The organism is Streptomyces sp. NPDC086080, assembly GCF_044540255.1.
GTDB lineage: Bacteria > Actinomycetota > Actinomycetes > Streptomycetales > Streptomycetaceae > Streptomyces.
In genome coordinates, this window is the sequence record NZ_JBITRU010000004.1 from 1 (window position 1) to 218,190 (window position 218,190).

General features: G+C 70.3%; 208 protein-coding genes, 4 tRNA genes, 4 pseudogenes and 1 riboswitch. Of the genes and pseudogenes, 151 read left to right on the forward strand and 65 right to left on the reverse strand.

Going from position 1 to position 218,190, the window contains the following annotated elements; all coding sequences use genetic code 11:
• Positions 1–554, forward strand: a 554-nt coding sequence (locus ACIF9R_RS05975; RefSeq protein WP_399974960.1) for a transposase, incomplete at its 5' end; no start/stop codon positions are given.
• 28 nt (positions 555–582) lie between these two features.
• Here the strand turns inward: ACIF9R_RS05975 and ACIF9R_RS05980 are convergent.
• Entirely contained in the window at positions 583–1,155 is a 573-nt protein-coding gene (locus ACIF9R_RS05980) for a hypothetical protein (RefSeq protein ID WP_399974963.1), read from the reverse strand.
• Positions 1,156–1,602: 447 nt separating this feature from the next.
• Here ACIF9R_RS05980 and ACIF9R_RS05985 point away from each other — a divergent pair, with 447 nt between their 5' ends.
• From ACIF9R_RS05985 to ACIF9R_RS06030, 10 genes are all read left to right on the forward strand, one after another.
• A complete protein-coding gene (locus ACIF9R_RS05985) occupies positions 1,603–2,331 on the forward strand; it encodes a hypothetical protein (RefSeq protein ID WP_399974965.1) in 729 nt (242 codons plus the stop codon).
• A gap of 17 nt (positions 2,332–2,348) precedes the next feature.
• Positions 2,349–3,212, forward strand: coding sequence for a hypothetical protein (locus ACIF9R_RS05990; RefSeq protein ID WP_399974967.1), 864 nt, complete (start codon positions 2,349–2,351; stop codon positions 3,210–3,212).
• On the forward strand, positions 3,209–4,516 hold the full coding sequence (locus ACIF9R_RS05995; protein ID WP_399974969.1) for a CpaF family protein: 1,308 nt from the start codon (positions 3,209–3,211) through the stop codon (positions 4,514–4,516). The genes ACIF9R_RS05990 and ACIF9R_RS05995 overlap by 4 nt, the downstream gene beginning before the upstream one ends.
• Positions 4,517–4,577: 61 nt before the next feature.
• On the forward strand, positions 4,578–5,537 hold the full coding sequence (locus ACIF9R_RS06000) for a type II secretion system F family protein (RefSeq protein WP_399975716.1): 960 nt from the start codon (positions 4,578–4,580) through the stop codon (positions 5,535–5,537).
• A 14-nt stretch (positions 5,538–5,551) separates the two neighbouring features.
• Entirely contained in the window at positions 5,552–6,463 is a 912-nt protein-coding gene (locus ACIF9R_RS06005; RefSeq protein WP_399975718.1) for a type II secretion system F family protein, read from the forward strand.
• Positions 6,464–6,527: 64 nt separating this feature from the next.
• Positions 6,528–6,779, forward strand: a complete 252-nt coding sequence (locus tag ACIF9R_RS06010; protein ID WP_360390482.1) for a hypothetical protein — start codon at positions 6,528–6,530, stop codon at positions 6,777–6,779.
• 23 nt (positions 6,780–6,802) lie between these two features.
• A complete protein-coding gene (locus tag ACIF9R_RS06015) occupies positions 6,803–7,252 on the forward strand; it encodes a TadE/TadG family type IV pilus assembly protein (RefSeq protein WP_399974973.1) in 450 nt (149 codons plus the stop codon).
• Positions 7,253–7,678, forward strand: a complete 426-nt coding sequence (locus tag ACIF9R_RS06020; protein WP_399974976.1) for a TadE/TadG family type IV pilus assembly protein — start codon at positions 7,253–7,255, stop codon at positions 7,676–7,678. It abuts the gene before it with no gap.
• Positions 7,679–7,689: 11 nt separating this feature from the next.
• Positions 7,690–8,139 carry a TadE/TadG family type IV pilus assembly protein gene (locus tag ACIF9R_RS06025; protein ID WP_399975721.1) on the forward strand — a complete coding sequence of 150 codons (450 nt, stop codon included), beginning with the start codon at positions 7,690–7,692 and terminating at the stop codon, positions 8,137–8,139.
• An 11-nt stretch (positions 8,140–8,150) separates the two neighbouring features.
• The gene (locus ACIF9R_RS06030; protein ID WP_399974978.1) at positions 8,151–8,411 is read left to right on the forward strand and encodes a hypothetical protein; all 261 of its coding nucleotides are present in this window, start codon (positions 8,151–8,153) and stop codon (positions 8,409–8,411) included.
• Between the two features lie 54 nt (positions 8,412–8,465).
• Here ACIF9R_RS06030 and ACIF9R_RS06035 read toward each other — a convergent pair whose 3' ends face one another.
• The 3 genes from ACIF9R_RS06035 to ACIF9R_RS06045 are packed head-to-tail and all read right to left on the reverse strand — an operon-like array spanning position 8,466 to position 9,788.
• Entirely contained in the window at positions 8,466–8,675 is a 210-nt protein-coding gene (locus ACIF9R_RS06035) for a DUF397 domain-containing protein (protein ID WP_399974980.1), read from the reverse strand.
• A gap of 48 nt (positions 8,676–8,723) precedes the next feature.
• Complete coding sequence (locus tag ACIF9R_RS06040; protein ID WP_399974982.1) at positions 8,724–8,930, reverse strand: DUF397 domain-containing protein; 207 nt, start codon at positions 8,928–8,930, stop codon at positions 8,724–8,726.
• A 6-nt stretch (positions 8,931–8,936) separates the two neighbouring features.
• Positions 8,937–9,788 carry a helix-turn-helix domain-containing protein gene (locus tag ACIF9R_RS06045; protein WP_399974985.1) on the reverse strand — a complete coding sequence of 284 codons (852 nt, stop codon included), beginning with the start codon at positions 9,786–9,788 and terminating at the stop codon, positions 8,937–8,939.
• Positions 9,789–10,023: 235 nt separating this feature from the next.
• Here ACIF9R_RS06045 and ACIF9R_RS06050 point away from each other — a divergent pair, with 235 nt between their 5' ends.
• From ACIF9R_RS06050 to ACIF9R_RS06080, 7 genes are all read left to right on the forward strand, one after another.
• Complete coding sequence (locus ACIF9R_RS06050) at positions 10,024–10,449, forward strand: ATP-binding protein (RefSeq protein WP_399974988.1); 426 nt, start codon at positions 10,024–10,026, stop codon at positions 10,447–10,449.
• A gap of 33 nt (positions 10,450–10,482) precedes the next feature.
• Entirely contained in the window at positions 10,483–11,376 is an 894-nt protein-coding gene (locus ACIF9R_RS06055) for a hypothetical protein (protein ID WP_399974990.1), read from the forward strand.
• Positions 11,377–11,502: 126 nt separating this feature from the next.
• On the forward strand, positions 11,503–14,451 hold the full coding sequence (locus ACIF9R_RS06060; protein WP_399974992.1) for a BTAD domain-containing putative transcriptional regulator: 2,949 nt from the start codon (positions 11,503–11,505) through the stop codon (positions 14,449–14,451).
• 13 nt (positions 14,452–14,464) lie between these two features.
• Positions 14,465–15,199, forward strand: a complete 735-nt coding sequence (locus tag ACIF9R_RS06065; RefSeq protein ID WP_399974994.1) for a prepilin peptidase — start codon at positions 14,465–14,467, stop codon at positions 15,197–15,199.
• A 78-nt stretch (positions 15,200–15,277) separates the two neighbouring features.
• Positions 15,278–16,477 carry a cyclic dehypoxanthinyl futalosine synthase gene (gene mqnC / locus ACIF9R_RS06070; protein ID WP_399974997.1) on the forward strand — a complete coding sequence of 400 codons (1,200 nt, stop codon included), beginning with the start codon at positions 15,278–15,280 and terminating at the stop codon, positions 16,475–16,477.
• A 7-nt stretch (positions 16,478–16,484) separates the two neighbouring features.
• Positions 16,485–17,135 carry an imidazolonepropionase-like domain-containing protein gene (locus ACIF9R_RS06075; RefSeq protein WP_399975000.1) on the forward strand — a complete coding sequence of 217 codons (651 nt, stop codon included), beginning with the start codon at positions 16,485–16,487 and terminating at the stop codon, positions 17,133–17,135.
• Positions 17,136–17,494: 359 nt separating this feature from the next.
• Positions 17,495–18,190 (forward strand): demethylmenaquinone methyltransferase, encoded by a 696-nt coding sequence (locus tag ACIF9R_RS06080; RefSeq protein WP_399975002.1) that lies wholly within the window; start codon positions 17,495–17,497, stop codon positions 18,188–18,190.
• 46 nt (positions 18,191–18,236) lie between these two features.
• Here the strand turns inward: ACIF9R_RS06080 and ACIF9R_RS06085 are convergent, their stop codons facing one another.
• Entirely contained in the window at positions 18,237–18,560 is a 324-nt protein-coding gene (locus tag ACIF9R_RS06085; RefSeq protein WP_399975723.1) for a PASTA domain-containing protein, read from the reverse strand.
• Positions 18,561–18,714: 154 nt separating this feature from the next.
• The gene (locus ACIF9R_RS06090; RefSeq protein WP_399975005.1) at positions 18,715–19,224 is read right to left on the reverse strand and encodes a GNAT family N-acetyltransferase; all 510 of its coding nucleotides are present in this window, start codon (positions 19,222–19,224) and stop codon (positions 18,715–18,717) included.
• A 98-nt stretch (positions 19,225–19,322) separates the two neighbouring features.
• On the opposite strand from ACIF9R_RS06090, the gene ACIF9R_RS06095 reads away from it, so the two are divergent.
• Complete coding sequence (locus ACIF9R_RS06095; RefSeq protein ID WP_399975007.1) at positions 19,323–20,606, forward strand: geranylgeranyl reductase family protein; 1,284 nt, start codon at positions 19,323–19,325, stop codon at positions 20,604–20,606.
• Between the two features lie 414 nt (positions 20,607–21,020).
• Here the strand turns inward: ACIF9R_RS06095 and ACIF9R_RS06100 are convergent, their stop codons facing one another.
• Entirely contained in the window at positions 21,021–21,863 is an 843-nt protein-coding gene (locus ACIF9R_RS06100; RefSeq protein WP_399975009.1) for a C40 family peptidase, read from the reverse strand.
• An 824-nt stretch (positions 21,864–22,687) separates the two neighbouring features.
• Here ACIF9R_RS06100 and ACIF9R_RS06105 point away from each other — a divergent pair.
• From ACIF9R_RS06105 to recQ, 15 genes are all read left to right on the forward strand, one after another.
• Positions 22,688–23,047 (forward strand): NADH-quinone oxidoreductase subunit A, encoded by a 360-nt coding sequence (locus ACIF9R_RS06105; protein ID WP_399975012.1) that lies wholly within the window; start codon positions 22,688–22,690, stop codon positions 23,045–23,047.
• A gap of 13 nt (positions 23,048–23,060) precedes the next feature.
• Positions 23,061–23,615: a NuoB/complex I 20 kDa subunit family protein gene (locus tag ACIF9R_RS06110; RefSeq protein ID WP_399975015.1), complete on the forward strand. Its 555-nt coding sequence runs from the start codon at positions 23,061–23,063 to the stop codon at positions 23,613–23,615.
• Complete coding sequence (locus tag ACIF9R_RS06115) at positions 23,612–24,361, forward strand: NADH-quinone oxidoreductase subunit C (protein WP_399975018.1); 750 nt, start codon at positions 23,612–23,614, stop codon at positions 24,359–24,361. Before ACIF9R_RS06110 ends, ACIF9R_RS06115 begins: the two co-directional genes overlap by 4 nt.
• Before the next feature lie 55 nt (positions 24,362–24,416).
• A complete protein-coding gene (locus tag ACIF9R_RS06120) occupies positions 24,417–25,733 on the forward strand; it encodes an NADH-quinone oxidoreductase subunit D (RefSeq protein ID WP_399975020.1) in 1,317 nt (438 codons plus the stop codon).
• A complete protein-coding gene (gene nuoE, locus ACIF9R_RS06125; protein ID WP_399975023.1) occupies positions 25,730–26,599 on the forward strand; it encodes an NADH-quinone oxidoreductase subunit NuoE in 870 nt (289 codons plus the stop codon). The genes ACIF9R_RS06120 and nuoE overlap by 4 nt, the downstream gene beginning before the upstream one ends.
• The gene (nuoF, locus tag ACIF9R_RS06130; RefSeq protein WP_399975025.1) at positions 26,599–27,945 is read left to right on the forward strand and encodes an NADH-quinone oxidoreductase subunit NuoF; all 1,347 of its coding nucleotides are present in this window, start codon (positions 26,599–26,601) and stop codon (positions 27,943–27,945) included. Before nuoE ends, nuoF begins: the two co-directional genes overlap by 1 nt.
• Positions 27,942–30,446 carry an NADH-quinone oxidoreductase subunit G gene (locus ACIF9R_RS06135; RefSeq protein WP_399975027.1) on the forward strand — a complete coding sequence of 835 codons (2,505 nt, stop codon included), beginning with the start codon at positions 27,942–27,944 and terminating at the stop codon, positions 30,444–30,446. Before nuoF ends, ACIF9R_RS06135 begins: the two co-directional genes overlap by 4 nt.
• Entirely contained in the window at positions 30,443–31,822 is a 1,380-nt protein-coding gene (nuoH, locus tag ACIF9R_RS06140) for an NADH-quinone oxidoreductase subunit NuoH (protein WP_399975030.1), read from the forward strand. Before ACIF9R_RS06135 ends, nuoH begins: the two co-directional genes overlap by 4 nt.
• Positions 31,815–32,456, forward strand: a complete 642-nt coding sequence (gene nuoI / locus ACIF9R_RS06145) for an NADH-quinone oxidoreductase subunit NuoI (protein WP_399975033.1) — start codon at positions 31,815–31,817, stop codon at positions 32,454–32,456. The genes nuoH and nuoI overlap by 8 nt, the downstream gene beginning before the upstream one ends.
• Entirely contained in the window at positions 32,453–33,310 is an 858-nt protein-coding gene (locus tag ACIF9R_RS06150; RefSeq protein WP_399975035.1) for an NADH-quinone oxidoreductase subunit J, read from the forward strand. Before nuoI ends, ACIF9R_RS06150 begins: the two co-directional genes overlap by 4 nt.
• Positions 33,307–33,606, forward strand: coding sequence for an NADH-quinone oxidoreductase subunit NuoK (gene nuoK, locus ACIF9R_RS06155; RefSeq protein WP_037929353.1), 300 nt, complete (start codon positions 33,307–33,309; stop codon positions 33,604–33,606). Before ACIF9R_RS06150 ends, nuoK (ACIF9R_RS06155) begins: the two co-directional genes overlap by 4 nt.
• 14 nt (positions 33,607–33,620) lie before the next feature.
• Complete coding sequence (gene nuoL, locus ACIF9R_RS06160; RefSeq protein WP_399975039.1) at positions 33,621–35,585, forward strand: NADH-quinone oxidoreductase subunit L; 1,965 nt, start codon at positions 33,621–33,623, stop codon at positions 35,583–35,585.
• Position 35,586: 1 nt separating this feature from the next.
• Positions 35,587–37,158 (forward strand): NADH-quinone oxidoreductase subunit M, encoded by a 1,572-nt coding sequence (locus ACIF9R_RS06165; protein ID WP_399975042.1) that lies wholly within the window; start codon positions 35,587–35,589, stop codon positions 37,156–37,158.
• Positions 37,155–38,813: an NADH-quinone oxidoreductase subunit NuoN gene (gene nuoN / locus ACIF9R_RS06170; RefSeq protein ID WP_399975045.1), complete on the forward strand. Its 1,659-nt coding sequence runs from the start codon at positions 37,155–37,157 to the stop codon at positions 38,811–38,813. The genes ACIF9R_RS06165 and nuoN overlap by 4 nt, the downstream gene beginning before the upstream one ends.
• 159 nt (positions 38,814–38,972) lie before the next feature.
• Positions 38,973–40,943: a DNA helicase RecQ gene (gene recQ, locus ACIF9R_RS06175; protein ID WP_399975725.1), complete on the forward strand. Its 1,971-nt coding sequence runs from the start codon at positions 38,973–38,975 to the stop codon at positions 40,941–40,943.
• Positions 40,944–41,093: 150 nt separating this feature from the next.
• On the opposite strand, the gene ACIF9R_RS06180 is transcribed toward recQ, so the two are convergent.
• Entirely contained in the window at positions 41,094–42,032 is a 939-nt protein-coding gene (locus ACIF9R_RS06180) for a M56 family metallopeptidase (protein WP_399975047.1), read from the reverse strand.
• A gap of 174 nt (positions 42,033–42,206) precedes the next feature.
• On the reverse strand, positions 42,207–43,421 hold the full coding sequence (gene fahA, locus ACIF9R_RS06185) for a fumarylacetoacetase (protein ID WP_399975050.1): 1,215 nt from the start codon (positions 43,419–43,421) through the stop codon (positions 42,207–42,209).
• A 364-nt stretch (positions 43,422–43,785) separates the two neighbouring features.
• Between fahA and ACIF9R_RS06190 the strand changes: the two genes are divergently transcribed.
• From ACIF9R_RS06190 to ACIF9R_RS06205, 4 genes are read left to right on the forward strand one after another with little or no spacing between them, the layout of a single operon-like run.
• Complete coding sequence (locus tag ACIF9R_RS06190; protein WP_399975053.1) at positions 43,786–44,976, forward strand: DegT/DnrJ/EryC1/StrS family aminotransferase; 1,191 nt, start codon at positions 43,786–43,788, stop codon at positions 44,974–44,976.
• Complete coding sequence (locus ACIF9R_RS06195) at positions 44,969–48,520, forward strand: hypothetical protein (RefSeq protein WP_399975056.1); 3,552 nt, start codon at positions 44,969–44,971, stop codon at positions 48,518–48,520. The genes ACIF9R_RS06190 and ACIF9R_RS06195 overlap by 8 nt, the downstream gene beginning before the upstream one ends.
• A complete protein-coding gene (locus ACIF9R_RS06200; RefSeq protein WP_399975059.1) occupies positions 48,517–48,957 on the forward strand; it encodes a hypothetical protein in 441 nt (146 codons plus the stop codon). Before ACIF9R_RS06195 ends, ACIF9R_RS06200 begins: the two co-directional genes overlap by 4 nt.
• Entirely contained in the window at positions 48,954–50,072 is a 1,119-nt protein-coding gene (locus ACIF9R_RS06205; RefSeq protein ID WP_399975062.1) for a glycosyl hydrolase, read from the forward strand. The genes ACIF9R_RS06200 and ACIF9R_RS06205 overlap by 4 nt, the downstream gene beginning before the upstream one ends.
• Positions 50,073–50,124: 52 nt before the next feature.
• Here the strand turns inward: ACIF9R_RS06205 and ACIF9R_RS06210 are convergent, their stop codons facing one another.
• From ACIF9R_RS06210 to ACIF9R_RS06220, 3 genes are all read right to left on the reverse strand, one after another.
• Complete coding sequence (locus tag ACIF9R_RS06210) at positions 50,125–50,940, reverse strand: polysaccharide deacetylase family protein (RefSeq protein WP_399975065.1); 816 nt, start codon at positions 50,938–50,940, stop codon at positions 50,125–50,127.
• Positions 50,937–52,334: a glycosyltransferase gene (locus tag ACIF9R_RS06215; protein WP_399975727.1), complete on the reverse strand. Its 1,398-nt coding sequence runs from the start codon at positions 52,332–52,334 to the stop codon at positions 50,937–50,939. Before ACIF9R_RS06215 ends, ACIF9R_RS06210 begins: the two co-directional genes overlap by 4 nt.
• A gap of 84 nt (positions 52,335–52,418) precedes the next feature.
• On the reverse strand, positions 52,419–53,489 hold the full coding sequence (locus tag ACIF9R_RS06220) for a GNAT family N-acetyltransferase (RefSeq protein ID WP_399975068.1): 1,071 nt from the start codon (positions 53,487–53,489) through the stop codon (positions 52,419–52,421).
• A gap of 222 nt (positions 53,490–53,711) precedes the next feature.
• Here ACIF9R_RS06220 and ACIF9R_RS06225 point away from each other — a divergent pair, with 222 nt between their 5' ends.
• Positions 53,712–54,584 (forward strand): HAD family hydrolase, encoded by an 873-nt coding sequence (locus ACIF9R_RS06225; protein WP_399975070.1) that lies wholly within the window; start codon positions 53,712–53,714, stop codon positions 54,582–54,584.
• On the opposite strand, the gene ACIF9R_RS06230 is transcribed toward ACIF9R_RS06225, so the two are convergent.
• Positions 54,548–55,030, reverse strand: a complete 483-nt coding sequence (locus ACIF9R_RS06230; RefSeq protein WP_399975072.1) for a transglycosylase SLT domain-containing protein — start codon at positions 55,028–55,030, stop codon at positions 54,548–54,550. The two genes, ACIF9R_RS06225 and ACIF9R_RS06230, sit on opposite strands and share 37 nt — an antisense overlap.
• Before the next feature lie 5 nt (positions 55,031–55,035).
• Positions 55,036–55,205: riboswitch (cyclic di-AMP (ydaO/yuaA leader) on the reverse strand.
• A gap of 526 nt (positions 55,206–55,731) precedes the next feature.
• On the opposite strand from ACIF9R_RS06230, the gene ACIF9R_RS06235 reads away from it, so the two are divergent.
• The 4 genes from ACIF9R_RS06235 to ACIF9R_RS06250 all read left to right on the forward strand — a co-directional run bounded on the left by ACIF9R_RS06235 (position 55,732) and on the right by ACIF9R_RS06250 (position 60,201).
• Positions 55,732–56,742, forward strand: a complete 1,011-nt coding sequence (locus ACIF9R_RS06235) for a polyprenyl synthetase family protein (RefSeq protein ID WP_399975075.1) — start codon at positions 55,732–55,734, stop codon at positions 56,740–56,742.
• 321 nt (positions 56,743–57,063) lie between these two features.
• Positions 57,064–58,284 (forward strand): outer membrane lipoprotein carrier protein LolA, encoded by a 1,221-nt coding sequence (locus ACIF9R_RS06240; protein ID WP_399975077.1) that lies wholly within the window; start codon positions 57,064–57,066, stop codon positions 58,282–58,284.
• Positions 58,285–58,325: 41 nt separating this feature from the next.
• The gene (locus tag ACIF9R_RS06245; RefSeq protein ID WP_399975079.1) at positions 58,326–59,339 is read left to right on the forward strand and encodes an ABC transporter ATP-binding protein; all 1,014 of its coding nucleotides are present in this window, start codon (positions 58,326–58,328) and stop codon (positions 59,337–59,339) included.
• Positions 59,326–60,201, forward strand: coding sequence for an ABC transporter permease (locus tag ACIF9R_RS06250; RefSeq protein ID WP_399975082.1), 876 nt, complete (start codon positions 59,326–59,328; stop codon positions 60,199–60,201). Before ACIF9R_RS06245 ends, ACIF9R_RS06250 begins: the two co-directional genes overlap by 14 nt.
• A gap of 15 nt (positions 60,202–60,216) precedes the next feature.
• Here ACIF9R_RS06250 and ACIF9R_RS06255 read toward each other — a convergent pair whose 3' ends face one another.
• The 3 genes from ACIF9R_RS06255 to ACIF9R_RS06265 all read right to left on the reverse strand — a co-directional run bounded on the left by ACIF9R_RS06255 (position 60,217) and on the right by ACIF9R_RS06265 (position 62,549).
• Positions 60,217–60,801: a flavodoxin family protein gene (locus ACIF9R_RS06255; protein ID WP_399975085.1), complete on the reverse strand. Its 585-nt coding sequence runs from the start codon at positions 60,799–60,801 to the stop codon at positions 60,217–60,219.
• Between the two features lie 99 nt (positions 60,802–60,900).
• Entirely contained in the window at positions 60,901–62,040 is a 1,140-nt protein-coding gene (locus ACIF9R_RS06260; protein ID WP_399975730.1) for an amidase, read from the reverse strand.
• Positions 62,037–62,549 carry a hypothetical protein gene (locus ACIF9R_RS06265; protein WP_399975087.1) on the reverse strand — a complete coding sequence of 171 codons (513 nt, stop codon included), beginning with the start codon at positions 62,547–62,549 and terminating at the stop codon, positions 62,037–62,039. Before ACIF9R_RS06265 ends, ACIF9R_RS06260 begins: the two co-directional genes overlap by 4 nt.
• Positions 62,550–62,708: 159 nt before the next feature.
• Here ACIF9R_RS06265 and ACIF9R_RS06270 point away from each other — a divergent pair, with 159 nt between their 5' ends.
• Positions 62,709–63,974 (forward strand): tetratricopeptide repeat protein, encoded by a 1,266-nt coding sequence (locus ACIF9R_RS06270; RefSeq protein ID WP_399975090.1) that lies wholly within the window; start codon positions 62,709–62,711, stop codon positions 63,972–63,974.
• A 27-nt stretch (positions 63,975–64,001) separates the two neighbouring features.
• Here ACIF9R_RS06270 and ACIF9R_RS06275 read toward each other — a convergent pair whose 3' ends face one another.
• The 8 genes from ACIF9R_RS06275 to ACIF9R_RS06310 form a co-directional block, all read right to left on the reverse strand.
• Positions 64,002–64,475: a VOC family protein gene (locus ACIF9R_RS06275; RefSeq protein WP_399975093.1), complete on the reverse strand. Its 474-nt coding sequence runs from the start codon at positions 64,473–64,475 to the stop codon at positions 64,002–64,004.
• Between the two features lie 57 nt (positions 64,476–64,532).
• Positions 64,533–65,519 (reverse strand): EamA family transporter RarD, encoded by a 987-nt coding sequence (gene rarD / locus ACIF9R_RS06280; RefSeq protein WP_399975096.1) that lies wholly within the window; start codon positions 65,517–65,519, stop codon positions 64,533–64,535.
• A gap of 182 nt (positions 65,520–65,701) precedes the next feature.
• Positions 65,702–66,556: an SDR family oxidoreductase gene (locus ACIF9R_RS06285; RefSeq protein WP_399975099.1), complete on the reverse strand. Its 855-nt coding sequence runs from the start codon at positions 66,554–66,556 to the stop codon at positions 65,702–65,704.
• A 193-nt stretch (positions 66,557–66,749) separates the two neighbouring features.
• Positions 66,750–67,808, reverse strand: a complete 1,059-nt coding sequence (locus ACIF9R_RS06290; RefSeq protein ID WP_399975102.1) for a 2-oxoacid:ferredoxin oxidoreductase subunit beta — start codon at positions 67,806–67,808, stop codon at positions 66,750–66,752.
• Positions 67,801–69,732, reverse strand: coding sequence for a 2-oxoacid:acceptor oxidoreductase subunit alpha (locus tag ACIF9R_RS06295; protein WP_399975105.1), 1,932 nt, complete (start codon positions 69,730–69,732; stop codon positions 67,801–67,803). The genes ACIF9R_RS06290 and ACIF9R_RS06295 overlap by 8 nt, the downstream gene beginning before the upstream one ends.
• 175 nt (positions 69,733–69,907) lie before the next feature.
• Positions 69,908–70,567, reverse strand: a complete 660-nt coding sequence (locus ACIF9R_RS06300; RefSeq protein WP_399975733.1) for a LuxR C-terminal-related transcriptional regulator — start codon at positions 70,565–70,567, stop codon at positions 69,908–69,910.
• Positions 70,568–70,936: 369 nt separating this feature from the next.
• A complete protein-coding gene (locus ACIF9R_RS06305) occupies positions 70,937–72,301 on the reverse strand; it encodes a sensor histidine kinase (RefSeq protein ID WP_399975108.1) in 1,365 nt (454 codons plus the stop codon).
• 125 nt (positions 72,302–72,426) lie between these two features.
• Positions 72,427–73,683: a sensor histidine kinase gene (locus ACIF9R_RS06310; protein ID WP_399975111.1), complete on the reverse strand. Its 1,257-nt coding sequence runs from the start codon at positions 73,681–73,683 to the stop codon at positions 72,427–72,429.
• Between the two features lie 240 nt (positions 73,684–73,923).
• Between ACIF9R_RS06310 and ACIF9R_RS06315 the strand changes: the two genes are divergently transcribed.
• From ACIF9R_RS06315 to ACIF9R_RS06370, 12 genes are all read left to right on the forward strand, one after another.
• The gene (locus tag ACIF9R_RS06315) at positions 73,924–74,316 is read left to right on the forward strand and encodes an NADH-quinone oxidoreductase subunit A (protein WP_030860845.1); all 393 of its coding nucleotides are present in this window, start codon (positions 73,924–73,926) and stop codon (positions 74,314–74,316) included.
• On the forward strand, positions 74,307–74,918 hold the full coding sequence (locus ACIF9R_RS06320; protein ID WP_399975114.1) for an NADH-quinone oxidoreductase subunit B: 612 nt from the start codon (positions 74,307–74,309) through the stop codon (positions 74,916–74,918). Before ACIF9R_RS06315 ends, ACIF9R_RS06320 begins: the two co-directional genes overlap by 10 nt.
• Entirely contained in the window at positions 74,915–76,270 is a 1,356-nt protein-coding gene (locus tag ACIF9R_RS06325; RefSeq protein ID WP_399975117.1) for an NADH-quinone oxidoreductase subunit C, read from the forward strand. The genes ACIF9R_RS06320 and ACIF9R_RS06325 overlap by 4 nt, the downstream gene beginning before the upstream one ends.
• The gene (locus ACIF9R_RS06330) at positions 76,267–77,235 is read left to right on the forward strand and encodes an NADH-quinone oxidoreductase subunit H (RefSeq protein WP_399975120.1); all 969 of its coding nucleotides are present in this window, start codon (positions 76,267–76,269) and stop codon (positions 77,233–77,235) included. Before ACIF9R_RS06325 ends, ACIF9R_RS06330 begins: the two co-directional genes overlap by 4 nt.
• Positions 77,235–77,786: a NuoI/complex I 23 kDa subunit family protein gene (locus ACIF9R_RS06335; RefSeq protein ID WP_399975123.1), complete on the forward strand. Its 552-nt coding sequence runs from the start codon at positions 77,235–77,237 to the stop codon at positions 77,784–77,786. Before ACIF9R_RS06330 ends, ACIF9R_RS06335 begins: the two co-directional genes overlap by 1 nt.
• On the forward strand, positions 77,783–78,490 hold the full coding sequence (locus tag ACIF9R_RS06340; protein ID WP_399975126.1) for an NADH-quinone oxidoreductase subunit J: 708 nt from the start codon (positions 77,783–77,785) through the stop codon (positions 78,488–78,490). Before ACIF9R_RS06335 ends, ACIF9R_RS06340 begins: the two co-directional genes overlap by 4 nt.
• Positions 78,490–78,912, forward strand: coding sequence for an NADH-quinone oxidoreductase subunit NuoK (gene nuoK / locus ACIF9R_RS06345; RefSeq protein WP_399975128.1), 423 nt, complete (start codon positions 78,490–78,492; stop codon positions 78,910–78,912). Before ACIF9R_RS06340 ends, nuoK (ACIF9R_RS06345) begins: the two co-directional genes overlap by 1 nt.
• Positions 78,909–80,903 carry an NADH-quinone oxidoreductase subunit L gene (locus ACIF9R_RS06350; RefSeq protein WP_399975130.1) on the forward strand — a complete coding sequence of 665 codons (1,995 nt, stop codon included), beginning with the start codon at positions 78,909–78,911 and terminating at the stop codon, positions 80,901–80,903. Before nuoK (ACIF9R_RS06345) ends, ACIF9R_RS06350 begins: the two co-directional genes overlap by 4 nt.
• Before the next feature lie 6 nt (positions 80,904–80,909).
• The gene (locus tag ACIF9R_RS06355) at positions 80,910–82,484 is read left to right on the forward strand and encodes a NuoM family protein (RefSeq protein WP_399975133.1); all 1,575 of its coding nucleotides are present in this window, start codon (positions 80,910–80,912) and stop codon (positions 82,482–82,484) included.
• Entirely contained in the window at positions 82,481–83,980 is a 1,500-nt protein-coding gene (locus tag ACIF9R_RS06360; protein WP_399975136.1) for an NADH-quinone oxidoreductase subunit N, read from the forward strand. The genes ACIF9R_RS06355 and ACIF9R_RS06360 overlap by 4 nt, the downstream gene beginning before the upstream one ends.
• Before the next feature lie 264 nt (positions 83,981–84,244).
• Positions 84,245–85,108: a zinc metalloprotease HtpX gene (gene htpX, locus ACIF9R_RS06365; protein WP_399975139.1), complete on the forward strand. Its 864-nt coding sequence runs from the start codon at positions 84,245–84,247 to the stop codon at positions 85,106–85,108.
• Positions 85,105–85,506 carry a YccF domain-containing protein gene (locus ACIF9R_RS06370; RefSeq protein WP_399975141.1) on the forward strand — a complete coding sequence of 134 codons (402 nt, stop codon included), beginning with the start codon at positions 85,105–85,107 and terminating at the stop codon, positions 85,504–85,506. Before htpX ends, ACIF9R_RS06370 begins: the two co-directional genes overlap by 4 nt.
• A 429-nt stretch (positions 85,507–85,935) precedes the next feature.
• Here the strand turns inward: ACIF9R_RS06370 and ACIF9R_RS06375 are convergent, their stop codons facing one another.
• Positions 85,936–87,204 carry an APC family permease gene (locus ACIF9R_RS06375; protein WP_399975145.1) on the reverse strand — a complete coding sequence of 423 codons (1,269 nt, stop codon included), beginning with the start codon at positions 87,202–87,204 and terminating at the stop codon, positions 85,936–85,938.
• Positions 87,205–87,297: 93 nt separating this feature from the next.
• On the opposite strand from ACIF9R_RS06375, the gene ACIF9R_RS06380 reads away from it, so the two are divergent.
• Positions 87,298–87,564, forward strand: a complete 267-nt coding sequence (locus tag ACIF9R_RS06380) for a GlsB/YeaQ/YmgE family stress response membrane protein (RefSeq protein ID WP_399975148.1) — start codon at positions 87,298–87,300, stop codon at positions 87,562–87,564.
• Positions 87,565–87,654: 90 nt separating this feature from the next.
• Here the strand turns inward: ACIF9R_RS06380 and ACIF9R_RS06385 are convergent, their stop codons facing one another.
• Positions 87,655–88,143 carry a YajQ family cyclic di-GMP-binding protein gene (locus tag ACIF9R_RS06385; protein WP_399975150.1) on the reverse strand — a complete coding sequence of 163 codons (489 nt, stop codon included), beginning with the start codon at positions 88,141–88,143 and terminating at the stop codon, positions 87,655–87,657.
• A gap of 233 nt (positions 88,144–88,376) precedes the next feature.
• Between ACIF9R_RS06385 and ACIF9R_RS06390 the strand changes: the two genes are divergently transcribed.
• Positions 88,377–88,458, forward strand: a tRNA-Tyr gene (locus tag ACIF9R_RS06390).
• A gap of 93 nt (positions 88,459–88,551) precedes the next feature.
• Positions 88,552–88,764: a hypothetical protein gene (locus ACIF9R_RS06395; RefSeq protein WP_399975152.1), complete on the forward strand. Its 213-nt coding sequence runs from the start codon at positions 88,552–88,554 to the stop codon at positions 88,762–88,764.
• Between the two features lie 13 nt (positions 88,765–88,777).
• Here ACIF9R_RS06395 and ACIF9R_RS06400 read toward each other — a convergent pair whose 3' ends face one another.
• Both ACIF9R_RS06400 and ACIF9R_RS06405 read right to left on the reverse strand, forming a co-directional pair.
• Complete coding sequence (locus ACIF9R_RS06400; RefSeq protein ID WP_399975154.1) at positions 88,778–89,434, reverse strand: NAD(P)H-binding protein; 657 nt, start codon at positions 89,432–89,434, stop codon at positions 88,778–88,780.
• A 67-nt stretch (positions 89,435–89,501) separates the two neighbouring features.
• Positions 89,502–90,767: an amidohydrolase family protein gene (locus tag ACIF9R_RS06405; RefSeq protein ID WP_399975157.1), complete on the reverse strand. Its 1,266-nt coding sequence runs from the start codon at positions 90,765–90,767 to the stop codon at positions 89,502–89,504.
• A 206-nt stretch (positions 90,768–90,973) separates the two neighbouring features.
• Between ACIF9R_RS06405 and ACIF9R_RS06410 the strand changes: the two genes are divergently transcribed.
• The 6 genes from ACIF9R_RS06410 to ACIF9R_RS06435 all read left to right on the forward strand — a co-directional run bounded on the left by ACIF9R_RS06410 (position 90,974) and on the right by ACIF9R_RS06435 (position 93,592).
• Positions 90,974–91,046: transfer RNA gene (locus ACIF9R_RS06410), tRNA-Thr, on the forward strand.
• A 46-nt stretch (positions 91,047–91,092) separates the two neighbouring features.
• Positions 91,093–91,165: transfer RNA gene (locus tag ACIF9R_RS06415), tRNA-Met, on the forward strand.
• Positions 91,166–91,253: 88 nt separating this feature from the next.
• Positions 91,254–91,418, forward strand: coding sequence for a 50S ribosomal protein L33 (gene rpmG, locus ACIF9R_RS06420; RefSeq protein WP_003948671.1), 165 nt, complete (start codon positions 91,254–91,256; stop codon positions 91,416–91,418).
• Between the two features lie 120 nt (positions 91,419–91,538).
• Entirely contained in the window at positions 91,539–91,991 is a 453-nt protein-coding gene (locus ACIF9R_RS06425; RefSeq protein WP_399975160.1) for a MaoC family dehydratase N-terminal domain-containing protein, read from the forward strand.
• Between the two features lie 8 nt (positions 91,992–91,999).
• Positions 92,000–92,428, forward strand: coding sequence for a MaoC family dehydratase (locus ACIF9R_RS06430; RefSeq protein ID WP_399975735.1), 429 nt, complete (start codon positions 92,000–92,002; stop codon positions 92,426–92,428).
• Between the two features lie 108 nt (positions 92,429–92,536).
• Positions 92,537–93,592 (forward strand): UDP-N-acetylmuramate dehydrogenase, encoded by a 1,056-nt coding sequence (locus ACIF9R_RS06435; protein ID WP_399975161.1) that lies wholly within the window; start codon positions 92,537–92,539, stop codon positions 93,590–93,592.
• Positions 93,593–93,683: 91 nt separating this feature from the next.
• On the opposite strand, the gene ACIF9R_RS06440 is transcribed toward ACIF9R_RS06435, so the two are convergent.
• Together ACIF9R_RS06440 and ACIF9R_RS06445 are read right to left on the reverse strand one after the other, a co-directional pair.
• Positions 93,684–94,715: an adenosine deaminase gene (locus ACIF9R_RS06440; RefSeq protein ID WP_399975164.1), complete on the reverse strand. Its 1,032-nt coding sequence runs from the start codon at positions 94,713–94,715 to the stop codon at positions 93,684–93,686.
• 136 nt (positions 94,716–94,851) lie between these two features.
• Positions 94,852–96,078, reverse strand: a complete 1,227-nt coding sequence (locus ACIF9R_RS06445; protein WP_399975166.1) for a pyridoxal phosphate-dependent aminotransferase — start codon at positions 96,076–96,078, stop codon at positions 94,852–94,854.
• Between the two features lie 284 nt (positions 96,079–96,362).
• On the opposite strand from ACIF9R_RS06445, the gene ACIF9R_RS06450 reads away from it, so the two are divergent.
• The 11 genes from ACIF9R_RS06450 to ACIF9R_RS06500 all read left to right on the forward strand — a co-directional run bounded on the left by ACIF9R_RS06450 (position 96,363) and on the right by ACIF9R_RS06500 (position 110,483).
• Positions 96,363–96,435, forward strand: a tRNA-Trp gene (locus tag ACIF9R_RS06450).
• A gap of 109 nt (positions 96,436–96,544) precedes the next feature.
• Positions 96,545–96,832, forward strand: a complete 288-nt coding sequence (secE, locus tag ACIF9R_RS06455; RefSeq protein ID WP_399975169.1) for a preprotein translocase subunit SecE — start codon at positions 96,545–96,547, stop codon at positions 96,830–96,832.
• Positions 96,833–96,912: 80 nt separating this feature from the next.
• Positions 96,913–97,788 carry a transcription termination/antitermination protein NusG gene (nusG, locus tag ACIF9R_RS06460; RefSeq protein WP_399975171.1) on the forward strand — a complete coding sequence of 292 codons (876 nt, stop codon included), beginning with the start codon at positions 96,913–96,915 and terminating at the stop codon, positions 97,786–97,788.
• A gap of 189 nt (positions 97,789–97,977) precedes the next feature.
• A complete protein-coding gene (rplK, locus tag ACIF9R_RS06465; RefSeq protein ID WP_006130605.1) occupies positions 97,978–98,412 on the forward strand; it encodes a 50S ribosomal protein L11 in 435 nt (144 codons plus the stop codon).
• Positions 98,413–98,494: 82 nt separating this feature from the next.
• Positions 98,495–99,220, forward strand: coding sequence for a 50S ribosomal protein L1 (gene rplA / locus ACIF9R_RS06470; protein ID WP_391961811.1), 726 nt, complete (start codon positions 98,495–98,497; stop codon positions 99,218–99,220).
• A 164-nt stretch (positions 99,221–99,384) separates the two neighbouring features.
• Positions 99,385–100,326 carry a hypothetical protein gene (locus tag ACIF9R_RS06475; protein WP_399975175.1) on the forward strand — a complete coding sequence of 314 codons (942 nt, stop codon included), beginning with the start codon at positions 99,385–99,387 and terminating at the stop codon, positions 100,324–100,326.
• Positions 100,327–100,641: 315 nt separating this feature from the next.
• Positions 100,642–101,172, forward strand: coding sequence for a 50S ribosomal protein L10 (gene rplJ / locus ACIF9R_RS06480; RefSeq protein WP_399975178.1), 531 nt, complete (start codon positions 100,642–100,644; stop codon positions 101,170–101,172).
• A 115-nt stretch (positions 101,173–101,287) separates the two neighbouring features.
• A complete protein-coding gene (rplL, locus tag ACIF9R_RS06485) occupies positions 101,288–101,674 on the forward strand; it encodes a 50S ribosomal protein L7/L12 (RefSeq protein ID WP_037929503.1) in 387 nt (128 codons plus the stop codon).
• 598 nt (positions 101,675–102,272) lie between these two features.
• Complete coding sequence (gene rpoB, locus ACIF9R_RS06490) at positions 102,273–105,758, forward strand: DNA-directed RNA polymerase subunit beta (RefSeq protein WP_399975182.1); 3,486 nt, start codon at positions 102,273–102,275, stop codon at positions 105,756–105,758.
• A gap of 94 nt (positions 105,759–105,852) precedes the next feature.
• Entirely contained in the window at positions 105,853–109,752 is a 3,900-nt protein-coding gene (locus ACIF9R_RS06495; protein ID WP_399975183.1) for a DNA-directed RNA polymerase subunit beta', read from the forward strand.
• 191 nt (positions 109,753–109,943) lie between these two features.
• Positions 109,944–110,483: a DUF1707 and DUF4190 domain-containing protein gene (locus ACIF9R_RS06500; RefSeq protein WP_399975185.1), complete on the forward strand. Its 540-nt coding sequence runs from the start codon at positions 109,944–109,946 to the stop codon at positions 110,481–110,483.
• A 43-nt stretch (positions 110,484–110,526) separates the two neighbouring features.
• Here ACIF9R_RS06500 and ACIF9R_RS06505 read toward each other — a convergent pair whose 3' ends face one another.
• The 6 genes from ACIF9R_RS06505 to ACIF9R_RS06530 all read right to left on the reverse strand — a co-directional run bounded on the left by ACIF9R_RS06505 (position 110,527) and on the right by ACIF9R_RS06530 (position 118,769).
• Positions 110,527–111,942 (reverse strand): M48 family metalloprotease, encoded by a 1,416-nt coding sequence (locus tag ACIF9R_RS06505; RefSeq protein WP_399975187.1) that lies wholly within the window; start codon positions 111,940–111,942, stop codon positions 110,527–110,529.
• 324 nt (positions 111,943–112,266) lie between these two features.
• Positions 112,267–112,851: a Pycsar system effector family protein gene (locus ACIF9R_RS06510; protein WP_399975190.1), complete on the reverse strand. Its 585-nt coding sequence runs from the start codon at positions 112,849–112,851 to the stop codon at positions 112,267–112,269.
• Positions 112,848–114,533, reverse strand: a complete 1,686-nt coding sequence (locus tag ACIF9R_RS06515; protein ID WP_399975192.1) for a hypothetical protein — start codon at positions 114,531–114,533, stop codon at positions 112,848–112,850. Before ACIF9R_RS06515 ends, ACIF9R_RS06510 begins: the two co-directional genes overlap by 4 nt.
• Positions 114,534–114,554: 21 nt before the next feature.
• On the reverse strand, positions 114,555–116,849 hold the full coding sequence (locus tag ACIF9R_RS06520; RefSeq protein ID WP_399975195.1) for a hypothetical protein: 2,295 nt from the start codon (positions 116,847–116,849) through the stop codon (positions 114,555–114,557).
• Entirely contained in the window at positions 116,846–117,745 is a 900-nt protein-coding gene (locus ACIF9R_RS06525; RefSeq protein WP_399975198.1) for a hypothetical protein, read from the reverse strand. The genes ACIF9R_RS06520 and ACIF9R_RS06525 overlap by 4 nt, the downstream gene beginning before the upstream one ends.
• A gap of 280 nt (positions 117,746–118,025) precedes the next feature.
• The gene (locus tag ACIF9R_RS06530) at positions 118,026–118,769 is read right to left on the reverse strand and encodes a Crp/Fnr family transcriptional regulator (protein ID WP_399975200.1); all 744 of its coding nucleotides are present in this window, start codon (positions 118,767–118,769) and stop codon (positions 118,026–118,028) included.
• Positions 118,770–119,258: 489 nt separating this feature from the next.
• Between ACIF9R_RS06530 and rpsL the strand changes: the two genes are divergently transcribed.
• From rpsL to ACIF9R_RS06555, 5 genes are all read left to right on the forward strand, one after another.
• Positions 119,259–119,630, forward strand: coding sequence for a 30S ribosomal protein S12 (rpsL, locus tag ACIF9R_RS06535; protein WP_003948652.1), 372 nt, complete (start codon positions 119,259–119,261; stop codon positions 119,628–119,630).
• A 2-nt stretch (positions 119,631–119,632) separates the two neighbouring features.
• Positions 119,633–120,103, forward strand: coding sequence for a 30S ribosomal protein S7 (rpsG, locus tag ACIF9R_RS06540; protein WP_003974303.1), 471 nt, complete (start codon positions 119,633–119,635; stop codon positions 120,101–120,103).
• A gap of 39 nt (positions 120,104–120,142) precedes the next feature.
• Positions 120,143–122,269, forward strand: a complete 2,127-nt coding sequence (fusA, locus tag ACIF9R_RS06545; RefSeq protein WP_399975203.1) for an elongation factor G — start codon at positions 120,143–120,145, stop codon at positions 122,267–122,269.
• Between the two features lie 169 nt (positions 122,270–122,438).
• Positions 122,439–123,632, forward strand: a complete 1,194-nt coding sequence (tuf, locus tag ACIF9R_RS06550) for an elongation factor Tu (protein WP_399975205.1) — start codon at positions 122,439–122,441, stop codon at positions 123,630–123,632.
• A gap of 185 nt (positions 123,633–123,817) precedes the next feature.
• Entirely contained in the window at positions 123,818–124,705 is an 888-nt protein-coding gene (locus ACIF9R_RS06555) for a hypothetical protein (RefSeq protein WP_399975208.1), read from the forward strand.
• Positions 124,706–125,114: 409 nt separating this feature from the next.
• Here the strand turns inward: ACIF9R_RS06555 and ACIF9R_RS06560 are convergent, their stop codons facing one another.
• The 4 genes from ACIF9R_RS06560 to ACIF9R_RS06575 form a co-directional block, all read right to left on the reverse strand.
• Positions 125,115–125,384, reverse strand: coding sequence for a hypothetical protein (locus ACIF9R_RS06560; protein ID WP_399975210.1), 270 nt, complete (start codon positions 125,382–125,384; stop codon positions 125,115–125,117).
• Positions 125,385–125,536: 152 nt separating this feature from the next.
• Positions 125,537–125,875 (reverse strand): hypothetical protein, encoded by a 339-nt coding sequence (locus ACIF9R_RS06565; RefSeq protein ID WP_399975761.1) that lies wholly within the window; start codon positions 125,873–125,875, stop codon positions 125,537–125,539.
• Between the two features lie 153 nt (positions 125,876–126,028).
• Complete coding sequence (locus ACIF9R_RS06570; RefSeq protein ID WP_399975214.1) at positions 126,029–127,273, reverse strand: hypothetical protein; 1,245 nt, start codon at positions 127,271–127,273, stop codon at positions 126,029–126,031.
• Positions 127,274–127,447: 174 nt separating this feature from the next.
• Positions 127,448–127,675 (reverse strand): YcxB family protein, encoded by a 228-nt coding sequence (locus tag ACIF9R_RS06575; RefSeq protein ID WP_399975216.1) that lies wholly within the window; start codon positions 127,673–127,675, stop codon positions 127,448–127,450.
• 99 nt (positions 127,676–127,774) lie between these two features.
• On the opposite strand from ACIF9R_RS06575, the pseudogene ACIF9R_RS06580 reads away from it, so the two are divergent.
• Both ACIF9R_RS06580 and ltrA read left to right on the forward strand, forming a co-directional pair.
• Positions 127,775–127,960, forward strand: a pseudogene (locus ACIF9R_RS06580) (carbohydrate-binding protein); the annotation flags it as partial.
• Between the two features lie 1,281 nt (positions 127,961–129,241).
• Complete coding sequence (ltrA, locus tag ACIF9R_RS06585; RefSeq protein ID WP_399975218.1) at positions 129,242–130,501, forward strand: group II intron reverse transcriptase/maturase; 1,260 nt, start codon at positions 129,242–129,244, stop codon at positions 130,499–130,501.
• Positions 130,502–130,590: 89 nt separating this feature from the next.
• On the opposite strand, the gene ACIF9R_RS06590 is transcribed toward ltrA, so the two are convergent.
• The gene (locus ACIF9R_RS06590) at positions 130,591–131,238 is read right to left on the reverse strand and encodes a hypothetical protein (protein ID WP_399975221.1); all 648 of its coding nucleotides are present in this window, start codon (positions 131,236–131,238) and stop codon (positions 130,591–130,593) included.
• Positions 131,239–131,278: 40 nt separating this feature from the next.
• Positions 131,279–133,099 (reverse strand): RHS repeat-associated core domain-containing protein, encoded by a 1,821-nt coding sequence (locus tag ACIF9R_RS06595; protein ID WP_399975223.1) that lies wholly within the window; start codon positions 133,097–133,099, stop codon positions 131,279–131,281.
• Between the two features lie 300 nt (positions 133,100–133,399).
• Here ACIF9R_RS06595 and ACIF9R_RS06600 point away from each other — a divergent pair.
• A pseudogene (locus ACIF9R_RS06600) lies at positions 133,400–133,585 on the forward strand (elongation factor Tu); the annotation flags it as partial.
• 130 nt (positions 133,586–133,715) lie between these two features.
• Here ACIF9R_RS06600 and ACIF9R_RS06605 read toward each other — a convergent pair.
• The gene (locus tag ACIF9R_RS06605) at positions 133,716–135,281 is read right to left on the reverse strand and encodes an FG-GAP and VCBS repeat-containing protein (protein WP_399975225.1); all 1,566 of its coding nucleotides are present in this window, start codon (positions 135,279–135,281) and stop codon (positions 133,716–133,718) included.
• 519 nt (positions 135,282–135,800) lie between these two features.
• Here ACIF9R_RS06605 and ACIF9R_RS06610 point away from each other — a divergent pair.
• From ACIF9R_RS06610 to ACIF9R_RS06630, 5 genes are all read left to right on the forward strand, one after another.
• Complete coding sequence (locus ACIF9R_RS06610; protein WP_399975228.1) at positions 135,801–144,872, forward strand: DNRLRE domain-containing protein; 9,072 nt, start codon at positions 135,801–135,803, stop codon at positions 144,870–144,872.
• Positions 144,873–144,964: 92 nt separating this feature from the next.
• Positions 144,965–145,417, forward strand: a complete 453-nt coding sequence (locus ACIF9R_RS06615) for an SMI1/KNR4 family protein (RefSeq protein WP_399975230.1) — start codon at positions 144,965–144,967, stop codon at positions 145,415–145,417.
• 162 nt (positions 145,418–145,579) lie between these two features.
• Positions 145,580–146,071 carry a hypothetical protein gene (locus tag ACIF9R_RS06620; protein WP_399975232.1) on the forward strand — a complete coding sequence of 164 codons (492 nt, stop codon included), beginning with the start codon at positions 145,580–145,582 and terminating at the stop codon, positions 146,069–146,071.
• Between the two features lie 215 nt (positions 146,072–146,286).
• Complete coding sequence (locus tag ACIF9R_RS06625) at positions 146,287–146,661, forward strand: VOC family protein (RefSeq protein ID WP_399975234.1); 375 nt, start codon at positions 146,287–146,289, stop codon at positions 146,659–146,661.
• Between the two features lie 56 nt (positions 146,662–146,717).
• Complete coding sequence (locus ACIF9R_RS06630; protein WP_399975237.1) at positions 146,718–147,260, forward strand: GNAT family N-acetyltransferase; 543 nt, start codon at positions 146,718–146,720, stop codon at positions 147,258–147,260.
• 68 nt (positions 147,261–147,328) lie between these two features.
• Here ACIF9R_RS06630 and ACIF9R_RS06635 read toward each other — a convergent pair whose 3' ends face one another.
• Positions 147,329–147,931, reverse strand: a complete 603-nt coding sequence (locus ACIF9R_RS06635) for a TetR/AcrR family transcriptional regulator (RefSeq protein WP_399975240.1) — start codon at positions 147,929–147,931, stop codon at positions 147,329–147,331.
• A gap of 163 nt (positions 147,932–148,094) precedes the next feature.
• Between ACIF9R_RS06635 and ACIF9R_RS06640 the strand changes: the two genes are divergently transcribed.
• The 3 genes from ACIF9R_RS06640 (at position 148,095) to ACIF9R_RS06650 (ending at position 151,450) form a co-directional block, all read left to right on the forward strand.
• Entirely contained in the window at positions 148,095–149,117 is a 1,023-nt protein-coding gene (locus tag ACIF9R_RS06640) for an aldo/keto reductase (RefSeq protein WP_399975242.1), read from the forward strand.
• Between the two features lie 23 nt (positions 149,118–149,140).
• Positions 149,141–150,016 (forward strand): LLM class flavin-dependent oxidoreductase, encoded by an 876-nt coding sequence (locus ACIF9R_RS06645; RefSeq protein WP_399975244.1) that lies wholly within the window; start codon positions 149,141–149,143, stop codon positions 150,014–150,016.
• A gap of 252 nt (positions 150,017–150,268) precedes the next feature.
• On the forward strand, positions 150,269–151,450 hold the full coding sequence (locus ACIF9R_RS06650; protein ID WP_399975246.1) for an endo-1,4-beta-xylanase: 1,182 nt from the start codon (positions 150,269–150,271) through the stop codon (positions 151,448–151,450).
• Between the two features lie 93 nt (positions 151,451–151,543).
• On the opposite strand, the gene ACIF9R_RS06655 is transcribed toward ACIF9R_RS06650, so the two are convergent.
• From ACIF9R_RS06655 to ACIF9R_RS06665, 3 genes are all read right to left on the reverse strand, one after another.
• The gene (locus tag ACIF9R_RS06655; protein WP_399975249.1) at positions 151,544–152,365 is read right to left on the reverse strand and encodes an SAM-dependent methyltransferase; all 822 of its coding nucleotides are present in this window, start codon (positions 152,363–152,365) and stop codon (positions 151,544–151,546) included.
• A gap of 230 nt (positions 152,366–152,595) precedes the next feature.
• On the reverse strand, positions 152,596–153,084 hold the full coding sequence (locus ACIF9R_RS06660) for a hypothetical protein (RefSeq protein ID WP_399975251.1): 489 nt from the start codon (positions 153,082–153,084) through the stop codon (positions 152,596–152,598).
• Complete coding sequence (locus tag ACIF9R_RS06665) at positions 153,084–153,380, reverse strand: hypothetical protein (RefSeq protein WP_399975253.1); 297 nt, start codon at positions 153,378–153,380, stop codon at positions 153,084–153,086. Before ACIF9R_RS06665 ends, ACIF9R_RS06660 begins: the two co-directional genes overlap by 1 nt.
• Positions 153,381–154,044: 664 nt before the next feature.
• Here ACIF9R_RS06665 and ACIF9R_RS06670 point away from each other — a divergent pair.
• On the forward strand, positions 154,045–154,920 hold the full coding sequence (locus tag ACIF9R_RS06670) for a helix-turn-helix domain-containing protein (RefSeq protein WP_399975257.1): 876 nt from the start codon (positions 154,045–154,047) through the stop codon (positions 154,918–154,920).
• A complete protein-coding gene (locus ACIF9R_RS06675) occupies positions 154,917–155,126 on the forward strand; it encodes a DUF397 domain-containing protein (protein WP_399975259.1) in 210 nt (69 codons plus the stop codon). The genes ACIF9R_RS06670 and ACIF9R_RS06675 overlap by 4 nt, the downstream gene beginning before the upstream one ends.
• Before the next feature lie 207 nt (positions 155,127–155,333).
• Here ACIF9R_RS06675 and ACIF9R_RS06680 read toward each other — a convergent pair whose 3' ends face one another.
• On the reverse strand, positions 155,334–155,744 hold the full coding sequence (locus ACIF9R_RS06680) for a PIN domain nuclease (RefSeq protein ID WP_399975261.1): 411 nt from the start codon (positions 155,742–155,744) through the stop codon (positions 155,334–155,336).
• A complete protein-coding gene (locus ACIF9R_RS06685; protein WP_399975264.1) occupies positions 155,741–155,959 on the reverse strand; it encodes a type II toxin-antitoxin system VapB family antitoxin in 219 nt (72 codons plus the stop codon). Before ACIF9R_RS06685 ends, ACIF9R_RS06680 begins: the two co-directional genes overlap by 4 nt.
• 377 nt (positions 155,960–156,336) lie before the next feature.
• Here ACIF9R_RS06685 and gdhA point away from each other — a divergent pair, with 377 nt between their 5' ends.
• Positions 156,337–157,695: an NADP-specific glutamate dehydrogenase gene (gdhA, locus tag ACIF9R_RS06690; protein WP_399975267.1), complete on the forward strand. Its 1,359-nt coding sequence runs from the start codon at positions 156,337–156,339 to the stop codon at positions 157,693–157,695.
• An 18-nt stretch (positions 157,696–157,713) separates the two neighbouring features.
• Here gdhA and ACIF9R_RS06695 read toward each other — a convergent pair whose 3' ends face one another.
• Positions 157,714–158,487, reverse strand: a complete 774-nt coding sequence (locus ACIF9R_RS06695; RefSeq protein ID WP_399975270.1) for a YqjF family protein — start codon at positions 158,485–158,487, stop codon at positions 157,714–157,716.
• 121 nt (positions 158,488–158,608) lie between these two features.
• Here ACIF9R_RS06695 and ACIF9R_RS06700 point away from each other — a divergent pair, with 121 nt between their 5' ends.
• On the forward strand, positions 158,609–158,941 hold the full coding sequence (locus ACIF9R_RS06700) for a cupin domain-containing protein (protein WP_399975272.1): 333 nt from the start codon (positions 158,609–158,611) through the stop codon (positions 158,939–158,941).
• A gap of 34 nt (positions 158,942–158,975) precedes the next feature.
• On the opposite strand, the gene ACIF9R_RS06705 is transcribed toward ACIF9R_RS06700, so the two are convergent.
• A complete protein-coding gene (locus tag ACIF9R_RS06705) occupies positions 158,976–160,739 on the reverse strand; it encodes an NlpC/P60 family protein (RefSeq protein WP_399975275.1) in 1,764 nt (587 codons plus the stop codon).
• Positions 160,740–161,198: 459 nt separating this feature from the next.
• Between ACIF9R_RS06705 and rpsJ the strand changes: the two genes are divergently transcribed.
• The 31 genes from rpsJ to truA all read left to right on the forward strand — a co-directional run bounded on the left by rpsJ (position 161,199) and on the right by truA (position 179,139).
• Positions 161,199–161,507, forward strand: coding sequence for a 30S ribosomal protein S10 (gene rpsJ / locus ACIF9R_RS06710; protein WP_003948644.1), 309 nt, complete (start codon positions 161,199–161,201; stop codon positions 161,505–161,507).
• 18 nt (positions 161,508–161,525) lie between these two features.
• A complete protein-coding gene (gene rplC, locus ACIF9R_RS06715) occupies positions 161,526–162,170 on the forward strand; it encodes a 50S ribosomal protein L3 (protein WP_030046373.1) in 645 nt (214 codons plus the stop codon).
• A gap of 8 nt (positions 162,171–162,178) precedes the next feature.
• Positions 162,179–162,838: a 50S ribosomal protein L4 gene (gene rplD, locus ACIF9R_RS06720; protein ID WP_399975278.1), complete on the forward strand. Its 660-nt coding sequence runs from the start codon at positions 162,179–162,181 to the stop codon at positions 162,836–162,838.
• On the forward strand, positions 162,838–163,257 hold the full coding sequence (rplW, locus tag ACIF9R_RS06725; protein WP_399975281.1) for a 50S ribosomal protein L23: 420 nt from the start codon (positions 162,838–162,840) through the stop codon (positions 163,255–163,257). Before rplD ends, rplW begins: the two co-directional genes overlap by 1 nt.
• 38 nt (positions 163,258–163,295) lie before the next feature.
• Complete coding sequence (rplB, locus tag ACIF9R_RS06730; RefSeq protein WP_399975285.1) at positions 163,296–164,132, forward strand: 50S ribosomal protein L2; 837 nt, start codon at positions 163,296–163,298, stop codon at positions 164,130–164,132.
• A 12-nt stretch (positions 164,133–164,144) separates the two neighbouring features.
• Entirely contained in the window at positions 164,145–164,426 is a 282-nt protein-coding gene (gene rpsS, locus ACIF9R_RS06735; protein WP_010036728.1) for a 30S ribosomal protein S19, read from the forward strand.
• A gap of 44 nt (positions 164,427–164,470) precedes the next feature.
• Positions 164,471–164,818, forward strand: a complete 348-nt coding sequence (gene rplV / locus ACIF9R_RS06740; RefSeq protein WP_019329637.1) for a 50S ribosomal protein L22 — start codon at positions 164,471–164,473, stop codon at positions 164,816–164,818.
• Positions 164,818–165,645: a 30S ribosomal protein S3 gene (gene rpsC, locus ACIF9R_RS06745; protein ID WP_030220998.1), complete on the forward strand. Its 828-nt coding sequence runs from the start codon at positions 164,818–164,820 to the stop codon at positions 165,643–165,645. Before rplV ends, rpsC begins: the two co-directional genes overlap by 1 nt.
• Positions 165,646–165,650: 5 nt before the next feature.
• Positions 165,651–166,070 (forward strand): 50S ribosomal protein L16, encoded by a 420-nt coding sequence (gene rplP, locus ACIF9R_RS06750; RefSeq protein ID WP_004927269.1) that lies wholly within the window; start codon positions 165,651–165,653, stop codon positions 166,068–166,070.
• On the forward strand, positions 166,070–166,294 hold the full coding sequence (gene rpmC, locus ACIF9R_RS06755; RefSeq protein ID WP_030221001.1) for a 50S ribosomal protein L29: 225 nt from the start codon (positions 166,070–166,072) through the stop codon (positions 166,292–166,294). The genes rplP and rpmC overlap by 1 nt, the downstream gene beginning before the upstream one ends.
• Positions 166,294–166,581, forward strand: coding sequence for a 30S ribosomal protein S17 (rpsQ, locus tag ACIF9R_RS06760; RefSeq protein ID WP_103546599.1), 288 nt, complete (start codon positions 166,294–166,296; stop codon positions 166,579–166,581). Before rpmC ends, rpsQ begins: the two co-directional genes overlap by 1 nt.
• Positions 166,582–166,719: 138 nt before the next feature.
• A complete protein-coding gene (gene rplN / locus ACIF9R_RS06765; protein ID WP_003992364.1) occupies positions 166,720–167,088 on the forward strand; it encodes a 50S ribosomal protein L14 in 369 nt (122 codons plus the stop codon).
• Positions 167,089–167,090: 2 nt separating this feature from the next.
• Entirely contained in the window at positions 167,091–167,414 is a 324-nt protein-coding gene (gene rplX / locus ACIF9R_RS06770; RefSeq protein ID WP_192229674.1) for a 50S ribosomal protein L24, read from the forward strand.
• A complete protein-coding gene (rplE, locus tag ACIF9R_RS06775; protein WP_030860981.1) occupies positions 167,414–167,971 on the forward strand; it encodes a 50S ribosomal protein L5 in 558 nt (185 codons plus the stop codon). Before rplX ends, rplE begins: the two co-directional genes overlap by 1 nt.
• A 5-nt stretch (positions 167,972–167,976) precedes the next feature.
• Positions 167,977–168,162: a type Z 30S ribosomal protein S14 gene (locus ACIF9R_RS06780; protein WP_003948630.1), complete on the forward strand. Its 186-nt coding sequence runs from the start codon at positions 167,977–167,979 to the stop codon at positions 168,160–168,162.
• A gap of 237 nt (positions 168,163–168,399) precedes the next feature.
• Complete coding sequence (gene rpsH, locus ACIF9R_RS06785) at positions 168,400–168,798, forward strand: 30S ribosomal protein S8 (RefSeq protein ID WP_004927242.1); 399 nt, start codon at positions 168,400–168,402, stop codon at positions 168,796–168,798.
• 24 nt (positions 168,799–168,822) lie between these two features.
• On the forward strand, positions 168,823–169,362 hold the full coding sequence (gene rplF / locus ACIF9R_RS06790) for a 50S ribosomal protein L6 (RefSeq protein ID WP_399975292.1): 540 nt from the start codon (positions 168,823–168,825) through the stop codon (positions 169,360–169,362).
• 3 nt (positions 169,363–169,365) lie between these two features.
• Positions 169,366–169,749: a 50S ribosomal protein L18 gene (rplR, locus tag ACIF9R_RS06795; protein WP_042165110.1), complete on the forward strand. Its 384-nt coding sequence runs from the start codon at positions 169,366–169,368 to the stop codon at positions 169,747–169,749.
• A 41-nt stretch (positions 169,750–169,790) separates the two neighbouring features.
• Positions 169,791–170,396, forward strand: coding sequence for a 30S ribosomal protein S5 (gene rpsE / locus ACIF9R_RS06800; RefSeq protein WP_399975295.1), 606 nt, complete (start codon positions 169,791–169,793; stop codon positions 170,394–170,396).
• Between the two features lie 2 nt (positions 170,397–170,398).
• Positions 170,399–170,581 carry a 50S ribosomal protein L30 gene (gene rpmD, locus ACIF9R_RS06805; RefSeq protein WP_329137026.1) on the forward strand — a complete coding sequence of 61 codons (183 nt, stop codon included), beginning with the start codon at positions 170,399–170,401 and terminating at the stop codon, positions 170,579–170,581.
• Positions 170,582–170,583: 2 nt separating this feature from the next.
• Positions 170,584–171,039, forward strand: a complete 456-nt coding sequence (gene rplO / locus ACIF9R_RS06810) for a 50S ribosomal protein L15 (protein WP_004927223.1) — start codon at positions 170,584–170,586, stop codon at positions 171,037–171,039.
• 244 nt (positions 171,040–171,283) lie between these two features.
• The gene (gene secY / locus ACIF9R_RS06815) at positions 171,284–172,597 is read left to right on the forward strand and encodes a preprotein translocase subunit SecY (RefSeq protein WP_399975299.1); all 1,314 of its coding nucleotides are present in this window, start codon (positions 171,284–171,286) and stop codon (positions 172,595–172,597) included.
• A complete protein-coding gene (locus ACIF9R_RS06820; RefSeq protein WP_399975302.1) occupies positions 172,597–173,250 on the forward strand; it encodes an adenylate kinase in 654 nt (217 codons plus the stop codon). The genes secY and ACIF9R_RS06820 overlap by 1 nt, the downstream gene beginning before the upstream one ends.
• A 363-nt stretch (positions 173,251–173,613) precedes the next feature.
• Positions 173,614–174,450 carry a type I methionyl aminopeptidase gene (map, locus tag ACIF9R_RS06825; RefSeq protein ID WP_399975304.1) on the forward strand — a complete coding sequence of 279 codons (837 nt, stop codon included), beginning with the start codon at positions 173,614–173,616 and terminating at the stop codon, positions 174,448–174,450.
• A 383-nt stretch (positions 174,451–174,833) separates the two neighbouring features.
• Positions 174,834–175,055 carry a translation initiation factor IF-1 gene (gene infA / locus ACIF9R_RS06830; RefSeq protein ID WP_003948620.1) on the forward strand — a complete coding sequence of 74 codons (222 nt, stop codon included), beginning with the start codon at positions 174,834–174,836 and terminating at the stop codon, positions 175,053–175,055.
• Between the two features lie 59 nt (positions 175,056–175,114).
• Entirely contained in the window at positions 175,115–175,228 is a 114-nt protein-coding gene (gene rpmJ / locus ACIF9R_RS06835; protein ID WP_003974245.1) for a 50S ribosomal protein L36, read from the forward strand.
• A 192-nt stretch (positions 175,229–175,420) separates the two neighbouring features.
• The gene (gene rpsM / locus ACIF9R_RS06840) at positions 175,421–175,801 is read left to right on the forward strand and encodes a 30S ribosomal protein S13 (protein WP_006140893.1); all 381 of its coding nucleotides are present in this window, start codon (positions 175,421–175,423) and stop codon (positions 175,799–175,801) included.
• Between the two features lie 64 nt (positions 175,802–175,865).
• Positions 175,866–176,270, forward strand: a complete 405-nt coding sequence (gene rpsK, locus ACIF9R_RS06845; protein ID WP_003956432.1) for a 30S ribosomal protein S11 — start codon at positions 175,866–175,868, stop codon at positions 176,268–176,270.
• A gap of 158 nt (positions 176,271–176,428) precedes the next feature.
• The gene (locus ACIF9R_RS06850) at positions 176,429–177,451 is read left to right on the forward strand and encodes a DNA-directed RNA polymerase subunit alpha (protein WP_003966937.1); all 1,023 of its coding nucleotides are present in this window, start codon (positions 176,429–176,431) and stop codon (positions 177,449–177,451) included.
• Positions 177,452–177,644: 193 nt separating this feature from the next.
• Positions 177,645–178,154 (forward strand): 50S ribosomal protein L17, encoded by a 510-nt coding sequence (gene rplQ / locus ACIF9R_RS06855; protein WP_399975307.1) that lies wholly within the window; start codon positions 177,645–177,647, stop codon positions 178,152–178,154.
• A 142-nt stretch (positions 178,155–178,296) separates the two neighbouring features.
• On the forward strand, positions 178,297–179,139 hold the full coding sequence (truA, locus tag ACIF9R_RS06860) for a tRNA pseudouridine(38-40) synthase TruA (protein ID WP_399975310.1): 843 nt from the start codon (positions 178,297–178,299) through the stop codon (positions 179,137–179,139).
• 13 nt (positions 179,140–179,152) lie between these two features.
• Here truA and ACIF9R_RS06865 read toward each other — a convergent pair whose 3' ends face one another.
• On the reverse strand, positions 179,153–180,031 hold the full coding sequence (locus tag ACIF9R_RS06865) for a hypothetical protein (protein ID WP_399975312.1): 879 nt from the start codon (positions 180,029–180,031) through the stop codon (positions 179,153–179,155).
• Between the two features lie 74 nt (positions 180,032–180,105).
• Here ACIF9R_RS06865 and ACIF9R_RS06870 point away from each other — a divergent pair, with 74 nt between their 5' ends.
• The 4 genes from ACIF9R_RS06870 (at position 180,106) to glmM (ending at position 184,266) form a co-directional block, all read left to right on the forward strand.
• Entirely contained in the window at positions 180,106–181,359 is a 1,254-nt protein-coding gene (locus ACIF9R_RS06870; protein ID WP_399975315.1) for a glycosyltransferase 87 family protein, read from the forward strand.
• A 234-nt stretch (positions 181,360–181,593) separates the two neighbouring features.
• Positions 181,594–182,037 (forward strand): 50S ribosomal protein L13, encoded by a 444-nt coding sequence (rplM, locus tag ACIF9R_RS06875; protein WP_037929612.1) that lies wholly within the window; start codon positions 181,594–181,596, stop codon positions 182,035–182,037.
• A gap of 42 nt (positions 182,038–182,079) precedes the next feature.
• The gene (gene rpsI, locus ACIF9R_RS06880) at positions 182,080–182,592 is read left to right on the forward strand and encodes a 30S ribosomal protein S9 (RefSeq protein ID WP_250071000.1); all 513 of its coding nucleotides are present in this window, start codon (positions 182,080–182,082) and stop codon (positions 182,590–182,592) included.
• A gap of 315 nt (positions 182,593–182,907) precedes the next feature.
• Positions 182,908–184,266 carry a phosphoglucosamine mutase gene (glmM, locus tag ACIF9R_RS06885; protein WP_399975319.1) on the forward strand — a complete coding sequence of 453 codons (1,359 nt, stop codon included), beginning with the start codon at positions 182,908–182,910 and terminating at the stop codon, positions 184,264–184,266.
• A gap of 78 nt (positions 184,267–184,344) precedes the next feature.
• Here the strand turns inward: glmM and ACIF9R_RS06890 are convergent, their stop codons facing one another.
• From ACIF9R_RS06890 to coaA, 4 genes and pseudogenes are all read right to left on the reverse strand, one after another.
• Positions 184,345–185,088, reverse strand: coding sequence for a hypothetical protein (locus ACIF9R_RS06890; RefSeq protein ID WP_399975322.1), 744 nt, complete (start codon positions 185,086–185,088; stop codon positions 184,345–184,347).
• Positions 185,085–187,019, reverse strand: a pseudogene (locus ACIF9R_RS06895) (virulence factor); the annotation flags it as partial. The gene ACIF9R_RS06890 and the pseudogene ACIF9R_RS06895, both read right to left, overlap by 4 nt.
• 214 nt (positions 187,020–187,233) lie before the next feature.
• Entirely contained in the window at positions 187,234–188,181 is a 948-nt protein-coding gene (locus ACIF9R_RS06900; protein ID WP_399975325.1) for a DUF389 domain-containing protein, read from the reverse strand.
• A gap of 101 nt (positions 188,182–188,282) precedes the next feature.
• The gene (gene coaA, locus ACIF9R_RS06905) at positions 188,283–189,272 is read right to left on the reverse strand and encodes a type I pantothenate kinase (RefSeq protein WP_399975328.1); all 990 of its coding nucleotides are present in this window, start codon (positions 189,270–189,272) and stop codon (positions 188,283–188,285) included.
• 190 nt (positions 189,273–189,462) lie between these two features.
• Between coaA and ACIF9R_RS06910 the strand changes: the two genes are divergently transcribed.
• Together ACIF9R_RS06910 and glmS are read left to right on the forward strand one after the other, a co-directional pair.
• The gene (locus ACIF9R_RS06910) at positions 189,463–190,248 is read left to right on the forward strand and encodes a hypothetical protein (protein ID WP_399975331.1); all 786 of its coding nucleotides are present in this window, start codon (positions 189,463–189,465) and stop codon (positions 190,246–190,248) included.
• 108 nt (positions 190,249–190,356) lie between these two features.
• On the forward strand, positions 190,357–192,204 hold the full coding sequence (glmS, locus tag ACIF9R_RS06915) for a glutamine--fructose-6-phosphate transaminase (isomerizing) (protein ID WP_399975333.1): 1,848 nt from the start codon (positions 190,357–190,359) through the stop codon (positions 192,202–192,204).
• Here the strand turns inward: glmS and ACIF9R_RS06920 are convergent.
• Together ACIF9R_RS06920 and ACIF9R_RS06925 are read right to left on the reverse strand one after the other, a co-directional pair.
• Complete coding sequence (locus tag ACIF9R_RS06920) at positions 192,165–192,374, reverse strand: DUF397 domain-containing protein (protein ID WP_399975737.1); 210 nt, start codon at positions 192,372–192,374, stop codon at positions 192,165–192,167. The genes glmS and ACIF9R_RS06920 overlap by 40 nt on opposite strands.
• A gap of 8 nt (positions 192,375–192,382) precedes the next feature.
• Positions 192,383–193,219, reverse strand: coding sequence for a helix-turn-helix domain-containing protein (locus ACIF9R_RS06925; protein WP_399975336.1), 837 nt, complete (start codon positions 193,217–193,219; stop codon positions 192,383–192,385).
• Between the two features lie 206 nt (positions 193,220–193,425).
• Here ACIF9R_RS06925 and ACIF9R_RS06930 point away from each other — a divergent pair, with 206 nt between their 5' ends.
• A complete protein-coding gene (locus tag ACIF9R_RS06930; RefSeq protein WP_399975338.1) occupies positions 193,426–193,839 on the forward strand; it encodes an ATP-binding protein in 414 nt (137 codons plus the stop codon).
• Between the two features lie 722 nt (positions 193,840–194,561).
• Here ACIF9R_RS06930 and ACIF9R_RS06935 read toward each other — a convergent pair.
• Both ACIF9R_RS06935 and ACIF9R_RS06940 read right to left on the reverse strand, forming a co-directional pair.
• Positions 194,562–194,756: a hypothetical protein gene (locus ACIF9R_RS06935; RefSeq protein WP_399975341.1), complete on the reverse strand. Its 195-nt coding sequence runs from the start codon at positions 194,754–194,756 to the stop codon at positions 194,562–194,564.
• Between the two features lie 209 nt (positions 194,757–194,965).
• Complete coding sequence (locus tag ACIF9R_RS06940; protein WP_399975344.1) at positions 194,966–196,141, reverse strand: FAD-dependent oxidoreductase; 1,176 nt, start codon at positions 196,139–196,141, stop codon at positions 194,966–194,968.
• A 95-nt stretch (positions 196,142–196,236) separates the two neighbouring features.
• Between ACIF9R_RS06940 and ACIF9R_RS06945 the strand changes: the two genes are divergently transcribed.
• Positions 196,237–196,857 (forward strand): TetR/AcrR family transcriptional regulator, encoded by a 621-nt coding sequence (locus ACIF9R_RS06945; protein ID WP_399975346.1) that lies wholly within the window; start codon positions 196,237–196,239, stop codon positions 196,855–196,857.
• A gap of 34 nt (positions 196,858–196,891) precedes the next feature.
• Here ACIF9R_RS06945 and ACIF9R_RS06950 read toward each other — a convergent pair.
• Positions 196,892–197,078, reverse strand: a pseudogene (locus tag ACIF9R_RS06950) (IS5/IS1182 family transposase); the annotation flags it as partial.
• A 69-nt stretch (positions 197,079–197,147) separates the two neighbouring features.
• On the opposite strand from ACIF9R_RS06950, the gene ACIF9R_RS06955 reads away from it, so the two are divergent.
• Complete coding sequence (locus ACIF9R_RS06955; RefSeq protein ID WP_399975348.1) at positions 197,148–197,519, forward strand: holo-ACP synthase; 372 nt, start codon at positions 197,148–197,150, stop codon at positions 197,517–197,519.
• Positions 197,520–197,715: 196 nt separating this feature from the next.
• The gene (locus tag ACIF9R_RS06960; protein WP_399975740.1) at positions 197,716–198,552 is read left to right on the forward strand and encodes an RNA polymerase sigma factor SigF; all 837 of its coding nucleotides are present in this window, start codon (positions 197,716–197,718) and stop codon (positions 198,550–198,552) included.
• 55 nt (positions 198,553–198,607) lie between these two features.
• Here the strand turns inward: ACIF9R_RS06960 and ACIF9R_RS06965 are convergent, their stop codons facing one another.
• Positions 198,608–199,804 carry a hypothetical protein gene (locus ACIF9R_RS06965; protein WP_399975350.1) on the reverse strand — a complete coding sequence of 399 codons (1,197 nt, stop codon included), beginning with the start codon at positions 199,802–199,804 and terminating at the stop codon, positions 198,608–198,610.
• A gap of 174 nt (positions 199,805–199,978) precedes the next feature.
• Here ACIF9R_RS06965 and ACIF9R_RS06970 point away from each other — a divergent pair, with 174 nt between their 5' ends.
• The 5 genes from ACIF9R_RS06970 to ACIF9R_RS06990 all read left to right on the forward strand — a co-directional run bounded on the left by ACIF9R_RS06970 (position 199,979) and on the right by ACIF9R_RS06990 (position 205,339).
• Positions 199,979–201,478, forward strand: coding sequence for an NAD(P)H-hydrate epimerase (locus ACIF9R_RS06970; protein WP_399975353.1), 1,500 nt, complete (start codon positions 199,979–199,981; stop codon positions 201,476–201,478).
• A 355-nt stretch (positions 201,479–201,833) separates the two neighbouring features.
• Entirely contained in the window at positions 201,834–203,015 is a 1,182-nt protein-coding gene (gene alr / locus ACIF9R_RS06975; RefSeq protein WP_399975356.1) for an alanine racemase, read from the forward strand.
• A complete protein-coding gene (locus ACIF9R_RS06980; protein ID WP_399975358.1) occupies positions 203,012–204,232 on the forward strand; it encodes an alpha/beta fold hydrolase in 1,221 nt (406 codons plus the stop codon). Before alr ends, ACIF9R_RS06980 begins: the two co-directional genes overlap by 4 nt.
• Complete coding sequence (gene tsaE, locus ACIF9R_RS06985) at positions 204,201–204,725, forward strand: tRNA (adenosine(37)-N6)-threonylcarbamoyltransferase complex ATPase subunit type 1 TsaE (RefSeq protein ID WP_399975361.1); 525 nt, start codon at positions 204,201–204,203, stop codon at positions 204,723–204,725. The genes ACIF9R_RS06980 and tsaE overlap by 32 nt, the downstream gene beginning before the upstream one ends.
• Before the next feature lie 422 nt (positions 204,726–205,147).
• The gene (locus ACIF9R_RS06990; RefSeq protein WP_399975364.1) at positions 205,148–205,339 is read left to right on the forward strand and encodes a hypothetical protein; all 192 of its coding nucleotides are present in this window, start codon (positions 205,148–205,150) and stop codon (positions 205,337–205,339) included.
• A 136-nt stretch (positions 205,340–205,475) separates the two neighbouring features.
• Here the strand turns inward: ACIF9R_RS06990 and ACIF9R_RS06995 are convergent, their stop codons facing one another.
• Positions 205,476–206,396 (reverse strand): NAD(P)/FAD-dependent oxidoreductase, encoded by a 921-nt coding sequence (locus ACIF9R_RS06995; RefSeq protein WP_399975367.1) that lies wholly within the window; start codon positions 206,394–206,396, stop codon positions 205,476–205,478.
• A gap of 115 nt (positions 206,397–206,511) precedes the next feature.
• Here ACIF9R_RS06995 and ACIF9R_RS07000 point away from each other — a divergent pair, with 115 nt between their 5' ends.
• A complete protein-coding gene (locus ACIF9R_RS07000) occupies positions 206,512–207,420 on the forward strand; it encodes an AraC family transcriptional regulator (protein ID WP_399975743.1) in 909 nt (302 codons plus the stop codon).
• Between the two features lie 233 nt (positions 207,421–207,653).
• On the opposite strand, the gene ACIF9R_RS07005 is transcribed toward ACIF9R_RS07000, so the two are convergent.
• On the reverse strand, positions 207,654–208,202 hold the full coding sequence (locus ACIF9R_RS07005; protein WP_399975370.1) for a hypothetical protein: 549 nt from the start codon (positions 208,200–208,202) through the stop codon (positions 207,654–207,656).
• Positions 208,203–208,321: 119 nt separating this feature from the next.
• Between ACIF9R_RS07005 and tsaB the strand changes: the two genes are divergently transcribed.
• From tsaB to ACIF9R_RS07025, 4 genes are read left to right on the forward strand one after another with little or no spacing between them, the layout of a single operon-like run.
• Entirely contained in the window at positions 208,322–208,975 is a 654-nt protein-coding gene (gene tsaB / locus ACIF9R_RS07010) for a tRNA (adenosine(37)-N6)-threonylcarbamoyltransferase complex dimerization subunit type 1 TsaB (protein WP_399975373.1), read from the forward strand.
• Positions 208,972–209,538 carry a ribosomal protein S18-alanine N-acetyltransferase gene (rimI, locus tag ACIF9R_RS07015; RefSeq protein ID WP_399975376.1) on the forward strand — a complete coding sequence of 189 codons (567 nt, stop codon included), beginning with the start codon at positions 208,972–208,974 and terminating at the stop codon, positions 209,536–209,538. Before tsaB ends, rimI begins: the two co-directional genes overlap by 4 nt.
• Positions 209,531–210,628: a tRNA (adenosine(37)-N6)-threonylcarbamoyltransferase complex transferase subunit TsaD gene (gene tsaD / locus ACIF9R_RS07020; protein ID WP_399975379.1), complete on the forward strand. Its 1,098-nt coding sequence runs from the start codon at positions 209,531–209,533 to the stop codon at positions 210,626–210,628. The genes rimI and tsaD overlap by 8 nt, the downstream gene beginning before the upstream one ends.
• Positions 210,625–210,888 (forward strand): hypothetical protein, encoded by a 264-nt coding sequence (locus tag ACIF9R_RS07025; protein WP_399975382.1) that lies wholly within the window; start codon positions 210,625–210,627, stop codon positions 210,886–210,888. The genes tsaD and ACIF9R_RS07025 overlap by 4 nt, the downstream gene beginning before the upstream one ends.
• Before the next feature lie 162 nt (positions 210,889–211,050).
• Here the strand turns inward: ACIF9R_RS07025 and ACIF9R_RS07030 are convergent, their stop codons facing one another.
• Positions 211,051–213,387: a glycoside hydrolase family 3 N-terminal domain-containing protein gene (locus ACIF9R_RS07030; protein WP_399975384.1), complete on the reverse strand. Its 2,337-nt coding sequence runs from the start codon at positions 213,385–213,387 to the stop codon at positions 211,051–211,053.
• Positions 213,388–213,525: 138 nt separating this feature from the next.
• Here ACIF9R_RS07030 and ACIF9R_RS07035 point away from each other — a divergent pair, with 138 nt between their 5' ends.
• From ACIF9R_RS07035 to ACIF9R_RS07050, 4 genes are all read left to right on the forward strand, one after another.
• Complete coding sequence (locus tag ACIF9R_RS07035; RefSeq protein ID WP_399975387.1) at positions 213,526–214,578, forward strand: LacI family DNA-binding transcriptional regulator; 1,053 nt, start codon at positions 213,526–213,528, stop codon at positions 214,576–214,578.
• A 315-nt stretch (positions 214,579–214,893) separates the two neighbouring features.
• The gene (locus tag ACIF9R_RS07040) at positions 214,894–215,889 is read left to right on the forward strand and encodes an LCP family protein (RefSeq protein ID WP_399975744.1); all 996 of its coding nucleotides are present in this window, start codon (positions 214,894–214,896) and stop codon (positions 215,887–215,889) included.
• Between the two features lie 278 nt (positions 215,890–216,167).
• Positions 216,168–216,524, forward strand: coding sequence for a YciI family protein (locus ACIF9R_RS07045; protein WP_399975389.1), 357 nt, complete (start codon positions 216,168–216,170; stop codon positions 216,522–216,524).
• Between the two features lie 88 nt (positions 216,525–216,612).
• On the forward strand, positions 216,613–217,914 hold the full coding sequence (locus tag ACIF9R_RS07050) for an RNA polymerase sigma factor (RefSeq protein WP_399975392.1): 1,302 nt from the start codon (positions 216,613–216,615) through the stop codon (positions 217,912–217,914).
• The last annotated feature ends 276 nt before the right edge of the window (positions 217,915–218,190 follow it).

A 218,190-nucleotide genomic window follows, 5' to 3' on the forward strand; every position in this document is an offset into this window, starting at 1 on the left:
ACGGACCGAACCGGTTGTGGGTGACCGACCTGACCGTGGTCACGACGCTGGAGGGGCCGTTGTGGCTGTCCGCGATCCGCGACGCGTTCTCCCGCGGGCGTGACTTCGCGGCTGGCCAGGGCGTACTCCAGAGAGGTGAGGACCAGGTCCGCGTCTGCGCGGGCGGAGGTTTCCCAGGCCACCACCCGGGCGGTGAGCTCATCCACCACGCCGACCACGGCTGTCAGTACACGTCCGTGAAGCTCACAACGCGCCTGGTCAGGGCCGGTATCCAGGCGTCCATGGGCTCGGTCGGCGACTCGTTCGACAATGCCCTCGCGGAGAACCTGTGGATGGTCATCAAGACCGAGTGCATCCGCGGCCGGGTCTTCGCCACCCGGGCCGAAGCGAACCTCGCGCTCTTCGAGTACATCGACGGTTTCTACAACCCCCGCCGCGTCCAGAAACGGCTCGGCTACCTCAGCCCGATCGAGTACGAAGAGAAGCACTACGCCAGCCAGGCAGCAGCCGAACAAGTGAACCTGAAACCACGTCAATCCACCCTGACCTGCTAGTCAGCCACTCCCGCGCAGCGGGGGAACCTCAAGGTACCGGCAGGCTGATGGAAGAGCCGCCGGTCTGGTGGCCGGCATCCGCCGGTCGCGGTTCCACTCGCGGGTACGTCGGGACAGGCGCCTTTCCCTTTCCGTTCCCGCCCGACGTGCGGCCCTCGAGCCACGCCGGTACATGGGCAGGCCCGCGGCCGTGGGCTCGCGCGAGGCCGAGGACCTCGCGGTAGCCGGCCAGGGCTTCCTGGGTGAGTTCGCGCTTCCAGCGGACGTGGACGAGGGCGATACACGCCACGGCGATGAGCAGCAGGGGACCGGCGGGGGCGTAGGACAGGACCGGGTTGTCCGCCAGTCCGGGGATGGCCGGCGCCACGAACGGCCAGAGCACGGCTGCCGTCAGGATGAGGGCACCCCACCAGACCAGCGGTCCGCGCTGGATGCGTTCCAGAGTGCGGCGCCGTTCCGTCAACAATTCGGTCACCGCCGCGTCGTCCGTGTAGTCGATGCCGTGGCGCGCACCCATCGCGTGAACCTTCTCCAGCAGGCGTGGGTCGCTCGCCAGAGCCGATCCGTTCAGCGGAAGCGGTTGCGTTCGAGTCTTCGTCACTCTTGTGTCCCCCTGTCCCCGTACGTCCCGTCACTGGTCCGGGCGAAGAGCATGGCACGGTCGCACGGTGCCCTCGTGAGTGGATCGTGCAGGGCTCGTGTGCGGTACGTGACGAACCGCATGTCCGCCGTGGTGGGCGGTGTGAGCCGACGGTTCGCTCACGCACAGGGAGTCCGGTGGTCCCAACTGGGTTGTTCAACAGTGAAATTGCAGATAGGTAACGGTGTGTGAGGTGAGGTGAGTGCGGTGAACTCCGCCTTGAGGGGCTTATGTGTGGCTGATACGGTGCGATGGCTTGACAGTCACCCTCAGCGTTGGCTATTCGCCCAGGTTGGGCGGGTAGGTCCGGCCCGTCGCGCATGTCCGTGCGTGAGTGGGCGTGGGTGAAGTGGTCAGGGTTTCAGGGAACTTGGCAGACATCGCCTTGGGTGTACGGGGAGCTGTGGCGTGAAGATCCAAGAACGTACGGGGGCGGGCGCCGGCCGTTCCGCGGCTCCGGCCGGGCCGGCGGTCGGTGACCGGCTTCCGACTCCTCCTCGTGAGCGCAAGCCGGCGCTGGCCGCGCTGGCGGTGCTGCTGATCCTGGTCGGTGCGCTCGGTGCCACGATGCTCGTGCTGCAGGCCGGGGAGCGGATCGAGGTCGTGAAGATCACCGAGGAGATCCCCGCCGGGCAGGCGGTCACCAATGCCAACACCACGTCGGTCATGGTCGCCGAGGACCCGGGCATCCACTACGTCGAGTGGTCGCAGCTCGACGCCCTGAAGAAGCTCAAGGCCGTCACCACGATCCCGGGCGGTGTCGTCGCCGTCGGGGAGATGTTCGGTGAGGAGGCCAAGGTCCCCGAAGGCAAGGCACTCGTCGGGCTCTCCCTCAAGGAGGGGCAGTACCCGACCGGGCTGAAGTCGGGGGACACCGTTGCCGCCTACCGTGTCGGTGGCACCTCCCGGTCCGACTCCGACGAGGCCGACGGCGGTTCCTCCGGCGCCGCTGGAGGGAGCAACGCCGTGATCGTGGAGCAGGCGCGCGTGGACTTCGCCGAGAAGACGAAGAGCGACGAGCTCATCAGCAGCACCAACAAGCCGGTGACGCTGCTCGTCGACAGCGCCGACGCTGCGGCGCTCACCCAGGCCGCCTCCAACGGCGAGGTGGCTCTCGTCCTCGTCCCTGGCAACTAGAAGGCGGCACCCGACCCATGGCCCTCATCGCCCTCGCCGCCGACAAGGGTTCCCCCGGCGTCACCACCGCGGCCGTCGCCCTCGCGGCGGTCTGGCCGCGGCGGGTGCTGCTCGCCGAGACCGACCCGGCGGGCGGTGACCTCGTGTACCGCAGTGCCGCCGCGCACGGCGGGCCGCTGAACCCCAACACCGGGATGCTGTCCATCGCCGCGACCGCACGGCGCGGACTGGTGCCCGAGCAACTCTGGGACCATGTGCAGCCGTTGAGCGGAGCGCTCGAAGTACTCGTCGGGCTCGGGATCGCCGAGCAGGCGGCCGGGCTCGCCGGGCTGTGGCCGACGCTGGGGCACGCCTTCGCCGCGCTCGCCGATTCCCCGCACGCGCCCGCCGACGTCATCGCCGACTGCGGGCGGATCAGCGGGGACACCCCGGCCGTGGAGCTCTTCCCGCACGCCTCCCTCGTCCTGCTCCTCTCGCGCACCGAGCCCGAGGCGCTCGCGCGCGTACGGGACCGGGCCGCCGCGCTCGCCGGGAAGCTGCACGGTGGGTCGCGCGGCGCGGCGGCTCTCGGCAACCCGGTGATCGGGGTCGTGCTGATCGCCGACACGGGGAACGCGGCCAAGCTCGCGTCCCAGGTCAACGACATGCTCGTGCACGCCCAGACCGGTGCCCGGGTGGTCGGCACCCTCGCCGACGACCCGGCCGGTGCCGAGCAGTTGGCCGGGCGCAGGCGCGGGCGGCTCGACAAGTCGCTGCTGATCCGTTCCGCGCGCAAGGTGACGGCCGACGTGTACCAGCAGTACGGCGCCGCATGGGCGGCTCAGGCACAGCAGGCACAGCAGGCCCAGCAGCCGCCCCAGGCGCACGGAGCCGGGCGATGACTGCTGTCGACCATCAGCTGGTCAAGCGGTTCCGTCAGGAAGCCGGCGACCGGATCGCCGAACAGCGCCGCCTCGACCAGGTGGCCGCCGTCACGCCGATGTCCACCGAGGACGAGCGGCAGTACGCCCGTGCCGTCATCGCCCAGATACTGGAGGAGTACGCCCGCGCGGAGATCAACGCGGGCCGTACGCCGCCGGACGCCGAGACCGAGGAGCAGTACGCGGCCGCCGTGCACGCCGCGCTGTTCGGGGTCGGGCGGCTCCAGCCGCTGCTGGACGACCCCGAGGTCGAGAACATCGACATCAACGGCTGTGACCAGGTGTTCGTCGGCTACTCGGACGGCCGCGAGGTGCGCGGTGACGCCGTCGCCGAGACCGACGAGGAGCTCGTCGAGCTGATCCAGGTGCTGGGCGCGTACTCCGGTCTGTCGTCCCGGCCCTTCGACTCCGCCAACCCCCAGCTCGACCTGAGGCTCCCGGACGGTTCGCGTCTTTCGGCCGTCATGGACGTGACGCGGCGGCCCGCGCTGTCCATCCGGCGTGCGCGCATGGGCAAGGTGTTCATCTCCGACCTCGTCGGCAACGGGACGCTGACCCCCGAGCTGGGCCACTTCCTCGCCTGTGCCGTCCGCGCCCGCAAGAACGTCATGATCGCGGGCGCGACCAACGCCGGTAAGACGACGCTCCTGCGCGCCCTCGCCAACGAGATCCCGCCGCAGGAGCGGCTCATCACCGTCGAGCGGGCGCTGGAGCTCGGCCTCGACACCTTCCCCGATCTCCACCCCAACGTCGTGGCGTTCGAGGAGCGGCTGCCCAACTCCGAGGGTCAGGGCACCATTTCCATGGCGGAACTGGTGCGCCGGTCGCTGCGTATGAATCCCTCCCGCGTCATCGTCGGTGAGGTGCTCGGCGACGAGATCGTGACCATGCTGAACGCGATGTCCCAGGGCAACGACGGTTCGCTGTCCACGATCCACGCCAACAGCTCCAGCGAGGTCTTCAACCGCATCTCCACCTACGCCCTGCAGGCGACGGAGCGGCTGCCCATCGAGGCCAGCCAGATGCTGATCGCGGGCGCGGTGAACTTCGTCGTGTTCATCCAGCGGCGCAACGACTACCAGAGCGGCGGCCGTCTCCAGCGCATGGTCACCTCCGTGCGCGAGGTCAACGGCGTCGACGGACGCGTGCTGTCCAGCGAGGTGTTCGCTCAGGCCCCCGACGGACGGGTCACCGCGCACGCCCCCATAGCCTGCCTGGAGGAACTGATGGCCTACGGCTACCGGCCCAGCGGAACGTGGGGGTGAGCCGGTGAGTACCTCCACCTCCACCACCAGCCCGTTGGCCGCGCTCGACTCGCTCGGCGCCATGGGGGGCCTGTTCTCCACCACCGTCCTGTACGCGCTCGCGTCCGGTGTCGCGGTCGGCGGCGGACTCGCCCTGTTCGCCGTCGCCGTACGCGGACTGCCCGCGAAGCCCGAGCACGAGAAGCAGAAGGCGAGCGAGCGGGCGAACGAGCTGGTCCGGTTCGCCGGCCGGCGCGGCTCCCTCGCCGCGCTCGTCGGTCTCGCCGTGCTGCTGCTGACCCGCTGGACGGTCGCCGGGATCGCCGCCGCCGTCCTCGTTTTCTTCTGGGACCGTCTCTTCGGCGGGGCCGCGGAGGAGAAGGCCGCGATGCGGCGCGTGGAGGCGCTGGCGTCCTGGACCGAGTCGCTGCGCGACACCATCGCCGGTGCGGTGGGTCTGGAGCAGGCCATCCCGGCGTCCGCGCGTGCCGCCGCGCCCGTGCTGCGTCCGCACCTCGACGCGCTCGTCGACCGGCTGCGCTCCCGCACCCCGCTGGCCGAGGCGCTCCAGCAGCTCGCCGACGAGATCGACGACGCCTCCGCCGACATCATCGTCGCCGCGCTCATCCTCAACGCCCGGCTGCGCGGCCCCGGCCTGCGGCAGGTGCTGGGCGCGCTGGCGAAGTCGGCGCGCGAGGAGGTGGACATGCGGCAGCGGGTGATGGCGCAGCGCTCCTCCACCCGGCGGTCGGTGCAGATCGTCGTCGCGGTGTCGGTCGCGTTCGTGCTCGGACTGTCCATCTTCAACCGGGAGTTCGTCGAGCCGTACGGTACGGCGGTCGGGCAGCTCGTACTGGCCTGTGTCTGCGGCCTGTTCGCGCTCGGCTTCTGGTGGCTGCGCAAGCTGTCCACCATCGAGACGCCCGAACGGTTCCTGGTGCGCGACGAGCCGGCGGTGCTGTTCGTGCGTCCGCGTACACCCGGTGCCGTGCCGGACCGGCAGCAGGCGCCGTTCCAGCCGGAAGAGGGGGTACGCCGGTGAGTGACGAACTGACGATGCCGGTCGTCGTCGGCGCGGTCATCGGACTGGGCATCTACGTCCTGGTCCGCGCGCTGATGCCGACCAAGCGCAGTGCGATCTCCCAGGTCGCCCGGATCGACGCCATGCGGGCGCGGGGAACGGCGTACGAGTCGGCCCGTACGGCGGCGGCGGACACCGGCCGCTTCGGCTCGCTGCGGGCCGAAGTGGGCGCACGTGTCGCAGAGTTGTACCTGCAGCAGGGGTGGGAGCAGCGCTCGTTGCGCTCGGACCTCGCCGTGCTGGGGCGCAGCTGGGAGAAGTTCCTGGCGACGAAGGTGCTGCTGGCCGTGGCGGGTCTGTTCTTCGGGCCGTTCCTCTTCGCCATCGTCTGGACGCTCGCCCTCGCCGACAGCCCGGTCGTCCCGGTGTGGATGGCCCTGCTGTGCGCGGCGCTGTTCTTCTTCCTGCCCGACCTGGAGGTACGCCGGGACGCCGCCGAGAAGCGGCGTGACCTGCGGCGGGTGATCGGGGCGTATCTGGACCTGGTGTCGATGAGCCTGGCCGGTGGCCGGGGTCTGCCGGAGGCGCTGATGGCGGCGGCCGAGGTGTCCGACGGATGGGCGGCACAACGGATCCGCAGCGCCCTCGCCGACGCCCGGATCACCGGCATCAGCCAGTGGCAGGCGCTGGGGCAGCTGGGGGAGGAGCTGGGCGTGGAGGAGCTCAAGGACCTCTCCGCCTCGCTCGCGCTGGTCGCGGACGACGGTGCCAAGGTGCGCGAGTCCCTCGCCTCCCGCGCCGAGACCATGCGGCACCGCGAACTCGCCGAGATCGAGGGCAGCGCGGGAGAGAAGTCCCAGTCGATGCTCGTCGCGCAGCTGCTGCTGTGCGCGGGGTTCCTCGTGTTCCTGATCTTCCCGGCGGCGATGAGGGTGTTCCAGGTGTGAGAACCGCGACCTCTGCGCCGTACGTCAGAACTTCCGTGAACCGAATTCGAGAGGACAACGCGTCATGAACGGACGTACCTTCCACACCGGCATCCCTGCCGTGGACTTCCTGGTCACCTTCATGCGGGCCCGCGTGGAGCGGGCGCGCTCCGGCGAACTGGACCGCGGTGCCTCCGCGGTGGAGTGGGTCATCATCTCGGCGGTCGTCGTGGCGATCGTGGGTGTGGTGGCCGCGATCATCAACGCCGCGCTGAGCGACGGCGCCAACAAGGTCGGCGACTGCATCAAGGGCGCCAACGCGAGCGGTACCTGCTGACGGCCGCTACGTCTTCTACGGGGATGCCGGTGCGCGTACGACGCTGGGTACGCCGACGGGTGGAGGCTGCCTCCGCCCGCGGTGAGTCCGGCATGACCGCGATCGAGTTCGTGTTCCTCACGCCCGTCCTGTTCTTCATGATCTTCGCGACGGTGCAGTTCGCGCTGTACTTCTTCGCCGATCACGTCGCCCAGGCGGCGGCCCAGGCGGGTGCGCGCAAGGCGCGTGCGACGGCGGATGCCCAGCCGGGCGGCTGGCGGGGCGAGGCGCGGGGCGTGGTGGACAGCTACATCCAGCAGCTCGGCCCGCAGTTGGTGCTGGGGCCCGACGTGAAGATGCTCCAGCCCGAGCAGGACACGGTGGGTGTGGAGATCACGGCACGCATCCCGACGGTGTTCCCGGGCCTGGACCTGACGGTGCACGCGCAGTCGATGGGGCCGGTGGAGCGGTTCGTGCAGGAGGGGGAGAACTAGATGGGGTTCCCCCTGGGGGACGGACGGCCGGGGGCGGGTGACCGGGGTCTGTCCACCATCGAGGTGGTCATCCTTGCACCGGTGATGATCATGTTCATTCTCGTCCTGGTGGGCTTCGGGCAACTGGTCGACGGGCGCGGCGCGCTGGACGGCGCGGCGCGTGACGCGGCCCGCGCGGGCTCGATCCAGAAGGACCACGGCACGGCGATGGCCGAGGCGCGGGCGGCGGCGGAGGCGAACCTCACGGACATCTGCTCCGGTCCGGTGTCGGTCGTACAGACCAGCCAGGGCTTCGAGCCGGACACCATCTTCACGGTCCAGGTGAGCTGCGAGGTGCGGGGTCTCGCCATGCTGGGACTGGACATCCCGACGACCCTGACCGCGAGCTTCAGCTCGCCGCTGGACCCGTACCGGAGGACGGCGTGAGAGCGGCACGTATGCGGGTATGGGTCTCGGACCGCCGTACGCGGCTGGACGACCGCGGCTCGGGTGCCGGCGCGGTCATCATCTTCGCGCTCGTCTTCCTGTCCCTGGCGGCCTTCGTCATCGACGGCGGCCTGTCCATCTCCAAGCGGGAGCGCGCGGCCGACATCGCGGAGCAGGCGGCCCGTTACGCCGCCCAGGACATCGACCGCGAAGCCCTCTACGACAACGAGGGCGGCCCCGCGCCGATCAACTACGAGAACTGCGACGCCCGGGTGAAGGCCTTCGCCCGCGAAATGGACATGTCCGGCCCGGACATCGCGGCGACGCACTGTGTGGCGGCGACCGCGGCCGGGGTGCAGGTCGAGGTGCAGCTCACCTACGCTCCGGTCTTCACGGGCATGTTCTACGGCGGTGACGTGGTGGTGCACGGGCAGGCGGTGGCGGAGAACGAGGTGGGCTGACGCCCCCGAAGGTGTCACGGCCGCCCCGACCGGAGAAAATCCTTCGGACCTGCACACCGTTCACCGGAGGGCCGCCTATCTCCGACGCGGACCTGGACAACGTCGCCGGTGGACACTCCGTCTCCTTCGGCATCGACGCCGGTGCGGCCGTCGTCGCGGACCACGGTTCCTTCAGCGTGAGTGTGTATGTCGAGGCGGACCCCTTCAGCGTCTCAGCCGGTCTCGGCGGCTCGGTGGCCCACGCGGGTGCCGTGCGCACCGGGATGCTCTGAGCGTCGTTCCCGACGTGAGCCGGGTCCCGGTCTGTTCGCAGATCGGGACCCGGCTCATGTGTCTCCGAGCCCGTCCCCACCACCTGATTTGAGGGCTTGGACGAACGTGTTGAAAGCGGGGGCCAGGAAGGAGAGGGGGCCGCGGGTGGGGTGTTTGGAGTCGCGTATGGCGACTCGGGTGCGCAGCGGTGCGATCTCCACGCAGGTATTGCCGTCACCGCCACCGGAGTAGGACGACCTTTGCCAAGTCTCGGGTGTGGCCACGGTTGCCTTACAGCTCCTTCGCCGTCCGATGTACGGAACGCCTTCACGTCACTGATCGACCGGTGACCCGGCTTCAGGCTGGAGGGCTTGGACGAACGCGGTGAAGGCGGCGGTAGGGAAGGAGAGGGGGCCGTGGGTAGGGTGTTTTGAGTCGCGTATGGCGGTGTGGGTGGGGAAGCGTGCTATTTCTACGCAGTTGTTGCCGTCGCCGCTTCCGGAGTGCGACGCCCTCTGCCAGCGGTTGGGTGCGGTCATGGTGCCTTACAGCTCCTTCGCCAGACGGTGGATGAAGTCGCGTGAGCGCGCAGGGTCGAGACTCGCGGACTCCACCATATGGAACAGCGTTTGCAGTGCGTTGAGGTGAGCTTCGGAATCGATGAAGGCGGCCCCCTGTGGTGCGTCCCGTACGGCTGTGTCCAACCTGGGTACGACACCGCCCACGTACATCATGGCGTTGGTGGCTCCCGCGAAGCCGTCCAGGTCGAAGGGGATGACGCGCACGGTGATGTGGCGTGCCTCCGAGAGCTCCAGGACATGGAGGAGTTGAGCGCGCGCAGCGGTCCGGTCACCTACGCGGATGCGCAGTGCTGCCTCATGGATGATGGCGGTGTACGGGACGCAGTGAGGTTCCTCGATGATCCGTCTGCGTTCCAAGCGGTGACTGACACGCAGTTCGCGGTCGTCGCGGGGCAGCTTGGGGACCCGGTAGGAGAAGACTGCGCGGGCGTAGTCCTCTGTCTGGAAGAGGCCGGGTACGTGCAGGAACTCGATGTCCTGTCGGCGGGTGCAGTGGTGCTCCAACTCGGCGAGGTCCAGGAACGAAGCGGGCAGCAGGCCCTTGTACCGCTCCCACCACCCGCGTGTCCGGTCGGTGGCCATGGCAACCAGTGCCTCGACCAACTCTTCATCCGTGCAGGAGTAGTGAGCGGCAAGTTGGCGTACGCGTGTCTCGCTGACGCCAGCCAGGCCGGCCTCGATCTGGCTCACCTGTGCGGAGTCGGTACCGAGCAGCGAGGCGGCTTCGCGCCCCTTGAGCCCTGCGGCCTCCCGTAGTTTCCGCAGTTCAGCGCCCAGTCGCTCTTGGCGTGCGGTGGCCTGCTGCCTGCGCGGCATGGCGTGCTCCTCGCCTTCAACTGCCGATCGGCAGTGACACGTTCGGGGTGAAGAGTATGGCAATGGCTTGCGTGGGCCCAAATTTTGGCCCTACCGTCAGTGATGCGACGCATACTCTGCGGCACCCGGGGTCCCGGAAGCGCACCGCTCCGTCATGCCGTGACGGACGCGGCGGAGCCACCGCCCGTTCGCTGCCACCAACCAGCCTTGTTCTCACCCTGACGGGAGTCCACGCATGCCCGAAACCGGCGTCGAAGAGGCCGCCGCCTCCTGGGAGTACACCCTCTCCATCCCGAACGACCCACGAGCCGTGACCGTCTGCCGCCGCACCCTCCGGCTGATCCTGACGATGCACGGCCTGATCGGCCTCGTCGACACCGCCGAACTGCTGGCCACCGAGCTGGTCGCCAATGCCGTACGGCACACGAAGGGCCCGGCGGCGCTGCGTGTGGGCTGGTCGGACGGCGTGCTGCGCATCGGCGCCTGGGACACGGACCCGGAACCGCCCGAGCCGCCGGGGCGCTGGGAGCAGCTTGCTGAGGCGGAGGAGGGGCGGGGGCTGGCCCTGGTGCGGGCCTGCGCGGACCTGTGGGGCTGGCAGCCCCACGCGAGGGACGGCAGTCGTGGCAAGTACGTGTGGTGTGACCTCGTTGCGGCCTGACTCGTTGATCAAGCCGACCAGGAAGGAGAGCTGATGGTCAGCTCGTCGCACGAGGCGCTGCACAGGGTCTTCCAGAAGGACCCCGCGCTGCTGACGCGGGCGTTGCAGCGTGTATTGAACATTCATTTCCCCGAGCCGCGGGACTTCGCGGTGCTGAACGCGGACCTGACCGAGATCGAGCCGGTCGAGCGGCGCGTGGACACGCTGATGCGCGTGGAGACGGACGAGGGGGCGTACCTCCTGGTCGTCGAGGCGCAGGGAAAAGTGGACGACGCCAAGCGGGGAAGCTGGGCGTACTACCTGGCGTACCTGTATGCGAAGTACCACTGTGAGCCGGTCCTCATCGTGATCACTCAGAGCAGGGCCACGGCACGGTGGGCGGCTCGGCCGATCAGGCTCGGACTGCCCGGCTGGCACTCGCTGACCGTTCGGCCACTGGTTCTGGGCCCGGAGAACGTGCCGGTGATCACGGATGAGCGGGAGGCGGAGCGGGATGTACCGCTTGCCGTGCTCTCGGCCATGACACATGGCCGGGGGAAGCGAGCTGCCGCCATACTGGAACCGCTGGCTACTGCCTTGCGGACCATGGACGCCGAGAGTGCGGCGGTTTTCGTCGCGTTCGTCGACTCATGCCTGATCGACAACCAGGCCAAGGAAATCTGGAGGGACCTGATGGCGGCGATCCACTACTTCTTCCGGCACCCGGTGGCGGAGCAGGTGCGAGAGGAAGGCCGGGAAGAAGGACGGGAAGAAGGCCGGGTCGAGGATCGTGCCGCGATGACGCTGCGCATCCTGGAGTGGCGGGGAATCGCCGTGCCTGACGTCGTACGGGAGCGGGTCCAGGCCTGTACCGACCTCGATCAGCTCGAACTCTGGGCGCAGCGGGCTGTTCACGCCACCCGGGCCGAAGACCTGTTCAGCGGTTGAGCGACCGGTCCTGCGGTGCCGTCGGGGGAGTTGCGGCGAGAGGAGGCCTTCGACTGGGGCCGTTCGAGTCAATAGGATCTCCGTAGGCTCAACAGACCTCCTCCCACTCGACCCAGGACACCCGCCATGCCGCGACGCCGCAGTCCCAGCTCGTCCAGCCCGACGGCTCCGAGGAACCGGACACCGCAGCCGGTGCGGGTGCGGCGGCGGTCGTTCGGGGACTTCGTCAAGGCGTTCCTCGCCTTCGTGGCGTTGCTCGTGCTGCTCGTCGGGGTGCCGTTCGCGTTGGCCGTCACCGCCGGCTGGCCGTTCCCGGAGACGTTCGAGCCGATGGAGTGGCTCAAGCAGGACATCTCCGTCGGGACCTTCCTCTCCATCCTGACCTTCGTCGTCTGGCTCGCCTGGGCGCAGTTCACCGCGTGCGTGCTCGTCGAGATGAAGGCCGCGCTGTCGGGGGTCGGGGTGCCGGGGCGGGTGCCCGGCGCCGGGCCGAGCCAGTTGCTCGCCCGGCAGCTCGTCGCCGCGCTGCTGCTCGTCGGCGCCACCGCCGCCAGTTTCACACCGGGGCTGGGGCAGCTGGGGCAGAGCATCGAAGGCAACCAGCGGCCCACTGTGGCCGCCGCCCAGCAGACCCCCGGCCTCTTCGCCCAGCAGCAGGAGCAGGCGGCCGGTACCGCCGCCGCCCTCGCCGAGCAGGCGTCGCACGCCGAAGCGGCTGCGGGCAGCAGCGCCACACAGCGGGGCGACACGAAGTTCTACCGGATCCAGCCGCCCGAGGGCCGGCACCACGACTCCCTGTGGGAGATCGCCGAGCGGCACCTCGGCGACGGGCGCCGCTACAAGGAGATCTTCGACCTCAACAAGGACCGCGCCCAGCCCGACGGTTCCCGGCTGTCCGAGGCCAGTCTGATCCGGCCCGGCTGGATCATGGAGATGCCCGGCGACGCGCGCGGCGGCGACCTCGTCGAGATGCCGGACGAAGCGCCCGAGGTCTCGCCCGAGGTGCGGCAGCAGATCCGCGACTACGACAGGACCGGGGACCACGCGCGGGGCGGCGGAGGCGGCAGTGGTGCCGACCAGGTCTCGGTGCCCGAGCAGCGGCCGGCCCCCGCGCCCGCACCCGCGAACGACCACAGCGGCCATCAGCAGGAACGGCAGCACGCCACCCCCGCCGCCCAGGACTCCTCCGCCTTCGGCCTCCCCGAAGCCCTGCTCGCCGCGCCCCTGCTCGCCGCCGGCCTGCTCGGCGCGCTCGGGCACCGGCGCCGGCAGGCACTGTGGCAGTCCGCGTTCGCCGGAGTCGGCCGGCGGCGCGGGATGGAGCCGCCGACACCGGCCGGGGACGCCCTGGACGCGCAGGACGCGCTGCTCGTCGGCGCCGACCCCGAGGGCGTACGGCTGCTCGACCGGTCGCTGCGCGGGCTCGCCGCGTCGCTGGCCGCCGAGTCCCGCCCGCTGCCCATCGTCTACGCGGCCTGGCTGGGCGGTGACGACCTGCACCTCCAGCTCGCCCAGCCGTCCGGGAAGCCGCCGGCCCCGTGGCGGCACGGCGAGGACGAGACGCTCTGGACGCTGGCCAAGGAGGACGCCGCACGGTACGAGGACGACGGCACCGCGGCTCCGTACCCGGGCCTCGTCAGCCTCGGCACCCTGGACGGCTCCCGGCTGTTGCTCAACCTGGAGTCCGTCCCCGGCCTCGTCACCCTGAGCGGCAGCGAGGCCGACCGGGCCGCCGTGTTCGCCTCCGTCGCCGCCGAACTGGCGACCAACGGCTGGTCGGACCGGATGACCATCACCCTCGTCGGGTTCGGCGAGGACCTGACCCCGCTCGCGCCCAACCGCCTGCGCCACCTCGACGGTATCGAGGCGCTGATCGAGACCATGGAGGCCGAGACGCGGCAGCGGCGGGGCGCCCTGGGCGCGGCCGGCCACGACTCCGTGCTGACCGGCCGCACCGGGCCCGCCCAGCACACCCGTTGGGCCCCGCACCTCGTGCTGCTCGCCGCCGAGCCGTCCGCCGAGGAGGCCGTCACCCTCGCCGAACTCGCCGCCGACGCCGGACGCCTCGGCATCGGCTACCTCGTCGGCACCGAAGGACGCGAACTGCCGGGGGCCGCCTGGGAGATGGAGATCACCGGCGACGGCAGGCTGCTCGCCCCCCTGCTCGGCCTGGAACTCGACGCCCAGCTCCTGCCCGCCGCCCAACTGCACGCGGTCGTGGAGCTGTTCGTCGAAGCGGACCCCGAGCGCGGTCCCGACGGACCCGGCGACACACCGCCGTTCCTCGTCGACATCAGCGAGCAGGGACGCCCGGCCGTGTACGCGCGCCTGGTCGGACCGTACGAGATCATCGGTCTGGAGGCGCCGGACGACGAGCGCAGCGCGCTGCTCCACGAGGCGCTCGCGCTGCTGCTCCTGCACCGCGAGGGCGTGCACCCGCGCGTGCTGGCCTCCGCGCTGTGGCCGCGCGGGGTCCCCGACGACGTGCGTGAGGCGCTCGTCGAGCGGCTGCGCGACTGGCTCGGCACCGACCCCGACGGAACCCCCCGCCTCGGCACCGACGCCACCGGGCGGCTCGTCCTCGCCCCGTCGGTCGTCTCCGACCTGGACGTGCTGCGGTCCCTTTACCACGAGGCGACCCAGGGCAAGGGCGTCGACAGCCGGGCCGTGCGCGGCCGGCTGCTCACCGACGCGCTGGTGCTGGTCCGCGGGCCGCTGCTCGCCGGCCGGCCCGAGGGCCGCTACCGCTGGCTCACCCACGAGATCGTCGACGCCCAGCTCCCGCTGCTTGTCGCGGACACCGGGCTCGCGCTCGCCGATTTCCACCTGGTGAAGGACCGCGCGGAGAAGGCCATCGAGGCGCTGAACGCCGCGCTGCGCACCGCCCCGGCCGACGAACGGCTGTGGAACGAACTGCTGCGCGCCACCCATGCCCTCGGCGAGCCCGAGCGGCTCACCACCCTCGCCGCCGACCTCATCGGCCGCAGCGGCGCCCGCGGGCTGCCGCCCCGTACCGAGGCGCTGCTCGACGAACTGCTGCCGGGCTGGCGCGACACGGTCGCGGCGGCGGGATGAGCGGCCCGGCGGGATGAACGACGGCCTGTATGTCTCGCTGATCGCCGTCGCCGCGTTGTGGGGCGCGGCGGCCGGCGCGGTGCTGCCGCGTGCCGCCTACCGGTTCTCCGCCCCGTCCGGGGAGGCCTGGCGCACCGCGTGCCCGGCGGGCCATCCGGTGCGCGGCTGGCTCGGACCGGCGCGGTGCGGCCCGTGCGCGGGACCGCCGTACGGGCCGGGCGCCGCTTCCGTCGTCGTCACCGCCCTGGTCTGCGCCGCCCTCGCCGCCGCCACCGGGACCCGGCCCGAACTGGGCGTCTGGCTGCTGCTCGGGCCCGTCGGCGTGCTCCTGGCGGTCGTGGACTTCCGGGTCCAGCGGCTGCCCGACCCGCTCACTCTCCCGTTCGCGGCGGCCGCCCTGGTCCTCCTGGGCCTCACCGCCCTCGTTCCCGAGCACGCGGGGGAGTGGACGACGGCCCTGCTGGGCGCGCTCGCGCTCGGCGCCGGCTACTTCGTGCTGTTCCTCGTCAACCCGGGCGGTATGGGCTTCGGCGACGTGAAGCTGGCGCTCGGCGCCGGCGCCGTCCTCGGCTGGTACGGCTGGCCGACGGTGATGCTCGGCACCCTCGCCGGATTCGTGCTCGGGGCGCTGTACGGGGGTGCGCTGGTCCTCGCCCGGAAGGCGGGACGCAAGACGGCGATCCCGTTCGGGCCGTTCCTGATCAGCGGCGCGTTCACGGGGTTGCTGATCGGCGCGTACGCGGCCTGACGTCAGCCGCGGGAAGCCGCTGACGTACGCTGGACCGGTCTGTCCACAACCCTTACGAACCTTGCGAAAGGGACGCCGGTGACCGAGAAGGCCGACCTTCAGACCGTCCTCGACCGTGCCGCCGCCGGTGGGCGGATCACCCCCGAAGAGGCCCTCGACCTCTACCGCGACGCCCCGCTGCACGCGCTGGGCGCCGCCGCCGACGCGGTCCGCAGGCGCCGGTACGCCGGTACGGAGCACATCGCGACGTACATCATCGAGCGGAACATCAACTACACCAACGTGTGCGTCACGGCGTGCAAGTTCTGCGCCTTCTACGCGGCGCCGAAGGACACGGCGAAGGGCTGGACCCGCGACCTCGACGACATCCTGCGGCGCTGCGCGGAGACCGTCGAACTCGGCGGCACGCAGATCATGTTCCAGGGCGGTCACCACCCGGACTACGGCGTCGAGTACTACGAGCGGCACTTCGCCGCCATCAAGAAGGAGTTCCCGCAGCTCGTCATCCACAGCCTGGGGGCGAGCGAGGTCGAGCACATGGCCCGGATCTCGGGGGTGCCGGTCGACGAGGCCATCACCCGGATCCACGAGGCCGGGCTCGACTCCTTCGCCGGCGCCGGCGCCGAACTGCTGCCGGAGCGCCCGCGCAAGGCCATCGCCCCGCTCAAGGAGTCCGGCGAGCGCTGGCTGGAGATCATGGAGATCGCGCACCGCCTCGGTGTCGAGTCCACCTCCACCATGCTGATGGGCACCGGCGAGACCAACGCCGAGCGGATCGAGCACCTGCGGATGATCCGGGACGTGCAGGACCGTACGGGCGGCTTCCGCGCGTTCATCCCGTACACCTACCAGCCCGAGAACAACCACCTGAAGGGCCGTACCCAGGCCACGCTCTTCGAGTATCTGCGGATGATCGCCATCGCCCGCCTCTTCTTCGACAACGTGGCCCACATCCAGGGTTCCTGGCTGACCACCGGCAAGGAGGTCGGCCAGCTCTCGCTGCACTACGGCGCGGACGACCTCGGCTCGATCATGCTGGAGGAGAACGTGGTCTCCTCCGCCGGTGCCCGGCACCGCTCCAACCGGATGGAGATCATCGACCTGATCCGCAAGGCGGGCCGGGTGCCGGCCCAGCGGTCGACGACGTACGAGCACCTCGTGGTGCACGACGACCCGGCGAACGACCCGGTCGACGACCGCGTGGTCTCCCACATCTCCTCCACGGCCATCGAGGGCGGCACGGCTCACCCGGAGCTGACCCTCCTCGCCCCCAACTGACCCTGCCGTGCTGACGATTCACGCGGCCGATCTGCTGCTTCCCGGGGGCCGGCGGTCCGCCCTGCCGGACGGCGCCGTGCTGGTGGACGGCCGGGAGCTGGCGGCCGTCGGCCCGTACGGGGAACTCGCCGCCGCCCACCCGGCCGCGCGGATCCGGCGCTGGCCGGGCGTGCTCATGCCGGGGCTGGTCAATCCGTACGGTCCCGAACTGCTGGAGCAGGCCTACCACCCGGACCCGAACGAGGCGGACGAGCTGGGCACCGAGCCGCTCACCGGCGAGGCCCTCGCGCGGCTGGAGATGACCGGGGTCCGCTGGGGCGAGAGTGCGCGGCGCGGGGTGCAGCGGCTGCTGGCGCACGGGGTCGTGGCCGTCGCGGGTGACCTGTGGCGGCCGGCCGCCGTGGCCGCCGTGACTCGGGCGGGCCTGAGCGTGGAGGAGCGCTTCGGGGACCCGGACGGCCCCGCGGTGTTCGACCCCCTCGCGGGGCGGAGCCCGGCGGAGGCGATGCTGCTGCCCCTTCCGGTGGACGGGGAGAAGGGCGGGGAGGCGACGTTCGCGGTCTTCGACGTGCCCGACGAGGCGGCACTCGCCGAGCGCGGCGCCGGGACCTGCCTGGCGACGGTCGTCGCCGGACGCCTGGTGCACCGGCGGCGCTGAGCCGCCCCCGCATGGCCTCGGTGGTGCTGAGCCGCCCCCGCATGGCCTCGGTGGTGCTGAGCGCGTTCGTGCATGGCCTCGGTGGTGCTGAGCGCGTTCGTGCATGGCCTCGGTGGTGCTGAGCGCGTTCGTGCATGGCCTCGGTGGTGCTGAGCGCGTTCGCGCATGGCCTCGGTGGTGCTGAGCGCGTTCGTGCATGGCCTCGGTGGTGCTGAGCCCGCCCGCGCACGGCCCCGGCGGCGCTGAGCCGCCCCCGCACGGCCTCGCCCGGTCGGATGCCGCCCGCTCCCGGGCCGGGTGTCGCCCGCTCACGTCATGCCCGCGCTTCCGCCGCGCGGGCGGGCTGCAAGAATGGGCCCGTGACCCGCGCATCCCTGGACAAGCAGCCGCACGAAGTCGCCTCGATGTTCGACGACGTCGCGGAACGGTACGACCTGACCAACGACGTGCTGTCCCTCGGCCAGGACCGGCGATGGCGCAAGGAGGTCGCGAAGGCCGTCGACGCGCGGCCCGCGCAGAAGGTCCTGGACCTGGCGGCCGGCACGGGCACGTCGTCGATGCCCTTCGCCCGCGCCGGCGCCTACACCGTGCCCTGCGACTTCTCCCTGGGCATGCTCCGGGTGGGCAAGCGCAACCACGCCTGGCTGCCGTACACCGCCGGTGACGCGACCAGGCTGCCCTTCAAGGACGACGTCTTCGACGCCGTGACCATCTCCTTCGGCCTGCGCAACGTGCAGGACACGGACGCGGCGCTGCGCGAGATGCACCGGGTGACCCGGCCCGGCGGGCGGATCGTCATCTGCGAGTTCTCGCACCCGACCTGGACACCGTTCCGCACCGTCTACACCGAGTACCTGATGCGGGCGCTGCCGCCGGTCGCCCGGTCGGTGTCGTCCAACCCGGATGCGTACGTCTATCTCGCCGAGTCCATCCGTGCCTGGCCCGACCAGCCGGCCCTCGCGGACCGGCTGAAGGGCGCCGGCTGGTCGAAGGTGGCGTGGCGCAATCTGACGGGCGGTGTGGTGGCGCTGCACCGGGGGTTCAAGGACAGCTGACCGGCCGCGGTCCGCCGCCGGGGCGGTCCGGGCGGTTCGGCTCGCTTCAGGGACGGGTGAGCACCACGGTGCGGGGACCGCCGTCGTGCGGTTCCTCCCGTTCGCCGCGGAGTCCGCCCGTGGGCGGCAGGGGGCCGCGCGGCTCGCGGACCCCGCCACCTCCGCCGTCGCCCTCACCGAAGTCGCACCACACATGGACCACGGAGTCCCTGGGCACCTCGGTACCGGGCCCCGGGTACTGGCGCACGACGTAGTCGACGACGGCGAGGTGGAAGTCCGGCCGGTCCGGGGCGTTCACGAACAGGCCCTGCGCGCGGGCCACTTCGCGCGCGTCCACGGCCATCAGGCCGACCAGGCGCGGCACGCGCACTTCCGGTGCCCCGGGCCCCTTGGGTGTCACACGCACGGACGTCACCCCCCAGCGGTACCGGCAGAGTAGACCGGCACGGCGCCCGCCGGAAGCATCAAGTGGCGTTCCGTGACAATTGATTACTTAGAGTAATCAAGCCGAGGTCGGTGAGCGGTCAGAGGTGGTCCAGGCGGTAACAGTGAGCCTCGCGCCGCGAGACCGGTGTCATGAAGGTCTCGGCCAGACGCATGCCCAGCCGCCGGGTGACCGCTATGGAGCGGGCGTTGCGGGCGTCGACCATCGCCACCACGCCCTTCAGGCCCGCCGCGGTCACCCGCTCGACGGTCTCCCGGGCCGCCGCGGTGACATATCCCTTGCCCCAGTGCTCCCGTGCGAGGCGCCAGCCGATCTCCGTCTCGCCCGCGGGGCCCCAGTCGCGCTCCCACGGCTGGGCGCCGGTGAAGCCGATGACCTGGCCGGAGGCGTCGAGCAGGGTCCACAGGCAGTAGCCGAGCTGGGCGTCGTGCCGGCGCTGGCGGGCGGTGAGCTCCTCGTAGACCGACAGATCCGCCGCCTTGCCGCCGTGGAACTCCATGACCTCCGGGTCGTCGAAGATCCGGTGCCAGGCGTGGGCGTCCTCATGGGTGGGGACGCGCAGCCGTACAGCGGGGAGAGCTCGGTTCACGGGGCAGCCCTTCAGCCGGGTGATCAATTCTGCTGAATAGACTGCCCGTGTCCAGTGCCGGCCGGCACGCAGATTTTCGACCCTGGGGAGATCCCGCCGTGACCGAGCCCCTCTCCGACAACACCGCCGATGTGATCGTGGTGGGTGCCGGGCCAGCCGGCTCCACCACCGCCTACCACCTGGCCCGGTCGGGACTCGATGTGCTCCTGCTGGAGAAGACCGAGTTCCCGCGGGAGAAGGTGTGCGGCGACGGCCTCACCCCGCGCGCCACCAAGCAGCTCGTCGCGATGGGCATCGACATCTCCGAGGAGGCCGGCTGGCTGCGCAACAAGGGCCTGCGCATCATCGGCGGCGGGGTGCGCCTCCAGCTGGACTGGCCTGAACTCGCCTCCTTCCCCGACTACGGTCTGGTCCGCAAGCGCGACGACTTCGACGAGCAGCTCGCCCGGCAGGCCCAGAAGGCGGGCGCCCGGCTGTACGAGCGCTGCAACGTGGGCGCGCCGATCATCGACGACCGCACCGGGCGCATCACGGGGGTGAAGGCCAAGCTCGGTGAGGAGAAGCGGGAAGTCACCTTCCACGCACCGCTGGTGGTGGCCGCCGACGGCAACTCCACCCGGCTGTCCCTCGCGATGGGGCTGCACCGGCGCGAGGACCGGCCGATGGGTGTCGCGGTCCGTACCTACTTCACCTCGCCGCGCCACGACGACGACTACCTGGAGTCCTGGCTGGAGCTGTGGGACCGCCGGGGCCCGCAGGACCGGCTGCTGCCGGGCTACGGCTGGATCTTCGGCATGGGCGACGGGACCAGCAACGTCGGCCTCGGCGTGCTCAACACCTCCGAGTCCTTCAAGGAGCTGGACTGGCGCGAGGTCCTCAAGGCCTGGTGCGCCTCGATGCCGGAGGACTGGGGATACACCCCGGACAACATGACCGGCCCGATCCGCGGTGCCGCGCTTCCCATGGCCTTCAACCGCCAGCCGCACTACACCCGCGGGCTGCTGCTCGTCGGTGACGCCGGCGGTCTGGTGAACCCCTTCAACGGCGAGGGCATCGCCTACGCCATGGAGTCGGGACAGCTCGCCGCCGAGGTGATCGTCCAGGCGCACGCGCGGGCCACTCCGGCGCAGCGGGAGATCGCGCTCCAGCGCTACCCGCGCGTACTGAAGGACACGTACGGCGGCTACTACACGCTCGGCCGTGCCTTCGTGAAGCTCATCGGCAACCCGAAGGTCATGCAGATCGCCGCCCAGCGAGGTCTGACCCACCCGATGCTGATGCGCTTCACCCTGAAGCTGCTCGCCAACCTGACCGACCCGACGGGCGGCGACGCGATGGACCGCATCATCAACGGGCTGAGCAAGGTGGCACCGAAGGCGTGACGTCTGTCTGATGCCGACGCCGTGAGCGGCGCTGTGGGCGGCCGGGGTCCCGAGGAGGGGCACCCGGCCGTCGGCGTCCGTGCCGGGCGCCGTGAGGGGCCGCCACGGGTCTTCAGGGAGTGCCGTCGGGGCGTGGCTGTGCCGTCAACGCGGCGCGCGGGAAGAGCAATTCGGGCAAAAGGGTGATCTTGTCCTGTGTGCGGGGAGTACGGGGCCGGGGCGCCCGGTGCGGGAGATACGGCCGGGCGGAGCCGGTGTCCCGGCGTCTCGGCGGACGAGAGGGCCCGGCGCCTTGGCACACGCGGGAGATACGTCCCGGCGGACGCGGGAGGCCCGGCGGCCCGGCGGCCCGGAACACGCGGGAGGGCCGCTGCCCCCGAGCGGCAGCGGCCCTTCGACCCGTGTGGGCGCGGCTCAGAGCACGCGCACGGCACCCGACGCGGGGTAGCCGGACAGATCCTGGATGACGACGCCCTTGGAGGGGTTGGCGGCGTCCAGGTACTGGCCGTCACCGATGTAGACACCCACGTGGTACGCCGAGCCCTTGCCGCCCCAGTACAGGATGTCGCCGACCTGGATCTGCGACAGCGGGATGTCGGTGCCGACCATCGACTGGTCCTGCGAGACGCGCGGCAGGTCCACACCGACCTGCTTGAACGCCGCCTGCACCAGGCTCGAACAGTCCCAGGCGTTGGGTCCCGTGGCGCCCATGACGTAGGCGTCACCCACCTGCGCCTTGAGGAAGGAGATGACCGACGCGACGCTGCCGCCGGCGGGCGCGGAGGCGGTCGTGGCCGTGGCCGTGGAGGCGGAGGTGGTGGTCAGGACGGAGCGCTCGGCGTCGCGCGAGGCGCGCGCGGCGGCGGCCTTGCGGGCGTCCTCGGCCTTCTTCTTCGCCGCGGCCTTCTCCTTGGCCTCGGCGAGGTCCGCCTTGGCCTCCTGGGCGGCCTTCGCGGCGGCCGCGTCACGCTCGGCGCGCAGCTGGTAGTTCGCGGCGGCCTGCTGCGTCGCGTCCGCGGACTGGGCGACCTGGGCGGCCAGATCGGCCGTCAGGGTGGGCAGTTCGAGGGTCTGCGTCACCGGCTCGGCAGCGTTCGCCGAACCCGACGCCCCGGCCACTGCGAGGGTGCTGAGGACGCCACCGGCAACTCCGGCCCGCATCGCCATCGTGGACGAGGCGGTGCGGCGGGGTTTCCGGTGGCTGCGTATGTGAGCGGTGTGGGACATGGGAACAACCGGTACCAGGGGCTCCTTCATATCCACAAGAAACGTGTGCTGCGCCACAATTGTTCAATCGAGGGCCCGAATCCAGGGCACGCCGCTCCTTATTGACGCCGTAACGGACATTGCGGGCGCCCGTGATCGGCCCGTGATCACGCACTTTCATCGTTACGCCCGAATTGCCCCGCACCTACCACTGGTTGGGCTGTTGGCCAAGCCTCCCCTTGATCCAATTCCTACCGGTGTGACGCACGTCACGGAACAATCGCGCCCGCCGTCGCGTCCGCGAGCCGGACGGCGTTCCGGACGGACGGCGGCGGCGGCCTCCGGAGGGACGGCCGGGGAAGGTGGCCGAATGTGACGGGATCGTGACCCGCTGACTTCGTGAACGCGTGCACACGTCCGCACCGCGCCCGAGGTCTCCTCCGACGAGTGGGCGCGACCTCTATCAAGGGATCAGGTCCAGCACCAATTTGCATGTGCTGAAGGCCTCTTGGTAGAAGGCGCAAGCCCTCTGAGCTGCGACGATCAGCCAAAATGTCACCTTTGGTGATCGCGCGAACGCTTGGCGTGCGAAGATCACCGCTCATCCGACTTCATGATCGTTCGTCAGGTGGTGGAGATCACAAAGCTTATGGAATACCCCGTGTCGCAGATCACAGACCCTCGGGCATAGGATGCGGAGCGATTGGGCTTGTGACCGGCTTCACATGTTCTCGATCTTCGTCGGGGCGGGCGTGGTTCGAGAGGCTGTTGAGGCGGGGAGCACCCGATGCACAACCTCCCCCAGGGGCTCGGTTTCGCCCATCCCCGGGGGGACGCCCGTAGCAGTCAGTGCCGACTGAGAGGAGCGAGGAGCGGTGAACGCGTATGCGCCCATCCTCGTACTGGGAGCCCTCGGGGCAGGCTTTGCGATCTTCTCCGTGGTCATGGCCACGCTGATCGGTCCGAAGCGGTACAACCGCGCCAGGCTCGAGGCCTACGAGTGCGGTATCGAACCGACCCCCACGCCGGCCGGCGGCGGGCGCTTTCCCATCAAGTACTACCTGACGGCGATGCTCTTCATCATCTTCGATATCGAGATCGTCTTCCTCTACCCCTGGGCCGTCACCTTCGACGCCCTGGGGATTTTCGGGCTCGTGGAGATGCTGCTCTTCGTGCTCACCGTCTTCGTCGCGTACGCGTACGTATGGCGGCGCGGCGGCCTGGAATGGGACTGAGGGGCCAATAGCCATGGGACTCGAAGAAAAGCTGCCGAGCGGATTCCTGCTGACCACCGTCGAGCAGGCCGCGGGCTGGGTGCGCAAGTCGTCCGTCTTCCCTGCCACGTTCGGCCTCGCCTGCTGTGCCATCGAGATGATGACCACCGGCGCCGGCCGCTACGACCTGGCGCGCTTCGGCATGGAGGTCTTCCGCGGCTCACCGCGACAGGCCGACCTCATGATCGTCGCCGGCCGGGTCAGCCAGAAGATGGCGCCGGTGCTGCGGCAGGTCTACGACCAGATGCCGAATCCCAAGTGGGTGATCTCCATGGGGGTCTGCGCCTCCTCGGGCGGCATGTTCAACAACTACGCGATCGTCCAGGGCGTGGACCACATCGTCCCGGTCGACATCTACCTGCCCGGCTGCCCGCCCCGCCCCGAGATGCTGCTGGACGCGATCCTCAAGCTCCACGAGAAGATCCAGAACTCCAAGCTCGGTGTGAACGCCGAGGAGGCGGCCCGCGAGGCGGAGGAAGCGGCGCTCAAGGCCCTGCCCACGATCGAGATGAAGGGGCTGCTGCGATGAGTGACGCGAACGGCACCGCGGGTGACGGCGTGAACCCCGAGAAGGACCTCTCCGCGGAGAACCTCCCGGGCCGGCGCGGCCAGGGCGGCGAGGAGATCCGCGTCCAGCGCGGCATGTTCGGCGCGAACAACGGCGGCGACACCTCCGGATACGGCGGACTGGTCCGCTCGGTCCGCCTTCCCGGGCCGACCGCCCGCCCCTACGGCGGCTGGTTCGACGAGGTCGCCGACGAACTGGAGGGCGCGCTGGAGGAGCAGGACCTGCTTCCCGGCAACGCCATCGAGAAGACGGTCGTCGACCGGGGCGAACTCACCTTCCACATCGAACGCGAGCACCTGGTCCGCGTGGCGAAGACCCTGCGCGACGACCCCGCCCTGCGCTTCGAGCTGTGCACCGGCGTCAGCGGCGTGCACTACCCGAACGACAAGGGCCGCGAGCTGCACGCCGTCTACCACCTGCGCTCGATCACCCACAACCGGCTGATCCGCCTCGAAGTCAGCGCCCCGGACAGCGACCCGCACATTCCGTCGCTGTTCTCGGTCTATCCGACGAACGACTGGCACGAGCGCGAGACGTACGACTTCTTCGGCATCGTCTTCGACGGTCACCCCGCCCTGACGCGGATCATGATGCCGGACGACTGGCAGGGCTTCCCGCAGCGCAAGGACTACTCGCTCGGTGGCATCCCCGTCGAGTACAAGGGCGCCCAGATCCCGGCTCCGGACCAGCGGAGGTCGTACTCGTGAGTGCCCACCCGTCTCCCGACCAGCACCCCGCAACGACTCCCTCCGGGAGGCACTGATGACCACCGCATCCCCGCGCGAGACCACCGAGGGCACCGTCTACACCGTCACCGGCGGCGACTGGGACGAGGTCGTCGAGAGCGCGGCCCGGACCGACGACGAACGCATCATCGTCAACATGGGGCCGCAGCATCCGTCCACCCACGGAGTGCTCCGTCTGATCCTGGAGATCGACGGCGAGACGGTCACCGAGGCCCGCTGCGGCATCGGCTACCTGCACACCGGCATCGAGAAGAACCTCGAGTACCGGACGTGGACCCAGGGCACCACCTTCGTGACGCGCATGGACTACCTGACGCCGTTCTTCAACGAGACGGCGTACTGCCTCGCGGTCGAGAAGCTGCTCGGCATCGAGGACCAGGTACCCGACCGGGCCTCGGTCATCAGGGTGCTCCTGATGGAGCTGAACCGGCTCTCCTCCCACCTGGTGTGCATCGCCACCGGCGGTATGGAGCTCGGCGCCACCACGATCATGATCTACGGGTTCCGTGACCGTGAACTGATCCTCGACATCTTCGAGCTGATCACGGGCCTGAGGATGAACCACGCGTACGTCCGCCCCGGCGGACTCGCCCAGGACCTGCCGCCCGGCGCGGTGGACCGGATCCGCGAGTTCGTGAAGACCATGCGGAAGAACCTCCCGGAGTACGACAAGCTCGCCACCGGGAACCCCATCTTCAAGGCCCGTATGCAGGACGTCGGCTATCTGGACCTGGCCGGCTGCATGGCCCTCGGCGCCACCGGACCGGTCCTGCGCTCCACCGGGCTCCCGCACGACCTGCGCAAGTCCCAGCCGTACTGCGGATACGAGACCTACGACTTCGAGGTCCCGACCGCGGACACCTGTGACTCCTACGGCCGCTTCCTGATCCGGCTGGAGGAGATGCGCCAGTCGCTGCGCATCGTCGAGCAGTGCCTGGACCGGCTCGAACCCGGACCGGTCATGGTCGCCGACAAGAAGATCGCCTGGCCCGCCCAGCTTGCCCTGGGGCCGGACGGGATGGGCAACTCCCTCGACCACATCAAGCAGATCATGGGCACCTCCATGGAGGCCCTGATCCACCACTTCAAGCTGGTCACCGAGGGCTTCCGCGTGCCGCCGGGTCAGGCGTACACGGCGGTCGAGTCGCCCAAGGGCGAGCTCGGGGTGCATGTCGTCTCCGACGGCGGCACCCGCCCCTACCGGGTCCACTTCCGCGACCCGTCCTTCACCAACCTGCAGGCCATGGCGGCGATGTGCGAGGGCGGCCAGGTCGCCGACGTCATCGTCGCCGTCGCGTCCATCGACCCCGTGATGGGAGGCGTCGACCGATGACCACCTCATCCTCCGAGCGGTCCGAGCGGGGCGTCAGCCTGGGCATGCCCGAACTGCCCGCACCCGCCTACCCGGACGACGTCAGGGAACGGCTGGAGACCGACGCGCGCGAGGTCATCGCCCGCTACCCGGACTCCCGGTCCGCCCTCCTGCCGCTGCTGCACCTCGTGCAGTCGGAGGAGGGGCATGTCACACGCACCGGGATGCAGTTCTGCGCGGACATGCTGGAGCTGACCACGGCCGAGGTGACCGCGGTTGCCACCTTCTACACCATGTACCGGCGCCGGCCGAGCGGTGACTACCAGGTCGGGGTGTGCACCAACACCCTGTGCGCCGTCATGGGCGGAGACGCGATCTTCGAGGAGCTCCAGGAGCACCTGGGCGTCGCCAACGGCGGGACCACCGACGACGGCAAGGTCACCCTGGAGCACATCGAGTGCAACGCGGCCTGCGACTTCGCGCCCGTGGTGATGGTGAACTGGGAGTTCTTCGACAACCAGACGCCCGAGAGCGCCAAGCGCATGGTCGACGACCTGCGCGCCGGCCGTGAGGTCGCCCCCACCCGCGGGGCACCCCTGTGCACCTTCAAGGAGACCGCCCGCATCCTGGCCGGTTTCCCCGACGGGCGCGAGGGAGCCGTCGAGGCCACCGGAGGCGCAGGCCCCGCCTCCCTGATCGGTCTGAAGCTGGCCAAGGGGGAGGCCGCGCCCCCGCGTGTGGTGAGCCCGCGGGGTGCGGCCCCCCGGGACACCGCGCCGCACGAGCCGTCGCCCGCCGAGCACCTCAGCTCGCACGACGCGCCGCAGGACACGTCGGCCTCCGACCCGGCGCACCCGTCGGGACCGGTCGCCGAGGAGGGGGAGTGATGACCTTGGCACCCGAACTCAAGGACATGAGCCCGGAGAAGCTGCTGGCACCCGTGCTGTCGGCCTTCTGGGACGAGGACAGGTCCTGGACGCTGGACGTCTACAAGAGGCACGAGGGGTACGAGGGGCTGCGCAAGGCGCTCGCCATGTCGCCGGACGACGTCATCGCGTACGTCAAGGAGTCCGGTCTGCGCGGCCGCGGCGGCGCAGGCTTCCCCACGGGAATGAAATGGCAGTTCATTCCCCAGGGAGACGGCAAGCCCCACTACCTGGTGGTCAACGCCGACGAGTCGGAACCCGGGACGTGCAAGGACATTCCGCTCCTCTTCGCGAACCCGCACAGCCTCATCGAGGGCATCGTCATCGCCTGCTACGCCATCAGGTCCTCCCATGCCTTCATCTATCTGCGCGGTGAAGTCGTCCCCGTCCTGCGGCGGCTCCACGAGGCCGTGCGCGAGGCCTACGCGGCCGGCCTGCTCGGCGAGAACATCCTGGGCAGCGGACTCGACCTCGAACTCACCGTGCACGCGGGCGCGGGCGCGTACATCTGCGGTGAGGAGACCGCACTGCTCGACTCGCTCGAAGGCCGCCGGGGTCAACCGCGGCTCCGTCCCCCCTTCCCCGCCGTCGCGGGCCTCTACGCATGCCCGACCGTGGTGAACAACGTCGAGTCGATCGCGTCGGTTCCCGCCATCATGCAGCGGGGCAAGGAATGGTTCCGCTCGATGGGAAGCGAGAAGTCCCCGGGCTTCACGCTCTACTCCCTCAGCGGGCATGTCGCCAGCCCCGGCCAGTACGAGGCGCCCCTCGGCATCACCCTGCGCCAGCTGCTCGAGATGAGCGGCGGGATGCGCCCGGGCCACCGGCTGAAGTTCTGGACGCCGGGCGGCTCCTCGACGCCCCTGCTCACCGACGAGCACCTCGACGTCCCCCTGGACTACGAAGGAGTGGGCGCCGCGGGTTCCATGCTCGGCACGAAGGCCCTGCAGTGCTTCGACGAGACCACCTGCGTCGTGCGCGCCGTCACCCGCTGGACCGAGTTCTACGCCCATGAGTCCTGCGGCAAGTGCACCCCCTGCCGGGAGGGCACCTACTGGCTGGTCCAGCTGATGCGGGACATCGAGGCAGGCAAGGGACAGATGGCCGACCTCGACAAGCTGAACGACATCGCCGACAACATCAACGGCAAGGCGTTCTGCGCCCTCGGCGACGGCGCCGCCTCACCGATCTTCTCCTCGCTGAAGCACTTCCGCGAGGAGTACGAGCAGCACATCACGGGCCGTGGCTGCCCGTTCGACCCGGCCAAGTCCACCGCCTGGGCCGACCGTACGGAGGTGCACGCATGACTGTGACGACGAACGCCGCCTCCGGTGGAGGGGACGCGGCGGTCCCGCCCGAGGACCTCGTCACCCTGACGATCGACGGTGCCGAGATCAGCGTGCCCAAGGGCACCCTGGTCATCCGGGCCTCCGAACAGCTGGGCATCGAGATCCCCCGGTTCTGCGACCACCCGCTCCTCGCCCCGGTCGGCGCCTGCCGTCAGTGCATCGTCGAGGTCGAGGGGCAGCGCAAGCCCATGGCCTCCTGCACCATCACCTGCACCGACGGCATGGTGGTGAAGACCCACCTCACCTCCCCCGTCGCCGAGAAGGCGCAGAAGGGGATGCTGGAGTTCCTCCTCATCAACCACCCGCTGGACTGCCCGGTCTGCGACAAGGGCGGCGAGTGCCCGCTGCAGAACCAGTCCATGTCGCACGGCCACGCCGACTCCCGCTTCGACGGCAAGAAGCGCACGTACGAGAAGCCCGTCGCGATCTCCACCCAGGTACTGCTCGACCGTGAGCGGTGCGTGCTGTGCGCCCGCTGCACCCGGTTCTCCAACCAGATCGCGGGCGACCCGATGATCGAGCTGCTCGAGCGGGGCGCGCTCCAGCAGGTCGGCACCGGTGAGGGCGACCCCTTCGAGTCGTACTTCTCCGGCAACACCATCCAGATCTGCCCGGTCGGCGCGCTGACCTCGGCGGCCTACCGGTTCCGCGCCCGCCCCTTCGACCTGATCTCGTCGCCGTCGGTGTGCGAGCACTGCTCCGGCGGCTGCGCCACCCGCACCGACCACCGGCGCGGCAAGGTCATGCGGCGCCTCGCCGGCAACGACCCCGAGGTCAACGAGGAGTGGATCTGCGACAAGGGGCGCTTCGGGTTCCGCTACGCGCAGCTGCGGGACCGTCTCGACACCCCGTTCGTGCGCAACGCCGAGGGCGAGCTGCGGCCCGCGTCCTGGCCCGACGCGCTGCAGATCGCCGCCCAGGGGCTGCTGGCCTCGCGGGGCCGCACCGGTGTACTGACCGGTGGCCGCCTCACCGTCGAGGACGCGTACGCGTACAGCAAGTTCACCCGCGTGGCGCTCGGCACCAACGACATCGACTTCCGCGCGCGCGTGCACAGCGCCGAGGAGGCGGACTTCCTCGCCGCGCGGGTGGCGGGCCGCGGCCACGACCTCGACCGTACGGGCGTCACGTACGGCTCGCTGGAGAAGGCGCCCGCCGTTCTCCTGGTCGGGTTCGAGTCCGAGGAGGAGGCGCCCGGCGTCTTCCTGCGGCTGCGCAAGGCATGGCGGAAGCACGGGCAGCGGACCTTCGCCCTGGCCACGCACGCCACGCGCGGACTTCAGAAGGCCGGAGGCACCCTGCTGCCGGCGGCTCCCGGTACCGAGACCGAATGGCTGGACGCGCTGTCGAGCGGCGTCGGCCTGGAGGGCGACGGGGCCAGGGCCGCCGAGGCGCTGCGGGCCGAGGGCGCGGTGATCGCCGTCGGCGAGCGGCTGGCGGCTGTCCGGGGCGGGCTGACCGCGGCCGTCCGGTTCTCCGCCGCGACCGGCGCCCGGCTGGTGTGGATCCCGCGCCGGGCCGGTGAGCGGGGAGCCGTGGAGGCGGGCGCGCTGCCGTCGCTGCTGCCGGGCGGACGCCCGGCGACCGATCCGCGCGCCCGGGAGGAGATCGCCGCCGCCTGGGGCGTCGCCGAACTGCCGCACCGCTACGGCCGTGACACCGGCGAGATCGTGGAGGCGGCGGCACGCGGTGAGCTCCAGGCGCTGCTCGTCGCGGGCGTGGAGGTCGCCGACCTGCCCGACCCGGCCCGCGCGCGCGTCGCACTCGCCGAGGCCGGGTTCGTGGTCTCGCTGGAGCTGCGGCCCAGCGAGGTCACCGAGCTCGCCGACGTCGTCCTGCCGGTTGCCGCGGTCGCCGAGAAGGCCGGATCCTTCCTCAACTGGGAGGGCAGGGCCCGGCTGTTCGAGGCGTCGCTCAAGCCCGAGCAGATGACCCGGCGGGTCGCGCCCACCGACGCGCGCGTGCTGCAGATGCTGGCCGACGCCATGGACGTCCACCTGGGCCTGCCGGACCTGCGCACGATCCGCGCGGAACTCGACCGGCTCGGCGCCTGGGACGGACCCCGGGCCGCCGACCCGGTGGAGACCGCGGGCGCCCTGCCCCGGCCGGCCGCCGGGGAGGCCGTGCTCGCCGGACACCGGCTGCTGCTCGACCACGGTCTGCTGCAGCTGGGCGACGAGGCGCTGGCCGGCACCCGGCACGCCGCCCGCGCGCGCGTGTCGGCCGCCACGGCCGCCGAGGTCGGGGTCAAGGACGGCGACCTGCTGTCGGTGACCGGTACCGCCGGAACGGTGGAACTGCCGCTGGCGGTCACCGAGATGCCCGACCGCGTGGTGTGGCTGCCGCTCAACTCCGTGGACGGCGGTGTCGCCTCCGGCACCGGGGCGCTGCCCGGCTCCCTCGTCCGTATCGGCCCGGCGACCCTCGCCGGCGAGGCACCCAAGGAGGTGGAGGCATGAGCACGAGCCCGTACTTCGCCGCTGAAGACCTCTCGATGTTCGGCCGCGACCCCTGGTGGCTGATCGCCGTCAAGGCGGTGTTCTGCTTCGCCTTCCTGATGGTGACCGTGCTGATCAGCATCGTCATGGAGCGCAAGGTCGTCGCCTGGATGCAGCTGCGCATCGGTCCCAACCGGCACGGCCCCTGGGGCATGCTCCAGTCGCTCGCCGACGGCGTGAAGCTGATGCTCAAGGAAGACGTCGTCGTCAAGCGCGCGGACAAGGCGGTGTACGTCCTGGCGCCGATCGTCGCGGCGATCCCGGCCTTCATGGCGTTCGCCGTGATCCCCTTCGGGCCGGCCGGCAACGAGATCTCGATCTTCGGCCAGCGCACCACGATGCAGCTGACCGACCTCCCGATCGCGGCGCTCTACATCCTCGCGGTCGCCTCGGTCGGCATCTACGGCATCGTCCTGGCGGGCTGGAGCTCCGGCTCCACCTATCCGCTGCTGGGCGGACTGCGCTCCTGCGCGCAGATGATCTCGTACGAGATCGCCATGGGCGCGGCGTTCGCCTCCGTGTTCCTCTACTCGGGGTCGATGTCGACGTCGACGATCGTGGAGCAGCAGGCCGACCGCTGGTACATCGTGCTGCTGCCGGTCTCCTTCCTCATCTACATCGTGACGATGGTCGGCGAGACCAACCGTGCCCCGTTCGACATGCCGGAGTCCGAGGGCGACCTGGTCGGCGGCTTCAACACCGAGTACTCGTCGATCAAGTTCGCGATGTTCATGCTCGCCGAGTACATCAACATGGTGACCGTCTCGGCCGTCGCCGTGACCTTCTTCCTGGGCGGCTGGCGGGCCCCGTGGCCGATCAGCACCTTCTGGGAGGGCGCGAACCACGGCTGGTGGCCGATGCTCTGGTTCGTCGGCAAGCTGCTGAGCCTGCTGTTCTGCTTCGTCTGGCTGCGCGGCACGCTTCCGCGGGTCCGTTACGACCAGCTGATGAAGCTGGGCTGGAAGGTGCTCATCCCGGTCGCGCTGGTGTGGCTGATGGCGGTCGCCACCGTGCGGGCGCTGCGCAACGAGAACTACGAGTTCGCCGACATCGCGCTCTACATCGCCGGGGCGGTCCTCGCCCTGCTGCTGCTCTCCTTCGTGGCCGACATGTTCCGGTCGCGGGCGAAGGAGGCCGAGCAGCCCGGGGAACCGCCCGCCTTCGACCCCATGGCGGGCGGATTCCCCGTACCGCCGCTGCCGGGACAGGAGCTGCCGCCGGTGCCCCGCCGCCGCCCGCGCCGGGAGCGGGAGCTGGTCGCCAGTGGTGGCCCCGATACTCAGAGTGACGGATCTCTGGGCGGATCTACGGATGGAAAGGAGGCGTCCGATGGCTGAGGAACCCAAGGACACCACGCCCGGTTTCCTGAACCCTGTGGCCGGCTTCGGCGTGACCTTCAAGGCCATGTTCAAGAAGCGGCTGACCGAGCAGTACCCGGAGCAGCAGAAGACCACCGCTCCGCGGTTCCACGGACGGCACCAGCTCAACCGCCATCCGGACGGCCTGGAGAAGTGCGTCGGCTGTGAGCTGTGCGCCTGGGCCTGTCCCGCCGACGCGATCTACGTCGAGGGCGCGGACAACACCGAGGAGGAGCGCTACTCGCCCGGCGAGCGGTACGGGCGCGTGTACCAGATCAACTACGCCCGCTGCATCCTGTGCGGCCTGTGCATCGAGGCGTGCCCCACGCGCGCGCTGACGATGACCAACGAGTTCGAGCTGGCGGACTCCAGTCGCGCCAACCTCATCTACACCAAGGAGCAGTTGCTCGCCGGTCTGGACGAGGGCATGGTCGACTCTCCGCACGCCATGTACCCGGGCACCGACGAACAGGACTACTACCGGGGCCTGGTGACCGAGGCCGCGCCCGGTACGGAGCAGCAGGTCGCCCACTCCAAGGGCGAGGTCGTGCAGGAGGCCGCCTCGACCTTCGGCGCGGAGGAACCGGCGTCGGAGAAGGTGATCGGGCGATGACCGGGCAGATCGCCGCCGCGGCGACTCTCTCTGCCGGCACCTCCACCGGAGAGGCCGTCCAGTTCTGGATCCTCGGCACGATCGCCGTGATCGGCGCCCTGTGCACCGTGTTCATGCGGCGGGCCGTGCACAGCGCGCTCTGCCTCGCCGGGACCATGATCATTCTCGCCGTGTTCTACCTGGCCAACGGCGCCTACTTCCTGGGCGTCGTCCAGATCGTCGTCTACACCGGCGCGATCATGATGCTGTTCCTGTTCGTGGTGATGCTGGTCGGTGTCACCGCGGCGGACTCCCTGAAGGAGACCATCAAGGGCCAGCGCTGGCTGGCCCTGCTGTGCGGTCTCGGATTCGGCATCCTGCTGGTCGGCGGGATCGGGAACGCCTCGCTCAGTGAGTTCAACGGCATCGGCGAGGCGAACGCGGGCGGCAACGTGGAGGGCCTCGCGGCCCTGCTGTTCACCAAGTACGTCTTCGCGTTCGAGATCACCGGCGCCCTGCTCATCACGGCCGCCGTCGGCGCCATGGTGCTCACCCACCGGGAGCGCACCGAGCGCGCCAAGACCCAGCGGGAGCTGGCCGAGCAGCGCGTGCGCGAGGGCAAGTACCTGCCGCCGCTGCCGGCTCCCGGTGTCTACGCCCGGCACAACGCCGTGGACATCGCGGGCCTGTTGCCCGACGGCACCCCGTCGGACCTCACCGTCAGCAAGACGCTGCGGGACCGCGGACAGGTCCGTGACGTGTCGCAGGAAGCGATCAACGACCTGCGGGCGCTGGAGCAGCGCGCGGAGGAGCGCCTGGAGCGTACGGCGATCGCTCCGCCGACGTTCAAGCGGGCCGAGGAGGCGTCGAAGTGAACCCCGTCAACTATCTGTATCTGGCCGCGCTGCTGTTCACGATCGGTGCCACCGGTGTGCTGATCCGGCGCAACGCGATCGTCGTGTTCATGTGCGTCGAGCTGATGCTCAACGCCTGCAACCTCGCCTTCGTCGCCTTTTCCCGGATGCACGGCAACCTCGACGGTCAGGTCATCGCCTTCTTCACGATGGTCGTGGCCGCCGCGGAGGTCGTGGTCGGACTGGCGATCATCGTGTCCCTGTTCCGTTCCCGCCACTCGGCCTCGGTCGACGACGCCAGCCTGATGAAGCTGTGAGGGGCTGCTGAATCGTGGAGAACCTGATTGCGCTGCTGGTGGCGGCGCCCCTGCTCGGAGCGGTGGTCCTGCTGTGCGGCGGACGCCGGCTGGACGCCGTCGGCCACTGGATCGGCACGCTGCTCGCGGCCGTCTCCTTCGCGCTCGGACTGGTGCTGTTCACCGACCTGCTCGGCAAGGGCGCCGCCGAACGCACCGTCACACAGCATCTGTTCAGCTGGATCCCGGTGGAGGGTTTCCAGGCCGACGTCGCCTTCCGGCTCGACCAGCTGTCGATGACGTTCGTCCTGCTGATCACCGGCGTCGGCTCACTGATCCATCTGTACTCCGTCGGGTACATGGAGCACGACGAGCGGCGCCGCCGCTTCTTCGGCTACCTGAACCTGTTCCTCGCGGCGATGCTCATTCTCGTGCTCGCCGACAACTACCTGCTGCTGTACGTCGGCTGGGAGGGCGTCGGTCTCGCCTCCTATCTGCTGATCGGCTTCTGGCAGCACAAGCCCAGCGCCGCCACGGCGGCGAAGAAGGCCTTCCTGGTCAACCGTGTCGGCGACATGGGCCTGTCCATCGCGATCATGCTGATGTTCCTGTGGTTCGGCACCTTCGCCTTCGGGCCGGTGCTCGGCGGCCACGGGGAGGCCGGTCTCGCGGGCGGGGCCGGCGAGGGCAAGCTCACCGCCATCGCGCTGATGCTGCTGCTCGCCGCCTGCGGCAAGTCCGCCCAGGTGCCGCTGCAGTCCTGGCTCGGGGACGCGATGGAGGGCCCGACCCCCGTCTCCGCCCTGATCCACGCCGCGACCATGGTGACGGCGGGCGTCTATCTGATCGTCCGCTCGGGGGCCATCTTCAACGGCGCTCCGGACGCACAACTGGTCGTCGCCATCGTCGGCGCGGTCACGCTGCTGTTCGGTGCGATCGTCGGTTGCGCGAAGGACGACATCAAGAAGGCACTCGCCGGCTCGACCATGTCGCAGATCGGCTACATGGTGCTGGCCGCGGGCCTCGGCCCGATCGGCTACGTCTTCGCGATCATGCACCTGGTGACGCACGGCTTCTTCAAGGCCGGGCTGTTCCTCGGCGCCGGTTCGGTCATGCACGGCATGAACGACGAGGTCGACATGCGCCGCTACGGCGGACTGCGGACGTACATGCCGGTCACCTTCGTCACCTTCGGCCTCGGCTATCTCGCGATCATCGGCTTCCCGGGACTGTCCGGCTTCTTCTCCAAGGACATGATCATCGAGGCGGCGTTCGCCAAGGGCGGCACCCAGGGCTGGATCTTCGGCGCCTGTGCCCTGCTGGGCGCGGCCATCACCGCGTACTACATGACCCGCGTGATGCTGATGACGTTCTTCGGGGAGGAGCGCTGGCGCAACGCGCCGACGCCGTCCCCGGCCGAGCCGGACGTGGAACCGGCCGCCGCGACCCGCGGCGCGTACGAGCCGCCGCACCCGCACGAGTCGCCGAAGAGCATGACGATCCCGATGATCGTGCTCGCCTTCGGTTCGGTCTTCGCCGGTGGGATCTTCAGCATCGGTGACCGCTTCGTGCACTGGCTGGAGCCCATCACCGGCCACGACCACGGTCACGCGCCGATCAGTGCCATGACGGTGACCGCCGCCACGGTCGCGGTGATGGTGATCGGTGTGGCGATCGCCTGGGCCCAGTACGGGCGCCGTCCGGTGCCGGCCGTCGCCCCGCGCGGGTCGCTGCTCACCCGGGCCGCCCGGCGCGATCTGCTCCAGGACGACTTCAACCATGTGGTGCTGGTCCGCGGCGGCGAGCACCTCACCCGATCGCTGGTGTACGTCGACCACACCCTGGTCGACGGGGTGGTCAATGGCACGGCGGCCTCCATGGGCGGCCTGTCCGGGCGGATGCGCAGGCTGCAGAACGGCTTCGTGCGGTCCTACGCGGTCTCCATGTTCGGCGGCGCGGCGGTCCTCGTCGCCGCGACCCTGCTGATGAGGGCGGTCTGAGATGTCCTTTCCTCTGCTGACGGCGACGGCGGCCCTCCCGGCCATCGGGGCGATCGCCACGGCCGCCGTACCGGCCGCGAGGCGCACGGCGGCCAAGTGGCTGGCCCTGCTGTTCTCGCTCGCCACGCTCGCCTCGGCGATCGTCGTCCTGGTGCGGTTCGACCCGGGCGGTGACCGCTACCAGCTCACCGAGTCCCACGCCTGGATCGCGGACTTCGGCGTCCGGTACGAGCTGGGTGTGGACGGCATCGCGGTGGCGCTGATCGCGCTGACCGCCCTGCTGATCCCCTTCATCGTCCTGGCGGGCTGGCACGACGCCGACCCGCTGGAGACGGGACACAAGAGGTGGCGGCCGACCCAGGGCTTCTTCGCCCTGATCCTCGCCGTCGAGGCGATGGTGATCCTCTCTTTCGAGGCCACCGACGTCTTCCTCTTCTACATCTTCTTCGAAGCCATGCTGATCCCGCTGTACTTCCTCATCGGCGGCTTCGGGGACCGTGCCCACGAGCACGGCGAGGAGAAGGCGGCGACGCAGCGGTCGTACGCGGCCGTGAAGTTCCTGCTCTACAACCTGGCCGGCGGTCTGGTCATGCTGGCCGCGGTGATCGGGCTGTACGTGGTCGCCGGGAACTTCTCGCTCACCGAGATCGCCCAGGCGCGGGCCGACGGCTCGCTGGAGATGGCGACCAGCACCGAGCGCTGGCTGTTCCTCGGCTTCTTCTTCGCCTTCGCCGTGAAGGCGCCGCTGTGGCCGCTGCACACCTGGCTGCCCAACGCCATGCAGGAGTCCACCGCCCCGGTGGCCGTGCTGATCACGGCGGTCGTCGACAAGGTGGGCACCTTCGCGATGCTCCGCTTCTGCCTCGGGCTGTTCCCGGAGGCCAGCAAGTGGGCGACGCCGGTCGTCCTCGTCCTGGCGGTCGTCAGCATCATCTACGGTGCGCTGCTCGCGGTCGGCCAGCGCGACATCAAGCGGCTGATCGCGTACGCGTCGATCTCGCACTTCGGCTTCATCATCATGGGCATCTTCGCCATGACCAGCCAGGGCCAGTCCGGCGCGACGCTGTACATGGTCAACCACGGCATCTCGACGGCCGTGCTGATGCTGATCGCCGGATTCCTGATCTCGCGGCGCGGTTCGCGGCTGATCGCCGACTACGGCGGTGTGCAGAAGGTCGCCCCGGTACTCGCCGGGACGTTCCTGATCGGCGGCCTCGCGACCCTCTCGCTGCCGGGGCTCGCGCCCTTCGTCAGTGAGTTCCTGGTCCTGGTCGGCACGTTCACCCGCTATCCGGTGATCGGGATCGTCGCCACCTTCGGCATCGTCCTCGCCGCGCTCTACGTTCTCGTCCTCTACCAGCGGACGATGACCGGCCCGGTGAGGCCCGAGGTGGCGAAGATGCCCGACCTGCGGGTGCGCGAGATCGCGGTGGTGGCGCCGCTGGTCGTGCTCCTCGTCTTCCTGGGCGTCTATCCGAAGCCCGTCACGGACATCGTGAACCCGGCGGTGAGGCAGACCATGTCCGACGTCGATATGAAGGACCCCCAGCCCGAGGTGGAGGCGGCCAAGTGAGCGCGACAACAGCCGTCCACAGCCTGTGGACAACGGCGGCCGCGATCGACCCGATCTCGAAGATCGACGCGCCGAAGATCGAATACGGACAGCTCGCCCCCATTCTGATCGTCGTCGGCGCGGCGGTGGTCGGGATCACGGTCGAGGCGTTCGTCCCGCGGAAATCCCGCTACTACGCACAACTGTTCGTCTCCGTGGTCGCGCTCGCCGCCGCGTTCGCCGCGGTCGTGGCACTCGCCGCGAACGGCTACGCCACGACCAAGGCGGGCATCGCGGCGATGGGCGCCATCGCTGTCGACGGACCGGCCCTGTTCCTCCAGGGCACCATCCTGCTGACGGCCCTGGTGGGCCTGTTCACCTTCGCCGAACGCCGGCTCGACCCGGAGGCACACGGCAACCGTGTCGACTCCTTCGCCGCGCAGGCCGCGGCGGTGCCGGGCAGCGACAGCGAGAAGAAGGCGGTCAAGGCCGGGTTCACCACCACCGAGGTGTACCCGCTGCTGCTCTTCGCGGTCGCCGGCATGCTGGTCTTCCCGGCGGCCAACGACCTGCTGACGCTGTTCGTGGCGCTGGAGGTTCTCTCGCTCCCGCTGTACCTGATGTGCGCGCTGGCCCGCCGCAAGCGGCTGATGTCGCAGGAGGCGGCGGTCAAGTACTTCCTCCTCGGCGCGTTCGCCTCGGCGTTCATGCTGTTCGGCATCGCCCTGCTGTACGGCTACGCGGGCTCGATGTCGTACGCGGCGATCACGCAGGTCGTCGAGGGCACCGTGACCGAGGTCACCCCGGCGCTCGCCGGCACCATGGGCAACGACGCGCTGCTGCTGATCGGTGCCGCGCTGGTGGTCATGGGCCTGCTGTTCAAGGTCGGCGCCGTGCCCTTCCACATGTGGACGCCCGATGTGTACCAGGGCGCACCGACCCCGGTGACGGGCTTCATGGCGGCGGCGACCAAGGTGGCGGCGTTCGGCGCGCTGCTGCGGATCCTGTACGTCGTGCTGCCGGGCCTGCGCTGGGACTGGCGGCCGGTCATGTGGGGCGTCGCCATCGTCACCATGGTGGTCGGTGCGATCGTCGCCATCACGCAGACCGACATCAAGCGGCTGCTGGCGTACTCGGCGATCTCGCACGCGGGCTTCATCCTCGCGGGTGTCATCGCGGCCACTCCGTCGGGCATCTCCTCGGTGCTGTTCTACCTGGCGGCGTACTCGTTTGTGACGATCGGCGCGTTCGCGGTGGTCACGCTGGTCCGGGACGCCGGCGGTGAGGCGACGCACCTGTCCAAGTGGGCGGGGCTCGGCCGTCGCTCCCCGCTGGTGGCGGCGGTGTTCGCGGTGTTCCTGCTGGCCTTCGCGGGCATCCCGCTGACCTCCGGGTTCACCGGGAAGTTCGCCGTGTTCAAGGCGGCGGCGGAGGGCGGGGCGGTGCCGCTGGTCGTGGTCGGTGTGATCGCGTCGGCCATCGCGGCGTTCTTCTACATCCGCGTCATCGTCCTGATGTTCTTCAGCGAGCCGCGCCCCGAGGGCCCGACCGTCGCGGTGCCGTCACCGCTGACGATGACGGCGATCGGGGTCGGTGTGGCGGTCACGGTGGTGCTCGGTGTGGCACCGCAGTACTTCCTGGAGCTCGCGGGAGACGCGGGAGTGTTCGTGCGCTGACACCCCGCCCCGGCGGGCGAGAGAGCGGCCCGGTACCCCGTGGGCGGGGTGCCGGGCCGCTCTCTGTTTCCCGCGGGCCTGTGGATAACCCCGGGGCTGTCGGTGCGGGCGCCTATCGTGGACGCAGTGGTCGAGGGACGACGTACGGGGGACGGGACGATGCAGGGGACGGGCGGTGCCGCCGGGATGGCCGAGATGGCAGTGACGGATGGTGAGGCGCTGGCGGCGCTGCACCGGGTGTTCGGGTACGAGGCGTTCCGCGGTGAGCAGGAAGCGGTCGTCGAGCATGTGATCGCCGGCGGCGACGCCGTCGTGCTCATGCCGACAGGCGGCGGAAAGTCGCTGTGCTACCAGATTCCGTCCCTGGTCAGACCGGGTACGGGGGTCGTCGTCTCCCCGCTGATCGCCCTGATGCAGGACCAGGTGGACGCGCTCCGGGCGCTGGGCGTGCGCGCCGGGTTCATGAACTCCACGCAGGACTTCGACGAGCGGCGGACCGTCGAGGCGGAGTTCCTCGCCGGCGAGCTGGACCTGCTGTACCTCGCGCCGGAGCGGCTGCGGATGGAGAGCAGCCTGGATCTGCTCTCACGCGGCAAGATCTCCGTCTTCGCCATCGACGAGGCCCACTGTGTGTCCCAGTGGGGACATGACTTCCGGCCGGACTACCTCAGCCTGTCCCTGCTGGGTCAGCGGTGGCCCGAGGTGCCCCGTCTGGCGCTCACGGCGACCGCCACGGACGCCACGCACCGGGAGATCACCGAGCGGCTGGGGATGCCGGAGGCCCGGCATTTCGTGGCCAGCTTCGACCGGCCCAACATCCAGTACCGGATCGTGCCCAAGGCCGACCCCCGCAAGCAGCTGCTGAACTTCCTGCGCGAGGAGCACGCGGGGGACGCGGGCATCGTGTACTGCCTCTCACGCAACTCCGTGGACAAGACCGCGGAGTTCCTCTCGCGCAACGGTATCGAGGCGGTGCCGTACCACGCCGGGCTCGACGCGGGGACGCGCGCCGCGCATCAGGCGCGGTTCCTGCGCGAGGAGGGGCTGGTCGTGGTGGCGACCATCGCCTTCGGCATGGGCATCGACAAGCCGGACGTCCGGTTCGTCGCCCACCTCGACCTGCCCAAGTCGGTCGAGGGCTACTACCAGGAGACCGGACGCGCGGGGCGTGACGGACTGCCGTCGACGGCCTGGATGGCGTACGGCCTGAACGACGTCATACAGCAGCGCAAGCTGATCCAGTCCGGGGAGGGCGACGAGGCGTTCCGGCGGCGGGCGAATCAGCATCTGGACGCGATGCTGGCGCTGTGCGAGACGGTCCGGTGCCGGCGCGGGCAGCTGCTCGCCTACTTCGGTCAGGAGCCGGACCCGGCGGGCTGCGGCAACTGCGACACCTGTCTCACCCCGCCGGAGACCTGGGACGGGACGGTCGCGGCACAGAAGGTGCTGTCGACGGTGGTGCGGTTGCAGCGTGAGCGCGGGCAGAAGTTCGGTGCGGTGCAGATCGTGGACATCCTGCTGGGGCGGCGCACCGCCAAGGTCATCCAGTTCGATCACGACCAGTTGTCGGTGTTCGGCATCGGTGAGGAGCTGAGCGAGGCCGAGTGGCGGGGCGTCGTCCGGCAGCTGCTCGCCCAGGGACTGCTCGCGGTCGAGGGGGAGTACGGCACGCTGGTGCTGACCGAGGCGAGTGGGGCGGTGCTGCGGCGGGAGCGGGAGGTGCCGCTGCGGAAGGAGCCGGAGAAGCCGGTCACCTCGCGGTCGGCTCCGGGGCGGGGGGAGCGCAAGGCCAAGGCCGCCGCTGTCGAGCTGCCCGAAGAGCTCCGGCCCGCGTTCGAGGCGCTGCGTTCCTGGCGCGGCGAGCAGGCCCGCGAGCAGGGCGTCCCGGCGTACGTCATCTTCCACGACGCCACACTCCGGGAGATCGCCACCGTGTGGCCCACGTCGGTGGGCGAGCTCGGGGGGATCAGCGGGGTGGGGGAGAAGAAGCTGGCGACCTACGGGGAGGGTGTGGTGGCCGTGCTGGCCGGGTTGACGGCGCCGGGGGACGCCGGTGCCGGTACCGGGTCCGAGGACCCCGGTGGCCCGGACGACTGGCCCGAGGAGGAGCCGGAGCCCGACTGGACGTAGGCGGCCGCGTGGTGGGGCTGGGACCCCCATGAGCGGGGGACCCCCCCCATGAGCGTGGGGACCCCCCATGAGCGTGGGGACCCCGATCGCCGTGGGGTACCTCCCGGGCCCCTTGAGGTACTGGGGGAGGCACGGCGGCCCGCCATGACGTCATGGCAGTGCGGTCAGGCCCGGGGCGAACGTGATCAGCAGCGGGACCAGCGGTACCAGCGCCGCCGCGGCGGTCGCCAGGGCCCGGTGGCGGCGGCCGAGGCGGGGCGGGGGCTCCAGAAGGCGGTCGACGCGCTCCCCCAGCAGGCGGTGGCTGGAGGCGCAGGACAGTACGCCGCGGTGCCGGTTGAGCTCGATCAGCGCCAGGGCGGTGGTCAGATGGCCGCAGTGCCGGGAGGCCGTGTCGTCGGCCGACAGTTCGACCAGACGGTGGGTCTGGTCGCAGAAGTGGGCGAACAGCGGGATCCGCGGGAAACCGGTGGCCAGGGCCGTGGAGAGGTGCAGCAGCCAGTCGTGGCGGGCGCGGGCGTGGCCGCGCTCGTGGGTGAGGACGGCGTCGAGCTGGCGGTCGGTGAGGCGCCGCAGGGCGCCGGTGGTGACGATCAGCCGGGGCGGACTGCCGGGCATCCACCAGGCGTCGGGGTACGCGTCCTCCAGCACCAGCAGGGGACCGCGGGCGGCCGGGAGGCCGGCCGGCAGATCGGGGGCGCGCTCCCGCAGATGCTCCCGGGACCGGGCCCGACGGCGGCGGGTCTCGACCAGCTCGCGTCCGAGCACGGCCGCCGTCCAGGCCGCCCCGCAGGCGAGCAGCACGGTGAGGACGACCGTCCAGGGCGAGGCGGCGGACAGGTCGTAGGCCGCGGTCACGGCGGGCGGGGCCGGGGCGAACAGCTGGGCGCGGACGGTGCCGAAGACGGCGGCCGCGCTCAGCGCGAGAGCCGTCAGGCAGCACAGCAGAACGGTGGCGACCAGGCACTGCCACACCCACAGCCCGACCACCGGCTCCCGCTCCGGCCAGGCCGCCCGGGTCAGAGCCCGGGGGACGGGCACGGCGGCCGTCACGGCGACCACGCTCAGCAGCAGCAGGCAGAGGGTCATGCCACGGGCTCCGGGTCCTGTCGGAAGGGGCGGCTCGGGGGCGTGCGGGTCGTGCCGGGGTGCGGGTGAGGAGGGTCGCGCGGGCGCGGAACGCACACACCGCCCGACGCCGATTATGACGGCGAAGGGCGGTGCGGGTCAGGGGTCGTCGGAGATCGGACAGGGCCCAAGGGGTCAGAGAGCGGGGACCACCCGTCCCGTGACCTCGCCGAGGCCCACGCGTACCCCGTCCGGGCCCGGCGCCCAGGCGGACAGCGTCACCACGTCGCCGTCCTCGAGGAACGTCCGCTTGCCGTCCGGGAGTTCGAGGGGGTCGCGGCCGTTCCAGGTCAGTTCAAGCAGCGAGCCGCGTTCCCGTTCGGCGGGGCCGCTCACCGTGCCGGAGCCGTACAGGTCGCCGGTGCGCAGGGAGGCACCGTTGACGGTCATGTGGGCGAGCTGCTGGGCGGCGGTCCAGTACATGGTGGAGAAGGGGGGTTCGGAGACCACGTTGCCGTTGACGGTGACGGTGATCCGAAGGTCGTAGCCGCCGGGTTCCTCGCCGGAGTCGTCCAGGTAGGGCAGCAGGGCGTGGGTGCGCTCCGGCGGCGCCACGCGGGCCTCCTCCAGGGCGTCCAGCGGGGTGATCCAGGCCGACACCGAGGTGGTGAAGGACTTGCCGAGGAACGGGCCGAGGGGGACGTACTCCCAGGCCTGGACGTCGCGCGCGGACCAGTCGTTGAGGAGACAGAGGCCGAAGACGTGGTCGCGGTAGTCGCCGAGCGCCACCGGCCGGCCCCTCTCGGACGGAGCCCCGACCACGAAACCGACCTCCGCCTCGATGTCCAGCCGGACGGACGGCCCGAAGACGGGGGTGGCGTCGGTGGGCGCCTTGCGCTGGCCGGAGGGGCGGACGACGTCGGTGCCGGACACCACGACCGTGCCGGACCGGCCGTGATAGCCGATCGGCAGGTGCTTCCAGTTGGGGGTGAGGGAGTCGGCGGCGTCGGGGCGGAAGATCCGGCCGACGTTCCGGGCGTGGTTCTCGGAGGCGTAGAAGTCGACGTAGTCGGCGACCTCGAAGGGGAGGTGCAGCGTCACCTCGGACAGCGGGTGGAACAGCGGCTCGACGGTGTCCCGGTGCGCGGGGACGGTCACCCAGGCCGTGAGCGCGCGCCGCACGTCCGACCAGGCCGTACGGCCGGCCGCCAGCAGCGGGTTCAGGGTCGGGCGGGCGAGCAGGGAAGCGTAGGGAGAGCCGAGGGCGTGCGCCGCCGCGCCGGCGTCGAGGACATGGTCGCCGAGCCGGACACCGACGGTCCGCTCCGACGAGCCGGGGGGCGAGAACACGCCGTACGGCAGGTTGTGCGGGCCGAAGGGGTCGCCCTCGGGGACATCGAAGGGGGGCATCGGGTGCTGCCTCGCTTTCGTGTGCGCAGGTGCTCCACGTGTCCGTGGCCGTGCCACACGTTACGGGTGCCGCGGCGGTCTTGTGCAGAGCGGGAGTGGTGGTGCGGCGGTGGACCGGGCTCGCGGGCGTGGAGCACGCGGTCCCAAGGGCGGCATGTGCCGCTTCCCTCCGCGTACCGGAGGTTATCCACAGGAGGGGAGGCAATCTTGACGGAGCGGTGCGAACGGGGCGACTCTGGGCGGGTGCCGGAAGGCCTCGGGGAGGGGGCGTTCCGATGGCACGCAAGGGGGGCACATGGCCGTGGGGGAGGCCGGCCCGCGCTCGGCGCGCTCGGGGTCGCGGTCGAATCGGCCGGCGGAGACCATGCGCGACCGGCTCGGCCGGGAATGTGTGTACGTGCCGTCAGGCAGGTTCGGGCTCTACGTGGCACTGCGCCACTGGTGCCCGCCGGGCGGCCGGGTGCTGATGTCGCCGGTCAACGACGACGTCGTCCTCTTCGTGGTGCTGGCCGCCGGACTGCGGCCGGTACAGGCGCCGTTGAACCCGTTCGACGCGTCCATCGACCTCGATGCCGTACCCGAGGAGACATGGAACTCGCTCTCCGCCGTCCTGACCACGAACCTCTACGGCAACCCGGATCCGGCGCCGGAACTCAGGGCGCGTTGCGACGCGTCGGGCATCGTGCTGCTGGAGGACGCGGCGCACGCGATCGGCAGCGAGGTGGGCGGGCGGCCGGTCGGCGCATGGGGTGAGGCCTCCGTCTTCAGCCTGTCCAAACACGTCGGCGCCCAGGCGGGCGGCATCCTGTCGCTCGCCGATCCCGGACTGGTCGACGCGGTGCGCGGCACCTGCGCGGAACTGGTCACTCCACGCCGGGCGTCGTCCGAACTCGCCCATGCCGTCCGGCCGTACGCCGAGGCGGCCGTACGAGGGCTCGGGCTGCGGCGGGCCGCCTGGGCCGCGATGGGGCTGCTGGGGCTGACGGAGCGTGAAGGGATCAGGATGCCGCTGCGTCCGGACGCATTGGCCCGGGCCGTCGGCGCGGCCCCGGACCTGACCGCGTTCGACCCCTGGACCCGCGTCGACATGCACACCTACCGACGGGAGTCCGGGAGGCTGCGGCTGCGGCGGATCCGGCGCGGTCTCGGGCGGCTGGACCAGGTACTGAGGGCGTCCCGGGACGGGACCGAGCTGCTGCTGTCGACGCGGTGGGCCCGCCCGCGCGCCGGAGCCGGGGCGCAACCGCTGTTCCGGGTGCCGCTGTTCGTGGCCGACCGGGATGCGGCGATCGCGGCGCTGGCCCGGCGCGGCATCGTCGTCGGCTACCTCTACGATCCGCCGCTCGACGACTACGCCGGGGAGACGTTCACGGACCTGTCGCCCGCGCCCGGGGCGGCCCGCTGGTTCGCCCGGCACGCGCTGCCGGTGGATCCGCTGCGGGCCCGGGAGGCCGTCGGCGTACTGGAACAATCCGGTGCGCGGCCGGCCGAACCACCCGAGGACCTGACCCGGCCGGGGGCGACGGCCGGCGGGCGGGGGCCGTCCCGTGACTGACATCCGGGTGGAGGCGCCGACGACGACGCGCGCCGGGGGACGGCCACCGCCCGCCGGGAGGAAGCCCGACCCCGACTCCCTGTTCAAGAACGCCTACTTCCTGATGCTCAGTACGGGCGTGTCTGCGGTTCTCGGGCTGGGGTTCTGGCTCGTCGCCGCCCGCTACTACTCCGAGGACGCCGTCGGCCAGGGCTCCGCCGCGATCGCCGCGATGCGGCTGCTTGCCGGCATCACGGCGACCACGATGATCGGCGCCGTGGTCCGCTTCGTACCGCGCGCGGGCCGTGCCACCGGACGCCTCGTGTGGGGCGTGTACGGGGCGAGTTCCGTGGTCGTCGCCCTGGCCGCGGGTGTCTTCCTGCTCACGCTCGATCAGTGGGGCGCCTCCTACGCACCTCTCGGCGCACCCGCGGCCGGGGCGCTGTTCGTCGCGGCGTGCGTGGCGTGGGCACTGCTCACGCTCCAGGACGGGGTGCTCACCGGGCTGCGCAGGGCCGAGTGGGTGCCGGCCGGGAACGCGATGTTCAGCGTGGGGAAGCTGCTCCTGCTGGCCGTCTTCGCGAGTGCGCTGCCCGTGCTGGGCATCTTCGTGTCCTGGGCCGTGGCCATCGCGTTCTCCACCCTGCCGCTGGGCTGGCTGATCTTCCGCCGGCTCATCCCCCGCCAGGCGGCCGCAGACCGGGACGTGGAGCCGCCCGGTCTGCGGAGCATGGGCCGCTTCCTGGCCGGCGACTCGCTCGGCGCGCTGTTCAGCCTGGCGATGATCAATCTGCTGCCCGTGATGGTCGCGGTCCGCTTCAGCGCCGCGGAGAACGGCTACTTCTACGTGGCGTACACCGTCGGCGGCACGATGGAGTTCATGGCCATCAACATGGCCTCGTCGCTCACCGCCCATGCCGCACACGATCCGCGCCGGCTCGCCGACGGCGTGCGGGGGGCACTGCGCCGGATGACGCTGCTGCTGGTGCCGGTGGTGCTGGTGCTCGTCGTCCTCGCGCCGTGGATCCTCACCCCCTTCAGCCCGGACTACGCCGAGCACGGCTCGACCGTGCTGCGGCTGCTCGCCCTCGGGGCGCTGCCCCGGACGGTCGTGGAGCTGTACATCGGGGTGCTGCGGGTGCAGGGGCGCACCGGTGTGCTCGCGGCCCTCCAGGGGGCGATGTGCGCGCTGGTTCTGGGCAGCGCCGCCGTGCTGTTCACCCCGGCGGGGATCGCGGGGGCCGGGTGGGCGGTGCTGATCAGCATGACGCTGATCGCGGCCGTCTCGGTGTTCGGGCTGCGGTCGGCGCTGCGTGACACGAGCGAAGGGCCCGTGGAGCGGCCCGTCGCCGTCCCCGGCCACGGCACGCGCTGGGCCGGGCCGAACCCCACCGCCGACTACGGCACCGGCTGGGCCCGTCGCTCCGCCGCAGACAACCGAACGGCCGATCCGGGGACCGGCCACGCCGCAGAGCCGAACCGCCAGGGGGGAACCACCGTGCGTCCGCCAGCCACTCCACAGGAGAGATCCGCGCCGGAGCCGGCGCCCCAGCGCACCCCGGCGCCGCACACCCCTGACGACGCCCCGGCGGAGGGCACGTCCATGTCGCGGACCTCGGCCTCGGCCTATGCCTCGGCCTATGCCTCGGCCTATGCCTCGGCCTCGTCGGAGTCGTCGAGTCCCGCCCATGAGCCGGTGACGGATCTTTCCGATCTTCCACCCGTCCGGCTCAGCCTGCGTGGCCTCGCAGCGGCGTGGCCCGCCCTGCCGCTGCTCGCCGCGCTCGCCCTGTGGGTGTACGCGGTACGGCACACCGATGTGTCGCGGCTTGACGACTTCGGTCTGGTGACCGCGCTCCATCCGGGTTTCTGGGCCGGCCTGGCCGTGCTCACCGCCGGTTTCTGGTGCACGGTCCGCGACCCGCGACGGCCGAGCGGCTGGGCGGCGGCGTATGTGCTCGGGCTGCTGCTGATGGAGCGGGCCACCCAGGCCGTGGTCTACCCGACCCCGCTGTACGCCTGGGCGTGGAAGCACGACGCCGTCGTCGACCACCTGCTGACGGCCGGCGGACTGCAGAGTGCCGACCAGATCGGCGACATGGCCGTGTACGACCAGTGGCCCGGCTTCTTCGCCGCGCAGGCGGCGCTGGTGCGGCTGCTGGGAGTGGAGTCGGCGGCCATGTACATGGCCTGGTGGCCGCTGGTCTCCAGCCTGATGCTGCTGCTCCCGCTGCTGCTGATCTACCGGACGTTCACCGAGGACCGGCGGCTGATCTGGACCGGCGTCTGGCTCTTCCTCGTCGCCGACTGGGTGGGGCAGGACTACTTCTCCCCCCAGTCCGTGGCGTTCGCGCTGCACCTCGGCGTGCTCGCTGTCGTCCTGCGCCGGTACGACCGGTCCGGCGGGGTGGGCGGGCGGCAGGGGCAGGCCGCCTGGACGGTCGTGCTGAGCGTGCTGGTGGTGACGATCGTCATCTCCCACCAGCTGACCCCGGGCATGCTGGTCGTCTCGCTCCTCGCGTTGTGCCTGGTCCGCCGCTACCGCGACTGGGTTCCGGTGGTCACCACGGTCGTGATCTTCCTGGCCTGGTGTCTGACGGCCGCGCTGCCGTTCCTGTCCGCCGCGCTGCCCGACATGATCCGTTCCCTGGGCGACGTCGGGGGCAATGTCGCCACCGGATACGGCGCCACCCCGACCGGTACCGGGGCGGTGGCGACCTCCTGGGCGGCGCGGCTGCTGTCCGGCACCGTGCTGCTGCTGGCGCTGATCGGGCTGGGGCGGCAGCGGGTGCTCCGGCACCGCGCGATGCCGCTGTTGCTGATCACGGCGGCGCCGCTGCCGATGTTCGTGGCGAGCGGCTACGGCAGCGAAATGATCTTCAGGGTGTTCATGTTCATGCTGCCCGGCGTCGCCTTCTTCGCCGCCGCCGCGCTGCTCCCCAGGGTCCGCCCCCTCGACGCCGAGGCCGAGGAGGGCGTCCGCAGGGAACGGGGCCCCCGCACCCCGGCACCCGCCTCGCGGGCCCGGCGACGCGGCATCGCCACCGGGGGCCCGCTGCTCGTGCTTCTCGCCGCAACCCTGGCCTTCGTCCCGAGCTACTCGGGCAAGGACCGGATCAACTACTTCCCGCCGGGGGAAGTGGCCCTGGTCCAGTGGCTCTTCGACGCGGCGCCCGAGGGTTCGACGGTGGTCGCCGCCAACCGCAACTACCCGCTCGCCCACGCGTCCTACGGAAGCATCGACCACTACTGGTTCCTGGAGGACGACCGGCGCCACATCGACGAGATCCTCCGGAACCCGGCCACCACCCTCGCCCGCGACATGACCGGGGTGGAGCGCCCGGGTAGGGCCTACTTCCTCCTCACCCAGGGGCAGTTCGCCAACTCCGAGATGAACGGGCAGCTCACGGAGGACCAGCTGAACCGCATCCGTGAGTCCGTGGCCGACTCGCCCCGCTTCCGCCTGGTGGCGGAGAACGGCACGGGCGCGGTCTACGAACTGCGGGGCGAAGCAGCGGACGCAGCGGACGCGGCAGAAGGAGCAGAAGGGGGAGTGGAGCGATGACACCGCAGGAACTGGTGAGACGGATGCTCCCGCCGTTCGCCGGCTGGCTGGCCCTCGCCGCGCTCGCCCTGCCCGGCGGATCGCCGCTGCGCGGCGCGGCGGTCGGCGTGTTCCTGGCGGCCGGCCCCGGCGCGGCACTGGTCGGCGTGTGCGGGCCGGTACTGCGCGCCCGTCCCGCACGAGGGCCTGCCGACTCCCGTGACCCCGGCTTCGCCCGCCACTCCGACCTGCTGGAACGGCTGATGCTGGTCGTCCTTCTCAGCGCCGGTGTGGTGATGATCGTCGCGACGGTGCTGATCGCCACCCACACCTTCAGCGCACAGCGGGTGCTGCTCGCGTCGGTACTCCTGACCACGCTCGCCGCGGTCTGCCCGCGGCCGCGTGCCTCACCACCGGTACCGAGGACTTCGAAGCCACGGAAGGGTTCCGCTCTGTGAAGTTCATCCGTCCCCGTCGCCGCGACAGCGGCACGACCGACCGGAAGCCGGTGTCCCGGCGCCGCAAGCTGCTGCTCACCTCGGCCACGGTCGTCAGCGCGGTCCTCTTCGCCGTACTCGCCCTGCGCAACGCCTCGGAGCCGTCCGGCTCCGGACCGGACCCCTCCGCGAGAGGCGAGGAGTGCGAGCCCACCGAACTGCTCGAACCGCCCTGCGGAGCGTGGTTCGGGGCCTTCGTGCCGCACGACCGGGACGACCTGGAGGACAAGGTGAGGGCCTACGAGGAACGCGTGGGCCGCGCCCTCGACATCGTGTACACGTACCACGACATGTCCCTGCCCGAAGGCGCGCGCAGGGAGGGGCAGTTGCTCACTGCGGAGGAGCAGCGCGTGGGCGGGGACCGCATGCTGCTGCTGTCCTGGGAGAGCAAGTGGTGGGGCGGTACGAAGGCACAGCAGCCGACGTGGAGGGAGATCGCGGCCGGCGAGCTGGACGACACCGTCATCGACGTCCAGGCACGGCGGATCAAGGCCTACGGCGAGCGCACCGGCAGGAAGGTCTTCCTCTCCTTCGACCTGGAGATGGACACCCGCACCCCGGACAACGGCACACCGGCCGAGTACGTGAGGGCGTACCGGCACCTCCACGACCGGTTCGAGCGGCTGGGCGTCGACAACGTGGTGTGGACCTGGATCATCACCGGCTATCTGAACCACGCCGACCTGTTCGAGCGGATGTACCCGGGGGACGCGTACGTCGACTGGATCGGCTACAACCAGTACAACTACTACCGCTGTCACCGGACCGGCTGGCTGACCTTCGCCCAGACCCAGACGGCCACCCATGCGTGGATACGCGAGAACATCTCCGACGACAAGCCGCTGATGCTCTCCGAGTTCGGTACGGCGTCCGACCCGGACCGCCCGCAGCGGCAGGCCGAGTGGTACGCACAGGTGCCGCGGGTGCTGAAGAGCCTGGACGGGGTCAAGGCCGCCCTCCAGTGGAACCACCGGGACCCCGGACCCCACTGCGACCTTGCCCTGGCGGGCGACGCGGCGTGGGAGAGCCTGAGCGAGGGGGTGGCCGACCCGTATCTGAACCAGCCGCTGAAGTGACCCGCCGGTCACCCCCCGTTGCCCCGGTCGCCCTGTCCCGCCCGGGCGTTCCTCAGCCCGCGAACTCCGGACCCCTGAGGGCCGCCCGGCCGCGCCGGTACCAGCGCCAGGCGACGGTCTTCGGACGGTCCCGGTACGGGGCGGTCCGCGCTCCGCAGCCCGCCAGCCAGGCCTCGACATCGGCGACGGTGTGGCCGCGGCGGACGATCAGACGGGCGATGCGGTAGCGCTCGTCCCGGTCCGAGCTGAGCGCGTGCCGCACGGCGGCCGCCGTTTCGTAGCCGGCCCTGGCGGCCGTCGCCCGTACCCGCGGGCTGTTGTAGCCGTGCGGGTAGGCGAGATGGGGGACGGCATGACCGAGGGTGTCCTCCAGCGCGGCCTTGGAGTCCAGGAGTTCGCGACGGAGCCGCCGCGCGGTCAGCGTGTCGAGCTGGGCGTGGGTGACCGTGTGGCTGCCGATCTCCATGCCGGACTCCTCCAGCGGTTTCGCCTCGGCCAGGGTCATCATCGGTGCGGGCGGCAGCAGACTGCGACCGCCCGGGGTGATGGCGCCGGTGGTCAGATACGCGGTGGCGGGCAGTCCACGCCGGGCCAGCGTCTCGGCGGTCGGGCCCGGCAGGTCCGCGAAGCCGTCGTCGAAGGTGAGCAGCACCGGCCGGGCCGGCAGCGGCGCCCGCCCGGCGAGATGCGCGGCGAGCGCGCTGATGGTGACGGGGGTGCGGCCACTGTCCACGACGGCGTCGAGATGGGCCGCGAACTCCTTGGGGGTCACCGTGAATTCGGCGATCCACTCCGGCGGGTCGTCCGTCACGGCGTGATAGAGGAACACGGGGATGGCCGGGCCCTGGGTCCTCCGTACCGGGCTCATCGCGTCCCCCGTCCCGCAGCGCCGCCGCCCACCGCCCGCCGGGCCCGCAGATAGCCGAGCGGGCCCTGGAGCATCCCCTTGCGTTGCAGCCGTGAGAGCCGGCGCGGCCATGGATGGGTCCGGCCGCCATGGGCGCCCGGCGCCCCGTCGCCGCCGTCCGTGTCACGTACGGCGGTCAGCGTCCGGGCGTGCGCGAGGCCGCGCGGCAGCCGGGCGAGGAACGCGGGCAGCAGCGCGGGCCGGTTGACCAGGACGGCGGTGAGACAGGCGGTGAGGCCGACGCCGTAACCGTATGCCTGGGTCTCCAGGTCGGCCCACGTCTCCCGGTGGTGGTGCCACACCAGCGCGTACGGCGTGTAGTGCAGCCGGTGTCCCTGGGCGAGAACGCGCACGAAGCCATAGAGGTCGTCGCCGCCCCGGGCGGGAGTCCCGGCGCCGGTGGCCGGGTCGAAGCCGCCGACGCCCCGCAGCACCTCCGCGCGGAAGGCCATGTTCGCGCCGGAACCGAAGCGCCCCGCGGTGAACGGGAACAGCGGTTCGTCGCGGGGCGGGTCCCGGGGGTCGTACGTCGTCGGGGTGAAGCCCTTCGCGAAGCCGCCGTGGCTCTCCAGCAGGACCTGCGCCGGGGTGCGCAGCCGGGCGGGAAGGATCAGGCCGGTGGCGCAGCCGAGCCGTGGGTCGGCCGCGAACGGCGCGGTCAGCTCGGTGAGCCAGCGGCGATCGGCGACGACGTCGTCGTCGGTGAACGCGACGATCTCGCCGCGGGCCGCCGCCAGCCCTCTGTTGTGCGCGGCGGCGAGTCCGGGCACCGGCTCGCACACGTACCGCACCCGCTTCCCGTACTCGCGTTCCACCAGCTCGCGGGTCTCCCGGGTCACCGGGGCGTTGTCGACCACCACGACCTCGAAGCGCGGATGCTCCTGCGCGAGCAGCGAGTCGAGCGCCCGGGCGAGCTGTCCGGCCCGCTCCCGGGTGGCCACGACGACCGAGACGTACGGCGGCACGGCGCCGCCCGCTCCGCCGCCGGACGCCCGCGCGCGCCCCGCGCCGGCCCCTCGGCCGCCCTCTCCCGTGGTCCGCGCGGCCTCGGTGTCTTCCGCGACCCCCACGGCCGTTCCGGCCTCGGTGTCTCCCGCAGCCCCCGACCCCGCCCCCGCGAACCTGCCCCGGGCCGCCTCCACGAGCGTGCTCCGCGGATCCGCCCCCTCGGGCACCCACGCCAGCAGCGTGCCCACGGGCCGCCCCCCGCGTCTGACCAACAGGAACACCTCGCCGTGGGTCACCGGCGGGCTGCCGGGCCCGGGTCTGAGCGCAGCCCCGCCCCCGCCCCCGCCCGGTCCGTTCCCGCCCGGCCCCTCCCCGCCCGGCTCCAGGTCCAGCTCGGCGACCTGCATCGCGCCGATGGCCAGGAACCGCCGTATCTCCTCCCGCGTACGCGCTCGTGCTGCGCCGGACATACGTCCTCCCCCTCCCTCTTCTCACGGCCGGCGCAGCCGTGCCGCGCCCTTCAAGGTGCGTGACGCCAGTGAGGCGACGCGCGGGTGGGCGCGGACGAAGCCGTGCGCCCGGCGCGCGGGCTCGCGGCCCAGCCAGTGCAGCGCGGCGCCCACCCCCGGAAGGGTGACCGCCCCCTCGTGGACGGTGCGATCACCGGTCTTCAGCGAGTCCTTGTACGCGGCGGGACCGCGTCCCATGTCGAGCAGCCCGATGCCCTCGTCCGCCGCCGCCTCGGCCATCCGCAGATGCAGCACGAGTCCGGGCGAGTACTTCGCGAACCCCGGGTCGTACGCAGGGAACCAGCAGGCCAGGACGGAGGCCGACCGCAGCCCGAAGTGCGCGGCGACGGGCCGGTCACCGGCGTACAGGACCGACAGCGTGCCCGTGCACTGAGCGGCCCGGGTCTCGGCGAGCCGGCCCACGAGCAGGGCGATCCACTCCCGCGCGAACCGGTCGCGGCGTCCGGTCCTGCGATATTGCGCCGACTTCCATCGCATGAGGACCCGCAGCGCGGCCGGGTCGCGTTCGTCGAAGACGAACCGCACGGGTCCGGCCTGGCGGCCCAGCCTGCGCTCCTTGGCCAGCGTGGTCTTCAGGAACTTCGGCGACCGGACGCGCAGCTCGGACTCGTACGTCCCGTAGCCCTTCTCCACGTCGATGACATAGGTGGTGTGCGCCTCGGCCGCGTACGGCACGAACAACTCCTGGCCGGACTCCAGGTTGTCGAAGACGAGGCTCGACACCGAGCACGCCCGCAGCAGCTCGGCGGCGTCCACGGCGACACCGGGAGCCAGCACCGCGCCCTGACAGTCCGACACCCCGAGCCCGATCGCCCGGCCCTGCCCCAACGGGCCCCGCTCGTACGGCAGGAAGCCCATCGGGTCGGCCCCTTCGTACAGCACCGCCACCCGGGCCCGCGGCCGCACCCGGCCCACCGCGGCGGTGAACTCCGGTTCCATGAAAGGGCTGCGCGGTGCGTCCGTCGCGGCACGCAGCTCCCGCCAGCGCTCCCGTTCCCCCTCGCCGAGCTCCCCGGGCCTCAGCACGCGCATGCGTCCACTGCTCACCTGACCCCCCGATCAAGTCCCCCCTGGACCCTTGGAAGGTACCGCCCCATCCCGGGCGGACGGTAGAGAGCGGACGATGTTCTCGCCAATCGGTGAAAGAGTCATGAACCGGTCCGAACCCGGCGCCTACGAAAGGGGAATCGCACCGAAAGCGAGCCGATACGAGCACCGTGAATCGGACGGTCGTGTTGTCCGTATTCTCTGATCATGGCCGCACCCACCGATTGCTCGCTCATCGCCACCGACCTGGACGGGACGCTGCTGCGCGGCGACGACACCCTGTCCGACCGGTCCCTCGCCGCTCTGAGGCGGGTGGCGCAAACCGGTGCCCAGCACCTCGTGGTGACGGGGCGCCCGGCCCCCAGAGTGCGGCCGCTCCTCGACGACCTCGGCTGCACGGGGCTCGCGGTGTGCGGACAGGGCGCGCAGGTGTACGACGCCGGCGCGGGCCGGCTGCTGTGGTCCGTCAGGCTGGACCGGGAACTGGCCGAGACGGCTCTCGGCAAGATCGAGGCCGAGGTCGGGGAGGTGTACGCCGCGGTCGATCAGGACGGGGCCGACGGGCTGACGCTGATCGAGCCGGGCTATCTGATGCCGCATCCGACGCTGCCCGCCGTACGGGTCGAGCGGCGGAGCGATCTGTGGGAGCGGCCGATCAGCAAGGTGCTGCTGCGCCACCCGCGGCTGTCCGACGACGCGCTGGCCGCGGCGGCGCGGTCGGTGGTCGGTTCACTGGCGACGGTCACCATGTCGGGCCCGGGGACCGTGGAGCTCCAGCCGTGCGGGGTGACCAAGGCGACCGGGCTCGCGCTGGCCGCCGAGCATCTGGGGCTGAGCCCGGCGCGCACGGTCGCCTTCGGTGACATGCCGAACGACATCCCCATGTTCGACTGGGCGGCGCACGGCGTCGCCATGGCGAACGCGCACCCCGAGCTGAAGGCGGTGGCCGACGAGGTCACCACGTCGAACGAGGACGACGGCGTGGCCGTCGTCCTCGAGCGACTGTTCGGTGGTGCGGCCGTGCTCGGCCGTCAGCGGTCGGCTCAGTACGCGCCGAAGACGTTGTCGATCGAGCCGTAGCGGTCGGCGGCGTAGTTGCAGGCCGCCGTGATGTTCGCGACCGGGTCGAACGGGTCGAAGGCGGTGCCGGGGACGTGGTACGCCTGGAAGGTCGGGTCGATGACCTGCAGCAGGCCCTTCGACGGGGTGCCGGCGGCGGCGTTGGAGTCCCACAGGTTGATGGCGGCCGGGTTGCCGGAGGACTCGCGCATGATGTTGCGGTGGATGCTCTCGTAGGAGCCCGGGATGCCGTGCTGCGCCATGACGTCCAGCGACTCGCGGATCCAGCCGTCGAGGTTGTCCGGGTACGCCGTCGTGGAGGCGGCGGTCGTGGCGGGGGTCGTGGTGGCCGCGGCGGCGGTGGTGGCGCCGAACAGCGGGAGGGCGACCACGGCGACGCCGGTGCCGGCGACGGCGAGGGAGCGGACGAGGCGGCGGCCGAGGCGGGAGTGACCGGAAGCGGGCATGTCTGTGTTCCTCTCCTACGCCTGCGAGGTGAGCTGTCGGGTTCGGGCGGGAGAGTGCCCGGCCGTGCCCTTGCGGGCATGGCTTCACCCCTAGCCGTTCCGGCGCGATGGCCCGGCCCGGCGACTTACCTGGGTCCCCCGCTCCTGCCGTGCGTGAGTTCGTCGGTGGGTGTGATGCGGGCGGTGGCAGGATTCGGCGTCCGCCCGGCAGGCCCGGAACGTATGCGAGAGGGGATGTCGGGAACAAGTGAAGACGTCACACATGTGGCCCTTTGATCTTCGAACGGGTGATTTGGGACGCTTGATCCTTTGCGAGTGCCAAGGGTCAACTCCGGTCCGGGAGAAGGGTGGACGCCGGTGCGGCGTGATGGCCGGCGGGGTGGGTCGCGCGTGACCGACCTCACTGATCGCCTGGCGCCGGAGCATTTGAGGCCTACGGGAATTCACTGGCCAATTGCGGCAAATCGGGCATGAGTCCGGGCAGGATGGTCCGGGCGTCTTTGCGTCCAGGAAAGGAGGGGAATGTCCGTTGTCGGCCGTCGATCGGAAGCGCCCCGCTCCTGATCCCGTGGCGCCCTGCCGGTAACCCGAGGTGCCGGTGGTGATCGAAAGGTGACCGGATACGCTGACTTGAGTGAGGGCAGCGACCTATCGACATTCCGTGTAATCGCCAGTGGACACCAGCAGACAGGAGACCCCTCGTGACCGTCGTCGGGCCGTTCGGGCTGAGCGTGGGGGACCAGGCTCTGGAAGCCGATGTCCAGGCCGGAATGACGGCTGTCGAGGAAGGGCTGATCGAGGCCACCAAGAGTGAGGTCCCCCTCATCACGGGTGCCGCCCAGCACCTGGTGCGGGCCGGTGGCAAGCGGTTCCGCCCGCTGCTCGTGATGCTCGCCGCCCAGTTCGGGGACCCCTACGCGCCCGGCGTGGTGCCCTCCGCCGTGGTGGTCGAGCTGACCCATCTGGCCACGCTGTACCACGACGACGTGATGGACGAGGCCGAGGTGCGGCGCGGGGTGGACAGCGCGAACACCCGCTGGGGCAACTCCGTCGCGGTCCTCACCGGGGACTTCCTCTTCGCGCGGGCCTCGCACATCCTGGCGGACCTCGGCCCGGAGGCGGTGCGGGTGCAGGCCGAGGCGTTCGAGCGGCTGGTCACCGGACAGATCCTGGAGACCGCGGGGCCGCAGGACGGCCGCGACCCGGTCGACCACTACCTGGACGTGCTCGGCGGCAAGACCGGCTCGCTGGTCGCCGTCTCCTGCCGCTTCGGCGCGATGATGTCCGGCGCCGACGAGACCGTGGTCGACGTGCTCACCCAGTACGGTGAGCGGCTCGGCGTCGCCTTCCAGCTCGCCGACGACGTCCTGGACATCGCCTCCGACACCCACGAGTCCGGCAAGACCCCCGGCACGGACCTGCGCGAGGGCATCGCCACGCTGCCCGTACTGCGACTGCGTGAACGGGCGGCCCGGCTGGGGCTGGCCGAGGACATCGCCCTGTGCGAGCTGCTCGACTCCGACCTCACCGACGAAGCCCGGCACGCCGAGGCGCTGCGGCTGCTGCGCGCCCATCCCGCGCTGGAGCAGGCCCGCCGGGACACCGTGCGGTACGCGGAGGAGGCGCGGTCGGTGCTGGCCCCCCTGCGGGAGTGCGGCGCGAAGACGGCCCTCGTGCACCTGTGCGACGCGGTGGTGCACCGCGCGGGCTGAGCCGTCGGGTGGTGCGCCGGGCGGCGTCGAACCGTCGCGGTGGTGCGCCGCCGGGGCCGGGCCGGCCGCGGTGCCCGCCGCACCGGCGGCCCGACCCTCCCCCTGGCCCCTACTGGGCGGGGGCGGAAACCACCTCCCGTGTCATACCTCAGCAGTACATGGAGTTGCGCCCGCGGTCTGACGAATTCGCCTGCCGGATTTGGTCAGATGGACAACGACGGACAACACCACTTCTCACCGGTTCGGGTGAGAATGGCGGCTCAGGGCGAGACTGGTGCGAGGACACGAGACGGAAGCCGCCGCCGACCACGGAGGGCACACATGGCACCGTACGAATCCGACGACAGGACCACCGCGGGGGAGGTCGACGAGCCGCGCACGGGGCGGCGCAAAGCCGCGCGGTACGTCGTCCCGGTCACGGTGATGGGAGTGGCGGCCGCGACCATCGGGCTGGTCCCCGCGCTCGCCGACTCCGGCGACCCCGACCTGCCGGAGATCACCGCCGCACAACTGATCGAGAAGATCGCGCAGTCGGACGTCGAGCGGCTGTCCGGCACCGTGAAGATCACCACCGACCTCGGGCTGCCGAACCTCGGCGGCCTGGAGAGCGGCCTCACGTCCGGCGCGATGGGACAGGGCGGTGGCGACGGCTCCTCGGCCGATCCCTCCGCCAAGCTCACCGAACTGGCGTCCGGCACGCACACGCTGCGGATCGCGGCCGACGGCCCGGACCGGCAGAAGGTGTCGATCCTGGAGAACGCCGCCGAGTACAGCCTGATCCACAACGGCAAGGACGTCTGGGGCTACGACAGCGCGTCCAACGCGGTCTACCACGGCACGGTCGACGGGTCCGGCGAGGACCGGGGGCACCGGCCCCCGGCCACCCCGAAGGACTTCGCCGACGAGGCACTGAAGGCGGTCGACGACACCACGTCCGTGACCGTCGACGGCACCGCCCAGGTGGCCGGCCGGGACGCGTACAAGCTGGTCGTGAAGCCCAGGCAGTCCGGCTCCACGGTCGGCGCGATCAGTATCGCGGTCGACAGCAGGACCGGCATGCCGCTGAAGTTCACGCTCACCCCGTCGTCCGGCGGCGCGGCCGTCGTGGACGTCGGCTTCACCAAGGTGAGCTTCGACCGTCCGGCCGCGTCGACCTTCGAGTTCACCCCGCCCAAGGGTGCCGAGGTGACCGAGGACAGCGACCTGGAGCGGGGCCGGGAGCACTCACGGAAGCCGGAGCGCGCACCGAAGTCCGAGGACGACCTCGCCAAGGGTCTCGACGGGCTGAAGATGCTCGGCGAGGGCTGGAACACCGTCGCCACCTTCGACACGGGAGCCGAGGGCGGTCTGCCCACCGGCGACGTCGGCGGTGACGCCGGCGGCTTCCTCGACTCGCTCGGCGACCCGGTCAAGGGCGAGTTCGGCAGCGGCACGGTGTTCAGCACCCGCCTGGTGAACGCGCTCATCACCGACGACGGCAAGGTCTACGTGGGCACCGTCACCAAGGACGCGCTCGTGAAGGCGGCCGACGCGGGGAAGTAAGGCCCCGGAACCTTACGACGTGACAGGGAACGAGGAAGCCGATGGGCGAGGCGCCCGCCAGGGAGCCGGACGGCGCGGACACGGAACCGGGCGCGAGCACGGAACCGGCCGCGCACGCGGGTGACGGTGCGGTCATCGCCACCCGCGCGCTCACCAAGCGCTACCGCGGTGGACAACTCGCCGTGGACGGTCTGCACCTGACCGTCCCGGAGGGCAGCGTCTTCGGCTTCCTCGGCCCCAACGGCTCGGGCAAGACCACCACCATCCGCATGCTGATGGGCCTGATCGAGCCGACCTCCGGCACGGCACACGTCCTGGGGCGTCCCATGCCCCGCTCCGCGCGCGCCGTGCTGCCCCACGTCGGTGCCCTCATCGAGGGCCCGGCCCTGTACGGCTTTCTCTCCGGCCGCGACAACCTGCTCCGCTACGACTCCGCCGACCCCACCGCGGATCCGCGCACCCGGCGCGTCCGGGTCGCCGCCGCGCTGGACCGGGTGGGCCTGACGGCCGCCGCCGGCAAGAAGGCGAAGGCGTACTCGCTCGGCATGAAGCAGCGCCTCGGCCTCGCGGCCGCCCTGCTCCAGCCGCGCAGGCTGCTCGTCCTGGACGAGCCCACCAACGGCCTCGACCCGCAGGGCATGCGGGAGATCCGCACACTCGTCCGCGCGCTGGCCTCGGACGGCACCACCGTCTTCCTCTCCTCCCACCTGCTCGACGAGATCGAGCAGGTGTGCACGCACGCCGCCGTGATGGCCCAGGGCCGCCTGATCACCCAGGGCCCGGTCGCCGACCTGGCCGCGGGCGCCCGCGGGCGGCTGGTGGTGACCACCCCGGACCCGGCGGACGCCGCCCGGGTGCTGAAGGAGCAGGGGGTCGCCGATGTCGTCGTGGCCGAGGAGCGCGTCACCGGCGAGGTGCCTGAGCGGGACCTCGCCGAGGTCAACGCGGCACTGGTCACGGCCGGTGTCCGGGTGCGCGGCTTCGGGGTCGAACGGGCCTCCCTGGAGGACGCGTTCGTGGCACTGACCGGGGAGGGCTTCGATGTCGCGGGCTGAAGCGGTGCGGACGGTGAACCCGCTGTGGACCCTCGGTCTGTTCCGCAGCGAACTGCTCACCACCTTCCGGCGCTGGCGCACCCTCGCCCTGCTCGCGGTGCTGGCCGCCGTACCGGTCCTGGTCGGCATCGCCGTACGCATCGAGACCGGTGACGGCTCGTCGGCCGGCGGCGGGGGCGGCGGCGCGGGGGGTCCGGCGTTCATCTCGCAGATCACCAACAACGGCCTGTTCCTGGTCTTCACCGCGCTCGCCGCCACCCTCCCGTTCTTCCTGCCCATGGCGATCGGGGTCGTCGCCGGCGACGCCCTCGCCGGCGAGGCCAACGCCGGCACCCTGCGCTACCTCCTGGTCGCCCCCGCGGGCCGGACCCGCCTGCTGTTCACCAAGTACGCGGCGGTCATGACCTTCTGCCTGGCCGCCACCCTGGTGGTCGCCGTCTCGGCGCTGATCACCGGCGCGCTGCTCTTTCCGCTGGGTGATCTCACGACCATCTCCGGCACCCGGATCAGCTTCTCCGAGGGCCTGGCCAGAGCGCTGCTGATCGCCCTGGTCGTCGCCGTGTCGCTGATCGGGGTGGCGGCGCTCGGCCTGTTCGTCTCGACGCTGACCAACAGCGGCATCGCGGCGATGGCGACCACGGTCGGGCTGCTGATCACGGTTCAGATCATCGACCAGATCCCGCAACTCCACGCCGTGCACCCCTACCTGTTCTCCCACTACTGGCTGTCCTTCGCCGACCTGATGCGCGAACCCGTCCACTGGGACGACCTGACCAAGAACCTGGGACTCCAAGCCCTCTACGCGGCGGTGTTCGGCTCGGCGGCCTGGGCGAGGTTCACGTCGAAGGACATCACCGCGTAGGACGGACGCGGGAGGTCAGGCGGCCTCGTGGGGAAAGCGGGCCAGGGGTGCCTCCCGGGCGAAGAACGTCTTCGCCCGGGCCAGGGCGCCGGTGTCCTTCAGCACGTCGCCCGGCTTGCTGCCGTTTCCGAGCAGCACACCACCGAAGCGCATCTTCAGGTACGCGGCCGTGTGGTTCAGCGTGCCGATCAGCGGGTCGGCGACGACCGGCTGATCGTGGGCGAGCACGGTGACGCCCCACAGGGTGCGCCCCGCCATGGCCGACCTGAAGTCCAGACCGGGCGTGCGCAGCCAGCCGGTCCAGTGGTCCAGGTAGCGCTTGGTCCCGGCGGACACCGAGTACCAGTACAGCGGCGAGACGATCACGACGTCCGTCGCGGCGGCGGTGGCGTCGAGCAGCAGGGCCGCACTGCCCTCACGGGGGCGGACGCGGTCGCTGTCGTGGCGCAGGTCCTCGAAGTCGGGCAGGGGGTCGGCGGCGAGGTCGATCCACTCCTGTGCGACGTCCGGGGGCAGCTGTTCGGCGGCCCGGCGGGCCAGCATTTCGGTGTTGCCGTCGGGGCGGGCACTGCCCAGGACGAAGAGGAAACGGCGTGTCATGGTGGGTCATCCCTCACATGCTCGGCGTACGCCAATTACAGGCTTCTGCATTATATGCACACGCATTATATGCACGCGCAAGTAATCTCCGAGGGGGGTTCAGCCGAAGGCCCCGCGCCGCTCCGCCTCCCGTGCCACGGCGAGCAACAGCTCCTCACGCCCGTGCGGCGCCACCAGCTGGAGCCCCGCCGGACAGCCGTCGCTGCCGAACCCGGCCGGGAGGCTCAGCGCGGGATGCCCGCTGACGTTGAACGCCCAGGTGAGGGCGGTGGAGTAGACGTCACCCGGGCCCTCGTGGCCGTGCGGTGCGGTAGGGGTCGTCGGGGTGAGCAGCAGGTCGGTTCCGGCGAAGAGGGCGTCCAGGCGGCGGTTGTTCCCGGCGCGGACGCGGTGGGCACCGGACCGGTCGGCGCCGGGGGTGCGCAGGGCCGTCCAGGCCGGGGCGGGATCGAGGAGCAGGGGCGGCGCCGGGGGACGAACCAGCCGTACGACCCCGGCCTCGGCGAGCCGGCCCGCCGCCGACCGGGCCAGCGTGACGGGCTCCGGGCCGGGACGGGCGAAACCGAGGTCCGGGGACCAGACCGCGGAGCCGGGGAGGACCGCGGGCGCCTCGGCCGCGCCGGCCGGCCGCACCACCCGCCACCAGGCCGTCGCGTCCGCGGCCGTGCGGGTCAGGACACCGGGCGCCGCGAGCCCCGTACGGTCGGGTGAGGGGAGGCGGCCGCCCGTGACCTTCAGGCCCACTACTGAGCACCAGGCCGCCGGGATCCGTACCGAGCCCGCGCCGTCGGTGCCCGTCGCCATCGGCACCAGCCCGGCCGCCACCGCCACCGCGGCCCCGGCCGACGAGCCGCCCGGCGTACGGTCCGCCCGCCACGGATTGACGGTACGGCCGTGAGCCCCGAGCCCCCAGGTCTGCCAGGGCGTGTCCGGGCCGGGCACCGAGGTGGCGCCCACGGCGACACCACCGGCCGCGAGCAGCGGGCCCGCCGTACGCAGTCCGTGCCGCCCCTTGACCGCGATCGGTACTCCGGCCAGCGGCAGCCGCTCCCCGGCGGCGACCCGCGCGTCCACCTCGGCCGCCCGCCGGAGCGCCTCCCCGGCCCACACCTCGAGGAAGGCGCACAGCACCGGATCGGCCCGCCCGATCCGTTCCAGCGCCTCCGCGACCACATCCACGGCCCGGAGCGCGCCCTCGCGTACGGCGGAGGCGATCCCCGCCGCGCCGTCCCCAATCAGCGCGTCGCACCCGTCAGCCGGGCCGGTGTCTCCGCCCCGTGCGGCGGCCGGCCGCTCAGGTCGCCCATGCGCCACTCGGGCACCCACGGCACCCGGTACACGTCGATCACCGCGTCGATGAGCCGGATCCGGTGGGCGAGGGGCCGCGGCAGCCGTCCCGGCGCGTCCGCCACCAGGACGACGGCCTCCAGGTCGAGCCCCTGGGGAGCCTCCCCGCGCCGGAACGCCTCCACGGCCGGAACCACGGAGTCCAGGCCGGCCGCGTGGGTCCGGGCGACGAAGAGCACCGACCGCGGTTCGTCGGGTCCGGGCCAGACGCGTCCGCTGTCATGACCCCCGTAGACGGCGGCGAGCGTGGAGACACCGGCACCGCCGTGCAGGCCGACCCAGGAGAAGCGCCGGGCCGTCGCGTGCGCGTGGGCGGGCTCCGGCGGGGCCACCTCCGCTTCCGGGGGCGCCACCGGCCCCCGGATCCAGATCTCCGGTCCCTGTCGCATGCCTGTCCGCATGCCCCCTCTCCTGCTCGCCACCTCGGTCCTCATGCTGCCGTACCGACGGGAATCCGGGGCCGACGGCCGTTGGGACGAGCCTGTGACAGCGTGGTGACGTGAGAAACGCGGGCGAGCGGACAGACTCGACGGCAGGTGTACGACCCGAATGAGGGAACGATGTCGCGACTGAGCCGCGAGAAGCGGGAACAGCAGCAGGCCGCGCAGGCGGCGAACCGCGCGGCGGCGCCGATCGACGTCCATGTCCCCGTCGGCGCCCGGGTGGCGTCGGTCGGCGGGGTACCGGTGATCGCGGGGCCCGGCGAGGAGATCCAGCACGCGGTGCTGGGCCGCCTCCACCGCATCGCCATCGCCTCCGGCCATGCCGTCCTCGCCGTCGTACGCGACGACCGGATCGGTTACGTCGTCCCGCTCCAGGTCGAGCCGGACGGCTCCAGCCGCTTCACGGCACAGCCGGACCGGCTGAGCACGGTGCGGCACCGGGAGCCGGCGGCGGACGCGCTGGGCGAGCCGGCGCCCGCGCCGCGGGAGCCCGACGCGGACCGGCCGACGCACCTCCCGCGCCCCGTGCCGGAACCGCAGGCGCCGGCGGATCCGGCTCCCGCACGGGACGCCACCCCGACGTTCGGGCTGCGCCCGGTCTCCGCGGCGCAGGCGTCCCAGGACGCCGAACCGGCCTTCGCGCCGCGGCCCCTGCCCGGGGCGGCGCGGGGCACACCGCCCGGCACCGTCGCGCCCCCGACGGGCGAGTTCGGCCCGCCCCCGTCCATGGATGCCCGGCCGCACCCCGCGGAGCCGTCCCCCGAGCACTCCCGCGGCCACGCGCCCCGGACCCCCGCCCCCGAAGCCACGCCCGGGCCCGATCTCGCGTTCGCCCCCGACCCCGATCCCGGGCCCACCCCACCCCGCGGTTTCGACGCCGTCGCGGAGTCGGTGCTCGGCGATGAGCCGCCCACCACCTCCGGCGCGTACCACCTCGCCGAACCGATGGCCCGGATCAACGAGGCCGTCCGGTCCGGCCGGATCGACACCGCCACCCGCCTGGCCGAGGAGACCGTGGCGCAGGCGTCGGCCGGCCTGGGCCCGGAGCACCCGGAGGTGCTCCGCCTGCGCGAACTCACCGCCTACATCGCCTACCTGTCCGGCGAGCCGCTGCGCGCCTTCCGGCTCTCCCTCGACCTGGCGCTGATCTGCCGCCGAGCACAGGACGCGGAGGCTGCCTACGGCAACGTGCGCAGCGCCGCCACCGCGTGGCGCGGGGTGCGCGACCCACTGCTCGGCCTCGAGCTCGGCCATGAGCTGATCGCGCTGTGGACCGAGCTCGCCACCGAGGGCGGCGCCGCCGCCGACGAGATCGAGGAGCTGGAGTCCGCCCGCGCCCGTATGGGCCGCCTGACCCAACGGGCCCGCGCGCGGCAGACCTGAGCGCGGGCCACCCTCGTCACACGGGTGTCAGTGCAGGCAGAACTCGTTGCCTTCCGGGTCGGCCATGATCAGCCACCCCGGGGGAGGGTCCCCCACCCGACGCAGCACCCGCGCCCCGAGGCCCTCCAGCCGCGCGAGCTCCTCCTCACGGCGCCCCTCGCCGGGATGCAGATCGAGGTGGAGCCGGTTCTTGACCGTCTTCGCCTCGGGGACGCGCTGGAACAGCAGGCGCCGTCCGAGACCGGTGCCGCTCTCCTCGTCGTAGGGGTCGTCCGGGTGCCGTACCGCCATCAGGTCGCGCCAGGCACGGCGGCCGTGGGACTCGACGGTCTGCCCGGTCCCCACGGCACCCGCGTCGAGCAGCTTCCCGATGAGGGCGCTGTTGTCCTCCACCACGTACCGCAGGGCGGCGGCCCAGAAGTCGGCCTGCGCGTGCGGGTCGGCCGCGTCGATGACGACCTTCCAGTGCACGGGCGTGGCCGGACTCGGTGTCTGCGTCATGCGAGCAGTTATAGGGCATGGCACTGACACCGCCCGCCCGCCGCCCCGGGCCCGGTTCTACTGCCCGGCCTTCAGCGCGTCCGGCTCCGGAGCGGCGGGCACGCCCTCGGGGCCGCGTTCGGCGCCCGCCCGTTCCGCGGCGAGTGTGCGGGCGGACCGGTGGGCGGTGCGCAGCGCGTTCCAGGTGAGCAGGGCGAGGGCCAGCCACACCAGCAGGAAACCGGCCCAGCGCTCGGGCGGCATGGCCTCCTTGAAGTAGAGGATGCCGAGCAGGAACTGGAAAACCGGCGTCATGTACTGCAGCAGTCCCAGCGTGGACAGGGGAACCCGTATGGCGGCCGCGCCGAAGCACGCCAGGGGGAGCGCGGTGACGATACCGGCGGCGACGAGCAGCAGCGCGTGTCCCGTCCCTTCGGTGCCGAAGGTGGCGTCGCCCCGGCTGCTCAGCCACAGCAGATAGCCGAGCGCGGGCAGGAACAGGATCGTGCTCTCGGCGGCCAGCGACTCGACACCGCCGAGGTTGACCTTCTTCTTCACCAGCCCGTAGGTGGCGAAGGAGAAGGCGAGGCAGAGCGAGATCCACGGCGGCCGGCCGTAGCCGACGGTGAGGACGACCACCGCACCGGCGCCCACCCCGACCGCCGCCCACTGAGCGGGCCGCAGGCGCTCCTTCAGCAGCAGCACGCCCATCGCGATGGTGACCAGCGGGTTGATGAAGTAGCCGAGGGAGGCTTCGACGACGTGCCCGGAGTTGACGGCCCAGATGTAGACGCCCCAGTTCACGGTGATGACCGCCGCGGCGACTGTCACCAGCGCCAGCCTGCGCGGCTGCCGCAGCAGCTCGCCGAGCCAGGCCCAGCGGCGTATGAAGAGCAGGGCGGCGGCCACGAAGAACAGTGACCAGACCATGCGGTGGGCCAGGATCTCCACCGCTCCCGCGGGCTTGAGCAGGGGCCAGAACAGTGGCACGAGCCCCCACATGCCGTACGCCGCGAAGCCGTTCAGCAGTCCTGTGCGCCGCTCTGCGGCCGGCTTCCCGGTCACGGGTCCTCCTTCATGCCTGACGCGTGCTCCGCCTCCCGCGGCGCCCACCGAACGCGCGACGTCGAACGCGCGCGATGTCCGCCGACGACGGTAACGCCGGACACCCCCGCGTGTCATGTCCGTACCGGCATACGGTCATGACGAGCGGGGGTGCGGGGTCCAGCGGTCCGGGCGGTGCCGGGTCAGCCCTTGAGCGCGGCGGCGACGGCCTCGGCGAGCGGGGTGGTCGGTCGGCCGGCCAGCCGGGAGAGATCGCCGCTGTCGACGACTAGCTCGCCCTTCTCGATCGAGACGTCCACGCCCGCGAGAACGGCGGCCATCGGCTCGGGCACGCCGGCGCCGGCCAGGATGCCGGTGAGCGCCTCGGGCGTGACCGGGTTGTAGACGATCTCCCGGCCGGTCTGCCGGCTCAGCTCGGCCGCGTACTCGGCGAAGCTCCACGCCTCGTCGCCGCCCAGCTCGTACGTCGTGTTCTCGTGTCCCTCGCCGGTCAGTACGGCGACGGCGGCGGCCGCGTAGTCGGCCCGCGAGGCGGAGGAGATCCGGCCCTCACCGGCGGCGGCGAGGACCGCGCCGTGCTCCAGCACGGGGGCGAGGTTCTCCGTGTAGTTCTCGTGGTACCAGCCGTTGCGCAGCAGCGCGTACGGTACGCCCGAGCCGAGCAGCGCCTCCTCGGTGCCGCGGTGGTCGTCGGCGAGCGCGGCGGTCAGGGGACCGGGGGCGCTGGTGTAGGCGACCAGGGCGACACCGGCGGCCTTCGCGGCGTCGATCACGACCCGGTGCTGGCGCACCCTGCCCTTGTCGAACTCGTTGCCGGAGATCAGCAGCACCCGGTCCCCGGCCGAGAACAGCCCGTCGAAGGTCTCGGGGGCGTTGTAGTCGGCGACCGCGATCCGTACCCCGCGCCCGGCGAGGTCCGCGGCCTTCTCGGCGCTGCGGACGACGGCGGTGACCTGCCCGGCCGGAACCTTCTCCAGCAGCTGCTCCACGACGTGGCGGCCGAGGTGTCCGGTGGCTCCGGTGACGACGATGCTCATGGTGCGAGGACTCCTTGATGGGGGGCGGGGATGCGTATGCGCTAACTGTATGGCATGCGCTAACTTTTGGAAAGTATCCGCCGGGGGCGGTCCTGCCGGTACCCGCGAGTCCTGCCGGCGCAGGGGAGGGCCCCGGCATCCTCGGGATGCCGGGGCCCTCCCCGTGCGGGTTCTGTGCGGTTCCGTGCGACGCTCAGCCCACGACGGTCCAGGTGTCGCCGCCGGCCAGCAGCGCGGCGAGGTCGCCCTTGCCGTTCTGTTCGACGGCGGTGTCGAGCTGGTCGGCCATGAGGGTGTCGTAGACCGGCCGTTCGACGGAGCGCAGGACACCGATCGGGGTGTGGTGCAGGGTGTTCGGATCCGCGAGCCGGGACAGCGCGAACGCGGTGGTGGGGGACGCGGAGTGGGCGTCGTGGACGAGGACGTCGGCCTCGTTCTCCGGTGTCACCGTGACCACCTTCAGGTCACCGGTCCGTCGATCGCGGACGACACCCTTGGAGCCGTCCGTGCCGAAGCGGATCGGCTCCCCGTGCTCGAGCCGGATCACCGCGTCCTCGGCCCGCTGACGGTCCTTGAGGGCCTCGAAGGCGCCGTCGTTGAAGATGTTGCAGTTCTGGTAGATCTCCACCAGCGCCGTGCCCGGGTGGTCGGCGGCCTGGCGCAGCACCTCGGTGAGGTGCTTGCGGTCCGAGTCGACCGTGCGGGCCACGAAGGACGCCTCCGCGCCGATCGCCAGCGACACCGGGTTGAACGGCGCGTCGAGCGAGCCCATCGGCGTCGACTTGGTGATCTTGCCGACCTCGGAGGTGGGGGAGTACTGGCCCTTGGTGAGGCCGTAGATCCGGTTGTTGAACAGCAGGATCTTGAGATTCACGTTGCGGCGCAGGGCGTGGATGAGGTGGTTGCCGCCGATGGACAGCGCGTCGCCGTCACCCGTCACCACCCACACGCTCAGATCACGGCGGGACGTCGCGAGGCCGGTGGCGATGGCCGGGGCGCGGCCGTGGATGGAGTGCATCCCGTAGGTGTTCATGTAGTACGGGAAGCGGGAGGAGCAGCCGATGCCGGAGACGAAGACGATGTTCTCCTTCGCCAGGCCCAGCTGCGGCATGAAACCCTGCACGGCGGCGAGCACGGCGTAGTCACCGCAGCCGGGGCACCAGCGCACTTCCTGATCGGACTTGAAGTCCTTCATGGACTGCTTGCCCTCGGCCTTGGGGACGAGCTGGAGCAGCGCGTTGGCGTCAGTCATCGATGGCCTCCTTCAGCGCCGTGGCGAGCTGCTCCGCCTTGAACGGCATGCCGTTGACCTGGTTGTACGACTGCGCGTCGACCAGGTACTTCGCCCTGATGAGGGTGGCGAGCTGCCCGAGGTTCATCTCGGGGATCACCACCCTGTCGTACTTCTCGAGAACCGTGCCGAGGTTGTGCGGGAAGGGGTTCAGATGCCGCAGATGCGCCTGGGCGACGGCCTCCCCGGCCTTCCGCAGCCGCCGCACGGCCGCCGTGATCGGCCCGTACGTCGAACCCCAGCCGAGCACCAGCACCCGCGCGGTGCCGTCGGGGTCGTCGACCTCCAGGGCGGGTACCTCGATACCGTCGATCTTGGCCTGCCGGGTGCGGACCATGAAGTCGTGGTTGGCCGGGTCGTAGGAGATGTTGCCCGTGCCGTCCTGCTTCTCGATGCCGCCGATCCGGTGCTCAAGACCCGGTGTGCCCGGGATCGCCCAGGGGCGGGCCAGGGTCCCCGGGTCCCGCTTGTACGGCCAGAACACCTCGGTGCCGTCGTCCAGGGTGTGGTTCGGACCCTGGGCGAACCGCACCTTCAGGTCGGGCAGCTCCTCCAGGTCCGGGATCCGCCACGGCTCCGATCCGTTGGCCAGATAGCCGTCGGAGAGGAGGAACACCGGGGTGCGGTAGGTCAGTGCGATCCGGGCCGCCTCCAACGCGGCGTCGAAGCAGTCCGCCGGGGTGCGCGGGGCGACGACCGGCACCGGCGCCTCGCCGTTGCGCCCGTACATGGCCTGCAGCAGGTCCGCCTGCTCCGTCTTGGTCGGCAGACCGGTGGACGGGCCGCCGCGCTGGATGTCCACGATCAGCAGCGGCAGCTCCAGCGACACCGCAAGACCGATCGTCTCCGACTTCAGCGCCACACCCGGGCCGGACGTCGTCGTCACCGCGAGCGAACCCCCGAAGGCCGCCCCCAGCGCCGCCCCGATCCCGGCGATCTCGTCCTCCGCCTGGAAGGTCCGCACACCGAAGTTCTTGTGCCGGCTCAGTTCGTGCAGGATGTCCGAGGCGGGGGTGATCGGGTACGAGCCCAGGAACAGCGGCAGGTCCGCCTGCCGGGACGCGGCGACCAGCCCGTAGGACAGGGCCAGGTTCCCGGAGATGTTGCGGTAGACGCCGGCCGGGAACGCCTTCGCCGCCGGGGCCACCTCGTAGGAGACCGCGAAGTCCTCGGTGGTCTCACCGAAGTTCCAGCCCGCCCGGTAGGCCGCGATGTTGGCCGCCGCGATGTCGGGCTTCTTCGCGAACTTCGACCTCAGGAACTTCTCCGTGCCCTCGGTCGGCCGGTGATACATCCAGCTCAGCAGGCCGAGCGCGAACATGTTCTTGCTGCGCTCCGCCTCCTTCCGGGTGAGGTCGAACTCCTTCAGCGCCTCCACCGTCAGCGTGGTCAGCGGGACCGGGTGCAGGTGGTAGCCGTCCAGCGAGCCGTCCTCCAGGGGGCTGCTGTCGTAGCCGACCTTCTGCATCGCCCGCTTGGTGAACTCGTCGGTGTTGACGATGATCTCCGCGCCGCGCGGCAGGTCGCCGATGTTGGCCTTGAGCGCGGCCGGGTTCATCGCCACCAGCACGTTGGGGGCGTCGCCGGGGGTGAGGATGTCGTGGTCGGCGAAATGGAGCTGGAAGGACGAGACACCCGGCAGGGTGCCGGCAGGAGCGCGGATCTCGGCCGGAAAGTTCGGCAGCGTGGAGAGATCGTTGCCGAAGGACGCGGTCTCCGAGGTGAAACGGTCGCCGGTGAGCTGCATCCCGTCACCCGAGTCCCCCGCGAACCTGATGATCACTCGGTCGAGGCGGCGGACGTCCTTCGTGCCCCCCGCTGTGCGCTGCTCTCCTACGACTGCTCCGTCGGCCTGCTCCGCGGTGCTGCTGACCTGGCTGGTCACTGAACTGGACCTCCTCGAGGCGGCTGTCCGGGACGGCCTTCCCGTAGGCCTTCCCCGCATAAACCCTACGTCCGTAAGGGGCGCCTTCCTTGGGGCATTCGCATCTTGGACACGACTTCGAGACGTCTTCGAGCAGCGGCGGGATGCCCCCTCCGCGGGAGTTCCGGGAGTTCCCCTAGGAGTTGAGGTAGGTGAGCACCGCCAGGACCCGCCGGTGATCCCCGTCACTCGGGGACAGCCCCAGCTTCAGGAAGATGTTGCTGACGTGCTTCTCCACCGCGCCGTCGCTGACCACCAGCTGCCGGGCGATCGCCGAGTTCGTCCGCCCTTCGGCCATCAGCCCCAGAACCTCCCGCTCGCGCGGGGTGAGCCCCGCCAGCACGTCCTGCTTGCGGCTGCGCCCCAGCAGCTGTGCGACGACCTCCGGATCCAGCGCCGTACCGCCCTCGGCCACCCGCACCACCGCGTCCACGAACTCGCGGACCTCGGCCACCCGGTCCTTCAGCAGATAGCCGACGCCCCGGCTGGAACCGGCGAGGAGCTCCGTGGCGTAGCGCTCCTCCACGTACTGCGACAGCACCAGCACCCCGATCCCCGGATGCGACTTGCGCAGCTGCACCGCGGCCCGCACGCCCTCGTCCGTGTGCGTCGGCGGCATCCGTACGTCCGCCACCACCACGTCCGGCAGCAGGTTCTGCCCGTCCAGCTCGGCGATGGTCTTGATCAGTGCCTCCGCGTCCCCGACCCCGGCCACGACATCGTGCCCCCGGTCGGTCAGCAGCCGGGTCAGGCCCTCCCGCAGCAGCACCGAATCCTCGGCGATGACCACCCGCACCCTGTCCTCCACGTTGCTCGGCCCCCCACAGCCTGCTCCCGGCCCGCCCTCCTGGCGGCCGGTCGACAGGTCCAGCATTCCAGCATCCGGCGGGGGATGGGCCGGGGCGGCGCGATCCGGGGTGTCGTCCGGGCCGCCGTCCGGGCCGCCGTCCGGTCCGTTCCGCGCACGGCGCCCGGCGCACGGCGCGCGACCGTGAACGGCGCACGGGTGGGCGGATGCGGGCCCCTGGCCCGCATCCGCCGCCGTGTTCGTGGCTGTCCGTCCGTGTTTGCCGGCGTCCCTTGGCGTCCGTCCATGACTGTCCACGTGCGTCCGTGGTCCGGGACGGCCGCCGACCCGTTCCCGGTCCGGCGTCTCAGTACGTGGTCATCGTGTCCGCTCCGCGCGCCACGGCAGCTCGGCGGTCACCCGGGTCGGACCGCCGGCCGGCGAGTCCACCACCAGGATCCCGTCCACCGCCTTCAGCCGCTCCGCCAGACCCGACAGCCCGGATCCCCGGGAGATGTCGGCGCCGCCCACCCCGTTGTCGACGACCTGGAGCATCAGCCGGTTCTCCGCCCGCCACACCTCCACGCCCGCCCAGGTCGCCCGCGAGTGCTTGCTGATGTTCTGCAGCAGCTCCGAGGCCGTGAAGTAGGCGATGCCCTCGATGGCCGGCGCGGGCCGCTCCGTCAGGTCGACCTCCACCTGCACCGGGACCGTGCACCGGGCGGCCACCGAGGACAGGGCGGCATCCAGACCCCGGTCGGTCAGCACCGCCGGATGGATACCGCGGGCCAGGTCCCGCAGCTCCTGCAGCGCCGTCTTCACCTCGCCGTGTGCCTCGTCCACCATCTGCGCCGCGACCTGCGGATCCTCCCGCAGCTTCTCCTTGGCCAGACCCAGATCCATGGCCAGCGCCACCAGCCGGGCCTGCGCCCCGTCGTGCAGATCGCGCTCGATGCGCCTCAGGTCCGCCGCCGCAGTGTCCACCACGACCCCGCGGTCCGACTCCAGCTCCACCACCCGCGTCGCCAGCCGGGACGGTCCGAGCAGCCCGTGCACCATCACCCGGTCCACCGTCGTCAGCGCCCGGACGATCCACGGCGTGGCGAGCGTGAACAGCAGACCCACCCCCGCCGTCACCGTGATCTCGAACGGGTTGTCCAGATAGACCTGGTGCCGCTCGTCGCCGTACAGCTGTATGCCGTCCTGCCCGCCGTACGTCGGGAGGACCCAGAACCACAGCGGATACGTCAGCAGCGACCAGCCCACCGACCAGAGCGTCACGGTGACCACGAAGGACAACACCGCCCACGGCAGCTGAAGCACCGAGTACAGCAGGGACCGCCAGGAGACACCGCTCTTGAGCACGGCCCCCACCCACGCCATGACCCCCTGCCCCCGCGGCCGCAGCGGCTCCGGCTCGCCCACGTCGAGGCCCAGCAGCCCTCGCGCCCGAGCCCGTTCCACCGACCCGAGCCCGCGGCAGCCGGCGAGCGCCGCCGCCAGCACCGGGACGCCGAGGAAGGTCACCAGCAGACCCGCCCCCAGCGACACCATCGTGACCGCGTAGGTGAACAGCAGAATGCTGATCGGCAGGCTCAGCAGCACATACGCCAGCTCGCGCCAGGTGCGCCCCTCGACCGGCGCCCGCAGCGCGGCCGGCAGCCGGTACCGCCGCCGGTCGGCGTGCCCGGGATGTCCGGGCCCGGTGGGGAGCCCGTAGCCCTGTCCGTACTCCGTGGCCATCGGTGTCGTCCTTCGTCTCGTCCGGAGGCGGTGCTCGTCCGGCGCTGTGCCGTCGTACCACCAGACTGCTCCGCCGCAGGTCGGCGGACCATGGAGTCCGTCGCAGTCTTGGCCGGGGGTTTTCCCTACCTCCGGCCGCGGGCGGACGTCCCCTTGGCCTTCCGCGCGTCCTCGGCGAGCACACCGGAACGGTCCCGCCACGGCAGCTCCGCCGTCACCGTGGTCGGACCGCCCTCCGGCGAGTCCACGACGAACAGACCGTCCACCGCGCCCAGCCGCTCGGCGAGGCCCCGCATACCCGACCCGCCCTCCAGGCTCGCGCCCCCGCGGCCGTCGTCCCACACCTGCAGGAACAGCCGGCCCTCGGACCGCCAGGCGTCGACCGAGGCCGACCGGGCCCCGCTGTGCTTGCTGACGTTCTGCAGCAGCTCCGACACCGTGAAGTAGGCGATCCCCTCGATGGCGGCGGCCGGACGCTCGTCCAGATCGGCCGTCACGGTCACCGGCACCGTGCAGCGCGAGGCGACCGAGGACAGGGCGGCGTCCAGACCCCGGTCGGTCAGCACCGCCGGATGGATACCGCGGGCCAGGTCCCGCAGCTCCTGCAGGGCCAGTTTCACCTCACCGTGCGCCTCCTCGACCATCGTGGCCGCGGCGTCGGGGTCCTCCAGCAGCTTCTCCTTGGCCAGGCCCAGCCCCATCGCCAGATTGACCAGCCGGGCCTGCGCCCCGTCGTGCAGATCACGCTCGATGCGCCGCAGGTCCGCCGCCGCCGTGTCGACCACCACACCCCGGTCGGACTCCAGCTCCGCGATGCGCCGTTCCAGTTCGTCGGAGGGCGACAGGAGGCCGCGCACCATCGCCCGGTCCACGTTGGTCAGGGCACGCACGACGAATGGCAGCACCGGCCACAGCACGAACAGCCCGGTCAGCGCGACGGTGAAGGTGAACACGCCCCACGGCAGCCGGATCAGCTCGTACAGCACCGTGCGCCAGCCCACTGGGTCCCTCAGCGCCATCCACAGGCCGGGCCAGAACCCCCCGGCCCCGCGCGGCAGCCGGCTCGGCTCCTCCACCCGGACCCCGAGCAGCTTCCTGGCCCGCGCCCGCTCCAGCCTGCCCAGCAGCCGTGCGCCCAGCAGCCCGGCCGCGAGCAGCGGCAGCCCGATCACCGTGACGGTCAGCCCGGCACCGGTGAACAGCATGGTCACCGTGTAGGTGAAGCCGACCATCGACACCGGCAGGTTCGCCAGCAGATGGCCGATCTCCTTCCAGGTGTGCGCGTCATAGGCGAAACGGGCCGGCGGGGGACGGTCGTCGGGCCCGGCCGGTGCCCGGACCGCCGTCGCGGGCGTGCGAGGGGGCGGGGAAGGTTCGGTCATGTGCCTCAGCCTGCCCGGAGCAGGGGGGCCCGCGCCATGAGGCGGACCGCCCGAAGACGCTGAGGAAAACCCCACCCCTGGTGTCCCGAGTGGTGACAGCTGCTTACCGCTGCTTTATGAGGGCCTAGACTCCCGTGCGAAGAGATCGTCGAACCGTGGCGTTCGGCGTTCACCGGCACGGATCAAGGGCACGGGACGGACAGGGGCCCGGGTGCCGATCCGAGGGAGTGAGGGGCGGACGTGCGGGAAACGACCGTCGTCGCGGCGGACTACTTCCAGTCCTACTCGGTCGTCGGGCTGCTCGCCGTCGTCGGCCTGCTGTTCGTCGCCGTCGCCTTCGGGGCGGGTCGCCTGCTGCGGCCGGTGGTTCCCACCCCCGAGAAACTCCTGACGTACGAGTGCGGGGTCGACCCCGTCGGCGAGGGCTGGGCCCACACCCAGGTCCGCTACTACGTCTACGCCTTCCTCTACGTGATCTTCGCCGTCGACTCGATCTTCCTCTTCCCCTGGGCCACCGTCTTCGCCGCCGACGGCTACGGCGCGACCACCCTCGTGGAGATGTTCATCTTCCTCGGCTTCCTCGCCGTGGGTCTGCTGTACGCATACAAGAAGGGCGTCCTGACATGGACGTGAACCCTGCTGCCCCCGAACCGGTTCCGCTCCCGGAGCCGAAACGGCTCGGCGCGCTCTCCCGGCTGGCGCCCGAACCGATGAAGGTCGTCCTCAACTGGGGCCGCCGCTACTCCCTGTGGGTCTTCAACTTCGGCCTCGCCTGCTGCGCCATCGAGTTCATCGCCGCGTCGATGGCCCGGCACGACTTCATCCGCCTCGGTGTCATCCCCTTCGCCCCGGGACCGCGCCAGGCCGACCTGATGGTCGTCTCCGGCACGGTCACGGACAAGATGGCGCCCGCGGTGAAGCGGCTGTACGAGCAGATGCCCGAGCCGAAGTACGTCATCTCCTTCGGCGCGTGCAGCAACTGCGGCGGGCCGTACTGGGACTCCTACTCCGTCACCAAGGGCGTGGACCAGATCATCCCGGTCGACGTCTACGTCCCCGGCTGCCCGCCCCGGCCCGAGGCGCTGCTCCAGGGGATCCTGAAACTCCAGGAGAAGATCGCCCGGGAGTCACTGGGGGAGCGGTACGGATCCGGCGGCGGGCGGCCTTCGGCGGCGGCGCTGCAAAGCGGGCTGGTCCGGCCGCCGGAGACGCACCGTGAGGGAGAGGGCCGATGACCGCGGCAGGCTGGCTTCCCGCCGACACCGCGGAACTGTTCGGCGCCGAGGCCACGGCGGAGGAGTCGTACGGCGTCCTGACCGTCGACGTACCGCCCGCCTCCTGGATCACCGCCCTGCGGACCGCGCGCGACCGCCTCGGCTGCACCTTCTTCGACTGGCTCAGCGCGGTCGACGAACCCGGCACGGGCTTCCGCGTCACGGCCCATGTCGCCGCGCTGGCTCCCGTACGGCGCCTGCTGCTGCGCACCACGGTGCCGCACGACGCCCCGGCGCTGCCGTCCGCCGTGGACGTCTACGCGGGCGCCGCCTGGCACGAACGCGAGACGCACGAGATGTTCGGTGTCGACTTCACCGACCACCCGGGCCTCGACCACCTCCTCCTGCCGGACAACTTCGAGGGCCACCCCCTGCGCAAGGACTTCGTTCTCGCCGCCCGGGTCGCCAAGGCCTGGCCCGGAGCGAAGGAACCCGGCGAGTCCGAGCACGGCGGCCCCAAGCGCCGCCAGATGCTGCCCCCGGGCGTCCCCGACCCCAACGAATGGGGCCCCCTGAAGGGCCAGCTCCCCCCGGCCCCGTCCCGCCCGGCCCGAGCCGCGGCCAGGCCGGCGGCCGGCGCGACCCGCACCCCCGCCGACCGCCCACCCCGTCGCACGCGCTCGGCGGCGGAGGGCTCGGCGAGTCAGGCGGTACCCGCTGAGGGCGCCGCCACCTCCTCGACGCCCCCGCGTCGCACGCGCTCGGCGGCGGAGGGCTCGGCGAGTCAGGCGGCGGAGGCCGGTTCCGCACCGGCCGCCGCTCCCGCGCGGCGTGCGCGCGGCGCGAGTGAGGGGTCGGCCTCGCAGCGTTCCGGTGGGCCCGCTGCCGGAGGCCCCCGCAGGGCGCGCAGCGCGTCCGAGGGGTCCGCGAGTCAGCGCGCGACATCGGACGAAGCCGCGGCGGCAGGCGACGAGTCCGCACCCGCCCCTGCGGGAACCGAAGCCGACGGACCGGACCGGACGCCCCCGGTCGTCCCACGCAGCCCGGACGCCCCCTGGCATCACGCCCGCCCCGCCTTCACGGAACCGGAACAGGAACCGGAACCCGGCACCGAGCCCGACGCCGGGTCGGCTCCCGAGCCCGGACCGGACACGGAAGGCCGCTCCGGAGACGGAGCCGGTGCGCGCCGTGAGCCCGGGCCCGATCCGGAACCCGCTGCCCACAACGGCTCCGGAGCCGAAGCGGATGCCGGAGCCGAAGCAGATGCAGAAGCGGGAGCCGAAGCCGCCCCCGGTACCCGCCCGGAGTCCGGCAGCGACGGCCCCGAGACCGGGGCCACCACCCCCGAAGACCCCTCAGGAGGCCCGCGGTGAACGACGTGCTCGACGTCGCCCTGCGACTCCTCGTCGTGTTCGTCGTCTTCCTCACCTTCCCCCTGATCGTGGGTCAGGCCGAGCACAAGGTGATGGCCCACATGCAGGGCCGCCTCGGCCCGATGTACGCCGGCGGGTTCCACGGCTGGGCCCAGCTCATCGCCGACGGCGTGAAGTTCGCGCAGAAGGAGGACGTGGTCCCGGCCGGCGCGGACCGCCGTGTCTTCCAGCTCGCCCCCGCCGTCGCCCTCCTGCCGTACCTCCTCGTGCTGCTCGCCATCCCGATCGGCCCGGGCGAGGGCGCGGTCGGCCAGGTACTGGACGCGGGCGTGTTCTTCGTCCTGGCGGTCATGGGCGTCGGCGTCCTCGGCTCGTTGATGGCCGGCTGGGCCTCCGCCAACAAGTTCTCCCTCCTCGGCGGCCTGCGCACCGCCGCCCAGCTCCTCGCGTACGAACTCCCGATGCTGCTCACCGCCGCCTCCGTGGCGATGGCGGCCGGCACCGTCTCCCTCGTCGGCATCCTCGACGCCTTCGCGTGGTGGTGGGTGCCCTGGCAGATCACCGGCGCGCTCGTCTTCTTCATCGCCGGCCTCGCCGAACTCCAGCGCCCTCCCTTCGACATGCCGGTCGCCGACTCGGAGATCATCTTCGGCGCGTACACCGAGTACACCGGTCTGCGCTTCGCGCTCTTCCTCCTCGCCGAGTACGCCGGGATCGTCGTCCTGTGCGGCCTGACCACCGTCCTGTTCCTGGGCGGCTGGCACGGCCCCTGGGGCGCCGACGGACTCGGCTGGGTCTGGACCTCGCTGAAGACCGCGGTCCTCGCCTTCGTCGTCATCTGGCTCCGCGTCACCTACCCCCGCCTGCGCGAGGACCAGCTCCAGAAGCTCTCCTGGACCCTCCTCGTCCCCCTCTCCCTCGCTCAGATCGCCCTCACCGGCATCGTCAAGGTGGTGTTCCTCTAGTGGCCCCGCTCCCCGGCTCCGGTCTGGCCAAGGGCCTGGCCGTCACCCTGCGGACGATGACGAGGAAGTCCGTCACCGCCCCGTACCCGGACACCCAGCCCGACCTGCCGCCCCGCACACGCGGTGTGATCGGCCTGTTCGAGGAGAACTGCACGGTCTGCATGCTGTGCGCCCGCGAGTGCCCGGACTGGTGCATCTACATCGACTCCCACAAGGAGACGGTCCCAGCGGCGACGCCCGGTGGCCGCGAGCGCAGCCGCAACGTCCTCGACCGCTTCGCCATCGACTTCTCCTTGTGCATGTACTGCGGTATCTGCATCGAGGTCTGTCCATTCGACGCCCTGTTCTGGTCCCCGGAGTTCGAGTACGCCGAGACCGACATCCGCGACCTCACCCACGAACGCGACAAGCTCCGCGAGTGGATGTGGACCGTCCCCGCCCCGCCCGCGCTCGACGCCGGCGCCGAGGAACCCAAGGAAGTCGCCGCCGCCCGCAAGACAGCCGACAGACTCGCCGCCGCCCGGGCCGCATCGCAGGAGGAGGAGTCGTGACCCTCGCCGCAGCCGCAGGAACGGCCGCGCACGCCACGACCACCGCCGCCGAGACACACGGCTTCCTCTCCCCGACCGGGGTGGAGATCGCCTTCCTCCTCGTCGGCCTGGTCACCTTCGGGGCCGCCGTCATCACCGTCACCACCCGGCAGCTGGTGCACGCCGCCCTGTGGCTGGTGGTGGCCCTCGGTGGCCTCGCCGTCGAATACCTCCTGCTCACCGCCGAGTTCATCGCCTGGGTGCAGGTCCTCATCTACGTCGGTTCTGTCGTCGTCCTCCTCCTGTTCGGGCTCATGCTCACCAGGGCGCCGATCGGCCGCTCGCCGGACGCCGACTCCGGCAACCGGTGGGTCGCCCTCGGCGTGGCCGTCGTCGCCGCAGCCGCCCTGGTGTGGGTGGTCGTCGACGCCTTCCGAACCACCTGGATCGACCTGGACGGCGCCCCCGCCGGCTCCACCGAGGTGACCGGCGCGAGTCTCTTCCAGCACTGGGTCCTCCCCTTCGAGGCCCTCTCCGTCCTCCTTCTCGCCGCCCTCGTCGGCGCGATCGTCCTGTCCCGCAAGGCGAAGGCCGAGCAGGCGGCGACGGCCACCGCGTCCGCCCCGGCCACTCCCGGCGCCCCGGCCACTCCCGGCGCCCCGGCCACCTCCGGCGCCCCCGCCGGGCCCGTGGAGACCCGGGGCGACACGGAAGGGACCCGCTGATGCACCTCGCCTATCCCGCCGTGCTGTCCGCCCTTCTCTTCTGCACCGGCCTGTACGGCGTCCTCGCCCGCCGCAACGCGATCCTGGTCCTGATGTCGGTCGAGCTGATGCTCAACGCCGTCAACCTCAACCTGGTCGCCTTCGACGTCTGGCTCAGCCGAGCCGCCGAGGAAACCCTGCACTCCGGTCAGGCCCTGGCCCTGTTCACCATCGCCATCGCCGCCGCGGAGATCGGCATCGGCCTGGCGATCGTCCTGGCCGTGTACCGCAACCGCGGCACCTCGGACATCGACAGGCTCCGCGACACCGCCGAGGGCCACGATCCCGAGGGCGACGGCCCTGACGGCCCCGGCAGCGACGAATCCGACAGCGACGCCTCCGCGCCCCGGGCGGCCGCCGAGAAGGCTGAGGCCACCGCGTGACCACGACCACCCTCGCCGTCCTCGTCCCCCTCCTTCCGTTCCTCGGCGCGATCGCCGGGCTGCTGCTGGGCCGCACCGCCCCCGGCTTCGTCCGCCCGCTCGCCGTCCTGCCGCCACTCGCCTCCCTCGTGCTGGCCGCCCTGGTCGCCGCGCGGCAGGGCGGCGAAGGGGCCGTCGACGCCGCCACCGAACTCACCCCGACCGGCTCGGTACCGATCGAACTCGCCCTGCACATCGACGGCTTCGCCGCACTGACCGCCGTCCTGGTCACCGTCGTCGCCACCTGTGTGCAGATCTACTCGACCGGCTACCTGCGCGACGACCCGCGCTACCCCTCCTACGCGGCTCTCGTCTCCCTGTTCACCTCCGCGATGCTCCTGGTCGTCTACTCCGGCGACCTGATGGTCCTGCTGGTCGGCTGGGAGGTCATGGGCATCTGCTCCTACTTCCTCGTCGGCCACTACTGGGAGACCCCCGAGGCCCGCGCCGCCTCCCTCAAGGCCTTCCTGGTCACCAAGCTCGGCGACGTCCCCTTCCTCATCGGCCTGTTCGCCCTGGCGACGGAAGCCGGGTCGTTCCGCATCACCCGGATCCTCGGCGCCGTCGCGGACGGCGGCATCGAGCACCCCACGCTGATCGTCCTGCTGCTCCTGGCGGGCGTGGCCGGCAAGTCGGCGCAGTTCCCCCTGCACACCTGGCTCCCCGACGCGATGGCGGGCCCCACCCCCGTCTCCGCGCTGATCCACGCCGCGACCATGGTCGCCGCCGGTGTCTACTTCATCGCCCGCCTCCTCCCGCTCTTCGAGGCATCCCAGGCCGCCATGACCGTCCTCGCCGTCATGGCCGCCGTGACCATGACCGGCTCCGCCGTCGCCGCCCTCGCCCAGGACGACATTAAACGCGTCCTCGCCTACTCGACGATCGGCCAGCTCGGCTACATGACCGGCGCCCTCGCCGTCGCCGACCGCGGTGCCGCCGTCTTCCACCTCCTGTCCCACGGCGCCTTCAAGGCGCTGCTGTTCCTCGCGGCCGGCGTGATCATCCATGCTTCCGGTACCAACTCACTGGCCGCGATGTCCCGCATGGGCCACCTGCGGGACCGGGTCCCCGACGCCTACTGGACGACGACCGTGGCGCTCCTCGCGCTCGCCGCGATCCCGCCGTTCAGCGGCTTCTTCTCCAAGGAGGCCGTCCTCGGGGTCGCCGAACACGTCGTCACCGGTCACACCGAACACGCCCCCGCGGCCGCGGGCTGGATCGTCCTCCTCGCCGGCCTGGTCACGGCCCTGCTCACCGCCGCGTACGCGATGCGCCTGTGGCTCCTGGCGTTCCGCGGCCACGGTCCCGAGGCCCCCGACCACGGCAGGCAGCCGCTGTCGATGACCGTGGTGCTGTGGGTGCTCGCCGTCCCGTCCCTCGCGCTGGGCGGACTCGCCTTCCGCGTCCTGCCCGACTGGTTCGACGGCCACGACCTGACACCGACCCTCACCACCTCCGTGCTCGGCACCGGCGTGGCCCTGGTCGGCGGCATCGTCACCTACGCCACCTGGCGGCACACCACCGCACACGTCGCCCGCGTCCCGCTCGGCGCCGTCGCCGCCCATCCCGAGGGCGACGCCGGGCTGGTCGAGGCGGAGGCCATCGCCACCCATGAACCCGCCTACGGAGACATCGCGTACGCATCCGACCCGGCGGACCCCGGACGGCTGCTGCTCGGCCCGCTGCACCGCCCCGCGGCCGCCGGTTTCCATCTGGACGCCGTGTACACGGCCCTCTTCGTCCGCCCGGTCCGGGCCGGCGCGAGCCTCGTCAGGTTCCTCGACCGTGAGGTCGTCGAAACCTACGTACGCGGCGCGGGCAGACTGCCCCGCTGGCTCGGTGCCGCCGTGCGACGGGCCCAGACCGGCAATCTGCAGACCTATGTGAGCGCGCTGCTCGCCGGCACCGTCGTCCTCACGGTCGCCGTCGTCCTCGCCGCCACGGGAGCGTGAGCAGGCGTGATCGATATCAACGAGTCCGTGATGCAGTTCCTTCTGGCGTTCGTCGTCGTCGGCCCGCTCCTCGGCGCCGCCGCCGCTCTCCTGCCGGCCCCGCCCGGACTGAAGGGGAAGTCACCCGAGCAGGCCGTGCTCCGCCACGGCGTGACCGTCACCGGCGCGGTCCTCGCCGCGGCGATCGTCCTCGCGCTCGGCTTCGACCACGACCAGCCGTCGAAGATGCAGGCCACGACCGACATCAGCTGGATCCCCGCACTCGACGTGCGCATCCACCTCGGCACCGACGGCATCTCCCTCCCCCTCCTGGTCCTGACCGCGCTGCTGACCTTCCTCAGCGCTCTCCACTCGTACTTCAAACCGCCCGCGGGGCCGTCCCCGAAGGCCTTCGTCGCCCTGCTGCTCGTCCTCGAGTCCGGCACCCTGGCGACCTTCGCCGTCCTCGACCTGATCCTGTTCTTCCTCGCCTTCGAGACGGTCCTCATCCCGATGTACTTCCTCATCGCCCGCTGGGGCGGCGAGGGCCGGGCCGGGGCCGCCTGGAAGTTCATCCTCTACACGCTGCTCGGCTCCGTCGTCATGCTGCTCGGTCTGCTCCTGATCGGCATCAAGGCGGGCACATTCGACATGGTGGCACTCGCCACTGACAACGGCCGGTCGCTGACCACATCCGTGCAGGTCATCGCCGTGCTGGCGATCGGGATCGGGCTCGCGGTCAAGACCCCGATGTGGCCGCTGCACAGCTGGCTGCCCGACGCCCACACCGCCGCCCCGACCATCGGTTCCGTCCTGCTGGCCGGCGTCCTGCTGAAGATGGGCACCTACGGGTTCGTCCGGATCCTGCTGCCCGCCGCCCCTGACGGTTTCCGCACCTTCGCCCCCTACCTCGCGGCGTTCGCCGTCGTCGGCATCATCTACGGATCCCTCGCCTGCCTCGCCCTGGCAAGACGGGGCGCGAACGGCGACCTCAAACGCCTCATCGCCTACTCCTCCGTCGGCCACATGGGCTTCGTCCTGCTCGGCATCGCGACCATGACCCCGACCGGCGTCAACGGCGCCCTGTTCGCCAACATCGCCCACGGCCTCATCACCGGCCTGCTGTTCTTCCTGGTCGGCGGCCTCAAGGACCGCACCGGCAGTACCGACCTCGACACCCTGGCCAAGGAGACCGGCGCCGCCCTCTACGGCAAGGCCCCCCGCCTCGGCGGTCTGCTCGCCTTCGCCGCCGTCGCCTCCCTCGGACTGCCCGGCCTCGCCGGATTCTGGGGCGAGATGCTCGCTCTCTTCGGCGCCTTCGAGCCCGCCGAGGGTCTCAGCCGGCCCGCCTTCCTCACCTTCATGGCGATCGGCGCGTTCGGCACGCTGCTGACGGCCGCGTACCTGCTGATCGTGGTCCGCCGGGTCTGCATGGGCGCCGTGCCCCAGGACGCCCCGACACTCACCGACGTGCGTTCCTACGAGTTCGCGGCCTGGACCCCGCTCGTCGTCCTCACCGTCGTCGCCGGCCTGTGGCCCAGGGCCCTACTGGGGCTGACCGACCCGGCCGTGCAGCAGCTCCTCGCAGGAGGCACCCGATGAGCTCCCTCGTCCAGTCCGTCGACTGGCTGGCCATCGCACCGCCCACCATCGTGGCGGTCGTCGGACTCGTCGTCCTCGTCGCCGACCTGTTCGTGAGCGAGGCCCGCAAGCCGCTCCTCGGCCGGCTCTCGGTGGCCGGACTCGCCGCCGCCACGCTCATGCTGCTGCCCCTCCTCGACGCCGACCGCAGCACCTTCTGCCTGGTCGCCGACCCCGGGGTGTGCAGCTACACCGCGGACCGCTTCACCCTCGTCATCCAGTTCCTGGTGCTCGGCGGCGCCCTCCTGGCCGCCCTTCTGTCCGTCACCGCCCTGAAGGACGAAGGCAAACGGCTCCCCGAGGGCGAGTACTGGTTCCTGTTCCTCTCCTCCGCGGCCGGCGCCGCGCTCCTGCCCGCCTCCCGCGACCTCGCGACCCTCGTCGTCGCCCTGGAGGTCGCCTCCCTGCCCGCCTTCGCCCTGGTCGGCCTGAGGCACGGCGACCGGAAGTCCTCCGAAGCCGCCCTGAAATTCTTCCTGTCCTCCGTCACCGCCACCGCGGTCAGCCTGCTGGGCATCAGCTTCGTCTACGCCGCCACCGGCACCCTCCACCTCACCCTGGTCGCCGAGCGGATCCAGACAGTCGACGGACAGCTCCACACCCTCGCCCAGACCGGTGTCGTCCTCACCCTCGTCGGCTTCGCCTTCAAGACCGCCGCCGTGCCCTTCCACTTCTGGGTCCCCGACACCTACGTGGGCGCACCCCTGCCCATCGCCGCCTATCTGTCGGTCATCGGCAAGGCGGTCGGCTTCTCCGGCCTGATCCTCGTCACCGTCGTCGCCCTGCCGTCGTACGCGGACGTCTGGGGGCCCGCCCTCGCCGTCCTGGCCGCCCTCACCATGACCGTCGGCAACGTCGGCGCCCTGAGGCAGCAGACCACGCGCGCGTACAGCGCGGTACGCCTCCTCGCCTGGTCCTCCGTCGGCCAGGCGGGCTACCTCCTCGTACCGATCGCCGCCGCCGCGTACTCCGACGACGCGGAGAAGTCGATCGGCTCCACCCTCGCCTACGCCCTCATGTACGGCGCCGTGAACCTGGGTGCGTTCGCGGTGGCCGCGCTCGTCGGCCGCGCGCACCGCCTCAACCGCGTCGCCGACTACCGCGGTCTGTACGCCTCCAGCCCGCTCACCGCGCTCCTCCTGGGCTTCTTCCTGCTCTGCCTCGCGGGCCTCCCGCCGGGCATCATCGGCCTCTTCGCCAAGGTCACCGTGTTCGCCGCGGCCGTCGATGGCGGACTCGGCTGGCTCGCCGTCGTCATGGCCGTCAACGTCGTCATCGCGCTGGTGTACTACCTCCAATGGACCGCCCTGCTGTTCCGCGCCCCGGAGGGCGAGCCCGTCCGGCACCGCCTCCCCACGCCCCTCACCGCCGCGATCGCCCTGACCGGAGTCATCGGCATCGCCCTGTCCGGCGCACCCCAGCTGGTCCTCCGCTTCACCGACACCGGACTCTTCTGACCACACAGGTCCGCCTCCGGCACGCGCGCGTACGGCCTTCCGACGCCCTCACGCGCGTGCCGTCCACGACCGGCAGGGGGCGCCGTCACCCGGTCGGTTCACAGGCGGCACCGCGCGCACAAGGGAACTAGTGCCCTTCGTCTGGCGTTGACCGGTACGGGAGGGTCCACTGGACGTGACACCACGCCCGCCCATGGGCAGCGCAGGTCAGAAGGAAGATCAGCAAGCAAGGGTCCCCCTGCCGCACGACTTGGAGGGCGTACCGTGCACCGCCGGCACAACGGGCTCAGGACCGCAGTCCTCCTCGGGGGACTGTCCGCACTCATCATCCTCATCGGCAGCTTCTTCGGCCGTACGGGGCTGGTCGTCGCCGTCCTGATCGCCCTGGGCACCAACGCGTACGCGTACTGGAACAGCGACAAACTGGCCCTGCGCGCGATGCGCGCCCGCCCGGTGAGCGAGTTCGAGGCCCCGGGGCTCTACCGCATGGTCCGCGAGCTCTCCACCCAGGCCCGTCAGCCCATGCCCCGCCTGTACATCTCCCCGACGGAGGCGCCCAACGCCTTCGCCACCGGCCGCAACCCGCGCAACGCCGCGGTGTGCTGCACCGAAGGCATCCTGCGCCTGCTCGACGAGCGCGAACTGCGAGGCGTCATCGGCCACGAACTCAGCCATGTCTACAACCGGGACATCCTGATCTCCTCGGTCGCCGGCGCGCTCGCCTCAGTGATCATGTTCCTGGTCAACTTCGCCTGGCTGATCCCGATCGGCCGGTCGAGCGACGACGACGGTCCCGGCCTCCTCGGCATGCTGCTGATCATGATTCTCGGCCCGCTCGCGGCGTCCCTCATCCAACTGGCCATCAGCCGCTCCCGTGAGTACGAGGCCGACGCCTCGGGCGCCCAGCTCACCGGCGATCCGCTCGCCCTCGCCGGCGCCCTGCGCAAACTGGAGCACGGTACGAAGCAGCTTCCCCTGCCTCCCGAACCCCGTATCGAGACGGCCAGCCATATGATGATCGCGAACCCGTTCCGTCCGGGACAGGGACTCTCGAAGATGTTCTCCACCCACCCGCCGATGGCGGAACGCATCGCCCGGCTAGAGAAGATGGCAGGTCACCACCAGTGAAGACCATCCTGAATCTCATATGGCTCGTCGTCAGCGGCTTCTGGCTGTTCCTCGGCTACATGCTCGCGGGCGTGCTGCTCTGCATCACGATCATCGGCATCCCGTTCGGCGTCGCGGCGTTCCGGATCGGTGTCTACGCCTTGTGGCCCTTCGGATACACGACGATCGAACGCCGGGACGCGGGAGCCCCGTCCTTCATCGTCAACATACTGTGGCTGCTCCTGGCCGGCTGGTGGCTGGCGCTCGGTCACATCCTCACCGGCATCGCCCTGTGCGTGACGATCATCGGAATCCCGCTCGGCATCGCCAACTTCAAGCTGATCCCGGTCTCGCTGTTCCCGCTGGGCCGCGAGATCGTGCGCACGGACGAGGCGTTCGCGTCCACGTCGCGCTGGTAGAGGGGCCCGTCTGCTCTTCTCGGGCCGGGGAGTTGTCCACAACCCGGAAGTTGTCCACAGGCACGCACGCTCGTCGGCGGCGGCACGCACGATGAACCCATGACCGAGCACGAGCAGTTGCCGACACAAGCCGCGGTGCAGGCGGACCGCGCCCCCACCCCCCGTTCCCAGGGCCGACCTTCCCTCTCGAACTCCTCGACGTGGCCACGCAGACACCCGCCGAAGCCACCCTGGGACTCGCCGCCCCACCCTCGCCGCCCGCCGAGCTCTCCACTCCGGGCTCCGGACCACGGGCCGGTACGAAGAGCAGGGCGAAGGCATGGCCCCAGCCGTCTGAACCGGTCTCCGGGAACTGTGGCCGACACTGGACACCACCCCCGACCACCGTCCTACCGACAGCGGCTACGGCTCTTGACTACCGATTACCGACTACCGGCCACCGTCCGACGGAGACCGGCTACCCCCCAGCCTCCGCGCTCCGTAGGCCGCCACACCCACCACCAGTACCCCCACGCCCACGCCCACCGAAATCCACGGCAGCGAGAACGCCAGCACCAGGCACCCGGCGAGCCCCACCGCCGGCAGCGCCCGTGCCACCGGCCGCGCATCGAGCGTCCAGGCCGAGGCGTTGGCCACCGCGTAGTACGTCAGCACGCCGAAGGAGGAGAAACCGATCGCACCCCGCACATCCACCGTGGCGGCCAGCACGGCGACCACCGCGCCCACCACGAGTTCCGCCCGGTGCGGAACCCGGAACCGCGGATGCACGGCGGCCAGGGCGCCCGGGAGATGCCGGTCCCGGGCCATGGCCAGCGTCGTCCGCGAGACACCGAGGATCAGGGCGAGCAGCGAACCCAGCGCGGCCACCGCCGCACCCACCCGGACCACCGGCGCGAGCCCGGGTACCCCGGCGGCCCGCACCGCGTCGGCGAGCGGTGCGGTGGCGTCGCCCAGCCCCTTCGGCCCCAGAACCGAGAGGGCGGCCACGGCGACAGCCGTGTACACGAGCAGAGCGATGCCGAGGGCCACCGGAATCGCCCGGGGGATGGTGCGCGCAGGATCCCGGACCTCCTCACCGAGAGTGGCGATACGGGCGTAGCCGGCGAAGGCGAAGAACAGCAGACCGCCCGCCTGAAGCACCCCGCCGACGCCTCCCGACACCCCGATGTCCAGCCGCCCGGCATCGGCCTCTCCCGACGTGAGACACACGACCACCACGGAAGCGAGGACGGCCAGCACCACACCCACGATCACCCGCGTCAGCCACGCGGACTTCTGGATCCCGCCGTAGTTCACCGCGGTCAGCAGCACCACGGCGGCGACCGCCACGGCATGCGCCTGCCCCGGCCAGACGTAGGTGCCGACGGTGAGAGCCATCGCCGCGCAGGAGGCCGTCTTCCCGACCACGAACGCCCAGCCGGCGAGGTAGCCCCAGAAATCCCCGAGCCGTTCCTTCCCGTACACGTACGTGCCGCCGGAGGCCGGGTACCGGGCGGCGAGGCGCGCCGACGACGTGGCGTTGCAGTAGGCGACCACGGCGGCGAGTGCCAGCCCGAGCAGCAGCCCGGAGCCGGCCGCGTGCGCGGCGGGTGCCAGCGCGGCGAAGATCCCGGCCCCCACCATCGAACCGAGACCGATGACCACGGCGTCACCTACACCGAGTGTGCGACGCAGTTGGGGCGCTGAGGATTCCGGCATGGGCCGCACCTTACTGATCGTGTGCAACCACCAGATGTACGGGTGACGTCCGTACAGAGTGCAAGGACAGAGGGAAACGGGCAGGTGCACGGCATGACGATCATCAGCTGGATCATCCTCGGACTGCTGGCCGGAGCGATAGCGAAGTTCCTGCTGCCCGGCCGCGACCCGGGCGGCCTCATCGGCACGACCCTGATCGGCGTCGCCGGTGCGTTCATCGGCGGCTGGGCGTCGGCCCGTTGGCTCGACCACCCGATCACCAAGGACTTCTACGACGGCACCACCTGGCTTGCCGCGATCGGCGGCTCGCTGGTCCTTCTGATCGCCTACCGCATCCTGTTCGGCCACTCACGCGACTGACCCGCGCCGCGCGCCCCTGCGACGACGGCCGGCAGACGAGCGGGGCGGGCCCCTGACGATGCCCGTCCCGCTCCTCAACGCCTCCCGGTCCTACCGGTAGTTCACGAACTGCAGAGCGAAGTCGAAGTCCTTGCCCTTGAGGAGGGCGATGACGGCCTGGAGGTCGTCACGGCTCTTGGAGCTGACCCGCAGCTCGTCACCCTGCACCTGGGCCTTGACGCCCTTCGGGCCCTCATCCCTGATGATCTTCGCGACCTTCTTCGCGTTGTCCTGGGAGATGCCCTCCTCGATCGACGCGAAGATCTTGTACTCCTTGCCGGAGAGCTGCGGCTCGCCCGCGTCCAGGGCCTTCAGGGAGATGCCCCGCTTGACCAGCTTGGACTGAAAGACGTCGAGGACAGCCTTCACCCGGTCCTCGGAGTTCGCCTCCATGAGGATCTTCTCCCCGGACCACGAGATCGAGGCACCGACGCCCTTGAAGTCGTAGCGCTGGGAGATCTCCTTGGCGGCCTGGTTGAGGGCGTTGTCGACCTCCTGCCGCTCGACCTTCGAGACGATGTCGAAACTGGAGTCGGCCATGTTCCTGTGGCTCCTTGAATCGGGGTGCGTATCGGGCTGCGCACCGGATGCGTACCGGCATGTGCGGCGCGGCCCCGAGCGCGGCATCGGCCCGGACCGCATCGGACCAGCCTAGTCATCACCCGTCCCCCGGGTGGCGATCAATCGGGTGGCGAAGCACCCCTGTCCATCGGGTATTGTTTACGTCGTTGCCACGGAGCACCGCCGCAAGGCGGTTCGAGGGCAGCAACCCCGGCGGTGTGCCCGAGCGGCCAAAGGGAGCAGACTGTAAATCTGCCGGCTCAGCCTTCCCAGGTTCGAATCCTGGCGCCGCCACATTGAGGGAAGACCCTCTCCGGACCGTGGAAACGTGGTCCGGAGAGGGCCTTTTCCTGTTCGTGGGTGTGGGCCCCGGGGCACACTGGCCGCATGTCGTCCCGTCGCCGTTCGTGTCCCGTGTGCCGTCGTGAGATCGCCGTCGTCGCCGGGCGGTACGCGCGGCACGACCCGCCCGGTGCGCGGGGGAGCGGGGAGCTGACGTCGTGCGCCGGATCGCGCAAGCAGGCCCCGATCGGGGCCGAACAGCCCTCGCTGGACGGTTACGCGGTGCCGGAGTTTCCGGGACAGATGTCCCTCTTCTAGCGCCTGGCGGTGCTCAGTTGCCCGCCACCGACTTGACGGCCACCGACGTCGGCGCGGTGCCGCTGATCAGTTCCAGGGTCAGGCCGGCCGTCGCGGGTGTGTCCACCAGGTCCGCCAGCACGGCGGCCACGTCGTCGCGGGGAATCGGGCCGCGGCCCGTGCGGGCCTCCAGGCGGACCAGGCCGGTGCCGGCGTCGTCGGTGAGCGCGCCGGGGCGCAGGATCGTCCAGTCCAGGGCGTCCAGCCCGCGTACGTACGCGTCCGCCTCGCCCTTGGCGCGCAGGTACACGTCGAAGATCTCGTCGCCCTCGTGCGTCGCGTCCGCGCCCATGGACGACACGATCACGAAACGCCTCACGCCCGCGCGGACGGCCGCGTCGGCGAAGAGGATCGCCGCCGCCTTGTCCACCGTCTCCTTGCGCTCCGCCCCACTGCCCGGGCCGGCGCCTGCCGCGAACACCGCCGCGTCCGCGCCCTCGAGGCATTCCGCGACCTCGTCCACCGACGCCGACTCCAGGTTCAGGACGACCGGCTCCGCCCCCAGTTGACGGAGGTCGTCGGCCTGTTCGGGTTTGCGGATGATGCCTGCCGCCTCGTCCCCGCGCGCGACGAGCAACCGCTCCAGCCGCAGCGCGATCTGACCATGACCACCAGCGATGACAATGCGCATGCCTCCGACCGTACGCCGGAGCGACCGCGTCCGCGTGGCGACTTTCGCGCGTGGTGCCCGCCGGGCCCTATGCGGGCCCCCGCGCCTGACGGGGCAGTCCCGGACTCGTGGTGCCCGCCGAATCGCGGTACTCCCGTACCGCGCTCGTCCGTGCCACCACCCGTCCCCCGTGGACCACGATCCGGCTGTAGGCCGGCGAGAGCGCGTCCGGGAGTCCTGCTCCCCGCACCGCCAGGAGTTCGGCCGGGAAACCCGCCTCCACGCGCACCTCGGGCAGGCCCAGAGCCGCCCGAGCCGACGTGCTCACCGCCGTATAGGCGTCCTCGGCGGACAGGCCCTGGCACGAGGCCAGCAGATACGCCGCCTCCAGTGGATCGCCGCGGCCCACCGGGTTCGACACGTCCCGCAGGGCGCCGCTCCCGGCGGCCACCCGCACCCCCGCCGAGCGCAGCAGCCGTACGGGGGCCACGCCACGGCCGTCGACGGAGCCGCAGCCGCCCTGAGGCAGGCACACCACGGTCACTCCGGCGGCCGCGAGCCGGTCCGCGGTCCGGGCGGCCGGTTCGGCCGGCAGCGCGGCGAGACCGCCGCACGGGCCGAGGGCGACCCCCGGGCGCAGCCCGCCCGCCATGGCCGCGAAGCGGGCCAGCCGGGCGGGGTCGGCGGCGTCGGTGTGCAGGTCGACGGGGCAGCCGTGTTCGGAGGCGACCTCCAGGACCGCCTCCACATATCCCGTGGGATCGGGGTCGAGGTCCGGGCAGCCGCCCACCACGGACGCGCCCATCTTCAGCGCGTCACGCAGCACGGCGAGGCCGTCCGCCCCCGCCAGTCCGGTCAGTACCCGCGGCACCGCGACCGTCGTCAGCTCCGCCAGGCCGCGCAGTGAGCGCCCCGTCCGCAGTACGGCGGTCAGCGCGCCCAGTCCGGCCAGGTCGCCCACCCTCACATGGGCCCGCAACGCCGTGGCGCCGTGCCCGAGCTGGAGCAGCGCCGCCTCCGTCGCGCGGCGCTGGACGTCGGCGGGGTCGTACGACACGGGGCCGCCGGTGTCGGCGGACAGGGCGGTGCAGGCGTGGGCGTGGGGCTCGGCGGGGGCCGGCAACAGCAGGTAGCCGGTGAGGTCGACCCGGGTGGCGGAGGCACGTGTGCTGTCCGCGGCCAGGCTGCCGGCCGTGCCCACCGCCTCGATGCGCCCGCCGCCCAGCCGTACGTCCACGGTGCGGCCGTCGGTGAGCCGCGCGCCGCACAGCAGCAGGGGGGCCGGGCCGGCCGGACCCGGGCCCGGGAGCGACGGCCACGAGTCGGACGGCGGCTGCGGCTGGCTGTCGGGCATCACACTCCTGGGGCTCCGGCTGCGCACGCGGACGTCCGATACGCGGGGACAGGATCACGCAGAGTGAGACGAGCCTAGGACGACCGCCCGCCGCGGGCCGGGAGGAGCGCAATAGTCGTACCGGCGTGGTCCGTCCCTGGAGGGGACAGGGGGCTCGAAACGGATTTGGGCGAACGGCGGCGGAGCGTGTAATGTCTTCATCGCTCGCCCCAATAGCTCAGTCGGCAGAGCGTCTCCATGGTAAGGAGAAGGTCAACGGTTCGATTCCGTTTTGGGGCTCTGGTGTGTGAGGTTCCCGTCGCGAGGCGGGATCTGATCGCATCAAAGCGGTGTAGCTCAGTCGGTAGAGCAAGCGGCTCATAATCGCTGTGTCACCGGTTCAAGTCCGGTCACCGCTACAGACAGTAGCCGATTGCGGGGTCGGTCCTTCGATCGGCTACTCTTCTTGCGTAAATACAGTCAATCCGTTCGTCAAGGAGCACTCACGTGGCTGCCACCGACGTCCGCCCGAAGATCACGCTGGCCTGCGTGGAGTGCAAGGAGCGGAACTACATCACCAAGAAGAACCGGCGTAACAACCCGGATCGTCTCGAGATGAAGAAGCACTGCCCGCGTTGCAACGCGCACACCGCGCACCGCGAGACGCGATAAAACAGGCTCGTACACGAGGCCGTCCCCCCACTCGGGGGGCGGCCTCGTGTCGTTTGTCCACCGCCGGCAGGCTGCGGGCGGATAGTTCACAGACAGGCAGACACAGGAGGTGCCGCGCGCATGGCGCTCGACCAGTCCTTCGTGGGGCGGAGCTACCCGCCCACCGAGCCCTACGAGGTGGGCCGGGAGAAGATCCGTGAGTTCGCCGAGGCGGTGGGGGACGCCAACCCGGCGTACACGGACGTGGAGGCCGCCAAGGCGCTCGGCCACCCCGATGTGATCGCCCCGCCGACCTTTGTGTTCGCCATCACCTTCAAGGCCGCCGGGGAGGTCGTCGCCGACGAGCAGCTCGGCCTCGACTACAGCCGGGTGGTGCACGGCGACCAGAGGTTCGCCTACCAGCGCCCCGTGCGCGCCGGTGACCGGCTCACCGTCACCTCGACCATCGAGACGATCAGGTCGATGGCCGGCAACGAGGTGCTGGACATTCGCGGCGAGGTGCACGACCAGGACGGCGAACACGTCGTGACCGCCTGGACCAAGCTGGTGGCCCGCGCGGCCGAGGAGGCGTGAACAACACCATGACGGCGAAGATCTCCCACGCCGACGTCGAGGTCGGCACCGAGCTGCCCGCACAGACGTTCCCCGTGACCCGCGCCGACCTCGTCCGGTACGCGGGCGCGTCCGGCGACTTCAACCCGATCCACTGGAACGAGAAGTTCGCCAAGGAGGTCGGCCTCCCCGACGTCATCGCGCACGGCATGTTCACCATGGCCGAGGCGATCCGCGTGGTGACCGACTGGGTGGGCGACCCGGGCGCGGTCGTCGAGTACGGCGTCCGTTTCGTCCGGCCGGTCGTCGTCCCCAACGACGATCAGGGCGCCGTCATCGAGGTCAGCGGCAAGGTCGCCGCCAAGCTCGACGACCACACGGTCCGCGTGGACCTCACCGCGACCAGCGCCGGACAGAAGGTCCTCGGCATGTCGCGGGCGGTCGTCCGACTGGGCTGACCGGAGCGGTCGGGAGCGCGGCGGTCGCCCGAGCCGGTCGGAAGCCTGGCGGTCGCCCGCGCCGGTCGGGGAGCGTGACGGCCGGTGCCGTCTCGTACTCTTGAGCCCGTGCAGGAACTCCACGACGCCCCCCTCGCCCCGCTGACCACCTTCCGGCTGGGCGGCCCCGCGACCCGGCTGATCACCGCGACCACCGACGACGAGGTGATCGCTGTCGTCCGTGCCGCCGACGACAGCGGCACCCCGCTGCTGATCATCGGCGGCGGCTCCAACCTGGTCATCGGCGACAAGGGCTTCGACGGCACCGCCCTCCTCGTCGCCACCCGGGGCTTCACCCTGGACGGCACGCGCCTGGAGCTGGCGGCCGGCGAGGTGTGGACCGACGCCGTCGCCCGCACCGTGGAGGCGGGCCTCGCCGGTGTCGAGTGCCTGGCCGGCATCCCCGGCTCGGCGGGCGCCACCCCGATCCAGAACGTCGGGGCGTACGGCCAGGAGGTCTCCTCGGTCATCACGGAGGTCGTCGCCTACGACCGCAGGGCCCGCGAGACGGTCACGCTGAGCAATACGGAGTGCGCCTTCTCCTACCGCCACAGCCGCTTCAAGTCCGACCCCGAGCGCTACGTCGTGCTGCGCGTGAGATGCGAGCTGGAGGACGCCGGCGGCCTCTCCGGACCCCTCAAGTACGCCGAGACCGCGCGCGCTCTGGGTGTCGCACCGGGGGAGCGGGTACCGCTGGCCACGGCCCGTGAGACGGTGCTGGGGCTCCGGAGCGGCAAGGGCATGATCCTGGACCCCGAGGACCACGACACCTGGTCGGCCGGTTCCTTCTTCACCAACCCGATCCTCGACGACGAGACGTTCGCCGCATTCCGTACACGTGTACGGGAACGGCTCGGTGACGAAGTCGTGGCTCCCGCGTATCCGGCGGGCGAGGGCCACACCAAGACGTCCGCCGCCTGGCTGATCGACAAGGCAGGTTTCGGCAAGGGATACGGCCGGGGCCCGGCCCGTATCTCCACCAAGCACACCCTCGCCCTCACCAACCGGGGGGACGCCACCACCGAGGACCTGCTCGCCCTCGCCCGCGAGGTCGTCGCCGGTGTGCGCGACGCGTTCGGCATCACCCTGGTCAACGAACCGGTGACGGTGGGCGTCAGCCTGTAGCGAGTGCGCCGTGGCGGGCCGGCCGGGCACGGTTCGTCCGGCGGCGCCGGGGTGGTGAGCCAGGTGTCCACGCCCGGGTCCGCGGCTACGCCTACGTGGCGAGCCAGGTGTCCACGCCCGAGAGCAGTTTCGCCTTCACGTCCTCCGGGGCCGCCGAGCCGCGTACCGACTGCCGGGCCACCTCCGCGAGCTCCGCGTCGGTGAAGCCGTGGTGCAGCCGCGCGAACTCGTACTGAGCCGCCAGCCGGGAGCCGAACAGCAGTGGATCGTCCGCGCCCAGTGCCAGCGGCACCCCCGCATCGAACAGGGTCCGCAGCGGTACGTCCTCGGGCTTCTCGTAGACGCCCAGCGCCACGTTGGACGCCGGGCACACCTCGCACGTCACCTGGCGGTCCGCGAGCCGCTGCATCAGCCTCGGATCGTCCGCCGCCCGTACGCCGTGACCGATCCGGTGCGCCTCCAGGTCGTCCAGGCAGTCCCGGACCGACGTCGGTCCCGCCAGCTCGCCGCCGTGCGGCGCCGACAGCAGCCCGCCGTCGCGCGCGATCGCGAACGCCCGGTCGAAGTCACGGGCCATCCCCCGCCGCTCGTCGTTGGAGAGCCCGAACCCGACCACGCCCCGGTCCGCGTACCGCACCGCCAGCCGGGCCAGCGTGCGCGCGTCCAGCGGGTGCTTCATCCGGTTGGCGGCGATCAGCACCCGCATCCCGATCCCGGTGTCCCGCATCGCCGAGTCCACCGCGTCCAGGATGATCTCCAGCGTCGGGATCAGCCCGCCCAGCCGGGGCGCGTACGACGTCGGGTCGACCTGGATCTCCAGCCAGCCGGATCCGTCCCGCACGTCCTCCTCCGCGGCTTCCCGCACCAGCCGCTGGATGTCCTCCGGCTGACGCAGACACGACCGGGCGGCGTCGTACAGCCGCTGGAAGCGGAACCAGCCGCGCTCGTCCGTGGCCCGCAGGCTCGGCGGCTCCCCGCTGGTCAGCGCGTCGGTCAGCGCCTCGGGCAGGCGCACCCCGTACTTGTCGGCCAGCTCCAGCACGGTGGACGGTCGCATGGACCCGGTGAAGTGCAGATGGAGATGGGCTTTCGGCAGCTCAGAGACATCACGTACACGCTCCATCGGTCGATCCTGCCGCACGCCCCGTCCGTCCCGGTAGCACTTTCCCCTTTCGTGGTCTTGATCGCACAAAGGAGCCCGTGCAACGAACAGGGGCGCCCGGAACGAATCCGGGCGCCCCTGCGGTGAACGGGGGAGGTCAGTCCCGCGCCTCCGCGAGCAGCTTCTGGAGCCGGCTCACGCCCTCGACGAGGTCCTCGTCGCCCAGCGCGTACGACAGCCGCAGATAGCCGGGGGTGCCGAACGCCTCACCGGGCACCACCGCGACCTCGGCCTCCTCCAGGATGAGCGCCGCCAGCTCGACCGAGTTCTGCGGCCGCTTGCCCCGGATCTCCTTGCCGATCAGCGCCTTGACCGAGGGGTACGCGTAGAAGGCGCCCTCGGGCTCCGGGCAGACCACGCCGTCGATCTCGTTGAGCATCCGCACGATGGTCCTGCGCCGCCGGTCGAAGGCCTCGCGCATCGTGGCGACCGCGTCCAGGTCGCCGGAGACGGCGGCGAGAGCGGCGGCCTGGGCGACGTTGGAGACGTTCGACGTGGCGTGCGACTGGAGGTTGGTCGCGGCCTTCACCACGTCCTTCGGGCCGATGACCCAGCCGACCCGCCAGCCCGTCATCGCGTAGGTCTTCGCGACACCGTTGACCACGATGCACTTGTCACGCAGCTCGGGCAGCAGCGCGGGCAGCGAGACGGACACGGCGTCGCCGTAGACCAGGTGCTCGTAGATCTCGTCCGTCAGCACCCACAGACCGTGCTCCACGGCCCAGCGGCCGATCGCCTCGGTCTCGGCCTCGCTGTAGACCGCGCCCGTCGGGTTCGACGGGGAGACGAACAGGACGACCTTCGTCCTCTCGGTGCGGGCCGCCTCCAGCTGCTCCACGCTCACGCGGTAGCCGGTGGTCTCGTCGGCGACGACCTCGACCGGGACACCGCCGGCCAGCCGGATCGACTCCGGGTACGTCGTCCAGTACGGGGCCGGGACGATGACCTCGTCGCCCGGGTCGAGGATCGCGGCGAAGGCCTCGTAGATGGCCTGCTTTCCGCCGTTGGTGACCAGGATCTCGGACGGGTCCACCTCGTAGCCGGAGTCGCGCAGCGTCTTCGCGGCGATCGCGGACTTCAGCTCGGGCAGACCGCCGGCCGGCGTGTAGCGGTGGTACTTCGGGTTCTTGCAGGCCTCGATCGCGGCTTCGACGATGTAGTCCGGCGTCGGGAAGTCGGGCTCACCGGCGCCGAAGCCGATCACCGGTCGCCCGGCGGCCTTGAGGGCCTTGGCCTTGGCGTCCACGGCGAGGGTGGCGGACTCGGAGATCGAGCCGACGCGGGCGGAGACCCGGCGCTCGGTGGGAGGGGTTGCAGCGCTCATGGGGTCCATCGTTCCAGACCGGAAACGCGGCGGGCACGGGGGTTTCACGGACTGAACATGACCGGGCACACCACCGGACACCAGTCCGGATCCATCGCCCCGGGGCCGTGCGGCCAGGACGATCTTGCGCGGTCCGGTGACCGGGCCCTTCCGTCACCGGCCCATTCTGTTCGACGCCAAGCCCGGGAACACGTACACTCTCACCTCGTTGGCCTTCAGCGGCCCGTGCTCAGCCGGTGCACACCAAGCATCCGGTCGGATGCGGTACGTTGGGGAACGCACAAAGGGTCGTAGCTCAATTGGTAGAGCACTGGTCTCCAAAACCAGCGGTTGGGGGTTCAAGTCCCTCCGGCCCTGCTACACACACCATCGCCAGGATGTGTGCGCATGTACGTACAGCAATGCACCGCCGTGCGGGCTCTCACCGGGCGCGGCACGGCCACGACCCGGAATCAGGTGAGGACGAGTGACGGACGCCGTGGGCTCCATCGACATGCCTGATGCCGATGACGAGGCGCCGGACTCCAAGAAGAAGACCCGCAAGGGCGGTAAGCGGGCCAAGAAGGGTCCGCTGAAGCGCCTCGCGCTCTTCTACCGCCAGATCGTTGCGGAGCTCCGCAAGGTGGTCTGGCCGACCCGTAACCAGCTGACGTCGTACACGACCGCAGTGATCATCTTCGTGGTGTTGATGATCGGCCTGATCACCCTGTTCGACTATGGCCTCAGCAACGCCGCCAAGTACGTCTTCGGCTGATCCCCGAGCGAAGAGCGCCGAGGTACCCGGCGCTCCTTTCGCATGTTCCACCCCTATGTATCCAGGAAGAAGCAGCCACCGTGTCTGACCCGAACGTGAACGACGCCGTTGAGCCTGCCGGCGAAGGGGCCGCGTCCGCCGAGGACGCGCTCGCCGCCGTCGAGGGCGCGGGCGTCGAGGACACCGAGGCCTCTGCCGAGGCCGAGGCTGCCGGCACCACCGCGGACGAGACCGTCACCGCGGACGAGACCGCCACCACGGACGAGAGCGCCGAGGCGGACGAGAGTGCCGCCGAGGCCGTGGAAGCGGCCGAGGAGGCCGAAGAGCCCGAGGACAACCGCGACCCGGTGGAGAAGCTCCGCGAGGAACTGCGGACCCTGCCCGGCGAGTGGTACGTCATCCACACCTACGCGGGCTACGAGAACCGGGTGAAGACCAACCTGGAGCAGCGCGCCGTCTCGCTCAACGTCGAGGACTACATCTTCCAGGCCGAGGTGCCGCAGGAAGAGGTCGTCCAGATCAAGAACGGCGACCGCAAGACGATCAAGCAGAACAAGCTCCCGGGCTATGTCCTGGTGCGAATGGACCTGACGAACGAGTCCTGGGGTGTCGTCCGCAACACCCCCGGTGTCACCGGCTTCGTGGGCAACGCCTACGACCCGTACCCGCTGACGCTGGACGAGATCGTCAAGATGCTCGCCCCGGAGGCCGAGGAGAAGGCCGCCCGCGAGGCCGCCGAGGCCGAGGGCAAGCCGGCTCCGCAGCGCAAGGTCGAGGTCCAGGTGCTGGACTTCGAGGTCGGCGACTCGGTCACCGTCACCGACGGCCCGTTCGCCACGCTCCAGGCGACCATCAACGAGATCAACCCCGACTCCAAGAAGGTCAAGGGCCTGGTGGAGATCTTCGGCCGGGAGACGCCGGTCGAGCTCTCCTTCGACCAGATCCAGAAGAACTAGTCCACGGACTCAGCCTTTCTGGAACGGCTGGTACACAGCTTCCGCGCAGGTCAGCAGAGCGCTCGCGCACTCGGCTGACCTGCTCGGTTTTTGGCCGCGCATCCATACCCGTTATCGTTGTGCGGTATGCCTACGTCCGGGTTGTCCCATGACGTGGGCAGGACCCGAATCGAAAGGACCCGGAGAGCCATGCCTCCCAAGAAGAAGAAGGTCACGGGGCTCATCAAGCTCCAGATCCAGGCCGGTGCCGCGAACCCGGCCCCGCCGGTCGGCCCCGCGCTGGGCCAGCACGGCGTGAACATCATGGAGTTCTGCAAGGCCTACAACGCCGCGACCGAGTCGCAGCGTGGCTGGGTCATCCCGGTGGAGATCACGGTCTACGAGGACCGTTCCTTCACCTTCATCACCAAGACCCCGCCGGCCGCCAAGATGATCCTCAAGGCCGCGGGTGTGGAGAAGGGCTCCGGCGAGCCGCACAAGACCAAGGTCGCGAAGATCACGCGCGACCAGGTCCGTGAGATCGCCACCACCAAGATGCCCGACCTCAACGCCAACGACCTGGACGCCGCCGAGAAGATCATCGCCGGCACCGCCCGTTCCATGGGCGTCACGGTCGAGGGCTGACCTCCACCCCCGTAAGCCAAGCAGTAGTGGCAGGGCCGGCTCGGCCCGGACCACGACTCCTCGAAACGCACAGGAGCTTTCAGTGAGCAAGCGCAGCAAGTCTCTCCGCGCTGCGGACGCCAAGATCGACCGGGAGAAGCTCTACGCCCCGCTCGAGGCCGTCCGTCTCGCCAAGGAGACGTCCACGACCAAGTTCGACGGCACCGTCGAGGTCGCCTTCCGCCTGGGTGTCGACCCGCGCAAGGCCGACCAGATGGTCCGTGGCACCGTGAACCTCCCGCACGGCACCGGTAAGACCGCCCGGGTCCTGGTCTTCGCGACCGGTGACCGTGCCGAGGCCGCACGTGCCGCGGGCGCCGACATCGTCGGCGCCGACGAGCTGATCGACGAGGTGTCGAAGGGCCGTCTGGACTTCGACGCCGTCGTCGCCACCCCGGACCTCATGGGCAAGGTCGGCCGCCTCGGCCGCGTGCTCGGTCCCCGTGGTCTGATGCCGAACCCCAAGACCGGCACCGTGACCCCGGACGTGACCAAGGCCGTCACCGAGATCAAGGGTGGCAAGATCGAGTTCCGTGTCGACAAGCACGCGAACCTGCACTTCATCATCGGCAAGTCGTCCTTCGACGACACCAAGCTGGTGGAGAACTACGGCGCCGCGCTGGAGGAGATCCTCCGTCTGAAGCCGTCCGCCGCCAAGGGTCGCTACATCAAGAAGGCCGCCATCAGCACCACGATGGGCCCCGGCATTCCGCTCGACCCGAACCGCACCCGCAACCTCCTCGTCGAGGAGGACCCGGCCGCGGTCTGAGCCGGGTGAGCCGACCGACCGGCTCCGCACGCTGTGAGAAGCCCGCCCCTACGCCCCAACAAGGCGTGGGGGCGGGTTTTTTCGTACGACAGTGTCAGTCGAGTGGGTTACCGTTCCCTTGACTTCACAGCCGTCACACAGTGAAACAACAAGGGGTGGGATTCATGGGCATGGCCGCATGGAAGCGCGCGGGCGTCTGTCTGACGGCCGCGGCCGTCGTCGCGGGTGTCACGGGGTGCCAGGGCGGGGACAGCGACGAGGGCGGCAAGAAGAAGGCCGCCGGCTCGGCGCAGTCCGGGGTCCAGACGCAGACCGAGATGACGAAGGTCCTCCAGGCGGCCTTCAAGAACACCTCGGAGGCCAAGTCCTCCAAGATGCGGATGACCATGACGATGCCGGCGGGCCTGGGCGGCGAAACCATGGAGATGTCCGGCGTGCAGGGCTGGGACCCGGCCGTCATGGACGTCACCATGAAGAACCCCGCGCTCGCGGCGGGCGGCGACCCGGACGCTCCCGAGCAGACACGCATGATCATGCTGGACGGGGTCCTGTACACGGACGTCGGGGAGAAGCAGGCCGCCGAAATGGACGGCAAGCGCTGGATGAAGATGGACTTCGCGGCCATGGCCGAGGCGTCCGGCGACCCCGCGGTCCAGAAGCAGATGACCGGCGGCATGGAGAACATGAACCAGGACCCGGCGCAGCAGCTCGCCCTGCTGCTCGAGTCGCGGAGCCTGAAGCATGTCGGCCCGGAGAAGGTCGACGGCGTCCAGACGCAGCACTACAAGGGCACGCTGACCATCGAGGAGATGCTCGACGCCAACAAGGAGCTCGACGGCCTGTTCACCGCCGAGGAGCGCGAGCAGCTCCTCGCCAACATGAAGAAGACGGGCCTGAAGGGCTACGACACCGAGGTCTGGGTCAACGAGGACAACTACCCGGCCAAGATGGTGGTAGGGATGAAGATGTCCGAGGGCGAGATCAAGATGACCGCCCACTACTCCGACTACGGTGCCGCGGCCAAGGTCGAGGCGCCGCCGGCGAAGGACACCCTCGACTTCATGGAGATGATGAAGGACCTGGAGGAGCTGGGGGCGGGAGCGTAAGGGCCCGCACCGGCTCCCGATGTCGGCGATCGGTCGATTTGCTTGACGCCGATCCGTTCGCGTACTCTTCCACAGAAGCCAAAGACCGCTGGTCGTTGCCGTGCGCTCGTCAGAGCATGCGGTGGCCGAAGGATCCGCTGAACTGCGGACGACCCGCGCAGGTGTCAGTGGAAGAGTTCCCGGAGTTCGCTGCCGAGAGAATGCGAGCAACCGGTTGAGCTACGCCCCGTGCGCCTGCGCCCGGGGCGTTTCGTTTTCCCCAGTCCTCCTTCGGGTCCGCGCGGTCCGAATCACCCGGAAGGAGGCCGAGGCTCTATGGCGAGGCCCGACAAGGCTGCCGCGGTTGCCGAGCTGACGGACAAGTTCCGCAGCTCCAACGCCGCCGTGCTGACCGAGTACCGCGGTCTCACCGTGGCGCAGCTCAAGACGCTGCGCCGTTCGCTCGGTGAGAACGCCCAGTACGCCGTGGTGAAGAACACGCTGACCAAGATTGCGGCCAACGAGGCCGGGATCACGCTCGACGACCAGCTCTTCGCTGGCCCGACGGCGGTCGCCTTCGTCACCGGTGACCCGGTGGAGTCGGCGAAGGGTCTTCGTGACTTCGCCAAGGACAACCCGAATCTCGTCATCAAGGGCGGTGTCCTTGACGGCAAGGCGATGTCCGCCGACGAGATCAAGAAGCTTGCGGACCTCGAGTCCCGCGAGGTTCTGCTCGCCAAGCTGGCGGGCGCTTTCAAGGGCAAGCAGACGCAGACTGCTCAGCTCTTCCAGGCGCTCCCCTCGAAGCTCGTCCGCACCGTGGACGCGCTCCGTGCCAAGCAGGCCGAGCAGGGCGGTGCCGAGTAATTCGGCTCGCTTTCTGACCCCGGCCGCCCAGCGGCAAGGGTCGCAGCGGGCCCGACGTACGCCCGCCTCACCCCGTACATCCGGCACCTGCCGATTTAGTGGAAGGACCGCCATCATGGCGAAGCTCAGCCAGGAAGACCTGCTTGCCCAGTTCGAGGAGATGACCCTCATCGAGCTCTCCGAGTTCGTGAAGGCCTTCGAGGAGAAGTTCGACGTCACCGCCGCCGCCGCGGTCGCCGCCGTCGCCGCCCCGGGTGCCCCGGGTGCCGCTGCCCCGGCCGAGGAGGAGAAGGACGAGTTCGACGTCATCCTCACCGGTGCCGGCGACAAGAAGATCCAGGTCATCAAGGTCGTGCGTGAGCTGACCTCCCTGGGTCTGAAGGAGGCCAAGGACCTCGTGGACGGCGCCCCGAAGCCCGTTCTCGAGAAGGTCGCCAAGGACGCCGCCGAGAAGGCCGCCGAGTCCCTCAAGGGCGCCGGCGCCTCCGTCGAGGTCAAGTAACACCCCGCGGGTCCGGCAGGATCCGCAACGCGTCCCACGGGACGTGTAACGCTGAAGCACCGAAGAGCGATCATCCATCCGGGTGGTCGCTCTTCGGTGTACGGGGGGTCCGGCGGCGGCTGCCTTGCCCCCGGGACGGCGAGGGGTAGGGTGATCTTCGTTGTGCCTCCGGAAGGCCGCGCGGAATCGCCTCGTGGCAGGCGGTCGGGGCAAGGGGGCCTTGACGAACCGCACGTAGCGCGCAATTCTCAGGACGCGTCGTCACAAGGATCCGAATCCGAGGCATGGATCGACGGCAAAGAGGGCAGTATCACGGTGCGTTGAGGGCAGCGCCTTGTCGCAGGAGTTGAGCACAACGAGGGCCTCTACTCGGTCTCGAACACCGCACTGGACATCAGTGTGCCAAGTGGCTACACTGACCCTTTGCGCTGCCTGTTAGCTGTCCCCTGCCCGTCACCAGGGGCATTCCCTCGCTCGAACACCGACGACTCGACGATCTCTGACCTGGGCTTTCGCCCCCATCGGAGGAATCTGTCTCTGTGTACAGCGAGGAGCCGGTACGCGCGTAGTGAGTCCGAGCCCTCGGAAGGACCCCCTCTTGGCCGCCTCGCGCAACGCCTCGACCGCGAATACGAACAACGGCGCCAGCACCGCCCCGCTGCGCATCTCCTTTGCAAAGATCAAGGAGCCTCTCGAGGTTCCGAACCTGCTCGCGCTGCAGACCGAGAGCTTCGACTGGCTGCTCGGCAACACCGCCTGGCAGAGTCGGGTCGAGGAGGCTCTCGAGAACGGGCAGGACGTCCCCACCAAGTCCGGTCTTGAGGAGATCTTCGAAGAGATCTCCCCGATCGAGGACTTCTCCGGGTCGATGTCGCTGACCTTCCGCGACCACCGCTTCGAGCCGCCGAAGAACTCCATCGACGAGTGCAAGGAGCGCGACTTCACGTACGCGGCCCCGCTCTTCGTCACCGCCGAGTTCACCAACAACGAGACCGGCGAGATCAAGTCCCAGACCGTCTTCATGGGTGACTTCCCGCTCATGACGAACAAGGGCACCTTCGTCATCAACGGCACCGAGCGTGTCGTGGTGTCCCAGCTGGTCCGCTCGCCCGGCGTCTACTTCGACTCCTCCATCGACAAGACGTCCGACAAGGACATCTTCTCCGCCAAGATCATCCCGTCCCGGGGTGCCTGGCTGGAGATGGAGATCGACAAGCGCGACATGGTCGGTGTCCGTATCGACCGCAAGCGCAAGCAGTCCGTCACCGTCCTCCTGAAGGCGCTCGGCTGGACCACCGAGCAGATCCTCGAGGAGTTCGGCGAGTACGAGTCCATGCGCGCCACCCTGGAGAAGGACCACACCCAGGGCCAGGACGACGCGCTGCTCGACATCTACCGCAAGCTGCGTCCGGGCGAGCCCCCCACCCGCGAGGCCGCGCAGACGCTGCTCGAGAACCTGTACTTCAACCCCAAGCGCTACGACCTCGCCAAGGTCGGCCGCTACAAGGTGAACAAGAAGCTCGGCGGGGACGAGCCGCTGGACGCCGGCGTGCTCACCACCGACGACGTCATCGCCACCATCAAGTACCTGGTGAAGCTGCACGCGGGTGAGACCGAGACGGTCGGCGAGTCCGGGCGCTCGATCATCGTCGAGACCGACGACATCGACCACTTCGGCAACCGCCGCATCCGTAACGTCGGCGAGCTGATCCAGAACCAGGTCCGTACGGGTCTCGCCCGTATGGAGCGCGTCGTGCGTGAGCGCATGACCACCCAGGACGTCGAGGCGATCACGCCGCAGACCCTGATCAACATCCGGCCGGTCGTCGCCTCCATCAAGGAGTTCTTCGGCACCAGCCAGCTGTCCCAGTTCATGGACCAGAACAACCCGCTGTCGGGGCTGACGCACAAGCGTCGTCTCAACGCCCTCGGCCCGGGTGGTCTCTCCCGTGAGCGGGCCGGCTTCGAGGTCCGTGACGTGCACCCCTCGCACTACGGCCGCATGTGCCCGATCGAGACCCCCGAAGGCCCGAACATCGGCCTGATCGGCTCGCTCGCCTCCTACGGGCGGATCAACCCGTTCGGCTTCATCGAGACGCCGTACCGCAAGGTCGTCGAGGGCCGGGTCACCGACGAGGTGGACTACCTGACCGCCGACGAGGAGGACCGCTTCGTCATCGCGCAGGCCAACGCGCCGCTCGGCGACGACATGCGCTTCGTCGAGAACCGCATCCTGGTCCGCCGCCGCGGCGGCGAGGTCGACTACGTCCCCGGTGACGAAGTCGACTACATGGACGTCTCGCCGCGCCAGATGGTGTCGGTCGCGACCGCCATGATCCCGTTCCTCGAGCACGACGACGCCAACCGTGCCCTCATGGGCGCGAACATGATGCGTCAGGCGGTGCCGCTCATCAAGAGCGAGTCCCCGCTCGTCGGCACCGGCATGGAGTACCGCTCCGCCGCCGACGCCGGTGACGTGGTCAAGGCCGAGAAGGCGGGTGTGGTCCAGGAGGTCTCCGCGGACTACATCACCACCGCCAACGACGACGGCACGTACATCACGTACCGCCTGGCCAAGTTCTCCCGGTCCAACCAGGGCACCTCGGTCAACCAGAAGGTCATCGTCGCCGAGGGCGACCGGATCGTCGAGGGCCAGGTCCTCGCCGACGGTCCGGCCACCGAGAACGGTGAGATGGCGCTCGGCAAGAACCTGCTGGTCGCGTTCATGCCGTGGGAGGGTCACAACTACGAGGACGCGATCATCCTGTCGCAGCGCCTCGTGCAGGACGACGTCCTCTCCTCGATCCACATCGAGGAGCACGAGGTCGACGCCCGTGACACCAAGCTCGGCCCCGAGGAGATCACCCGGGACATCCCGAACGTCTCCGAGGAGGTCCTCGCCGACCTCGACGAGCGCGGCATCATCCGTATCGGTGCCGAGGTCGTCGCCGGCGACATCCTCGTCGGCAAGGTCACGCCCAAGGGTGAGACCGAGCTGACCCCGGAGGAGCGCCTGCTCCGCGCGATCTTCGGTGAGAAGGCGCGCGAGGTGCGCGACACCTCCCTGAAGGTGCCGCACGGTGAGATCGGCAAGGTCATCGGCGTGCGCGTCTTCGACCGCGAGGAGGGCGACGAGCTTCCCCCCGGTGTGAACCAGCTGGTGCGCGTCTACGTCGCGCAGAAGCGCAAGATCACCGACGGTGACAAGCTCGCCGGCCGGCACGGCAACAAGGGCGTCATCTCCAAGATCCTGCCCATCGAGGACATGCCGTTCCTCGAGGACGGGACCCCGGTCGACATCATCCTCAACCCGCTGGGTGTGCCGTCCCGAATGAACCCGGGACAGGTCCTGGAGATCCACCTCGGCTGGCTCGCCAGCCGCGGCTGGGACGTCTCCGGCATCGCGGAGGAGTGGGCCGAGCGGCTCCAGGCCATCGGCGCCGACAAGGTCGAGCCCGGTACCAACGTCGCCACCCCGGTCTTCGACGGTGCGCGCGAGGACGAGCTCGCGGGTCTGCTCCAGCACACCATCCCGAACCGCGACGGCGAGCGCATGGTGCTCCCGACCGGTAAGGCGCGGCTGTACGACGGCCGCTCGGGTGAGCCGTTCCCGGAGCCGATCTCGATCGGCTACATGTACATCCTGAAGCTGCACCACCTGGTCGACGACAAGCTGCACGCGCGTTCGACCGGTCCGTACTCCATGATCACCCAGCAGCCGCTGGGTGGTAAGGCTCAGTTCGGTGGACAGCGGTTCGGCGAGATGGAGGTGTGGGCACTCGAGGCGTACGGCGCCGCCTACGCGCTCCAGGAGCTGCTGACCATCAAGTCCGACGACGTCACCGGCCGCGTGAAGGTCTACGAGGCCATCGTCAAGGGCGAGAACATCCCCGAGCCCGGCATCCCCGAGTCCTTCAAGGTGCTCATCAAGGAGATGCAGTCCCTGTGCCTGAACGTGGAGGTGCTGTCCAGCGACGGTATGTCCATCGAGATGCGTGACACCGACGAGGACGTCTTCCGCGCTGCGGAGGAGCTTGGCATCGACCTGTCCCGGCGCGAGCCGAGCAGCGTCGAAGAGGTCTGACGGGAGTCCGGCGGCCTTCCCCGTGAAGGCCGCCGGCCCCAGGACCCCCGTTTCAGACCCCATGACTTACAACCCTGAGAGGGATTGACGCATAGTGCTCGACGTCAACTTCTTCGACGAGCTCCGGATCGGTCTGGCTACCGCTGACGACATCCGTCAGTGGAGCCACGGCGAGGTCAAGAAGCCCGAGACGATCAACTACCGCACGCTCAAGCCCGAAAAGGACGGACTCTTCTGCGAGAAGATCTTCGGTCCGACCCGGGACTGGGAGTGCTACTGCGGCAAGTACAAGCGCGTCCGCTTCAAGGGCATCATCTGTGAGCGCTGTGGCGTCGAGGTCACGCGCGCCAAGGTGCGCCGTGAGCGGATGGGCCACATCGAACTGGCCGCTCCCGTCACCCACATCTGGTACTTCAAGGGCGTCCCGTCACGCCTCGGCTACCTGCTCGACCTCGCCCCGAAGGACCTGGAGAAGGTCATCTACTTCGCGGCGTACATGATCACGTACGTCGACGAGGAGCGCCGCACCCGCGACCTGCCCTCGCTGGAGGCCCATGTCTCCGTCGAGCGCCAGCAGGTCGAGAACCGTCGCGACGCCGACCTCGAGGCCCGCGCCAAGAAGCTCGAGACGGACCTTGCCGAGCTGGAGGCCGAGGGCGCCAAGGCCGACGTGCGCCGCAAGGTGCGCGAGGGTGCCGAGCGCGAGATGAAGCAGCTGCGCGACCGTGCGCAGCGCGAGATCGACCGCCTCGACGAGGTGTGGAACCGGTTCAAGAACCTCAAGGTCCAGGACCTCGAGGGCGACGAGCTGCTCTACCGCGAGCTGCGTGACCGCTTCGGCACGTACTTCGACGGTTCGATGGGTGCCGCGGCGCTGCAGAAGCGCCTGGAGTCCTTCGACCTCGACGAGGAGGCCGAGCGTCTCCGCGAGATCATCCGCACCGGCAAGGGCCAGAAGAAGACCCGTGCGCTCAAGCGCCTCAAGGTCGTCTCCGCGTTCCTGCAGACCAGCAACAGCCCCAAGGGCATGGTGCTCGACTGCGTGCCGGTCATCCCGCCGGACCTGCGTCCGATGGTGCAGCTGGACGGTGGCCGCTTCGCGACCTCCGACCTGAACGACCTGTACCGCCGTGTCATCAACCGCAACAACCGCCTGAAGCGGCTTCTCGACCTCGGCGCGCCCGAGATCATCGTGAACAACGAGAAGCGCATGCTCCAGGAGGCCGTGGACGCGCTCTTCGACAACGGCCGTCGTGGCCGCCCGGTGACGGGCCCCGGCAACCGTCCGCTGAAGTCGCTGTCCGACATGCTCAAGGGCAAGCAGGGCCGCTTCCGTCAGAACCTCCTCGGCAAGCGCGTGGACTACTCCGCGCGTTCCGTGATCGTCGTCGGTCCGCAGCTCAAGCTGCACCAGTGCGGTCTGCCGAAGGCGATGGCGCTGGAGCTGTTCAAGCCGTTCGTGATGAAGCGCCTGGTGGACCTGAACCACGCGCAGAACATCAAGTCGGCCAAGCGCATGGTCGAGCGCGGCCGCACCGTGGTGTACGACGTCCTCGAAGAGGTCATCGCCGAGCACCCGGTGCTGCTGAACCGTGCGCCCACCCTGCACCGCCTCGGCATCCAGGCCTTCGAGCCGCAGCTGGTCGAGGGCAAGGCCATCCAGATCCATCCGCTCGTCTGCACCGCGTTCAACGCGGACTTCGACGGTGACCAGATGGCCGTGCACCTGCCGCTGTCCGCGGAGGCGCAGGCCGAGGCCCGCATCCTGATGCTGTCCTCGAACAACATCCTCAAGCCGGCCGACGGCCGTCCGGTGACGATGCCGACCCAGGACATGGTCCTCGGTCTGTTCTTCCTCACCACCGACGGCGAGATGCGTGACCTCAAGGGCGAGGGCCGCTCCTTCGCCTCGGTCGCCGAGGCGATCATGGCCTTCGACGCGGGCGAGCTGTCGCTCCAGTCGAGGATCGACGTCCGCTTCCCGGTCGGCACCATCCCGCCGCGCGGCTGGACCCCGCCGGCGCGCGAGGAGGGCGAGCCGGAGTGGCAGCAGGGTGACAGCTTCCGGCTGAACACCACCCTGGGCCGTGCGCTCTTCAACGAGCTGCTGCCCGAGGACTACCCGTTCGTCGACTACGAGGTCGGCAAGAAGCAGCTCTCCGAGATCGTCAACGACCTCGCCGAGCGCTACCCGAAGGTCATCGTGGCGGCGACGCTCGACAACCTGAAGGCGTCCGGCTTCTACTGGGCCACCCGTTCCGGTGTCACCGTCGCCATCTCCGACGTCGTCGTTCCCGAGGCGAAGAAGGAGATCGTCAAGGGCTACGAGGCGCAGGACGAGAAGGTCCAGAAGCAGTACGAGCGCGGTCTGATCACCAAGGACGAGCGCACGCAGGAGCTCATCGCGATCTGGACCAAGGCGACCAACGAGGTCGCCGAGGCGATGAACGACAACTTCCCGAAGACCAACCCGATCTTCATGATGGTGAACTCGGGCGCACGAGGCAACATGATGCAGATGCGTCAGATCGCCGGTATGCGTGGTCTGGTGTCGAACGCGAAGAACGAGACGATCCCGCGTCCGATCAAGGCGTCGTTCCGTGAGGGCCTGTCCGTGCTGGAGTACTTCATCTCCACGCACGGTGCCCGTAAGGGTCTCGCGGACACCGCCCTGCGGACCGCCGACTCGGGTTACCTCACCCGTCGTCTGGTCGACGTCTCCCAGGACGTCATCATCCGCGAGGAGGACTGCGGCACCGATCGCGGCCTGCGCCTCAAGATCGCCAGCCGGGACGAGACGGGCGTGCTCCGCAAGGAGGGCGACGTCGAGACCTCCGTGTACGCGCGCTGCCTCGCCGAGGACATCGTGGTCGACGGCCAGGTGCTGGCCCCGGCCGGCACCGACCTGGGCGACGTCCTCATCGAGGAGCTCGTCTCCCGCGGCGTCGAGGAGGTCAAGACCCGCTCGGTCCTGACCTGCGAGTCCGCCGTCGGCACCTGCGCGATGTGCTACGGCCGTTCGCTGGCCACCGGCAAGCTGGTCGACATCGGTGAGGCGGTCGGCATCATCGCCGCCCAGTCCATCGGTGAGCCCGGTACCCAGCTGACGATGCGTACCTTCCACACCGGTGGTGTGGCCGGTGACGACATCACCCAGGGTCTGCCCCGTGTCGTCGAGCTCTTCGAGGCCCGTACGCCCAAGGGTGTCGCCCCGATCTCCGAGGCCTCCGGCCGCGTGCGGATCGAGGAGACCGAGAAGACCAAGAAGCTCGTCGTCACCCCGGACGACGGCAGCGACGAGACGGCGTTCCCGATCTCCAAGCGTGCCAAGGTCCTGGTCTCCGAGGGCGAGCACGTCGAGGTGGGCCAGCAGCTCACCGTGGGTGCCACCAACCCGCACGACGTGCTGCGCATCCTGGGGCAGCGTGCCGTCCAGGTCCACCTGGTCGGCGAGGTCCAGAAGGTCTACAACTCGCAGGGTGTGTCGATCCACGACAAGCACATCGAGATCATCATCCGGCAGATGCTGCGCCGCGTGACGATCATCGAGTCGGGCGACGCCGAACTGCTGCCCGGCGAGCTGGTCGAGCGCTCGAAGTTCGAGACCGAGAACCGTCGTGTGGTGCAGGAGGGCGGTCACCCGGCCTCCGGTCGTCCGCAGCTGATGGGTATCACCAAGGCCTCGCTGGCGACGGAGTCCTGGCTGTCGGCCGCCTCCTTCCAGGAGACGACCAGGGTGCTGACGGACGCGGCGATCAACGCCAAGTCCGACAGCCTCATCGGCCTCAAGGAGAACGTCATCATCGGTAAGCTCATCCCGGCCGGTACGGGTCTGTCCCGCTACCGCAACATCCGGGTCGAGCCGACCGAGGAGGCCAAGGCCGCGATGTACTCGGCCGTCGGCTACGACGACATCGACTACTCGCCGTTCGGCACGGGCTCCGGCCAGGCCGTTCCGCTGGAGGACTACGACTACGGTCCGTACAACCAGTAAGCGGGCAGCTTGATCCGAGGGGCGGTCACTCCGTACGGGGTGGCCGCCCCTCGGCGTTGTTCCTCGGCGTACCGGAGCGCGGGATACCGGGAGCGGTACCCGTGCCGGTGGAACCAAACTCCCGGTACGGTGCGTTCAAGTGGGTGGAAAGACTGATCAGGGATATCTGTCCGGCCCCCCGGGAGGCAGCCGTGTCGTACCCGACTCCGTGGCAGGGCAATCCCCTGCAGGGGCCCGGCACTCCGTCGATGCTGGCTTCCCACGCGGACCGCGAGCGCGCGGTGGACGTCCTGCGGGCCGGGTACGGCGAGGGCCGGCTGGACCATCCCGAATTCGAGAAGCGCGTCGCCCGGGCCTACAGCGCCCGCACCATAGCCGAGCTGTCGCTGCTGGTGGCCGATCTGCCGCAGGGCCCGCAGCTCCAGCCGTTCCAGCCGACGGCGGCCGCCGGACCGGTGTCGGCGACGTTCCTGCCCCGGCCGCAGCCGCCGACCAACGGCAAGGCGGTCGGCTCGATGGTGTGCGGCATCCTCACCCTGTTCACAGGCGGGCTCACCGGCCTCCCGGCCGTGATCCTCGGCCACATGGCGCAGTCGGAGATCCGCCGCACCGGCGAGGCCGGTGAGGGCTTCGTCCTGACCGGGCTGGTGCTCGGCTGGCTGTCCGTGGCCGGCTGGCTGCTGTTCCTGACCTTCTTCGTCTTCCTGGCCGCGCTGGCGGGAACGGGCTGACCGGTCCTGGCTGGTCCTGGCCAGGCGTCCGCCGTACGGCGGATCAGCGAGCCGGCTGGAGGTAGGGCTGCAGGTGGTGCAGCCGGGTGTGGTAGTCCGGGTGCGAGGCCAGCAGCCTGCTCGCCGGGGTCTCGGTGGCCGGACTGTTTCCGGCGGCGGCGGCGATCATGGCGGCCTGCTGCTGCTCGTACTGCTCCGCCTGATGCATCTTCTCCAGTACGGCGGCGAGCATCGGGGCGAAGCCGAGCGCGGCGGCGTGCTGGTCGGCGCGCAGTTCGGCACGGCGGCCGACGGCGGCGAGCGCGTACGGCAGGCCGAGGAACAGCAGCGGCAGCCCGTACAGGGTGCTGAGCGAGGCGAGGGTGATGCCGCCTACGACGAGGCAGAAGAACACCACGCCGAAGCAGGAGAACACCCGCGACAGCTGGAACATGAACGCGGTGACCACGCGCACCAGCTGCCAGGCGAACCGGCCGGGCAGCGCGTACCAGTAGCCGAGAAGTGAGGACCAGGCGTGGCCGCCGACGTGGTGGCCCAGCTCGTGGGCCATGACGGCGGCCAGTTCACCGTTGGGCAGCTGGTGCAGGGCGAACCGGGTGACGCCGACGATGTGCCCGGCCGCGGCGACGGCGTTCAGACTGTCGCTGTCCTCGATCCACAGCTCGTAGGTGTGGCCATCGATGCCCGCACGAGAGGTGACCTCGCGCCAGACCGGTTCGAGTTTGGCTCGTTCTTGTGGGGTGGGGTAGCGCAACCGGAGCAGATGGCGCGCGAGGGCGCGTTCCGTCGGGCGGTGGAACATGAGTGCGCCGCTGGCCAGCCAGGCCAGTACGACCACGATGCCGAGGCTGCCGAAGAAGGCCGAGACCAGGCCGACGACGAAGAGGCTGCAGAGGAAGTTCGGCAGGTAGAGCAGCAGGTTGCCGAACGCGGTCGCGTCGGTGTGGCGCTGCTGGCCGGAGATGTGGACCCGGCCGTGGTGGTCGGTGTCGATGTGGTGCGGGTGCTGCGGGGAGTGGGGCGCGGGGGAAGGGGCGGCCTGTGGGACCGGGGTTGGGTACTGCGGGGCCTGCGGGGTGGGGGCGGGGTACTGCGGGGCTTGCTGGGCCGGAGCCGGGTACTGCGGGGCCTGCTGGGCCGAGGTCGGGTACTGCGGGGCCTGCGGCGTCGGGTTCGGGTACTCCGTCGGGTTCGGGTGCTGCGGGTAGGGAGGTGCTTGGGCGGTTGCGTTCGGGTGCTGAGGGGCTTGCGGTGCCGAGGCCGGGGCGGGGTACTGAGGGGCCTGTGTCGGGTGAGGATGCTGCGCGGGGGTGGGAGCGGGGGGCGGGGCGGCCTGTGGGTTCGGGTACTGAGCGGCGTGTGGCGTGGGGTTCGGGTACGGAGGGGCCGGGGCCGGCTGGTACGGCGCCGGGTCGGGGCTCGGATGCTGGGGGGCATGCGGGTACGGGGGAGCGTCCATGCCTGGACGCGGCTGCTGAGGAGTGTCCGTACCCGGGCGCGGGTACCAAAGGGCGTCCGAGCCGGGTCGTGGCTGCTGCGGCGCGTCCATGCCCGGACGCACCGGCCGGGGGGACTGCGGGGCTGGCTGGTGCTGTCCGGGGATGCGAGGCCGGGGTGCGGCCGGCGGGGACGGTGAGGGTGCGGGCTCGGCCTTGGGCGGAGCCTTGGGTGCGGCCTGCGGCTGGTGGGTGCGGCCGGTCGGTTCCGGGTGTTCCGGTGGGGTCGGCGGTGACTGGGTCATGGTGCTTCCTTCGCTTGACGTGAGCGGTGGCCGGCCCGTGGGTCAGCCGATCAGCAGGGAGGCCGGCAACAGGAGCGTGCCGGTGCAGAAGGCGATGAGGCCGGTACGGATCCACTGGTGCTTGCGCCAGGCGATCCGGCTCGTCTCCGTGAGCGCCGCCGTCAGGCCGGCCACCGGGTCGGCCTCGGTGTCGGCGAGCGCGGTGTCCAGCCGGCCCGCCCGCACGGCCCGCTGGATGTCCCCGAAGTACGACAACGGCTGCCCCTGGACCCAGGACCCGCTGCGGTAGCGGGGCAGTACGGCCAGGAGCAGCGCGAACAGGGACAGCGCGAGAGCCGCGGTCCCGGCCCACCACACCGTGGCACCGGTCGCCGAGAGGGAGTCCGGGGACCAGTCCTGACCGGCGAGCAGTCCGCTGAACACGCCCGCGGTGATGCCGAGCGCGGCAACCAGGACGGCCGCCTTGCTGTCGGCGCGGGCTATCTCGGTACGCAGGTCCGCCAGCAGCCGCTCGCACAACTGTGCGCGGGGTGCGGATGAGGGGGCGTGCGGGGGAGCCGGGGCCGGAGCAGAGGCGTCCGGGGTCGCCGTCGGGGCGGGCGCCGGCGGCGCCGGGTCGGCCGTCATGGAGTGCCCTCCTCGGCCGCGGCGGTGTGGCCCTGCGCCGGCGGACCCGGGGGCGGTGAGGCCTCGGGCCCCTCCGCGGACCCGGTGGGTGTGACGGGCGTGGCGGGTGGAACCTGGTCGGGCGCGGTGGGTGTGGTGCCGTAGCCCGGCGGTGGCTGCCACGCGGGGGTGGCGGGAGCGGGCTGCGGGGGGTACGGCACGGCGGCAGCGGGCTGCGGCGCGTACGGCGTGGCGGGAACGGTGGGCGTGGCGGGAACGGTGGGCGTGTAGGGCGGCGGGGCGGGGCTCGCGGGTGGTCCGGCCGCAGCGGTGTGCGGTGGGTGCGGCGCGGCCGATGCCGGTGTGCCGGGCGGCGTGGGGCCGGGGGCCGCACGGGGCGGAGGTGGCACATGGGCCGCCGCGGGTGGCGCGTAGGGCGTGGTGGGCAGTGTCTGTGGGGCTCCTGGCGGGTACGGCTGGGCGGGATCGGGGGCCGCGTGTGGCGAAGACGGTGCGGGCGGTGTGCCCCCGCCCACGACCGGGGGGTCACCCGGTCCCGTGCTCGTCCCCGGGGCGGGCGGGGTGTCCGGGTGGCCGTCCGGCGAGGGGAGCAGCGGCGGGTGCTGGGGGACACCGGGGAGGCGTTGGGTGAGGATGTCGCTGACGGTGCGCAGCGCCAGCTGCTTGGGCCCCTCCAGCTCGAACTTCTCGGCGCCCTCGCTCCCCAGCAGCTCCTTCACCAGCTCCATCTGCGCCTGGATCATCCGGAGCTGGTCGTCGCGCATGCTGGTCATCACGAGCCGCGAGTCCTCAGGGTGCTGGGCGAGATGGAGCGCCCAGGACTGCACACCGCCCTGCGACAGATGCCACTCGTAGAAGCGGATCTTCTCCGCCTCGATCTGCTGCAACTCCAGCGCCTGCCGTCCCTCGAGCATCATCTGCTCGTGCTGCCAGCGCTGCTGCTGCAAGGCCAGTTCCTGCTGCCGGCGCCCGTACTCCATGGCCCGTTCGAGCTGCAGCTCGTCCTGCTGCCGGTGGCGTTGATCCATCTCGGCGTCCACGTGCATGCCCTGCTGGGCCGCGCGGATCTGCTCGGTCGCGGAGTGGTCGATGGCCTGGAGCCGGTGCTGGTGGTCGATGTTGGCCTGGTCGCGGCGCAGCCGCAGCGTCCAGGTGGTCTGGAGTCCCGCGGACGCGCCGAGCGGTCCGAGGAGCATGACCGCACGCAGCAGCTCCTGCTCGGCTGCGCCGCTGTCGGCGATCGCGAAGCCACGGGTGACCGGCCGCGCCGCCTGCTGCAACTCGCCGATGAGCATCGCGGGCACATCCCTGATGCCGCTCGCCACGAACCGTCCCGGGTCCAGCACCTGCCAGGAGACGTCCACCTCCGCCGTGAACTCCAGGGCGTCGTTGTCGCTGGGCAGGGTGAAGACGTCGGTGAAGGGATGGACGCCCATGTCCACCTCGTACACCGCGGTGTACCGGCGGGCGGCGATCTCGCTGCGGCTCGGTCTGGTGGGCGGGGGATAGGCCTCGTACCCGCCCTTGGGGGTGGAGAAGACCAGCGCGTGGTCGATGCGGACCACGTGCTTGAGGGACAGCTCGAAACGGGACAGCTGCCGCACGGTGAGCACCGGGTCGATCAGCCGGGTGTGCCGGTCGGCGGACTGCTGCCAGTCGTACGGGCGGCGGAAGGAAGGCATGGCGCGTCTTTCGTGAGCGGGTCAGCGGGACGGGAGCGTGCTCAGCAGGCGGGTGGTGACCTCGGGCGGAGGGTTGCCGTCCTCGCCCGGCATGGTGCGCAGCAGATGGCTCAGCCGCTGGTGCTCGGTCGGTGTGGTGACGAGCGTCGGGAGCAGCGCGGCGAGGGCCCACTCAGCGGTCGTGGAACGGCTCGCGATCAGCACCCAGTCGCGCAGCACCTCCAGCGCGTGACCCGTGTAGTGCGGGTCGCCGAGCGCCTCCCGCCACAGGCGCGCGATGCCCTGGGGGGCGGTCCGGTCGTCGTCGGCCGAGGCTCGGGCGTACCAGCTGAGGACCAGCGGGGTGCCGTACCGCTCGTCGCCCTCGGTACGGCGGCAGGCGTTGACGAAGCCGCCGAGGGACAGGTCGCGCACGGCCCGCTCGTCGTCGAGGCGGGCCAGCAGGCCGGCGAGGACCTCGGCGTCGGCCGGGGACAGCAGCAGCAGTTCCACGGCCTCGGCGAGCTCCCGCGCCATCTCCACGTCGAAGTCGTCCGGGTCGTCGAGGTGCCGGTACAGCGCGCGGGTGGCGTCGCGCAGCGCGGCGAGGGCCTGGGCGGGCCGTTCGGGGCCGATCAGCGCGTACGCCCGGACGGCCACCCAGCGCAGCCGCCGGTCCTCGGCCGTGGACCAGGCGTCGAGGATGCGCGGGATGTTGGGCGTGCCGATGTGATGGGCCAGGGTGAGCGAGTTGACGGCCACGAGCCGGTGCCGGAACAGGTTGGAGGTCGCCCACGGCTCTATGACCAGCGCCATCGCGGAGGGCAGGTCGGTGCGGGCGAGGACGGCGACGGTGGACGCGGCCCGGGTACGGACCAGGGGCCGGCCGTCGTCGGCGAGGTGGCGCAGCCAGGCGACCAGCGCGGGCCGGGCCGACGGGTGGCCGGTCCACACCTCCCGCAGCAGGACCAGGGCGGCCCGCTCGTCGTGGAAGGCGGCCTTGGTCTGGGTCACCGGGCCCCACTCGGTGTGTTCCTCGGCCTCGTGGCGGTCGGCGCGGGCGAGCTGGAGCCGTTTGCCGATGTGGGTGCCGAAGACCGGGATCTCGGGGACCCGGGCCCGGTTCTCCGTCTGCTGCAGGAGGCCGTAGAGCAGGTCGCTGAGTTCGGCGGTGAGCGCGTACGGGCCGTCGTCGAAGGCGGCGAGCGCGATGAGGAACGCCTTGTCGCGCAGGTGGATGACGTTCTCGTCCTCCTCGAACCACTCCTGGACCTGGTTCTCCAGCGATACGAGGGAGAAGTCCGCGACCGCCTGTTCGGTGACCTCACCCGCCGCGTACCGGCCGAGGAGCTGGGCGAAGGCGGCGACCTCGCGCAGTTGGTGGCCGCGGTCCAGGAACTCCTTGACGTTCGGGAGGCCCAGCAGGCGTTCGGCGGTCTCCTCGGTGGTGCGGGCACGCAGATGTGCGGCCAGCACGTCCTCGGCCGCGGGCGGACGCCAGTCGGCGGCGCACACGTCGTCCTCCAGGACGGCGGTGGGGCCGACGGTGATCACCGCGTAGGCGTCCTGCTCGGCGAGCCGGTCCGCGGCACCGAGCAGGTGGTTCTCGCGCAGGGCGTTGCCGCGGTGGGTCGCGAGGTCGCAGAGGACGTAGCCGCGGGCGCGGGTGGAGGGTGTGTCCGAGCCCGAGCCCGAGCCCGAGCCTGTGGTTGTGGGTGTGGCTGTGCCGTCGTCGGCGTCACGTGCGGTGAACCGATCGGCGAGGGAGCCGGGTGTGGTGTCGCGGTCCAGAGCGAGTACGGGGGTGGCGCCCACGCGGTGCAGCAGCATCAGGGCGGCCGTGCGCCGGCCGGTGAAGCGGGCGCCGGACAGTACCAGGACGCGGTCGCGGCGCAGCCGGTCCACCAGGCTCTCGAAGGTGTCGCCGACGGTGACGAAGGAGGCGGCGAGCCGGTCCAGGGTGGTGCGGGGGATCTCGCCCGCGGCGGGGGCTGCCGCGGACAGTCCTGGGAGCGACCAGTGGTGGACCGTCTTGGTCCCCATCACCACATCGCCGGTGACCCGGCCGCCGGAGACGCCGTGCTGGTCGCCCTCGGTGTAGCCGCCGCCGAAGGTGGACCGCGAGCCGACTCTCATGGTGCGCGGGCTGTGGTCGACCAGGTCGCGCCGGGCCGACCAGGCGGTCTGCGGCTGGTCGCGTTCCTCCGACTCCTCGGCGGCGCCGTCCTTGGGGGTCTCGTCGGCGGGAGCCTCGCTCGGCGCGGGGGCGGCCGAGGGGCCACCGCCCGCCGCTCTGCCGTCGTTCGGGCCCGCGGCCGGCGGTTCCTGGCCGCTCACGGCCGCTCACCCCGCTCCGTCTTGCTGCCCATCACGACATCACCGGTGACCTGGCCGCCGGAGACGCCGTGCTGGTCCCCGGCGACGTAACCGCCGCCGAAGCTGACCGTGCCTCCGCTGATGTCGAAGGCCGGGCCCGGCGCCGGGGCTCCCCGATGTCCGGCCGGCGCCGGGCGGTTCTGGTGCGGACCGTTCTGCGGTCCGTTCTGCGGTCCGTTCTGCGGGGCAGCCGGGGTCGCGGCCGGTGCCGGGCGGTCCCCCGGGCCGCCCGGCACCTCCCCCGCCCCCCGGTCACCGTGGTCCTCGCCGCGGTGGCCGGAGATCTCCGGTACGCGGCCGTGCAGCCACGCCGTCAGCGGGCCGTTCTTGCTGTCCACCGTCACGCGGTGGAAGCCGGCGGCCGGCACGCCGGGGTGGTCGTGTCGTACGACGCCGGTGTACAGGGAGTCCGAAACGCACAGGGCGAAGTCGTCGTCGCGTTCCCGCAGGGCCGCGCGGAGCAGGGCGGCGTCCAGCAGGCGGCAGGCGTGGTTCAGGTCGGATCCGACCCAGCCGTCGTGGCGGTCGACGGCCACGTACCCGCTGGCGACGACACCGCGCAGGCGGATCTGCGCGGAGCGGGACGCCATGCGGTTGACGGCCCGCAACTGGGCGGGCACCTCGGTGAGCAGGGCTCGTAGCAGCGCCGTGACCGAGGCGTTCGCGTCGATCAGCTCCATCACGGAGTCACCGCGGTCGGCCCGCATGCGCAGGGTCTCGTCGATGCCGGCGGCTTCCAGCGCGCGGTCGGTGACGTCGTACAGCATGCGCCGCAGGTACGCCTGCTCCACGTCGTCCCGGTCGCTGTACTTCTCGATGTCCAGCAACAGGATCGTGCGGCTCACGGGGTCGGTCATGGTCGCCCTTCGGACGGTGGGGATGGCGGGGCAGGGCAGCAGAGTGTCCGGAGCGGGGGGTGGGGCGTGAGGGCGTATGACCCACTGGAACTGTGACCGTGTGCACAGAGGCGTGGTGGTGCGTCGGTTCTCTCGCCCCCGCCGCCCCTTCCCGTCCCGACCCCCGGGGCTCCGCCCCGGACCCCGCTCCTCAAACGCCGGAGGGGCTGGATTGCGGGGCTCCACCCCGGACCCCGCTCCTCAAACGCCGGAGGGGCTGGATTGCGGGGCCGGGCGTCGGTCAGCCGGGGGTTCGGGGGGACGGGATGCCTGGGGTCGGCTGGTCGGTGGCGATGCGGCGCAGGATGTCGGGGCGGAGGATCAGCAGCGTGCGGCGGCCGGTCGAGACGGCTTCCTTCTCGCGCAGCTCCCGCAGCAGACGCTGCACCATCTCCCGCGATGCGCCGACCGAGCCCGCGAGCTCCTGCTTGCTGAGCGGCACGGCGAGCTCGATGCCCTCGGAGGTACGGCGGCCGTGGCTGCGGGCCAGATCGAGAAGCAACACCGCGAAACGCTGACGGACGCTCATCGACGCGAACTCCAGGCGCCGCCGGTCGGCCGCCCGGGTGCGGTCCGCCGTGAGGCCGAGGAGGGCGAAGGACACCGCGGGGGAGTGGCCCAGGAATTCCTTGAAGCGCAGGTGTTCCACGGCCACCGCCCGCACCGGCTCCAGCGCGGTCACCGTCGCCGACCGGGGGCGCCCGGTCAGCACCGCCGACTCGCCGACGACGTCGCCGGCGCCTCGCAGGGCGAGCAGCGCCTCGTAGCCGTTGGCCGCCGCGGCCGTGACCTTCGTCCAGCCCTGGACCAGCAACAGGACGTGCGAGGACGGCTCGCGCTGGTGCAGCAGGACGACCCGTGGGGCGAAGTGCAGCTCGCGGCCGAGCGAGAGCAGTGCGGTCCTTTCCTGGCTCTCCAGACGGGCCAGGAAAGGTACCCGGTCCTCCAGACGGCTGTCGTCCGGTCCGTACGGCGCCGATGTCATCAGCTGAACCCCCCCGTTCGTCTGCGGCGGACGGATCAAAGTACTGAGCACCGCCCGTGTAAAGGGCGCGATCCGGCCAACACGGGATATCGGCCACGGATCGGCCACGGATCGGTCGCGGGCAGGCCATCGGCCGGCCGGGGACCCGCCGCTGTCCGTGGGCGGCGCCGGTTACGGTCTGTTCGGAAGGGTTCGGAAGGGTTCGGAAACGCGGCGGGGCGAAGCGGGAGGAGTCCGGCGTGTCGGGCCGCGCTCCATTTGTTTTGACCGGAGTCCGTGAGGTAGGTACGCTCAGACCTTGTGCCTGGGGTGTGCCCTGGCCTTCGTGCGTGCCATCACACCGCACCGGGGGCTGTGCAACGGCCACCGTGATTCAGCGCCTTCTTCTGCCTTGCGGCGGGAGTCCGCAGGATTCGACACACCCGACCGCGTGGGTCGGCGACGTTCCAGGTTAGCTTCACCATTCGGCACACAGAAACCGGAGAAGTAGTGCCTACGATCCAGCAGCTGGTCCGGAAGGGCCGGCAGGACAAGGTCGAGAAGAACAAGACGCCCGCACTCGAGGGTTCGCCCCAGCGTCGCGGCGTCTGCACGCGTGTGTTCACGACCACCCCGAAGAAGCCGAACTCGGCCCTGCGTAAGGTCGCGCGTGTGCGTCTGACCAGCGGGATCGAGGTCACCGCTTACATTCCGGGTGAGGGGCACAACCTGCAGGAGCACTCCATCGTGCTCGTGCGCGGCGGCCGTGTGAAGGACCTGCCGGGTGTTCGCTACAAGATCATCCGCGGTTCCCTCGACACCCAGGGTGTCAAGAACCGCAAGCAGGCCCGCAGCCGCTACGGCGCCAAGAAGGAGAAGTAAGAATGCCTCGTAAGGGCCCCGCCCCGAAGCGCCCGGTCATCATCGACCCGGTCTACGGTTCTCCTCTGGTGACCTCCCTGATCAACAAGGTGCTGCTGAACGGCAAGCGCTCCACCGCCGAGCGCATCGTCTACGGCGCCATGGAGGGTCTGCGCGAGAAGACGGGCAACGACCCCGTCATCACGCTGAAGCGCGCCCTGGAGAACATCAAGCCGACCCTCGAGGTCAAGTCCCGCCGTGTCGGTGGCGCCACGTACCAGGTTCCGATCGAGGTCAAGCCCGGTCGTGCCAACACCCTGGCGTTGCGCTGGCTGGTCGGTTACTCCCGCGCCCGTCGCGAGAAGACCATGACCGAGCGTCTGCTCAACGAGCTCCTCGACGCCTCCAACGGCCTCGGCGCCGCTGTGAAGAAGCGCGAGGACACGCACAAGATGGCCGAGTCCAACAAGGCCTTCGCGCACTACCGCTGGTAGTCGCTACCCACATCGAGACCGAGAGAAGACTGAAGCCTTATGGCTACCACTTCACTTGACCTGGCCAAGGTCCGCAACATCGGGATCATGGCCCACATCGACGCGGGCAAGACGACGACCACCGAGCGGATCCTGTTCTACACCGGCGTCTCCTACAAGATCGGTGAGGTCCACGAGGGCGCTGCCACCATGGACTGGATGGAGCAGGAGCAGGAGCGTGGTATCACCATCACCTCCGCCGCGACCACCTGTCACTGGCCGCTCGAGGACAACGACTACACGATCAACATCATCGACACCCCGGGCCACGTCGACTTCACCGTCGAGGTGGAGCGCTCGCTGCGCGTCCTCGACGGTGCCGTGACGGTGTTCGACGGTGTCGCCGGTGTCGAGCCGCAGTCCGAGACGGTGTGGCGTCAGGCGGACCGCTACGGCGTTCCGCGTATCTGCTTCGTCAACAAGCTCGACCGCACCGGTGCCGAATTCCACCGTTGTGTCGACATGATCAGCGACCGCCTGGGCGCGCAGCCGCTCGTCATGCAGCTGCCGATCGGTGCCGAGGCGGACTTCAAGGGCGTCGTCGACCTCGTGACGATGAAGGCCTACGTGTGGTCCGCCGAGGCCACCAAGGGCGAGATGTACGACGTCGTCGACATCCCGGCCACGCACACCGAGGCCGCCGAGGAGTGGCGCGGCAAGCTGCTCGAGGCCGTCGCCGAGAACGACGAAGAGCTGATGGAGCTGTACCTGGAGGGCCAGGAGCCCACCACGGAGCAGCTGTACGCCGCGATCCGTCGCATCACCATCGCCTCCGGCAAGTCCACCGAGACCACCGTCACCCCGGTGTTCTGCGGCACCGCGTTCAAGAACAAGGGCGTTCAGCCCCTGCTCGACGCGGTCGTGCGCTACCTGCCGACCCCGCTCGACGTGGAGGCCATCGAGGGCCACGACGTCAAGGACCCCGAGGTCGTCATCAAGCGCAAGCCGTCGGAGGACGAGCCCCTCGCCGCGCTCGCGTTCAAGATCATGAGCGACCCGCACCTGGGCAAGCTCACCTTCGTCCGGGTCTACTCGGGCCGCCTGGAGTCCGGCACCGCGGTGCTGAACTCCGTGAAGGGCAAGAAGGAGCGCATCGGCAAGATCTACCGCATGCACGCCAACAAGCGTGAGGAGATCGAGTCGGTGGGCGCCGGTGACATCGTCGCCGTCATGGGCCTGAAGCAGACCACCACCGGTGAGACGCTGTCCGACGACAAGAGCCCGGTCATCCTGGAGTCCATGGACTTCCCGGCGCCGGTCATCCAGGTCGCCATCGAGCCCAAGTCGAAGGGTGACCAGGAGAAGCTGGGCGTCGCGATCCAGCGCCTGGCCGAGGAGGACCCGTCCTTCCAGGTCCACTCGGACGAGGAGACCGGTCAGACCATCATCGGTGGCATGGGCGAGCTGCACCTCGAGGTGCTGGTCGACCGTATGCGCCGTGAGTTCAAGGTCGAGGCCAACGTCGGCAAGCCCCAGGTCGCGTACCGTGAGACGATCCGCAAGGCCGTCGAGCGCGTGGACTACACCCACAAGAAGCAGACCGGTGGTACCGGTCAGTTCGCCAAGGTGCAGATCGCGATCGAGCCGATCGAGGGCGGCGACGCCAGTTACGAGTTCGTGAACAAGGTGACCGGTGGCCGCATCCCGAAGGAGTACATCCCTTCGGTGGACGCCGGTGCCCAGGAGGCCATGCAGTTCGGCATCCTGGCCGGCTACGAGATGACGGGCGTCCGCGTCACGCTCATCGACGGTGGCTACCACGAGGTCGACTCCTCCGAGCTCGCGTTCAAGATCGCCGGTTCGCAGGCCTTCAAGGAGGCCGCGCGCAAGGCTTCGCCCGTGCTCCTGGAGCCGATGATGGCCGTCGAGGTCACCACGCCCGAGGACTACATGGGTGAGGTCATCGGCGACATCAACTCCCGCCGTGGCCAGATCCAGGCCATGGAGGAGCGGGCGGGTGCCCGCGTCGTGAAGGGGCTCGTGCCCCTCTCGGAGATGTTCGGCTACGTCGGCGACCTGCGCAGCAAGACGTCCGGCCGTGCCAGCTACTCCATGCAGTTCGACTCCTACGCCGAGGTTCCGCGGAACGTCGCCGAGGAGATCATCGCGAAGGCCAAGGGCGAGTAGCGGACTCCGTTCAACGGACTCCGTATCCACGCTTTAGGCTTGACCCCGGAGCCTGCAGGGGACATTCCGCCGTCACCCCGGTGGAATGTCCCGGGCCCGGGTTTCCCAGCAAAGATCACCTGGCGCCGTTGAAGCAAGGCGTACAGAACCACTCCACAGGAGGACCCCAGTGGCGAAGGCGAAGTTCGAGCGGACTAAGCCGCACGTCAACATCGGCACCATCGGTCACATCGACCACGGTAAGACGACCCTCACGGCCGCCATTACCAAGGTGCTGCACGACGCGTACCCGGACCTGAACGAGGCCTCGGCCTTCGACCAGATCGACAAGGCTCCCGAAGAGCGCCAGCGCGGTATCACGATCTCGATCTCCCACGTCGAGTACCAGACCGAGCAGCGTCACTACGCCCACGTCGACTGCCCCGGTCACGCGGACTACATCAAGAACATGATCACGGGTGCGGCGCAGATGGACGGCGCCATCCTCGTGGTCGCGGCCACCGACGGCCCGATGCCGCAGACCAAGGAGCACGTGCTCCTGGCCCGCCAGGTCGGTGTTCCGTACATCGTCGTCGCCCTGAACAAGGCCGACATGGTGGACGACGAGGAGATCCTGGAGCTCGTCGAGCTCGAGGTTCGTGAGCTGCTCTCCGAGTACGAGTTCCCGGGCGACGACCTGCCGGTCGTCAAGGTCTCGGCGCTCAAGGCCCTCGAGGGCGACAAGGAGTGGGGCAACACCGTCCTCGAGCTGATGAAGGCCGTGGACGAGAGCATCCCGCAGCCCGAGCGCGACGTCGACAAGCCGTTCCTGATGCCGATCGAGGACGTCTTCACGATCACCGGTCGTGGCACCGTCGTCACCGGTCGTATCGAGCGTGGTGTCCTCAAGGTCAACGAGACCGTCGACATCGTGGGCATCAAGCCGGAGAAGACCACCACCACGGTCACCGGCATCGAGATGTTCCGCAAGCTGCTCGACGAGGGCCAGGCCGGTGAGAACGTCGGTCTGCTGCTCCGCGGCATCAAGCGCGAGGACGTCGAGCGCGGCCAGGTCATCATCAAGCCGGGCTCGGTCACCCCGCACACCGAGTTCGAGGCCCAGGCCTACATCCTGTCGAAGGACGAGGGTGGCCGTCACACCCCCTTCTTCAACAACTACCGCCCGCAGTTCTACTTCCGTACGACGGACGTGACCGGCGTGGTGACCCTCCCCGAGGGCACCGAGATGGTCATGCCGGGTGACAACACCGAGATGAAGGTGGAGCTCATCCAGCCCGTCGCCATGGAAGAGGGCCTGAAGTTCGCCATCCGTGAGGGTGGCCGGACCGTGGGCGCCGGCCAGGTCACCAAGATCAACAAGTGAGCTTGCTGATCTGACCTGGTAGCTCCTGCTTGCGAGCACCTGAGAGGGCCCGTACGACTTCGGTCGTACGGGCCCTTTCGCTTTCGCGGTGCGGGCGTCAACGCATGCGCCTCTACGGTCGCTCGATCGTGCGAAGAGTGGGCCCTATGCGGGCAGCACATGCCGTTCCCCCCTACGTTCGCCTCATGGTCAGCTCATCCCATGAGGCCCTGCACCGGATCTTCCAGCAGGAACCGGGCCTCTTCGCGCGCGTCGCCAGGAACCTCGGCGTCGCCTTCCCCCCGCCCGTGTCCGCCTCGGAGCTCTCCACCGACCTCACGGAGACCCGGCCGCTGGAGCGGCGGGTGGACACGCTGCTGCGCATGGACACCGAGGACGGCGCGTTCGTCCTGGCCGTCGAGTCGCAGAGCAAGCCGAGCCCGCACAAGCCGGCGAGCTGGGCCTACTACCTCTCCCACGTGTACGCCAAGTACCGCGTCCCGCCGGTCCTCCTCGTCGTGTGCCCGGACCGCAAGACGGCTGCCTGGGCGGCCCGGCAGTTCGACATCGGCCCGCGCCAGTGGCCCTCGCTCACCCTGCGGCCCCTGGTCCTGGGCCCCGACAACGTGCCGGTGATCGACAGCCCCGACGAAGCCGCCCGGGACATCCCGCTCACGATCCTGTCGGCAGCGTTGCACCGCTGCGAGCCGGAAGCCGATGCCATACTGAATGCGCTGGCCAAGGCACTGAAAGGCCTGTCGGCCGACGACGAGAGCACCGCAGGCACCTTCATCGAACTCATGGAACAGGGCCTGGGCACGACGCAGGCCGCGGATCTCTGGAGGCATCTCATGGCCGTCGACCTCTCCTTCTTCCAGTCACAGACCGCCCAGCAGCTCCGCGCCGAGGGCCGGGCAGAGGCCGTTCTGGTGTTTCTGGGCCACCGGGGTGTCGAGCTCAGCGAAGAGGACCGGGAGCGGATTTCCGGCTGTGGTGACCCCGAGGTACTGGACCTGTGGCTCGAGAGGGCTGTCACGGCGAGGTCGGCGGCGGAGCTCTTCGCGCCGGCCGAGGATTCGGGGCTCGCGGACTGATGGACCTCTCCTTCTTACCGTCACAGCCCACCCAGCAGCTCCCCTGCGTCATCGGGGCCTCACGGTCTCCGACGAGGACCGGGAGCGCGTCGCAGGCTGCTGGGACGCCGGGACGTCGACACACTGAACGTCTGGTTCACCCGGGCCATCACGGCGTCGGCAGCCGAGGTCTTCGACGACGGGACCGCCGAGTCCTCCAGCGTGAGAGTGATCCCATCGGGGTTGGCGTAGGTCGTGGCGTACTCGGTGCGCAGCGCGTCGACCTCCGCACGCTCGCCGCCGTCCTTCGCCTCGGCGAGGGCGGCCTGGTGGCCTGCGTGGTCTCGCCACTGCCGGCAGCAGCCGACGCCTCCTCCCCGAACATCGGACCGGAACCGCCGTCGGCTGCGACGGAGCGGCCCACTGAGGCCTACGCGCCGCCGACGATGTCCACATCGGAGGCCGCCGCCAGATCGGCCTGCACCACGAAACCGCACAGCACGGCGACAGCAACTGCCGCACGCGACGCACGCAACACCTCAGCCCGCATGAACGTCTCGTTCGCGTTTACGCCGACGCCGATTCGATCACCGTGATCTTTGACGACGCCCCACTGAGGCAGGACCGGCAGGCAGTGGACAGCGTCCAGCCGCGGCTCATCGGTGACAGCATCCCCTGCCCGGCGCGGTCGAGATGGCACCCTCCATCGAGGCACCGGGCCATGGCGGGATCTCCGCACAACCCCGCGCCCGTATCCACCTCACCCCTCGCCGCCGCACCTGAGCCATACGTGGACTCCTCGCCAGGTCGTCCGTTATGCACTGGCGAGGTCGTCGATCGACGCGATGTGGATCACGGCCTCGGAGCTGGTGGTGAGGGTCTCGTAGTCGCGGGCGAGGCGACGGCCCTGCGCGCCCGTTTGCTTCGCGGCAGGCCACCGGGCCGAAGAACATCCAGGTCGTCGATGCTGTCGGCCCCGGCGATCATGTCGCCCACGATCGACAGGGCCTTCGCGTCGGCTGCCGTACCGGCACCGTTCCTCGCGCCGGTGAGCTTCACCTGCTCGGCCGCCAACCGGGGCAGACCGCACCGCTCGGCCAGCCGCATTGTCGGGACCAGCCCGGCATGCGCGACCCGGTCCAGGTCGTCGAACGCGGCGAACTGCGCCGCCGGGCTGTGGAAGACTCTCACTTACGAGATGCCTTGCTTCGTGGGACTGATGAGGGCGTAGGAATTCCCATCATCCCAGGTCAGCGGGCACCTCTTCTCATTTCGCCGCCCACAGACCGCCTATCGCGCGGTGGATCCAGGCTGAGGCCCGTCAGGTCCCGCTCCAGCTCCCCGTCAGGTACGGGTGACCGTCCCGCACTCCTCGTGCTGCGCCTCCTCATCCATCAGGGACTGCCTGCGATCGTAGGGGTCCTTGGACGGGCCGGTGGCCGGGGCGCCAGTGGGGGCGTCGCCGGGGAAGACGGGATGGAAGTAGCCGTCGTCGATGTCGCACTCGCTGTTGAAGAACTCGGAGGCGTACGACTCGAGCGTGAGCTTGCCCTTGGTGACGATCCACTCGGCCGGGTCGGCCAGGGTCATGGTCACGTCGCGGCGGACGATGGTACGCGCCACTCGGTCGCCGTCTCCGTCGGCCCGGACCAGCGGGTAGACGAAGGTGTAGTCCGCGTGTACCCGCACCTCGCCCGTCTCGCCGGCCTCGAACGTCATATGGCCACGCACCTTGACCACCTCCCCGGCCACGCGCGCCTCGTCCGGGTCGAAGCGACTGAAGAGGCCGAGGGGGTTGTCGTTCCGCGATGGTTCGCGAAGCGACCGCTCCAGTTGCGACAGCAGGGCCGGCTGCTTCGGTTCGAGGAGGGACAGCGCCCGGGTGGGCTGCCCGCCGCGCAGGACGGCCGCGTCCAGGTTGGCGTCGACCAGGAACTCCTTGGTGCGACGCAGCGCGAGCGCCACATCGTCCTTGCTCATCCCGCCGACCGCCTTCGCGGGCGGGAGCTCGATGGCGTCCGCGCCGTCGGCCCACCGCTCGGCCGGCGAGCCGCGGAACGGGTGCTCGCGCGTGGGTGTCCCGGCCTGCTCGACGTCGGCCGGGGCGCCGGTCGGCAGGACCGTCTCGGCGGGCAGTGGTGAGGGGGAAGCGGCTGCCGTCGAATCGTAGCCGGGCAGCCGGTCCAGCAACAGCGAGGGACGGACCGCGACCACTGCGACCGCCACCGCCAGCAGCACACCGAGGGCCGACCAGACCTGACGCCGACGGTGCGCCCTGCCATTGATCTCCTGCCACACAGGCCCGGTACGCCAGCCGGAAGGGGCCCAGGGCTCCGCCGCCCGCGCCTTCTTACGACGCCCGAGCCGTACCCGCCACCGGCGGCGGGTACTGCTGCCGCGCTGCTGCGCATCGGCCTCCTCCCGCAGCCGCCGGGTCACCATCCGGGCCCGCGCCGACGGCTCCTCGGGCGCCGGAGCCCCGCCACCCTCCGAGGCGTCCCGCAGGAACGCCTCCCACTGCTCGTCGGGTATCGAGGACTCCTCGTCGGGCCGCTCGTCGGGGTGTTCGGGAGATGGGACGGTGCTCACGGGCTCTCTCATCGGAAACGGTGCAGTACACAGCGGCGGTGGGGCTGCACGGCCACACCGCGCAGGATCACCGAAGGGCATTGTCTTTTGCCACCACAGGCTGTGCACAGGGACCGTGCGAAAGCCGTGATCGAACCGGTACGGCCCTGAGCCACGCACCGGCCATGACGCCGCTCAGGACGACGCCGGAAACCGCCGTTCACCTCCGGCGAGGTGTCCGTCCAAGAGGGCACGCGACCGCACGGACTCGTCCCGCCCGCCCACCCCCCGCTTGGGCAGAATGACCAGGCACGATGCCCGCTTGTCGGCGCTGACCAGCACGTACAGACGACGTGTCTCGACGTACCGGGACATCGCCGGCCAGTCGAACCTGGCGAAGGTGTGGTCCGTCTCGACGGACACCCCCGACTCGTCGACAGTGATCCGCCGCTCCCCTGGACCTCATGGATCCGCTGCTGGGACCGAGCCGTCATCCTGGGCGCCAGGACCAGCCCGAACCAGACGACCGGCGGCGACGATGACGACCCGCCCGGGGAGGAGGAACCCGGCAGCACCTGGTCCGCGGGCACCGTCCACCGGGCGGGCGACACCGTCACCTACGGCGGCGCCACCTACCCCTGTCTCCAGGGCCACCAGGCCCAGACCGGCTGGCAGCCCCCGAACGTCCCGGCCCTGTGGCAGCGCGTCTCACCCACGCCCGACCCATCCTCACGGAGAAGCGGAGACACAGAGCCCCGGGCGCGCCGACGCGGCACACCCGGGGCCCCACGCCCTGCTCCCACAGGAGGCCGGCGGGATACGTCGTCAGTCGGTTGCGAAACGGCTGTATGCGGCCAGCCGCTCACCGGCACCGCCTGTCAGCCACTCCCCGGTATCCGGGTCGAACGGGATCGGGACGCCACCCTCGCGCTCGGAAATGAAGGGCATTTCCATGGTGTCCCATACAAAGGTGTACAAGAACTCGGTGAAACTGCCCTCGAAGTATCCGAAGTCCGAGCCACGGCCCGGGCGCCCGGCGATGGTCCAGTGGTCGGGGTCATCGTCTGCCCCGCCGGGTCTCGTCCATCCCGATCGCCTCGGTCGCAGGCGGGGTCGCGGGCATCACCTTCGCGGCGTGGTCCTCGAAGCAGCGCTGCACGATCGGCCAGGACAGGTGCAGGTCGCGGCCGGGCCTGCACGACGGTACGAGAGCCGTCGCAGACCGCCGCCCCCGCCGCCCCCGGTGTCGTCGATGTCCAAGCCCCTGGGATTTCACGATCGTTGCGTAGAGAACAACCATGATCACGAAGGCCCGCGGGCCACTTGCGTCCGGGGCACCCACACCCCACCACATCACACACCGTGACCGGCAAGCCTACCCGTCACCGCCGCACCCCCATCAAGTTCGAAGACGTGTGCCACGAATGCAGAGAGGATGCCCGGATGTAGGTAGATGAGCATCTTGGATGCGGTGCTGTACGGGAGATGAAGGATTGGCCCTTCGGAGCCGCCCTGCGGGGGGAGGCTTCAAACCGCCTCATGCTGCGTTGGCTGAAGACTGTCGTGGTGAGCGATGAGGAAAAGGCGCCTGGGAGGCGTCAGGTGGGGACAGGGGAGACGATCACTGGCGAAGCGTCGGAAAATTTTCAGATGGCGTCAAAACCGGGGTGTGTCTTCAACTCCGGGACAAGCCCGGCGGGAGCCCGTCGACTGGCCGGGCGGCGTCCGGCGTAGAGGTGACGTGAGCTCTGTCTGCCGCTCTCGTACGGAACGTGGGAAGGCGTGTCCGGCATGGCCGCGTTCAGCGACGCGGTCACCCGGGAGAGCCCGGGTCGGGAGTATCCCGTAGGGACTTCGAGTACCGGGCCGGACGCGCCGGCGGACCGGCCCGTAGTAGTGACGAAGCCCCTGTAACGAGGGTGGAGCGAAGGAGCCGGGTCGTTCGTGGCTGTTGTTTGTCCGGCCAACCAGAGCTCTGGGAGGAGCCCGATGGGCCAGCTGAAAGCATCTGTCAAGCCGTTCGACATCTCCAAGTCGGAGGTGTGGGACGCCTGGACCAAGGTGAAGGGTAATCAGGGAGCACCCGGGGTGGACGGACAGTCCATCGAGGCGTTCGAGAAGGACCTGAAGAACAACCTGTACAAGGTCTGGAACAGGATGTCCTCGGGGACCTACTTCCCGCCCCCGGTGAAGGCGGTGGAGATCCCGAAGGCTCACGGCGCCGCAGGCGTCCGTGTGCTCGGGGTGCCCACCGTCGCCGATCGGGTTGCGCAGACAGTGGTGGCCGCGCATCTGGAGAGACGGGTGGAACCGTTGTTCCATCCTGATTCCTACGGCTACCGGCCCCGCCGTTCGGCCCTGGACGCGGTCGGGACCTGCCGGAAACGCTGCTGGGAGTACAACTGGGTGATCGATCTCGACATCCGGAAGTTCTTCGACAGCGTCCGGTGGGACCTCGTGATCAAGGCCGTCGAGGCGCATACCGATGCCCGCTGGGTGGTGCTGTATGTGAAGCGGTGGCTGGCCGCCGATCTGCAGCTACCCGACGGGACCTTGCAGAAGCGGGACCGGGGAACCCCACAGGGCTCATCGGTCTCACCCGTCCTGGCGAACCTCTTCATGCACTACGCGTTCGACATCTGGCTGGACAAGGAGTTCCCGTCCGTCGCGTTCGAGCGCTACGCGGATGACGCGGTGATCCACTGCGTTACCGAGTGGCAGGCCAGGCGTGTCCTGGCCGCACTTCATGAGCGGATGGAGCAGGTCGGGCTGGAGCTGCACCCGGACAAGACAAAGATCGTGTACTGCAAGGACAGCAACCGGCGCGGCTCCTTCGAGCAGTTGTCGTTCACGTTCCTGGGGTTCACCTTCCAGCCTCGTTCGGCTCGTCGGAGGGACGGCGTGCAGTACACGTTGTTCCAACCAGCGGTCAGCAAGGACGCCCTGAAGAAGATGAACGCGGAGGTGCGGTCATGGCGGCTGCACCGCCGCGTCAACAGCACCGAAGCGGATCTCGCACGGAAGATCAACCCGATCGTGCGGGGATGGATGGCCTACTACGGGACCCACCGCCGATGGGAGCTGTCCGCCCTGCTCCATCGCATCAACACCTACCTGTTGCGGTGGATCATGAACAAGTACAAGAGGCTGAACACCTGGAAGAAGGCCGTCCAGGCGATGCGTGATGCCGTCGCGCGTCAGCCCCGGTACTTCGCGCACTGGGCCTGGGTGAAACCGGCCGTCAGATGACCAGAACGACAAGAGCCGTATGACGGGAGACTGTCACGTACGGATCTGTGGGAGCCCGAGGGTGAGATCCCCTCGGGCTACCCGACCCGCTATTGCCTCGGGAATGAATGCAGGACTGACACCATCTCACTGCTGTAGTCGTCACAGCTGTTCAGCAGATCAGGCCATGCCCCAGAGGTGAGCAGATCGCCACTGGCAGAAGCAGCCAGGATGGCTTCATGGCACCGCTCTTCGACTTCAAGGTTCCTGGTGGCGAAGTATCCCAGGCCATATACGCGGAGGCGGTCTCCGACACTCCCGAGGTAGGTCTCGCGGCGTTCTTCCCCTTCCACCGCCATCAGCGTGCCATCAATGCACTCGTCGAGATAATCAGCCTGTTCTCGGGCAAGGATGATGATTCTGTCAGTCTGGACCTCGCTTATCTCACCCAGGGCTTCTCCCAGCAAGATCCACCCACCGATCGCCTCCAGTTGGAAGCTCCCGGTGAGGTCTGGATCGATCTCCGACTCGAACAGCGGTGCACGGCTCAGTTCAGCGATGGCCTGCTGGAACACGTCGTCGGGCTCACCGTCCAGCCGCCCCGCACCGCAGCGGAGCAGGGAATCGACCGCTGCCGGGTCGACTCCCCAGTCCCCGGGCATCTCGATGTCCAGCAGAGGCGCCTGCAGCCGACGCAGCGCCAGGAACACCGCCTGATGCCGCTGCGCCCGGTCCATCCGCTGGATCTGCGCCGCCAACTTCTCATCGTAACGCCAGTCCACTGGGCCCCCATCACGCTCACCGATATCCCATGGCCGCCAGGTAATTCGTCCATGCTTCATGGTTTCGCCATGCATACATGGATTGTCCCGGTATCTTCGCCTGCGTCCCAAGAGTAACTGGTCCCACCATTTCCGCCCCCACTTCACCCAGGAATTCCTCGCAGCCGTCGGGTGCGCAGGCGTTACGTGACACGCCACCGGCTACTGGTGTCAGGCCGTTCAGGGCCATGAAGTGGACAGCTGTTTCCTCCGCGTGGGCCTGGGCGATATTGGTCGCAACAATAATGTCAGAGCGCCCCAGCGAGCCGATATAGCCGAGCTGGTCCTTCGACAGCCCCTTGCCAGCGCCACTGACTATGTTGACGAGCGAACCATCGGCCTTGCGTGCGACCGTCACGGCCGTCGTCCTGAAGCGCTCGGCAACGAACGGGGGGTTGATCCGGCTGTGGATGTCGTCTGCGAGCTTCTTGGCCCCAGCAGCGAGCGCTGCGGCATCGCATGTGTCGACGCCACAGCTTCCCGCCGCAGGAGACGGACCGCCCAGGCCGGGCAGCGGTACGCAGGTGTTGCCCGGTGTCCAGCCTGCCCCGGGGTTGCAGTAGGCGACGCCGGTGTCGGGGTCGAGGAGATTGCCGCCACCCGTGCACTGGAGGCCGAGGAGGCCGCCGGCGCAGAAGCCGCTGCCGTCGGGGAAGTGCTTGAAGTACTCCGCGAGGTCCTCGGCGGAGAACCCGAGCTCCTTGAGCGACTTGGTGAAGGAGTCGTCGACGAACTCGTCGTGCTCAGTGTCCGTCTTCGCGCTGGTGACCGGCCGTTCCGCTGCCGTATGCAGCGCATCCTTGATGAGATCGGGCCACTGCGGCGGGGGCGGAGGAGGAGGCGGGCCGAAGTCGGCGCAGCCGAAGCTGCACGTGCTGGGTCCCGCTCCGCCTCCGCCGCCCCCGCCCGACCAGAAGCCGGTGCGCACGAGGTCGCTGGAGCCCGGGTTCTGCCGGATCGGGCTGACGACGGCTCCGCGATACGGGCCGGTGGAGTAGTCGTTGTACTCGCGGACCGGGGCCCAGTGGGTCTTCGTGTTCGCCCGGTTCTGATACAGGTCGTACGCTTCCCAGGCCCAGCCGATCGGCCCCAGGGCCCGCTTCCCGGCGAAGCGCAGCGCCTTGCCGGGGTTCCTCGCGAGCCAGCGTGCCCCGGACTTGGCGGCCTTGCCCGCCGAATTGGCGTACCTCTCCGCCTGGCGGATGCCCCGCTCGACATCCCTCGGGGCGCACACGCCCCATAGGCACAGGTCGTGTCCGCTCGGGTCCGTGTTCAGCAGAGGGTTGCCGTTGCCGTAGCCGTAGCGGTTGGCGTTGATGGACGGGACCGGGTTCAGGGTCCAGGAGTCCCGGGAGGAGAAGCCGCCCGTGTCCGGGTCGTACCAGCGGGCGTGCATGTTGACCTGGCCGGTGTCCGGGTCGGTGTACTCGCCCTGGTAGCCCAGCGGGCCGGTGCTGCCCGACGCCGCTGTGACCTTGCCGTAGGGCGAGTAGCCCGTCGAGCCGGCCAGGGTGCCCGTGGCCGTGGCGAAGGCGCCGGTGACATCGCCGTGCACGTCGGACAGCAGCGCCGTGGCGTTCGTACCGCCGACCTGAGCGGAGGACACCGCCTCGCCCGCCGGGTCGCGGAAGACCAGGCCGGCTGCCGTGGCGACCGGGTTGTTGGAATGGTCCGCGTAGGTCAGCGTGTCGTCGCCCTGCCGCACCAGACGCCCCAGCGCGTCGAACGCCGCCGTGTGCGAACCGCTCGCGTCCGTGCTGCCGGTACGGGGAGGCTTGCGGTCACTTCGCGTAGGCATCACGCGGTGCGGGTGCGCTCGGGGACGGGCAGTTTCCCCACCGAGCCGGTGTGCGCCGAGACAGGCGACTCGGGCGGCTCGTCAACACGTGCTGGCTGCCGTTACGGCACGCTGCATGCCTCAGCTGAGCCGACGGGAGAGGTGCTCTGTGGAGTCCTCTCCTTCTGCTACGAGAAGTTGCTCCACTGGCAGAGAGGGGCCTGGGCGGCAGTGGGCCCCGGCCCCGGCCCACCGTGATCACTGCAGCGCTTCGACGCGGGGGGAACGACTCCGTACGGCGGCGTAGCAGCGCGATATGGCTTCCGTGCGACGGACGTGACCGGCGTGGTGACCCTCCCCGAGGGCACCGAGATGGTCATGCCGGGTGACAACACCGAGATGAAGGTGGAGCTCATCCAGCCCGTCGCCATGGAGGAGGGCCTGAAGTTCGCCATCCGTGAGGGTGGCCGGACCGTGGGCGCCGGCCAGGTCACCAAGATCATCCGACCGACGAGGACCGGGAGCGCGTCGCAAGCTGCTGGGACGCGGGGACGTCGGCACACTGAACGTCTGGTTCACCCGGGCCACCACGGCGTCGGCAGCCGAGGTCTTCGAGGACGGGACGGACCTGCTCCGGTCAGTGGGGGAGTGCGATGCCGAAGGCGTCGCCGTCGGCTCCGGGTGCTCCGCCGAGGCTGCTTTGCGAGACGGCTTGGGCGGACTCCAGCTTGCCGGGGGCCACCTTGACCACGGTCACCGTGCCGGCGCCGTCGCCAGGGGCGCCGATCAGGACTTCCATCCGGCCGTCGCCATCTGTGTCGAGGCTTCCGACAGTCCAGCCGAAGTGGTTGCCGGCGCCCACTGACCGGGGTACGCCCGGGGAGTCCTGGTGGGCCGTTACGCGCCCGGCTGTGGTGATGCCGCTGTCGGGACTGCCGAAAAGCACCATGGAGGAACCGGAGCCCGTCGCCGATCCCACGGCCTCGCTACGCATTCCTACGATCAGATCGTCGATGCCGTCCCCGTCAAAGTCGCCCGTAGCCAGTGAACTTGCGAAATAGTCCTCTGGCTCGGCGGCGCTGTTGATCCCGGGGGACGGTTGGTCGAACATCCTTACGCGGTCGTACGACAGACCTTCCTCATCTGCGTACAGAACTGCAAGGCGGCCGGCGGCGCCACTTGTGCCGACCGGCTGGTCGGAGACGCCGACTGCCACGTCCATATACGGATCGTCGTTGAAGTTCCCCACGGCAAGGGCTGTGCCGGAGAATTCGCTGACGCCGTCCATGTGTGTGGAACCGATGTACTGTCCAGCAGTCGGACCGTCGTCGAACGGGCCGAAGAGAACAAGAACGGAGCCACGGTCCGAGCTGCCGACGATCTGTTCGCCGATCGTCGACACCACGAGGTCGCCGTGCCCATCCCCGTTGACATCGCCGACGGCGAGTCGCTCGCCGAACCGGTCGCCGACCTCCGGCCCCCCGGGAACATGGGGGCTGCCTTGGTCGAGCCACACCGCCGAGTCGGCGGTGAGTCCATCGCCGGAGCCGAACAGCAGCCGTATCGAACCGGCTCCTGACCTTCCCTCGGCGGAATCCAGGGGCTGTCCCACCGCGAGATCGGCGTAACCGTCCCCATTGAGGTCGCCGGCTGCCAGGGAATATCCGAAGATCCGGTCGATGCCTGGGTCGCCAGGGACACCAGGGGTGCCCTCGTGAAAGACGTCAACCCGGGAACCGTAGAGACCCTTGGATGTGCCGTAGTGCACGGTGATGGATCCGGCGCCCGTCACTGTGCCAAGCGCCTCCAGCGGAGTGCTGACCGCCAGGTCGGCGTATCCGTCTCGATTGAAGTCACCGCTGGTAAAGGTCTGTCCGAAGGAGTCGTCGGTCTCGGCGGCACCCGACACCGCTGCGGAGTCCTGGCCGATGCGCAGGGAGGTGCTTGCGGGCCCGGTGGAGGTTCCGTTGGCTACGACGACCGACCCGGCACGAACATGCCCCCCCACGGTGTCGCCGGGCAGGCCAACGACCAAGTCCGGCGTACCGTCACCGTTGAAGTCGTAGGGCCTGGCCGCATCTCCCGAACCGGCGATGAGGACGGTCGATGTCACTGCGGCTGCACAGATGACGAGCAGGGCGACGGCCGACTGCCATGCCTTCGGTCTGCGCCTGGATGCCGTGCGGGTCTTGTCTTCGGCCATGAGCCCTTCACTTTGTTGCGGCCGTGTGGAGATTGCCCATGGCGGGATTCCGCTGTCGGGACCTCGGTGCGGGACGGTTCGGACAGCCGTCGTGGGCGATCGGTCCGTGTGATGACGCCGCAGGTTATCCCGGTGATCGTGTCGAATCGATCACGGTCGATCGTGCGATCGGCCGGCCGCGCGGAGGTTGGCCGAAATGGTTTGTCGCAGGTCAGTGGGGGTAGCAGATCGTCCAGAGGTTTTGTGGTGAGCCTGTGCGGGACCCCCATAGTGGGTAATGTCGTTATAAATATGTTGTCATGGACGCGGCTCGGCTGGCGCCTGATCATCTAGCGTTTACGCCGCCCGGGTTCCTCTCCCCCATCGGCGGCGAGTGCGCCCGGATCCCCTGCTTCCGGCCGATCGTCCCGCGTGCGGACGATCGGCCTTGTGGTGTCGAGGAGTTCCGTGCCCAACAGCCCCCGCCTCCGTCCCCTTGTGGGTCTCCGGCGCCGACGCTTTGGACGCCCCGCACGGGCCGTGGCCCTGACGTCCGGCAGCGTGTTGTTGGCACTCAGCGTCACCCTGCTGCCGCCGCCCGCGCTGACGCCGTTCGTCCAGGCCACTTCGGCCATGCCCTGGCCCGATGCCGCCCCACCCGAGCAGCGAACGGGCACGGCGGCGGGGCGGAAGCACGAGGTCGGCTTTGAACGCACCGACGCGAACGGACGCGGCACGGCCGATCCCGCAGCCCTGACGGCGGCTCACGACTCCCTGCCGCTACACGACTCCGGTGTCGGCTTCACCCCGGTCGGACCTACGGCCACCGCACCCGCGCTCGAGCCGGGAGCCACAACCGACGGGCAGCAGGGTTTCACCGGTTACGACCCCGAGCAGAGTGCCGAGGACCCGGGCGAACGCACGGCATCCTCCAAAGAGTTCCGCAACCCCGACGGCACCCGCACCACCCGTGTCTACACCGAGCAGGTGCACTACCGGGACGCGGCCGGTGCCTGGCGCGAGATCGACACCTCGCTGGTCCCCGCCGACGAGGCACATGCGGGCGGCGACCGGCTGGCCGCCGCCGCTGACGACACCGAACTCACCCTGGCCACCCGCGGCGACGACCCCGCCCTGGCCATGCTGAAGGTGGACGACGGCCGCCACGAGATCGGCTTCGGCGTGTCCGGGGCCACCGCCGCTACCGCTGAGGTGCGGGACGACGCCGCGCACTACGAGGACGTGCGCCGGGACTCCGACCTCGTCCTGGAGGCTGCGCACGGCGCGGTCAAGGAGACCATCGTCCTCAACTCGCCGGATGCGCCCCGCGAGTGGACCTTCCCGCTCCACCTCGGCGGGTTGACCCCCTCACTCGACCCGCACGGCGCCGTCCTGCTGAAGGACGCCGGTGGCGAGACCCAGGCCGTCATCCCCAAGGGATGGATGGAGGACTCCGCCCACGACCCGAGGACCGGCGGCCCCGCCCTGTCGGGCGATGTCGACTACCGGCTGGTGGAGAAGGACGGACGCTGGTCGCTGAAGGTTCTGCTCGACGAGGCATGGCTCGACGCGCCCGAACGGGTCTACCCGGTGCGCGTCGACCCCAGCGTCGACGACATCGACGACAACGGTGACTCCTTCGTCCAGGACACCTGGCCGGACGGCAACTTCGCCGGTGACGACGAACTGAAGGTCGGCAGCTACGACGCCGGCACCAACCGGGCGATCAGCTACCTGAAGTTCGACCACGTCACCGGCGAGCTGAAGAACCGCTACATCCTCAACGCCGACCTCGGCCTCTACAATGTCTGGTCCTCCAGCTGCACCGCCCAGAAGATGACCGTTCACCAGGTCACCGGCGCGTGGAGCTCCACGACGGTCACCTGGAACAACCGCCCCCCGAGCTTCGACGACCTCATCGCCTCGGCCTCCTTCGCCCACGGCGAGAACTGCGGCGGGTCCAAGTGGCGCGTCCTCGACCTGGGGAGCAAGGGCGTCAACCTGGTGCAGGGCTGGGTCGACGGTTCGAAGGCCAACCACGGCCTCGCCCTGTGGGCCGACTTCGACACCTCCGGCCCCTGGAAGCGCTTCGGCAGCGCCAACTCCGCCAACAAGCCGTACCTGGCCGTCACGCACAGCGCCTGGGGTGCGCGGTACGACGTCGGCTCCCAGACGGCCCCGCTGACCGGCGGTCAGGGCGGCGAGGTGAGCGTCAACGTCACGAACCTCGGCGACTTCACCTGGGAACCGCTCGGGTGGAACGAGGTCCGCCTCGGCGTTCGCGTCCGCGACTACGACACCGGTGCACTCATGAGCCAGGTCGCCTTCACCCGTCTCGGCGAGCGTCTCACTCCCGGCGACGACACCACGCTCAGCGCCCGGATACCTCCGCTGCCGCCGGGCAAGTACAAGGTCAACTTCGATCTGCAACGGCTGCGGGACCAGAAGTGGTTCTCCAGCGAGGACGTCCCGGTCGTCACCGTCGGCGTCACCTCCCAAGATGTCGGCCCGCGCATCACGGACGTGTACCCGGACCCGGGCGGCCAGGTCGGGAGCCTGACCCCGGCGCTGTTCATGGACACGGAGAGCATCGACCACCACCCGGCCGGGGCCAAGATCGAGCACTGGTTCGAGATCTGCTCGGGAACCGTCGAGGCACCAGCGGACTGCGCCGACTCGGGCTGGCTGACCAAACGCATGTGGAATGTGCCCGCCGGGAAGCTCACCTGGGGCAACCAGTACCTGTGGCGCGTCAAGGCCCGCGAGGACGGCAAGTCGACCCCGCTCAGCCCCTTCTACACCGTCACCACCGCCGTTGAGCAGCCCGCGATCACCTCCCACCTGGGCAGCCAGGGCCTGGCCGCCGACGGCCGTGAGGTCGACCCTGGCATCGGCAACTACACGACCACCGACACCGACGCCACCGTGGCCACGGTCGGCCCCGGCCTGACCGTCACCCGCACCTACAACAGCCGCGACCCGCGCTCCGACAACGCCTTCGGCGCCGGCTGGTCCACCCGCTACGACATGCGGATCGCGCCCGACGGCGACGGCACCGGCAATGTCGTCGCCACCCTGCCGGACGGACGTCAGGTCCGCTTCGGCAAGAACCCCGACGGCGGTTACGCGCCCCCCTACGGCAGCTTCTCCACCCTGACCGTCGTCAGCGGCGGCGGTTGGAAGCTGACCGACAAGGAGCAGACCACCTACGTCTTCGACGCGGCCGGCCGGCTGACCGAGGTCACCGACTACCGCGACCGCACCCAGACCCTCACCTACAACACGGACGGAGAGCTGACCGACGTCACCGCCACCGGCGGCCGCGCCCTGCACCTCACCTGGTCCGGCGGCCATGTCGCGACCGTCAGCACCGACCCGCCGAAGACCGGCACCGACCCGCTCACCTGGACGTACACCTACGCCGGTGACCGACTCACCCTGGTCTGCGGTCCCGAGGAGGAGCTCGGCGCCTGCACCGCCTACGGATACGGCGACGGCTCCCACCATCGCACGGTCCTGCACGACGCCGGCCCGTTTTCCTACTGGCGTCTGAACGAGGAGGACGGCGCCACCGACGCGGCCGGCGACCTCCCGCTGAGCCGGGACGAGCACGCCGGCACCTACCGGGACGTCCAGCTCGGCGCGCCCGGCGCGCTCGCGGGCAGCCCGGACACGGCGGCGACCTTCAACGGCACCACGTCCTACGTGCAGTTGCCGGACCAGCTGGTCTCCGACACCCCTTACCTCACCGCCGAACTGTGGTTCCGCACCACCGGCAGCGGTGTCCTCCTCAGCTACCAGGACCACACCCTGGAAGAGGCCACCACCGGCAAGTACACCCCGGCGCTGTACGTCGGCACCGACGGCAGGCTGCGCGGCGAGTTCTGGAACGGCACCGCAGCGCCCATCACCTCCGCCTCCACCGTCAACGACGGCACCTGGCACCACGTGGCGCTGACCGCCGCCGGCAACACCCAGACGCTGTACCTGGACGGCAGGAAGGCCGGCAGCCTCAGCGGTGAGATCACCCAGTACGACCAGCGCTTCGTGTACCTCGGCGCCGGCTACTGGAACAACTGGCCCGCCACCACCGGCACCGTCGGCCACTTCGCCGGCGACATCGACGAGGCCGCCGTCTACTCCCGGCCCCTCGGCGCCCGCACCGTCGCCGAGCATCACACCTCAGCGCAGGTCGCTCAGCAGCTCACCAAGGTGACCCGGGCGAGCGGCCGGGTGCACGCGGAGGTCGCCTACGACACCGTGAACGACCGCGTGTCTTCCTACACGGACGCCAATGGCGGCACATACCGCCTGTCCGACCTGGAGGTCACGGGCACCGAGGACCAGCCCGCCACAGACGACCAGCCTGCCGTCGACGGGACCCCGACCCTCACCGTCACGGTCTCCGACCCCAACGACCGCATGTCGGGCTACACCTACGACCCACTGCAGGGCAACCGGCTGATCGCCCAGACCGATACGGCCGGTCACACCGCGCGCTTCGCCTACGACACCGGCGGCTACCTCGCGGCCACCACCGGTCCCGACGGTTCCGTCACCCGTTTCGGCAACGACGAGCGCGGCAACCGCGTCTCGCAGACCACGTGCCGGAAGACCGGTGACGAGGACACCTGCCACACCTCGTACTCGAGCTACTTCCACGACCCCGACGATCCGCTCGACCCGCGCAACGATCAGCTCACCGCCGTACGCGACGCCCGCTCGGCGGGCGTTGCCGACGACACCTACACAACGTCGTACGGCTACAACGCCTTCGGTGACCGGACCTCCACCACCACCCCATCCGGCACCGAGTCCTTCACCTTCACCGATGGCACCGAGCCCGCCGCCGACGGCGGCACGACCCCGGCCGGCCTGCTCGCCACCAGCACCGACGCGCGCGGGGCCGTCACCCGGCGCGCCTACACGGCGGCCGGTGACCTGGCGAAGGTCACCGACCCCAAGGGCGTCGTCACCGAGTACACCTACGACGCGCTCGGCCGCGAGACCGGCAGCAGCGTGATCTCCGATGCCCACCCCGGCGGCGTCACGACGGCCACCACGTACGACGGCGAGTCCCGTCCGCTGACGGTCACCGGCCCGGTCACGACGAACCGGGTCACGGACACCGACCACCGGGCCCGCACGACGTACACGTACGACGGTGACGGCAGGGTGCTCACGGAGTCCGTCGCCGACCTCCTCGGCGGCGACGCCACCCGCACCACGCGCCGTGCCTACGACACGCACGGCCGCCTGGCCACGCTCACCGACCCGGAGGGCGGCGAGGAGACCTACACCTACGACGCCTACGGCCGCCAGACCAGCCGCACCCTGCCGGGCGAGAGGACGTTCCGGTACACGTACACGGCGATGGGCTCCCTCGCCACGGTCACCCTGGCCGGCTACACAGGCGACCCGAACGACCCCTCCGCCGCCCGTGACGTCGTCCTTGACTCGTACGCGTACGACCCGGCGGGCCGGCTCGCCGAGCACACCGACGCGATGGGCCGCACCACACGCCACACGTACTACGACGACGGCCTCAAGGCCCGCGAGATCCTGGCCGGCTTCCATGACCCGGACGGCACCACCCGCGACCTGGTACTGAGCGACCGCGCCTACGACGCCGCCGGGCACCTGGTCCGGGAGACCACCGGCAACGGCAAGGTCACCACTGCCTACGAGGTGGACGCCGCCGGACGCACCACGGCCGAGGTCCTCGACCCCTCCGGCCTGGCCCGCCGCACCGCCTACACCTACGACGCCGGCGGCGCGGTGCACACCGCAACCCTCACCGGCACCGGCGGCACCCGCACCGAGAAGGTCACGTACGAGCGGAACGCCACCGGTGACCTGACCCGGCAGACGGTGGAGAACGGCGCCACCGACCTGGTCACCACTTACGAGGTCGACGACCGCGGCCTTGTGGTCGCCGAGACCTCCCCCCGCGGCAACGTCACCGGTGCCGACCCGGCCGCGTACACCACGCACCACACGTACGACGCGCTCGGCCGCCTCGTCGTCACGCGCGACGCCCCGGTGACCGCCGAGACCCGGCAGTCCCCGGCGGCGACCGTCCGCCCGACCACCACCGTCGGCTACAACGCCTTCGGCGAGACGGCCGCGGTCCGCGACCCGAACGGCCACGTCCAGCACACCGCGTACGACCGTCTGGGCCGCGCGACGAGCGCGACCATGCCCGACTACACCCCGCCCGGCGCCACGGATCCGCTGCCCGGCGAGGTCACCCACGCCTATGACGCGGCGGGCAACCTGGCGAGCGAGACCGACGCCCTGGGCCGCACCACGCACTACTCCTACGACCAGTTCGGCAACCTGGCGAAGGTGACACTGCCGGCCCCCGAGGACGGCGCAGCCGCCCCGGTGTCGACGTTCACCTACGACCTGCTGGGCGAGCAGCTGTCCGCCACCGGTCCGACCGGCGCCCGCACCGAGGCCACCTACGACGACCTCGGCCGCCAGATCACCTCAACAGTCCTCGAACGCCACCCCGCACCGGGCGCGTTCACCACGACGCACACCTACGACGACGCGGGCAACCTGCGCTCGACGAAGAGCCCGACGGGACTGACCGCCTCCGGCACGTACAACGCGGCGGGCGACCCGCTCACCGCCACGGACACCGGCGGCGGCGTCACCACCTACACCTACGGTCCCACCGGCCTGCCCACGGCGGTGACGACCCCGCAGGGCCGCACCACACGAACCGTCCACGACCTGGCGGGCCGCGCCACCGAGGTCCGGGACGAGAACGCCGCCGGCACGGTCCTGCGCAGCATGTCCTCCTCCTACGACGCGGACGGCAACCCGGTCGAGGTCACCGACGCACTGGACCACACGGTCCGGCAGACATTCGACGCGCTGGGCCGCCTGACGCGGCTGGTCGAGCCGGTCGACGCGGACACGTCGATCACGACGACGTACGGCTACGACGCGGCGGGCAACCGCACGCGCCTGACCGACGGCAGGGGCAACACCACCTGGTACGGCTTCACCGGCCGCGGCGCCCTGGAAACGGTGGTGGAACCCTCCACACAGGCCCACCCGGACACGGCGGACCGCACCTGGACCACGGTGTTCGACGCGGCCGGGCTCCCGGTGAAGGAACTCCGGCCGGGCGGCGTGACGGTCGAACGGACCTTCGATGCGCTGGGCCGCCTGATCCGGTCCGCCGGATCGGGCGCCGAGGCCGCGACCACGCCGGACGTCCTCGGCTACGACGCGCTGGGCAACCTCACCTCGGCGAGCGCGCCGGGCGGCACGAACACCTACACCTACGACGACCGCGGCAACCTGCTGTCGGCCGACGGCCCGTCCGGCACGGCGTCCTTCACCTACGACACCGAAGGCCGCCTCACCGCCCGCACGGACGCGGCGGGAGCAGCCACCTTCGGCTACGACGGCGCCGGCCGGCTGAAGTCGGCGGCCGACCCGCTGACGCAGGCGACACTGACCTACGGCTACGACACGGCCTCCCGCCTGACGTCGGTGGCGTACGGCGGCACGGGCGCGACCCGCGCACTGGGCTACGACGTCCTGGACCGCCCGACCTCGGACACCCTGAAGGCCCCGGGCGGCACGACGACGGCGTCGGTCACGTACGGCTATGACGCGGCCTCCCGCCTGGTCGAGAAGACGACGACGGGAACCGCAGGCGCGGGCACCCAGTCCTACGGCTACGACCGGGCGGGCCGTCTGACCAGCTGGACGGGCGCCGACGGCACGGTCACCGACTACACCTGGGACGCGGCGGGCAACCGCACGTCCGCCGGTGACACGACGGCGACGTACGACGCACGCAACCGCCTGCTGACGGCCGGGGACGTGACGTACACGTACACGCCGCGAGGCAACCGCACCGCCGGCAGCGACGCGGGCGGCAGCCACACCTTCGCCTTCGACGCGCACGGTCGGATGGTGTCGGCGGACGGCACAGCGTACGGGTACGACGCGCTGGGGCGCCTGGTGCGGCAGGGCGACGACACGCTGACCTACGCGGACCATTCCAACAACCCGGTCGCCACGGCAGCCGGCCTGGTCTTCCGCGACCCGGCGGGCGAGGCGGTGTCCTCCGCTCAGGTCGGCGGTACGAACGCCACGGCGCTGCTGTCCGACGTGCACGGCGATGTCACCGGCGCCTTCGCCACGGCCACGGGCACCCTGGCCGGCTCGACGGGCTACTCGCCCTACGGCAAGGTCACAGCGGCGTCGGGCAGCACCGGCCCGCTGGGCTACCAGGGCGAGTACACCGACCCGGACACCGGCCAGGTCAACATGCACGCCCGCTGGTACGACCCGGAAACAGGCGGCTTCTCCTCCCGCGACTCCTGGACCCTGAACCCGGTCCCGTCCATCAACGCCAACCGCTACGGCTACGGCAACGGCAACCCCCTGCTGAACACGGACCCGAGCGGACACTTGGTGCCCTGCGCGCTCCCCGTTGCTGCTCCGGTCTGTGTCGGGGCAGGGGCCGGGGCGGTGGCCGGGCCGGGCGGCGCCGCGATCGGCGGAATCGTCGGTGGGGCCTTCTCCCTCGTCTCGGGCGCTGCGTGGTGGTTCGGAAGTCGGGACCTAGGACCGGACAACGGCAGACGACCGTCACCGAGTCCGGGCCCCTCTCCGTACACGCCGGGTTACGGCGGCGGATGGAGCCTGCCGTCGACGTCCGGTCTGGCGGCCGCTGTACGTGCCCAGGCGGCCGCCGCAGCCTGGGCGGCCGGACAGAACGCGGGCAGCAGTGACCTCGTCGACACAGGCATGGGTGGCCGCCCAGGTCTTGGGCCCAGCAACGGCACCGCCTTGTGCTTTTACGCCTGCTTCGACGCCGGGCCCCCGCCGCCTCCGCCCCCGCCGCCGTGGCCCGATCTCATCAAGGATGCGCTGCATACGGCAGCGGAACGGCCGGTCACCAGCGCGACGACGGACACCGAGCACGACGAGTTCGTGGACGATGCGTTCACCCGGGCTCAGAAGGACCTGAGGTTCACCCCGGCGCAACTGCGTGGCTACTTCAAGTTCTTCCCCAACGGGGAGGGCCGACCGGACCCCGCTCTCTCTCCCTGGCCGCAACCGGGTCCTTCTGCCGGAGGTGGCAGTGGTACGTCATCCGAGAACCTCTGTGCCCGGCCGAAGTCGGAGCGGTTCTTCTACCAGCCTCTGGTCAAACGCCGCCCGCAGGGCGCGACCGCGCTGATCTGTCCGCAGGACCTGAAAAAGCCCAACCAGGGGAGAGACGACGACGGGAGCCCGTACGTCGCCGGCTTCCCGGATCCCAATCCCCAGAATGCCACTGGCCTCTACACCTACAATCGAACCCATATCATCGCGGACCAGTATGGTGGTGAATGGCGTTCGGAGAATCTATTCACCGGCTACCGGCAGATGAACACCAGCGGTATGCGGCGGTGCGAGTCCCGCATAGTCAAGCAGTTGAAGGCGGGTAACGCGGTTCTCTACTCCGGTCAGCTGAGCTATCCCTCCGACTCGGCACTCGTGCCGGATTCGATTCAGATGACTGCCATGACGAAGACGGGGGTACTCTTCAGCACTCCCGTGTCGAACCAGCAGAGGAAGGGGCACTCGTGTTGAGCGGTGTCAATGACCTGGAACGTGCTCTTCCGGGCCTGCGTGAACAGCGCCCCGGACACGTGAGGGAGATCGACTGGTCGGAGACTGCACGTGTGCTGGGTACTGACCTGCCGAGTGACTACAAGGAGCTGAGCGAGGCGTACCCGACGTTTTCCGTCGGCGGCTTTCTGCTGGTCGGCACGCCCTGGCCTGGGCGCGAGGCGGAGTCCGCGGCGAGCAAGCTGGGTGCGCTGGACGTGCTGGAGGACCTAGTCGATGCCGACATGGCGCACGGATACGTGCCCTACCCCCGTCCCGGAGGGCTGTTGCACTGCGCGGAGAGCAGTTCGGGAGACATGTTCTACTGGCGCACGGGGGACTTGAACCCGGATTCCTGGCCCGTTGTGGTGAGTACCAGGAACGATGACTGGTGGGAGCACGAGAACGGACTGGTTTCCCTCCTGACTGGACTCATCTCGGGTCACATCCCCCCCTGGGGGTTGCCGGACCCGTTTCCCGGTGGTGACGCCACGGTGTGGCTGGCTGACGGTCTTACCTCCCTGTGATGCCGACGCCGGAGAGATCGTGAGAGGAGGGCGGGTACGCCATGACGGCGGCTGCAGAGCATACCTGTGAGAGGTCGGCCGCTCCTCGACAGCCACGTGATTCGAGTGGTCTGAAGAGCAGTTGGCCCGTGACGCGGGGCTGTCCCCCCACGTCGTTACCTGGTGGACTGGGAGCGGGCTGACGCGGCCGTCGGTACGCGGCTGCCGACGGATTACAAGGAGTACGTCCGCTGGTTCGGGCCCGGTGATTTCGACGCGTATCTGATCGTTTGCGTGCCCGGTGTCGAGAACAGCGAAGCGGAGCCGGCTGCCCGGTTCGCCCGGGAGTACCAAGAGGCGCGTCTGCTGAAGGTAGATCAACCCCAAGGCGAGTCCACGCGTCCCCCTGGGGCCCGAGCCGGATGGATGGTTGCCCTGGGGTTCACCACGGGAGGCGACGGGCTGTACCGGGCCATGTCCGGTGCCGACCCCGACCGGTGGACCGTCGCCGGTCAACCTGGCCGTGGCTCGGATTTCAGGTACTTCGACGGGAGCATTACCGCGTTCCTGCACGTCTTCCTCTGGGACACCGTGGAGATGCCCTTCATCCCCGAGGCCGAATGCGACCCGCCCGTGCCCTTCGAACCGGACACCGGCGAGTGGCGGGCGGGCTGAGCCGGTGAGCCTTTGGAGGCTGATGGTCGCCTCGCGTAGGCATCACGCGGGGCGGGCGCGCCTGGGGCCGGGCGGCCGGGTCATCGAGATCAACAAGTGAGCTGGCTGGTCTGACCTGGCAGCTCCTGCCGCCGGGCATGCCCGGTGTGGTGGCGGGTAGGGCCCTCTGCGTACGGGGTGTCGCGCCAGCGGCCGTGGACGAAGGGTGGTCGGAAGTGATCCGAAAGCTGCAGGCCGTCGCGCTGGACTGTGCTGATCCGGTGCGGCTCGCCGAGTTCTACGCGGAGTTGCTCGGCGGCCGGGTGGTCGCGGATCCCGAGGAGCCCGACTGGGTCGAGGTGCACGGGTTCGAAGGGGTCCCGCTGGCCTGCCAGCGGGTGGATGGCTATCGGCCGCCCGCCTGGCCCGACCAGGAGCGCCCGCAGCAGCTCCACCTGGACTTCGACGTGGACGACCTCGACGGGGAGGAGAAGCGGGCGCTGGCCCTCGGCGCGACCGTGCTGGAGCGGACGGACCAGATCCGCCCCGGGGCCAACTGGCGGGTCTACGCGGACCCGGCCGGCCATCCGTTCTGCCTCTGCCTCCACTGAGGTCCGGGCCGCTTAATGCTTTGCCGGGGACCCGGCCGGTCGGATAGGAAGCTCGCATGTTGAGCGGCGCCAAGGTCGGGCTGAGGGCCCGGCACGAGGACGACATCCCGGTTCTGCGGGCCGAACTGTACGACGACGTGGTCAACGCCTCGCGGGCCGAGGGCGGGCCGTGGCGGCCGATCACGCCCGGCGCGAAGGATCCGCGACTCGTGGTGGACGACAAGGAGCAGGGACACGTCCCCTTCTCCGTGGTGGACCTGGCCGAAGGCACACTGGTCGGCACCGCCACGCTGTGGGGCATCGACAACCACAACCGGTCCGCGCACATCGGGCTGGGGCTGCGCCCGGCCTCCCGAGGCAAGGGCTACGGCACCGACGTGGTCGCGGTGCTGTGCCACTACGGGTTCGTCGTACGCGGCCTGCACCGGCTGCAGATCGACACCCTGTCGGACAACACCGCGATGCTGCGCTCCGCCGAGCGCAACGGCTTTGTCCGCGAGGGCGTGCTGCGCTCCTCGGCCTGGGTGATGGGCGAGTTCCTGGACGAGGTGCTGCTCGGACTCCTGGCCCAGGACTGGAGGCCGGACCCGCAGGGCTGACACGGGCTCAGGGCCCCGGGCGCGCTACGACAGCGCGCCCGGGGCCCTCTTGTTCCCCCGTCCGGCCCTCAGCCCGGCCGGCGCAGGCCGTCGACGAGGACGCCGGCCAGGCGGCGCGCGTCGTAGTCGGGGTCGCTTTCCGCGCCGATGCAGAGGTTGCCCACGCCGCGCATGAGGGTGAGGGCGTCGATGTCGGCGCGGATCTCGCGGGCCGTGATGGCGGCGTCGAGCAGTTCGGCGCAGACCGGCAGCAGGCGGTCGAGGAAGTAGCCGTGCAGGGAGGCGAAGCCCGCCTGGTCGGAGCGCAGCACGGCGGCGAGGCCGTGCTTGGTGACGAGGAAGTCGACGAACAGGTCGATCCACTGCCGCAGGGCGGCGTGCGGGGTCGCGGCGGCGGCCAGCAGGGCCGGGCCGGCCTCGGCGCAGGCCTCGACCTGGTGGCGGTACACGCCGATGATCAGGTCCGCCCGGGTCGGGAAGTGGCGGTAGAGGGTGCCGAGGCCGACGCCGGCGCGCGAGGCGATGTCACGCACCGGGGCGTCCACGCCCGAGGTGACGAAGACCGCGGCGGCCGCGTCGAGCAGCGTCTCCTTGTTGCGCCGGGCGTCCTTCCGGCGTGACGGGGCCGCGGGCCCGCCGTCCGTGTCGCCGCCCTGGCCGCTCTGGTTCACCGCGTCGTCCTTCCGCCTCTCGCACGCCCCCGCATGGTCTCACGCGTGCCCGTACCCGCCTCCGCACGCCCGCACTTGCCAAAGCGGAACACTGTTCCGTATCGTTCGACGTACCGGAACGGTGTTCCGTTTCGGGTTCATTCTGTCATGAGGAGATACGGACATGCAGTACCGCACCCTGGGCCGGACCGGAGTACAGGTCAGTGCTCTCGCGCTCGGCGCGATGAACTTCGGCGCGATCGGCCACACCACCCAGGACGAGGCCACCGCCCTCGTCGACACGGCCCTGGAGGCCGGCGTCAACCTCATCGACACCGCCGACTGGTACAGCATGGGAGAGTCGGAGGAGATGGTCGGCAAGGCGATCGCCGGCCGCCGCGACGACATCGTGCTGGCCACGAAGGCGACCATGCCGATGGGGGAGGAGCGCAACCACAAGGGCGGTTCGCGCCGCTGGCTGGTGACCGCGCTGGACGACAGCCTGCGCCGGCTCGGCGTGGACCACGTCGACCTCTACCAGATGCACCGCTGGGACCCGGAGACCAGCGACGAGGAGACCCTCTCGGCGCTGACCGACCTTCAGCGCGCGGGCAAGATCCGCTACTTCGGCTCCTCCACCTTCCCCGCCTACCGCATCGTGCAGGGGCAGTGGGCCGCCCGTGACCTGCGGCTCGGCCGGTACGTCACCGAGCAGCCCAGCTACTCGATCCTCCAGCGCGGCATCGAGGCCGATGTCCTGCCCGTGGCCGAGGAGTACGGGCTCGGCGTGCTGGTGTGGAGCCCGCTGGCCTCCGGCTGGCTCTCGGGCGCGGTCCGCGAGGGCCGGGACATCACCACCAGCCGCTCGGCGATCATGCCGGAACGCTTCGACCTCTCCATCCCGGCCAACCGGACCCGGCTCGACGCCGTCGAGCGGCTGGCCGCGGTCGCGGACGAGGCCGGACTGACCCTGATCCAGTTGGCGCTCGGCTTCGTGACCGCACACCCCGGGGTGACCAGCGCGCTCATCGGCCCCCGTACGCCGGAACACCTGCAGTCGCAGCTCGCCGCCGCCGACACGGTGCTCTCCGCCGACGTCCTCGACGCGATCGACGAGATCGTCGCACCGGGTGTCGACCTGGCCGCGCACGAGAAGTTCGACACGCCGCCCGCACTGCTCGACCCGTCACTGCGCCGCCGCCGCTGACCGCCGGAGAGGATCACCGGACGATGCCCTCCCCACCCCGCCCGCGCTTCGGGATCATGACCGTCCCCTCCCAGGTCGGCTACGACGACATCCTGCGCGTCTGGCGAGAGGCCGACGCGATCCCGGAGATCGAGCACGCCTGGCTGTTCGATCACCTCATGCCCATCTTCGGCGATCCGGAGGGCCCGGCCTTCGAGGGCTGGACGCTGCTCTCCGCCCTCGCGGCGCAGACGCGGCGACTGCGGCTCGGTGTCATGGTGACCAGCAACCGGTTCCGGCCGCCCGCGCTGCTCGCCAAGATCGCCACGACCGTCGACATCGTCTCCGGCGGGCGGCTCGACTTCGGCATCGGCGTGGGCTCCCGCCCTCACCCGCCCGAGGCCTGGCGCGAGTACCCGGCTCACGGACTGCCCTTCCAACCCCCGGCGCAGGCGGTGGAGAGCCTCGCCGAAGCCTGCACGGTGATCCGGCGGCTGTGGACGGAGAAGGAACCCTTCGACTTCCACGGCCGCCACCACCACCTCACCGGGGCGTTCGGCAGCCCCAAGCCCGTGCAGCGCCCCCACCCGCCGATCCTGATCGGCGGACGTGCCTCCGCGACGCTGCGCGTGGTCGCCGAGCACGCGGACCTGTGGAACATCCCCGGCGGCGACCTCGACGACGCGATGCGCCGCGGTGCCCTGCTGGACCGCTACTGCGCGGACATCGGCCGCGACCCCGCCTCGATCGTCCGGTCGATCCACCTGTCGGTCGACACCGCCCGGCCCGATGCCACGCGGCGGGCGATCGGCGAAGCCCTCGACGCCGGTTTCCGGCACGTCGTCCTCGGGCTGCCGGTGCCGTATCCCGACGGCATCGCGCGCTGGGTCGCCGACGAACTGATCCGCCCGTCGCTCTGAACACCGCGGCTCTGCTCGCGGCGCGCCGCCGCCCGTGCCTCTGTCGGCGCCGCCGCCCGTGCCTCTGCCCGTGCCTCGCCCCCGGTTCGCGCCGGGGGCGAGGCACGTCGGCATGCGGACGACCGTTCAGGTACTCACCCGTGCACGGGTATTGACGCACCGTTCGGTCAGCCCATAGCGTCCGCCCATCCCTAATGTTTCGAAGTCGACTTCGAAACATTCGAGAACGACGATGGGAATGAGACTCCCCGCATGAGATCCATTCGTTTCGCCACCGTGGCCCTCGCCACCGCCGCCCTGACCCTGCCGCTCGTGGCGGGTTCCGCGAACGCCGGTCCGTCGGACGGCCGCACGGCCGCCCCGCACTCCCACGCCAAGTTCGACCGGCTGCGTGAGGCCGCCCCCAAGGACTTCGTCGTGGGCACCGCCGTCGCCGGCGGCGGCCACCACCTGGAGCAGGACTACCCGGACCCCTTCACGTACGACAAGGAGTACCGGAAGGTCCTGGCGCGCCAGTTCAGCTCGGTCTCCGCCGAGAACCAGATGAAGTGGGAATACATCCACCCCGAGCGCGACCGCTACGACTTCGGGCAGGCCGACGCCATCGTCAGGTTCGCCGAGCGCAACCGGCAGGTCGTACGCGGCCACACCCTCCTGTGGCACAGCCAGAACCCGGCGTGGCTGGAGCAGGGCGACTTCTCCAAGGCGGAGCTGCGCGCCATCCTGCGTGAGCACATCACCACCGTCGTCGGCCGTTACGCCGGCCGGATCCAGCAGTGGGACGTCGCCAACGAGATCTTCGACGACCAGGGCAACCTGCGCACCCAGGACAACATCTGGATCCGCGAACTGGGACCGGGCATCGTCGCCGACGCCTTCCGCTGGGCGCACCAGGCCGACCCGAAGGCCACACTCTTCTTCAACGACTACAACGTCGAGAGCGTCAACGCCAAGAGTGACGCCTACTACGCCCTCGTCCAGGACCTGCTCGAACAGGGTGTGCCCGTGGACGGCTTCTCCGTACAGGGACATCTGAGCACGCGGTACGGCTTCCCGGGCGACCTGAAGGACAACCTGAGCCGCTTCGACGCGCTCGGCCTGGAGACCGCGGTCACCGAGCTGGACGTCCGTATGGACCTGCCGGAGAGCGGCGAGCCGACCGAGGAGCAGCAGCGGAAGCAGGCCGACTACTACCAGCGGATGCTGGAGGCGTGCCTGGCCGTCGACGGCTGCAACTCGTTCACCATCTGGGGCTTCACCGACAAGTACTCGTGGGTCCCGGTGTTCTTCGAGGGGGAGGGGTACGCGAACGTCATGACCGACACGTACGAGCGCAAGCCCGCCTTCTACGCCCTGCGGGACACGCTGAGGGACGCGGCCCGCGAGGAGGACTGCGAGAGGCGCGGCAAGCGCCACGGGCACGGGAAGGGCTGAGAGGGCCGGACGGGGCCGCTCCGGGCGGCCCCGTCGCCCCACTCCGCACGACTCCGCACGACTCCGCACGACTCCGCACGACTCCGCACGGGCTCAGGCCTTGCGGGCCACCGCCACATAGGCGCCGCTGAGGACGCCCTCCTGCCCCGGCACCGGCTCACCGAGCTCGGGATGCCACTCCTCCGCCGCCACCATGCCGGGGTCGACGACCTCAAGCCCTTCGAAGAACCGGGCGAACCGGTCCCGGCTGCGCATGTCCATGGTGAGCCCGCCCGCCCGGTAGAGGTCGACCACCTTCTTCGACGCCTCCTCCGGATGGAAGTCGGGCGTGAGGTGGGACATGACGAGGTAACTGCCCGGCGCCAGCTCGCTCTTCAGCCGCTCCACCAGCTCGTACGCCCCGTCCTCGTCGCTGATGAAGTGCAGCAGCGCGATCAGTGACAGCGCGACGGGCCGCTCGAAGTCCAGCGTCTTGCGGGCCTGTTCGACGATCGCGGCGGTGTCGCGGGCATCCGCCTGCACATAGTCGACGACGCCCTCGGGGGTCCCCCGCAGCAGCGCCTCGGCGTGGACCAGGACGATCGGGTCGTTGTCGCAGTACACGATCCGCGCGTCGGCGGCGACGTCCTGCGCCACCTGGTGCAGGTTCGGCTCCGTCGGAATGCCCGTCCCGATGTCGAGGAACTGCCGCACTCCCTGGCCGGCCACCCAGCGCGTGGCGCGCTGCATGAACGCCCGGTTCATCCGCGCCATGACGGGGATGACCGGCGCGAACCCCACCAGCTGCCGGCCCAGCTCCTCGTCCACCGGGTAGTTGTCCTTGCCGCCGAGGAACCAGTCGTACATCCGCGCGGGATGCGGCTTGCTGGTGTCGATCCGTAGGGGAGCTTCCACACCGGGGTTCTGCTGATTCACCGTGAGTCCCCTTGTCCCGCGCGGGAGTTGATCTGCAAAGTGTCGTGGACCGCCACGATAGCCACCCCCCGGCCGACGCGCCTGCGCGGGACCGCCCCTGGCCCTGTCGCCGTCGGGCCCCTACCGGGCGCGCGGCACAGTACTCCGCCTACGGGCCTGATGCGGCGTTGTCGGTGCAGGGGAGCGAAGAGGGCTCGGGGTCTGTACCGAGCCTTCTGTGCGGCTGCCACTCAGCGGCTGGGGATGTCGGTTCCGCTGCCCGTGCTCTCGGGAACTTGGATACTGACGTACCAGCGAACGGAATCCTCCGTCACCACGGTGAAGTGGAGCCTTCGCGCCGACGTCAGATTCATCTGGTTCGCGTTTTTCTCCACCTCCACCCCGGAACAACCGAGGGAGAACCCTCCGATGCCTTCGAGGGAGATTTCGAGATCAACCGGCTTCGCACGTGAAATGCAGTTCACCTTGATCCAGGATTCTCCCTTCGGCAGTTCGATCGTGCCGAATTGCTGGACACCGCGATGAGGGCCCTCGGAGAGGATTTCCCTGTATCCGGCGTCCACCTCGGGCGCTGTCAGCGGTTCCTGGGGAGGTGGCGCGACGCTCGACGAGGACGGGTCCGGAACGTTGGGCTTGTCCGAGCCGTCATCAATCGTGCAGGAGGTCAGCAATCCGCACAGGACGGCTGCCGCGGCGAAGGCCGCACGACTGGATCGCATCAGGAACTCGTTTCCCAGTACTTGAACCCGACGGTCTTGTTGGCGATGTCAGCCTCCCCGTACGAGATCTGGGTCTTCTTGCAGTTGGGCAGCTGGTAGTACTTCTGCCACTTGACGTGGTGACCCCATGAGCCGAACTGTGCGTTGCCGTACTTGTTGCGGCTTATGTTGCGCCGGTACTGGTGCTGCGTCTCCCAGGACACTTCCTTGACCGACTCGCCGCTTACCTCGACCTTCGCCTCGGCCACGATGCCGCTGACGGACACTCCTCCGCCGGCCGTGATCTTGGTCGCCACGGATCCAGCCTTCACCCGCGTCAGAACCATGGTCCCCCCAGGGCCGTCCTTGTAAATCGGTCCCTTGCCCAGGTGCTTCTTCGACTGGGCGTAAATGTCGGTTTTCCATCCTCCATCGCAAACATTCAACGGTGCGGGTTGCGGAGAATCCGCGAAGGCGACTCCCGGAGTCACGACAGTAACGGCACACACGGCAATGACTGCAAATGCGGCGCGCTTCATTTTTCCCCCAAGCAGGAATTTCGTGCAGCCGGGGGCTGGTCAACCCGACCGGCTTATCGATCGTGATCAGATCATGCTTCGGCATGAATCGGAGGGTATCTGCCCGGTCCTGTTATCCACTCGTTACCGCTTGAGTTTCTTTTGAGCTTTCGCGAATGGGGTGTCGATGCTCTCATTCCCTTGGTTTCGGAGTGGGTAATTAAATTCAATTTTGAAGCAGTCTGAGGGTGCTGCCCCTCTGGGTGTCCAGCGTGATTTGATGCGTAAAAGTATGAATTATGCATTTCTCTCACTGGTGGTTCTGTCGCGATCTAGCGTGAGTGGTGGCGGATCTCCCTGCGCGTGGTGACTGTCCGCCGGCTGTCCGGTGCTGTCCGGGCCGTCGGGGTGGTTGGTACGGGTGGGGCGCCGCGGTACGGCGCGGGACGACGGAGGGTGCGGCATGTCGGTGGACGGTGAGGCGGTACGGCTCAAGGGCGAGGCGGACGAGCCGGGGTGGGAGGTGGATCCGGACGACGAGTGGGGCGTCGCGGTCATCACCACGGTGGGGCGGCAGTTGAAGCTGCGGCGCGAGGCGGCGGGGATGCGAGTCGGTCAGTTCGGGGCGGCGATCGGGTACGGGGAGGACCTGGTCTACAAGGTCGAGAGCGGGAAGCGGATCCCTCAGCGGGAGTATCTGGACAAGGCGGATGAGGTGTTGGGGGCCGGTGGGTTGCTCTCGGCGGCTTGGGAGGACGTGAAGAGGGTCCGGTATCCGAAGAGCGTGCGGGCGCTGGCGGAACTGGAGGCCAAGGCGGTCGAGCTGGGTGTGTACGTCGGGCTCAGCATCCATGGGTTGTTGCAGACGCCGGAGCATGCGCGGGCCTTGTTCGAGGTGGCCCAGACCGCTTACTCCGAGGACGAGTTGGATGAGCTGGTGGCCGCGCGGACGGCACGTAAATCGATCTTCGAGCGGAGCCCGGCACCGATGCTCAGCTTCGTCCAGGAAGAGGTGGCGCTGCGCCGACGGGTGGGGGGCACAATGGTGTGGCGTCAGCAACTGGAACACTTGCTGGAGTTGGCACATCGGCGCAACGTCACCCTCCAGGTGATGCCGACGAGCGCGGGGGAACATCCTGGGCTGAGCGGCAAGATCGAGGTGATGAAGTTCGGGGATGGTACGGCGGTAGGGCGCTCCGATGGAGCCTTCAACGGTCGCCCGACCTCTGAACTGAAGCAGCTACGCATCCTTGAGCTGCGGTACAGCACTATTCGGGCTCAGGCCCTCTGCCCGAGGGAGTCCCTGGCCTTCATCGAGCAACTGCTGGGAGAAGAATGATCCGCGAGACCGCTGCCGGTGATGCCTCCGAACTGGCATGGTTCAAGAGCAGCTACAGCGATGGCCCCGAGGGCGACTCCTGCGTGGAGATCGCGATAGCACCCCGCACCGTCCACGTCCGCGACTCCAAGGACGTAGCAGGTCCTCGGCTTACGCTCACGCCGGGCGTGTGGGCGAGCTTCGTGACGTACGCGCTGGAACGCTGACGCCCCAACTGCATGCGCCCCGCGCCTGGTCGTCACCGGGAGCGGGGTGCGCTGACGTGCGGCTTCAGGACACGTCCCGCATCAATGGTGTCCAACACCGCGATCGGTCGGCTGTGCACGGCCCAGCCCCGGAATCGATTTCCGCAGCGGCGGGTCCGGCCACGCGCCTGGTCGTGGCGGGACCCGGGGCGCTGTGGCGTCCCGCGATCAGTTGCTCCGTGCCTCGCCCCGGATCATGGCGATGTCCGGCCTCACCTTGGCGATGGCCGCGAAGTCGTCGTCGACGTGGAGAACGGTCAGGCGGTGGTGCTCGGCGGTGAGGGCGATCAGGATGTCCAGGGGGGAAGGGCCACGGTGATGGCCGATCCTCGCCAAGTCCCGCTGCACCTCCACGATCTTCGACCAGGGATCGTCGAGTGCCGGCACCCAGCCGAAGGTCTGGGCGAGCACCGTGAAGAAGGGGTCGTAGTCTCGGTCGGAGCGAAGGCCGGGTATCAGTTCGGCCCCGACGGGCGGGCAGATGGCTACCAGCCCTCGTGCCACACGGCTGGGCCAGGGAGCGCCGAGTTGCCCGCGCAGCAGCCGCCACACGGCGGAGGTGTCGGCCAGGTAGGTCACAGGCCCGCCTGTTCGCGTTCGGCGAGGACGTCGAAGTCGAGGAACGAGTCGGCGTTCTCCTGTAGCCAGCGAAGGGCACGTGCCCGGTCATCGGCGCTGATGGCGGACGCTATGGTCAGCGCGCGATCGATGGTCTCCCGCTTGGTCCTGGTGCCGAGCTGTCGCTGGGCGAAGGCCAGTTTGTCGTCGTCGATGTCGACCAGGGTCCTGGACATGAGGCCTCCCACAACCGGCTGTATATATCGCTGTCAATCGTATATCAACCAGTGCCCGCCGGGGTCGGAGCCGTCCCTGGCGGGTGACGGGCGAACGTGTGATCGTCCGTCGTGTCGCCCCGGCGTTGGGAGGGTGTGGGCTGGTATGCCTGAAGATGGTCCACAGACCCAGGGCGCATCCGTACTCCGTGCGCGCTGTCCAGATAGCGGACATTCCGGCCCGGCTCTTGGTATCCAGTTAACACAGGAGTAACACTGGGAGGGTCGGCCGACCTGTCGTATACAAACGGGGTGGCCGCTGTCCCGCGGTCGGCAACGGCGCCGAGCGCCCTTCACCGGTCCTCGCACCGGTGTCCGCCGTGCCAGAAAGGGACCCCGTGACCTCACGCCCCGACCCCAAGATCTCGCTTGCCCGGCTGCGTGCCGAGGTGGAGCGCCGTAACCCGTCCGAGCCCGAGTTCCACCAGGCCGCGCGTGAGGTGCTGGAGACGCTGGCTCCGGTGCTGACCGCCCGGCCCGAGTACGCGGTGCCCGGACTCGTTGAGCGGCTCGTCGAGCCGGAGCGGCAGATCATGTTCCGGGTTCCGTGGCAGGACGACGCCGGCCAGGTGCACGTGAACCGGGGTTTCCGGATCGAGTTCAACAGCGCCCTCGGCCCCTACAAGGGCGGTCTGCGCTTCCACCCCTCGGTGAACCTCGGGATCATCAAGTTCCTCGGCTTCGAGCAGATCTTCAAGAACGCGCTCACCGGGCTCGGCATCGGCGGCGGCAAGGGCGGCAGCGACTTCGACCCGCAGGGCCGCAGCGACGCCGAGGTCATGCGTTTCTGCCAGTCCTTCATGACCGAGCTGTACCGGCACATCGGTGAGTACACCGACATCCCGGCCGGTGACATCGGCGTCGGTGCCCGCGAGATCGGCTACCTGTTCGGGCACTACCGGCGGATCACCAACCGCTGGGAGGGCGGCGTCCTGACCGGCAAGAGCGCCGGCTGGGGCGGCTCGCTGATCCGTCCGGAGGCGACCGGGTACGGCAACGTGCTGTTCGCCGAGGCCATGCTGCGCGCACGCGGCGAGGACCTGGAGGGGCAGACCGCGGTCGTCTCCGGCTCCGGCAACGTGGCCATCTACACCATCCAGAAGCTGGCCGCCCTCGGCGCCAACCCCGTGACCTGCTCCGACTCCAGCGGCTATGTCGTCGACGAGAAGGGCATCGACCTGGAGCTGCTGCGCCAGATCAAGGAGGTCGAGCGCGGCCGGGTGAACGACTACGCCGAGCGCCGGGGCGGCTCCGCCCGGTTCGTGCCCGGCGGGCGGGTGTGGGAGGTCCCGGCGGACGTCGCGCTGCCGTCGGCCACGCAGAACGAACTGAACGCGGACGACGCCGCCACCCTGATCAGCAACGGCGTGAAGGCGGTCTCCGAGGGCGCCAACATGCCCACCACGCCGGAGGCCGTACAGCTCTTCCAGCGGGCCGGTGTCGCCTTCGGCCCCGGTAAGGCGGCCAACGCGGGCGGTGTCGCGGTCAGCGCGCTGGAGATGACCCAGAACGCCTCGCGCACCACGTGGAAGGCCGACCAGGTGGAGCAGGAGCTGGCCCGCATCATGACCGACATCCACACCACCTGCGCCGAGACCGCCGAGCGTTACGGCGCCCCCGGCGACTACGTGACCGGCGCGAACATCGCCGGCTTCGAGCGGGTGGCGGACGCGATGCTCGCGCAGGGCGTCATCTGACGCGCTCGCCGTCGCCTGTCACGGAGTGGGGATGCCGGCCGGACGGGCCGGCCTCCCGAAACGGGCGGGGACGCCCGGTGAGTACAGCACGCTCACCGGCTCCCCGGCCGGCCTCGGCAGCCCGGCCGCGGTGATCAGGTCCTCCTCGCACTCCACCAGCTCGGCCCGGTACAGCGGCCAGCGCGGATGCGCGTTGGGCAAGTACATCGACCGCCCGAAGAACGCGCCGTGCATGCCCCAGCGCGCGGTGAGGAAGTGCTCCAGTTCGGTCGGCTCCCCGATCGCCTCGCCCCTGCGCACGGTGAGCCAGCTGCCGGCCCCGCGCGGCCCTGGCCAGCGGCGGGAGCTGTCGTACCGCACCGTGCCGCCGTCGAGGTGCTCGACGCTCATCCGGGACCAGAGGTACGGCATCCGGAACCCGAGGCGGCCGACCGCCACCGGGATCAGCCGGGAGGCGTCCAGGGACAGGAAGACGACCCCGCGCCGCCCGTGCGCGTCCACCGAGTAGAGGCGGACGTTGGTCTCCGGGAAGTTGCCGAGATAGGGGACCCCGGGCAGGCGCAGCCAGCCCACCCGGTGCATCCGGAACGCGACCAGACCGACGTACGTGACCCCGTCCAGCGTGTCGGGCACCGTGCCCGGCGGCAGCAGACCGGCCACGTCGGCCGGGTCCACCGCCCAGTGCACGAACGTCAGGTCGAGCCAGGACTGGGTGAGCAGCGGGCGCGCGATCGCCTCCGGAGGGTCGGGCGTGATGGGCTCCGGGGTCAGCGGCAGCGGTGTCGACGGCACGGCGCCATTATCGCGGGAGGGCAGGGCCGCGACACGGCCGTCCGGGTGGAGGTGGTGGACGTTACGATCTGCCCCGCATGGCCCTGGTGAGCGCGAGGCGGGGGTGGGAACACTGGGAGCCATGCAGAAGCTCTCCCTCGACGCCCTCGCCCGCGAACACCTCGAACGTGCCGCCGCCACGTCCAGCGGCCGCAGCGCCACCACCGTCTACGGCGGCCACGAACACACCCTGCGCCAGACCCTCCTCGCCCTGACCGCAGGCACGAGCCTCGCCGACCACGACAGCCCCGGCGAGGCCACCCTGCTGGTGCTGCGCGGCCGCGTCCGCCTCACCAGCGGCGAGACCGAGTGGGAGGGCCGCACCGGCGACCTCATTGTCATCCCTCCGGCCCGTCACGGCCTGGAGGCCCTGGAGGACGCGGCGGTCATTCTCACGGTCGCCAAGAACGGGTGATCACCGCGCGGTCTTCGGCACCTTCGGCAGGGGATCAGAGGCGGTGCACCGTGTGCAGGGTCCGGGCGTAGGTGCCCGTCCCGTCGAGGAGTGAGGCGCCTCCCAGGTCGGACATGGTGGGGCCGTTGACCGTCTTGCGGCTGGAGAGGAAGCGGCGCCTGCCGGCCGTGTCCGTGCCGAGGTGGATGCCGACGTGGTCCGCCGTGGCCATGACGTTGTCGTCGCCCGAGTCCGCGTTGAACAGCACGAGGTCACCCGGCTGCAGCTGCTCGGCGGAGGGCGGGTTGACCCCGTCGGTGCGGGCGATGCGCACCCCCGGGGCATGGTCGGCCATGTCGCGGGAACGCCGGGGTATCCGGGTGCCGGAGGTGTCCTCACCCGCGGCCATCGGCACCCCCATGTGGTAGCCGTACACCATGCGTGTGTAGCCGGAGCAGTCGAGGTTGCCCGCCTGCTTGCTCGAACGGTCCGTGTGGGTGCCGTCGGGGAAGGTCCAGCCGATGTCCATGTACTCGTGGAAGTCGGCACCCTCGTAGCGGTTTCCCCGCGGGTCCAGGTAGCCGTACCCCGCCCTGCCCAGAACCTTCCTGCCCTCGGCCGGCCCGGAGCCGCAGACCACGGCGGGAGCACCGGGGAGGAACATGGCCGCGTAGGCGAGGACGTCCGGCGCGGTGGAGCCGGACCAGGCGCGGACGGTGCTCTCCAGCTCCGGCGTCCAGATCCCGTCGAAGGGCTCGGGCAGCACCCGCACCCAGTCCCCATGGGTGACCGTCGGCGGTTCGGCCCACCTGCCGGCGTCCAGCTGGAAACGGCTGACCAGGAGTCTCATCGGCAGGTTGGTGCAGCCGCGGTTGGCCAGCGCGCGCAGGCCGACCCGCCCCGCGCCGAAGGTCGAGTCGGTGACGTCGGCCGCCCATCCGGCGGGCTCCGGTGCGGCGGACGCCCAGGCCTTGGCCCGGATCCTGGTCCCCTCGCGGCGCACCCGGATCGTCCAGTCCGTGCCCGCGGGCACGGACGTGGCGACCGTGCGGGCCGGGACCAGCTGCGTGACCGTGTCGTCGACCTCCTTCTCCACCCGCAGTTGCACCGCGCCGGAGGTGAGGAAGGACAGCCGGGCCCGGTAGTTGTTGCGGGTGTCCTGGTAGCCGAAGGACAGTGCGTAGGAGCAGGCCTCCCCGGTGGGCACCTTGTCGAAGCGGGCGACGGAGCGGACGTCGATGTCGGTGAGCGCGTTGTCGCGGATGCTCGCGTGCCGGCTGGCGTAGTCGGTGGTGAGTTCGATGACGCCGGTGCCCGGCACGACCGAGTAGTCGGTGTCGACGGGGCCGAGAGTGGACCAGACGCCGCCGCCGGGGGAACTGCCCCAGAAGGAGCGCTTCTCCGCGGGCCGGGACAGGTCGGGCAGGGTGCGCTCGAAGTCGTCCGCGAAAGGTCTCTTGTTCTCCGTGAACGTCCGCTCCGGGCCGGGCAGCAGCACGGTGCGCGCGCCGTGCGTCAGGAGGGCGACGCGTCTGCCCTCCGAGGTGACCTCCGTACGGGCCGGGGTGCCCGGGAGGACCGTCGCGGTGAGCGGTGAGCGCAGGGTCTCGCGGAGGAAGTGAGCGGCGTCCAGGGGTGCCGTCGTCACGGACGAGAGGGAGGGATCCGGTGCTGCGGGAGCTGCGGGAGCCGCTGGAGCCGCGAACGGTGCGGATGTGCCGGCGGCCCGCGCGGGAGAGGCGGCCGTGCCGACCAGCGGGAGGGACGCGGTGGAGGCGGCGAGAACGGCGAGGACACTGCGCCGTGAGGTATACGACATGGCGCTCATGATCGCGGAGCGACGGACCATCCGGACGTCCGGCGCCGATCCGGAGCGCCCGCGTTTGATCCACGCCACTCGCGGGGTACTGTCTTCCGCTCGATTGGCCAGGCCCCCGGCCGGTGTGGCAAACTGTTCAAGTTGCTCGGTCGAGTGTTGATGCTGCGCGCCTCCCGCCGGGAGGGCCGGAAGCGAGTCCCACAGTACTCGTCGCCCCTGATCAGGGGCGGACGTACGGGAATCTTCCGGGAAGCGTATGTGCGACGCCGGCCAGGCGCCCGGTGGGCCTTTCGCCCCCGGTCCGCGGTTCTGGTAGGGCCGTGTCAATCCCGCAGGGATGTTCGAACGAGGGACATTCATGTCAGTGGGAGTGCGACACGCCCGACCGCGTGGGTCGGAGACGAGAGTGTGGAGCACCGGGCTCCAGAGCGTAAAGAGAGACAGGACTACGGAGTAGCCATGGCGGGACAGAAGATCCGCATCCGGCTCAAGGCCTACGACCACGAGGTCATCGACTCTTCGGCGAAGAAGATCGTCGAGACGGTGACGCGTACTGGTGCGTCGGTCGCAGGCCCGGTGCCGCTGCCCACTGAGAAGAACGTGTACTGCGTCATCAAGTCGCCGCACAAGTACAAGGACTCGCGCGAGCACTTCGAGATGCGCACGCACAAGCGCCTGATCGACATCCTCGACCCGACCCCCAAGACCGTTGACTCTCTGATGCGACTCGACCTCCCGGCCGGTGTCGACATCGAGATCAAGCTCTGAGGCCGGTGATCTGAAGAGATGGCAAAGCAGATCAAGGGCATCCTGGGCGAGAAGCTCGGCATGACGCAGGTGTGGGACGAGAACAACCGTGTTGTTCCGGTCACCGTCGTCAAGGCCGGCCCGAACGTCGTCACCCAGGTCCGTACGAACGATGTCGACGGCTACGAGTCGGTCCAGATCGCCTTCGGCGAGATCGACCCGCGCAAGGTGAACAAGCCCCTCAAGGGCCACTTCGCCAAGGCCGACGTCACCCCCCGTCGTCACCTCGTCGAGATCCGCACCGCGGACGCCTCCGAGTACACGCTGGGCCAGGAAGTCACCGCCGAGGTCTTCGAGTCCGGTGTGAAGGTCGACGTCACCGGCAAGAGCAAGGGCAAGGGCTTCGCCGGTGTCATGAAGCGTCACAACTTCAAGGGCCTCGGCGCCGGTCACGGCACCCAGCGCAAGCACCGCTCGCCGGGCTCCATCGGTGGCTGTGCCACCCCGGGCCGCGTGTTCAAGGGCCTCCGCATGGCGGGTCGCATGGGCAACGAGCGGGTCACCACCCAGAACCTGACCGTCCACGCCGTTGACGCGGAGAAGGGTCTGCTGCTCATCAAGGGCGCGGTTCCCGGTCCGAACGGCGGCCTCGTCCTGGTCCGCACCGCGGCCAAGGGGGCCTGAGGTAACCGATGAGCACTGTTGACATCCTTTCGCCTGCCGGCGAGAAGACCGGAAGCGTCGAGCTCCCCGCGGAGATCTTCGGCGTGGAGAAGATCAGCATCCCGCTGATCCACCAGGTCGTCGTCGCGCAGAACGCCGCTGCCCGCCAGGGCACGCACAAGACCAAGCGTCGCGGTGAAGTCCGTGGTGGCGGCCGCAAGCCGTACCGCCAGAAGGGCACCGGCCGCGCCCGTCAGGGTTCGACCCGCGCCCCGCAGTTCGCCGGCGGTGGCGTCGTCCACGGCCCGCAGCCGCGCGACTACTCGCAGCGGACCCCGAAGAAGATGAAGGCCGCGGCCCTGCGCCACGCCCTCACCGACCGGGCCCGCCACAACCGCATTCACGTCGTCACCGGCGTGATCGAGGGTGAGACGCCCTCCACGAAGGCCGCCAGGACGCTGTTCGGCAAGATCTCGGAGCGCAAGAACCTGCTCCTGGTCGTCGAGCGCGCCGACGAGGCCGCGTGGCTGTCCGCCCGCAACCTGCCCCAGATCCACATTCTGGAGCCGGGCCAGCTGAACACGTACGACGTTCTCGTCTCGGACGATGTGGTCTTCACCCAGGCCGCTTTCGAGTCCTTCGTCGCCGGCCCGAACAAGGCCAACGACAACGAAGGGAGCGAGGTCTGATGGCTGCCCGTCACCCCTCGATCGCCTCGAAGGCCGCCAAGGCGGCCAAGGCCCGTCGCGTCGCCAAGGCGCGCCGCCACGAGGCCGAAGGCAAGAACACCGTCGTCACCCCGGCCAGCAAGGCGTACACGGATCCCCGTGACGTCCTGCTCAAGCCGGTCGTGTCGGAGAAGAGCTACGCGCTGATCGACGAGAACAAGTACACGTTCCTCGTCGACCCCAACGCGAACAAGACCCAGATCAAGCAGGCCGTCCAGGCGGTCTTCGAGGTCAAGGTCACCGGGGTCAACACGATCAACCGCATCGGCAAGCGCAAGCGGACCCGCACCGGCTTCGGCCAGCGTGCGGCGACCAAGCGCGCGATCGTGACCCTCGCCGAGGGCGACCGTATCGACATCTTCGGCGGTCCGACCGCGTAAGCGGTCAGGATCGTCCGATATCGGACGAGGACTGAGAAATGGGTATCCGCAAGTACAAGCCGACGACTCCGGGCCGTCGTGGCTCCAGCGTCGCCGACTTCGTCGAGGTCACGCGGTCCACGCCGGAGAAGTCGCTGGTCCGTCCCCTGCACAGCAAGGGCGGCCGTAACAATTCCGGTCGTGTGACCGTCCGCCACCAGGGCGGTGGCCACAAGCGCGCCTTCCGCGTGATCGACTTCCGTCGTCACGACAAGGACGGCGTGCCGGCGAAGGTCGCGCACATCGAGTACGACCCCAACCGCACCGCGCGCATCGCGCTGCTGCACTACGCGGACGGCGAGAAGCGCTACATCCTCGCCCCGCGCAACCTGCAGCAGGGCGACCGCGTCGAGAACGGTCCCGGGGCCGACATCAAGCCGGGCAACAACCTGGCCCTCCGCAACATCCCGGTCGGTACCACGATCCACGCGATCGAGCTCCGTCCTGGTGGCGGTGCCAAGTTCGCCCGCTCCGCCGGTGCCTCCGTGCAGCTGCTCGCGAAGGAGGGCACGATGGCCCACCTCCGCATGCCGTCCGGAGAGATCCGCCTGGTCGACCAGCGCTGCCGCGCCACGGTCGGCGAGGTCGGCAACGCCGAGCAGAGCAACATCAACTGGGGCAAGGCCGGCCGTAAGCGGTGGCTGGGCGTCCGCCCGACCGTCCGTGGTGTCGTGATGAACCCGGTCGACCACCCGCACGGTGGTGGTGAGGGCCGGACCTCCGGTGGCCGCCACCCCGTGTCCCCGTGGGGCAAGAAGGAAGGCCGTACTCGTTCGCCCAAGAAGGCGTCGAACAAGTACATCGTCCGCCGCCGCAAGACGAACAAGAAGCGCTAAGGACGGGTTGAGATGCCTCGTAGCTTGAAGAAGGGACCCTTCGTCGACGACCACCTGATCAAGAAGGTGGACGCCCAGAACGAAGCCGGTACCAAGAACGTCATCAAGACCTGGTCCCGCCGCTCGATGATCGTCCCGGCGATGCTCGGCCACACGATCGCGGTGCACAACGGCAAGACCCACATTCCGGTGTTTGTCACCGAGTCGATGGTCGGCCACAAGCTCGGCGAGTTCTCGCCGACCCGCACCTTCCGGGGCCACGTCAAGGACGACCGGAAGTCGAAGCGCCGCTAGTCGGCGGGGTGCAATCGACCATGACAGACACTGAAGGGACAACCATGGAAGCCAGGGCCCAGGCGCGGTACATCCGCGTCACGCCCATGAAGGCCCGCCGCGTGGTGGACCTCATCCGTGGCATGGATGCCACGGAGGCTCAGGCGGTCCTGCGTTTCGCCCCGCAGGCCGCGAGCGTGCCGGTCGGCAAGGTGCTGGACAGCGCCATTGCCAACGCCGCGCACAACTACGACCACACCGACGCCGACAGCCTCTACATCTCCGAGGCGTACGTCGACGAGGGCCCGACCCTGAAGCGGTTCCGTCCGCGTGCCCAGGGCCGCGCCTACCGGATCCGCAAGCGGACCAGCCACATCACCGTGGTCGTCAGCAGCAAGGAAGGAACCCGGTAATGGGCCAGAAGGTTAACCCGCATGGGTTCCGGCTCGGCATCACCACCGACTTCAAGTCGCGCTGGTACGCCGACAAGCTGTACAAGGACTACGTCAAGGAAGACGTCGCCATCCGCCGGATGATGACGTCCGGCATGGAGCGCGCCGGCATCTCGAAGGTGGAGATCGAGCGCACCCGTGACCGTGTCCGTGTGGACATCCACACCGCGCGTCCGGGCATCGTGATCGGCCGCCGTGGCGCCGAGGCCGACCGCATCCGCGGTGACCTCGAGAAGCTCACGGGCAAGCAGGTCCAGCTCAACATCCTCGAGGTCAAGAGCCCGGAGACGGACGCTCAGCTGGTGGCCCAGGCCGTCGCCGAGCAGCTGTCCTCCCGCGTCTCCTTCCGTCGTGCCATGCGCAAGAGCATGCAGGGCACGATGAAGGCCGGCGCCAAGGGCATCAAGATCCAGTGCGGTGGCCGCCTCGGTGGCGCCGAGATGTCCCGCTCGGAGTTCTACCGCGAGGGCCGTGTGCCCCTGCACACGCTCCGCGCGAACGTGGACTACGGCTTCTTCGAGGCCAAGACGACCTTCGGCCGCATCGGTGTGAAGGTCTGGATCTACAAGGGCGACGTCAAGAACATCGCCGAGGTCCGCGCCGAGAACGCCGCCGCCCGTGCCGGCAACCGCCCGGCCCGTGGCGGTGCCGACCGCCCGGCCCGTGGTGGCCGCGGTGGCGAGCGTGGCGGTCGCGGTCGCAAGCCGCAGCAGGCTCCCGCTGCCGAGGCCCCCAAGGCCGAGGCTCCGGCTGCCGCTCCGGCTGAGAGCACCGGAACGGAGGCCTGACCGACATGCTGATCCCCCGTAGGGTCAAGCACCGCAAGCAGCACCACCCGAAGCGCCGCGGTCAGGCCAAGGGCGGTACGACGGTCGCGTTCGGCGAGTACGGCATTCAGGCCCTCACGCCGGCGTACGTGACCAACCGCCAGATCGAGGCGGCCCGTATCGCGATGACCCGCCACATCAAGCGTGGCGGCAAGGTCTGGATCAACATCTACCCGGACCGCCCGCTCACGAAGAAGCCTGCCGAGACCCGCATGGGTTCCGGTAAGGGTTCGCCGGAGTGGTGGATCGCGAACGTGCACCCGGGCCGGGTCATGTTCGAGCTGTCCTACCCCAACGAGAAGATCGCCCGTGAGGCCCTCACTCGCGCAGCCCACAAGCTGCCGATGAAGTGCCGGATCGTCAAGCGCGAGGCAGGTGAAGCGTGATGTCGGCCGGTACCAAGGCGTCCGAGCTGCGCGAGCTGGGTGACGAGGAGCTTCTGGGGAAGCTCCGCGAAGCCAAGGAAGAGCTGTTCAACCTCCGCTTCCAGGCGGCGACCGGACAGCTTGAGAACCATGGCCGTCTGAAGGCGGTCCGCAAGGACATCGCGCGGATCTACACCCTGATGCGCGAGCGTGAGCTGGGCATCGAAACGGTGGAGAACGCCTGATGAGCGAGAACAACGTGACTGAGACCAACCCCGAGGTCCGGGGCGACCGTAAGACCCGCGAGGGCATCGTCGTCAGCGACAAGATGGACAAGACCGTCGTCGTCGCCGTCGAGGACCGCAAGAAGCACGCGCTGTACGGCAAGGTCATCCGCAGCACGAGCAAGCTCAAGGCCCACGACGAGCAGAACGCCGCCGGTGTCGGCGACCGCGTCCTCCTGATGGAGACCCGGCCGCTGTCGGCGACGAAGCACTGGCGCATCGTCGAGATTCTCGAGAAGGCCAAGTAGGCGGTTCCCGCAAGGGAACCCCCACAAGTCAGTTCCTGCGGGGCATCCCTCGCAGGGCAGTTCCGCCAGGCTCCGGGGGCCGTTCGCCCAAGCTCATGAACGGCCCCCGGGGAACCGGCAGACAAACAGGAGATAGACGTGATCCAGCAGGAGTCGCGACTGCGCGTCGCCGACAACACGGGGGCGAAGGAAATCCTTTGCATCCGTGTGCTCGGTGGCTCCGGTCGCCGCTACGCGGGCATCGGTGACGTCATCGTCGCCACCGTCAAGGACGCGATCCCCGGTGGCAACGTGAAGAAGGGTGACGTCATCAAGGCGGTCATCGTTCGCACCGTCAAGGAGCGCCGCCGTCCGGACGGCTCGTACATCCGCTTCGACGAGAACGCCGCCGTCATTCTGAAGAACGACGGCGACCCTCGTGGCACCCGTATCTTCGGCCCGGTCGGCCGAGAGCTGCGCGAGAAGAAGTTCATGAAGATCATCTCCCTCGCGCCGGAGGTGCTGTGAGCATGAAGATCAAGAAGGGCGACCTGGTCCAGGTCATCACCGGCAAGGACAAGGGCAAGCAGGGCAAGGTCATTGCCGCTTACCCGCGCGAGGAGCGTGTCCTGGTCGAGGGTGTCAACCGGGTCAAGAAGCACACCAAGGCCGGCCCGACCGCAGGCGGTTCGCAGGCCGGCGGCATCGTGACCACCGAGGCCCCCGTCCATGTCTCCAACGTCCAGCTGGTCGTGGAGAAGGACGGCAACAAGGTCGTCACGCGCGTCGGTTACCGCTTCGACGACGAGGGCAACAAGATCCGCGTTGCCAAGCGGACGGGTGAGGACATCTGATGACGACCACCACCACTCCGCGTCTGAAGACGAAGTACCGCGAGGAGATCGCGGGCAAGCTGCGTGAGCAGTTCTCCTACGAGAACGTCATGCAGGTTCCCGGCCTCGTCAAGATCGTGGTCAACATGGGTGTGGGCGACGCCGCCCGCGACTCCAAGCTGATCGAGGGCGCCATCCGCGACCTCACCACGATCACCGGCCAGAAGCCGGCCGTCACCAAGGCCCGTAAGTCCATCGCGCAGTTCAAGCTGCGTGAGGGCCAGCCGATCGGTGCCCACGTCACCCTTCGTGGCGACCGCATGTGGGAGTTCCTGGACCGCACCCTGTCGCTCGCGCTCCCGCGCATCCGCGACTTCCGCGGTCTGTCCCCCAAGCAGTTCGACGGCCGTGGCAACTACACCTTCGGTCTCACGGAGCAGGTCATGTTCCACGAGATCGACCAGGACAAGATCGACCGCACCCGGGGCATGGACATCACCGTGGTGACCACGGCGACCAACGACGAAGAGGGCCGCGCCCTTCTCCGTCACCTCGGCTTCCCGTTCAAGGAGGCGTGAGCGAGATGGCGAAGAAGGCTCTCATCGCGAAGGCTGCTCGCAAGCCCAAGTTCGGAGTGCGCGGATACACCCGCTGCCAGCGCTGCGGTCGTCCGCACTCCGTGTACCGCAAGTTCGGCCTGTGCCGCGTGTGCCTTCGTGAGATGGCTCACCGTGGCGAGCTGCCGGGCGTGACCAAGAGCTCCTGGTAGTCCCGGTAATTCCGGACTCCCAGGGCTCTCGGTAAGCAAGGGGACGGCAGGAGGCCCACGCCGCATGGCTTAGGCTTGTGGGGTTGGGCACCTGCCGTGCCCGCACGCACGCGGGCGCCGCCCGCTCATGTTTGCTTACTACGCCGTAGGTCCACCGCGCCGCACCCGTCCCGTCTCGGATCGGGGAGAGGGATGGCGCACCAGGAAACCCCGGCGAGAGAGGCCGAAGGCCAATTCATGACCATGACTGATCCGATCGCAGACATGCTTACGCGTCTGCGGAACGCGAACTCGGCGTACCACGACACCGTGGCGATGCCGCACTCGAAGATCAAGTCGCACATCGCGGAGATCCTCCAGCAGGAGGGCTTCATCACGGGCTGGAAGGTCGAGGACGCCGAGGTCGGCAAGAACCTCGTCCTGGACCTGAAGTTCGGTCCCAACCGTGAGCGCTCCATCGCGGGCATCAAGCGGATCTCCAAGCCCGGTCTCCGGGTGTACGCGAAGTCCACCAACCTGCCGAAGGTGCTCGGCGGCCTCGGCGTGGCGATCATCTCCACGTCGCACGGGCTCCTCACCGACAAGCAGGCCGGCAAGAAGGGCGTGGGTGGGGAAGTCCTCGCCTACGTCTGGTAGCGGAAGGGAACGGAGGAAACAGCTATGTCGCGCATCGGCAAGCTCCCCATCGCGGTTCCCGCCGGCGTGGACGTCACCATCGACGGCCAGACGGTCTCGGTCAAGGGCCCCAAGGGCACGCTGACCCACACCGTCGCGGCGCCGATCGAGATCGCCAAGGGTGAGGACGGCGTCCTGAACGTCACCCGCCCCAACGACGAGCGTCAGAACAAGGCCCTGCACGGCCTGTCCCGCACGCTGGTGGCGAACATGATCACCGGCGTGACCCAGGGTTACGTGAAGAAGCTCGAGATCAGCGGTGTCGGTTACCGCGTGCTCGCCAAGGGTTCGAACCTGGAGTTCTCCCTCGGCTACAGCCACTCGATCACGGTGGAGGCCCCCGAGGGCATCACCTTCAAGGTCGAGAACCCCACCCGCTTCTCGGTCGAGGGCATCGACAAGCAGAAGGTCGGCGAGGTTGCGGCCAACATCCGCAAGCTGCGCAAGCCCGACCCGTACAAGGCCAAGGGTGTCAAGTACGAGGGCGAAGTCATCCGCCGCAAGGTCGGAAAGGCGGGTAAGTAAGCCATGGCATACGGGCAGAAGATCCTCAAGGGCGACGCCTACAAGCGTGCCGCTATCAAGCGTCGTCACATCAGGATCCGCAAGAATGTCTCTGGTACCGCAGAGCGTCCGCGCCTGGTCGTGACCCGCTCCAACCGCCACATCGTGGCGCAGGTGATCGACGACCTGAAGGGCCACACGCTGGCTTCGGCGTCCACGCTGGACGCATCGATCCGTGGTGGCGAGGCCGACAAGTCCTCGCAGGCCAAGCAGGTCGGTGCCCTGGTCGCGGAGCGCGCCAAGGCCGCCGGTGTCGAGGCTGTCGTGTTCGACCGCGGTGGCAACCGGTACGCGGGGCGCATCGCCGCCCTGGCGGACGCCGCCCGCGAGGCCGGACTCAAGTTCTGAGTCGGTTCCGTAGCTAGCGGAAACAGAGAGAGGTAATTCCAATGGCTGGACCCCAGCGCCGCGGTGGCGGTGCCGGTGGCGGCGAGCGGCGGGACCGGAAGGGCCGTGACGGTGGCGCATCCGCCGCCGAGAAGACCGCGTACGTTGAGCGCGTTGTCGCGATCAACCGCGTCGCCAAGGTTGTGAAGGGTGGTCGTCGCTTCAGCTTCACCGCGCTGGTCGTGGTGGGCGACGGTGACGGCACCGTGGGTGTCGGATACGGCAAGGCCAAGGAGGTGCCGGCCGCCATCGCCAAGGGCGTTGAGGAGGCCAAGAAGCACTTCTTCAAGGTCCCCCGCATCCAGGGCACCATCCCGCACCCCATTCAGGGTGAGAAGGCTGCCGGCGTCGTGCTGCTCAAGCCCGCGTCCCCGGGTACCGGCGTGATCGCCGGTGGTCCGGTGCGCGCCGTGCTCGAGTGCGCCGGTATCCACGACGTGCTGTCGAAGTCGCTCGGCTCCGACAACCAGATCAACATCGTGCACGCGACCGTGGCGGCCCTCAAGGGCCTGCAGCGTCCCGAGGAGATCGCGGCCCGCCGTGGTCTGCCGCTCGAGGACGTCGCCCCCGCGGCTCTGCTCCGCGCACGTGCCGGGGCGGGTGCGTAATCATGGCGCAGCTCAGGATTACGCAGGTCAAGTCCTACATCGGCAGCAAGCAGAACCACCGTGACACCCTGCGTTCCCTTGGTCTCAAGGGCATCAACACGCAGGTCGTCAAGGAGGACCGCCCCGAGTTCCGCGGCATGGTGCACACCGTCCGCCACCTCGTGTCGGTCGAGGAGGTCGACTGATCATGGCGGAGCAGAACCCGCTCAAGATCCACAACCTCCGTCCTGCCCCCGGCGCCAAGACCGCGAAGACCCGTGTCGGTCGTGGTGAGGCGTCGAAGGGTAAGACGGCCGGTCGTGGTACCAAGGGCACCAAGGCCCGTTACCAGGTTCCGGAGCGCTTCGAGGGCGGCCAGATGCCGCTCCACATGCGTCTCCCGAAGCTGAAGGGCTTCAAGAACCCGTTCAAGACCGAGTTCCAGGTCGTGAACCTGGACAAGCTCGCCTCCCTCTACCCCGAGGGTGGAGAGGTCACGGTCGAGGACCTGGTCGCCAAGGGTGCCGTGCGCAAGAACAGCCTCGTCAAGGTCCTGGGCCAGGGCGAGATCTCCGTGGCGCTGCAGGTGACGGTCGACGCCGTCTCCGGCTCCGCCAAGGAGAAGATCACCGCCGCCGGCGGTACCGTCACCGAGCTCGTCTGAGTTCCTCAGGTGTCCCGATGACGTAGAGCGATCCCGACCGGGGATACCCCACAAATGGGGTATCCCCGGTTGGTCGTTCCTAGGGGGGCGGTGTCGCCGGTAAGGTGGCCTGCGCTGCCCATTGACCTCGGGAGCCCCATACGGGGCACTCACGGCGGCAGTTGACCGTTACGTAATCGTCCTTAGTCGGAATCTCAAGACCGTCACCCTTGACGCAGTTGCGCGGGGGGTCGCAGGAGGCACCGTGCTCACCGCGTTCGCCCGGGCGTTCAAGACGCCCGACCTGCGCAAGAAGCTGCTCTTCACGCTCGGCATCATCGTCGTGTACCGCATCGGTACGAACGTCCCGATTCCCGGTGTCGACTATCGCAACGTCCAGGCCTGTATCGACAACGCCGAGGCCGGCCAGGGCCTGCTGGGTCTGGTCAACATGTTCAGCGGCGGCGCGCTGCTCCAGATCACGATCTTCGCGCTGGGCATCATGCCGTACATCACCGCGAGCATCATCCTGCAGCTGCTGACCGTCGTGATCCCGCGTCTGGAAGCCCTGAAGAAGGAGGGCCAGGCCGGTACGGCGAAGATCACGCAGTACACCCGTTATCTGACGGTCGCGCTCGCCATCCTCCAGGGCACCGGCCTGGTGGCCACCGCCCGCAGCGGCTCCCTGTTCCCGGGCTGCCCCGTCGCCGGCCAGATCGTCCCGGACCAGTCGATCTTCGTGACCGTGACCATGGTCGTCACCATGACCGCCGGTACGGCCGCCGTGATGTGGCTCGGTGAGCTGATCACCGACCGCGGTATCGGCAACGGCATGTCGATCCTGATGTTCATCTCGATCGCCGCGACCTTCCCCTCCGCCCTGTGGGCCATCAAGGAGCAGGGCAGCCTGGCGGACGGCTGGATCGAGTTCGGCACCGTCATGATCGTCGGCTTCGTCATGGTCGCCCTGGTCGTCTTCGTCGAGCAGGCCCAGCGCCGGATCCCGGTGCAGTACGCCAAGCGCATGATCGGCCGTCGTTCCTACGGGGGAACGTCCACCTACATCCCGCTCAAGGTGAACCAGGCGGGTGTGATCCCCGTCATCTTCGCGTCGTCGCTGCTCTACATTCCCGCCCTGATCGTCCAGTTCTCCAATTCCCAGGCGGGCTGGGCGACCTGGATCACCAAGAACCTGGCGGACACCGGTGCGACGCCGCACATCATCCTGTACTTCCTGTTGATCGTTTTCTTCGCGTTCTTCTACGTGGCCATTACCTTCAACCCCGAAGAAGTCGCCGACAACATGAAGAAGTATGGTGGCTTCATCCCGGGCATCCGGGCTGGCCGACCGACCGCTGAGTACCTGAGTTTCGTACTCAACCGGATCACCTGGCCGGGTTCGCTGTATCTGGGCCTGATCTCTCTCGTGCCGACAATGGCGTTGGCTGGTTTCGGGGCAAACCAGAACTTCCCGTTCGGCGGGACCAGCATCCTGATCATCGTGGGTGTCGGTCTCGAGACCGTGAAGCAGATCGAGAGCCAGCTCCAGCAGCGCAATTACGAAGGGTTCCTCCGCTGATGCGAATCGTCCTCGTCGGGCCGCCGGGTGCCGGTAAGGGTACGCAGGCCACCCGCCTTGCCGAGAAACTGCGCATCCCGCACATTTCCACGGGCGACCTGTTCCGCGCCAACATCAGCCGGCAGACCGAGCTCGGGAAGCTCGCGAAGTCGTACATGGACGCGGGCAATCTCGTCCCCGACGAGGTCACCATCGCCATGGCCAAGGACCGTATGGAGCAGCCCGACGCCGAGGGCGGCTTCCTGCTGGACGGTTTCCCGCGCAATGTGTCGCAGGCCGGGGCGCTGGACGAACTGCTGCAGACCGAGGGCATCAAGCTGGACGCCGTGCTCGATCTGGAAGCCCCCGAGGACGAGGTCGTCAAGCGCATCGCCGGGCGCCGGGTCTGTCGCAACGACTCCGCGCACGTGTTCCACGCGACGTACAGCCCGCCGAAGCAGGAGGGTGTCTGTGACACCTGCGGTGGTGAGCTGTACCAGCGGGACGACGACTCGGAGTCGACGGTGCGGACGCGGCTGGAGGTCTACCACACGCAGACCGAGCCGATCATCGACTACTACCGGGCGCAGGGGCTGGTGGTGACCATCTCGGCGATGGGGCCGGTCGACGAGGTCACGGAGCGGGCGCTGGAGGCGCTGAGGAGCGGTAAGTAGGTCGTGCGGTCCGGCTGCAGCCGCGGTCCCCTTGCAGGGGGCCGCGGCTGTGGCTTGGGCGGGGGGTGTTGCGCAGCCCGGCGCTTGCGGGGTGCCGTCGCGCCCACCCGTGCCGCCCTGCGGCACGACTGCCCGCGGAGGGGCGGTGCGGCTGCCGGCGGTGGGGCGGGGTGGTGCGGGAAGGGCGCGGCTGCCCGCGGAGGCGGGGGAGCGGCCCACGACTGCCCGTGGTGAGGCGGGGAGTGGCGTGGGGGTGGGTGGTGGCCGGGAATAGGTGTGACTGCTCGCGGGGCAGGGGGAGCGGGCCCGTATCGTTGGAAGCGTTCGTACTTCTCCGCTGGTCGCAGAAAGGCCGTCGTCCCCATGGTGCAGATCAAGAGCCCTGAGCAGATCGCCAAGATGCGCGAGGCGGGGCTGGTCGTTGCCGCCATCCACGCGGCTACCCGTGAGGCCGCCGTGCCCGGGGCCTCGACGAAGGATCTGGACCAGGTCGCCCGCAAGGTGCTGGCCGAGCACGACGCCAAGCCGAACTTCCTCGGCTACGGGGGTTTCCCCGCCACCATCTGCACCTCGGTGAACGAGGTCGTCGTCCACGGCATCCCCTCCGACGACGTCGTCCTCAAGGACGGCGACATCATCTCCATCGACTGCGGCGCGATCATCGACGGCTGGCACGGTGACGCCGCCTACACCGCCTTCGTCGGGTCCGGCCACTCCGCGGAACTGGTCGAGCTGTCCCGGGTGACCGAGGAGTCGATGTGGGCCGGCATCGCGGCCATGAAGCAGGGCAACCGGCTCGTCGACATCTCCCGCGCGATCGAGACGTACATCCGCCGCCAGCCGAAGCCGGGCGGCGGCAAGTACGGGATCATCCAGGACTACGGCGGGCACGGCATCGGCACCGAGATGCACATGGACCCGCACCTGCTGAACTACGTCGAGCGCAAGCGGGGCAAGGGCCCGAAGCTGGTTCCCGGCTTCTGCCTCGCCATCGAGCCGATGGTCTCCCTGGGCACCCCGAAGACCGAGGTCCTCTCCGACGACTGGACCGTCATCACCACCGACGGCACGTGGTCGTCCCACTGGGAGCACTCCGTCGCCCTGACCGAACAGGGCCCACTGGTCCTGACGGCACCCGACGGAGGCAAGGCCAAACTGGCCGAGTACGGGATCACGGCGGCGCCGGATCCCCTCGGCTGACGGCGGAACCGGCGGCGTCCGCCGGTCGCGGGCCGGAGGCCGGCGCAGCCGCGCGAAGCCTGTGAGGCGCTCCGGCGCCGAGCCCGCGAGCGTGGCGTCGGGGATGGGTCGGAGGCACGGCCGAACCGGCCGAGTACGGGATCATGGCGGCGCCCGATCCGCTCGGCTGACGGCGGGCCTCGGTGGGGGCCGCAGGCGGGAAGCCGGGGTCTCCGGGTTAAGGATCTCCGGTGTGGGGCAGGATTTCTCGATTCGTGTTTCCGGGTGCGCTGACGTAGACTGACTCGTCGGCTCTTGTGCACCCGCATGTCTGCATGTAATGACTGTGTTCTCACGCGGTGCACGCCAGAGTCGATCAAGGTAGTCGATTCGAAGGGCGAAGCGTGGCCAAGAAGCAAGGTGCCATCGAGATCGAGGGCACTGTCGTCGAGTCTCTTCCGAACGCCATGTTCAAGGTCGAGCTCCAGAACGGCCACCAGGTCCTGGCACACATCAGCGGCAAGATGCGTATGCACTACATCCGCATCCTCCCTGACGACCGGGTCGTGGTGGAGCTGTCTCCGTACGACCTGACGCGTGGCCGGATCGTCTACCGGTACAAGTAGATCTTGCCCGCTCCCCGGCCCGCCGGGGTGATGGCACTGACCCGGAGAACCTCACACCCATGAAGGTCAAGCCGAGCGTCAAGAAGATCTGCGACAAGTGCAGGGTGATCCGCCGTCACGGCCGGGTCATGGTCATCTGCGACAACCCGCGCCACAAGCAGCGCCAGGGCTGACCGCAGCACGATCGACCCTCTGCGACTTTCGCAGAACTTCGCGCGACGCGAGCAACACACGTTCATACGCAGGTCCCGAGCCGCACGGCTCGACACCCCCGGCTCGGAGGCCGGGGACCCGGTCCGTACCTCGTACGGCGGGCTGGGATCCGGCCCTGTGGAAGACCTCCGACAAGCAACTGGAGCCATTGAATGGCACGCGTTTCCGGTGTTGACATCCCGCGCGAAAAGCGCGTGGAGATCGCCCTCACCTATGTGTTCGGCATCGGCCGGACCCTTTCGCAGCAGACGCTGGCCGCCACCGGCGTCGACCCGAACACCCGCGTTCGCGACCTCTCCGAGGAGCAGCTCGTCGCGATCCGTGAGTTCGTGGACAACAACATCAAGACCGAGGGTGACCTCCGTCGCGAGATCCAGGCCGACATCCGCCGCAAGGTCGAGATCGGCACCTACCAGGGTCTGCGTCACCGCCGTGGTCTGCCCGTCCGCGGTCAGCGCACCAGCACCAACGCGCGTACCCGCAAGGGCCCGCGTCGCGCCATCGCCGGCAAGAAGAAGCCGGGCAAGAAGTAGTCCTCAGCGGACGCTCATCCAGCGGTCTTGCTGCAGGACCGACCACCTCCCGTAGGAGTTATAGATGCCCCCCAAGGGTCGTCAGGGCGCTGCCAAGAAGGTGCGCCGCAAGGAAAAGAAGAACGTCGCTCACGGCCACGCGCACATCAAGAGCACGTTCAACAACACGATCGTCTCGATCACGGACCCGTCCGGCAACGTGATCTCCTGGGCCTCCGCCGGCCACGTCGGCTTCAAGGGCTCGCGGAAGTCCACGCCGTTCGCCGCGCAGATGGCCGCCGAGTCGGCTGCCCGCCGCGCCCAGGAGCACGGCATGCGCAAGGTCGACGTGTTCGTCAAGGGCCCGGGCTCCGGTCGTGAGACCGCGATCCGCTCCCTGCAGGCCACGGGCCTCGAGGTCGGCTCCATCCAGGACGTCACCCCGACCCCGCACAACGGCTGCCGTCCGCCGAAGCGCCGTCGCGTCTGACGACGCACGGCCGGCTTCGTTCGGCTCCGGGTTCCGGGCGGTACGGCTCGTCAGGGCCGTATCGCCCGTACCCTTGTAGTACCCGTGCCTCTCACCGGGTGCGGTTTCCGTCGGACGTCAAATAGCGGGCGTCCACGAGAGAAGGATCTGATCCACACATGCTGATCGCTCAGCGTCCCTCATTGACCGAAGAGGTCGTCGACGAATTCCGCTCCCGGTTCGTGATCGAGCCGCTGGAGCCGGGCTTCGGCTACACCCTCGGCAACTCCCTCCGCCGTACCCTCCTGTCGTCGATCCCCGGTGCCGCTGTCACCAGCATCCGCATCGACGGCGTCCTGCACGAGTTCACCACCGTGCCGGGTGTCAAGGAGGACGTCACCGACCTGATCCTCAACATCAAGCAGCTGGTCGTCTCCTCGGAGCACGACGAGCCGGTCGTGATGTACCTGCGCAAGCAGGGTCCGGGTCTGGTCACCGCCGCCGACATCGCCCCGCCGGCCGGTGTCGAGGTGCACAACCCCGACCTCGTCCTCGCCACGCTCAACGGCAAGGGCAAGCTGGAGATGGAGCTGACGGTCGAGCGCGGCCGCGGTTACGTCTCCGCCGTGCAGAACAAGCAGGTCGGTCAGGAGATCGGGCGCATCCCGGTCGACTCGATCTACTCGCCGGTTCTCAAGGTCACCTACAAGGTCGAGGCGACCCGTGTCGAGCAGCGCACCGACTTCGACAAGCTGATCGTCGACGTCGAGACCAAGCAGGCCATGCGTCCCCGCGACGCCATGGCGTCGGCCGGTAAGACCCTGGTCGAGCTGTTCGGTCTGGCCCGCGAGCTCAACATCGACGCCGAGGGCATCGACATGGGCCCGTCCCCCACGGACGCCGCCCTCGCCGCCGATCTGGCGCTGCCGATCGAGGAGCTGGAGCTCACCGTTCGGTCGTACAACTGCCTCAAGCGTGAGGGCATCCACTCCGTGGGTGAGCTCGTCGCGCGCAGCGAGGCGGACCTGCTCGACATCCGCAACTTCGGTGCGAAGTCGATCGACGAGGTCAAGGCGAAGCTGGCCGGCATGGGCCTGGCCCTCAAGGACAGCCCGCCCGGATTCGACCCGACCGCCGCCGCGGACGCCTTCGGGGCGGACGACGACGCGGACGCCGGGTTCGTGGAGACCGAGCAGTACTGAGAGCTCGGGCTCGGCCGGTTCGTTTTCGGCTGAGTGCCCGTTGTGGCTGCCCGCGCAGTTCCCCGCGCCCCTTTGGGGCGCGGACCCTCCGGGGCGCCGGAAAAGGCGCCCCGGATCTCCGACAGACGACCGTCTGCTCGGATACTGACTCCGGTACCTGATACGGCCGGGGCAGACACTGAGGAGAAACACCATGCCCAGGCCCACCAAGGGTGCCCGTATGGGCGGCAGCGCCGCGCACGAGAAGCTGCTTCTCGCGAACCTCGCGAAGGCGCTGTTCGAGCACGGCCGCATCACCACCACCGAGGCGAAGGCGCGCAAGCTGCGTCCGTACGCCGAGCGTCTGGTCACCAAGGCGAAGAAGGGCGACCTTCACAACCGCCGTCAGGTGCTCCAGGTGATCACGGACAAGAGCATCGTCCACACGCTCTTCACCGAGATCGGCCCGCGGTACGAGAACCGTCCCGGTGGCTACACCCGCATCACCAAGATCGGTAATCGCCGTGGCGACAACGCGCCCATGGCCGTCATCGAGCTGGTCGAGGCGCTGACGGTCGCGCAGCAGGCGACTGGCGAGGCGGAGGCCGCGACGAAGCGTGCGGCGAAGGACGCGGAAGCCGCTGAGGCCGCTGAGGCGAAGGCGGACCTGACCAAGGACGAGGCTGCGGAGGCCGCCCCGGCTGAGGAGTCGAAGGACGCGTAAGCGTCTGCCGGGGGTCTGACGATCGCGGCTGCGGCTTCGTCGTGGCTTGTCGCGCAGTTCCCCGCGCCCCTTTGGGGCGCTGTTGCGGGCCCGTTCCTTTTGAGGAGCGGGCCCGCTTTCGTGTGGGTGAGAGGATTTCGGTGTGAGTGACGACGTGCGGGTGCGGCTGGATCTTTCCTACGACGGGGCCGGGTTCTCCGGGTGGGCGAAGCAGGCCGGTGGGCGGCGGACCGTGCAGGGGGAGATCGAGGACGCGCTGCGGACCGTGACGCGGTCCGGGGGGACGACGTACGAGCTGACCGTGGCGGGGCGTACCGACGCCGGTGTGCACGCCCGGGGTCAGGTCGCGCACGTCGATCTGCCCAGGGAGGTGTGGGCCGAGCACCACACGAAGCTGCTCAAGAGGCTCGCCGGGCGGCTGCCGAGGGACGTACGGGTGTGGGCGCTCAGGGAGGCGCCGGCCGGGTTCGACGCGCGGTTCTCCGCGATCTGGCGGCGCTACGCCTACCGGGTCACCGACAACCCCGGGGGAGTGGACCCGCTGCTGCGCGGTCATGTGCTCTGGCACGACTGGCCGCTGGACGTCGACGCGATGAACGCGGCCGCGCGCGGGCTGCTGGGGGAGCACGACTTCGCCGCGTACTGCAAGAAGCGGGAGGGGGCCACCACCATCCGGACCCTTCAGGAGCTGAGCCTGGAGCGCGGAGAGGACGGGATCATCACCGCCACCGTGCGGGCGGACGCCTTCTGCCACAACATGGTGCGCTCACTGATCGGCGCGCTGCTGTTCGTCGGCGACGGCCACCGCCCGCCGGACTGGCCCGGGAAGGTCCTGGCGGCGGGCGTCCGGGACTCGGCCGTGCATGTGGTGCGCCCCCACGGTCTGACCCTGGAGGAGGTCGGTTACCCCGCCGACGAGCTGCTGGCCGCCCGGAGCAGGGAGGCCCGCAACAAGCGGTCCCTGCCGGCGGCCGGCTGCTGCTGACGCCGGGGCAGCGCTATTCGTTCGCCGCCGCCGACGCCTGGGCCTCGCCCCTGCGGCGGATCTGACGGAACGTGAACTCCTGGAGGTCGTCGCCCGTGGCGAAGACGGCCGTGTCCTTCTCCGTCACGTTCTTGCCGTCGGTGAAGCCGGCCAGGGTGAAGTAGGCGTAGCGGCCGAGGTGGTTGCGGGTGGAGCGGCAGACCGCGCCGGAGCAGAAGTCCTTGACGCCGCCGCCCGACAGCGACTTGACGATGCTCTTGTTGTCGGTCTGCTGCCGCGCCTTGGCCGCCTGCGCCTGGGTGTCGAAGACGGCCACGCCGACCGTCACGGCCACCTTGTCCTTGGTGTAGGTGACCCGGATCAGGCGCGTGCAGCCGTTGTCGGTGAGCGCCTTGGGGAGCGTGGCCTTCGCGGCGGACGCGCAGTTCTTGGTGTCCGCCGTCGGGCCCTTCTTGTACACCGTGTTCCCCATGGTCAGCTGTGTGCCGGGGAAGAGGACGTCAGGGCTCAGCGGGGCCTTGTCCTTCACTGCGCTGGCGATGAAGTCGTTCGGGTCCAGCGGAGGCGGCGCGCTCGTCGGGGCGAACGACGGGACCGTTCCCGTGGGGCTCGGTATGCCGGAGGCGCCGGGCAGTTGGGACGAGGTAGCCGGTGAGGCCTGGTTGCCGCCGTTCGCCGAGACGACAGCGACCGCCACGGCCGTGCCTATCGCGACGGTGGCCAGTGCGCCGCCGCCGATGAACAGCAGCCGGCGCCGCTTGGCGCGGGCCTCGGAGGCGTCGGCGAGCGCGGCCCAGTCGGGTGACTGGCCCCCGCCACCGCTCCACGGCTGCTGGGAATTCGGTTTCCAGGGATCCCACTGCTGTGGGGGTCCCCCCTGCCCAAAGCTCATGGGGCGCATCTTAGACGGGGCTCGGGGTGTGCTGGTCCGTCTCAACGGCTGTCGTAGGGCTTAGCGTTGCGCGCATGGTGACGGGCAAAAGCGACATCTCGGGGTGGTTGGTGCGGCCCGCGAGTGGCTGGCTGTGGGTCGGACTGGCCGCCGTACTGGGGGCGCTGACGGTCCATACAGTGCTGGTGACCTCGGACGGAGGCATGGACAACGCGATCGTCGTGGACGCCGCGCGCACCTGGCTGGACGGCGGATCGCCGTATGACGATCGGCATTTCCTGTATTTCCCCAGCGCGGTCATGGCGGCCGTTCCGCAGGCGCTGCTGCCGCGGTCCGTGCTCGATGTGCTGGTGCCGGTGGCGGTGACCGTCTCCCTCGCGCTGGGCTGGGCCTGTGCACTGCGGCTGCACCGGGTGCCGCTGCACAGCAGGCTCGCCGCCCTCGGGCTGCTGGGCCTCGCGGCCGGCTTCGCGCCGTTCGGGCAGCTGGTGCGGCTGGGGAACTGGACGGTGACGGCCGTGCTGGCGCTGCCGCTGTGTCTGCTGCTGGCGAGCCGCGGCCGATGGGTCGTGGCGGGCGCGGTCATCGGGGTGGCGGTGGCGGTGAAGCCGCTGCTCGCGCCGATGGTGCTGCTGTTCCTCTTCGCGCGCCGGTGGGGGGCGCTGGCCGTGGTGGTCCTGGTGCCGGCGGTCTCCTCGGTGGTGGCCGCCCTGTTCCTCCCCGACCCCACGGGCTTCCTCACCCGCACCCTGCCGTTCCTGCTGAACGGCGACGACGCCTTTCTGCGGCTGTACGAGGCCGGGCCGGCGGCCGTGCTGCCCCGGCTCGGTGTGCCCGAGGCCCTGGCCACGTCGCTGGCGCTGCTCGCGGCCGCGGTGGGGGTGCTGTGCGCGTACCGGCGCTGGCGGGGGCCGGGGCCCGCGCCGCTGCGGCTCGCCGAGACGTCCGCGGGGCTGATGCTCTCGGCGTTCCTGGTGTCGCGGCCCTCCTACAACCACTACCTCCTGGTCGTCCTGCCGCTGCTGATCGCCGGTCTGCCGTACGCCGGGTCGGTCGCCCGGCGGCCGCTGTTCTGGCTGGCGCTGGTGCCTCAGCTGCCGGGGGTGACCTGGCCGTGGCTGGAGTCGGGGAAGCGCCGGGCGTTCCGGGACGCGTTCACGCTGTGTGTGCTGGCGGGGACGGTCGCGTACCACTGTGTCCGGGGTGCGCGGGGGGAGGAGGACGACCCGGAGGAGCCAGGGGGACCACGGGGGCGGCGGGGGTGGCGGAGGGCGCGCGGGGCGCGGGAGGCGCCGGAGGGGCTGGGGACGGCCGTAGAATCGGTGTAGGCCACCGGTGGTGAGCTCGTTTTGACCCGCCTGGCCGAGCATGGGTATTCTGCATGTTCGTTGTGTGTAGTGGCTTGCTCATTCTCACGTGAGGGGCCCTTACACCGGTCCACCGGACCGATGACCAGCGACCAGCACGCGGTTTGCGTCACCGCGGTGCGGTCAAGGCTGTCGTGATCGTCTTCGGTGACCTTGTCAGGACCACATTCACTGAAGAAGCGAAGGCTACGAACCGTGCGTACGTACAGCCCCAAGCCCGGCGATGTGACGCGCCAGTGGCACGTCATCGACGCTCAGGACGTCGTCCTGGGTCGTCTGGCCTCCACAGCGGCCTCCATCCTGCGCGGCAAGCACAAGCCGATCTACGCGCCCCACGTCGACACCGGTGACTTCGTCATCGTCATCAACGCGGACAAGGTGCACCTCTCCGGCAACAAGCGGACCCAGAAGATGGCGTACCGCCACTCGGGTTACCCGGGTGGTCTGCGCTCCGTCCGCTACGACGAGCTGCTCGCCAAGAACCCCGAGAAGGCCATCGAGAAGGCCGTCAAGGGCATGCTCCCCAAGAACACCCTGGGCCGTCAGATGCTCTCGAAGCTGAAGGTCTACTCGGGCGACCAGCACCCGCACGCTGCCCAGCAGCCGGTGCCGTTCGAGATCACCCAGGTCGCGCAGTAAGTCCGGCCACCCCCTAAGACTGAACAGAATCTGAGGAGCATCGTGGCCGAGACCACTGCCGAGCAGCCGCTCGAAGAGCTTGACATCGACAGCTACACCACCGAGTCCGAGGTGCCCGTCGAGGGCGAGTACACCTCGGAGTCCATGGCCTCCCGCTTCGGCGAGCCCCAGCCGGCCGCCGGCCTGGGCCGTCGCAAGAACGCCATCGCCCGCGTCCGGATCGTCCCGGGCACCGGCAAGTGGAAGATCAACGGTCGCACCCTCGAGGACTACTTCCCGAACAAGGTGCACCAGCAGGAAGTCAACGAGCCCTTCAAGGTGCTCGAGCTCGAAGGCCGCTACGACGTCATCGCCCGCATCGCGGGTGGCGGTGTCTCCGGTCAGGCCGGTGCGCTCCGTCTCGGTGTCGCCCGTGCGCTGAACGAGGCGGACGTGGACAACAACCGCGGCGCGCTGAAGAAGGCGGGCTTCCTCAAGCGCGACGACCGTGCGGTCGAGCGCAAGAAGGCCGGTCTGAAGAAGGCCCGCAAGGCCCCGCAGTACAGCAAGCGCTAGTCACACCGCGCTCGCGCGTCCTTCGAACGCCCCGGCGGCACGCCACAGTGCTGCCGGGGCGTTCGTTTATTCACTGCCGTGGGCGTATAACGACACAAGGCACTCAAACGCTAATGTGATCTGATGGTCGGGTGGCCGGGCGTTGCCTTCACGGTGAACGCCCGGGATGCGGAGCCGCACTCGCCTCGCGACCGTCGAACACAGCACAAGCTTCGTCAGTGGCGCGACCGTCGGCCGTACGGGTGGGCCCAGGGCCTCGGCCTCGGCGGAACCCCTGGTTCGGCTTTTCGTACTGACGCTTCTTCAGGAGGACAAGTGGGACGACTCTTCGGCACGGACGGCGTGCGCGGTGTCGCCAACGCGGACCTGACGGCGGAGATGGCGCTCGGCCTGTCCGTCGCCGCGGCGCACGTGCTGGCCGAGGCGGGCACGTTCGAAGGGCACCGGCCCACCGCCGTGGTCGGACGTGATCCGCGCGCGTCCGGGGAGTTCCTGGAGGCCGCCGTGGTGGCGGGCCTCGCGAGCGCGGGCGTGGACGTCCTGCGGGTCGGAGTGCTGCCGACACCGGCGGTGGCGCACCTCACCGGTGCGCTCGGCGCCGACCTCGGTGTCATGCTCTCCGCGAGCCACAACGCCATGCCGGACAACGGCATCAAGTTCTTCGCCCGCGGCGGTCACAAACTCGCCGACGAGCTGGAGAACCGGATCGAGTCCGTGTACGAGGAGCACCGCACCGGCGCCCCCTGGGAGCGCCCGACCGGCGCCGGCGTCGGCCGCGTACGGGACTACGAGGAGGGGCTCGACACGTACGTCGCCCATCTCCTCGGCGTGCTCCCGAACCGGCTGGACGGGCTGAAGGTCGTCCTCGACGAGGCGCACGGTGCCGCCGCGAAGGTCTCGCCGGAGGCGTTCACCCGGGCCGGGGCCGAGATCGTCACCATCGGCGCCGAGCCGGACGGGCTCAACATCAACGACGGCTGCGGCTCGACCCACCTCGACCTGCTGAAGGCCGCGGTCGTCGAGCACGGGGCCGCGCTGGGTATCGCGCACGACGGCGACGCCGACCGGTGCCTGGCGGTGGACCACACCGGTGCGGAGGTCGACGGCGACCAGATCCTCGCGGTGCTGGCGCTGGCGATGCGGGAGCGGTCCGCACTGCGGTCCGACACCGTCGTCGCGACGGTGATGTCCAACCTCGGCTTCAAGCTGGCCATGGAGCGCGAGGGGATCCGGCTCGTGCAGACCGCGGTCGGCGACCGCTACGTGCTGGAGGAGATGAAGAACCAGGACTACGCCCTCGGCGGCGAGCAGTCCGGCCACGTCATCATCCTCGACCACGCGACGACCGGCGACGGGACGCTCACGGGGCTGCTGCTCGCGGCGCGGGTCGCCGGGACCGGTCGTACGCTGCGGGACCTGGCCTCGGTGATGGAGCGCCTCCCTCAGGTGCTCATCAACGTTCCCGATGTGGACAAGTCCCGGGTGAAGACCTCCGCGGAACTCGCCACCGCCGTCACCGAGGCCGAACGCGAGCTGGGCGAGACGGGCCGCGTACTCCTCCGCTCCTCGGGCACGGAACCGCTGGTCCGCGTCATGGTCGAGGCCGCGGACATCGACCAGGCCCGCTCGGTGGCGGGGCGCCTGGCGGATGCGGTGAAGTCGGCGCTGGGGTAGGTGCCCGCGGTGTTCCGACGCGGCCCGGTGGAGCGGGGCGGTACCCCCCCCGCTCCACCGGGCCGGCTCCAGCCGTGATCAGACCTGCCGGTCCCCCTGCCAGGTGACCGACGTCATCGCGTCGAGACCCCCGTGGGCCAAGCCCTTGTAGGTCACAGTCCGGGCGGGGCCGAGTTCGTGCGCGACCTGTTGTGCCAGCTCCATCCCCTGGCGGAACAGCCGCTGCCACACGGTGTCGTACTTCCCCTCTTCCCGGTCCCGAAGGTCCAGGTTCAAGGTGGTGTCGATCTCGTCCGCCCAGGCGCGGAGCGAGGAGACGAGTCCGTCGGACAGGTCCAGGGCTGCGGCGGGATCGTCGGGAAAGAAGTCACCGAAGCCGTCCGAGCGCAGCGGAGCGAACTTGTACTCGCCCTCGACCGTGATGTGGACGGGGTGCGGTGGCGCGCTGTGTTCGTCGCGTTCCCAGTGCAGTCGGTCACAGCCCCAGCACACCCATGTCGTCGTCCGGTGACGCTCGTCCCGGTAGCGCACCACCCATGACGGTCCGAGTCGCCGGGCCAGACGCTGGGCGATCACCAGGCCTTGCCCGGCGTGCTTACGCAGGTCCGGCCGGGAGGTAAAGCCCTCTGCCGGACGGGACAGCGACCAGGAGCGCAGCGCGTCGGCCAGGTCCCCGGGCAGGCCCAGCCGGCCGTCGTCCAGTGGGACCCCGCGGGTGAAGGCACCGAGGTCGTCGTGGACACCGCCGTCCTGCGGCTCGTACAACGGAGACGGCTCGCCCCGGGCGTGCACGAGGATGTGCCGCGGTTCTTCGAGGGTCATGCGATGTTCGCTCCGATCACGTATCCGTTGTCGCCCACGCTGATGGCCACGCGTTGGGTTTTGCCCTGGAAGACGACCTCGAAGATCGGCCTCCCGGCCCCCTGCGTGCCGACTCTCGTGCCTTCGGTGAGGGCGGTCTTCACGAGGGCGGGGATGTCGTCCACCCGGACCCCCGCGTCCGCGAACTCTCCCGCGTGGCGGAAGATGATGTGGGTCAGACCCGCGTTGACGCTGCCCTTCTCGAGCCAGGCGAGGGGCACACCGGGTTTGGCGTACTGGATCACCCAGATCGTGTCCGCCTGGTTGAACTTCACACCGGCGTCCTTGAGCTTGTCCAGGAGCTTCGGATCGAGTGCGCCGCGGTGGATCTTGGCTCGTTCCGCCACTCCGAGTGCAATGCGCAGCCCCATCCCTGCCGCGCTCGTGGCGTCGCCGACCTGGGCGGCTCCCTTCTCCCCGTAGATCTTCTTCAGGTCCTTGAGCACCTGCGCGGCGTCCTCACCGGTCTTGATGGCCTTCTCGGCCCGTGTGGCGAGCTTGACGGCCTCGGCGAGCTTGGTGGCGACCGACGGCGGTACGAGGATCGCGGCGGCCCAGGCACAGCTGGACTTGTCGCCGTGATAGCACTGGAAGGCCTCACCCAGCACCAGCTCGTACAGGACCGATCCGACCGTTTCCCCGAAGAGGTTCTGCCAGCCGATCCTGGTGATCTCCTCGAAGGTGAAGTGGTGGGTCCAGTTGTTGGTCTGGTCCTTCAGCGTCTCTGTGCCGAGGTACTGCGTGTCCTGCTTCGGACAGCCGCTCTCGGTCGCGGGGACGTCGGGGTTGAGGCAGTAGTAGTAGCTGACCGTGATGTCGAGGTGCAGCTCGTAGGTGACCGTGCAGCCCTGGAGCGTGTAGACGCAATCGTTGAGCTGTTTGGCCGGTCCGGCCTCGGTGACCTTGTCGACGACGTAGAAGGTGCCGCCGATACCGGTGCCGGCGCCCGAGGAGACCTGCTGGTTGGCCTGTTTGCGTTCGGCGGACTCCGCCGCCTCCTGGGCCTCCTCCGCGTATTTCAGGGCGTCCTTCGCGGCCTCCTCCGCCTCGGTGGCGGCGGCGTCCGCGCGTTCGGCCGCCGACCGGGCTTCTCTGGCGGCCTCCTCGGCCTCCGTGGCGGCCGCGCGGGCCGCTGCCGCGTCGAGCGCGGCCTCGTCGGCGGAGTCACGGGCGTCCTTGGCGTAGCCACGGGCGTCGGCGGCGTAACCGGCGGCGTTCGCGGCGTGGACGTAGGCCTGCTTCGCCTCCTGTTCCGCCTCGTCGGCCAGTTCGACGGCGGTCTTGGCCTCGGCCGCGGCGTGCTTCGCCGCCTGGAGGGCGTCCGCCGCTGCGCTGGTCGCGGTCTTCACCGCGGCGTCGGCCTTCAGCTTCGCCGCCTGGGCGGCGTTCGCGTGCGCGCGGGCCCGCTTGGCGGCGGCCTCGGCGCGGGTCGCGGCGGCGTCGGCCTCTGCCGCCGCCTGTGTCGCGGCGTCGGCCGCGGAGCGGGCCCTGGCCGCGGCGGCCTCGGCGTCGTCGGCGTGCCCGGCTGCCGCGTCGGCCGCGGCCCTCGCCTCCTGGGCGTTGCTGTCGGACTCGTGCGCCTGGGCGTACGCCTCCTTCACGTCGGCCTTGGCGCGTGCCGCGTCGGCCTTCTGCTCGGCGTCCCAGGCGTCGTCGCGAAGGTCGCGGGCCTTGTCCTTGGCCTTGACGGCGGCGTCGCGTTTGTCGGACGCCGTGCCCTCGGCCGCTTCGGCCCTGTCCCTGGCGTCCTTGGCATTCGTCGCCTCGGCCTCGGCGGTCTTGCGGTGCCCGGCCGCCTCGGCCTGTTTGGCGGCGGCCTTCTTCTTCTCCGCCTCGGCCGTCTTCTCCTCGGCCTCGGCAGCCAGGCGCTCGGCGTGGGCCTCGGCCGCGGCCGTGGGAAGAGGTTTGATTCCTGGGTCGGATACGGGGTGGCTCGATCCTTGCTACTGACCGGTAGGCGTCCCGGTCCACACTTTCCTCGCACCTCAAGGGGCGCTTGTGAACATTTGGTGTTCATGTGGCCGAAACGGTGATTTCCTGATCGAAGTTGGCTGATTACCGATGGGTATCGGGATGGGCGCGCGAGGGCTCCGGGCAGGCGGTCGGTCAGCTCCCGGCGCGCTTGCGCAGCCGCCGGTGCTGCCCGGCCCAGAAGCGCTTCTGGGCCAGCAGGGTGAGGATGCCCGCCAGGGTGATGCCAAGCAGGTTGAGCAACAACTGCTCGGTCGATCCCCAGGTCTGGACCGTGTCGCCGTAGCTCAGCGCCACCGCGGCGTTCGCGGCGGCCGGGACCGTCGTCACCGAGATGGCGACGCCGACCAGGGCGCCGGACTTGGCGGACGTCAGCGAGAGCGTGCCGGCCGCGCCCGCCAGGACCGCCACCACGAACGAGAACCAGTCGGGGGCGTACACGAAGCCGGTCTGCGGCCGTTCACCCTCCAGCCGTTCCTTCGTGAACAGCCCGACCGCGTCCATGAAGAGGCTGAACCCCACCGTCACCGCCATCGCCACCGCGAAGCCCACCAGCAGGGCGATCAACGAGCGCAGCGCGAGACGGGGCCGACGCTGTACGGCCGCGGTGGAGATGCCGGCCAGCGGCCCGAACTCCGGCCCCACCGCCATCGCGCCCACGATCAGGACGGCGTTGTCCAGCACCACACCGCACGCCGCGATCATGGTGGCCAGCGTGAGGAACGCGAGAGAGGTGACCGAGAGCGTCGACTCCTCGTGGGTGGCCTCGGCCAGGTGCTCCCACAGCACCGCGTCCGCGCTCTCGCCCGGCGCGTCATGCTCCGCCTCGTCGGCACGCTTCGACAGCGACAGGTCGATGTTCTCCACGGAGATGGAACCGCTCGTGTCCAGCCCCAGCCGCCGCAGCCCGCCGATCAGATCGTCACCGGCCTCCCGCGCCACGTCGCACATCACCACGTCCCCGGCGGGATCGCGGGCGACGCCCGGCAGCACACACAGGTGCGTGGTGCCGATCGTCCCCTCGATCAGGCGGACCACGTCGTCCGTCCTGTCGGCGGGTGCGATCACGCGCAGGTGCAGCATGGCGGCAGCGTAGTCGTCGGTGACGCGGGGGTGGGGGCCGACGGCCGCTTCCCGAACGCCGTCGTCCCGTGATCACCGGGAGGCCGCTCCCTGACCGCCCGTCACAGCTTGCGCAGGCTGAGGCGCTGGACCTTGTGGTCGGGGCCCTTGCGCAGGATGAGAGTGGCCCGGCCCCGGGTCGGGGCGATGTTCTCGACCAGGTTCGGCTTGTTGATGGTGCGCCACATCGTGCGGGCGTAGTCGAGCGCCTCCTCCTCGGAGACCTGGGTGTACGTGCGGAAGTACGAGGACGGGTCCTGGAACGCGGTCTCCCGCAGCCGCTTGAAGCGGTTGAGGTACCAGCGCTCGATGTCCTCCGTGCGGGCATCCACGTACACGCTGAAGTCGAAGTAGTCGGCCAGCCCGACCCGGGTGCGGCCGTCCTGGCCGGGCAGCGCGGGCTGGAGGACGTTGAGCCCTTCGACGATCAGGATGTCCGGGCGGCGCACCGTGAGCTTCTCGCCGGGCACGATGTCGTAGATGAGGTGGGAGTAGACGGGCGCGGTGACCTCGCGCTTGCCCGCCTTGATGTCGGCGACGAAACGGGTCAGTGCCCGGCGGTCGTACGACTCGGGGAAGCCTTTCCGCGACATCAGGCCGCGCTCCTGGAGTTCCCTGGTCGGCAGCAGGAAGCCGTCCGTCGTCACCAGCTCCACCCGCGGGTGCTCCGGCCAGCGGGACAGCAGGGCGCGGAGCAGCCGGGCGACCGTGGACTTGCCGACGGCGACGGAACCGGCGACCCCTATGACGAAGGGGGTGCCGGACTGGGAACCCTGCTCGCCGAGGAACGTGTTCAGCGCCGCGCGGAGTCCGGCGGTGGCACCGACGTAGAGATTGAGCAGCCGGGACAGCGGAAGGTAGATGTCCCGTACCTCGTCGAGGTCGATGACGTCGCCGAGACCGCGCAACTGCTCGACCTCCGCCGCGGACAGGGGCAGCGGCGTCTTCTCGCGCAGCGCGCTCCATTCGGCGCGTGTGAGATCGACGTAGGGAGTCGCCTCCGACCGCTGCCGGTGGGCGCTCCGGGGTATCGAGGAGACCGGATAGATCACAGTCCATTGTTAACGGAGTTTGAACGGGACGACAGGTGGGCTGTGTCACGCCGGGCCGGTCCGTCATCACGTGGTGATCACGGTGGGGTCGCAGGTGGGGGAATTGATGATCATCTGTGTACCGGCTGTGTCTACAGTGCGGGGCAGTGTGTTGTGGATCTCCCCCACACCTTCGAGAAAGAGTTACCGCGTGAGAATGAGCTCCGTTCGTCGTACCGCCCTCGCCGCCTCCGCCGCCGCGCTCGCGCTCCTGGTCACCGCCTGCGGTGGCTCCGGTGACGAGGACAAGGCCGACGACGGCAAGGGCAAGGCCGACCCGACCGCCTCCGCCGCGCCGGAGGGCAAGGCGCTCACCGCGTCGGAGCTGGAGAAGGTCGCGCTCGCGCAGGCGGACGTCAAGGCCGGAAAGGTCGCCACCAAGCCGGCGGCGACGGACGACATCGCCGAGGACCAGGTGAAGACGGGCGACGCGGCCTGTCTGCCGCTGGCCCAGGCCCAGGCCGGTGTGGCCCAGGGCGAGCCCGCCGCGACCGTGAAGCGGTCCTGGACGGGCGACCCCGTCAAGCCCTCCGAGGGCACGAAGCCCGAGGACGCCCTGCTTGCCGCCCTCGACGTGGACAAGATGCTGATCAACCTCGCCTCGTACGAGGGTGACGGCGCCGCACAGGCCCTGAAGGGTCTGACCACCGCCGCCGAGAAGTGCGCGGGCGGCTACACCGCCACCGTGGTCGGTGAGGAGATGAAGGTCGTCAAGGTCGCGACGTCCGCCGCGCCCGAGGGCGGTGACGAGGGCACCGCCGTCACCCTGACCGTGGCCGCCGACGAGGACGTCAAGGCACCGAACAAGATCGTCGTGGTGCGCAAGGGAGCCACCCTGGTCTCGTTCAGCGCCGTCAACCTGGGCGCCATGGCCACCGGTGAGGACTTCGACGTCCCGGCGGACGTCGTCGCCGCCCAGGTCGGAAAGCTCGGCTGACGCACACCGCGTTCCGTTCCCACCGGTGCTTCGTGCACCGGTGGGAATTTCCGATTTCGGGCACGCGGAGGCCGTTTGCGGCGGCTGACGGATCGTAGGCTGCCGTGCATGTGCGGAATCGTGGGATACGTGGGGCCGCAGTCGGCGCTGGACGTCGTGACGGCCGGACTGAAGCGACTGGAGTACCGGGGCTACGACTCGGCGGGTGTCGCCGTGCAGGCCGACGGCGGACTGGCCACGGCGAAGAAGGCCGGCAAGCTGGTCAACCTGGAGAAGGAGCTGGCCGACCGGCCGCTGCCGGCCGGGACGACCGCGATCGGCCACACCCGCTGGGCCACGCACGGCGGCCCCACCGACGCCAACGCGCATCCGCACATCGACAACGCGGGCCGCGTCGCCGTCGTCCACAACGGCATCATCGAGAACTTCGCCGCCCTGCGCGAGGAGTTGACCGAGCGCGGCCATGAGCTCAGCTCCGAGACGGACACCGAGGTCGTCGCCCATCTGCTCGCCGAGGAGTTCTCCGGCTGCGCCGACCTCGCCGAGGCGATGCGGCTGGTGTGCCGGCGCCTGGAGGGGGCGTTCACGCTGGTTGCCGTCCACGCGGACGAGCCGGACGTGGTGGTGGGAGCGCGGCGGAACTCGCCGCTGGTGGTGGGCGTGGGGGAGGGAGAGGCCTTCCTCGCCTCCGACGTCGCCGCCTTCATCGCGCACACGCGGGAGGCCGTCGAGCTGGGGCAGGACCAGGTCGTCGAGCTGCGCCGCGACGCGGTCACCGTCACCGACTTCGAGGGGAACGCGGCCGACGTCCGCGAGTACCACGTGGACTGGGACGCCTCCGCCGCAGAGAAGGGCGGCTACGACTACTTCATGCTCAAGGAGATCGCCGAGCAGCCGAAGGCCGTCGCCGACACACTGCTGGGCCGGATCGACGGGGCGGGATCGCTGACCCTGGACGAGGTCCGCATCCCGGCGAACGTGCTGCGCGAGGTCGACAAGGTCGTCATCATCGCCTGCGGTACCGCCTTCCACGCCGGGCTGATCGCCAAGTACGCCATCGAGCACTGGACGCGGATCCCGTGCGAGGTGGAACTGGCGAGCGAGTTCCGTTACCGGGACCCGATCCTCGACCAGCAGACCCTGGTCGTCGCCATCTCCCAGTCCGGCGAGACCATGGACACCTTGATGGCGCTGCGGCACGCCCGCGAGCAGGGCGCGCACGTGCTGGCGATCTGCAACACCAACGGCTCCACGATCCCGCGCGAGTCCGACGCGGTGCTCTACACGCACGCCGGTCCGGAGGTCGCGGTCGCCTCGACCAAGGCGTTCCTGACGCAGCTGGTCGCCTGCTATCTGGTCGCGCTGTACCTGGGGCAGGTGCGGGGCACCAAGTGGGCCGACGAGATCCGCGCGGTGGTGCGGGACCTGTCGTCCATCGCGGGTGCGGTGGAGCGCGTCCTGGAGACGATGGAGCCGGTACGGGAGCTGGCGCGGTCGCTGGCCCGGAAGAACACGGTCCTGTTCCTGGGCCGGCACGTGGGCTACCCGGTCGCTTTGGAGGGCGCGCTGAAGCTCAAGGAACTCGCGTACATGCACGCCGAGGGCTTCGCGGCGGGCGAGCTGAAGCACGGGCCGATCGCGTTGATCGAGGACGACCTGCCGGTGGTGGTGGTCGTTCCGTCACCGCGCGGCCGCTCCGTCCTCCACGACAAGATCGTCTCCAACATCCAGGAGATCCGGGCACGGGGTGCGCGGACGATCGTCATCGCGGAGGAGGGGGACGAGGCGGTCGCCGCATACGCCGACCACCTGATCCGCATCCCGGCCACCCCGACGCTGCTCCAGCCGCTGGTGGCGACGGTGCCGTTGCAGGTGTTCGCGTGCGAGCTGGCGACGGCGCGGGGCAACGAGGTGGATCAGCCTCGGAACCTGGCGAAGTCGGTGACGGTGGAGTAGGTCTTCACGCCGTCCAGGAACGCGGCGAAGGCTCCGGCCGGAAAGGTGAGGGACCCGTGGGTCGGGGCCTTTGAGTCGCGGATGGCTATGCGGGTCGGAGTATTCGCGATCTCGACGCAATCGTTGCCGTCATCGGGTCCTGAGTAGGAAGACTTGCGCCAGTTGTTCATCGGGTGCCTCACAGCTCCTTCGCCAGACGGTTGATGAAGTCACGCGAGCGTTCCGGTTCCAGTGACGCGGCTTCAATTGTACGGAAGCGCATTCGATAGGCGCTGAGTTGTGCCTCGGCATCGACGAAGGCGGAGCCGTGGGGCGCGTCGCGCACGACCGTGTCCAGCTTGGCAACGGGACCACCCACGTAGGTCATGGTGCCTGCGGCCAGGCCGAAGCCATCCAGGTCGAAAGGGATGACGCGCAGGGTGATGTTGTCCGCTTCGGAGGAGTCCAGGAGCGCGTTGAGTTGAACGCGGGACGTCGCGCGGTCGCCGACCCTGATGCGCAGGGCTGCTTCGTGGATCACCAGTTTGTACGGGAAGTCGGCCTGCTTGCGTGCCATTCGGTGTCGTACGCGCATTTCCAGCTCGTCAGTGGTCAGTGCGGGCACCCTGGCCGAGAAGACGGCTCGTGCGTAGTCCTCGGTCTGCAACAGGCCCGGGACGTAAAGGACCGCGACCTCGTGGCGGAATGTGGCGTGGTGATCCAGTTCGGCGAGGTCGAGGAACGAGGTGGGCAGTTGCCACCGGTACTCCTCCCACCAGCCGCGCGTTCGGTCGGTGGCCATTGCCACCAGCGCATCGATGAACTCCCCATCCGTGCAGGCGTAATGAGATGCGAGTCGGCGCAGGCGTTCCTCGCTCACTCCTGAGATGCCCGACTCGATCTGGCTGATCTGTACGGAGTTCACGCCGAGCAATGCCGCTGCCTCGCGTGCGTTCAACCCCGCCGCCTCGCGAAGTCTGCGTAGTTCAGCCCCCAGTCGCTTTTGCCGCGCCGTTGGCTCGCGCCTGGTTCCCATCGGTTGCCCCTCGGTTCAACACGCCTGTTGCAGCGACTCTTTCAGGTTCAGATTACGGGAACGGCTTGCTTGGTCTTAAATCCAAGGTCTACCGTCAGTGACGTCAGGTGAGCGCAGCGGAAGCGCACCGCTCCGTCCTGCCATGACGGCTGCGGCACTGCCACTGCTCGTGAACCATCCCCATCCCCGCTGAACGGAGTTCACGCATGCCCGAAAACGAGTCCTGGGAGTACTCCCTCTCCCTCCCCAACGATCCCCGTGCGGTCACGGTGAGCCGCCGTACCCTCCGTCTCATCCTGACGATGCACGGGCTGATCCGACTCGTGGATGTGGCCGAACTCCTCGCTGCGGAGTTGGTCGCCAACGCGGTGCAGCACACCAAGGGGCCCGCGACCCTTCGGATGCACTGCGCGGCCGGTGTGCTGCGGATCGGGGCGTGGGACACCGACCCCGCGCCGCCCGATGCGCCGCTGCCGTTCGAACGGTCCGCGGACCTCTGCCTGGAGGACGGGCGCGGACTGGCGCTGGTGAGGGCGTGTTCCGACCTGTGGGGATGGCAGCCGCTGTCCCGGGACGGCAGTCGGGGGAAACTGGTGTGGTGCGAGCTGGGTGCGGCCTGACGGGGTTACCAGTGATCGTTGGGCCACTCGCTTCTTCGTCAGTGTCGTGCTTCCACGACCCGCGTCAAGGGCGCTCCCTGCGGTCGCGTCGCCTTCGGCGATGGGCCTGCGGCCCACCCTTGACCCGGTCCGCTCCAGCACGGGGGAGAAGCGAGCGAGTGGCCCGGAGGAAAGCGGGGGCCCGGGCAGGTTTGCGGTCCAGGGCCTGCTGATCGGTCCCCCGGGTTCACGGGCGCGCCCCCGCCTCGCCCGCACGCCGGGTCGGCTCGGCGGCCGACGGTGGGTGGCCTGGAGTGCGAGGGCGCCGTGGCTGCACGCCGGGTTCAGCTCCTGCGGATGTGGCGGGCCCTGGCCACGAGTCGAACTCGGCGAGGGCGCCGTAGGGTTCAGGCGCAGCCGGTGCCGCGGCTATCGCCGCCACCAGAAAGTCCACGGCGCCGACTGGGCTTCCTGGCTTCCGCCACAGTGCGCCACCACACGGGCGAGGTTGACTCCCGACGCCACCGACTGATTCGACATCGTCGAAGAATATTCACGGCCAGAGGTTCGGCGCGCCCTTCGGTAGGGATGCCAGTCCCTGCGAATGATGTGGTTCAGGTCCTCTCGGGACACCCCATGTGAAATCCGTGAACACTTCGGCCCGAAGTGTTCACGGATTTCGACACCCCCGGGCCCCACTCGTCGCAGCGCCGGCAACCTCAGGGCCGGTGCTCGGACGGCGGTCACGGTGCCGAACGCCTCCGCTGCAGCAACCAGGTACCCCCTGTCACTGTCCCCGTCACCAATAAGCCCACTATCAGCGACTTCCTGAACTCCTCCACCTTGCTGCCGTCGTCTGCGACAACCACCGACAGCGCCGCGATGACGACCGTGATCACCAGCCCGATGGCCAGGTTCTTCCTCACCCGCGATTTCATCAAGCGCTCCTTCCTTCTCGATGGGTGTGGCGCCACACCGTCCTCGATCGGCGCCACCCCGGGTTGTCATCCGTTAGGTTGATCAATGGGCGGTCAGTACGGTCTTGCGCCGTGTCCGTGACGGACGTGGTCCTTCGACCGCCTTGGGTGCGGCGTCGTCGGCAACCCGCGTCCCTCTTCACGAGCGAGGCGTCGGGCCTGCACACCGTCTAGCGTGTGGCGGACGGTGATCCGCCTGTGGTGGACAGGGAAGGCGGCTCGTAGTCGTACAGGTATCCCTGCGCCCGATCGAAGAACGGGAGGAGTACGCGCATCTTCGCCAAGTCGATCTGGCGCTTTACGGCGCTGGGCCGCTTGGTCTCACGGGCGTTGTTCCCGTGCTTGAGCAGCTTGTCGATGCGCGGGCGGCGTGCCGCGTCGTAGGCCTCGAGTGCCGATGGGACGCTCGGGGCGCCGCTCAGCGCCGCCGCGAGCTCCAGTGCGTCCTCGATCGACACCGAGGCGCCGTGTCCGACGCCGACAGGGTGGGCGGCGTCGCCGACCAGGACCATGCGCCCACTGCGCCACGTCCGGACCGTGTCGCAGACGTTCAGGTAGCCGGACGCGACGATCGATGTCGCGGCTCCGACGATGGCCCGCGGCATCGCCTCCGGAAACAGCTCGGTGACGCGCCGTAGCCATTGCGCGTCGTCGATGCCTCGCAGGTCGGGCTTGACCGGCTCCCCGATCTGAGCCGCCCACCACTGGGTGTCTTCGTCGATGGTCGTGTACACGAAGGCGCCGTTGCGTGCGTAGGTGAGGTTCCAGATGCCGGTCTCGAGCCCCGTCATGTTGGCGATTCCGGCGACCCCGTAGAGCCCCGCGTACTCCGCGCGCGGCGCGGACGAGTCGATCAGCCCGCGCACGGTCGACCAGATGCCGTCGGCGCCCACGAGCACCTCCGCGGTGTCGCGCCGGCCGGAGGCGAATTCGGCCACCACGCTGGTCGCCGACTCCGTCGCGCCCACCAGGCGTTCGCCGGTGACGATCTTCGCGCCCGCGTCGAGTGCCGCGCGCCGCAGGATCGCGACGAGCCGTCCGCGATGGAGCGCGACGCTGCGCAACGAGTCGGTTTCGCGCCGAAGGCGTGGCGCGTCGCCCAGGAGGTGGCCGCCCGGCGTGTAGAACCGCATCCGTTCGACGGGGTACCCGGCCGCCTGTACGTCGCGTAGGAGGCCCAGCTTCTCCAGCGCACGCAGGCCGTTGACCGCCAGGCCGAGGTGGGCGCCGACCTCCTCGGGCGGAACCTCGTACGCCTCGTAGACGGTCACGTCGTGACCGATCTGCCGCAGTGCAAGGGCGATGGCGGGTCCGGCTATCCCGCCACCGATCACGATCGTCCGCATGACGCCTCCTGAATGAATTGGGATTCACTGAATGGCGATTCAGTGAAAGTGTGTTCCGATACGCTGGCGTCTGTCAACAGCCGATGGAGGACGACATGCCGCAGGCGAGTGCCGCCAGTCGAAAAGTCCGGGCGGCCCAGACTCGCGCCGCGCTGCTGGACGCGGCGCGCGGGCTGTTCAACGACCGCGGCTACCTCAATACGAAGATCACCGACATCACCGCGGCGGCCGGACGCTCGACCGGCTCGTTCTACGAACACTTCGCCGGCAAGGACGAGCTGCTCCAGGCGCTCCTCGCCGAGATGGAGGAAGCGATCGACGAGCGCATGGTCGGCCTGGAGCACCCCCGCGACCACGACCTGACCGACCGCGACCAACTGCGCGACCACGTCGGTGTCGCGTGGACGGTGATGCGGCAGAACCGCCCGGTCACGCTCGCACTGTTTCAGGCGATGGTGGCCGACGACCCCGGCACGGGCCGGGCCTGGCGCGACCTGCGCGAGCAGACAGGAACCATTCGGGAGCATCTGGAGTACCTGGTCGAGCGTGGACACCAGCTGCCCGGTGACCCCGAGTTCATTGCGGCGGCGATGGGCGCGATGCTCGTCACCCTCAACTACGCCGTGCTCACGCCCCCCGGCGGCGAAGACGACCAGCGCGTCATCGACACCCTCACGGATCTGCTGTTGCACGGGCTGGCCGGACCGGCGTCATGATCAGCGGATGAACGTCGAAGGAACCACGTGCGCGTCGCCGGTGCGCGGTCGGCCCTGAGGGGCCGGAGACCGGTGGCAACTGCCGCCGGGTGCGGCCCGTCGTGGCCACGAAGATGATCGCGGTCAGCACCTCGCGATCCCGTACCGGCGCCGACCCGCGGCCGCATCGGAGCAGGTGGGACCACCCGCTCCAACAGCTCCGGCAACTTGTCCGGCACCATGCGTTCGACCGTCACCACACGGTGCAGATCACCCGGCGCTCCGCATGGGACGACGTCTAAAGTGCCCGCATGAGCATCATCGGAGTCGGGATCGACGTGGCCGAGATCGAGCGGTTCGCCGCCTCCCTGGAGCGGACGCCCGGGCTGGCGCAGCGGCTCTTCCTGGACAGCGAGCTGCTGCTGTCCAGTGGGGAGCGGCGCGGTGTGGCCTCCCTCGCGGCGCGGTTCGCCGCCAAGGAGGCGCTGGCCAAGGCGCTGGGTGCGCCGGCGGGACTCTCCTGGACCGATGTCGAGGTGTGGTGCGAGGACAGCGGGCAGCCGCGGTTGCGGGTCAAGGGGACGGTGGCGGCCCGGGCGGCCGAGCTGGGTGTGCAGTCCTTCCACGTGTCCCTCAGTCATGACGCCGGGGTGGCCTCGGCGGTGGTCGTTGCGGAGGGGTGACCCGTTCTCCGTCGTCGCCGCCGTGCCCACCCTCGTCCTCACCCTCGTACGGCCGTGCCGGAAGCGTCGTCGGTGACTTTCGTGAAGTTGTTCCGGTAGGGCGGTGCGTGCATCGCCTGGATGGGGGTAGACGCGTGGAGCCGGCGCCCGGAACCGGGGGCCGATCGATTTGGGAGGGTTGGCTGTGACGTCGACGATGGCGCGGACGGACCGAGCGCAGAGCGTGACCGAGCTGCCGGAGGTCGCGGATCCCGGCCAGGTCGCGCCCCAGGACGCACGCGAACTGTCCAAGCAGTTCTTCCGCCGGCTCACGGAGCTGGAGGAGGGCACGCACGAGTACCAGTACGCGCGCAACACGCTGATCGAGATGAACATGTCCCTGGTCCGCTACGCGGCCGGCCGGTTCCGCAGCCGCGGGCCGGAGGAGATGGAGGACATCGTCCAGGTCGGCATGATCGGTCTGATCAAGGCGATCGACCGGTTCGAGCTGTCCCGCGAAGTGGAGTTCACCTCCTTCGCGATCCCCTACATCGTCGGTGAGATCAAGCGGTTCTTCCGGGACACGTCGTGGTCCGTGCACGTGCCGCGACGGCTTCAGGAGGCCCGGGTGCAGCTCGCCCGCGCCACCGAGGAACTGCGCAGCCGGCTGGGCCGTACGCCCACGACCGCCGAACTCGCCCAGCTGATGAGCCTGACCGAGGCTGAGGTGAACGAGGCCAGGATCGCCTCCAACGGCTACAACTCCTCCTCGCTCGACGCCGCCATCGGCAGTGAGCCGGACGGCGAGAGCGTGCTCGCGGACTTCATCGGGACCGAGGACGCGGCGCTGGAACTGGGCGAGGACTTCCACGCGCTCGCCCCGATGATCGCCGAGCTCGACGAGCGTGAGCGCAAGATCGTGCACTGGCGGTTCGTGGAGGAGCTGACCCAGGCGGAGATCGGTGAGCGGCTGGGCTGCTCCCAGATGCATGTGTCGCGGCTGCTGTCCCGGACGCTGAAGAAGCTGCGGGCGGGGATGCTCAGCACCAGCTGAGCGGTGCCGTGGGGAGGCGGGGTGCGGCGGAGGAGCCGCGCCCCGCCTCTGTGCGTCAGCAGATCGACTGGCTGCTGTTCACCAGACGGTTGTTGCGGAACGTCGTGTTCTCGCCGCAGGGGCTCTCGCGGATCGACGAGTTCGTCACCGTGAGGTTCTGGACGGTGATGTCCCGGTTGTTCGGGAACTCCGCTCGCGCGGCGAGGCGGATCTCGCCGCCGCCGGTGACCGTGCCGCTCTGTGCGGCGAGGTTCACGTTGGTGCAGTTCTCGATGAGGATCGCGTTGTTGCCGGTGTTGGAGAGGGCGATCCGGTCGATCGTCGCGCCGCCGCTCTCCGAGACGCAGAACACCCCGCGTCCGCCGCCGCGCGCGACGACCTCGCCCACGCGGATGTTGGTCGGGTAGGAGCTGCCGATACGGCCGTTGCGATTGGCCATGCGGAAGGCCGCGTACCCGGTGCCCGTGCCCGCGTTCTCCGCGTCCACCCGGGAGACGGTGGCGTTGATAGTCTGGTTCAGCAGGAGGCCCGACTCGCCGACGTTGCGGGCGGTCACCGTGCCGACGGTCAGGCCGTCGACGCCGTAGGTCTCCACGGCGTGGCTGGACGCGCCGGACACGTACACGTTGTCGATGCGGACGTTGCGGGTCCACTGGCTGGTGTCGCCGCGGTTGTCGATGCGGACGCCGAGGCCGCGCGACAGGCGCATGTCGATCTGGCCCAGGACCACGTTCTGCACGTTGCGCAGGAAGACGCCGTACAGCGGGGCGCCGGTGACGTTGAGGTGCTGCACCTCGATGTCACGGGTTCCGCGCGAGTAGACCGGGGCCTGGTCGCCCGAGCCGCTGCCGGTGACGTCGATGGTGCCGCAGACGTCGAGGACGGTGTAGCTCGGCAGGGAGATGCGGGAACCGGCGGAGACGGAGCCCGAGCCGCGGACCACGACCCGTTCCTTGCTGGTGCGGCCCGAGGTCAGGCTGCTGATCGCCGCCTGGACGGCCGCGCGCATGTCGGTTCCGGTGTAGACCGTGCTGCCGCCGCGCCTGGCCGTCCAGGTGCTGCCGTTCAGGACCGCCTCGGCCTGGTAGGAGCCGTCACCGCAGGCGGCGGCGCGGGCGGGGGCGAGGGTCGGGGCGGTGGCGGGTGCGGTTGTGGGGGAGGGGGCGGCGGTCGCGGGGGCCGTCAGGGTGCCGACGGTGGTGAGGAGTGCGGTGGCGCCGGCTGCTGCGAGAAGTGCGGCTCTGCGTCGCATGGGTCCTCTGTCTCTATGTCGTTGTCGTCAGGTGGAGTCGAAACGATTCGACTGAATCGATTCACCCGGTGGGGGGCGGAGAGTTTGGCAAGGGCATGGCGAGGAGTCAAGCGGGTGGCTCGAGGGCTCACCGGTTACGGGAGTCGGCCGCGCTCGTACGGGACACTCGGACGCATGCGGACTGCGTACAGCGTGGAGACGGTCAGGGCGGCGGAGCGGGAACTGATGGCACGGCTGCCGGAGGGGGCGCTGATGCAGCGCGCCGCCGCCGGACTCGCCGCGGCCTGCGCGGATGTGCTCGGCCGGGTGTACGGCAGCAGAGTCGTCCTGCTGGTCGGCAGCGGGGACAACGGAGGCGATGCCCTCCATGCCGGTGCCCGGCTCGCCCGGCGCGGCGCGGGGGTGAGCGCGGTCCTGCTCGCGCCGGAGCGTGCCCATGCCGGAGGGCTCGCGGCGCTGCGCCGGGCGGGCGGCCGGGCGGTGGGGACGGACGGGGCCACCGCCCTCGTGGAACGGGCCGATCTCGTCGTCGACGGCATCGTCGGGATCGGTGGCACGGGCGGCCTGCGCCCGGACGCCGTACCGCTGGCCGACGCCGCCGAGCGGTCGCGGGCGGCCGTGGTCGCCGTCGATCTGCCGAGCGGGGTCGAGGCGGACAGCGGGGAGGTGCGGGGGAGGGCGCTGCGGGCCGACCTCACGGTGACGTTCGGGACGCACAAGCCGGGGCTGCTGATCGATCCGGCACGGGAGTACGCGGGCACGGTGCGGCTGGTCGACATCGGACTGACGCTCCCCGAGGAACCCGAACTCGAGGCGCTGCAACACGCGGACGTGGCCCGGCTGCTGCCGGTGCCGGCCGCGGAGAGCGACAAGTACCGGCGGGGTGTGGTCGGGATCGCGGCAGGATCCGCGCGCTATCCGGGGGCCGCGGTGCTCGCGGTGGCGGGCGCGCTGCGGGGCGGGGCGGGGGCCGTACGGTACGTCGGTCCCGCCGGGCAGGCCGTGATCGCCCGCTTCCCGGAGACGCTGGTGTCGGACCGGGGGCCGAAGCACGCGGGGCGGGTGCAGGCGTGGGTGGTCGGCCCGGGGGCCGGGGACGACGCGGCGACGGTCGCGGAGGTGCTGGCGGCGGACGTACCGGTACTGATCGACGCGGACGGGCTGCGGCTGGCGGAGCCCTCGGCGGTACGGGGCCGGCGGGCGCCGACGCTGATGACTCCGCATGCGGGAGAGGCGGCGGCGCTGCTCGGTGTCGAACGGGAGGAGGTCGAGGGCGGGCGGCTGTCGGCGGTGCGGGAGCTGGCGGCGCGGTATGGGGCGACGGTGTTGCTGAAGGGGTCGACGACGCTGGTCGCGGGTGCGGGTGCGGGTGCGGGTGCGGGTGCGGGTGCGGGTGCGGGTGCGGGTCCGGGCTCGGGTGCGGGCGGTGGGCGGTGGGTGGTGCGGGTGAACCCGACCGGGACGGCGTGGCTGGCCACGGCCGGGAGCGGGGACGTGCTGTCGGGGCTCGGGGGGTCGTTGCTGGCGGCGGGGCTGTCGGCGGTGGACGCGGGGAGCGTGGCGGGGTATCTGCACGGGCTGGCGGGGAGGTTCGCGGCGGACGGGGCGCCGGTGGGGGCGCGGGATGTGGCGGAGGGGATCGCGGGGGCGTGGCGGAGTGTGGTGCGGGGGTGAGGGGTGGGGGGTTTTCGCCCCCGCCGCCCCTTCCCGTCCCGACCCCGGGGCTCCGCCCCGGACCCCGCTCCTCAAACGCCGGAGGGGCTGGGGGTGCGCCCGGCGGAGCTGGGGGTGCGCCCGGCGGAGCTGGGGGTGCGCCCGGCGGAGCTGGATGTGTCGCCCGGGGAGGGTGGGGTTGGCACGGACGGGGTGGGGGCGGCACGGATGGGGTGAGGGCGGTGCGTGGGTGAGGGCGTGCGTGAGTGGGGTGGGGTCGTTCAGGAGGCGGCACGGGTCCGGTGACGTCGGCACGGGTCGGGTGGGGGAGGGAGGGGCGGGGGGATGGTGGAGGTGCTCTGAGAGACTGGGCGGGATGAACGAGACAGTTGCCCCGGCGGGCGCGGAGCTGCGGGCCCGTGCCGAGATCGACCTGGCGGCCCTGCGGGCCAATGTGCGGGCCCTGCGCGAGCGGGCGTCCGGCGCCGCCCTCATGGCCGTCGTCAAGGCCGACGCGTACGGGCACGGCGCGGCCGCCTGTGCCCGGGCCGCTGTCGAGGCCGGGGCGACCTGGCTGGGCACCGCCACTCCGGAGGAGGCGCTCGCCCTGCGCGCGCCCGGTGCCGGGGTGCCGGACCACGTACGGGTCATGTGCTGGCTGTGGACGCCCGGCGGGCCCTGGCGCGAGGCGATCGAGGCCGATGTCGATGTCTCCGTGAGCGGGATGTGGGCGCTGGAGGAGGTCACGCGGGCCGCGCGTCTCGCCGGGCGGCCCGCGCGGGTGCACCTGGAGACCGACACCGGGCTGGGGCGGGCCGGCTGCCAGCCCGGCGGCGACTGGGCGGAACTGGTCGCGGGGGCGCTGCGCGCCGAGGCCGAGGGGCTGCTGCGGATCACCGGGCTGTGGTCCCACTTCGCCTGCGCCGACGAGCCCGGACATCCCTCCGTCGCCGCCCAGCTGTCCCGGTTCCGGGAGATGATCGCGTACGCGGAGGGCCAGGGCCTCGACCCTGAGGTGCGGCACATCGCCAACTCGCCCGCCACCCTCACCCTCCCCGAGAGCCACTTCGATCTCGTCCGGCCCGGCATCGCGCTGTACGGCGTCTCGCCCAGCCCCGCGATCGGCACCCCCGCCGACCTCGGACTGCGTCCGGTGATGACTCTGACCGCCTCGCTGGCCCTGGTGAAGCAGGTCCCCGGCGGCCACGGTGTCGGTTACGGCCTCCACTACGTCACCCCGGGCGCGACCACCCTCGGGCTGGTCCCGCTCGGCTACGCGGACGGCATCCCGCGGCACGCCTCCTCCGCCGGACCGGTGCTGGTCGAGGGCAAGTGGCGTACCGTCGCGGGGCGGGTCGCGATGGACCAGTTCACCGTCGACCTGGGCGGGGACCTCCCGGGGGCGGGCGCCGAGGTCGTGCTCTTCGGCCCGGGCGACCGCGGCGAGCCCACCGCCGAGGACTGGGCGCAGGCGGCCGGGACCATCGGGTACGAGATCGTCACCCGGATCGGAAGCCGCGTTCCGCGCGTCCACGTGAACGAGGGGAGCGGCACGTGAGTGAGGGCATCGCGGAGGCCGCCGCCTCCGCGGCCGGCGGGGGCTGGCGCCGGGTCACCGGCGTCGCGGGTGTCGCGATAGGCGTGCTCGCCACCGGAGCCGCCGCGGGCGTCGCCATAGAGCGGATGACGGTCGGCCGGGGCATGCGGAAGAAGGCCAGGCTCGCCCTCGACTCCACCGGACCGTACGGCTCGCTGCGCGGCACACCCGGCAGGGCGTACGCCGATGACGGCACCGAGCTGTACTACGAGGTCGACGACCTCGACCCCGACCCGGAGGCGGCGCCCGCGCGGCGGCGCCGGCTGTTCGGCCGCAAGCCCCCGGCTCCGGTGACGGTCGTCTTCAGCCACGGATACTGCCTCAACCAGGACTCCTGGCACTTCCAGCGCGCCGCGCTCAGGGGCGTCGTACGCACCGTGTACTGGGACCAGCGCAGCCACGGCCGCTCGGCGCGGGGCGCGGCGCAGACGGAGCGGGGCGAGCCCGTCACCATCGAGCAACTCGGGCGGGACCTGAAGGCCGTCATCGACGCGGCGGCGCCCGAAGGGCCCGTCGTGCTCGTCGGTCACTCGATGGGCGGGATGACGGTGATGGCCCTCGCCGACCAGTACCCCGAGCTGATCACGGAGCGGTGCGCGGGGGTCGCCCTGCTCGGTACGTCGTCGGGGCGGCTCGGCGAGGTCAACTTCGGGCTGCCGGTGGCCGGGGTCAACGCGGTGCGGCGGGTGCTGCCGGGTGTGCTGAAGGCCCTGGGGCAGCGGGCCGAGCTGGTGGAGAAGGGGCGCCGGGCCACCGCGGATCTCTTCGCGGGGATCATCAAGCGCTACTCGTTCGCGTCCCGGGACGTGGACCCGGCCGTGGCCAGGTTCGCCGAGCGGATGATCGAGGGCACACCCATCGACGTGGTCGCCGAGTACTACCCGGCGTTCAACGATCACGACAAGACCGAGGCCCTGGTCCACTTCGCCGGTCGTCCGCTGCTGGTACTGGCCGGGATCCAGGATCTGGTGACGCCCAGCGAGCACAGCGAGGCGATAGCCGACCTGCTCCCCGACGCGGAACTGGTGCTGGTCCCGGACGCGGGACACCTGGTGATGCTGGAGCACCCGGAAGTGGTCACCGACCGCCTCGCCGACCTGCTCGTCCGCGCGGGTGCGATGCCGGCGGGGGCTACGGTGGGTGGTTATGGAAGCAGCAGCACCGCACAACCCGGCTGAGCCGGCCGCGAACTCCGTCGAGCTGACCGTCACCTCCCCGGAGCAGATGCGCGAACTGGGGCGCAGGCTCGCCAAGCTGGTGCGCGCCGGTGATCTCGTCCTGCTCTCCGGTGAGCTCGGCGCGGGCAAGACGACGCTGACCCGGGGGCTCGGCGAAGGGCTCGGGGTGCGGGGCGCGGTCACCTCGCCGACGTTCGTGATCGCCCGGGTGCACCCTTCGCTGGGGGACGGTCCACCGCTGGTCCATGTCGACGCGTACCGGCTGGCCGGCGGGCTGGACGAGATGGAGGACCTGGACCTCGACGTCTCGCTGCCGGAGTCGGTGATCGTCGTGGAATGGGGCGAGGGCAAGGTCGAGGAGCTGACCGACGACCGGCTGCGGATCGTCATCCACCGGGCGGTCGGGGACACCACGGACGAGGTGCGGCAGGTGACCGTGACCGGTCTGGGGGAGCGGTGGGCGGGGGCCGGGCTGACCGTGCTGTCGGCCTGACCGGCGGTTCCGTGCGGGGAGCGTGCGGGCACGGGCGGGGTGAGGGTGCGGCGGGTGATCGGCCGGTTGCGGCGGCGTGTGGGCCGTTCGCGCAGTTCCCCGCGCCCCTGGGGGATCGGTTGGCTGCGGCGTCGTGTGGGCTGGTCGCGCAGTTCCCCGCGCCCCTGGGGGGTCGGCTGGTTGCGGTGTCGTGTGGGCTGGTCGCGCAGTTCCCCGCGCCCCTGGAGGGGTTGGCGGCTCCGTCGGCTTCAGTAGGGCGAAGGTGCTGTGCCGAACGGCCGGCTCACGCGCGTGGAGCGCCGTACGTTCCGACACGGTGTCGGCAAGCTGTTGCGTTCGGGGCCTCCGGCGTGGTCACATGGTATCCAGTTCGTGGTTAGGTCTACCTAACCGCGTCCGCCCCCGAATCGCAGGAGGCGTCCATGCCGGCCACCCAGAACTCGTCGGAGTCCACGGCGCGGCCGCAGTCGGTGTCCGGGGTGTCCATGCGTGAGCTGCTCGCCGCCGGCGCGGCCGCCGCCGCGGTCTCCACCCCGCCCCGGGCTCCCGAGCCCCGGCAGTCCGAGCGGTCTTGGCGCTCCGAGCAGCCGCGGGATCACCGCGACGCGGCGTAGTCCGGCTTCCGCGGCCGGCGGGATCTTCGCGTGGTGGTGCGGTTTCCGGGTCTCGTGCCTCGTGGGACCTCCGCGTGGCGTGCGGGACTCCCGGGTTGTTCCGAGAACGGGGCTGCTCTGCTGCGAGCCCCGGCGTTCAGTAGCCCGCGGCCAGTTGTACGACAGCGGCGGCGCCGGCCAGGTGGCCCGAGGCCAGGGCGGCGGCCATGGACGGCGGAACCGAGGTGGAGGCGTCCCCGGCCGCGTAGAGCCCCGGGACACCGGTGCGGTACATGGCGTCGACCTTGATCGCCTCGACGCCGAGCATCTCGTCCGGTTCGGTCAGGGACGCTCCGAGGTCGCGGGCGAGCGAGGAGCGCTGGTAGAGGGTGGTCTTGACCAGGAGGGCGCCGATGGCCAGCTCGCCGCCGTCGGCGAACGCCACACCGTGCAGCTCGGTTCCCGGGCCGTCGAAGCCGCTGATCGGCCGCTCGTCCAGGTCGACCCCGCCGCCCGCCAGTTGCTCGCGCTGCTGATCGGTCAGCTCGCCACCGTTGGTCAGCAGCGTGACCTGATCGCTCCAGGCGCGGAGGTTCAGCGCCCCGTGCACGCCGACCGCACCCGTCGCGAGGACCCCCATGGGGAGGTCACGGACCTCCCAGCCCCGACAGAACGGGCAGTGGAAGACCGAATCGCCCCAGCGCTCGTCCATGCCGGGTAGCTGTGGGTGGCGGTAGTCCATGCCAGGCGCGAGGATCATGCTCCGTGCCCGCTCGCGGCGGCCGTCGCCGAGGGTGACGGTGAAGCTCTCATCCGCCTCCTGCACCGCGTGGGTGACCTCGCCGCGGCAGAAGTCGATCGAGCCGTAGCCCTGCAGTTCCGCGTGTCCCGCGGCGTAGAAGTCCGCGGGAGGACGCCCATCGTTTCCGAGCAGCCCTCCGATCCCCTCAGCGACAAGGTTGCTCTGCCGGCCGGCGTCGAGGACCAGAGTGGTCTGCCGGGCCCGGCCGAGCGTGAGCGCGGCGCTCATTCCCGCGGCCCCCGCACCGACCACGACGCAGTCCCTCATAGCGGCCATATCGTCGTCTTCATTCATGATCCTCAGTGCATCAGCGTCCGGCCTGCCCGGCCATACCTGTGTGGCGCGCCCGCATACACGTTTGTGCCGCGGCTTTAGGATGGGACGGGTGGACATGGTCAGTCAGGCGATCTCCGGGCTCCGCGTCGGACGGGGAACCGTCCGGCGATTCCGGGAATCGGGCTCGTGGGGCATGCGGTATTCCGGCCTGACCGGGAGCGGGTTCCACGTGGTGCTGCGTGGCAGCGGGTGGCTCATCCGCGCCGACGCGCCGCCCGTCGCCCTGCGACCCGGCGACGTCGTCCTCATCACGTCCGGCGCCGACCACGGGCTCAGCCACGCTCCGCGTGCGCTGGGGGAGCTCCCCGAGGTGGCCCTCAGTCACGAACAACCGGCCACCGGCCCCGCCGACTTCGAGTTCCTCTGCGGCGCCTATCGGCTGGAGCACGGCCAGGTGCACCCTTACCTCGCGACGATGCCGGACCCGCTCGTCGTGTCCCCCGACCACGAGCGGTTCCCGGCGCTCGGGCCGGTCGTCAGTCTGCTCGACCACGATGCGTCGCAGGCCGGCCCGGACACCGGCGTGACCCGGTCGGCGGTCCTCGACCTGATGCTCGCCCACGTCCTGCGCCAGTGGCTGGAGGACGAGGCCGCCCATGGGTGGCCCATGACGTCCGACCCGGCGATCACCGCCGTACTGCGCACGATCCACGAGAGCCCGCAGACGCAGTGGACGGCTGCCCGGCTCGGCGAGACCGTGGGCATGTCCCGGGCGGCCTTCACCAGACGCTTCACCTCCGTGGTCGGCTCGCCGCCCATGGCGTACGTGAGGAGCCGGCGACTCGGCCGTGCCGCGCAGTTGCTCCGGGAAAGCGACGCGTCGTTGGCCGCGATAGCCCGGCAGGTCGGCTACGCGACCGAGTTCGCGTTGGCCGGGGCGTTCCGCCGCGAGTACGGCGTTTCGCCGGGTCGGTTCCGGCACGTGAACGACAGCGCGGTGAGAAGCGGCCACGGACGACGGTGAGTTCCCAGACGGTGGGTTCCGGTAATGCTTGTCGGGAGCGGGAGCAGCGGCCCCGGGCGGCCTGCCCGACCCCCGCAGGGCGCAGCACTGTTCGTCTGTGGGACGGACTTCCGGCTGGTAACGGGTGAGGTAGGTGAGGTACCGGCCGGGAGTTCACCAGGCACCGGATCCGGTGGTGGTGTGCGTCGGCGTCCACGGTACGGCAGCCATACACCTGATCGCGCCGCACCGGCTCACGGTACGACGACGACCGTCCGGCCGATCGTCGCGAACTTCCACATCGCCACGCCGTCCGCGCGTGTCTCGCGGATGCCGCCCGTGCGTTCCCGGGGGTCGAGGACCGGTGCCGACCCGTCGACCGCCGCGCTGAACCCGATCGCCGTCCCGTCGACGCCGGTGAAGCGTACGACGTGCTCGATCGGGACACCGTCCGATCCGGTGACCGCCCCGGACCGGGAGGTGACCCGGTAGGTGCCGGGGGCCGGGTCCACCGTGCTGGGGCTGACCCCGAAGGTGCGCCGCACCGTGTCCCCCTTCTCCACCAGCCACACCCGGTCGCGCTTCAGCGAGTACACGACCCTCTTGCCGGTGCCCGAGCGTACGGGCAGGGCGGCGGGATGCTCCTTGGCCGGGAGCGCCTTGCGTACGGCCCCGGCCGCCCCGGAGGACGGGTGGCGCAGCCCGGGCGGCACGTTCGCCGCCGCCTGGTGGCCGAGGAAGCCGACCGTCGCGAGGGCCGCCGCGGTCAGCCCGGCCACGATCATCGAGCTGGTGCCTGACACCGACGTCACCTCTGTCCCACTCTGCAGCGTTATGTACGAATGCCGACGTGACGGTAGCAGGACGTGACCGTCCGGCCGGTGCGGCCGTGGGCGGGGCGCGGGAGCCGTAGGCTGTTTGCGTGCTCTTGCTCGCTCTGGATACCGCCACCCCCGCCGTCACCGTCGCGCTGCACGACGGCGACGACGTCATCGCCTCGTCCAGCCAGGTGGACGCCCGCCGGCACGGCGAGCTGCTGCTCCCGGCGATCGACCGGGTCCTCGCCGAGGCAGGTCTGCGGCTGGACGCCGTCACCGGGATCGTCGTCGGCATCGGCCCCGGTCCGTACACCGGTCTGCGGGTCGGCCTGATGACCGCGGACACCTTCGGGCTCGCCCTCGGCGTGCCCGTGCACGGCGTGTGCACGCTGGACGGCCTCGCCTACGCGTCCGACCTTCAGGGCCCCTTCGTGGTGGCGACCGACGCCCGCCGCAAGGAGGTCTACTGGGCGCGCTACGCCGACTCCCGTACCCGGCTCGGCGAGCCGGCCGTGGACCGGCCCGCCGACATCGCCGGGGAGGTCGCGGGCCTGCCCGCGGTCGGCGCCGGCGCGCTGCTGTACCCGGACACCTTCCCGCGGGCGCACGAACCCGAGCATGTGACCGCGGCCGCCCTGGCCCGGCTGGCCGCCGAGCGGCTCGCGGCGGGCGGGGAACTGCCCGCCCCCCGGCCGCTGTACCTGCGCCGGCCCGATGCCCAGGTCCCCAAGAACTACAAGGTGGTCACCCCCAAGTGACGGGAAACGGCACGGCCGTGCTGCGCGAGATGCGCTGGTGGGACATCGACTCCGTACTGGAGCTGGAGCGGGATCTCTTCCCCGAGGACGCCTGGTCGCGCGGGATGTTCTGGTCCGAGCTGGCACACGCCCGCGGGCCCGGGGCGACCCGGCACTACGTGGTGGCCCAGGAGGGCGACCGGATCGTCGGTTACGCGGGCCTGACCACCTCCGGCGCGGAGTCCGAGGGCGGCGGCTCCGCCGAGGGGGCCGACATCCAGACCGTCGCCGTCAGCCGCGACCACTGGGGTACCGGGCTCGGCTCGCGGCTGCTGAGCGATCTGCTGCGGGCGGCGACCGCGTTCGAGTGCGCCTCCGTGATGCTGGAGTGCCGCATCGACAACGTCCGCGCCCAGAAGCTCTACGAGCGCTTCGGCTTCGAGATCATCGGGGTCCGGCGCGGCTACTACCAGCCGGGGAACGTGGACGCCCTGGTGATGCGGCTGACCGACCCGTCCACCTCTGTGAACCCGGCGCATCAGGTCGACGGGAACGGCGTACAAGGAACCGAGATCCATGGCTGACGAACCCCTGGTACTGGGGATCGAGACCTCCTGCGACGAGACCGGCGTCGGCATCGTGCGCGGGACCACTCTGCTGGCGGATGCCGTCGCCTCCAGCGTCGACGAGCACGCCCGGTTCGGCGGCGTCGTCCCGGAGGTCGCCTCCCGCGCCCATCTGGAGGCGATGGTCCCCACCATCGAGCGCGCGCTGCGGGACGCGGGCGTCAGCGCCCGAGACCTCGACGGCATCGCCGTCACCGCCGGCCCCGGACTCGCCGGCGCGCTCCTGGTCGGCGTCTCGGCGGCGAAGGCGTACGCCTACGCCCTCGGCAAGCCGCTCTACGGGGTCAACCACCTCGCCTCCCACATCTGCGTCGACCAGCTGGAGCACGGCGCGCTGCCGGAGCCGACGATGGCCCTGCTGGTCTCCGGCGGCCACTCCTCGCTCCTGCTGTCCACGGACATCACCTCCGACGTCCGCCCGCTCGGTGCGACCATCGACGACGCGGCCGGCGAGGCCTTCGACAAGATCGCCCGCGTGATGAACCTCGGCTTCCCCGGTGGCCCGGTCATCGACCGTTACGCCCGCGAGGGCGACCCGGACGCGATCGCGTTCCCGCGGGGCCTGACCGGTCCCCGCGACCCGGCGTACGACTTCTCCTTCTCCGGGCTGAAGACGGCCGTGGCCCGCTGGATCGAGGCCAAGCGGGCGGCGGGCGAGGAGGTCCCGGTGCGCGATGTGTCGGCGTCCTTCCAAGAGGCGGTCGTGGACGTCCTCACTCGAAAGGCCGTACGGGCCTGCAAGGACGAGGGCGTCGACCATCTGATGATCGGCGGCGGAGTGGCCGCCAACTCCCGGCTGCGGGCCCTGGCCCAGGAGCGCTGCGAGGCGGCCGGGATCCGGCTGCGCGTCCCCCGCCCCAAGCTGTGCACGGACAACGGCGCGATGGTGGCCGCGCTGGGCGCCGAGATGGTCGCCCGGAACCGTCCGGCCTCCGACTGGGACCTGTCGGCCGACTCCTCCCTCCCGGTCACCGAACCCCATGTGCCGGGCACCGCCCACGCGCACGACCATGTGCACGAGACCGCCAAGGAGAACCTGTACTCATGACGGTCGCGCTGATGTGGGAGGCCCGCGCGGTCCCCGGCCGGGCCTCGGAGCTGCTGGCCTGGACCGAGGAACGGGTCCACGAACTCACCGAACGCCCCCTGCGCCGGGAGACCTTCCGGGCCCCTGAGGACCGCGTCCTGGTCATTACCTGGTGGGACGCCCCGTACGACGCGGACCTCCCCGAACTCCCGGAACCGGCCGACGTGCTGATCACGCGTCCGGTGCACCGGTGGCGCTTCGAGTCACTCGGCGGTGTCTGACGGCCCCGACGCGGGTCGTCCGGAGGCCGGCGCCCTCGGTACACGCCGGCCCTGGGGCGGGTGCGGTGGGCCCCCGTCTCAGCGCACGGCCCCTGAGGGCAGCAGGGTGCGGAGGGCCACTCTCAGCGCAGGGGCCCTGGGGGCGGGTGCGGGGGCCACGCTTCAGCGCACCGGCGCGGACGGGTGGGCGTCGCCCGCCGGTGACAGCTCCGTCCCGCACCGCAGCCGGCGGTCCGGGCCGACCTCGCGTACCGGGCCCGTGAGGCGCAGGCGGGCCGTGTGGCGGGCGTCCGCGCTGGAGGCCGCGAGACGCAGCTCCAGTGCGCCCGGTTCGATGATCCGTCGCCCGGAGCGGTCGGTGAACGCCGACAGGTCCGTGTGGAAGCGGAACGTCACGCGGGCCGCCTCGCCCGGTGCGAGGTCCAGCCGCCGGTACCCGATCAGGCGGACGTCCGGGCGGGTCACCGACGCCACCGGGTCGTGCAGATAGAGCTGGACGACCTCGGTGCCCGCGCGGGCACCCGTGTTGCGGACGGTCAGCGACACGTCGTACGAGCCGTCCGTGCCGATCTCCGCGTGCTCGTTCCGGACGTCGGGGATCCAGTCGAACGTCGTGTACGAGCGGCCGTGGCCGAAGGCGTACAGCGGGGTCGGGTCGAGGTTGCTGACCTCACCGGCCAGACCGAGCGGGGGCTGGAGGTAGGTCCAGGGCTGGCCGCCGGGCAGCCGCGGGACGCTGACCGGAAGGCGGCCCGAGGGGTTGACCCGACCCGACAGCACTCCAGCCACCGCCGGGCCGCCCTCCTCCCCGGGGAAGAAGGCCTGGACGACGGCGGCCGGGCGGGCGCCCGGACGGCCGAGCGCGTACGGGCGGCCGGTGAGCAGCACGAGGACGACGGGGACGCCGGTCGCGAGGAGCGCGTCCAGCAACTCCGCCTGGACCCCGGGAAGGCCGAGGTCGCTCGCGTCGCAGCCCTCACCCGACGTGCCGCGGCCGAACAGGCCCGCCCGGTCGCCGAGCACCGCCACGCACACATCGGCCTCGGCCGTGCGTGCGACCGCCTCCTCGAAGCCCGCGGTGTCCGGGCCGGAGGTGTCGCATCCGGGCGCGAACGTCACCTTGGCGTCCGGCAGTTCGGCGCGCAGCGCGTCCAGCAGGGTCGGGATCTCGATGCCGGTCGGGACGCCGGGGTGGTGGATGAGGACGTGGGAGGGGAAGGAGTAGCAGCCCAGCATGGCGAGCGCGTCGGCCGCGCGCGGGCCGACGACCGCGATCCGGGCGTCGGGGGAGAGCGGGAGGAGACCGCCGGGGTTGTCGAGGAGGACCACGGACTCCTCGGCCAGGCGGCGGGCCAGGGCGCGGTTGCCCGCGGAGTCGAGGTCGATCAGGGTCTTCGGCTCCGGGGCCCAGTCCTCGTCGAGAAGCCCCAGTTCGCACTTCTGGAGCAGGACGCGACGGGCCGCGCGGTCGACCAGTTCCTCCGGGATCCCGTCGGCCCGGACGGCCGCCGCCAGGGGGCTGCCGTAGCACGTGAGGGTGGGCAGTTCGACGTCGATGCCGGCCCGCAGCGCCGCGTGCGCCGCTTCCGCCGGGGTGCCGGCCACCCGGTGCAGGCTCTGCAGGAAGCCGATGCCGAAGTAGTCGGAGACGACCGTGCCGGTGAACCCCCACGCGTCGCGCAGGAGCTGGGTGAGGAGTGCCGGGTCGGCCGACGCGGGGACGCCGTCGGTCTCGGTGTACGCGGCCATCACCGACCGCGCCCCGCCGTCGCGCAGCGCCATCTCGAACGGCGGCAGCGTGATGTCCGCGAGCTCCCGCGCCCCGGCTCGCACCGGCGCGAGGTTGCGCGCCCCGGCGGACGCCGCGTATCCGGCGAAGTGCTTGAGGGTGGCGACGACCCCGGCGGACTCGAGGCCGCGCACATAGGCGGTGCCGATGGTGCCGACCAGGTAGGGGTCCTCGCCGATCGTCTCCTCCACCCGCCCCCAGCGCGGATCCCGTACGACGTCCAGGACGGGGGCGAGGCCCTGGTGGACGCCCGCCGAACGCAGGTCCTGGCCGATGCGGCGGGCCATGTCCTCCACCAGGTCCGGATCGAAGCTCGCGCCCCAGGCCAGCGGTACCGGGTAGGCGGTGGCGCCCCAGGCGGTGAATCCGGCCAGGCACTCCTCGTGGGCGACCGCCGGGATGCCGAAGCGGCCGGCGGCGGCGATCTGCCGCTGGGCTCGGGCCAGCGCCTGCGCGCCGAGGTCGGGGTCGACGGGGGCCGTGCCGAAGGAGCGGGTGAGCTGGCCGAGGCCGTGGACGATCAGCTCGTCCCAGTCGTGGTCGGCGGTCATCTCGTGCTGGTGCGGGGCGACGCCCTCGCCGTCGCTGTCGGCGCCCACCCAGACGCCGTACAACTGGGCGGTCTTCTCCTCCAGGGTCATCCGGGAGAGCAGGTCGTCGACGCGGGTGGCGGCGGGCAGGGCGGGATCACGCCAGGGCGCGGTGGTCATGGAGCTCCTGTCGGGTGGACGAATGGCTCTCTCACGGGCGCTGCACTCGAATGTTTCGGCACATCTACCGAATGTTCCGGGAACTTATGGGGTGCGGAGGTCTTCGTCAAGAGGGCGGGCGGGGTTACGATCGCGCCCATGACTTCCCCGCAGCCCGCTGAAACCCGGACGCAAGGGCGTAGCTCCCAGACCGCGACGCTCGCCGAGATCGCCCGGGAGGCCGGCGTCTCCGCCCCGACTGTTTCGAAGGTCCTCAACGGGCGGGCGGACGTGGCTCCCGGCACCCGGAGCCGGGTCGAGGGGCTGCTGCGCGCCCACGGCTACCGGCGGCGGCGCGCCGAGGCCACCCGCTCACCCCTGATCGACCTGGTCTTCCACGAACTGGAGAGCGCCTGGGCGATGGAGGTCATCAGGGGCGTGGAGAACGTGGCCCGGGACGCGGGGCTGAGTGTGGTGCTCTCCGAGAGCGCGGGGCGGCTCACGCCGGGGCGCACCTGGGCCGACCAGGTCGCCGCGCGCCGCCCGCACGGTGTGGTCCTCGTCCTGTCCGGCCTCGACGAGTCCGGGCGGGCCCTGCTGACCAGCCGCTCCATCCCGTTCGTGGTGATGGACCCGGCGGGCGACCCGGGCACCGACGTGCCGTCCATCGGCGCGACCAACTGGCAGGGCGGACTCGCCGCCACCCGGCATCTGATCGAGCTGGGCCACACCAGGATCGGCGCGATCAGCGGGCCCTCCAAGATGATGTGCAGCCGCGCCCGCGTCGACGGCTACCGGGCCGCCCTGGAGACGGCCGGGCTCCCGGTGGACCCGGGGCTGATCGTGGGCGGCGACTTCCACCACGACGCCGGTTACCGGCAGGGGCTCGCCCTGCTGCGCCGCGAGGACCGGCCCACCGCGATCTTCACCGGCAACGACCTCCAGGCGCTCGGTCTGTACGAGGCCGCGCGCGAGCTGGGGCTGCGCGTCCCGGAGGACCTGAGCGTGGTCGGGTTCGACGATCTGCCGCTGGCCCGCTGGGTGGGGCCGCCGCTGACGACCGTCCGGCAGCCGCTGACGGAGATGGCGGAGGCCGCGGCCAGGCTGGTCCTCGACCTGGGCAAGGGGGAGGACACCGGGACGGCGACCCGGGTGGAACTGGCGACGAGTCTGGTGGTGCGGAGCAGCACGGCGGCGCCAGGCAGGGCGTGATCCGTTCGAAAGTTTCGATGGGGTCGAGCCGATCGAACGAACCGAACCTGTCGAACCTGTCGGCAGTCTGAGAATTTCGCAAGAAAACTGTCCGGGAGTCGTCGCTCGTCATAATTCGGACTTACGTTCCTGTTCGTGACGGGACATCAGGGGAACGGCGGGACCGGGGACAGCGGGGACAGCGAGGGCGCCGGGAGTGACGGGGAAGCCGGGAGCGGCGGGGGCGCCGGGAGCGACGGGGAAGCCAAGGGTGACAGGGGCGCCGGGGGTGAGGCGGACGGCGCGGGGGCACGGGCCGTCCGGCGGGCGCGGGTACTGAGGATCACGGGACTCTCGCTCGCCGGCCTGCTCGTGCTGGGCGCGGGAGCGGCCGGCTGGGCGTACTGGCATCTCAACGACAACATCGGCAGCGTCGACATCAACGGCGCCCTGGGCGACGACCGTCCCGCCAAGGCCCTGACCGCCCCGTCCCCCGGTCCGGCCGACACCGCGGCACCGCTGCCGACCGGGTCCCTGAACCTCCTGGTGCTGGGCTCGGACTCGCGCAGCGGGGAGGAGAACCAGGAGCTCGGCGGCGGTGAGGGCGGCAGCGCCCGCTCCGACACCGCCATGGTGGTCCATCTCCCCGCCGGAAGGACCGCCGCGACGGTGGTCAGCATCCCGCGCGACACCCTCGTCGACCGGCCCGCCTGCCCGCTGCCCGACGGGGAGTCGACCCGGCCGGTGTCCGGCGCCATGTTCAACAGCGCGTACGAGGTGGGCGGGCCGGTGTGTGCGGTGAAGACCGTCGAAGCACTCACGGGCGTCCGGATGGACCACTACCTCGAGATCGACTTCGCCGGCTTCGCCCGTCTCGTGGACGCGCTCGGGGGAGTCACCGTCACCACGGACGAGGACATCGACGACGACCGGAGCCATCTCACGCTGGAGGCCGGGACCCACCACCTCGACGGCACACAGGCCCTCGCGCTGGCCCGCACCCGGTACGACATCGGCGACGGCAGCGACCTCGGCCGCATCGAACTCCAGCAGCGGTTGGTGAAGGCCCTGCTGGAGCAGATCGGGCGGCAGAACCTGCTGACCAGCCCCACCAGGCTGTACGAGGTCGCGGACGCCCTCACCGGCAGCCTCACCGCCGACACCGGTCTGGACTCGCTCGGCGAACTGACCCGCTTCGGCCGGAGCCTGAGGGGCCTGTCGTCCGCCGACGTCACGACCGTGACCATGCCGGTGCTGCCCGCGCCCTGGGACCGCAACCGCGTGGTGGCCGACCAGCCGGAGGCGGAGGAGCTGTGGGCCTCACTGCGGTGAGGCGGGCGGGGGCGGCGACCGCCGACCGCCGACCGCCGACCGCCGACCGCCGACCGCCGACCGCCGACCGCCGACCGCCGACCGCCGACCGTCGAGCGGCGGAGGTGGGTGGCGGTCGGTGAGGGGCGGGCGGTGAGGGGCGGACGGCGGGCTCCGGTCCGTCGTGGAGGAGCGACGCCCAAAAAGAATCCGGCGCGGATGTCGATTCCCGCCCCTCCCGTTCGACGCATGGGTGAGAGGCCGGGAAGGACCCGGTCCGCACGATGCGAGGAGCCACCATGCCGCGCTTTCTCTCCATGATCCGGATCGACGAGAACAACGCACCCGAGGGCGGCCCCAGCCCCGAGCTGATGCAGCGGATGGGCGAGCTGATCGAGGAGATGACCAAGGCCGGGGTCCTGCTGGACACCGCCGGGCTCACCCCGACCGCCCAGGGCACCCGGGTGCACTACGAGGGCGGGCAGCTGTCCGTGACCGACGGGCCGTTCACCGAGACCAAGGAGGTCATCGGCGGCTACGCGATGCTGCAGGTCAAGGACAAGGCCGAGGCGATCGAGCTGACCAAGCGGTTCCTGAAGGTGCACGAGCCGCACTGGACGGTGACCTGTGAGGTGCGGGAGGTCGTGGAGGGCTGACCGGTCCGGGGACCGGAAGGCCGGGGAGGACCGGGGGACCGGCGGCGTTCCTTGGCTCCGCCGCCGTACGGGTGTCTGATGGTGGGTTGTGACAGCACAGCCCACCACAGGCTCTCGCGACCCTCGCGACCCTCGCGACCGGGAGGCGGCGGTCCGCACCGTCGAGACCGTGTTCCGCATGGAGTCCCCCCGGGTGATCGCCGGCGTGACCCGTCTCGTCCGGGACGTCGGCATCGCCGAGGAACTCGCGCAGGACGCCCTGGTCGCCGCGCTGGAGCAGTGGCCGCGGGACGGGGTGCCCGACAACCCGGGCGCCTGGCTCATGGCCACCGCCCGCCACCGTGCCGTCGACCTGATCCGCCGCCGGGAGACCTACGCTCGCAAGCTGGCCGAGATCGGCCGGGACCCGTCGGCCGGGGTCGCTCCGCCACCGGAGCCCACCGACCCTGACGACATCGACGACGACCTGCTCCGCCTCGTCTTCACCGCCTGCCACCCGGTGCTGTCCGCCGAGGCCCGCACCGCCCTCACCCTGCGCCTGCTCGGCGGTTTGAGCACGGCCGAGATCGCCCGCGCCTTCCTCGTACCGGAGGCGACGGTGGCCCAGCGGATCGTGCGAGCCAAACGCACCCTGGCGACGCGCAACGTCGCCTTCGAGGTACCCCACGGCCCCGACCGCGAGGCCCGCCTCGGCTCGGTCCTCGACGTCATCTACCTGATCTTCAACGAGGGGTACGCCGCCACGGCCGGCGACGACTGGCTGCGCCCCGCGCTGTGCGAGGACGCGCTGCGGCTGGCCCGGGTGCTGTCCGGGCTGATGCCGAAGGAGCCCGAAGTGCACGGGCTCACCGCGCTGCTGGAGTTCCAGTCCGCACGTGCCGCCACCCGCACCGGCCCGGACGGCGAACCGGTCCTCCTCAAGGACCAGAACCGCGCCCGCTGGAACCGCATGCTCCTCGCCCGCGGTGTCACCGCCCTCGGCCTCGCCGACGCCACCGCCGCCGGAGCCCCGGGCCCGTACGTACTCCAGGCGGCCATCGCCGCCTGCCACGCGCACGCGCACCGCTACGAGGAGACCGACTGGCCCCGGATCGCCACCCTGTACGCCCTGCTCGCCGCTCGCGCCCCTTCCCCGGTCGTCGAACTCAACCGCGCGGTGGCCGTCTCCATGGCCGAGGGCCCCGCCGCCGCACTGCCCCTCGTCGACGCCCTGACCGACGTACCGGCGCTGCGCGACTACCACCTGCTGCCCAGCGTCCGCGGCGACCTGCTGGCCCGCCTCGGCCGCACGGCCGAGGCGCGGGCGGAGTTCGGGCGGGCGGCGTCACTGACCCGCAACGCACGCGAACGCGAACTGCTGCTGCGCCGCGCGGCGGAGGCCGGTGCCTGACCTCGCGCGGCGGAGACCGGTGTCTGACCTCGCGCGGCGGAGACCGGTGTCCGACCACGGGCTGGGGTGGCCCGGCGTCTGGATCCCCGTGCGAGGCCGGCCCGGCGTCTGGATCCCCGTGCCAGGTCGGCCTGGTGGCTGATCCCCGTGCTGGGGTGGCCTGGCGCCTGATTCCTTGTCCAGGTCGGCCTGGTGGCTGATCCCCGTGCTGGGGTGGCCTGGCGCCTGATTCCTTGTCCAGGTCGGCCTGGTGGCTGATCCCCGTGCTGGGGTGGC

Coding starts and splice junctions, on each gene's coding strand:
- ACIF9R_RS05990 (WP_399974967.1), top strand. CDS start 2,349: ATGGCCCTCATCGCCCTCGCCGCCGACAAGGGTTCCCCCGGCGTCACC.
- ACIF9R_RS05995 (WP_399974969.1), top strand. CDS start 3,209: ATGACTGCTGTCGACCATCAGCTGGTCAAGCGGTTCCGTCAGGAAGCC.
- ACIF9R_RS06000 (WP_399975716.1), top strand. CDS start 4,578: ATGGGGGGCCTGTTCTCCACCACCGTCCTGTACGCGCTCGCGTCCGGT.
- ACIF9R_RS06005 (WP_399975718.1), top strand. CDS start 5,552: ATGCCGGTCGTCGTCGGCGCGGTCATCGGACTGGGCATCTACGTCCTG.
- ACIF9R_RS06010 (WP_360390482.1), top strand. CDS start 6,528: ATGAACGGACGTACCTTCCACACCGGCATCCCTGCCGTGGACTTCCTG.
- ACIF9R_RS06015 (WP_399974973.1), top strand. CDS start 6,803: ATGCCGGTGCGCGTACGACGCTGGGTACGCCGACGGGTGGAGGCTGCC.
- ACIF9R_RS06020 (WP_399974976.1), top strand. CDS start 7,253: ATGGGGTTCCCCCTGGGGGACGGACGGCCGGGGGCGGGTGACCGGGGT.
- ACIF9R_RS06025 (WP_399975721.1), top strand. CDS start 7,690: ATGCGGGTATGGGTCTCGGACCGCCGTACGCGGCTGGACGACCGCGGC.
- ACIF9R_RS06040 (WP_399974982.1), bottom strand. CDS start 8,930: ATGACCGCACCCAACCGCTGGCAGAGGGCGTCGCACTCCGGAAGCGGC.
- ACIF9R_RS06045 (WP_399974985.1), bottom strand. CDS start 9,788: ATGCCGCGCAGGCAGCAGGCCACCGCACGCCAAGAGCGACTGGGCGCT.
- ACIF9R_RS06050 (WP_399974988.1), top strand. CDS start 10,024: ATGCCCGAAACCGGCGTCGAAGAGGCCGCCGCCTCCTGGGAGTACACC.
- ACIF9R_RS06055 (WP_399974990.1), top strand. CDS start 10,483: ATGGTCAGCTCGTCGCACGAGGCGCTGCACAGGGTCTTCCAGAAGGAC.
- ACIF9R_RS06060 (WP_399974992.1), top strand. CDS start 11,503: ATGCCGCGACGCCGCAGTCCCAGCTCGTCCAGCCCGACGGCTCCGAGG.
- ACIF9R_RS06065 (WP_399974994.1), top strand. CDS start 14,465: ATGAACGACGGCCTGTATGTCTCGCTGATCGCCGTCGCCGCGTTGTGG.
- ACIF9R_RS06100 (WP_399975009.1), bottom strand. CDS start 21,863: ATGAAGGAGCCCCTGGTACCGGTTGTTCCCATGTCCCACACCGCTCAC.
- ACIF9R_RS06110 (WP_399975015.1), top strand. CDS start 23,061: ATGGGACTCGAAGAAAAGCTGCCGAGCGGATTCCTGCTGACCACCGTC.
- ACIF9R_RS06115 (WP_399975018.1), top strand. CDS start 23,612: ATGAGTGACGCGAACGGCACCGCGGGTGACGGCGTGAACCCCGAGAAG.
- ACIF9R_RS06120 (WP_399975020.1), top strand. CDS start 24,417: ATGACCACCGCATCCCCGCGCGAGACCACCGAGGGCACCGTCTACACC.
- nuoE (WP_399975023.1), top strand. CDS start 25,730: ATGACCACCTCATCCTCCGAGCGGTCCGAGCGGGGCGTCAGCCTGGGC.
- nuoF (WP_399975025.1), top strand. CDS start 26,599: ATGACCTTGGCACCCGAACTCAAGGACATGAGCCCGGAGAAGCTGCTG.
- ACIF9R_RS06135 (WP_399975027.1), top strand. CDS start 27,942: ATGACTGTGACGACGAACGCCGCCTCCGGTGGAGGGGACGCGGCGGTC.
- nuoH (WP_399975030.1), top strand. CDS start 30,443: ATGAGCACGAGCCCGTACTTCGCCGCTGAAGACCTCTCGATGTTCGGC.
- nuoI (WP_399975033.1), top strand. CDS start 31,815: ATGGCTGAGGAACCCAAGGACACCACGCCCGGTTTCCTGAACCCTGTG.
- ACIF9R_RS06150 (WP_399975035.1), top strand. CDS start 32,453: ATGACCGGGCAGATCGCCGCCGCGGCGACTCTCTCTGCCGGCACCTCC.
- ACIF9R_RS06165 (WP_399975042.1), top strand. CDS start 35,587: ATGTCCTTTCCTCTGCTGACGGCGACGGCGGCCCTCCCGGCCATCGGG.
- recQ (WP_399975725.1), top strand. CDS start 38,973: ATGCAGGGGACGGGCGGTGCCGCCGGGATGGCCGAGATGGCAGTGACG.
- ACIF9R_RS06180 (WP_399975047.1), bottom strand. CDS start 42,032: ATGACCCTCTGCCTGCTGCTGCTGAGCGTGGTCGCCGTGACGGCCGCC.
- fahA (WP_399975050.1), bottom strand. CDS start 43,421: ATGCCCCCCTTCGATGTCCCCGAGGGCGACCCCTTCGGCCCGCACAAC.
- ACIF9R_RS06190 (WP_399975053.1), top strand. CDS start 43,786: ATGCGCGACCGGCTCGGCCGGGAATGTGTGTACGTGCCGTCAGGCAGG.
- ACIF9R_RS06200 (WP_399975059.1), top strand. CDS start 48,517: ATGACACCGCAGGAACTGGTGAGACGGATGCTCCCGCCGTTCGCCGGC.
- ACIF9R_RS06210 (WP_399975065.1), bottom strand. CDS start 50,940: ATGAGCCCGGTACGGAGGACCCAGGGCCCGGCCATCCCCGTGTTCCTC.
- ACIF9R_RS06215 (WP_399975727.1), bottom strand. CDS start 52,334: ATGCAGGTCGCCGAGCTGGACCTGGAGCCGGGCGGGGAGGGGCCGGGC.
- ACIF9R_RS06220 (WP_399975068.1), bottom strand. CDS start 53,489: ATGCGCGTGCTGAGGCCCGGGGAGCTCGGCGAGGGGGAACGGGAGCGC.
- ACIF9R_RS06225 (WP_399975070.1), top strand. CDS start 53,712: ATGGCCGCACCCACCGATTGCTCGCTCATCGCCACCGACCTGGACGGG.
- ACIF9R_RS06230 (WP_399975072.1), bottom strand. CDS start 55,030: ATGCCCGCTTCCGGTCACTCCCGCCTCGGCCGCCGCCTCGTCCGCTCC.
- ACIF9R_RS06240 (WP_399975077.1), top strand. CDS start 57,064: ATGGCACCGTACGAATCCGACGACAGGACCACCGCGGGGGAGGTCGAC.
- ACIF9R_RS06245 (WP_399975079.1), top strand. CDS start 58,326: ATGGGCGAGGCGCCCGCCAGGGAGCCGGACGGCGCGGACACGGAACCG.
- ACIF9R_RS06250 (WP_399975082.1), top strand. CDS start 59,326: ATGTCGCGGGCTGAAGCGGTGCGGACGGTGAACCCGCTGTGGACCCTC.
- ACIF9R_RS06255 (WP_399975085.1), bottom strand. CDS start 60,801: ATGACACGCCGTTTCCTCTTCGTCCTGGGCAGTGCCCGCCCCGACGGC.
- ACIF9R_RS06265 (WP_399975087.1), bottom strand. CDS start 62,549: ATGCGGACAGGCATGCGACAGGGACCGGAGATCTGGATCCGGGGGCCG.
- ACIF9R_RS06270 (WP_399975090.1), top strand. CDS start 62,709: ATGTCGCGACTGAGCCGCGAGAAGCGGGAACAGCAGCAGGCCGCGCAG.
- ACIF9R_RS06275 (WP_399975093.1), bottom strand. CDS start 64,475: ATGACGCAGACACCGAGTCCGGCCACGCCCGTGCACTGGAAGGTCGTC.
- ACIF9R_RS06285 (WP_399975099.1), bottom strand. CDS start 66,556: ATGAGCATCGTCGTCACCGGAGCCACCGGACACCTCGGCCGCCACGTC.
- ACIF9R_RS06290 (WP_399975102.1), bottom strand. CDS start 67,808: ATGACTGACGCCAACGCGCTGCTCCAGCTCGTCCCCAAGGCCGAGGGC.
- ACIF9R_RS06305 (WP_399975108.1), bottom strand. CDS start 72,301: ATGGCCACGGAGTACGGACAGGGCTACGGGCTCCCCACCGGGCCCGGA.
- ACIF9R_RS06310 (WP_399975111.1), bottom strand. CDS start 73,683: ATGACCGAACCTTCCCCGCCCCCTCGCACGCCCGCGACGGCGGTCCGG.
- ACIF9R_RS06320 (WP_399975114.1), top strand. CDS start 74,307: ATGGACGTGAACCCTGCTGCCCCCGAACCGGTTCCGCTCCCGGAGCCG.
- ACIF9R_RS06325 (WP_399975117.1), top strand. CDS start 74,915: ATGACCGCGGCAGGCTGGCTTCCCGCCGACACCGCGGAACTGTTCGGC.
- nuoK (WP_399975128.1), top strand. CDS start 78,490: ATGCACCTCGCCTATCCCGCCGTGCTGTCCGCCCTTCTCTTCTGCACC.
- ACIF9R_RS06360 (WP_399975136.1), top strand. CDS start 82,481: ATGAGCTCCCTCGTCCAGTCCGTCGACTGGCTGGCCATCGCACCGCCC.
- ACIF9R_RS06375 (WP_399975145.1), bottom strand. CDS start 87,204: ATGCCGGAATCCTCAGCGCCCCAACTGCGTCGCACACTCGGTGTAGGT.
- ACIF9R_RS06380 (WP_399975148.1), top strand. CDS start 87,298: ATGACGATCATCAGCTGGATCATCCTCGGACTGCTGGCCGGAGCGATA.
- ACIF9R_RS06385 (WP_399975150.1), bottom strand. CDS start 88,143: ATGGCCGACTCCAGTTTCGACATCGTCTCGAAGGTCGAGCGGCAGGAG.
- ACIF9R_RS06395 (WP_399975152.1), top strand. CDS start 88,552: ATGTCGTCCCGTCGCCGTTCGTGTCCCGTGTGCCGTCGTGAGATCGCC.
- ACIF9R_RS06400 (WP_399975154.1), bottom strand. CDS start 89,434: ATGCGCATTGTCATCGCTGGTGGTCATGGTCAGATCGCGCTGCGGCTG.
- ACIF9R_RS06405 (WP_399975157.1), bottom strand. CDS start 90,767: ATGCCCGACAGCCAGCCGCAGCCGCCGTCCGACTCGTGGCCGTCGCTC.
- ACIF9R_RS06425 (WP_399975160.1), top strand. CDS start 91,539: ATGGCGCTCGACCAGTCCTTCGTGGGGCGGAGCTACCCGCCCACCGAG.
- ACIF9R_RS06430 (WP_399975735.1), top strand. CDS start 92,000: ATGACGGCGAAGATCTCCCACGCCGACGTCGAGGTCGGCACCGAGCTG.
- ACIF9R_RS06440 (WP_399975164.1), bottom strand. CDS start 94,715: ATGGAGCGTGTACGTGATGTCTCTGAGCTGCCGAAAGCCCATCTCCAT.
- ACIF9R_RS06445 (WP_399975166.1), bottom strand. CDS start 96,078: ATGAGCGCTGCAACCCCTCCCACCGAGCGCCGGGTCTCCGCCCGCGTC.
- rplK (WP_006130605.1), top strand. CDS start 97,978: ATGCCTCCCAAGAAGAAGAAGGTCACGGGGCTCATCAAGCTCCAGATC.
- ACIF9R_RS06475 (WP_399975175.1), top strand. CDS start 99,385: ATGGGCATGGCCGCATGGAAGCGCGCGGGCGTCTGTCTGACGGCCGCG.
- rplJ (WP_399975178.1), top strand. CDS start 100,642: ATGGCGAGGCCCGACAAGGCTGCCGCGGTTGCCGAGCTGACGGACAAG.
- rplL (WP_037929503.1), top strand. CDS start 101,288: ATGGCGAAGCTCAGCCAGGAAGACCTGCTTGCCCAGTTCGAGGAGATG.
- ACIF9R_RS06505 (WP_399975187.1), bottom strand. CDS start 111,942: ATGGACGCTCCCCCGTACCCGCATGCCCCCCAGCATCCGAGCCCCGAC.
- ACIF9R_RS06510 (WP_399975190.1), bottom strand. CDS start 112,851: ATGACGGCCGACCCGGCGCCGCCGGCGCCCGCCCCGACGGCGACCCCG.
- ACIF9R_RS06515 (WP_399975192.1), bottom strand. CDS start 114,533: ATGCCTTCCTTCCGCCGCCCGTACGACTGGCAGCAGTCCGCCGACCGG.
- ACIF9R_RS06525 (WP_399975198.1), bottom strand. CDS start 117,745: ATGACCGACCCCGTGAGCCGCACGATCCTGTTGCTGGACATCGAGAAG.
- ACIF9R_RS06530 (WP_399975200.1), bottom strand. CDS start 118,769: ATGACATCGGCGCCGTACGGACCGGACGACAGCCGTCTGGAGGACCGG.
- rpsG (WP_003974303.1), top strand. CDS start 119,633: ATGCCTCGTAAGGGCCCCGCCCCGAAGCGCCCGGTCATCATCGACCCG.
- fusA (WP_399975203.1), top strand. CDS start 120,143: ATGGCTACCACTTCACTTGACCTGGCCAAGGTCCGCAACATCGGGATC.
- ACIF9R_RS06555 (WP_399975208.1), top strand. CDS start 123,818: ATGGTCAGCTCATCCCATGAGGCCCTGCACCGGATCTTCCAGCAGGAA.
- ltrA (WP_399975218.1), top strand. CDS start 129,242: ATGGGCCAGCTGAAAGCATCTGTCAAGCCGTTCGACATCTCCAAGTCG.
- ACIF9R_RS06595 (WP_399975223.1), bottom strand. CDS start 133,099: ATGCCTACGCGAAGTGACCGCAAGCCTCCCCGTACCGGCAGCACGGAC.
- ACIF9R_RS06605 (WP_399975225.1), bottom strand. CDS start 135,281: ATGGCCGAAGACAAGACCCGCACGGCATCCAGGCGCAGACCGAAGGCA.
- ACIF9R_RS06630 (WP_399975237.1), top strand. CDS start 146,718: ATGTTGAGCGGCGCCAAGGTCGGGCTGAGGGCCCGGCACGAGGACGAC.
- ACIF9R_RS06640 (WP_399975242.1), top strand. CDS start 148,095: ATGCAGTACCGCACCCTGGGCCGGACCGGAGTACAGGTCAGTGCTCTC.
- ACIF9R_RS06645 (WP_399975244.1), top strand. CDS start 149,141: ATGCCCTCCCCACCCCGCCCGCGCTTCGGGATCATGACCGTCCCCTCC.
- ACIF9R_RS06650 (WP_399975246.1), top strand. CDS start 150,269: ATGAGATCCATTCGTTTCGCCACCGTGGCCCTCGCCACCGCCGCCCTG.
- ACIF9R_RS06660 (WP_399975251.1), bottom strand. CDS start 153,084: ATGCGATCCAGTCGTGCGGCCTTCGCCGCGGCAGCCGTCCTGTGCGGA.
- ACIF9R_RS06670 (WP_399975257.1), top strand. CDS start 154,045: ATGTCGGTGGACGGTGAGGCGGTACGGCTCAAGGGCGAGGCGGACGAG.
- ACIF9R_RS06675 (WP_399975259.1), top strand. CDS start 154,917: ATGATCCGCGAGACCGCTGCCGGTGATGCCTCCGAACTGGCATGGTTC.
- ACIF9R_RS06685 (WP_399975264.1), bottom strand. CDS start 155,959: ATGTCCAGGACCCTGGTCGACATCGACGACGACAAACTGGCCTTCGCC.
- ACIF9R_RS06700 (WP_399975272.1), top strand. CDS start 158,609: ATGCAGAAGCTCTCCCTCGACGCCCTCGCCCGCGAACACCTCGAACGT.
- ACIF9R_RS06705 (WP_399975275.1), bottom strand. CDS start 160,739: ATGTCGTATACCTCACGGCGCAGTGTCCTCGCCGTTCTCGCCGCCTCC.
- rpsJ (WP_003948644.1), top strand. CDS start 161,199: ATGGCGGGACAGAAGATCCGCATCCGGCTCAAGGCCTACGACCACGAG.
- rplC (WP_030046373.1), top strand. CDS start 161,526: ATGGCAAAGCAGATCAAGGGCATCCTGGGCGAGAAGCTCGGCATGACG.
- rplD (WP_399975278.1), top strand. CDS start 162,179: ATGAGCACTGTTGACATCCTTTCGCCTGCCGGCGAGAAGACCGGAAGC.
- rplW (WP_399975281.1), top strand. CDS start 162,838: ATGGCTGCCCGTCACCCCTCGATCGCCTCGAAGGCCGCCAAGGCGGCC.
- rplB (WP_399975285.1), top strand. CDS start 163,296: ATGGGTATCCGCAAGTACAAGCCGACGACTCCGGGCCGTCGTGGCTCC.
- rpsS (WP_010036728.1), top strand. CDS start 164,145: ATGCCTCGTAGCTTGAAGAAGGGACCCTTCGTCGACGACCACCTGATC.
- rplV (WP_019329637.1), top strand. CDS start 164,471: ATGGAAGCCAGGGCCCAGGCGCGGTACATCCGCGTCACGCCCATGAAG.
- rpsC (WP_030220998.1), top strand. CDS start 164,818: ATGGGCCAGAAGGTTAACCCGCATGGGTTCCGGCTCGGCATCACCACC.
- rplP (WP_004927269.1), top strand. CDS start 165,651: ATGCTGATCCCCCGTAGGGTCAAGCACCGCAAGCAGCACCACCCGAAG.
- rpmC (WP_030221001.1), top strand. CDS start 166,070: ATGTCGGCCGGTACCAAGGCGTCCGAGCTGCGCGAGCTGGGTGACGAG.
- rpsQ (WP_103546599.1), top strand. CDS start 166,294: ATGAGCGAGAACAACGTGACTGAGACCAACCCCGAGGTCCGGGGCGAC.
- rplX (WP_192229674.1), top strand. CDS start 167,091: ATGAAGATCAAGAAGGGCGACCTGGTCCAGGTCATCACCGGCAAGGAC.
- rplE (WP_030860981.1), top strand. CDS start 167,414: ATGACGACCACCACCACTCCGCGTCTGAAGACGAAGTACCGCGAGGAG.
- ACIF9R_RS06780 (WP_003948630.1), top strand. CDS start 167,977: ATGGCGAAGAAGGCTCTCATCGCGAAGGCTGCTCGCAAGCCCAAGTTC.
- rpsH (WP_004927242.1), top strand. CDS start 168,400: ATGACCATGACTGATCCGATCGCAGACATGCTTACGCGTCTGCGGAAC.
- rplF (WP_399975292.1), top strand. CDS start 168,823: ATGTCGCGCATCGGCAAGCTCCCCATCGCGGTTCCCGCCGGCGTGGAC.
- rplR (WP_042165110.1), top strand. CDS start 169,366: ATGGCATACGGGCAGAAGATCCTCAAGGGCGACGCCTACAAGCGTGCC.
- rpsE (WP_399975295.1), top strand. CDS start 169,791: ATGGCTGGACCCCAGCGCCGCGGTGGCGGTGCCGGTGGCGGCGAGCGG.
- rpmD (WP_329137026.1), top strand. CDS start 170,399: ATGGCGCAGCTCAGGATTACGCAGGTCAAGTCCTACATCGGCAGCAAG.
- rplO (WP_004927223.1), top strand. CDS start 170,584: ATGGCGGAGCAGAACCCGCTCAAGATCCACAACCTCCGTCCTGCCCCC.
- ACIF9R_RS06820 (WP_399975302.1), top strand. CDS start 172,597: ATGCGAATCGTCCTCGTCGGGCCGCCGGGTGCCGGTAAGGGTACGCAG.
- map (WP_399975304.1), top strand. CDS start 173,614: ATGGTGCAGATCAAGAGCCCTGAGCAGATCGCCAAGATGCGCGAGGCG.
- rpmJ (WP_003974245.1), top strand. CDS start 175,115: ATGAAGGTCAAGCCGAGCGTCAAGAAGATCTGCGACAAGTGCAGGGTG.
- rpsM (WP_006140893.1), top strand. CDS start 175,421: ATGGCACGCGTTTCCGGTGTTGACATCCCGCGCGAAAAGCGCGTGGAG.
- rpsK (WP_003956432.1), top strand. CDS start 175,866: ATGCCCCCCAAGGGTCGTCAGGGCGCTGCCAAGAAGGTGCGCCGCAAG.
- ACIF9R_RS06850 (WP_003966937.1), top strand. CDS start 176,429: ATGCTGATCGCTCAGCGTCCCTCATTGACCGAAGAGGTCGTCGACGAA.
- rplQ (WP_399975307.1), top strand. CDS start 177,645: ATGCCCAGGCCCACCAAGGGTGCCCGTATGGGCGGCAGCGCCGCGCAC.
- ACIF9R_RS06865 (WP_399975312.1), bottom strand. CDS start 180,031: ATGAGCTTTGGGCAGGGGGGACCCCCACAGCAGTGGGATCCCTGGAAA.
- ACIF9R_RS06870 (WP_399975315.1), top strand. CDS start 180,106: ATGGTGACGGGCAAAAGCGACATCTCGGGGTGGTTGGTGCGGCCCGCG.
- ACIF9R_RS06890 (WP_399975322.1), bottom strand. CDS start 185,088: ATGACCCTCGAAGAACCGCGGCACATCCTCGTGCACGCCCGGGGCGAG.
- ACIF9R_RS06900 (WP_399975325.1), bottom strand. CDS start 188,181: ATGCTGCACCTGCGCGTGATCGCACCCGCCGACAGGACGGACGACGTG.
- glmS (WP_399975333.1), top strand. CDS start 190,357: ATGTGCGGAATCGTGGGATACGTGGGGCCGCAGTCGGCGCTGGACGTC.
- ACIF9R_RS06920 (WP_399975737.1), bottom strand. CDS start 192,374: ATGAACAACTGGCGCAAGTCTTCCTACTCAGGACCCGATGACGGCAAC.
- ACIF9R_RS06925 (WP_399975336.1), bottom strand. CDS start 193,219: ATGGGAACCAGGCGCGAGCCAACGGCGCGGCAAAAGCGACTGGGGGCT.
- ACIF9R_RS06930 (WP_399975338.1), top strand. CDS start 193,426: ATGCCCGAAAACGAGTCCTGGGAGTACTCCCTCTCCCTCCCCAACGAT.
- ACIF9R_RS06935 (WP_399975341.1), bottom strand. CDS start 194,756: ATGAAATCGCGGGTGAGGAAGAACCTGGCCATCGGGCTGGTGATCACG.
- ACIF9R_RS06940 (WP_399975344.1), bottom strand. CDS start 196,141: ATGCGGACGATCGTGATCGGTGGCGGGATAGCCGGACCCGCCATCGCC.
- ACIF9R_RS06945 (WP_399975346.1), top strand. CDS start 196,237: ATGCCGCAGGCGAGTGCCGCCAGTCGAAAAGTCCGGGCGGCCCAGACT.
- ACIF9R_RS06955 (WP_399975348.1), top strand. CDS start 197,148: ATGAGCATCATCGGAGTCGGGATCGACGTGGCCGAGATCGAGCGGTTC.
- ACIF9R_RS06960 (WP_399975740.1), top strand. CDS start 197,716: ATGGCGCGGACGGACCGAGCGCAGAGCGTGACCGAGCTGCCGGAGGTC.
- ACIF9R_RS06965 (WP_399975350.1), bottom strand. CDS start 199,804: ATGCGACGCAGAGCCGCACTTCTCGCAGCAGCCGGCGCCACCGCACTC.
- ACIF9R_RS06970 (WP_399975353.1), top strand. CDS start 199,979: ATGCGGACTGCGTACAGCGTGGAGACGGTCAGGGCGGCGGAGCGGGAA.
- alr (WP_399975356.1), top strand. CDS start 201,834: ATGAACGAGACAGTTGCCCCGGCGGGCGCGGAGCTGCGGGCCCGTGCC.
- tsaE (WP_399975361.1), top strand. CDS start 204,201: ATGGAAGCAGCAGCACCGCACAACCCGGCTGAGCCGGCCGCGAACTCC.
- ACIF9R_RS06990 (WP_399975364.1), top strand. CDS start 205,148: ATGCCGGCCACCCAGAACTCGTCGGAGTCCACGGCGCGGCCGCAGTCG.
- ACIF9R_RS06995 (WP_399975367.1), bottom strand. CDS start 206,396: ATGGCCGCTATGAGGGACTGCGTCGTGGTCGGTGCGGGGGCCGCGGGA.
- ACIF9R_RS07000 (WP_399975743.1), top strand. CDS start 206,512: ATGGTCAGTCAGGCGATCTCCGGGCTCCGCGTCGGACGGGGAACCGTC.
- tsaD (WP_399975379.1), top strand. CDS start 209,531: ATGGCTGACGAACCCCTGGTACTGGGGATCGAGACCTCCTGCGACGAG.
- ACIF9R_RS07025 (WP_399975382.1), top strand. CDS start 210,625: ATGACGGTCGCGCTGATGTGGGAGGCCCGCGCGGTCCCCGGCCGGGCC.
- ACIF9R_RS07030 (WP_399975384.1), bottom strand. CDS start 213,387: ATGACCACCGCGCCCTGGCGTGATCCCGCCCTGCCCGCCGCCACCCGC.
- ACIF9R_RS07035 (WP_399975387.1), top strand. CDS start 213,526: ATGACTTCCCCGCAGCCCGCTGAAACCCGGACGCAAGGGCGTAGCTCC.
- ACIF9R_RS07045 (WP_399975389.1), top strand. CDS start 216,168: ATGCCGCGCTTTCTCTCCATGATCCGGATCGACGAGAACAACGCACCC.